We start from the raw sequence: 226,655 nt of genomic DNA, 5'->3' as shown, positions 1-226,655 counted from the left end.
CGGCTGGCCGAGGCCTTCAGCAACGGCCACCCCGACGCCAGGAACCGCTTGCAGCAGACGCTGCGGGACTGGGAGCGTCTGGCAAAAAAAACCCCTTCACCCAGACCGTCCTGATCGACGGAAACCCCCAGGTGGCGGCTCAGGGTTTCAGCCGTCGTGTGCGATAACGCACGGACACCAGCGCCGTTCGAGCGCAACCTTGGTACCGCATGTCTGCGCCTTTTCCATCCGTCCCCAGCGCCTCTCCGACACAGGCCGCGCTTGCGCCCGGCCCGGACGGGGTCTGGACCCTGCACGGCCACTGGACACTGCAGGGACTGGGGCCGCTGCTGAAAGCCCAGGCCCTGCCGGTCGCCACCACGCCACCGCTCACACTGGACGGCTCGGCGCTGCAGGACATCGATTCGGCCGGTGCCTGGGTGCTGCAACGCTGGCTGCCGGCCGGCAGCGCGGCGCCGAGCTTGCGCGACTGGCCTCCGCGGGCAGCGGCGCTGATGCAGCAGGTGCAGGCGGGTGCGGGCCAGTCCCTGCCGCAGGAGCCGCGACACGGCCTGCTGCACCAGACCGGCCAGCGCGCGGTGGCCGCGGCCCAGCAGGTCCTGGCGTATCTGCACTTCATCGGCGAGATCGCCATCGCGGCGATGCGGGTGCTGCGCCATCCCGGGCAGTGGCGGCTGCGCGCGATCTGGCACGAGGTGCAGATCGGCGGCTTCGATGCCCTGCCCATCATCGGCCTGACCGCCTTCCTGCTCGGCATCGTGGTGGCCTACCAGGGCGCCGACCAGCTGCGCCACTACGGCGCCAACGTCTTCGTGGTGGAGCTGGTTGGCTACGCCATGCTGCGCGAGTTTGCACCCCTGATCGGGGCCATCATCATTGCCGGGCGCTCCGGCTCGGCCTACGCGGCGCAGATCGGCACCATGGTGGTCGCCGAAGAAGTCGACGCCTTGCGCACCATCGGCATCGACCCCTTGCAGCGCCTGGTGCTGCCCAAGATCATCGCCCTGGCCATCGCCCTGCCCTTGCTGACGGTGTTCGCCGACATCGCCGGCGTCTTTGGCGGCATGGTGATGGCGCGCTCGCAACTGGACATCGGCTTTGGCGAGTTCATCGACCGCTTCGGCCGCGTGATGCAAGGCTCGGCCCTGCTGGTCGGCCTGGGCAAGTCGCTGGTCTTCGCGTTCATCATCGCCACCGTCGGCTGCTTCCAGGGCCTGCGCACCTCGGGCAGCGCCGACAGCGTGGGCCGGCAGACGACGCTGAGCGTGGTGCAGTCGATCTTCACGATCATCGTCGCCGACGCGCTGTTCTCGGTCGCGTTCAACATGCTGGGGCTGTGAGATGGCGGCTGCCAACGACCACGTGATCGAGCTGCAGCAGATCTGCACCCGCTTCGGCAGCCACACCGTTCACGAGGGGCTGGACCTGAGCGTGAAGCGCGGCGAGATCCTGGGGCTGGCCGGGGGCAGCGGCTCGGGCAAGTCGGTGCTGCTGCGCGAGATGATCGGGCTGCAGCAACCCAGCTCGGGCCAGGTGCGCGTGCTGGGTGAAGACCTCACGGCGCTCAACGCGGTGCAAGGCCTCGCGCTGCGCAAGCGCTGGGGCGTGATGTTCCAGCGCGGTGGCCTGTTCGGTGCGCTGACGGTGCGGCAGAACGTCGGCCTGCCTTTGCGTGAGCACAGCGCGCTGGACGACACGCTGATCGACCGCATCGCCGAGTGGAAGCTGGCCCTGACCGGCCTGCCGCCCGAAGCCGGGCTCAAGCGGCCCAGCGAACTGAGCGGCGGCATGCTCAAGCGCGCGGCGCTGGCGCGCGCCATCGCGCTCGACCCCGAACTGCTGTTCCTGGACGAACCGACCTCGGGCCTGGACCCGGCCAGTTCGCGCGGCGTGGACGACCTGATCCTGGCCACGCGCGAGCTGTTCGGACCGACGATCGTGATCGTCACCCACGACCTGGCGCTGCTGTGGCGGGTGTGCGACCGCGTCGCCGTGCTGGCCGAAGGCCGCGTGATCGCACTGGACACGATGGACGCGCTCTCGCACCACCCGCACCCCACGGTCGCGGCCTATTTCAACCAGCCCAGCGGGGAGCCACAGCCGGCGGCCCCTGCGCTGGCCTGACCCAGACACAGAGACACAGCGATATGGACGACAAGGTCAACTACGCACTGGTCGGCGGCTTTGTGCTCGCGCTCGGCGCCTTGCTGGTGGCCGGCGTGCTGTGGCTCGCCGCCGGGCTGGGCGGCCGCCAGGCGATGGACACCTACCAGGCGGTGATCGAGGAATCGGTGGCCGGGCTGAACGTCGATGCGCCCGTGAAGTACATGGGCGTGGACGTGGGCAAGGTGGCGCGCATCGAAATCGACCCGCTGAACTCGGAGCAGGTCCGCCTGCACTTCCTCGTGAAGCGTGGCACACCGATCAAGCAGGACAGCGTGGCCGTGCTGAAGGCGCAGGGCCTCACGGGCATCGCCTACATCGAAATCAGCGGTGGCAGCGCCGGTTCGCCACCGCTGCTGGCCGGCGCCGACGGCGTGGCGCCGACCATCCCCTTCAAGCCCTCGCTGAGCGCCCGGCTGGAGAACGTGCTGAGCAATGTTCTGGCCAACGTGGACCGCGTCTCGAACAACCTCAACGAAGTCTTCGGTGCCGACAACCAGGCGGCGCTGAAGTCCAGCCTGGCCGACATCGCCACGCTGGCCCACACCCTGGCCGGGCAGCAGGCGGCGATCAGCGCCGGCATCGCCGATGCCGCCAAAACCGCCAAGCTGACCGCGCGCGCGGGTGAGCAGCTGGGGCCGACGCTGGCGCGCATCGAGAGCAGCGCGCAGGCCGTCGAACGCATGGCCGAGGTGGCCGGGAAGGCCAGCACCCGCGCCGGTGCGGCCGCCGACGCCGCCGCCACCAGCGTGCAACAACTGGGCAGCGAGACCCTGCCCGAGCTGGCGCGTCTGATGGCCGAACTGAACCAGCTCTCGGCCTCGCTGCGGCAGCTCAGCGAACAGACCACGGTCAGCCCCAGCAGCCTGCTGCTGGGCAGGCCTGCGCCGACACCTGGCCCTGGAGAAAGCCCGCCATGAAACACCTTCACCCCAACCCCAGTGCGGCACCCCAGGCACTGCCCAGCCGCCCGGGCGGCGTCGCCCGCCGGCTGCTGCTCGCCGCGGTGGTGCCGCTGCTGCTGGCGGCCTGCGCCGGCACCTTGTTACCCAAGCCGGCATCACCCCCCGCGCGCTTCACGCTGGACGCCGGCACCGCGGCGCCACCACCTGCCACCGCGCAGGTGGCCACAGCGGGCGCGCCCGCCCTCACGGTGGACCTGCCGCGCGCTGCGCCGGGCTACGACAGCCGACGCATGGTCTACCAGCGGCGACCCCAGCAGCTGGAGGCCTTCGCCTTCAATGAATGGGTGGAGCCACCGGCCCAGATGCTGGCCCCGTTGCTGGTGCGCGCGCTGCAGGACAGTGGCGGCTTTCGCGCCGTGCTGCGGGCTCCGTCGGCTGCGGCCGGCGGCTGGCGGCTGGAAACCGAGCTGCTGCGCCTGCACCAGGACTTCAGCCAGCGGCCCAGCCAGGTGCGCCTGAGCGTGCGCGCCGTGCTGCTGAACAGCACCACGCGACAGGCGGTGGCCTGGCGCGAATTTGATGTCAGCGTGGCCGCGGCCAGCGAAGACCCGGTGGCCGGCGCCGCAGCCGCACAGGCGGCCACACAACAGCTGCTGGCCGAAGTGGCCACGTTCTGCGCCGAGCAGGTGCGAGAAGCGGCGCGCACGCCGGTCCGTCCACTTTGAACCGTCGCTGCGAGGCGCCAAATGCTCCGCAGCTGAACCGGCGCGCCTCGTTCAAGGGCCCAGCATCCGCTCCGTGATCCAGCGCCAGTGCGCTTCGCTCACCGGCGTGATCGACAGCCGGCTGCCGCGCTGCAGCACCACCATGTCGGCCAGCTCGGGCGTGGCGCGCAGTTCGGGCAGTCCGATCAGCCGCGTCTTTTTGAGCGCCTGCACGTCCAGCAGCAGCCAGCGCGGCGCTTCCGGTTGGGACTTGGCATCGAAGTAAGGCGATAACGGGTCGAACTGCGTCGGATCGGGCCGCACGCCCGAGGCCACGCGCGCCAAGCCGACGATGCCCGGCTCGGCGCAGCTGGAGTGGTAGAACAGCACGCCGTCGCCCACCCGCATGGCGTCGCGCATGAAGTTGCGCGCCTGGTAGTTGCGCACGCCGGTCCAGGGCACGCTGGCCTGCGGCGCGGCCAGCGCGTCGTCGATCGAGCACTCTTCGGGCTCGGACTTCATCAGCCAGTAGGAGGGCATCACGCGATCTTAGCGAGACATCGAATCCCACGCTGGCGCTACAGTAGCCCAGCCTGCCACACGCCCCGGCGCCCCACCATGCCCACGATCACCACCGCCCACACGCCCCTTCGACGACGCACCGCCCTGTGGCTGCTCCTGACGGGTGTGCTGGGTCTGCTGGTGGGTTGCGCGTTGCCGCGCCCTGCGAAGGTGCCCATGGATGCGCTGTGGTTGCCGGCGTCGTCGAGCGGCCCGGGCCACACCCTGGTCGTGTTCATGCCGGGGTCGCAGGAGGTGCCGCAGGACATCGTGCGCGAAGGCTTCGTGGACCAGCTGCGATGGCGCCACCCGGGCGTGGACATGGTGGTGGCGGATGCGCACATGGGCTACTTCCGCGACAGCAGTTTTGAAACCCGCTTGCGGGCCGATGTGATCGAGCCGGCGCGCGCCCGGGGCTACCGGTCGATCTGGCTGGCCGGCATTTCGCTCGGCGGGATGGGTTCACTGCTGTACGCGAAGAGCGCGCCCGGCGAAATCGATGGGCTCATCGCTCTCGCCCCGTTCATCGGGTCGTACAACGTGCTGAGCGAGGTGGCCGAGGCCGGCGGGCTCGCACGCTGGCAACCCACGTTGCCGCTGCAGCCCGGCGACTTCCAGCGCGATCTGCTGCGGTGGCTGAAGGGCTACGGCGACCCGGCGCAGGCGCGCCCGGTGCTCTACATCGGCTACGGCACCCGCGACCGGCTGGCGCCGTTCCCCGGCCTGTTCGATGGTCTGCTGCCGGCGAATCACCTGCTCAGCGCGCCCGGCGGCCACGACTGGGCGCCCTGGAAGGCGATGTGGGTCGATGCGCTGGAGCGTGCGCCTCTGCGACCCTGAATCCCACGGCACCGATCCATTCCGGGTAGCCTTGCGCCTTCGCTGAGGCCTGCGCCACCACCGGGCGGCGTCGCCCTGCCGTGAGACCTTCGCCCAGCCACACCCCTTGTTTTCTTCGGTCACCCGCGTGGTGCCGACCACCGATTCCGCCCTTCCATGACGTCTCCGACAACCCGGCCCGCACCCTCCGGCCTGCTGATCGCCAACCTGCTGGCGCAACTCGCCTTCGGCCTGCTGGCCATGACCATCTGCCTGCCTTCGATGCAGGAATGGGGCGCCATCTTCAACACCGGCCAGGCGGCGGTGCAGCTCACCTTCAGCGGCTACGTGGTGGCCTACGGATCCCTGCAACTGCTCTACGGCCCGCTGTCGGACCGCATCGGGCGCAAGAAGATCCTGCTGTTTGGCCTGGCGGTCGCGTTCCTGGGCTCGGTGCTGGCAGCGCTGGCGCCCAACCTGCCGCTGCTGGTGGCCGCACGCGTGCTGCAGGGCGCGGGCGCAGCGGCGGGCATGGTGGTGGGCCGCGCCATGGTTCAGGATCTGTTTCAGGGCCCCGAGCGCACGCGCGTGATGGCCTACGTGGGCATGGCGATGGGCCTGTGCCCGCCACTGGCCACCATCATCGGCGGGCAGTTGCACGTGCGCCTGGGCTGGCAGGCCAATTTCGTCGTGATGGCGGTGCTGGCGGTGATCCTGTTTGTGGCGGCGTGGCACGGCCTGCCCGACCACCAGAAGGCCACCACGGTGCAGCCGCACTGGCTGCGCGCCATGCTGTCGTCGTACGCGCGGCTGGGCCGCGAGCGCGCCTTCATCCTCTACGTGGCCCTGCTCTCCATGACCACCGCCACCTTCTACGCCTTCCTGGGCGGTGCGCCCATCGTGCTCGGCAGCTACGGCGTGGGGCCCGACGGCATCGGCTACTACATCATGTGTGTGCCGGGGGCCTACATCGTGGGCAACTACCTCGCTTCGCACATGGCGCACCGCACCGGCGAGCGCCTGATGATGGGGATCGGGCAGGCCTGCACGCTGGCGGGCATCGGTCTGGTGGTGGTGCTGGCCCTGGCCGGTCTGAACACCCCGCTCGCGTTTGCCTTGCCGCTGATGCTGGTGGGCATCGGCCACGGCCTGCTGGTGCCGCCGGCGCTCGGCGGCACGATCGGGCTCGTGCCCGCGCTGGCGGGATCGGCTGCGGCGGTGGCCGGGCTGATGCAGCAGATGACGGGCGCCGTCGGCGGCTTTGCCGTCGGCCTGTTCCGGCACGAGGGTGCGCTCAACCTCGGGCTGCTGATGCTGGGCTTCGCCCTGTGCGGCGCCTTCGCGCAGTGGCTGCTGCACCGGCGCCTGGCCCGCACCCACTGAGCGACATCACATGCCGCCGTGCGGGTGCGTCGGGTCCACCCACAGCACCTGCTCCGGCTTCTCCACCGGCTCGATGTCCAGGTTCACCGCCACCGCCTGGCCGTCGCTGCGGCAGAGCACACACTCCAGCACCTCGGTCGGGCTGGCGTTGATCTCCTGGTGCGGCACATAGGGCGGCACATAGATGAAATCGCCCGGTCCGGCCTCGGCGGTGAATTCGAGCTTGTCGCCCCAGCGCATGCGCGCCCGGCCCTTCACGACGTAGATCACGCTCTCCAGCGGGCCGTGGTGGTGCGCACCGGTCTTGGCGTTGGCGTGGATGGTCACGGTGCCGGCCCAGAGCTTCTGGGCGCCCACGCGCGCGAAGTTGATCGCCGCCTTGCGGTCCATGCCCGGCGTGCTCGGCACATTGCCGTCGAGCTGGTTGCCCGGCACCACGCGCACGCCGTCGTGCTTCCAGGCCGGCTCTTGTTCGTGGGGGTGTGAATGCGGGTGCTCGTGCTCGTGTGACATGGCGGGTCTCCTGGCGGTGGTGCGCCCAGTGTGCCAGCCTGGCCGCTGCCCGTGCAGCCCCGGGGCATCGCCCCGACTTCAAGCAGCCTTCAAGCGGTCGGTGCCGCGGCCCACCCCGTGCCGCTCAGGCGTCCGGCTCGCTGAGCTCAATCCGCGCCGGATCCAGCTCCCGGATGCGCCGGTCCTCGTAATAGCCCCCGTATTCGGTGTAGCGCAGGAAGGGTTTGCCACACGCCTTGCAGGCCCAGACCTGGCAGCGGTTGCAGGGATGGAAATGCAGGGCGATCGGCGCTTCGGCCGACCACTGGTCCACGCCGGGTGGGCGATGTTCCTCCAGCGTCGGCTCCTCGTCGCCGGGCAGCCACAGCGCACCCAGCAACTGCAGGGCCTCGTCGCTGACCGTGCCGGGAAACGAGTCCCAGCCGGGGCTGGCGAAGGGCGCGCAGGCGGCGCAGGTGTCGCGCCACTGACGCCGGGCAAGATCGAGCACATCCTGTGCCTGCAGTCGGTTCAAAGCGGTCATCACGAATCTGGATAGAAAGGGAATGGGGATACCGCAGTATCCACGCACCCCATGACCTTGAAGGCATTGCGGCCGGCCCGGGACGGTGATCGCGTGCATCGGGGAAAATCAGGGTTCAGTCACTTGTTCGCCGAGGTCCCGTTTTGCCACTGCCCACGCCCCATCCCCGCAAGCCCATGCACACCCGAAAAGTCGAATACCGGGGGTTCGAACGCGACGATGGCCTGTGGGACATCGAAGGCGAACTGCAAGACACCAAACCCCACGCCTTCGAGATCGAGGGTGAGGGTGAGTGGGCGCCGAACGAACCCATCCACCACATGCACCTCCGCGTCACGCTGGACAACAACATGGTGATCCGTGAGGTGGCGGTGGCCATGGACGCGCACCCGCACGCGCCCTGCCCGCAGGCCATGGAACCCATGCAGGGCCTGATCGGCGAGACGCTGGGTCGCGGCTGGCGCAAGACCATCGAACGCCACCTCGGCGGCATCCAGGGTTGCACCCACCTGCGCGAACTGCTGTTCAACCTGGCCACCGCCGCGTTCCAGACACGCTCGGCCTCGTTCGCGCCCACAGCCGACGGCCACCCGCCGATGCACCTGGGCCAGTGCCTGGCCTGGGACTTCAACGGCCCGGTGGTGGAAAAGGTCTACCCGATGTTCTTCCGCTGGCAGCCGCCCGCGCGGTCAAAGGCCGGCGTGACGGGTGCGCTGCAGGAACCGGGCGCATAGGGTTTTCGGGAAACTCAGTCGCCCAGGTTGTCGTGGTGCGCCGCGGCACCGCGTGTCCATTGGGCCAGTGCACGCACGGCGTGGCGCTCCACCTCCCAATCCGACCGAGGGCGCAGGCTTTCTCAGCCGCTCTTCACCGTCGATTCCATCAGGCACCGCGTGACGCGCGGCGCCTCGTCGCCAAGGTGGAACCCCAGCTTGCGGTCGCGCAGCGCCACGTCGGCGGCGGTGACGCGGTCGAAACGCCGCAGGTGATCGGTCCAGGATTCGTCGACGATGACCTCGACGAACCGGCTCGGTTCGTGGATGTCGTGCAGCAACTCCCACGACAGGGCCCCGTGGCGCAGGCGGCTGCGTCGCCCCTCGCCCAGCATCAGTTCCCGGAAGTCGGCCGCGCGTGCCGGATCGATGCGGTACTCGATCATCACCATCACATGGCCCTGAGGCGGTGGCTGGTGGATCTGTGGCGCCGGGAAGATGCGCCTGGGCGTGATGTCGTCCTCCAGACCGGTGTCGGGCCGCAGCCGGTTGACCAGCGCCATGGCCAGCACGCCGGTCGCGGACGCGATACCCAGGCTGACCGGCACGCTGGTCCAGGTAGCCACCTGACCCCAGATCGCAGCCCCGCTGGCGCCCGCGCCCATGATGGCCATCTGGTAGATCGACATGCCACGCGCGCGCACCCAGTCGGGCAGGCCCATCTGGATCGAGACGCTGAGCGTGTTCGCGGTGGTGATCCAGGCGGCGCCACCGAGCAGCATCGCCGGCACCGCCACCCAGACCTGGTCGGTCACGGCCATGACCGCCATCGAGGCGGCCTGCACGGCCGCACCACGCAGGATGAGGCCGTCGCGGGGGTAACTGCGGCGCAGCCGGGTCAAGAAGCCGGAGGCAACGATGGCCCCTGCACCCATGGCGGCGAGCAGCAGGGTGAAGGTGCCGGCACCACCGCCCTCCATGCCCCGGGCCAGCAGGGCGAGCAGCGCCATCAGCGCGGTCGAGTGAAAGAAGAAGATCGAGATGCGCAGCAGCACGCCCTTGAGGTGGTAGGACTGGACCACGTACTGCAACCCGACGCGCATCGCGGGCCCCAGGCGCTCGCGCCCCAGCGGATTCGGTTGGTGCTCCCGCTTCCAGCGGCTGATGATGACCGCGGCCCCGATCGACAGCAGGGCGTTGAGCAGGAACACCCAGGCGCTGCCGGCGCTGGCGATCAGCGCGCCCGCCACCAACGGGCCGATGATGCGCGAGGCGTTCATCGACACGCCGTTGAGCGCCAGCGCCGCGGGCAACTGGAACCGGGGCACGATCTCCGGCACGATGGCCGAGAACACGGGCCAGCGCATCGCCAGGCCGATGCCGTTGGCAAAGGTCAGGGCCAGCAGCACGGGCGGCGACATCATGTCGAGGAAAACGAAGGCACTCAGGATCGCTGCCACCACAGCCACCCACAGCTGCGTGAAAAGGAAGTAACGCTTGCGGTCGAGACCGTCGGCGAGCGCACCGCTGGGCAGGCCCAGCAGGAACACCGGCAAGGTGGCCGCGGTCTGCACCAGCGCGACCCAGATCGGCTTGGTGGTCAACGAGGTCATCATCCAGGCCGCCGCCACCTCGGTCATCCACATGCAGACGTTGGCCATGAGCCAGGTGATCCACAACATGCGGAACACGGGGCGCCGCAAAGGGGCGACAGGGGAAAGATCGTCTTCGGTTGCGGACATGAACGAACTGTAATGGCCTGGCAGGCATCTTCGGCTCCGACCACAGCACCCGCTTGCAGTGAACCGCCCCCTATGATCAACGGGAACAGCCCTACACAGGTTCCCATGCAAGCCTCTGAACAACCCATCCTGCGCGACCTCGTGCTCGTCGGCGGCGGCCACAGCCACGTGGTCGTCTTGCGCATGCTCGCCATGCAGCCCGAGCCGGGCCTGCGCATCACGCTCATCTGCACCGACATCGACACGCCCTACTCCGGCATGTTGCCCGGCTACATCTCGGGCCACTACAGCTTTGACGACGTGCACATCGACCTGGGCCGCCTGGCGGCGTTCGCCGGGGCGCGCTTCATCCACGGCGAAGTGACCGGCCTGGACCGGGCCAACCAGCGTGTGGTGCTGCGCGACCGGCCTTCGGTGCCCTACGACCTGCTGTCCATCAACACCGGCTCCACGCCCAACGTGCGCCAGGTGGAGGGCGCGCGGGCGCACACCGTGCCGGTCAAGCCCATCGCCCATTTCAACCAGCGCTGGTTGCAGCTGCTGGACCGCGTGCGCGCGCTGCACAGCCGCTTCACGATCGCCGTGGTGGGCGGTGGCGCGGGCGGTGTGGAACTGGTGCTGTCGGTGCAGTTCCGGCTGCGCAACGAGCTGCAGAAGCTAGGCCGCAACCCCGACCTGCTGCGCTTCGTGCTGCTCACGGCGGGCGACACCATCCTGCCGACACACAACCCCGGGGTGCGCGCGCGCTTTGCCCGCGTGCTCAAAGAACGCCACGTGGCGGTGCACACCCGCGCCGAGGTGACGCAGGTTTCGCCCGGCTGCCTGCACACGCAGGACGGCCGCACCTTCGACGCCGACGAAACCCTGTGGGTCACGCAGGCCGGTGGCCCGGTCTGGCTGCAAAGCACCGGCCTGGCGCTCGATGAACACGGCTTCATCCAGGTCAATCAACAACTGCAGACGCTGGACGACCCGAAGATCTTTGCCGCGGGTGACGTGGCCTCGTTCACGGCCCGCCCGCTGGAGAAGGCCGGTGTGTTCGCGGTGCGCATGGGCCCGCCGCTGGCGAAAAACCTGCGCCTGAGCCTGCGCGGCCAGCCCCTGGTGGCCTACAACCCGCAGCAACGCTGGCTGGCGCTGATCTCCACCGGCGACCGCTACGCCGTGGCCTCGCGCGGCGCCATCGGCTTTGCCGGAAACTGGGTCTGGACCTGGAAGGACTGGATCGACCGCCGCTTCATGCGCAAGTTCACCGAGCTGCCGGCCATGGCCGATGCCAGCCCGGCAGCGGCAACGCCCACCAGCAGCCTGGTGCTGAGTGCCGAAGAATCGCGCCAGGCGATCTCGGCGATTGCCATGCGCTGCGGCGGCTGCGGTGCCAAGGTGGGCGCCAGCATCCTGACCCGCGCACTGGGCAGCCTGCAACCGGTCGAGCGCGACGACGTGCTGATCGGCCTGCACGCGCCCGACGACGCCGCCGTGGTGCGCGTGCCGCCGGGCAAGGCCATGGTGCACACGGTGGACTTCTTCCGCAGCTTCATCGACGACCCTTACCTGTTCGGCCAGGTCGCGGCCAACCACGCGCTGGGCGACATCTTCGCCATGGGCGCCGAGCCGCAGTCCGCGACGGCCATCGCCACCGTGCCACCGGGCCTGGAAGCCAAGGTGGAAGACCTGCTGCTGCAGATGATGACCGGCGCGGTCGAGGTGCTCAACGCCGCGGGGTGCGCCCTGGTCGGCGGCCACACCGGCGAGGGGCGCGAGCTGGCGCTGGGCTTTGCCATCAACGGCCTGATCGACGAGCAGATGGACGGTGTCATGCGCAAGGGCGGCATGTTGCCCGGCGACGTGCTGCTGCTCAGCAAACCCATCGGCACCCTGTTCGCAGCCCACGCCCGGCACGCGGCCAAAGGCCGCTGGATCGACGCGGCGCTGAAATCGATGGTGGTGTCCAACCAGGCCGGCGCGCAGATCCTGCGCGCGCACGGCGCCACCGCCTGCACCGACCTGACCGGCTTCGGCCTGCTCGGGCACCTGGTGGAGATGACGCGCCCCTCGGGCGTGGACGCCGAACTGCAACTGAGCGCCCTGCCCCTGCTCGACGGCGCGGTGGAATGTGTGCAGGCGGGCATCGTCAGTTCGCTGCAGCCGGCCAATGTGCGCCTGCGCCGCGCGCTGCGCAACGCCGAAGACTTCGTCAAGGACCCGCGTTACCCGCTGCTGTTCGACCCGCAAACCGCCGGTGGCCTGCTGGCGAGTGTGCCGGCCGACCGGGCCACTGATTGCATCCGCGCCCTGAAGGCATCGGGCTACCCGCAGACCGCTGCCATCGGCCGCATCCGCGGTGCGTCGGACGCGCTGGAGCCCGTGGTGCTGACCGCTTGATGGCGTGAGACGGACCAGCGCCAAGCCCATTCGACGCCATCGACGTTGACCATGCGTGTCTCGATCATCGTGCCCATGCTCAACGAGGCGCCTGGCCTGCCGGGTTTGCTGGCGCGGCTGGTTGAACTGGCGCGCCAGGGCTGTGAAATCCTGATCGTCGATGGGGGCAGCGACGACGGTTCTGTTTCGCTGGCGGAGCGTGCCGGCTTTCGGGTGCTGGCGTCACCGAAAGGCCGTGCGCGGCAGATGAACCTGGGCGCGGGCCAGGCCACCGGCGACGTGCTGCTGTTCCTGCACGCCGACACCTTGTTGCCCGAAGGCGCCATCGACACCGTTCGCCAGACCCTGCAGAAGACCGTCGCCGTGTGGGGCCGCTTTGATGTGCTCATCGACGGGACACACCCCATGCTGCGCGTGATCGCCACCCTGATGAACCATCGCTCGCGCTGGACGGGCATCGCCACCGGCGATCAGGCCATCTTCGTCACGCGCAAGGCCTTCGAAGCCGTGAGGGGCTACCCCGATCAACCCTTGATGGAAGACATCGAACTCAGCAACCGCCTGCGGGCGCTGGCGCGCCCCGCCTGCATTCCCACCCCGGTGCGGACCTCGGGGCGGCGCTGGGAAAGCCGCGGCGTCTGGCACACCGTGCTGCTGATGTGGCGCCTGCGCTGGGCCTACTGGCGCGGCACACCGGCCGAGCAGCTGGCGCAGCGGTACCGCTAAGACCACCATGCCCCAGCCACCCCGCATCGTCATCTTCGCCAAGGCACCCGTCGCGGGCCTGGCCAAGACCCGCCTGATCCCGGCGCTGGGTGCACAGGGTGCCGCCTTGCTGGCCGCCGCGCTGCTGGAACACGCGGTGGCGCAAGCCCTGGCCAGCGGTGTGGGCCCGGTGGAACTGTGCGTGACGCCCGCGCCCGCCGACCCGCTCTGGTCGGGGCTGGCGCTGCAAGCAACGCTCAACTGGAGCGACCAGGGCGACGGCGACCTGGGCGAGCGCATGGCCCGCGCGGCCCAGCGTGTGCTGGAGGCGGGAGAGCCGGTTCTGCTGATGGGAACCGACTGCCCCGACCTCACGGCCGATCGCATCCGCGAGGCCGCGGCCAGCCTGATCGCTGCAGACGCCGCCCTGGTGCCGGCTTTTGACGGCGGCTATGTGCTGCTCGGGCTGAACCGCTTCGACGCCAGCCTGTTTGCCGGCATCGCGTGGAGCACGGCCACCGTGGCGCAAGAAACGCGGCGCCGTGTGGAACAACTCGGCTGGTCGCTGCAGAACTTGCCGACGCTGCACGACATCGACGACCCGGCCGACCTGCGGTGGCTGCCCGACGACCTGCAACCAGCCATCTGAAACGCGGCCGCTGGAAGTCCAACCACATTGCCGGGATGACGTGCACGACCCAGAACACCGCGGAACCGGCTTTGCCGGGCCGCCAGCGTTGCCCCCTGGAGGGGTCGCGCGCAGCGCGGCGGGGGGTGTCACCCTATGCCTGCCAGTGGTGGATGTCCAGCACCCGCCCGCCGGGCGGCACGTCGTCCGGGTCGTGCGTGACCAGCAAGGTGGGGATGCGCTGGCGGGCGATCTGCTCGAACACGAACCTTCGGAACTGCGCGCGCAGCTCGGCATCAAGCCGGGAGAACGGCTCGTCCAGCAGCAGCGCGTCGGGCTCGGCCAGCAAGGCGCGCATGAGGCTCACGCGGGCGCGCTGACCGCCCGAGAGCGTGGCGGGATCGCGGTCGTGGAAGCCGTCCAGGCCGATCTCGCGCAGCGTCTGTTCCACCCGCGCTCGGCGCGCAGCGGCACCCTGGAGCGCGGCGGGCAAAGCGAAGGCCAGGTTCTGGCCCACGCTCAGGTGCGGAAACAGCAAGTCGTCCTGAAACAGGATGCCGACGCCCCGGGCTTCCACCGGCAACTGGTCGCGCCGCTGGCCGGCCAGCCACAGCTCGCCGTTGGCCTGGAAGGCCGGGTCCAGATCGCCCACCAGCCAGTTGAGCAGCGTGGACTTGCCCGAGCCCGACGCCCCGGTCACCGTCGCGATGACGCCCGGTTCGACCTGCAGGTTCAGACCCGCGATCAACACACTCGGGCCCTGGGTGATGGTGAGGTTCCGTATATCCAACATGTCAACGCAGCCCCTTCCGGCAACGGCCGGCCCAGTGTGAAATCAGTGCTGCGAAGCCGAAGCCCAGCAGCGGCAGCACGATCTGCAGCATCGCCTGCACCGCCAGCACGCGGCGGTTGCCGCCCGCGCTCAGGGCCACGGCTTCGGTGGTCACCGTCACGAACCGCCCGCCGCCCGCAAACAGCGTCGGCAGGTACTGCGCCACGCTCACCGCAAAACCCACGGCCAGTGCGGCCAGCATGGGCTTCAGCAGCATCGGCCACTTCACACTCAAACATGCCCTCAGAGGAGAATGACCGAGCGCCCGCGCGGTGGTCATGAGGCGGCGATCGAACGCGCGGTAGGGACCGATCAGCGTGAGCACCATGTAGGGCAGCACCCACAGCAGGTGGCTCCACACCAGACCGGCCGCGGTGCCGTCCACCTGCAGCCGCAGCAGGGCCGCGTACTGCGCCGCCACCAGCGGCAGGGCCGGAACGATCAGCGGCACATACAAGACGGCGTTGTAGCGCTGCGGCCCCCACTCCAGCCAGAGCAGCGCCGCCGGCAGGCACAGCAGAACCGCCGCCGCACCGAGCCACAGCGTGGTCCAGAACGGCGCCCAGTCGGCCTGCCGCCAGGTCTGCAGCGACAACGATTCGGGCCACAGCGCGGGGAAGAACCAGCTCTCGGCCAGCGACCACACCAGCAGCACCGCCACCACCGCATAGCCGATCAGCAGCAAGGGCTGGTGCAGCCCCACGCGGGCCGGGCGGGGCGCCGGCCGGCGCTCGCCCGGGGGGTAGGCAGCGCGGTGCACGGTGTGGCGCCACAGCCAGCGCGCAGCGCCGGCCCCCAGCAGGAACAACCCCAGCAGCACCAGCGACGCCGCTCCGCCCTTGGCCTGCATCGCGGCATCAGGGTCGATGAGCCACTGCCAGATCAGCACGGCCAGGGTGGGCGGTGTGCCCGGCCCCAGGATCACCGCCATGTCCACCACCGACAGACCGTAGGCCCACACGGCGGCCAGCGGCCAGCCCAGGCGCGGCAGCAACTGCGGCCACAACACCCGGCGCCAGGCCTGCACCCGGCTGTAACCCAGCGAGCGGGCCACCACCATGTGACGCTGGACCTGCTGCTCGCCCAACACCGCCACCAGCACCCACAACAGGAACCAGCTCTCCTTGATGCCCAGCGCCAGCGCGAGGCTCAGGCCATAAGGGTCCTGCACCGTGATCCAGGCGGGCGGCTCGGCCCAGCCTAACGCCTGGGCCAGCGCGCGCGCCAGCCAGCCCGATGGCGAGAGCAGGAAAAACAGGCCCACCGCAAAGGCCGCGTGCGGAACCGACAGCAACAAGGGCATGCGCCGTTGCAGGTCGGTCCAGCGGCGGCTGGGGTAGTACAGGGTGGCGAGCACGGCCGCGATCGCCACGCCCAGCGCGGTCCCCAGCAGGGCCGATAGCAAGGTGGCCTGCAAGGCCTGGGGCCACTGGGGGTCGGCCCACAGGGCCTGCCAGACAGCGGCATCCAGCGAGGGCGCGAGCGCCCAGTAGAGCCCGGGCAGCAGGGGCCCGAGGATCAGCGCCACCGGCAGCACCGCCAGCCACACCGCCGACGGTCGCCGCCCGCGGCCCGGTAGGCCCTGCGGCTCCAGGCGACGGATCAGCGTGCGCCGTACCGCTTCAGCCACTCGGCCTCCAGCGCCTCCACCCAGCTGGCGTGGGGCTCGGCGAGCGTGGGCACGGGCTCGGCCAGTGCGCCGGGTGCGGTCTTGCGCATGGTGGCCTGCAGGGCGGCGGGCAGCTTGGCCAGGTCGAGCACGCTGCGGTCGCCCCAGACCGCCACGTCGGCCTTGTGGGCCTGGGCTTCGGGCGACAACAGGAAGTTGGCCACCACCTGGGCGCCGGCCCGCGCCTTGGCGTTGACCGGGATGGCGACAAAGTGCACGTTGCCGATGGTGCCGCCCGTGAAGCCGAAGCTGTAGGCCGTGGCCGGCAACTGGCGCGTGCCGATCAGGTTGGCCGCTTCGTTGGGGTTGAAGGTCAGCGAGAGCTTGAGCTCGCCATCGGCCAGCATGCGGTGCATTTCTGCGGCGCTGGCCGGGAAGGTCTTGCCGCCGCGCCAGAGCTGCGGGTGCAACTGGTCCAGATAGGCCCACAACGGTGCCGTGGTCGAGGCGAAGCTGGCGGCCGACACCGGCGCCTGCAGCAGTTTTCGATCGGGCGCGAGTTCGATCAGCACCTGCTTGACGAAGGTCGTGCCGTGAAAGTCGGGCAGCTTGGGGTAGCTCACTCGGCCCGGGTTGGCCTTGGCAAAGACCAGCAGCTCGGCCGCCGAACGCGGTGGCGTGGGTGTTTTGGCCTTGTCGGCGATGAAGGTCAGCTGCGCCGCGCCCCAGGGCGCTTCAAAGCCATCGGTGGGCACCGAGAAGTCGCTGCGCACGGGCTTGTTCAGGTCCACCGAACCCCAGTTGGGCAGGCTCTCGGCCCAGGGGCCGAACAGCAGACCACCCTGCTTCAGGTTGCGAAAATTTTCGCCGTTGACCCAGATCAGGTCGACCGAGCCGTCGGTGCGGCGCCCGGCGGCCACTTCGGTCTGCACCCGTTTGACCACCTCGGCCGCGTCCGTCACCTTGACGTGGCGCAGCTCCACGCCGTAGCGGCCCTTGACCTGCTGCGCCACCCAGCCGATGTAGGTGTTCGTCGCCTCGCTGCCGCCCCAGGCGTTGAAGTACACCGTCTGGCCCCTGGCATCGGCCTCGACTTTGGCCCAGTCGGCGTGCGCCGCGAAGGGGACCGACAGGCTCAGCGCCAGGGTGGCGAGGGGCAAGCATTTCATGGGCAAGGACTCCGAAAGCAAAGAGGTAAAGCCCATAGTCGGGCGAAGCCGTCAAAGCTTACAGCTTCGCCCGCTTCATGTGGCCAACACGGTTTGCAGCCCGTCAAACTCCGCCAGCAGGCGTTCGATACAGCGGATGGACAGGTAATCGTTCACCCGGTCCCGCACGTGCTCGATCAGCGCGGCCTCGCTGTTGCGGGCCGACCAGTCTTCACCATCGCTGCGTACCCCTGGGCTGCCAGCCGACTCGGCCAGCCACTTGGCGCACCAGGTCACCGACCAGAGCCACATCAATTCACGCAGCGGCACCAGCGCGCGCCGACACGGCCCGGCGATGGCCTCGCCCACCGCCTCGGCCCAGGTCTCGTAAGCGTGCGCCACCGCTTCGGTGGACAGCTGAAACGAGGCGTCGCGGTCCCAGGTGGTCGAGGTATAGAGCGTCGCGTGCGCCAGGTCGAGCGGCGGGTAGCTGTAGCGCAGTTTCTCCAGGTCCACCAGCACCGCCTTGCCCGAGGGCGTGATCAGGAAGTTGCCCGGGTGGGCGTCGAAGGTGATCAGGCGCTGCGGACAGGCCATCACGGCCGGCGCCATGCGCTGCGTCAAGTCCGCCAGCCGCGCCTTCACCGCCCGGGCCGATGCGGGTGGCACGGCGGCATGGTCCAGGTAACGGGCCTGCGCGTCGATGAGCGCAACGAGTCCGGCCAAGGGATCGCTTTCATTGAGCAACGGCGCGCGCGCTTCCGGCAAAGGCACGGGCAGCGCGTGGATCGCCGCAAGCGCCTGCATGATGGGCGCGAGATGGCGGGGCTCGCTGGCCGGCGTGCCCACGATCTCCTCCACCAGCAGCGCCCCCCGGGGCATCCTGTCCGATGGCTCGATCACGCTGTGCAGCAGCGGAACGTGCCCCGACGGTGCGGCGCGCTGAAAGCAGGCGCTCTGATAACGCAGGTTCTCCAGCGCGGCCAGGTCCATCTGGCTCTGTTTGGGAATGCGCGCCAGCCACCCGGTTCCGATCAGCCGCACATGCCAGTGCGCCAGGCCTTTGTCGGGCAACGGCTCCAGGCCACGGGGTGCCGGGATGTCTCGGGGGAGGTTCGCCAGCAACTGGCTGCAGACAGGGTCCATGTTCATGGTGGACCCGAGCATAGGCGACGGGGTGAAAATCGGGGTATCCGCCCCTCAGCCCTCAACCGAATTGTCAGGAATCGTTTGCAAGTTCTGCTGGTCACCGTGCTGCGCTGGCTGCTGCGCCATCTGCTGTCTTTGGTGCTGATCATTGCCGTGCTGCTGCTGGGCCGCGCCGGCTGGGTCGAGTGGCAGGCCTGGCAGTCGATGCGTGCCGAGTCAGCGCGGCTGATCGACGCCGATCAGATCATCCATGCTTCACTGCAGAAGCTGGCTCAGGAGGTCAATGCCCGCGCCGCCAGGTTGCAGACGGCGACGTTGGGCACGCTGGAAACGCGCATCACGGCGGTGGACAGTGAAATCGCGCGCAAACGGCTGGAACGCCAGCCGTTGACCGGTCTGGCGCCGTTTATGGCGGGTCAATCCATCGTCCACGCGCAATTGCTGGCTTTGCAGATCGACGGCGCCATCGGGCTGCTGCAGCAAGAACGCACCTGGCTGCAGGAGGCCAAACTGCGGCTGTTGGCCACGCAATCTGCGCAGGCGCAGCGCGTCGAGCTGGAGCGCCTGCGCCTGGGTCACGCCAGGTTGTACGCTCGATGGCAGGCCGTCGGGCAGGAACGTGATGCGCTGGAACAAAAGCACTGGGTCAAGAGCCGCATTCCGGGTGCCGCCGAGTACCAGCAGCTACAAGCTCTGAATCAACAGCGCGCGCAGCTGCTGACCGACAACCAGCGCGCTGACGCCGACTACCGGCGTCAGCTGGCCCTGGTGAACGGCGTCCGGACCCTGGCGCCTCTGGCCCCGCTGACGCTGTCCCCAAGCACTGTCAACGACGCGCTCCAGCCGCTGCGTGCGCGCATGGATGAATTGCAGAAGCTTGAGAGCGTCAACTGGGTCGGCAAGTTATGGCGGCCAGTGCAAGAGGTTATGCCCACCGCACTGCTGATCCTCATGGGCGCCATCCTCACGCCCATCGCCATCAAGGCGCTGTTCTATTTTGTGCTCGCACCACTGGCCGCCCGCCGCCCGCCGGTGCGGCTCCTGCCGGACACCGGCGGCGTGCTGACGCTGGAGACCGGTGCATCGTCGGTGTCGCGAGCCATGACCGTCGATTCCCTGCATGAGCTGTTGATACATCCCGAGTTTTTGCAGAGTGCATCCGTCGCTGGCGAGAAAACGACGCAATGGCTGCTCAGCTGGCGCTTTGCATTGACCAGCTTGTCGGCCGGTATGGTGGCGCTGACACGTATCCGCTGCGATGTGCCCGAATCGTTCGTGATCTCGGCCACGCACAACGCGCTGGCCGAGATCGGCGTACTGAACGTGCCGGCCGGCAGCGCGGTGGTGATGCAGCCGCACAACCTGGTTGGCGTGATGCAACGGCGCGACACGCCGCTGCGTATCACCGCGCACTGGCGACTGACCAGCCTGCACGCCTGGCTGACGCTGCAGTTGCGCTACCTGGCGCTGCACGGCCCAGCGCGACTGATCGTGCAGGGTTGCCGGGGCGTGCAGGTGGAACCTGCCCATGGAGGCCGCACCATCAACCAGGCTGCCACGATTGCCTTCAGCGCCAACCTGCCCTATTCCACTCGCCGCTGCGAAACCTTTGTTGCCTATCTGCTGGGCCGGCAGGCGTTGCTGAACGACTGCTTTGGCAGCGCGCGGGGTGCTGGCGTGAGTGAAGCGCGTGACGCCGGCTTCTTCGTCTACGAGGAAATGCCGAACGCTGACCGCAAGACCGGCATCACCGGCCGTGGATGGGCGGGCTTGACCGATTCCGCTTTGAAGGTGCTGGGAGTCTGACGGCTGGCTATTCCGTACGGTGTGAACGATGTTGCATTTGGACGCCCTCGTGCCGCGGCTGCGCACAAAGGTTGGACGACTTCTTCAAGGCGTCGAATCTCGCCGATCAGATGCCCGCAACGGGTCGGGACCGTCACTTCGATCGGTTGAGAAACGGTCGTTGATGCGGCGCGAACCCTCCAAGCTCATCACTCGACAGTGACCGACTTTGCGAGGTTTCTGGGTTTGTCCACATCCGTCCCCTTCGCCAGCGCCGTGTGGTACGCCAGCAGTTGCAGCGGCACCACGTGCAGGATGGGGCTGAGCGCGCCGTAGTGTTCGGGCATGCGGATGACGTGGATGCCTTCGCTGCTGCCGATGCGGGTGTCGGCGTCGGCCAGCACGTACAGCACGCCGCCGCGCGCGCGCACCTCCTGCATGTTGCTCTTGAGCTTTTCCAGCAGGGTGTCGTTGGGCGCCACGGTGACCACCGGCATGGCGCTGGTGACCAGGGCCAGCGGGCCGTGCTTGAGCTCGCCGGCCGGGTAGGCCTCGGCGTGGATGTAGCTGATCTCTTTCAGTTTGAGAGCCCCTTCCAGCGCGATCGGGTAGTGCAGGCCGCGGCCGAGGAACAGCGCGTTGTCCATGCGCGCGAAGTCTTCGGCCCAGCTGATCACCTGCGGCTCCAGCGCCAGCACGGCCTGCAGCGCCACGGGCAGGTGGCGCATGGCCTTGAGGTGTTCGGCCTCGGCCTCCTCGCTCAGGTGACCGCGCACCTGGGCCAGCGCCAGCGTGAGCAGGAACAGACCGGCAAGCTGCGTCGTGAAGGCCTTGGTGGAGGCCACGCCGATCTCGACCCCCGCGCGGGTGATGTAGGCCAGTTCACATTCGCGCACCATGGCGCTGGTGGCCACGTTGCAGATGGTCAGCGTGTGTTTCATGCCCAGGCTCTGGGCGTGGCGCAGCGCGGCCAGGGTGTCGGCGGTCTCGCCACTCTGCGTGATGGTGACCACCAGGGTGCGCGGGCTGGGCACGCTGGTGCGGTAGCGGTATTCGCTCGCCACTTCCACTTGCGTGGGGATCTTCGCAATGCTCTCCAGCCAGTATTTCGCCGTGCAGCCGCTGTAGTAGCTGGTGCCGCAGGCGAGGATGAGCACGTTGTCGATGTCCTTGAAGATGCGCCAGGCGCTGTCGCCGAACAGCTCGGGCGTGATGCCGGCGACGCCTTCCAGCGTGTCGCCGATGGCGCGCGGCTGCTCGAAGATTTCCTTCTGCATGTAGTGGCGGTAAGGGCCGAGCTCGGCCGCGCCGCTGTGCGCGTGCACGGTTTTCACCGGACGCTGGGTGGTGTCGAAACTGCGGCCCTGGGCATCGGTCACCCAGTAGCGGCCGAGCTGCAGGTCCACCAGATCGCCCTCTTCGAGGTAGACGATCTGGTCGGTCACGCCGGCCAGGGCCATGGCGTCGCTGGCCAGGAAGTGCTCCTGACCGCCATCGCCCACACCCAGGATCAGCGGCGAACCGGCGCGTGCGCCCACCACGCGGTGCGGCTCGTCCTTGTGGAACACCGCCAGCGCAAAGGCACCGTGCAATTGCGCCACCGCGGCCTGCAAGGCCGCGAAGACGTCGCCTTCGTAGAGTGAGTCGATCAGGTGGGCGATGACCTCGGTGTCGGTCTGGCTCTCGAACACATAACCCCTGGCCTGCAGGGCGGCTCGCAGTTCGTCGTGGTTTTCGATGATGCCGTTGTGCACCAGCGCAACGCGGCCGGCCGTGCCGTTGGTGGAGCTGTTCCCGGGGCCGTGGCTGAAATGCGGGTGGGCGTTGTGCACGGCGGGCGCGCCGTGGGTGGCCCAGCGCGTGTGGGCGATGCCGGTACCGCTGGCGATGGCCTCCAGCTTCACCTGCTCGATCAGTTCGGCCACGCGCGCGGTGCTGCGCGCGCGCTGCAGGCCCCCCGTGTGCACCGCCACACCGCAGGAGTCGTAACCGCGGTATTCCAGCCGCTGCAAACCCTGAACCAGCACGGGGATCACATCACGCCCCGAAACCCCCGCCACGATGCCACACATATCGGTCTCCAGACACACCAAGAAGATGCGATGCTACCGAGTCATGCAAGAAATTAATGACCAATAATTTGACTCAGATAACCTAAAATTTCATTCGACAACAATCATCGTTATTTCGACCATACATATATAAATTATGGAATCTGATTTCATGGATGAAGCCGACTGGCGCCTGCTGGATCTGCTGCAGACCGACGCCTCTCTGAGCAACCAGACCCTGGCGGGGCTGGCCCATGTGTCACCCCCGACCAGCCTGCGGCGCATCAAGCGGCTGAAGCAGCTCGGGCTGATCGAACGGCAGGTGGCCCTGCTCAGCCCCGACCGCCTGGCCGCTTCGACGGGTCACGGCCTGACAGCGCTGCTGGAGATCACGCTGGAACGCCAGGGCGCTGAACACCTGGACGCGTTCGAAGGCCGCGCCGTGGCCGAAGCCGCCGTGCAGCAGTGTTACCGCGTGAGCCCGGGGCCGGACTTCATGCTGGTCGTGCACACGCCCGACATGCCGGGCTATCTGGCGCTCGCCCAGCGCCTGTTCACCAGCGACGCCAACGTGCGCAACGTGAAGGCCTTCTTCAGCGTCAAGCGCGCCAAGTTCGATCCCCGCCTGCCACTTCCCTTGCGAAGCAATCACGCCGACAATAAGTAACAAGGCGTTCTATGTAGCAATTTGTGACTACAGAATCCTAAAATGACGGCTCAAAAAAACAATCGGCTGTCACATTGGAGGTTGCATGTTCCCACTCTGGATCGCATTCATGATTGCCCTGGCCCTGGTGGGACTGGGTGTCTGGGCTTATCGGCGCTATGCGCGCAAGTCCTCGGGTCGGGAGGACCGGTACACGCCAGAACGCATCCTCACGCCCGAGCAGGTCGCCATGCTGGACTACCTGCACGACACCTTCCCCGGGCAGGTCGTGTTGCCCCAGGTGAAGCTCAAGGACATGCTCTCCATCCGGCGTGCCACCGACCGCCAGCGCGCCATGGAGCGGCTGGCCCAGCAGCGGGTGGACTTCGTGGTCTGCGGCCAGGACGGCCGACCCATGTTCGCGTTCGACATCGAGCAATACCACCTGAGCAACGCCAAGGCCAAGGCCCACCAGGTGAAGATGAAGAACCGCATCCTCAAGACCGCGGGGGTCCGTTTCCTCTTCCTCAAGAACGGCATCCACCGCATGCCTTCGCCCAGCGAGTTCCGCAAGCAGCTGGACTTTGCCATGCTGCCCCAACCCATACCGAAGGAAGCGAACGAGTCCGAGAGTGTGCGCCAGCAGCTGGAGTCGAAGTTCTCGGAATTTGACCAGCTCTACCCTGCAACCGGTTTTCGCGATTCGGAGGTCATGGGCTTGAGCGGCCTGATGGAGCTGGGTGATGAAGACAGCGACCGCCAAGCCCGGCAGCGCCCCTCCACCCAGCGCCATCGCGCCTGATCGGGCTCAGGCGCTCAGGCGCTCAGGCGCTCAGGCGCTCAGGCGCTCAGGCGCTCAGGCGCTCAGGATTTTGTCTTCGCCGGGCGCTGCCAGTTGGACACCGTCACCTGCTTGCCGCGTGCCACCGCCAAGCCGCCCGGCGGCGTGTCCTTGGTGATGGTCGATCCACCACCCACCGTGCCCCCGGCGCCGATGGTGACCGGCGCCACCAGCACGCAGTTGCTGCCCACGTGCACGTCGGCTTCGATCACGGTGCGGTGCTTGTTGGCGCCGTCGTAGTTGGCGGTGATGCTGCCCGCGCCGTAGTTCACGCGCTCGCCCACCGTGGCGTCGCCCAGGTAAGCCAGGTGGTTGGCCTTGGCGCCTGCGGCGAGGGTGCTGTTCTTCACCTCGACAAAGTTGCCGATGTGCACCTCGGCGCCGAGTTGCGCACCCGGGCGCAGGCGCGCAAACGGCCCGATCAGCGAACCCGGCCCCACGCGCACACCGAGCTTCTCGCCGTCGATGTGGGTGAAGGGATGGATCACCGCACCGGCTTCGATCACCGCGTTGGCGATCACGCAGTTCGCCCCGATGCGCACGCCGTCACCGAGCGAGACCTGGCCATCGAAAACGCAGTTGACGTCGATCTCCACATCCTGACCGCACACCAGCGCGCCACGCACGTCCAGCCGTGCCGGGTCGGCCAGGCGCACGCCCTGCTCCATCAGCGCCTCGGCCACCCGCCCCTGGTGGGCGCGCTCCAGTTCGGCCAGTTGCAGCGGGCTGTTCACGCCCGCCACCTGCACCGCGTCGGTGATGCGGTGCGCCTGCACGCCCAGGCCATCGCCCACGGCGAACTTCACCACGTCGGTCAGGTAGTACTCGCCCTGGGCGTTCTGGTTGTCCAGCCGCGCCAGCCAGCCTTTGAGCAGCCGCGTCGGCACGGCCATGATGCCGCTGTAGATCTCGGTGATGGCGCGCTGGGCTTCGCTGGCGTCCTTGTGCTCCACGATGGCCTGCACCGAGCCGTCGGCCGATCGCACGATGCGGCCATAGCCGGTGGGGTCGGGCATGTCCAGCGTGAGCAAGGCCATCCGCTCGCCCGCGCACAGGTCGAGCAGCGCCTGCAAGGTCTCGGACCGGGTCAGCGGCACGTCGCCCGACAGCACCAGCGTCACGCCGTCGTCCGGCAGCACCGGGGCGGCCTGCTGCACCGCGTGGCCGGTGCCGAGCTGCGGTGCCTGGCGCACATACCGCAGCGCGGTGCCACCCGCCGGCGCTTGCAGACCGGCCTCGACCTGCCCGGCGCCGTGGCCGGTGATCACCACCACCGAACGCGCCGATAGCCGCGCCGCCGTGTCGATCACGTGCTGGGCCAGTGCACGCCCGCCCAATCGGTGCAACACTTTGGGCAACTGGCTCTTCATGCGCGTGCCTTTGCCGGCCGCCATCACCACCACATCCACTGGGAACGACATGAACACCTCTGCTGGGGAAAGATTGCGCAGCCTGCTGGCGGGCGCTTGTCAGCCGGGCATTATCGCCGTGCGGGTCGGTCGGCTGGCGGTGGCTCTGACCCTGGTGATCGGCCTGGCCGCCTGCAGCACGCTGCGCCTGGGTTACAGCCAGGGCCCCAACCTCACCTACTGGTGGCTCGACAGCCACGTGGATTTCGACAACAGCCAGTCGGCCCGCGTGCGCGAAGACATCGACGGACTGTTCCAGTGGCACCGCAGCAGCGAGCTGCCCGCCTACGCCGATCTGCTGCGCCGCTGGCAGCGCATGGCCCCGCAGGACCTCGACGCGAGCCAGGCCTGTGGCGAGTTCGACACCGTGCGCGCGCGCTTCAACACCGTGCTGGAGCGCAGCGTCGAGCCCCTGGCCCGGCTGGCGCTGCAGCTCAGCCCGGCCCAGCTCGAACACCTGGAACGCCACCACCGCAAGAGCAACCAGACCTTCGAGAAAGACTTTTTGCAGGGCAGCCCCGAGCAGCGGCTGGACCGCCGTCTGGAACGTGCCATCGAACGCTATGAACGCCTGTATGGCCCCTTGACCCCGGCCCAGCAATCGCTGGTGCGCGAGCAGCTGCAACGCTCCCCCTGGGACCCGCTGCGCACCCAGGCCGAGCGCGAGCGCCGGCAGGCCGACCAGCTGCAGACCGTGCGCCAGGCCCAGGCCAATCCGTCGAAGGCCGCCCAGTCGGTGCGCGACCTCATGGCCCGCATCACCACCTCGCCCACGCCGGGCTACAACACCTACAACCAGCAGCTGGTGCAGAGCGGCTGTGCCCAGTTCGCCACCCTGCACAACAGCACCACGCCCGCACAGCGCGCCCGCGCGGTGCAGACGCTGCAGTCCTACGAAGACGACTTGCGCGCGTTGACGGAACCGCACTGAACGGCACTCGTGCAGCGTCGATGAAAATCCGCACCCTACCGATGGCGAGACAGCCCATCCGCAGAAGCCACGCGGGACAAGGTCCCATGGGGGACCGTGTCCATCCCGCAGTCACCCTGCCCAGCGCATCCAGCCCCACACCACCGCCAGCGTGACCAGCGTCACCGGGATGCCGGTCTGCGCGTGCTGCTTCCAGTGAAGGGTGATGCCCTGCTTCGCGGCCAGATCGGCCACGATCAGGTTGGCGATCGAGCCCACCAGCAGCAGGTTGCCCGCGAAAGTGCTCACCAGCGCCAGCATCACGCCCGCCTCGCTGGCGCTGGCGCCCAGGTGCGGCAGCAGCAGCATCACGGCCGGCACGTTGGACACCAGGTTGGACAAGGCCACGCCCAGCACCAGCAGGGCATCGGGGTCGGTGAGGCGCAGGCCCTGCGCCGCCAGCCAGGCCACGGCCTCGGCCGCCAGGCCCGTGGTCTCGAACGCGTGGTTCACCACAAACAGGCCGATGAACAGCAGCAGCAACTGCCAGTCCACGAAGCCCATCACGTGCGAAGAATGCAGCCGGCGGCTGAGCAGCAGCACGCCCGCGCCCACCAGCGCGGCCACATCGCGCGGCCAGTCGGTGAAGAGAAAGATGCCCATCAGCGCGGTGACCACGGCCAGCCCTTTGGCGGTCTGCCAGCGGTCAAAAGGCGGCGCGTCTTCCACCACCACGTCCACCCCCACGGGCCGGGCCAGATCCTGCGCACCCGGGCGCGACCCCGGACCGAACGCCAGCCAGCCCCACAACAGCCCCAGGCTGATCAACACCGGTGGCAGCGCCTGCCGCACATAGCCGCCAAACGGCAGTTGCAGCACCGAACCGATCAGCATGTTCTGCGGGTTGCCGATCAGCGTGGCGGCCGAGCCGATGTTGGCCGCGCAGGCCAGCCCGACCAGAAAGGGCAGCGGGTTCAACCCGCGCTGCAGGCACAGCCGCGCCACCACCGGTGCCATGGCCAGGCAGACGATGTCGTTCGAGAAGATGGCCGAGAGCGCGCCCGCCACAAAGATCAGCGCCGCCAGCAGCCCGGCGCGCGACAGCGGCATGGCACCCACGCGGCGCGTCACTTCGGTGTAGAAGCCGCCCAGCCGCATCTGGGCCGACACCACCATGAAGGCGAACAGCAGCACGATGGTGGGCAGGTCCACCGCGCGCGCCGCGTCTTCCACAGGCAGACCGGTGAGCGCGATCACCGCGATGGCGCCCAGCAGGGCCACGCCCGAGCGGTCCAGCTTCAGGCGCGGCAGGCCGCCCAGGAACATGCCCAGGTAGACCGTGGCAAAGACGGCGACGATGCCCCAGTCGGTGGCGCTGTGGTTCATGGCGATCGGGGGACGAAAGAGGGGTGCATACGCGCGCGGCTGACCAGGGCCCGGCGCTCAGGGGGCGGCCGATTGCAACCGCAGCGCGCCATACCAGGCCTGCGCCCGGCTGTGGGTGTTATCGGTGTCGGTCATCAGCCCCACCGACAGCAACGGCCCGGGTTCCTCGCCAAACACGTGGACAAAATCGGCCCGCACATCGCGTTCGTGATCCCTCCACTGTCCCAGGTGCTGGCGGCCGGAGTCGAGCACCAGCTTGCGCACGCGGTCGGTGCGCGAGTTCTTCAGCACCGTGCCCGGGGGATACGCATCGCTCCACACGTACACGAGCGTGGCGTAAGGCAAGTCCTCACCGGTGAGCAGGCGGCTCATCTCCGACAAGCGGTGCACGCGCGGCGAAAGTCGGCTGCGGTCGCCATCAAAGCTGAGCAACACCCGAACCGCCGCATCGTCCCGCCTCCCATGCTCCGCATCCACGGTGATCGGCAAAGCATCGGCCGTCCAGGCGAACGACAGGCGACCTACCGAGGGCAGGGCCGGCTCCATGCGCTGGCGCAGGACGCTCACGGAGCTGCTCGCCTGCACGCGCAGCGCCTCCCGGCCCGCGTGGTGCACCGGCTCAAACGGCGAGAAGGTTTTGCCGGGCATGGGAAACACCGTCCAACCGGGTTGGGTCGAGGGGGTTTTCAGCAGCCGTTGAGCCGCCCGTTGCAGCGCGGCGCTGTCCGACAGCGGCGCAGACAGCGCGGTCGGATCGACCACGTCAGACTCGAAGGCAGGCGGCGGACCCTTAGATGCACAGCCTGACAGGAACCCCGCCAGGGTCAGACACACCGCCACGGCGCAGGCTGCAGAGCGGGCACCAACAGACTGGAACGGACAGGGTGCCTGCGTCATCGTGAGAACTCGGGAATGTGAAGCTGCCGCATGGTAGCAGCGAGCCAAGGCAGACACCGCCGCCAAACAGCGCACAGGCCCGGCGATCCACCCACTTGACAAGCGGAACGCATCGGGAACCCAATAGCGTCCAGGCATCGCTGAAAGCATTCACCCAACCCCAGTTCAGCCCATGAAACACCATCGCACCTTCAAGCTGTTCCTGGCCGGCTTGCTGACCGTGGCACTGGCCGGCTGCCTGCCCATTCCGGTGATCGACATCGATCCGACCACGCCGGAAGCGGGCGAGAGCTTCACGGTGGACGGCTCGGGCACGGTCGTCTCCAACGTGCCCGAGGACACGGTCGTGGCGTCTTACGCATGGGACTTCGGCGATGGCGAAAAGGGCCAGGGCGCGCAGGTGGATCACGTCTACGACGAGCCGGGCGAATACACCATCACCCTGACCGTGACCGACAGTGCCGGCCGCGTGGCCGAGGCGGAACAGCCGGTGACGGTGAAGCCGGCGAGCCCGGTGGCAACGGAGACCTCCACCACACCCACCACCGGGACGGCAACCACCACGACCACAGCCCAGTAGCAGCGCCGCTGCACTGGCCTCCGCAACAAAAAACCCGCCAAGGCGGGTTTTTTTTGTTGGCATGCGTTGTATGCGGCTCAGCCCTGCAGCGACTTCCACATGTCCATGTCGCGCTCGGCGGTCCAGATGCGCGGGTTCTTGATGCCGCTGGCTTCGTCGTAGGCGCGGCTCACATCAAACGGCAGGCAGTGTTCGTAGATGAACACCTGGCCGAACACCGGGTCCATGCTCTTGCGGGTGTGGGCCATGGCGGCCTTCAGGTCCATGCCGGCGGCGGCGGCTTCCTTGCCGGCCTGGAACAGGGTGGTGACCCAGCGCTTGGTGTAGTCCAGCGCCTTGTTCACGTCGGCGTTGCCCTTCATGGCTTCGCCGCGGCCGGGCACGATGTACTCGGCCTGGAGCGCGCGCAGGGCTTCGAGCGTGGCGGGCCACTCTTCGAGCTGGGCGTCGCCGGTGTAGACGCCGGCTTCGTATTCCACCAGGTCGCCGCTGAACAGCACTTTTTCTTCTTCCACCCAGGCGATGGTGTCGCCGCGGGTGTGGCCGTGGCCCGGGCTCCAGATCTGCACCACCACACCACCCAGGTTGATCGACAGCTTGCCCGGCTTCTCGCCCTTGGTGGGGTCGCCGCCGCCGATCACCATGCTTGGCCAGGTCAGGCCGGGCACCGAATCGGCACCGCGGAACAGGCGCGGGAAGCGCTCCATCTCGCTCTGCATGTCCTGCGCGCCGCGCTCGCGGATCAGCTCCAGCGTGCCCTGGCTGGCGATGATTTCGGTCGCGCCTTCGGCGAAGTAGGCGCTGGCGCCCAGCACGCGCACCGCGTGGTAGTGCGTGAGCAGCACGTACTTGATGGGTTTGTCGGACACGGTGCGGATCTGCTTGATCAGGTCGCGCGCCATGGCGGGGGTGGCGGTGGCGTCGCTGACCATGATGAAGTCGTCACCGATGATGACGCCCGAGTTCGGGTCGCCCTCGGCGGTGTAGGCCCAGCAATGCGGGCTGAGCTGTTCAAAGGTGATCTTTTTGTCTTCCAGGTCGGCCTGGGAGGCGAAGGCTTTGCTCATAAGGAGTCTCCTGTGGGGTGTCGGCTGCGCAGATCGGCAAACAGACAGATTTTAACTAAACGAAATCAATTACGAATAAGTAAACAAATATCCCTGTGAAACACTGGGACTCATCCGGCCAAACCCTTCTCCAGAACGGCCACCACCTCGTCGGCAAAAGCGGCGTAACTCATGGCCCCGCCCGGGCGCAGCCAGGTGAAGGTCCAGTTGATCATGCCGAACAGCATCATGGTCAGCGCGGTCTGGTTCGCGGGCGTGACACGCTCGGGGTAGGCGCGTTTGAGAAAGCGCGTGAAGGCGGCCACGACGTCGCGCTGGCGGTTGAGGATGAGTTCGCGCTGGGTCTCGCCGAGGAACTTGGTGTCGGACACCAGTGCCACGTGGCGCGTGGCCGAGCTTTCGTATTCCGAGAGAAAGGCGCGCACCAGCTCGCTCAGGGCGTCGCGCTCGCTCAGGTTCTTGCGCTGCGCGCGGGCCTCCCCTTCGCCGATCAGCGCCAGCAGCCGCTGGGTGTAGCGGTCGAGCAGGTCGAACAGGATCGCTTCCTTGCTCTCGTAGTAGTGGTAGAGCCGCGCCTTGCTGGTGCCGCAGGCGGTGGCGATGTCGTTCATGCTCGCGGCGGGAAAACTCTGCTGGGCGAAGCACTGCGCCGCCACGTCGAGGATTTCTTCGCGCTTGAGGTCGTGGGAAGCTGATTTCGGTCTCGCCATTCGGACATTGTCCCACCCGTGCCCCAGGCTGGCATCACTGAGTACGATGCACCCATGGCCACCAAACCCATCACCGATCCCTTCGTGCTGCACGCCTGCGAGCTGATGTCCTGCCTGGGCCCGTGCAAGGCCACGCGCATGTTCGGGGGTTATGGGCTGTCGGTGGATGGCATGAACGTGGCGATCATGGCCTGGGACACCCTGTTCCTCAAGACCAACGCCGAGACCGAACCCCAGTGGCTGGCCGCGGGTGGGCGGCCGTTTCAGTACGAGGCGAAGGGCAAGATCATGCGCCTGCACTACCACACGCCACCCGAGGACGCGCTGGAATCGCCCGCGCTGATGGCGCCCTGGGCCCGGCTGGCGCTGGGCGCTGCGGTGGCGGCTCGCAAGCCGGCACCGCAGCGCAAAAAGTCCTCCGCACGCTAGCGGCCTGCTTGGGCAAGCACTGGCCGCGCCCGGCTCACCAGTGCCCGGCCTCGTACGGGCCCAGCACCCGCCCCCGGCCAGCCGCCAGGAATTCGCTGTAGCCGAGCAGGCCCCGCAGCACCCGCACCGATGCCACGCCCGCCTGACCCAGCGCCGCACCGAGCTCACGCGTGGGCGACACCACCTCGCGAGCGAAGCGGCTGGGGGCCGCCGACACCGCAGCGTCGGACCAGTCGAAATGCACCGGCCCGCTGTCGCCGGGCGCAGTGATCGGCTCCATGACCAAACGCGCACCCGCCGGCACGGCCAGCACGTCGCCGGGACCGAGGAAACGGTCGCCCTGCTCGTTCAGGGCGCCCTGGTAGGGGCCACCCAGCGTCACCCAGACCTGGCCGCAGAAGATGCGCAGCACGGCGGTGTTCTTCGGGCTCAGGCTCATCGCGTGGCCGGGGTGCAGTCGCCAGCTGCCGATGGCGGCGCAGCGGGCAGAAAGGGAAGCAGCGGGGTGTGACATACGGTTCTCCAGTGGCATCAACACGGGTGCCATCTTCCCGCCGCGGCGTCCAGCCGTCCAATGAAATGGGGGTAAGCTATTGATTCGGTTATCGCATCAATCCCAAGGACCCGGCCATGTCGCTTCCCGCCAGCCATCCCCGCACCCGCCCGATCTCGGCCGGCCACCTGCGCGCCTTTGACGCCGTGGCGCGCCACCTGAATTTCCGCGCCGCCGCCGAGGAGCTTTCCCTCACGCAGAGTGCGGTAAGCCGGCAGATCCAGGCGCTGGAAGACGAGGTCGGCACCGCGCTCTTCCTGCGCCACACGCGGGCGGTGGAGCTCACCAGCGCGGGCTCGCAACTGCTGCGCGCGGCGGGCATGGCGCTGGAACGCATTGATGCGGCGGTGAGGCAGATCCGCCAGAGCGCCGGGCGCAAGAGCGTGGCCATCACCACCTGGGCCTCGTTCGCTTCCATGTGGCTGATCCCGCGGCTCGAGGCCTTCCAGCGCGATCACCCGGACATCGACATCCGCATCGACGCGTCCGACGTGGCGGTCGACCTGAGCACCGCCGATGTGGACCTGGCGCTGCGTTATGCGGTGCCCCAGGCCATGCCGGCCGGAGCGGTTCGACTGTTTGGCGAACAACTCACGCCCGTGGCCAGCCCCTGGCTGCTGAAGGAACACCGCATCAAACGGCTGGAGGACCTGGCCCAGGTCACGCTGATCGAAGCCGGCGACGCGCACCGCACGCGCCACCTCGAATGGCTGACCTGGCAGCGCTGGCTGGACACTTTTGCCAACGCCGCCGCTCCGGCCCCATCGGCCAGGCCCAAAACGGCTGGCGGACCGCGCGCGACCAAGGCCAAGTTCACGCCCCAACGCTGGCTGTACTTCAACTACGCCCACCAGATCGTGCAGGCCGCGCTCACCGGCCAGGGCGTGGCGCTGGCGCGGCTGCCGCTGGTGGCCGAGAGCCTGGCCAGTGGCGACCTGGTGGAGCCGCTGCCGCAGATGCGCATGGACTCGCCCCTGGTCTACTGGCTGGTGGTGGCGCCGCGCAGCGTGCAGCGCCCGGAGGTGAAAGCCTTCTGCGACTGGCTGCTGGCCCAGGCCGAGCAGACGCGCCAGGCGATCGGCGACGTGCCCGATCCGGACACCGTGGATCACATCGACTGACCCCCCTGCGCCGCTGCGCGCGCCTTGCAGGCCGCAGCATCGTCAGAGCCGATGCTTCCTCGGGCTGTCCAAGCCTGCGCAGGCAGGCTCCGAGCCTCGGCCCCCAGGGGACCACGCCCGGGGACCGGCGGAGCCGGATCTTTGGCGTTTGCTGGGTAGCGGCCCCTTCGGCTGGGCCATGTGTGGTGCCTTGATGACCCCTCTCTTTCAGGCAGACTTCGTGCATTTTTCTTCATCTTCATGAGCACCCAAGCCCTCCACGCCGCCGGCAACCTGCGCAGCATCGTCAACATGCTGCTGGCGGTGATGTTTTTTGCGCTCATGGACGCGGTGCTCAAGACGCTCTCGGGCCACTACCCGCCGCTGCAGATCGCCTGCCTGCGCGGGGCGACCGCCCTGCCCCTGGTGCTGGCCTGGATCCAGTGGCGCCGCGGCTGGCACACGCTGCGCCGGCTGCGCTGGTCGCTGCACATCCTGCGCGGCTGCCTCGGCATCACCATGCTGGCGCTGTTCACACGCGGCGTGAGCGAACTGCCGCTGTCGGCCACCTACACGCTGTTCTTCATCGCGCCGATGCTGATTACCGCGCTGTCGGTGCCGGTGCTGAAGGAGCGCGTGCCCCAGGCGCACTGGTGGGCGATTGCCGCCGGCTTCGGCGGTGTGCTGGTCGCCCTGCGGCCCAGCGGTGAAACGCTGCAGGCCGGCTTCGTGACCGTGGGCGGCCTGGCCGTGCTCGCCGCCGCGCTGTGTTACGCCGTGGCCGCGGTGGCGGGCCGGCTGGTGAGCCGCACCGACAGCAGCGAAAGCATGATCCTCACCATGATGGTGTTCATGTCGGTGGGCGGTGGCCTGCTCGCCGCGCCGCACTGGATGCCGGTGTCGCTCGAACACGCCGGCCTGCTGCTGGCGCTGGCGGTCACCGGTTTCCTGGGCCAGCTGGCCATCAACGAGGCCTTCCGCCACGGCCAGGCCTCTGCGGTGGCGCCGTTCGAATACACCGCCCTGGCCTGGGGCGTGGGACTGGACTGGCTGGTGTGGCAGACGCTGCCGGCCTCGCACACCTGGCTGGGTGCGGCCATCATCGTGGGCAGCGGCCTGTATCTGGTGCGGCGCGAAAAGCGCATCAGCGAAGTGCACGCGAACGCTGAGCACCCCTGACAACGAAAGGCCAGCGCGACTTCTCCGGAGCACGTGCCCGCATCCAGGGCACCCGTGGAGCGGGCTTCGCCCGGCCACAAGGTGCGTCCCCCTCGAAGCGCCGAAGGCGTGCCACAGAGGGGGAAGCGGCGTCAGCCGCGCAGGGGGTGTGCCACTCCCGTATCGGACAGGATGGCGTCCAGCGGCACGTCGTGGATTTCGGGTTTCAGGTCGTGCACGTAGGCAAAGTCGTAACCGAGCCCGACGGTGAAGGGTTTGGGATCGAGTGAAGCCAGCGTGCGGTCGTAGAAGCCACCGCCATAGCCCAATCTGTAACCACCCGGCCCATAGCCCACACAGGGCACGAAGATCAGCGTAGGCACCACGATCTCGGTGTCTTTCGGCTTGGGAATGCCGTAGGCGTCTTCTTCCATCGGGCAGCCGGGGTACCAGGTGTAGAAGGTGAGCGTCTTGTCCACCTTGTTCACCACCGGCAGGCCGATGCGGCGGTGTTTCTGGGCGCCCTGCGCGTCTTCTTCCAGACCCGCCTCCTGCCAGCGGAACAGCGCGGGCAGCGGATCGAACTCACCCTTGATCGGCCAGTAGGCGCCGATGATGGCGTCGGGCCGCTCGATCAACCAGACGCGCATGACCCGCTGCAGCAGGTCGTTGCGCCAGGCGCGGTCGGCCAGATTCTGCCGTTTGTCGATCAGGCGTTTTCGCCACGCGGCTTTGCTGCCCTCCGCAGGCTGGACAAGGTTCTCAGAGGCACTCGGAAGTTCTTTGTTGTCCATAATCGACGCATGAAACTGGGAAGCATGAAACAGGGTCTTGTGATCATTATGGCCGCGCTGCTGCTGCAGGGTGCGGCCTGGGCGCAGACACCTGCCGACGCAGCCCTGCTGGCCATGCGCGACGCCTTCCGTCGCAACAACACCACCGCGCTCGACACGCTGCTGCCGGAAGTCCGCGGCCATGCGCTCGAACCGCTGGCCCGCTACTGGGCCATCAAGGCCCGCCTGGAGACCAGCGCCCCACAAGATATCCGCAACGCCCTGGCGCAGATGGCCGGCACCTACTGGGAAGACCGCCTGCGCAACGACTGGCTGCTGCATCTCGGCAAAACCCGCGACTGGGCGAACTTCGAAGCCGAGCTGCCACGCTACCGCATGAACGACGACCCGCAGGTCCAGTGTTATGCCCTCCTGCTCGATGCCGCGGCCCGGCGCCGGCCCGCCGACGAGGCGGCGCGCCAGACCGCTCAGCGCTGGTTGGCTCAACCCGACGCCGAAGACGGATGTGCCACAGCGGCGCAGGCCTTTCTGACAAGCGGTCACCTCACGCCCGAAACGGCCTGGCAGCGTGCCCGCCTGGCGCTCGACGCCAACAAGCCGCGCGCGGCGACCCAGGCGGTGGCCCTGCTCGATCCGGAGTCGGTGCCCATTCTGGAATCCATCATCCGGAACCCGGCCGCCTACCTGGAGGACAAGTTCACCGCCTTCCGGCCGCGGACCAAGGAGCTGGTGACCCTCGCCGCGATCCGGCTGGCGGCCAGCGACCCTGCCACTGCGGCGCAGGAGATGCACAACAAGCGCTGGGTTGCGCAGCTCACCCAGGAAGAGCGCAGCTGGGCCTGGGGCGTGATCGGCCGGCGGGCGGCGAGGAAGCTGCAGCCCGAGGCGCTGGCGCACTTTGTCAACGGGCAGGACCAGCACATGCACGACGAGCACCTGGCCTGGAAGGCGCGCGCCGGCCTGCGCGCGGGCGCCTGGGGCCATGTGCGCGACGCCATTGCGGCCATGAGCGAGGCCCAGCGCCAGCAGCCGGCCTGGGTGTACTGGCGGGCCCGGGCGATCCTGGCGCTGCGCGAGCCCGACGCCATCGTCGCCACGGCGCAGGCACGCGAACTCCTGGGCAGCATCGCTTCGGTGCGCGGCTTTCACGAACAGCTGGCGCTCGAAGCGCTGGGGCGTGCCGTGGTGGTGCCTCCACCTCCCGCGCCTGTGACAGAAGCGGAAATGGCCGCAGCGACACAACACCCCGGCCTGCAGCGCGCGCTCACCGCCATGCGCCTGGGCCTGCGCAGCGAAGGCGTTCGCGAATGGAACTACAGCGTGGGCCTGCACACACCGGGCGGCATGGGCGAACGCGAGCTGCTGGCCGCGGCCCGGCTCGCCTGCCAGAACGGTGTCTGGGACCGCTGCATCAACACCAGCCTGCGCACCCCCCAGGCCGAGGACCATGCCCAACGTTTTCCCATGCCCTTCCAGAGCTTGGTGGTGCAGCGGGCCAGCAGCATCGGGCTGGACCCGGCCTACGTCTACGGCCTGATCCGGCAGGAAAGCCGCTTCGTGACCGACGCGCGTTCCGGAGTCGGTGCCTCGGGCCTGATGCAGGTGATGCCCGCCACGGCGCGCTGGACCGCCCGCAAGATCGGCCTGACCGATTTCCGCCCGCACCACATCACCGACCGCGACACCAACATCGCCATCGGAACGGCCTACCTGAAGTTTGCGCTCGATGATTTTGAAGGCTCGCTGCCCCTGGCCGCCGCGGCCTACAACGCCGGTCCCGGCCGCTCGCGCGCCTGGCGCGAAGGCCCCGTGCTCGATGGCGACATCTGGACCGAAAACATCCCGTTCGACGAAACGCGTGACTACGTGCAGAAGGTCCTCGCCAACACCACGAACTACGCCGCGATCCTCACCGGTCAGCCGCAATCGCTGCGCTCGCGCCTCGGAACCGTTGGTCCGCGCGCCACCGCCGCCCCTGTCAACACCGACCTGCCCTGAACCGACCGAGATCCCTCCTTTTGAAAAACGCCCTCATCCTTGGAGGCACCGGCTTTGTCGGTCGCCACGTCTGTGAAAAGCTGCAACGCGAGGGCTGGCACATCACCGTGCCCACGCGGCGCGCGATCAACGCCAGCGCCGTCCAGCACCTGCCGGGCCTGACCGTGATCGAGGCGGATGTGCACGACGAGGCGGCATTGACACGTCTGCTGCCCGGCCACGATGCGGTGATCAACCTCGTGGCCATCCTGCACGGCAGCGAAGCTGCCTTTGAACGCACCCACGTCGAGCTGCCTGCCAAGCTGGCCCGAGCCTGTGCTGCCAGCGGCGTGCGCCGCGTGGTGCATGTGAGCGCCCTGGGCGTGAGCGCCGAAAGCCCCTCGAAATACCAGCGCAGCAAGGCGCGCGGCGAAGCCTTGCTGCGCACCGCCGACCTGGACCTGAGCATCCTGCGCCCGAGCGTGATCTTCGGTGCGGGCGACCGCTTCCTCAACCTGTTTGCGCAGTTGCAGGCGGTGTTCCCCGTGATGCCGCTGGCGGGCGCCCAGGCGCGCTTCCAGCCCGTGTGGGTGGAAGACGTGGCCAGCGCGGTGGTCACCTGCGCGAATGACAGCGGCCTGCCCCGCAGCAGCGTGGGCCAGACCTATGAATGCGCCGGGCCCGCGGTGCTCACGCTGGCCGATCTGGTTCGCCTGGCAGGCCGTTTCGGCAGCCGCCAGCGCCCCATCCTGCCGCTGCCCATGGCGATCGGACGGTTGCAGGCGCTGATGATGGAACTGGCCCCGGGCGAACCCCTGATGAGCCGCGACAACCTGGATGCCATGTCGGTCGACAACGTGGCCAGCGGCCAGTGGCCCGGCCTGATGGACCTGGGCATCCGGCCCGCCGCCGTGGCGGCGGTGGCGCCCACCTACCTGGGCGGTCACAACAGCCGGAGCCGGCTGCTGGCCCTGCGCCGCGGCTGAGCAGCCACAACAAAAAAACCGCAAGGGTCTTGCAACCCTTGCGGTCGATCGACAGGCCTCTCAGACCAGGATCAGAACTTGGAGCCCTGTCAGAACTCGCCCTTGGAGGCGCGCTGCATCATTTCCCAGATGGTGTCGCGCACGGCCTGGGCTTCTTCCTTCAACGGCGAGGGCAGCTTGCGGCCCATCTTGACCATCATGTCCATGTTCAGGGTGTAGAGCCAGAGGCTGCCGTCATCGTGTTCAACCACGCTGACGCGGCAAGGCAGGTAGGCCGACATGTGCGGGCTGAAGTCCACCATCTTGCGGGCGGTGGCCGGGCTGCAGTACGAATACACCGTCAGCAGCTTTTCTTTCTTGCCGGAGCGGGCTTCCAGCTCCTTGGACAGGGGCAGGACACCCACATCGCGCATGTTGCGCTCCACGGCCACGATCTTCAGGATTTCCTCGACGTCTTTTGCGCTCACGCCGGCCTTGACCTTGGCTTCCCAGGTGGTGGCCACCGCAATGTCGCCATCGGCTTCCACCCAGCGGTCCCACATGCGCGAAGCCTCGGATCCCGCACCTTCTTCAAGCTTTCCCATGGTGGAGATGGTGCCGCAGCCGGTGGTGGCGAGCACGGTGATGCCCATGGCCAGGGCGATGGAAATGCGCTTCCAGACTTGCATGTAAGGATCCTCTTGTGTTGAATGGTTCATTGCAGGGTGCTTGATATTTATCAAAACACCACGGAACGAAAGTTAGCCGTCTGAGCGCGTTCCGTCATTGGTGACTACCCTAGGGAGTAGGGTATTCAGGCAGATAAACACGGCCTCAGGGATGACCATCGGTACTTGCGTGTGTTTTTTTGGCAAACTCTCACCAACGCCCCCACCCAGAGGAACCCCCATGGCAGTCACCACCCCGAAGTCCGCAACCAGCAAGACCCCCACCGCGCAGACCGCCTCGGCCTACCGGTCGGAGCACCAGCGCGACGTGATCAACCGCCTCAAGCGCATCGAGGGCCAGGTGCGTGGTCTCATCGACATGGTGGAAAAAGGCCGCCCCTGTGAAGACGTGGCACAGCAGATGTCGGCCGCGCGCAAGGCCATGGACAAGGCCTTCTACCGCATGATGGCCTGCTCGGTCATGGAGGCGGTGGCGGTCTCTGATTCCGAAGACGCCACCTTCCGCGAGGTCGAGCGTTCGACGCGCATTCTCGAAAAATACGCCTGATTCTCACCCGGAATCAGCCGGCCATCCCCAGGGCCGTCCGAATCAACCGGACGGCCTTTTTTCATCAATGCCCCTCACGGGCCGGCCTTACCATGGGTGCCCATTGACGGAGATCTTCATGGCACTGCAGCTGTACATCGGCAACAAGAACTACTCGTCCTGGTCCATGCGCCCCTGGGTGCTGATGACGCAGGCGGGCATCCCGTTCGAAGAAATCATGGTCCGCTTCGACTCGTTCGAAAACAACTCGGCCTTCAAGAAATCCCTGCGCGGCATCAGCCCGGTGGGCAAGGTGCCGGTGCTGGTGGACGACGGTTTTGCGGTGTGGGACACGCTGGCGATCGCCGAATACCTGGCCGAGCGGTTTCCTGAAAAACAGCTCTGGCCCGCCGACCCGAAGGCCCGTGCCCGCGCGCGCAGCGTCTGCGCCGAGATGCACAGCGGCTTTGGCGCGCTGCGCAGCCACTGCCCCATGAACATCGAAGCCTCGCTGCACGACACCGGCCGCCTGATCTGGCGCGACCAGGCGGCCGTGCGCGCCGACATGGCGCGGCTGTGCGGCCTGTGGGGCGAACTGCTGGCGGCCCAGCCCGGGAAGATGCCCGACAGCAGCGCGCCCCTGCTGTTCGGCCACTTCAGCATCGCCGACGCCACCTTCGCCCCGATCTGCATGCGCATCCGCACCTACGGCCTGCCACTGCCCGCCGACCTGCAGGCCTACGTGGACCGGGTCACCGCGCTGCCGGGTGTGATGGCCTGGATACAGGGCGCGCTGGCGGAACACGATTTCCTGGATTTCGAGGAACCCTACCGGCTGGGGCGGTGATCGCTCCCATCTAAACTCCGCCCATGGACATTTACCTCGTGGGCGGTGCCGTGCGTGACGCCTGGATGGCGCGCGACGCTGGCGCCCCTGATTCGGCCCATGTCGACCGCGACTGGGTGGTCGTCGGGGCCACGCCCGAAGCCATGGCCGCGCAGGGTTTCCTGCCCGTCGGACGCGACTTTCCCGTGTTCCTGCACCCGCAGACCCGCGAGGAATACGCGCTCGCCCGCACCGAGCGCAAGACCGCACCCGGCTACCACGGCTTTCACTTCCACACCGACCCGGGCGTCACGCTCGAAGACGATCTGGCCCGGCGCGACCTCACCATCAACGCCATGGCGGTGGCCGCCAGCGAAGCCGATGACCCGCTGAACGCCCGGTTGATCGACCCCCATGGTGGCCAGCGCGACCTGCGGGACCGCGTGTTGCGCCACGTGACCCATTCCTTCGCCGAAGACCCGGTGCGCATCCTGCGGCTCGCGCGCTTCGCCGCCCGCTTCCCCGACTTTTCGGTGGCCCCCGAAACCCGGGCGCTGATGCGCCAGATGGTGGAGCACGGCGAGGTGGATCATCTGGTGGCCGAGCGCGTCTGGCAGGAGCTCTCGCGCGGCCTCATGGAACAGCGGCCCAGCCGCATGTTCGAAGTGCTGCGCGATTGCGGCGCGCTGGTGCGCCTGCTGCCCGAAGTGGACCGGCTCTGGGGCGTGCCGCAGCGCGCCGACCACCACCCCGAGATCGACACCGGCGTGCACCTGATGATGGTGCTCGACCTGAGCGCGTTGCTCGGTGCTTCGCTGCCGGTGCGCTTTGCCTGCCTGTGCCACGACCTCGGCAAGGGCACCACGCCCGCCGACGTGCTGCCGCGCCACATCGGCCACGAGGAGCGCAGCGCGCGGCTGCTGCGGGGTGTGTGCGAGCGCTGGCGCGTGCCCGTGGAATGCCGCGAGCTCGCTGACGTGGTTGCGCGCGAACACGGCAACCTCCACCGCAGTGCCGGCCTCGGCGCGGCGGCCCTGGTCCGCCTGCTCGAACGCTGCGATGCCTTCCGCAAACCGGCCCGTTTTCTGGACATCGTGCTGGCCTGCGAGTGTGATGCGCGGGGCCGGCTCGGCCACGCAGACGACGCCTACCTGCAGCGTGAACGCCTGCTCCCCGCGCTGCAGGCGGCCCGTTCGGTGGTCACCGCGGACATTGCCGCGCAGGCGCAGTCCCGGGGATTGACCGGCCCTGACGTGGGGGCCCTGATCCACCGCGCGCGCGTCGCCGAAGTGGCGAGAGCCCTGGGCGAAAGCGCGCCGCACGGCACGTCATGAATAAAAACCCGGCTCGTCAAGCCCGCACGAAGTCCCTCACCCGGCAGGTCGGACAAATGCCCGTCGTGTGACAAGCGGCACCGGGTCTGTTACGGTCAACGGTTGATGAGCACATTACCAAGCCTGCTGGTTGGGCCATGCGCCCTGTTTCTGGATTTCGACGGCACACTGGCCGAACTGGCGCCCCGGCCCGACGAGGTGGTGGTTCCGCGCGAACTCGTGGACCTGCTGAAACAGCTGCACACCCAGCTGGGCGGCGCGCTGGCGCTGGTCACCGGCCGCGCGCAGGGGGATATCGACCCGTTTCTCTCGCCCCTGGTGTTGCCGGCGGCTTTCGAACACGGCGCGATGCGCCGTTCGTTGCAGGGCACCACCTCATCGGATCGGCGCCCCGAACTGGGTCCCGTGCTGGCAGCGGCGCAGGCGCTGGCGGCCCACCATCCGGGCCTGCTCGTGGAACACAAGAAGACCGCCGTCGCCCTGCACTTCCGGCTCGCCCCCGAACTGGATGCCGAATGCACCGCGGTCATGACGGCCGCCATCCGGCACGACCCGGATCTGCAACTGCTGCGTGGCAAGGCCGTGGTGGAGGTCAAGTCGGCCCATGTGGGCAAGGGCCTGGCCATTGCCGCCTTCATGGCCGAGCCTCCTTTCAAAGGGCGCCAGCCGGTATTTGCCGGCGATGACGTGACCGACGAGTCCGGCTTTGACGTGGTACAGCGGCTCGGCGGCTGGGGCATCAAGGTGGGCGAAGGCCCGAGCTGCGCCACCCACCGCATCGCCCACCCGCAGGCCCTGCACCAGTGGCTGAGGGACGCCACCCGGAACATCCCCGACACAACAACAACATTGCGATGAACCCTCCGACCGCCGCCACCGACCTCACCGGCCACACCGGTTTTGCGGCGCCCGCAGCCCCGTCCCTGTCCCTTGGTGTGGTGGGCAATTGCGCCTTCAGCGCCCTGATCGATCCGCATGGGCGCGTGGTCTGGAGTTGCCTGCCCCGTTTTGATGGCGATCCGGTGTTTCACGCGCTGCTCGGTAGCGAAGACGGTGCGGGCGCTTTTGCCATCGACATCGAACACCTGGACAAGACACGGCAGTACTACGACCCCAACACCGCCGTGCTGCACACCGAGTTGTGGGACACGAAGGGGCAAGGCCTGCTCATCACCGACTTTGCGCCCCGCTTTCCCTCGCGCGGGCGCTATTTCCGCCCCACCATGCTGGTGCGCCGCGTGCGTCCGCTCCAGGGGGCACCCCGCATCCGTGTGCAGCTCACCCCCCGCTTCAACTGGGGCGCCCAGACACCCACCATCACCTCGGGCAGCAACCACATCCGCTACGTCGGTGACCAGCAGACGCTGCGGCTGCACACCGACGCTTCCATCTCCCACGTGCTGGCCCACCAGCCGTTTCTGCTCACGCGCGAACTCAACTTCCTGTTCGGCCCCGACGAGACCCTGGAGGGCGGCATCGGCGACACGGCGCGGCATTTCGAACAGGAAACCCTGGCCTACTGGCGCGGCTGGAGCCAGCGCCTGGCGCTGCCGCTGGAGTGGCAGGACGCGGTCATCCGCGCCGCCATCACGCTCAAGCTCTCGATGTTCGAGGACACCGGCGCCATCGTCGCGGCCATGACCACCAGCATCCCCGAAGCACCGGGCACGCAGCGCAACTGGGACTACCGCTACTGCTGGCTGCGTGACGCGTTCTTCGTGGTGCGCGCGCTCAACAGCCTGGCCGAGGTCGGCACCATGGAAGACTACCTGGGCTGGTTGTCCAACGTGGTGGTGGGCGCCAACGGCGGCCATGTGCAGCCGCTGTTCGGCATCGGGCTGGAGCGTGAACTGACCGAGCGCATCTGCGAACGGCTCCCGGGGTACCGCGGCATGGGCCCGGTGCGCGTGGGCAACCAGGCGTTCGAGCATTTCCAGCACGACGTCTACGGCAACATCGTGCTCGGCGCTGCCCAGGCGTTTCACGACCGGCGTCTGCTCAACCCGGCGGGCCTGGCCGAGTTCGAGCGGCTCGAATCGGTCGGCGAGAAGGCGGTTCGCATCTTCGACCAGCCCGACGCCGGTATGTGGGAACTGCGCACGCGGGCCCGCGTGCACACCTCGTCGGCGCTGATGTGCTGGGCCGCCTGCGACCGGCTGGCCAAGATCGCGCAGACGCTGCAACAGGCCGAGCGCGCCGCCTACTGGCAGAAACACGCCGAAGGCATGCGCGCGCGCATCCTGCGCGAATCGTGGAGCGAGGAACGCCAGGCCTTTGCCGAGAGCTTCGGCGGGCGCGACCTCGACGCCAGCGTGCTGCTGATGGCCGAAGTCGGTTTCATCGATCCGATGGACCCGCGCTTCATCGCCACCCTTGACGCGCTGGAGAAACACCTGTGCGACGGCCCCTACATGCGGCGCTACGAAGCGGCCGACGACTTCGGCACGCCCGAAACCGCGTTCAACATCTGTACCTTCTGGCGCATCGACGCGCTCGCGCGCATCGGCCGCGTGGAAGAAGCCCGCGCCATCTTCGAGACCATGCTCAAGGCGCGCAACCCGCTGGGCATGCTCTCCGAAGACACCCACGCCACCACGGGCGAGATGTGGGGCAACTACCCCCAGACCTATTCGATGGTGGGCATCATCAACGCGGCCGTTCGCCTCTCGGCGGCCTGGGACACGGTGATTTAAATGGGCAGACTCGTCGTCGTTTCCAACCGGGTCGCCGACCCGCGCAAGACCGCCTCGGGCGGACTGGCCGTGGCGCTCGGCCAGGCGCTGCAGGCCTCGGGCGGACTCTGGTTCGGCTGGAGTGGCAAGGTGGTGGAAGGTGGAACGCCCGGCGAGGGCGACGTCCACCTGCAGACCGCCGGACCGGTGCAGCTGGCCACGGTGGACCTGAGCCGCGAAGACCACGACAGCTACTACCTGGGCTACAGCAACGGGGTGCTCTGGCCGGTGTTCCACTACCGGCTCGACCTGGCCGATTTCGACGCCGGTTTCATCGGCGGCTACCGGCGTGTCAACCAGATGTTCGCGCACAAGCTGGCGGCGATGCTGCGGCCCGACGACGTGATCTGGGTGCACGACTACCACATGATCCCGCTGGCCGCCGAGCTGCGCAACATGGGCTGCCAGCAGCGCATGGGCTTCTTCCTGCACATCCCCCTGCCACCGCCCCTGATGCTGGCCGCCGTTCCGGAGCACGAGTGGCTGATGCGCTCGCTGTTCGCCTACGACCTGGTGGGCTTCCAGAGCGAGGCCGACGTGGCCCATTTTTCGCGCTACGTGGGTACCGAAACCTCGGCCGACATCCTGGGCGAACACGAGTTCCGGGCCTTTGGCAAAACCCTGCAGGTGCAGGCCTTCCCGATCGGCATCGACGTGGACGAGTTCACGGCCCTCGGTCGGGGCCAGGACGCGATCGACATGTACGAGCAGATGCGCGACGAATATTCACGCCGTCGCCTGTTGCTGGGCGTGGAGCGCATGGACTACTCCAAGGGTCTGCCGCAGCGCATCAAGGCCTTTCGCCAGTTGCTGCAGAACTACCCGGAAAACCTCGGCAGCGCCACGCTGATCCAGATCGCGGCACCCAGCCGCGAGTCGGTCGATGCCTACGCCGCTCTGCGCCAGGAGCTGGAGAGCCTGTGTGGTTCGGTCAATGGTGACTTTGGCGAACTCGACTGGATGCCGGTGCGCTACATCCACCGCAGCGTGGCGCGCAAGCGCCTGCCCGGCCTGTACCGCGCGGCCAGCGTGGCGCTGGTGACGCCCCTGCGCGACGGCATGAACCTGGTGGCCAAGGAGTTCATCGCCGCGCAGGACCCCGAAGACCCGGGCGTGCTGGTGCTGTCACGCTTCGCCGGGGCGGCGGAGCAGATGCGCGACGCCCTGCTGGTGAACCCCTACGACACCACCCGCACGGCCGAGACCATGCAGCGCGCGCTGCAGATGCCGCTGGAAGAACGCCAGCGGCGCCACCAGGCGCTGCTGCAAAACGTCCGCGAACAGGACGTGCACTGGTGGCGCCAGCGCTTCCTGAACGCACTCAACGCCGTTTCGGCAGCCTGATCCGACCCAGGGCGGTGCCCGCCAGGCGGCGGGCGCCGCCCTGCTTTTTTTTCACGCCCCTTCTGGAGAAAAAACCATGAACGGCAACATCCTGGACCTCGCCACCCGCTGGTGGATCAGCCTGGGCAGCGCCGCCACCACGCTGCTGCGGGTGACCCTCATCCTCATCGCCGCCTGGCTGCTGGTCGCCATCCTGCAGCGCGGCATACGCACGCTGCGCATACGCATCGCCAGCCGCATGGACGACCGAGAGTCCACCAAACGCGCCGAAACCCTGGGCCGTGTGTTCCGCTACCTGGTCGGGGTGGTGGTGAGCCTGATCGCCGGCATGCTGGTGCTCTCCGAGCTGGGGGTGTCGGTGGCGCCCATCCTGGGGGCGGCTGGCGTGGTCGGTCTGGCGGTGGGTTTTGGTGCCCAGAGTCTGGTCAAGGATTTTTTCACCGGCTTCTTCATCCTGCTGGAAAACCAGATCCGGCAGGGTGATGTGGTCAAGCTGGGGGAACACGCCGGCATGGTGGAGGTGATCACGCTGCGCTACGTGCAGCTGCGCGACTACGACGGCAACGTGCACTACGTGCCCAACGGCCACATCAGCACCGTGATCAACATGACGCGCGGCTTCAGCAACGCGGTCATGGACATCGGCGTGGCCTACCGCGAGAACGTGGACGAGGTGATGCGGGTCATGGCCGAGGTGGCCCGGGCCATGCGCACCGACCCGATCCTCGGCGCCAGCATCACCGACGACCTGGAGATTGCCGGCGTCGAGCGCTGGGCCGACTCGGCGGTGGTCATCCGCTGCCGCTTTCGTTGCCTGCCGCTGGAACAGTGGAACGTGAAACGCGAATACCTGCGCCGCCTGAAGGCCGCCTTCGATGCCGCCGGCATCGAGATCCCCTACCCGCACCTCACCGTGTACGCCGGTCAGGACCACGCCGGCAAGGCACCCGCGTTCCAGGTGCGCCCGCTCGAAACGGCCTGAACAGCCTCGCGCCATGCTGGGCGCGGGCACGCTGCCACGCCTGTGATTCGGACCCGCGCCGGCCGAGGGGGTCAAAGATCGGTCAAGCGCCGTTTTTCAGGTTCAAGCCGTCCAGCGCGCGCGCAGCGCCCATGAGCGCCGGAGACTGTCGGGAAGTGATCACCCACACGGGAATGTCGGCCAGCAGGCCGCGGAACCGGCCCTTGGCCTCGAAACGCGCGCGGAACGGCGAGCCCTCGAACCAGGTGCCCAGCCGCGGCACGATGCCGCCACCGATGTAGACCCCGCCGCGCGCACCCAGCGTGAGCGCCAGGTTGCCCGCCACCGAGCCCAGCATGGCGCAGAAGATGTGCAGCGCTTCCAGCGCCTGCGGGTGACCGGCCTGCAGGGCCGCCTCGCTCACACCGGCCGGACTCGCCACACCGCCCGGCGCCACGCCGTCGGCCTGGCAGAGCAGGCCGTAGGTGTCGAGCAGACCTTGACCGCAACACACGCGCTCGGCCGAACAACGGCCGTAGCGGCGCGCCAGGCCGTCCATCACCAGACGTTCGCGCGCGGTCACGGCCGGCAGCGTGACGTGGCCGCCCTCGCCTTCCAGCGGCACCCAGCCGCCAAATCCGTTCGGCAGCAGGCCCGACACACCCAGCCCGGTGCCGGCGCCGACCAGGCCGATCGCCGCGCCCGGCCGTGCCACGCCACCCCCCACCGGTCGCAGCTCCGCCGCCGGCAGGTCGGGCAGCGCCAGCGCCAGTGCGGTGAAGTCGTTGAGCAGGCGCAGCGTGTTGAAGCCGAACTCGGCCTTCAGCGCCGACTGCGAGAACGACCAGTGGTGGTTGGTCATGCGGATCTGGTCGCCGGTGATCGGGTTGGCGATGGCGATCGCCACCGCGTCCGGCGTGCCGCGCCCGAGGTCGTTCAGGTAGACGCGGATCGCTTCCTGCAGGGTGGCGTGGTCCGCGCAGGGCAGCACGCGCACGTCGGTGATGGGCTCACCCGGCCCGGCCTGCCAGGCGAAACGGGCGTTGGTGCCGCCCACGTCGGCGAGCAGTCGGGCGCGGAGGAGTCCGTTGGTCGGATTCGGCATCTGATCAGGTCCACAAAGTCGGTCCGCAACAGTACCCCATGACGGCCCCGGTGCGAAGTGGGGCAGATCATACCGGGCATGTAACTCAGTTACACGGCTGTCAGAGTGGGTGGAACGGCTTTGTCACCGGGGCCGCCGCGGCCGTCGCGCCAGCGGTCAGACGCGCTGCGAACGCGCCCAGCGCACGATGTCGGCCGCGCCCATGGCGCCGGGCTGTCGCGCCACCTCGCGGCCGTTCACGAACAGCGCCAGCGTGGGGATGCTGCGGATGTTGAAGCGTGCGGCCAGGCTCTGCGCTTCTTCGGTGTTCACCTTGGCCAGGCGCATGCCGGGCTCCAGTTGCTGCGCCGCCTGCTCAAACGCCGGCGCCATCGCGCGGCAGGGGCCGCACCAGGGCGCCCAGAAATCCACCAGCACCGGCACCTGCGAGCGCGCAATGTGTTTCTCGAACGCCGCCTCGTCCAGGGGCACCGGATGGCCGGTGAACAGGGGCTGGTGGCATTTGCCGCAGTCGGGCGCGGCCGCCAGATCGTCGCGGGCGATGCGGTTGGTGGTGTGGCAGTGGGGGCAGACGATGTGCAGGGAATCGGTGGACATGTTTCAGGCTCCAGACGGGTTGGTCCGCAGATGGATGCCCATTGGCCGATTTCAAGACACCCTGTGGGGTATCAGGATGATCAGATGAGCTGGCCGATCAGGCTGGCCACGAAGCTCAGCAGGATGGTGGTGGTGATCGGCAGGAACCACTCGCGCCCAAACGCCTTGAAGCGGATGTCGCCCGGCAGCTTGCCGAAGCCCAGCTTGTGCAGCAGCGGCGTGAACCAGCTGATCAGCAGCAGGGCCAGGAAGATGACGATCATCCAGCGGATCATGGTTGTCCGATCAAAGCCTGTGCGTGCGGTCACCCGCGGAAAAACCCACTGGCGACCAGCCTTCTGCACTGGTGGCCGGCGCCAGCGCCAGCACCTTGAACAGCTCGCCCATCTCGTGTTCGTTCACGAGCTTGCCCAGCATGGCGTTCTCGCGCGCACCGGCGTCTTTCGCCACCTCCAGCAAGCCGGCGTTGATCAGGAAGCGGCCCTGGCTGGTGTAGCCCAGCACGCTCATGCCAGCGTCCTGCGCGGCCAGCGCAATGCCGGTGAAGTTGACGTGCGCGGTGATGTCCTTTTCGCCCACGTCGGCCAGCGGGTTGTCGTCGCTCTGGTGCGCGCGGTGGCAGATCAGCGTGCCCATGTGGCGCTGCGGGTGGTAGTACTCGGCTTCGGGGAAGCCGTAGTCAATGAAAAACGCCGCGCCGCGCTGCAGCCGGTCGGCCAGCGTGCGGATGAAGGCCTCGGCCTGCGGGTGGACCTCGGTCAGGTAGTCGTGCGGACCCTCGATGTCCAGCGGCGGGCGCAACGGCGTGGGGCGCTCGGCCCAGACCAGCGCGCCGCCATCGTCGAGCGCCACGCCGCGCTCGTGCCAGACACCCTCGGCCTGCCCGCCCACGCGGCGCAGCAGTTGCACCGGCATCGCGTCGAGCACCTCGTTGCCCAGCACCACGCCTTCCAGTTGCTCGGGAAGTTGATCGATCCAGCGCACACGGTCCGCATGTTTCGCCAGCGTGGCGCGCTGGCGTTCGCGCAGGCTGCCCGAGAGATCGACGATGGTGTAGCGCCGCGGCGCCTGGCCCAGCGCGGTCAGCGCGTCCAGCACCTGCAGCGCGAGCGCGCCGGTGCCGGCGCCAAACTCCCACACTTCATCCGTGCCGGTCGCAGCCAGCGCCTGCGCCACCTGGCGCGCCAGCGTGTGCCCAAACAAGGGGGTGAGCTCGGGCGCGGTCACGAAGTCGCTGCCCTGCCCGGCCACGCCCGCCGGCATCTGGCCGAATTTGGGATTCTGGTTGGCGTAATAACCCAGCCCCGGCTCGTACAGCGCCATGGCCATGAAACGGTCAAACGGCAGCCAGCCGCCCGCCGCGCGGATGGCCTCGCTCAGGCGCGCCAGCAGGGCCCTCGTTAAACTTGACGGTTCGCTCACAGATTCGGTGTTCACCCGCCCATTATCCGAGACGGTCCGACATGCCCAGCACCTCCCCCACCGAAACCTCCGCTGCGCGCACCGTGCTGGTCACCGGCGCGGGCAAGCGCCTGGGCCGCGAGATCGCGCTCACACTGGCGCGCGCTGGCTGGAACGTGGCGGTGCACCACCGGCTGTCGGTGGACGAAGCGCGGCAGACCGCCGCCGACTGCGATGCGCTCAGCGGCCGCACCGGCAGCGCCGCGTCTTTCTGCGCCGATCTCGGTGACGAGTCCAGTGTGCGGGCACTGCTGCCCGCCGTGGTGGCGCGTTTCGGCCAGGTCGACGCGGTGGTCAACAACGCCTCGCTGTTCGAGCACGACAGCGCTCAAAACTTCGGCTTCGCGGCGATGGAAACGCACCTGCGCGCCAACACCGGCTCGGCCATCCTGCTGGCGCAGGCGCTGCACACCCACCTGATGACCGGCGACCGCGACGGCGCCGTGGTCAACCTGCTGGACCAGAAGCTCTGGAACCAGAACCCCGATTTTTTCAGCTACACCCTGTCCAAGGCCGCACTCGAAGCCGCCAACACCATGCTGGCACTGGCGCTGGCGCCGCGCGTGCGCGTGGTCGGCGTGGCGCCCGGGCTCACGCTCACCAGCCACCTGCTGAGCGACCAGAAGTTCACCGAGCTGCACCGCCAGTCGCCGCTCGGCCGCTCGTCCACGCCCGAGGATGTGGCCGCAACCGTGGCCTTTGCGCTGGCCAACCGCTCCATCACCGGCACCACGCTGCTGGTCGACGGCGGCCAGCACCTGATGCGCTTCGAACGCGACTTTTCGCTGATGTAAACCAGGCCACCCTGGCCCAGACCCATGACCACACCCCACGCGCCGCAGGCCGGCACCCAGATCCTGGCCCTCACCGGCCTGCGTTTCGACGCCAACCTCGGCATCCTGGACCACGAAAAGACCAGCCCGCAACCGATCCAGGTGGACGCCGAACTCAACCAGGGCAGCCAGCCGCTGCTGCCGCACGACGACGACATCTCCCACGTGCTCGACTACCGCAAGGTGCGCCAGATCATCATCGACGAGTGCACCGCCGATCACGTGAACCTGCTGGAGAGCCTGATCGGCAAGCTCACGCGCCGCCTGATGCTGCTGCCGGGCGTGATCGGCGTGCGCGTGAAGATCGCCAAGCTGGAGATTTTTGACGACTGCGAAGTGGCGATCCGCATGGAAAGCGGACAGTGGTGAAGGGGTGGACACCACACCACTTCTTCAAATCAAGCGAAGTTTGAAAAGTTACTGATTTTTTATAATTTGACAAACTTCAGTATCATCCACCCATGAACCCGATCCGAAATCCCTTCGCCCCCGGCGCGGGCACACCGCCGCCGGAGCTGGCCGGTCGGGGCACGCTGATCGAATCCGTCCACATTGCCCTGGAGCGCGCCCGGATCGGGCGCCCGGCCAAGAGCGCGATGCTGGTGGGGCTGCGCGGGGTGGGCAAAACCGTGCTGCTCGACCGCATGCGCGACGACGCCGAGGCCGCCGGCATCCACACCGTGCGGCTGGAAGCGCCGGAAGGGCGCTCGCTGCCGGCCCTGCTGGCTCCGCAGTTGCGCCAGGCCTTGTTGCGCCTGAGCCAGCTGGACGCGGCCAAGGCCTTCGCCATCCGCGGCCTGCGGGCGCTGGCCGGTTTCGCCAGGCGGCTGAAAGTGACCTACAACGACATCGAGGTCGGCATCGACTACGAGCCCGAACCCGGCCTGGCCGACAACGGCGACCTCGAACACGACCTGCAGGCGCTGCTGGAGCAGGCGGGCCTGGCCGCCAAAGCCGCCGGCACGGCACTGGCCCTGTTCATCGACGAGCTGCAGTACGTGCCCGAAGAGCAGCTCGCGGCCCTCATCACCGCCATGCACCGGACCGAACAGCGCCGGTTGCCGGTCGTGCTGGTCGGCGCCGGCCTGCCCCAGTTGCGCGGGCTCATGGGCAATTCCAAGTCCTACGCCGAGCGCCTGTTTGACTTCCCGTTCATCGGCGCCCTGGCGCCGGAAGACGCGGCGCAGGCGATCGAAAAGCCGCTGCTGGACGAAGGCGTCGCCATCACGCCCGAAGCGCTGGCCGAGATCCTGCGCGTGACGCAGGGCTACGCCTACTTCCTGCAAGCCTGGGGCAGCCACACCTGGCTGGCGGCCGACACCAGCCCGATCGACATCGACGCCGTCCGCAAGGCCAGCATCACGGCCATCGCCGGACTGGATGAGGGCTTTTTCCGGGTGCGTTTCGACCGCTGCACGCCGAAGGAAAAAAAGTACCTGCGGGCCATGGCGGAACTTGGCGAAGGCCCGCACCGGTCGGGCGACATCGCCGACTGCCTGAACGAAAAGGTGTCGTCGCTGGCCCCCACGCGCAGTGCGCTGATCGGCAAAGGCATGGTCTGGAGCCCCAACCACGGCGACACGGCCTTCACCGTGCCGATGTTTGACGCGTTCATGAAACGCATCATCCCCGGCGCGGACTGGAAATGAAACGAGACTTGAACATGAATCCTGAAAAACTCGCCCACGAGAACCACAAGCTGGAAAAGCGGTTGTGTCGTGAAGTCGGCCGCGCCATCGTCGACTTCAACATGATCGAGGAAGGCGACCGCGTGATGGTCTGCGTCTCGGGCGGCAAGGACAGCTATGGCCTGCTCGACATCCTGCTGAAGCTGCAGGCGCGCGCGCCGATCAACTTCGAGATCATCGCGGTCAACCTCGACCAGAAGCAGCCCGGCTTCCCCGATCACATCCTGCCCGAGTACCTGGCGAAGCTCGGCGTGAAGCACCACATCGAGACGCAGGACACCTACTCCATCGTCAAGAAGGTGATCCCCGAAGGCAAGACCATGTGCAGCCTGTGCAGCCGGCTGCGCCGCGGCATCCTGTACCGCGTGGCCAAGGAGCTGGGCGCGACCAAGATCGCGCTCGGCCACCACCGCGACGACATGCTGCAGACGCTGTTCCTCAACATGTTCTTCGGCGGCAAGCTCAAGGGCATGCCGGCCAAGCTGGTCAGCGACAACGGCGAGTTCATGGTGATCCGGCCGCTGGCCTACGTGCCCGAAAAAGACCTGATCCGCTGGGCCGAGGTCAAGCAGTTCCCCATCATCCCCTGCACGCTCTGCGGCAGCCAGGAGAACCTGCAGCGCAAGCAGGTCGGCAACCTGCTGCGCGACTGGGACAAGAAGTTTCCGGGCCGGCTGGAGAACATGCTCACCGCGCTGCAGAACGTGGTGCCCAGCCACCTGATGGACCGCCAGCTGTTCCCCTTCGAGAGCATCAAGGTCACCGGCGAGGCCGATGAAAACGGCGACAAGGCGTTCGACGAAGAACCTTTGCCCGATACCGCCCCGCCCGTGGCCGACGACGAAGCCGGGAACGAAGTGCCGGCCCGCGCGGTCATACCGATCGCCGCGCACTGAAACCGGGGAACCGGGCCCATGTGGGCGCGACGCAACCCCCGCACAGGAGACGTGCCCATGCCAACCCACACCAGCTCTGTCCCGCAGCGCGCCACCCGACGCTGGCACGGCCTGCTGGCCACCTTGAGCCTGCTGGCGCTGGGCGGCTGCGCCAGCGTCTACCGGGTGGACAACGCGGTGGAAAGTTTTCCGCGCTGGAGCGATGCCTCCCGCAGCGGCCAGCCGCTGGCCGCGGTACCGCAGGCTCCCCAGACCTACCGTTTCGACCGCCTGCCGTCCCAGAAACAAGGCCAGGCCGCCGCCGACCAGGATGCGCTGGAGCGGCTCGCACAGGCGTCCCTGGGCAAGGTCGGCTGGACCCTGGCCGACAGCGGCGCACCCGCTGTCTGGACGGTACAGGTCGGCGCCGCCACGCTGCGCCTGCCGCATGCGCCCTGGGAGAGTCCCTGGGACCGGCGCTGGGGTGGCTTCGGATTCGCGGGTCGCGACCATGTGGTCACCGGCAGCGGCCAGGTGATCTGGACCCCCATGTTCATGCCCATGGACTGGCCCTACTACCAGCGCAAGGTCTCGCTGCTGGTCCGCCACGCAGACAGTGGCCAGGTGGTTTATGAAACCCATGCCGCCCACGACGGCCGCTGGAACAGCAGCCCCGAACTCTGGGGCGCCATGCTGGATGCGGCCCTGCAGGGCTTCCCCACACCACCCGCCGGAGCCCGGCAGGTGAACATCGACCTGCCGCGCTGAAGAGCGAGGACCCTCGCGTCTTCACCCTGCGGGGGTGAATCCGGGGCTCCACCGCTGCGCGGGTCGCGGCCCGGCGCTGGAATCCCTGGTGTGGAGGTGTTGCACGCTAGCGCGCTTCCAGCAGCTGGCGGATGGCTTCACCCAGCGCGTCCATGCTGTCCTGCTTGCCCAGGACGTCGCTCACGCCTGCCGCAGCCGCCTCGGCCAGCAGCTGGTCGTTGACATGGCCAGAGACGATGGCAACGCGTTGCCCCGGACGCAGGCGGCCGATCTCGCGCACCACCTCCACACCCGACAGGCCGGGCATGTTCTGGTCGGTCACCACCAGATCGATCGGGTCGTCGTGGGTTCGCAACCAGGCCAGCGCGGCTTCGCCCGACTCGAACGTGGTGACACGAAAACCCTGCTTGCGCAGCAGCCGACCGACCAGGAACACCATCGCCTCGTAATCGTCGATGTAGACCACGTGCCGCCCGTCAGCCTCGGACACGTTCGGTCCGGGTGCTGGCACGGCCTCCGGTGCCGGCTGCAGCGCTTCGGCTTCCCCGGCCAGGGGCAGGTAGACGTCGAAGCGCGTGCCCTCACCGGGCTGGCTGTGCACCGCGATCGCGCCCCGGTGCGCCTTGACGATCCCGTGCACCACCGCCAGCCCCAGGCCCGTGCCGGCCCCCGGTGGCTTGGTGGTGAAAAAGGGTTCGAACAGGCGCCGCTGCGTTTCGGCGGTCATGCCGGGCCCGTTGTCGGTCACGCTCAGGCAGGCATAGGCGCCCGCGGGCAGATTCCCCAGCTGCAAGGCCTGGGTCGCATCGAGGCGCGCGGCTTCCAGGGCCACCGAGATCACGCCAGTGCGGCCTTCGAACGCCTGCCAGGCGTTGGAGCACAGGTTGATCAGGACCTGCTGCACCTGTGTGGCATCGCTGTTGACCACCAGCGGCGCCTTGGACAGCAGGGTGTCCAGGCGCGCGCCGGCGGGCAACAGCGAGCGCAGCAGACCCAGCGTTTCCTGCACCAGGGGCGTGAGCGGCTGCTGCCGCATGGCCTGCGTCTGGCGGCGGCTGAAGGTCAGGATCTGCTGCACCAGCTGGCGCGCCTGAATGGCCGCACGGCTGATTTCCTGCAGGCTTTCCTGGGCCAGGTGATCGGGGCCGACGTCTTCACGCGCCAGCGCCAGATTGCCCAGGATCGCAGCGAGCAGGTTGTTGAAGTCGTGCGCCACGCCACCGGCCAGCGTGCCGATGGCCTCCATCTTCTGCGACTCGCGCAGTTGCGCCTCCAGCACATGCTGCTGCGCCTCGGCCTGCTTGAGCTCGGTGATGTCGGTGTGCGTACCGACCATGCGCAGGGGTTGACCGGCGGCGTTGCGCGCGATCACCATGCCGCGCGACAGCACCCATTTCCACGATCCATCCTTGCAGCGCACGCGGTGTTCGTTGCGGTAGACCGGCGTGTGGCCGTCAAAGTGCGCCTGCCGGTCGGTCAGCATCTGCGCCACATCGTCAGGATGGGTCCTGCTGTCGAGTGCTTCGGCCAGGTTGGCCAGCTCGCCTTCGTCAAAGCCGAACATGGTCTGGATGCGGCAGGAGAAAAACTCCTCCCCGGTCGCGATGTTCCAGTCCCAGACGCCATCGCCTGTGCTGTCCATCGCCAGCTTCCAGAGCGCCTCGCTTTCGTGGAGGGCGGCTTCGGCCTGTTTGCGCCCGGTGATGTCGAGCAGAACCCCCACCCGCAGGAAACCCGACGCATCGCTCGACACGGTGCAGGAGCGGCGGTAGATCCACCGGATCTGGCCGTCGGGCATGACGATGCGGAATTCCCCGCCCAGGTCGACCGGCCCCTGCCTGATCTGCTCCATGTCCTGCTCCAGCACGGCCTGGTCGTCCGGATGGCGGTAGCGCGCGATGAGCATCGGGTCGCGCATCAGGTCTTCGGGATCGAAGCCATAGATGTCGCGCACGCCGGAACTCACAAAACGGTACTCCCGGCGTCCGTCGGGTGCCACATGAACGACAAACACCATGCCCGGCACCTGCGCGGTGATCTGGCGCAGCTGTTCTTCGCTGCGGCGCAGGGCTTCCTGGTTCCGGACGCGCTCGGTGACATCTTCGACCGTGCCTTCGTAATAGAGCACAGCCCCTTGACCGTCCCGCACGATGTGCGCGTTTTCGCTGATCCAGATGCGCTCGCGGGTCTTGTGGCGCCAGATCTCGGACACAAAACCCCGCACGAAACCTTCGTGCTCCAGCCGCTGCTTGAATGCGTCGCGCCGCAGGGGGTCCACGTACCACTCGCGGGCGATGTCCTTGACCGCGGCCAGGTGTTCGGCCTCGGAGGCATAACCGTTGAGTTCCACCAGCGCCTGGTTGGAGCGGATCATCTGACCATCGGGCGAACTCCGGTAGGCCCCGATGGGCAGGAAGTTGAACAGGGTGGCAAATTCCCCGAGCGGCACGGCGGCGGGCAGTGACATGCAACGATTGTGTCCCAAAGCACCCGATGGCCCGCGCGCTCCGGAGCGTATTCCGTGCGGTTTTGCAGACCGGAGGCAACCCGGTACAGTGCACGCTGTTGACCGCCCATACTGAAAAGGACCCCACTTGCACGTTACCCGCATCCTGGCCGTGCGCCACGGTGAAACCGCCTGGAACCACGACACCCGCATCCAGGGCCACACCGACATCGACCTCAACGAGCGCGGCCGCTGGCAGGCGGCGCAGCTCGCGCAGGCGCTGGCCGAGGAACCCATTGACGCGTTCTATGCCAGTGATCTGAGCCGCGCACTGGAAACCGCCCGGGCCGTCGCGCGCCGGCACGACCGGCCGGTGCACACGCACGCCGGCCTGCGCGAGCGCTGTTTCGGCCGCTTCGAGGGCCACACCTGGACCGAGCTCGAAGCCCGCTATCCCGAAGAATCCACCGCCTGGCGCAAGCGCGTGCCCGACTTTGCCCCCCCAGGCGGCGAATCGCTGCTGCAGCTGCAGGAACGCGTGGTGGCCACCGTGAACGAACTGGCCGCGCGCCACCCAGGTGAGCAGGTGCTGATGGCGGTGCACGGGGGCGTGCTCGACATCCTCTACCGCGCCGCCACCCGGCTGGAGCTGCAGGCGCCGCGCAGCTGGGAGCTGACCAACACCGCCATCAACCGCCTGCTCTGGACGCCGGAAGGTCTGAGCCTGGTGGGCTGGGCCGACACCGGCCACCTGCAGGCCGGTAACGGACCGCTGGATGAACAGACCGCTTGAGCAGGACCGGGATTGTGTCGGTCAGGGCGTGGCCGCCATCGACACACCGGCGCTGGTGATCGACCTGGACGCCATGGAGCGCAACCTGGCGCGCATGGCGGCCTTCGCGGCCGAACACGGCCTGCGCCTGCGGCCGCACGCCAAGATGCACAAGAGCGCCGAGCTGGCGAAGCTGCAGATGGCCCACGGCGCCGCCGGCGTTTGCGTGCAGAAGACCGGCGAAGCCTTGGCCCTGGCTCACGCAGGCGTGCACGACATCTTCATCAGCAACGAGGTGATCGCGCCCCACAAGCTGGCGCGGCTGGCCGAAGCGGTGCGCGAGCTGCCCACGCGCTTCGCCATCGCCGTGGACAGCCCTGGGCATTGAACGCCTGGCGCAGGCGCTCGACGCAGCCGGCGTGCACACCGTCGGCGCCATCGACGTGTTCATCGAGATCGACGTCGGCCAGGGCCGCTGCGGTGTGGTGCCGGGTGAGCCGGCCGTGGGGCTGGCACGGCAGATCGCAACCCACCCCGCCCTGCGTTTCGCCGGCCTGCAGGCCTACCACGGCCGTGCCCAGCACCAGCGCACGCCGGCCGAACGCCGCCGCTCCATCGAGAGCGCCACGCAGGCCGTGGCCGGCACCCGCGATGCACTGGCAGCGGCGGGTTACAGCGTGCCGCTGGTCACGGGCGCGGGCACCGGCAGCTTCGTGCTGGAGGCCGCCAGCGGCGTCTGGGGCGAGCTGCAGGCCGGGTCCTATCTGTTCATGGACGCCGACTACGCGGCCAACCAGACCGACCCCGAGGCCCCGGCGTTTGAACACGCGCTGTTCGTCAAGAGCCAGGTCATGAGCCGCAGCGAAGACCACGCGGTCTGCGACGCCGGCCACAAAAGCCACGCCATCGACAGCGGCCTGCCAGCGGTGGCCTGGCCCAGCGGCCTGGTGTTCGCCAACGGCGGCGACGAACACGGCCTCCTGCGCGCCGCCGTGCCCGGCACCGAGCTGCCCGAACTGGGCGAAACCGTCTGGCTGATCCCGGGCCATTGCGACCCCACGGTGAACCTGCACGACGGCTGTGTGGGCGTGCGCGGCGGCCTCGCGGCCGGGCGGGTGGAACGCCTGATCAAGGTTGACGCCAGAGGAAAACTGGGCTGAGTCGCGCCAGAATGGCCCGATGTCGCCCAGCCAGATCATCGTCCTCGCCACCCCGGTCTTTCTGGCCCTCATCGCCATCGAGTTCGTGGTCGGTCTGCGCCGGGGCCGCAACACCTACCGCTTCGACGACGCCCTGAGCAGCATCTCGCTGGGCATGCTGAGCCAGGCCAGCGTGGTGTTTGTGCCGCTGCTGAAAATCGGCATATACACCGCGGCGTTCAACAGCCTGTCTCTCGTCCCGGACACGGGCTTCTGGACCACCTTGCCCGGCTGGCTGCTGGCGCTGCTGTTCTACGACTTCCTCTACTACTGGAACCACCGCCTCGGCCACACGGCGGGCGTGTTCTGGGCCGCGCACGTGGTGCACCACCAGAGCCAGGACTACAACCTCTCCACCGCGCTGCGCCAGCCCAGCAGCTACCCGCTGCTGGGCTGGGTGTTCTACCTGCCCATGGCCGTGGCTGGCGTGCCGCCTCTGGTGTTCGCGGTGGTGACGCTCATCGACCTGCTCTACCAGTTCTGGATCCACACCGAACACGTGGGGCGGCTCGGCCGCTTCGACCGCTGGTTCGCCTCGCCGTCCAACCACCGCGTGCACCACGCCGTGAATCACCGCTACGTGGACAGGAACTACGGCGGCATCCTGACGCTGTGGGACCACCTGTTCGGCAGCTTTGAGCCGGAAGACCCGCGCGAGCCCTGCGTCTACGGCACGCGCAGCCCGCTCAACAGCTGGGACCCGCTCTGGGCCAACGCCGAGGTCTACTGGGCGCTGGCCAAGGACAGCTGGCACACGAAGCGCTGGAGCGACAAGCTGCGCGTGTGGCTGAAGCCGCCGGGCTGGCGCCCGGCCGATGTGGCGGTGGCGTTCCCCAAGCCGGCTTTCGACATCACCGCGCTGCGGACCTATGCACCGCCCATCCCGCACGCGGTTCGGGTGTTCGCTGCGCTGCAGTTCGTGGCCTTGCTGGTCGGCGTGGCGGTCTTCCTCTGGCAGGCCGATACCGCGGCGCTGCCGCACAACATCGCGGGGTTCGCGGTGCTGCTGGCCGGCCTGTGGGCCGTGGGCGCGCTGTTGCAGGGCCGCATCGGCATGGGTGAGGTGCTGCTGATCGAATGCGCCGCGCTGGCCATGGCCAGCGCGGTCACCGGCTGGACAGCGGCGCACCTGGTGTTCAAGCCACTGACCATGCTGATCGCGCTGGGCGTGGTGCTGCTGGCCCGGCGCGCGTCCGCCACCGCCCTGCGGGGCGCCGTCTGGCTGCTCGCGGCCCTTGCCGCTTCGCTCGCGGGCGATGTGTTCCTCATGCTCGAAGGCCTGTTCATCCCCGGACTGGCGGCCTTCCTGCTCGCGCACCTGGCCTACATCGCGCTGTTCCGCCAGGACATGCCCTGGCTGCCCAGCCGGCAGGCCGCTTGGGGCGTCGCCGCTGCCGGGCTGGGCATGTTCGCCGTGCTCTGGTTTGGCGGCCTGCCACCCGAGCTGCGCGCACCCGTGGCGGCCTATGTGCTGGCCATCGGCCTGATGACCGCGCAGGCCCTGGGGCGCGCCAGCGTGCAACGCGACGGCCCGTCGGTGATGGTTGCGGTGGGCGCCGTCTGTTTCATGCTCAGCGACGCCCTGCTGGCAATCAACCGTTTCGTGAGCCCGCTGCCGATGTCGGCCTTCTGGGTGCTGGGCAGCTACTACGCCGCGCAGAGCCTGATGGTCATGGGCGTGCTGCGCAGCGGTGCCCCGCGGTTCACTCGCTGAACAGCGCGCTGTCGGTCTTCGGCGGTGCCACGCCCAGGTGGCGGTAGGCGGCCAGCGTGGCGATGCGCCCGCGCGGCGTGCGCTGCAGAAAGCCCTGCTGGATCAGGTAGGGCTCGATCACGTCTTCGATCGTGTCGCGCTCTTCGCCGATGCTGGCGGCGATGTTGTCCAGCCCGACCGGCCCGCCGTCGAAACGGTGGATCACGGCTTCGAGCAGCTTGCGGTCCATCAGGTCGAAACCCTGCGGGTCGACGTCGAGCATGGCCAGGGCGCGGTTGGCCATGTCCAGCGTGATGGTGCCGCTGCCCTTGACCTCGGCGTAGTCGCGCACGCGGCGCAGCAGCCGGTTGGCAATGCGCGGCGTACCGCGCGAACGGCGCGCGATCTCGAAGCCGCCCTCGGGGTCCATCGGTGCGTTCAGCAGGCCCGCGCTGCGCTTGACGATGCGTGCGAGTTCTTCAGCGGTGTAGAACTCCAGCCGCGCGACGATGCCGAAGCGGTCGCGCAACGGGTTGGTCAGCATGCCCGCGCGCGTGGTGGCGCCCACCAGGGTGAAGGGCTGCAGGTCGAGCTTGATGCTGCGCGCGGCCGGCCCTTCGCCGATCATGATGTCGATCTGGTAGTCCTCCAGCGCGGGGTAGAGGATTTCTTCGACGACCGGGCTGAGCCGGTGGATCTCGTCGATGAACAGCACGTCGTTGGCTTCGAGGTTGGTCAGCAGTGCGGCCAGATCGCGTGGCTTTTCCAGCACCGGGCCGCTGGTCTGGCGCAGGTTGACGCCGAGCTCCTGCGCGATGATGTGGGAGAGCGTGGTCTTGCCCAGGCCCGGCGGGCCGAACAGCAGCACGTGGTCCAGCGCCTCGCTGCGTTTTTTGGCCGCGCCGATGAAGATTTCCAGCTGTTCACGCACCTTCTGCTGGCCCACGTATTCGTCCAGCAGCTTGGGCCGCAGCGCGCGCTCGATCGCCTCTTCCTTCGGCGAAGCCGGAGCGGCTGAGACCACGCGCGGTGTGGGAGCGAAATCGTCGGTCTGGATGGTCATCTCAAATTTTTCGGTTGTCGATGGTGAATGCAGAGCGATGGATGTTCATCGAAAAGAGTCGCCAAACTCTGTCAACCGACGAATGGCACGTTCCAAACTTGATGATCGCTCTGCCGCCCTCATGGCTCGCCAGTTCTCGCGGACCAATGCACTCAGGTGAATGTTGTACCCAGAACCGGTTCTATTGATGTCCGTCGCCGACACCATCTCATCACGTATTTGACGCACCTTGGACTTTCTCGCCAAACGCAGAACTTCTCGTTTGGGGTCTTCAAGTTGCTCAGGGTCGGGTTTTATCTGCGCCGTTGACACCTTGAAAAATTCGGACACCCCCTGCCGATCTGCGAGCACCCAGCTTTCAGCTTCGGGAACAGCCAATCTGAGAAAAAACCGTTCAGGCAAATGTCTGGGCGACCACTTCTTCAACCATTGAACAGGGCACGTTTGATCGGTGTCGGCAATGCACAGCACAGGTTGGAGCCGGGACTGCTCGACAAACCTGGGGAGCTCGGGGATCAGCTTTGTGACGCCCCTCTTATTGATTGGAGCCCTGGAAAGCGTCCACTCTGGCAAGAGCTGCGCCACAAGCTGCTGCCCAAGAGAACAACTCAGTTCGTCTTCGCCCACCACCAGCATCCGCTTCACGAGAACAAACCCATCTGTTCGATGTTGGCAGGACGCGTCTTTGGCAGCAGTACCTCTGCCGGATTCAATCCGTGCTCCATTTCCTGAAGCTCCTGGGCATCTGCAGTTCGCACCGTCGTCCCGTTCTCGCCTGGCTCTAGCAACAGTATGGATTGCGGATCTGAAACAGAAGAAATCAAGGTTTCGCTGTGGGTGGTACTGAGCACCTGTCTCAGCGGTCCACCTTTCTTTCGAAGCCTCAGCACTCTGTCAATCATCAGAGGGATGTGCTGAGTGATCGCATCGTTGAGAGAAAGCTCTGGCTCTTCCAAAAGCAAAAGGCCATCGCCCTCTTGAAGAGCCCACAAAAAACCAATCAGTCGAAGCGTTCCATCTGAAAATTGGTCCTCTCGCTGCCAAGAGCCATGTACTCGCCAATGCTTGAAGTTGGCCTTCAAATGGGGAACGCCCGTCACGGCATCCTGTTCAAAATGCAATTCTGAAAACTGGGGGACCGCCACCTCAAGAGCTTTTTGTATACGACTCAATCTGGATTTTTGAGTCTTTTCGTTGGTCTTGGCTATTCTGTGCAAAAGACCCTGTCCAAAGGGATCGTTTTCGATGATGCGCCCGCTAATCTCGTCGCTGTGCTTGAGCAGTTGGGGCACCAAATGCATGTATGTCGTTGCGGCCAGGAAGTCGGCCAACTCACGAAAACCTGCATTGCTGTTGATCTGCTCCAGGTAGGTCTGCGTGAGACGCACCTCATCTTGCTTGTCAAGCTTTTCAGGGCGGCTAAACAACTCTCTGCCATCACGAAAAACCGCCTCTTGCTGGATCACTACGCCTTGAGTCTTCTTTCCACCTGACTGAAATGCGAGGATGTAGCGCCACTTCGGTACGGGGTCCGCCGTCGAGCCGGACACCTCCACCTCGATGCGAACTTCAGAATCTTTCCGGGCATGCAAACTGCGCAACTTGCTCAAACCACCCCGGTCCTTCAAAGCCTTCTGCAGGCCGCCTCCTTCACTTTGAGCGATCGTTCTCAAAAACCGAAAAACATCCAGCAGGTTTGACTTGCCTGATGCATTGGCTCCGATAACGTACCCCCTCGACCCAAGCGCAACATCCACATCGCGAAAATTTCGCCAATTCTTCAGCCTTAGCCGGGTAATCAACATGTCGGGTTCCTCGTCATTTGCGATTCAGCGGCGTTCAAGTGTCGCCACGCTTCTATTCACTTCGCCAGCGCCTTCAACGCCAGCTTGATCCCCTCGCTCACCCCCACCTCCACCGGCAGTGCCTTCAGCGCCGCCGCCGCGTCCTTCTCGCTGTAACCCAGTGCCATCAGCGCTTGCTGAATGTCGCCTTGCACATCGCTCTGCACCGGGCCGGCGCCGGGCAGGTTGAGGTCGGCGCCAAGCTTGCCCTTGAGTTCGAGCAGCAGGCGCTCGGCGGTCTTCTTGCCGATGCCGGGCACCTTGATGATGCGCCCGCTGTCTTGCGCGCTGACGGCCTGTGCCAGATCGGCCACGCTCATGCCCGACAACACCGAAAGCGCCGTGCGCGGCCCCACGCCGCTGATCTTGATGAGCTGGCGGAAGGCCTCGCGCTCGGCCGCGTTGCCAAAGCCGTAGAGGATCTGCGCGTCTTCGCGCACCACGAAATGCGTGAGCAGCGACACCTTCTCGCCCAAGGCGGGCAGGTTGTAGAAGGTGCTCATGGGCACGTCCACTTCGTAGCCCACACCGTGGCAGTCGATCAGGATCTGGGGCGGATTCTTTTCCAGCAGGGTGCCGGTCAACTTGCCTATCATTGGTGATTCCTCATTGTTCACAGGATTATCGGTTTGATCCTCCGCCACACCTTCTCCCCGCCCGACAACCTGCGCATGGGCCACCTCTGCGGGCCCATGGACAGCCACATCCGCAGCATCGAGGCGGGCCTGCAGGTCAAGGTGGCGCACCGCTTCGAGCAGTTCCGCATCGAAGGCCCCAAGGCCAAGGCCAACCAGGCACTGGAAACGCTGCAGGCGCTGTACGAGATGGCGAAGAAGCCGATCCCCGCTGAAACCGTGCAGCTCATGCTCAGCGGCGACACGGCGCTGGTCGAGCCGGGCGACGGGGCGCTGGCGATGCAGACGCGGCGCGGCGAGGTGCGCGGGCGCACGCCGGCCCAGACGCGCTACCTGGAGAACATGGCCACGCACGACATCACCTTCGGCATCGGCCCGGCCGGCACCGGCAAGACCTACCTCGCCGTGGCCTGCGCCGTGGACGCGCTGGAGCGCAGTGCGGTGCAGCGCATCGTGCTCACCCGCCCGGCGGTGGAAGCGGGCGAAAAGCTCGGCTTCCTGCCCGGCGACCTGGGCCAGAAGGTGGACCCCTACCTGCGACCTCTTTACGACGCGCTGCACGACCTGATGGGCTTCGACAAGGTGCAGAAAGCCTTCGAGCGCCAGCAGATCGAGATCGCGCCGCTGGCCTTCATGCGCGGACGCACGCTCAACCACGCCTTCGTGATCCTCGACGAAGCGCAGAACACCACCGTCGAGCAGATGAAGATGTTCCTCACCCGCATCGGCTTTGGCAGCAAGGCCGTGGTCACCGGCGACGTGAGCCAGATCGACCTGCCGCGCACCGAGCTCAGCGGCCTGATCGACGCCGAACGCGTGCTCAAACGCGTGCAGGGCATCGCCATCACGCGCCTGACCAGTGCCGACGTGGTGCGGCACCCGCTGGTGGCGCGCATCGTGGACGCCTACGACGCACGCGGTTCGGGCAGCAGCGACGCAGCGCCAGCGAAACGCGCACGCCGCAAAACGGCCTGAGGACAACCCATGGCCCTGCCTTCATTGAGCCTGTCCCTGCAGTTCGGCGACCTGGCCGATGCCGCCCTCCACCGCGCCGCGCTGCCGCGCCACACCGTCGCCCGCTGCATCCGCCACGCGCTGGAGGCCGACGCCGAAATCACCGTGCGCATCGTGGATGCCGAAGAAGGCCAGGCCCTGAACCGCGACTACCGCGGCAAGGACTACGCCACCAACGTGCTGACCTTCGACTACCAGACCGCCCCCCTGGTGATGGCCGACCTGGTGCTGTGCGCACCGGTGGTGGCGCGCGAGGCGAAGGAGCTGAAGAAGCCGCTGGCCGAGCACTACGCCCACCTGCTGGTGCACGGCACCCTGCACGCCCAGGGCTGGGACCACGAGACCGGCGAGGAAGATGCCGAAGCGATGGAAGCGCGGGAAACACAGATCCTCGCCGGGCTGGGCCAACCCGATCCGTACCACCGCGGCTGAAGTGGACGCCTTCAGCTTGGCGCTGCGGCGTGCTCAGAGCGAACGCAGGCCCTGGGCTTCCACCTCCACCAGCAGCTCGGCGCGGCAAACGTCGGCCAACACGCACACCACTGGCGCAGCCCCCACACGTTCGGCCATCACGGCTTGCACCTGGGGGGCGTCGGCCGCGTGCCGGATGTACACGCGGTAGCTCAGTGCACCCAGTGCATGGCCGCCGCTGCGGCTGCGCTGGTTGGCCTGGTCCAGCACGACCGCCACGTTGTCCATGGACTCGCGGGTCTGCGCCACCACGTCGCCCGGGTGCACGCTCTGGTGACCGACGATGCTCGCCGTGCCTGAAATGAACAGCAGCTCCTGCCCCGGCGGGTACACCAGCGCCGCCCGCGAAAAGGTCGGGCTGCGCGGCCCGTATTCCGCCGGGTAGTGGTAGGCGCTCACCTGGCGCGGGTTCTCGATCGGCACCGCCGGCGTGGACCCGGCGAGGAAAGCGATCGACAGCGGGCCGCCGGCCAGACCGAGCGCGCAGGCTGCCGGCACGCGTCCCACGACACTGCGCGCACCCTGCAGGAACGCCTCGGCGCGCCCCAGGTTGAACTGGCGGTAACGCTCCAGCCCGTCTGCCGACCCGTTGATGTCGGCCATGTAGTTCCAGACCCGCCAGAGGTGCGGCAGCGCTTGCGCATCCAGCAGGCGGAAGAGGCGTGCGTAGGCCTGTTCGCTGCGGGTGCGCAGGTCGGACACGCCCGGGGCTTCCGCGAGCTCGATCACGCCGAACAGCAGGTCGCCAACGCGGCGCCACTGGATGCCTTCGGAGGTGCCGGCGAGGGGCGCCGAGTCGACCTGCCAGGCCTCGTGAAACGACAGCCCCGCCGAACCGAGCACCGGCGCACGCACGTGTTGCAGCGGCCAGTCCGGTGCGGCGGTGGGCGCCTGCAGCCCCAGAAGGCCGGCGCCCAGCACGTGCGCCATTCCGGGCTCGAACGGCGTGGGAGAAACAAGGAATTGAAGGCTCATGGCTGGGTTCAGGTTGCCGTCATGCGCAGCGGAATGGTCACCGGGCCGTCGTTCACCAGATGCACCTGCATGTCGGCGCCAAAGTGGCCGGTGGCCACCTGCGGGTGCAACGCGCGGGCGGCTTCGACAAAGCGGTCGTACAGCGATTCGCCCAGGGCCGGCGGCGCGGCGGCGGTGAAACCGGGCCGGTTGCCGCTTTTCGTGTCCGCCGCCAGGGTGAACTGGCTCACGATGAGCAGGCCGCCGGCCACGTCCTGCACGCTGCGGTTCATCTTCCCCTGTTCGTCGGAAAAGATGCGCAGCCTGAGGATCTTGGCCAGCAGCTTCTGGCCCACGGCCTCGGTGTCGTCCGGTTCGGCGCACACCAGCACCAGCAGCCCGGCGCCGATCTGGCCCACGGTTTCACCCGCGATCACCACGCGGGCCTCGCTCACGCGCTGCAACAGGGCGATCAAATCAAATCCTTTTCATCTTCAAAATGCGCTTCCACGTCGCTGGGCAGCAGTTGGATACTGGCGCGAAGGCCCGGCACCGCGCTCATGAGCGCCTGCTCCACGCTGCCGCGCACGGCGGCCGCGCGCCCGAGCGACCAGGCCGCAGGCATGTGCATGTGCAGGTCCACAAAGCGGCGCTGCCCGGCCTTGCGTGTGCTCAGGTGGTCGAAACGGATGATGGTGGATTCGCCGCGCTGGCTCGCGAATCCGTCCAGCGTTTCCTGGATGGTGGCCATCACCTCGGGCTCCACGGCCTCGTCCATCAGCCCCTGCGACGAACGCCAGATCAGGTGGAACCCTTCTTTCAGGATGTTCAGCGCCACGCCGATGGCGACCACCGGATCGAGCCAGAGCCAGCCGGTGAAATGCACCAGTGCGATGCCGATCACCACGCCGGCCGAGGTCCAGACGTCGGTGGTCAGGTGCTTGGCGTCGGCTTCCAGCGCAATGGACCGGTGCTGCTTCGCCGCGCGAAACATCACCCAGGCCAGCAAGCCGTTGAGCATGGAACTGGCCACCGAGAGGGCCAGGCCCCAGCCCACCTGCTGTATGGGTTGCGGATCGAGCAGCCGGTGCACCGCCGTCCAGACGATGCCCAGCGCCGCCACGATGATCAGGATGCCCTCGAAGCCGGATGAAAAATACTCGGCCTTGTGGTGGCCATAGGGGTGGTCGTCGTCGGCCGGGCGCGCGGCGATGGTCACCATCACCAGGCCGAACATGGCACTGGCCAGGTTCACCAGCGACTCCATCGCGTCCGACAGCAGGCCGACCGAGTCGGTGACCACCCAGGCCAGGGTCTTGAGCGTGATGGTGATGAGGGCCACCACCACAGACGCCATGAGCAGGCGCTGCGGGGTGAGGTAACGTGATTCCAGATTCATCCGCGCATTGTCGCCGAGGCTCCAACCGCGTTCTGTGCGCCACGCGGGCCGTATCAGGCGGGCCCGTGCTGTCACCAGCGGGTTCCCGTTCGGTGCCAGAATGCCCCAACAGCGTGCCGCCATGAACCCATCTTCCACTTCCCCCACCCCACCCGGCACCCCCACCAGCTTCTGGATCGGCGAGACCGACGCCTGGCTGCTGGCCGAAGGCAAGCACTTGCGGCCCTGGCAGAAACTGGGCGCCCACACCACCGGGATGGACGGGGTGGCGGGCACGGCGTTCGCGGTCTGGGCGCCGCACGCACGCCACGTCGGCCTGACCGGCGACTTCAACGGCTGGCAGCCCCAGCCCATGCGGTTTCGCCCCGAGTGCGGTGTCTGGGAGCTGTTCGTGCCCGGTGCCGGCGTGGGCGCCTGGTACAAGTTCGATGTGCAGGGCGCCGACGGCCGGCACGTGATGAAGACCGACCCCTACGCGCGCGAAACCGAGCTGCCCCCGGGCAACGCCGCGCGCGTGTGCGAACCGCTGCGGGCCGCACCGGCGCCGGCCGCGACCCACACCCGCCCCGCCGCGCCCATGGCCGTCTACGAAGTGCACCCCGGTTCGTGGAAGCGTCCCGAGGGACCACACACCCTGCCGACCTGGGACGATCTCGCCACCCACCTTGTGCCCTACGCCGCCGGCCTGGGCTTCACCCACCTGGAGCTGCTGCCGGTCAGCGAACACCCGTTCTACGCCTCCTGGGGCTACCAGCCCACCGGCCTGTATGCGCCCACCGCGCGCCACGGTTCGCCCGAGGCGTTGCGCCGCTTTGTTGACACCGCACACGCCGCCGGCCTGAAGGTCATCCTGGACTGGGTGCCGGCCCACTTCCCCGCCGACGAACACGCGCTGGCGCGCTTCGACGGTACCGCGCTCTACGAACACGCCGACCCGAAGGAAGGTTTCCACCGCGACTGGAACACGCTGATCTACAACTTCGGCCGCCACGAGGTGCGCAACTTCCTGGTCGGCAACGCGCTGTTCTGGGTCGAGCAGTACGGCATCGACGGCCTGCGCGTGGACGCGGTCGCGTCCATGCTCTACCGCGACTACAGCCGCCCGGCCGGCGAGTGGGTGCCCAACCGCGACGGCGGACGCGAGAACTACGAGGCCATCGCCTTCCTGCGCGAGGTGCACGAGGTGCTGCAGCGCGAAGCGCCGCAGGCCACCACCATCGCCGAAGAATCCACCGCCTTCCCGCGCGTGACCGGCGCCGTGGCCGAAGGCGGCCTGGGCTTCGACCACAAATGGAACATGGGCTGGATGCACGACACCCTGGCCTATTTTTCGATGGACCCGGTGCACCGCCGCTGGCACCACAACAAGCTCACCTTCGCGATGATGTACGCACACAGCGAAGACTATTGCCTGCCGCTCTCGCACGACGAGGTGGTGCACGGCAAGGGTTCGCTGCTGGGCAAGATGGCCGGCGACCGCTGGCAGCAGCTCGCCAACCTGCGCGCGCTCTACGCCTGGATGTACGCGCACCCCGGCAAGAAGCTGCTCTTCATGGGCGCCGAACTGGCCCAGCCCACCGAGTGGGACCACGACAGCGAACTGCCCTGGCACCTGCTGGGCGACCCGGCGCACGCCGGCGTGCAGCGTCTGGTGGGCGACCTGAACCACGCCTACCGCGCGCAGCCGGCGCTGCACGCGCGCGACACCGACCCGCACAGCTTCCAGTGGCTGGTGGTGGACGACGCCGACCATTCCGTGCTGGCCTTCGCGCGCTACGGCCACCGGCTCGAAGACACGGTGGTGCTGGTCGCCAACCTCACGCCGTTGGTGCGCCACGGCTACCGCGTCGGCTTGCCACACGCCGGCCACTGGCACGAGACCCTGAACACCGACTCGGCCCATTACGGCGGCAGCAACGTCGGCAACCACGGCCGCGTGCAGACCGACGAGGTGCCGATGCACGGCCAGCGCTGGTCGGCGGCGCTCACGTTGCCGCCACTGGCGGTGTTGTGGCTGAAGCCAGAACCCGCAAGCGCATGAACCCGGCGCACGTCACCCCGGCATTGGGTGCCCACCTGCACGAACTGAAAGGGCAATCCGGCGTGCAGTTTGCCGTCTGGGCACCGCAGGCTGAAGGCCTGGAGGTGTGCCTGTTTGACACCGCCACCGGCCCGGAAACCCGCCGCATCGCACTGGCCCCCGAGGGCAACGGCGTCTGGCAGGCCTTCGTGTCGGGCCTGACCGCCGGCCAGCTCTACGGCCTGCGCGCCAGCGGCCCCTGGGTGCCGGTAGCGGGCCAGCGCTTCAACCCCGCCCGGTTGCTGCTCGACCCCTGGGCCCTGGCCCTGGTGGGCAGCACCGGGCAGCTCGCGCTGCAGGCCGGCCATGCCGTGGCCGACCCGCTGCACCCCTCCCAGCCCTGGGCACAGCATCAGCCCAACCCGCTGGACAACGCCGCGGCCATGCCGAAATGCGTGGTGGTGGATACCCAGGCCGAACTCGACGCCGGCCACGCCATCGCGCCGCGCCCGGTGATCGCTGGTGAGCGTGTGTTCATCTACGAAGCCCACGTGAAGGCACTCACGCGCCTGCATCCCGAGGTCCCGGACGCGCAGCGCGGCAGCTACGCCGCGCTCGCCCACCCGGCCGTGCTCGCCCACCTGCAACGCCTGGGCGTCACCACCGTCTGCCTGCTGCCGGTGCACCAGCACATCAGCGAGCGCCACCTGCTCGCGCGCGGCCTGGTCAACCACTGGGGCTACAACACCCTCAACGCGTTCGCGCCCGAACCCGCCTACGCGGCCGCCACCGGCGGACACGATCCGTCGAACGCCGCCGAAGCCGCCGCCGTGCGCGCCGAGTTCCGCCAGATGGTGGATGCGCTGCACCGCGCCGGCATCGAGGTCGTGCTCGACGTGGTGTTCAACCACACGGCCGAGAGCGACCTCGACGGCCCCACGCTCTGCTGGCGCGGCCTGGGCCAGAACGCCTGGTACGCCATGGGCGAACACGGCGTGCCGAACAACTTCAGCGGCTGCGGCAACAGCCTCAACGTGAGCGAGCCGCGCGTGGTGCAGTGGGTGATGGACAGCCTGCGCTGGTGGGTGATGGCCTACGGCGTGGACGGTTTCCGCTTCGATCTGGCGGTCTCGCTCGGCCGCGTCGCCGCGCTCGGTCATGCCTTCCACCCGCACGCGCCGCTGCTCGCCGCCATGGCGCAAGACCCGGTGCTGCGCGGTGTGCGCCTGATCGCCGAACCCTGGGACATCGGCCCCAACGGCTACCACAGCGGTGGTTTTGCCCCCGGCTGGCTGGAATGGAACGACCGCTTCCGCGATGGCGTGCGTGCCTTCTGGCTCGGGCACCACGCCTCGCTCGGCGAACTCGCCAGCCGCGTGAGTGCCAGCAGCGACCTGTTTCACCACCAAGGCCGGCTGCCCGTGGCCAGCGTCAACCTGCTCACCTCGCACGACGGCTTCACCCTGGCCGACCTCACGGCCTACAGCCAGAAGCACAACGCCGCCAATGGCGAGGACAACCGCGACGGCCACGGCCACAACCTGAGCGCCAACGCCGGCGCCGAAGGCCCCAGCGACGATCCGCTGGTGCAACACCGGCGCGGCCTGTGGCGCCGCGCCCTGCTCGCCACGCTGTTCTGCGCCCAGGGCACGCCGCAGCTGCTGGCCGGTGACGAGATCGGCCACAGCCAGCAAGGCAACAACAACGGTTACTGCCAGGACAACGCCCTCACCTGGCTGGCCTGGCCGCAGGCCGACGGGGAGATGACCGACTTCGTGGCCGGTCTCGCCGCGCTGCGCCGCCAGCACCCCGGCCTGCGCCACGCGCGCTGGTTCAGCGGCCAGTCGCTGGCGCCGGGCGGGCCCGTCGACATCGCCTGGCTGCACGGCGATGGCGCGGCGATGCACAACGCGTCCTGGAACAACAGCCGACACTGCACCCTGGGCGCGGTGATCACCGTGGGTGAAGAGGGCCAACCACCCGCCGAACGCCTGCTGCTGGTCTGGCACGCCGGTCGCGGCCACACCACCATGGCCCTGCCGCCGGGACCTTGGTCGCGGCGGCTGGACAGTGCCCGCGGCTTTGTGGCCCTGAACGAAGCGGCGGGTGAACCCGTGAGCAGCCAGCTGCACCTCGCCGAGACCCGGATGTGTGTGCTGGTCCAGAGTTTGCAGGGCGGATGACCCCTCCTCCGCCTCACACCATGAACCACCAACCCAGCGACCTGCTCTCGCGCCGCACCTGCGGCGTGCTGCTGCACATCACCAGCCTGCCCGGCCCGCACGGCTCGGGCGACCTCGGACCCGCCGCCCGCCACTTCGTGGACTGGCTGGCCTCGGCCGGCCAGTCGATCTGGCAGATCCTGCCGCTCTCGCCCGCGGGCCCCGGCAACTCGCCCTACCAGAGCGTCTCGGCCTTCGCCGGCAGCCCGCTGATGGTCGACCTGGACGACCTGGTGCACCAGGGCTGGCTGCCCTGGCTGGCGCGCAAGGGCTTCGACCACCACCATTGCGATTTCGAGCGCGTGGCCCCGTACCGCATGGCCTGCCTGCGCAAGGCCTGGGACGGTTTCAGCCAGCGCGCCACCGACGTCTGCCGCGAGGCCCTCGCCGCGTTCTGCGCCGAACAGGCCCATTGGCTCGATCACTACGCCCTCTTCATGGTGCTGGACGAACGCCACGGCGGCCCCTGGTCGCTCTGGCCGGAGCCACTGGCCCGGCGCGAGCCTGCCGCGCTGGACGCGGTGCGCGAACAGTCGGTGCACGCGCTGGGTTTCTGGCGCTTCGTGCAATGGCGCTTCTGGGTGCAGTGGCAGAACTTGCGCAGCTACGCACGCGAGCGCGGCGTGCAGATGGTGGGCGACGCGCCCATCTTCGTCGCGCACCACAGTGCCGACGTGTGGGCCCACGCCGACCAGTTCCTGCTCGACGATCAGATGGACCCCGCCGTGGTGGCCGGCGTGCCGCCCGACTATTTCAGCGCCACCGGACAACGCTGGGGCAACCCGCTCTACAACTGGAAAGCGATGGCGCACCGCGGCTACCGCTGGTGGAAAGACCGGCTGGCCCACCAGTTCCAGCAGGTGGACGTGGTGCGGCTGGACCACTTCCGCGGTTTCGAGGCGCACTGGGAAATCCCGGCCAGCGAACCCACTGCCATCGCCGGCCACTGGCAGCCCGGTCCGGGCCAGCATTTTTTCGACGCCATCCAGGAAGAGCTGGGCCGCCTGCCCATCATTGCGGAAGACCTGGGTCTGATCACGCCCGAAGTGACCGCGCTGCGCGAGACCTGCGGCTTCCCGGGCATGCGCATCCTGCAATTCGCCTTTGGCAGCGGCCCGGCCAACCCGTACCTGCCGCACAACCTGGAGCGCCAGACCGTGGCCTACACCGGCACACACGACAATCAAACCACGGTGGGCTGGTGGACCAGTGCGACGGCGGGTGAAAAGACGGCCGCGCGCGCTTACCTGGGCCACTGCGTCGACACCGAGCCGCACTGGACCCTGATCAACGCGCTGTCCATGTCGGTCGCCAACACGCTGGTGGTGCCGTTCCAGGACGTGCTGGGCCTGGACACCCGGCACCGGATGAACACCCCTGGCCTCGCCACCGGCTGCTGGGAATGGCGCTTCGACTGGAGCCAGGTGAACCACGAACCCGCCGAGCGGCTGGCCGCCATGACCCGTGCCCACGGGCGTTGGCCCCTCCCCTGACCTTCCCCGCCTTTCAACACGACAGGAGACACGCATGGAAAAGCCCAACCCCCAGCAACTGGCCAAACGCACCATCGCCCTCGTGCTCGCCGGCGGGCGTGGTTCGCGTCTGCACGCGCTGACCGACCGGCGCGCCAAGCCCGCGGTGTACTTCGGCGGCAAGTTCCGCATCATCGACTTCGCGCTCTCCAACTGCCTGAACTCGGGCGTGCGCCGCATCGGCGTGGTGACGCAATACAAGTCGCACAGCCTGCTGCGCCACCTGCAGCGCGGCTGGAGCTTCCTGCGCAACGAGTTCAACGAATTCATCGACCTGCTGCCCGCCCAGCAGCGCATGGGCGACGAAAGCTGGTACCTGGGCACGGCCGACGCGGTCTACCAGAACCTGGACATCCTGCGTGCGCACAAGCCCGAGTACATCCTGATCCTCGCCGGCGACCACATCTACAAGATGGACTACTCGGGCCTGATCGCCGACCACGTGGCGCAGGGCAAAAAATGCACCGTGGGCTGCATCGAAGTGCCGCTGGCCGAGGCCACCGCCTTTGGCGTGATGGCGATCGACACCGAGCGGCGCATTGTCGGCTTCCTGGAAAAACCCGCCAACCCACCCGCCATGCCGGGCAAGCCCGGTGTGGCGCTGGCCAGCATGGGCATCTACGTGTTCGATGCGCAGCACCTCTTTGAAGCGCTCGCCCAAGACGCGGCCACGCCCGGCTCCAGCCGCGACTTCGGCAAGGACCTGATCCCGGCCATGGTGGCCGCGGGCGATGCGGTGGCCCACCCCTTCGGCATCTCCTGCGTCAAGAGCACGCCCGAGGCACCCGCCTACTGGCGCGACGTCGGCACGGTCGACGCCTACTGGGCCGCCAACATCGACCTCACCGGCACCGTGCCCGAGCTCGACATGTACGACCGCGACTGGCCGATCTGGACCTACCAGGAACAGCTCGCCCCCGCCAAGTTCGTGTTCGACGACGACGGCCGCCGCGGCATGGCGGTGGACTCGCTGGTCTCGGGCGGCTGCATCATCTCGGGCGCCTCGGTGCGCCGCTCGGTGCTGTTCTCCAAGGTGCGGCTGCACTCCTTCACCACGATCGAAGAATCCGTGCTGCTGCCCGAAGTGGACGTGGGCCGCGAATGCCGTCTGCGCAAGGTGGTGATCGACAACGGCTGCGTCATCCCCGACGGCATGCAGATCGGCTTCGATGCGGCTGAAGACGCGCGCCGTTTCTTCCGCACCGACAGCGGTGTGGTGCTCGTCACCCGAGCCATGCTTGAAGCCTTGAAATGACATTGCGCGTTCTCTACGTCTGTTCCGAGGTCTATCCGCTGCTCAAGACCGGCGGGCTGGCCGATGTGAGTGCGGGTCTGCCGCCGGCGCTGGCGGCCGCGGGTGCCGACGTGCGCCTGCTGCTGCCCGCCTTCCCGTCCGTGGTGGCGGGTGTGACACCGGAAGGCCCCGCCCTGCCGGTGCCAGCGGGCGGCGCGCCCGGCCTGCCCTGGGGCCTCGGCCCTCGGCCCGACACCACGGCCGGCCCCGCGCCCTGGCTGCAGGCCGGACGCATCGGTGCCAGCGGCCAACCCGTGCTGCTGCTGCACGCGCCCGGCCTGTACGAACGCGAAGGCAACCCCTACCTCGACGCCAGCGGCCAGCCCTGGCCCGACAGCGCGCAGCAGTTCGCCTGGCTGGGCTGGGCCGCCGCCCTGCTCGGCACCGGCCTGGACCCCACCTGGCGCCCGGACGTGGTGCACGGCCACGACTGGCACACCGGCCTGGCCTTCGCCTACCTGCATCAGCTCCCCCCTTCCGGACAGCACCGGCCAGCCACGGTCTTCACCGTCCACAACCTGGCCTACCAGGGCCTGTTCGACGCGGACCAGCGCAGCGCCCTGGGCCTGCCCGATCCGCTGTTCCACCTCGACGGGCTCGAATTCCACGGCCAGATCTCCTTCATGAAGGCCGGCCTGTTGTACAGCGACGCCATCACCACGGTCAGCCCCACCTACGCCCGTGAAATCACCGGGCCCGAACAGGGTTGCGGGCTCGACGGGGTGCTGCGTGCACGCCAGTCGGTGCTGAGCGGCATTCTCAACGGCGTGGACGACGCGGTCTGGAACCCGGAAGCGGACCCGCTGGTCCGGCCCGGCTTCAGCGCCACCCGCCTGAGCGGCAAAGCCAAGGCCAAGTCGCGGCTGCAAAAGACGGTCGGCCTGGAAAAACGGCCCGACGCCCTGCTGTTCGCCGTCGTCAGCCGCCTCACCGAACAGAAGGGCCTGCACCTGCTGCCCGCCGTGGTCGACGAACTGGTGCAGCGCGGCGGCCAGCTCGCCGTGCTGGGAGCGGGCGATGCCGCCATCGAAGCCGCGCTGCAGGACTGCGCACAGCGCCATCCGGGTCAGGTGGCCCTGCGCGTGGGCTACGACGAGGCGCTGGCCCACGGCATCATCGCCGGCGCCGACGTGATCCTGCTGCCCTCGCGCTTCGAACCCTGCGGCCTGACCCAGCTCTACGGCCTGCGCTACGGCACGCTCCCGCTGGTGCGCGCCGTCGGGGGTCTGGCCGACACGGTGACCGACTGCAGCCTGGAAAACCTGGACGACGGCAGCGCCAGCGGCTTCGTCTTCCACGATCTGAACGTGGCCGACTTGTCGTCCGCGCTGCGGCGCGCGTTTGCCCTGCAGCGACGCCCGGCCGACTGGCTGGCCGTGCAGCGCCACGCCATGGCGCTGCGCTTCGACTGGGCCCGCGCCGCCAGCGACTACCTGCGGGTCTACGAGACCGCTCTGGCCACTGCCACCGATGGCACGCGTTCTGCTTGAACCCGAAACACCGCCCCCTCCCGTTCGCCACCGACCTGCCGACACCACCGCCATGCCCAACACCCTGCTCACACCCACCACCGGCACCGCGATCGGCACCGTCACCGCGCCGTTCGAATACGACCACCTGGACAACACAGTCGACGCGCTGCGCAAGTCGATCGCCAACCGGCTGGTCTACGCGGTCGGCAAAGACCTGCGCTCCGCCACCCGGCGCGACTGGCTGTTTGCCCTGTTCCACGCCGTGCGCGACCGCACCATGGACCGCTGGCGCGAAACCCTGGCCACCGCGCAGGACAGCGACGCCAAGCGCGTGTACTACCTCTCGCTGGAATTTCTGACCGGGCGCGCGCTCACCAACGCCCTGCTCGCGGTCGGCATCCACGACGACGCCAGGACCGCCTGCACCCAGCTCGGCGCCGACTTCGACGCCCTGATCGACCTGGAAAACGACCCCGGCCTGGGCAACGGCGGCCTGGGTCGCCTCGCGGCCTGTTTCCTCGACTCCATGGCCACGGTCGGCCTGCCCGGCATGGGTTATGGCATCCGCTACGACTTCGGCATGTTCGCGCAGCGCATCGTCGATGGCCGCCAGGTCGAAGAACCCGACTACTGGCTGGTCAACGGCAACCCCTGGGAATTCATGCGCCCCGAGTTCAGCTATCCCGTGCAGTTCGGTGGCCGCCTGGTGCAGGAAGGCGAGCACGTGCGCTGGGTGGACACCGACGACGTCATCGCCACCGCCTACGACAGCGGCGTGCCCGGCCACGAACTCAGCAGTGTGGCCACGCTGCGCCTGTGGACCGCGCGCGCCACCAGCGGCATCAACCTCGACGCCTTCAACAAGGGCGACTACATGCGCGCCGTGGAGGCCAAGAACGAGTCGGAAAACGTCTCGCGCGTGCTCTACCCCGACGACAGCACCGAACACGGCAAGGAGCTGCGCCTGCGCCAGGAGTATTTCTTTGTCAGCGCCTCGCTGCAGGACATCGTGCGCCGCTACCTGAAGGACCACGGCAGCTTCGACCAGCTCGCCGACAAGGTGGCCATCCACCTCAACGACACCCACCCCGCGCTGGCCGTGCCCGAGTTGATGCGCATCCTGGTGGACGAGCACCGGCTCGACTGGGACAGCGCCTGGGACCTGTGCCAGCGCATTTTCAGCTACACCAACCACACGCTGATGCAGGAAGCCCTGGAGACCTGGCCGGTGGACCTGATGGGCCGCCTGCTGCCGCGCCACCTGCGCATCGTCTACGACCTGAACGCGCGCTTCCTGGCCGAGGTGCACGACCGCTTCCCCAATGACCACGAACTGCTGCGCCGCGTCTCGCTGATCGACGAACGTGGCCAGCGCAGGGTGCGCATGGCCTCGCTCTCGGTGCTGGCCAGCCACAAGATCAACGGCGTGTCGGCGCTGCACAGCCAGCTGATGGTGGAAACCATCTTTGCCGACTTCGCCAGGATCTGGCCCGAGCGTTTCTGCAACAAGACCAACGGCATCACGCCGCGGCGCTGGCTCTCTCAAGCGAACCGCCCGCTCTCGGCACTGATCGACGCGCGCATCGGCAGCACCTGGCGCCGCCACCTGGACGAACTCAGCGCACTGCGCGAGTTCGCCACCGAACCCGAATTCCAGAACGCCTTCCGCCTCGCCAAGACGCAGAACAAGAAGCGCCTGGCCGAGCGCATCGCGCAGGAGACGGGCGTGATCGTCAACCCCGACAGCCTGTTCGACGTGCAGATCAAGCGCATGCACGAGTACAAGCGCCAGTTGCTCAACGTGCTGCACGTGGTCACGCGTTACCAGCAGATCCTCGCCCACCCGAACGCCAACTGGGTGCCGCGCACCGTGATCTTCGGCGGCAAGGCGGCCTCGGCCTACTACATGGCCAAGCTGGTGATCAAGCTCATCAACGACGTGGCGCGCACGGTCAACAACGACAAGCGCATCGGCGACAAGCTCAAGGTGGTGTTCATGCCGAACTACCGCGTGTCGCTGGCCGAGGTCATCATCCCCGCGGCCGATCTGTCGGAGCAGATCTCCACCGCCGGCACCGAAGCCTCGGGCACCGGCAACATGAAGTTCGCGCTCAACGGTGCGCTCACCATCGGCACCTGGGACGGCGCCAACATCGAGATCGCCGAAAACGTGGGGCTCGACCACATCTTCATCTTCGGCCTGCGCACCGAGCAGGTGGCGGCCCTGCGCGCCAGCGGCTACAACCCGCACCGCTACTACGACCACAACTACGACCTGAAGACCGCCATCGACCGCATCGCCGAGGGCGCCTTCAGCCCCGAAGAGCCCAAGCGTTTCCACGACATCACGCGCACCCTGCTCGAATCGGACTACTACCTGCTGCTGGCCGACTACGCCGACTACATCGCCACGCAGCAGAAGGTGGACGAGGTCTACCGCCGCCCCACCGAGTGGACGCGCCAGGCCATCATGAACGTGGCCGGCATGGGCGCGTTCTCGTCGGACCGCACGATCCGCGAGTACGCCGACGATATCTGGAACGTGAAGCCGCTGTTTGAGTGAGGTCGTGCTGTTTTCGCCGCCAAGGCAGCCGTGCGACCGAAACCCTTGTGCTCAGGCGTTACCTCATGGTCTGAAGAACCGGCGCGGCTGACTCCGCTCATGTCCCCCGGGGCCGCTGCGCGGCCCCTCCTCCTTGACTTCGCTGCGCCAGCCACGCCGGTCCTTCAGACCGCCGACTGAGCGGCATGCCAACAAGGGCGCATCAACGGTGGCCTGCCAGCACCGCTTCGGATCGAGGTGACAGTGCGTTCTGTGCAGTGAGGTCAAGGAGGAGGACCGGCGCAGCCGGTCCGGGGGACACGAACGGAACAGAGCGCGCTGGCGCCCCGATCCCGCAAAGGTGCATGAAAGAAATCAGGGCGAAAGAAGCTGCAACTCAGCCCAAAGTCACCCGCGCAAACTTCCGCTTCCCCACCTGCACCACATAAACCCCGGCGCCCAGCTTCAGACCCTTGTCGCTGACCACAGAAGAATCGATGCGCACACCACCACCATCGATCAGCCGGTTGCCCTCACCGTTGGACGCCACCAGTCCGGCGGCATTGAGCAGCGCCGCAACACCCATGGGCGCACCCGACAGCGACACCTCGGGAATCTGGTCCGGCACACCGCCCTTGCTGCGGTTGATGAAATCCTGCTCCGCCGCATCCGCCGCTGCCGCGCTGTGGAAGCGCGCCGTGATCTCCTTGGCCAGCATCACCTTGGCGTCCTTGGGGTTGCGCCCGCCGGCCACTTCCTGCTTCAGCGCCTCGATCTCGGCCAGCGACTTGAACGACAGCAGCGTGTACCAGCGCCACATCAACGTGTCGCTGATGCTCAGCACCTTGGCGAACATGCTGTTCGCCTCTTCGGTGATGCCGATGTAGTTGTTCTTGGACTTGGACATCTTCTCGACGCCGTCCAGGCCTTCGAGCAGCGGCATGGTCAGGATGCACTGAGGCTCCTGGCCATACTCCTGCTGCAGGTGGCGGCCCATCAGCAGGTTGAACTTCTGGTCCGTGCCGCCCAGCTCCAGATCGCTCTTCAAAGCCACCGAGTCGTAGCCCTGCATCAGCGGGTACAGGAACTCGTGCACCGAGATCGGCGTGCCGGCCTTGAAACGGTCATGGAAATCGTTGCGCTCCATCATGCGCGCCACGGTGTACTTGGCCGCGAGCTGGATCATGCCCATCGAGCCCAACGGAAGCGACCACTCACTGTTGTAACGGATCTCGGTTCTGGCCGGGTCCAGCACCAGGCTGGCCTGCCTGTAGTAGGTCTCGGCGTTGGCCTTGATCTGCTCGGTGGTCAGTGGCGGACGCGTGTTGTTGCGGCCCGAGGGGTCGCCGATCAGGCTGGTGAAGTCGCCGATCAGGAAGATCACCTGGTGGCCCAGGTCCTGCAGCTGGCGCATCTTGTTGAGCACCACCGTGTGACCGATGTGGATGTCGGGTGCGGTCGGGTCCAGCCCGAGCTTGATGCGCAACGGCACGCCGGTGGCTTCGGACTTCGCCAGCTTTTTCACCCAGTCGTCCTGCGGGATCAGTTCCTCGATGCCTCTCAGGGTCACCGCCAGCGCCTCGCGCACACCGTCCGTCGGCTGCACCGCCTCCAGCGTGGATTTCTGAACACCTTTTGTTTCGTTAAGGCTGTGATTCATAAGGGGTTTTTCAACTGCAACAGCCCTGGAACTGGCTATACTTTTGAGTTAGCGAGCGTGGATTTTAGTGGCCCGGCCTGGAGCCTTCCAAACGCAAGCCCCTTTGTGCGCCATGATCACGGGTTCGATCCCCGAATCAGGCGTCCTTTTTTTGCCTGTCGCCGCTGCGGCAAGCCCGCTGGAACCGCACCTTGATTTCCATGAAACCGGGCTCGCTGCCCCAGTTTGCACTCTCTTCCTCCAGCCTCCTGGTCCGTGGACTGCTCCGACACCCCCGCCGCATCACGCTGGGTGTGGGCGCGATTTTGCTGGGCACCGGCGTGACGGCTTTTGGCATCGCACCGCTGGCTCCCGATGCCGCCGATCTGCCGGTTCGGCAAGTGATCGAGGCGCTGAACACGGCTCCGCTGGGTGCCCCGCTGCTCACCGATGTCGCCTCACCCGCTGCATCGCTCACACTGTTCCGCAGCGACCAGGTGCGCCGCGATGACACCGCCCAGAGCCTGCTGCAACGCCTGGGGGTGGCCGACTCGGCTGCTCTGGCTTTCCTGCGCAACGACGCCACGGCGCGCCAGCTTTTCAACGGCCGAACGGGCAAGCTGGTCACCGCGGAAACCAACGACCGCCACGAACTGCAGCGCCTGATTGCACGCTGGTTGCCCGACGATGGGCGTGAATTCCAGCGCATGGTGATCGAAGCCGACCCCCTGGGTCACAAGGTTCGGCTGGAAACCGCCGAGCTCACGCCCAGCGTCCGCCTGGCCGGAGGCGTCATCAACAGCTCCCTGTTTGCCGCGACCGACGCCATCGGCCTGCCCGACGGCGTGGCCGTGCAACTGGCCGAGATCTTCGGTTCCGACATCGACTTCCGCCGCAGCCTGCGCCAGGGTGACCGGTTCAGCGTGGTCTACGAGAGTCTGGAAGCGGACGGCGAAACGATGCGCGCCGGACGCGTGCTGAGCGCCGAGTTCGTCAACAACGGGCGCACGCACGAAGCCGTCTGGTTCGAAGAACCTGGCCACAAGGGTGCCTATTTCGGTTTTGACGGCCAGAGCGCGCGCAAGACCTACCTGACCTCACCGCTGGAGTTTTCGCGCGTCAGCAGCGGCTACGGCATGCGTTTTCACCCCATCTCTCGCAAGCAGAAAGCCCACCTGGGTGTGGACTACGCAGCGCCCACCGGCACGCCCGTGCGCACCATCGGCGACGGCGTGGTCACCTTTGCCGGCCGAAAAGGCGGCTACGGCAATACCATTGAAATCACCCACCGCAACAACCAGTCGACCCTTTTCGCGCACCTGAGTCGCATCGACGTGAAGCAGGGCCAGAAGGTTGAGCAGGGTGACCGCGTGGGGGCCGTGGGCTCCACCGGTGCTTCGACCGGGCCACACCTGCACTTCGAATTCCGCGACCGTGGCGTGCACCAGGACCCGCTGGAGATCGCGCGCCAGAGCGAGAACATCCCGATGAGCCCGACGTTCCGCGCCCGCTTTGACGCGGTCGCGCAATTGCAGCGGCAACACCTCGACGCAGCGGCCACTGTCCAGCAGGCCAGCGCCGAATAAGCCACAGTCCAGCGCGATCCCGGGCCAGGCTTCTGCCCGACCCCGACCCCCAGCAAAAAGCCCCGCGAGACATCGCGGGGCTTTTTGCTGGTCAGAAGCCACCGATCAAACGGCGGCTCCGGAGCGAGGGGATCAGAGTTTTTGCAGCGCTTCGATGCGCTCTTCCATCGGCGGGTGGGTGGAGAACAGCTTGCCCAGGCCGCCGGCAATGCCCATGGCCTGCATGGTCTTGGGCAGCTCGCCGGGCGTCAGGCCACCCAGGCGCGCCAGCGCGTTGATCATGGGTTGCTTGCGCCCCATGTAGTTGGCCGCGCCAGCGTCGGCGCGGAACTCGCGCTGGCGGCTGAACCAGGCCACGATGATGGCGGCAAGGAAACCCAGCACGATGTCCATCACGATGGTGGTCACCATGTAGCCGATGCCCGGACCGGAATGGCTGTCGCTTCCGCGGCGCAGGAAGCTGTCCACGGCATAACCGATCACGCGGCTCAGGAACACCACGAAGGTGTTCATCACGCCCTGGATCAGCGTCATGGTCACCATGTCACCGTTGGCCACGTGGGCCACCTCGTGGCCGATCACGGCTTCGACCTCTTCCCTGGTCATGCTCTGCAGCAGGCCGGTGGACACCGCCACCAGGGCCGAGTTCTTGAAAGCACCGGTCGCAAACGCATTGGGCGCGCCGTCGTAGATGGCGACTTCGGGCATGCCGATGCCGGCCTTTTCGGCAAACTTCTGCACTGTCTGCACGATCCAGGCCTCGTCGGCGGTCTGAGGCTGGTTGATGACCCGCGCGCCGGTGCTGAACTTGGCCATGGGCTTGCTGATGAGCAGCGAGATGATGGCGCCGCCAAAACCGATCACGAGCGAGAACCCGGCCAACGCCGTCATGTTCAACCCGTTGGCGGTGAGGAAGCGGTCCACACCCAGGATGCGGGTGGTGACCAGCAACACCGCCATGACGGCGAAGTTGGTCAGGACAAACAGCAGGATGCGTTTCATTTTTTCTCCATGTGGACGGTGACCCGGTTGAACAACCGGCTGCAAAGACAGGATCGTTCAGCCGCCCCAAGGTTCCATCTGAAACCCGGGGCCGGTGTCCGCGCGGCACCGGGGCGGGTGCGCGCATGATACCGAGAAACCAGTATGGGGACAGGTGTCGGCAATTCAAGGGAAAAGCCTTGAATTTCAAAGACTTGAACGATTCAGCCAGCGCTCGGTGACCGGGCATCTCCAGGGAGGCGCTGCGGCCGGAACACACCGGCGTCGGCATAAAAGTCCGCCTTTTCATTCCCGGCCCACCAGCCCGGCACCCCGAGCACGGGCAGTGGCGTGAAGGGCTTTTCACCCAGCCCGGTCGCGCTCAATCGGCCCGCCAGCCAGGCATCCCATGCCGCCAGGTCATCACCCAGGCCCGGCGGCACCGGCGCCCGGTAGACATGGCCGGTGATCGACTTATAGGGCGTCACCAGCTTCTCCAGCAGGGCGTGGCCGAACAGCACCAGCCGCGCCTGCGCCCACAGGGGCCGCAGCGCCACGAAGAGTCGGGTCCACTCGCGCGCGATCAGCGCGTCCCAGAGTTCGTCTGGGGCCTGCAACAGCACGGCGTTTTCGTCGAACAGCGTGATGGCATCGCGCACCGGGCCGCGCACCTGGCCCACACCGGCTTTCTGAATCTCCTCCGCCTGCAGGCGGTTGAGCAGGCGTTTGGTGGCCGGAAAGCGCATCCAGCACAAGCCATTGAAGAAGTCGTGCAGGCCTTCTCGCGTGGGCACGCTGCCGGTTTCGAAGATGAACTGCTCGTAGGCTGTGCCTTCGGGCAGATCGGCCTGCGGCACGAAGCGCGGGCCGAGGGTTCCGATGCGTTGCGTCAGCGCCTGCGGCAGCGGAACACCCCGCTCGCAGGCGCTGCGCACCACCGCGCCATCCACGGCAAACGGCGCGTTCCAGGGCAACGCCCAGTCGGGCGCCGGCCAGGTCTGCACCGCCTCGATCAACGCGCACATGGTGGTTCAGCCCACCAGCTTCCAGGGCAGTGCCTCGCCCGAGCGCAACGGTTTCAGCTCGGCTTCACCAAAGGCAAAACTCTCGGGCGGCGTCCAGCTTTCGCGCTTCAGCGTGATGGTGCCGCTGTTGCGCGGCAGGCCGTAGAAGGCCGGGCCGTTGAAGCTGGCAAAGGCTTCGAGCTGGTCGAGCGCGCCGGCCGCGTCAAAGACCTCGGCGTACATCTCGATGGCGGCGTGGGCGGTGTAGCAGCCGGCGCAGCCGGTGGCGTGCTCCTTCAGGTGCGCCGGGTGCGGTGCGCTGTCGGTGCCGAGGAAGAACCTGGCGTTGCCGCTGGTGGCCGCGGCCACCAGGGCCTGGCGGTGGACTTCGCGCTTCAGGACCGGCAGGCAGTACCAGTGCGGGCGGATGCCGCCGGTGAAGATGGCGTTGCGGTTGTAGAGCAGGTGGTGCGCGGTGAGGGTGGCGCCCAGGTACTCGTCGGCCTCGGCCACGTACTGCGCGGCTTCTTTCGTCGTGATGTGTTCCATCACGATCTTGAGCTCGGGGAAGTCGCGGCGCAGCGGCTTCAGCTGCTGCTCGATGAACACGGCTTCGCGGTCGAACAGGTCGATCTCGGGGCTGGTGACTTCGCCATGCACCAGCAGCGGCATGCCGGCCTTCTGCATGGCTTCGAGCGTTTTGTAGGTCTTGCGGATGTCGGTCACGCCGGCGTCGCTGTTGGTGGTGGCACCGGCCGGGTAGAGCTTGACGGCGACCACGCCGGCCTCTTTGGCGCGGGCGATCTCGTCGGCCGGCAGGTTGTCGGTCAGGTACAGCGTCATCAGCGGCTCGAAGCCCATGCCGGCGGGCACGGCGGCGCGGATGCGTTCTGCGTAGGCCAGGGCTTGCGCCGCGGTGGTCACCGGCGGCTTCAGGTTGGGCATGATGATCGCGCGGCCGAACTGGGCCGCGGTGTGCGGCACCACGGTGCGCAGGGCCTCGCCGTCGCGCACGTGCAGGTGCCAGTCGTCGGGGCGGGTGATGGTGAGGGTCTGGGGTGCAGAGACAGGGGCGTTCATGATCCCATTGTCTCAAATAGCCTGCAGCTCAGGCCTTGGTTTGCGCGGCCAGGTGTTTTTCCAGATCGTTCCAGAACGCATCCACCGAGCCTTTGGCCTTGCGCGTGCCCGGTCGCTCGCGGTAGATGCGGATGTCCAGCGCGGTGTCGAGTCCCTGCCCCGCGCTCACCAGGCGCTTGGCGCGCAGCTCACGGCGCACGGCGCTGGCGGGCAGGAAGGCCACACCGTGTCCTTCGAGCGCCATGGCCTTGAGGCCTTCGGCCATGTCGGTTTCATAGATGCGGTCCAGGTGCACCGTCGCGGTGCTCTGCTTGAGCATCTGCTCCACGGCGCGCCCCATGTAGGCGCCGGGCGCGTAGGCCAGGTAGGGCAGCGGATGCGCCACCGTGCCCGGCAGCGTGAACAGGGGTTCTCCCTGTTCGTTGGGCTTGACGAAGGGCGACAGCGTCTCGCGGCCCAGCGGCAGCATCTCGTAGCGCGCGGCGTTCAACTGGATCGGCTGCGAGGTGTGGTGGTAGGCGATCAGCAGGTCGCAGCTGCCTTCGACCAGGCGCATCACGGCGTCGTGCACGTTGAGCGCGATCAGCCGGCTCTTGATCGGGCCGCAGCTCTCGCGCAGGCTGGAGAGCCAGGCCGGGAAGAAGGTGAAGGCCAGCGTGTGCGGCACCGCGAACTCGATCACGTCCTGCGCCGCGGCCGTGTGGGCCCTGAGCATGGCGCGCGTGGTCTGCAGCGCCTGCAGGGTTTCCAGCGCCTGCTCGTAGAGCGTCTGGCCCGCGGGCGTGAGGCGGGTGGGATAGGACGACCGGTCCACCAGGTCGGTGCCGGCCCAGGCTTCGAGTGACTGGATGCGGCGCGAAAACGCGGGCTGGGTGACGTGGCGCAGCTGCGCCGAACGGCTGAAGCTGCGCGTTTCAGCCAGGCTCACAAAGTCTTCCAGCCACTTGGTTTCCATGGTCGCGGATTATGCGCGCGGGTGAATCCCGGTGTTTTGACGCTTTGCGGTCATGGGCATCCGTTACGATAGCCAATACCTAGGGTTAACCCTGATATTCCATCCCATGACACAGAACCCGCCTCCGATCCGCCCGTCCCGCATCGCCCACGCCGGCCTGCGCCAGAAAATCATGTCGGCCGAGGCCGCCGCCGCCCTCATCGAAAACGGCGACCACGTCGGCATGAGCGGCTTCACCGGCGCCGGCTACCCCAAGGCCATTCCGCTGGCGCTGGCCCGGCACATCCAGGCGCACCACGACGCCGGCAAGGCATTCCGCATCGGTGTCTGGACCGGCGCCTCCACCGCGCCCGAACTCGACGGCGCGCTCGCCAAGGTCGGCGGCATGGACATGCGCCTGCCCTACCAGTCGGACCCGACCTGCCGCGCGCGCATCAACGACGGCGAGATGGCCTACATCGACATCCACCTCTCGCACGTGGCGCAGTACGTGTGGTTCGGATTCCTCGGCAAGCTCAATGTGGCGGTGATCGAGGTCGCGGGCATCCTGGAAGACGGCCGCCTGATCCCGGCCACCTCGGTGGGCAACAACAAGACCTGGCTGGACCAGGCCGACAAGGTGATCCTGGAGGTCAACCACGGCCACAGCCTGGGCCTGGAAGGCATGCACGACATTTATTACGGCACCGAACGCCCGCCGCACCGCAAGCCGATCCCGATGACCCACGCCGGCGACCGCATCGGCGAGCCCTACCTGCGCTGCGACCCGGCCAAGGTGATCGCCATCGTCGAGACGAACCTGCCCGACCGCGACACCCGCTTCTCGGCGCCCGATGACGCCTCGAAACGCATCGCCGGCCACCTGATGGCCTTCTTTCAGGACGAAGTCCAGCAGGGCCGCCTGCCGCCCGAGCTGCTGCCGCTGCAGTCGGGCGTGGGCAACATCGCCAACGCGGTGATGGAGAGCCTGAACGAGGGCCCGTTCAATCACCTGCAGGGCTACACCGAGGTGTTGCAGGACGGCATGCTCGCCATGCTCAAGTCCGGCAAGATGGCCATGGCCTCTTCCACCGCGCTGTCGTTCTCGGCGCCCGTGATGCAAGAGTTCCTCGCCAACCTGGACTTCTACCGCGAGCGCATCGTGCTGCGGCCACAGGAGATCAGCAACCACCCCGAGGTGATCCGCCGGCTCGGCATCATCGCCATGAACGGCATGATCGAAGCCGACCTGTACGGCAACGTCAACTCCACCCACGTGATGGGCACACGCATCATGAACGGCATCGGCGGCTCGGGCGACTTCGCGCGCAACGCCTACCTCTCGGTGTTCATGACCCCGTCCACCGCCAAGGGCGGCAGCATCAGCTGCATCGTGCCCATGGCCAGCCACGTGGACCACACCGAACACGACGTGCAGATCATCGTGACCGAACAAGGCCTGGCCGACCTGCGCGGCCTGTCACCGCGCCAACGCTCGCGCCTGATCATCGAGCGCTGTGCCCACCCGGATTTCAGGCCCGCGTTGCTGGACTACGTGGAACGCAGCGAAGCCAACGCCCGCGCGGGGCATGGCGGCATGCACACGCCGCACCTGCTGGACGAAGCGCTGTCTTGGCACAACCGGTATGAGCAGACGGGGAAGATGCGGGCGGCTTGAGGGCTGGCGGGGTCGTTCGCTCCGGTGGCATGGCTGGCCTGGCCCTCACCCCTGCCCTCTCCCAGTGGCAGAGGGCGTGAAGACACGGCCGCCGGGCCGAGACCCGGCACGCCTCGAAGGCCAAAGACACAACGACAAAGAGGGATCAGTCCGTCCCTGACTGCTGCAGCGCCCACATCCCCGCATACACACCACCACGCGAAACCAGATCAGCGTGCGTGCCCCGCTCAACGATCTCACCGTTGACGAGCACCAGAATTTCATGCGCATCCACCACCGTCGACAAGCGGTGCGCAATCACCAGTGAGGTCTTGTTCCGCGCCGCACTCTTCAACTCCGCCTGGATCGCCCGCTCATTCGCCGAGTCCAGCGCCGAGGTCGCCTCGTCAAAGATCACGATGGGCGGGTTCTTCAGCAGCGTGCGTGCAATCGCCACCCGCTGCTTCTCGCCACCCGACAGCTTCAGGCCGCGCTCACCCACCGTGGTGGCGTAACCCAGCGGCAGCTTCTGGATGAAGCTGTGGATGTGCGCCGCCTGCGCAGCGGCGACCGCGGCCTCGTGCCCGGCCTCGGGCCGGCCATAGAGGATGTTGTATTCGATGGTGTCGTTGAACAGCACCGTGTCCTGCGGCACGATGCCGATGGCCTGGCGCACGCTGGACTGCGTGACCTCGCGGATGTCCTGGCCGTTGATGTTGATGCGCCCGCCGCCGTGCGGCCCCCCGGGTTCGTGGTTGCTGACGTCGTAGAAGCGGTAGAGCAGCCGCGCCAGCGTGCTCTTGCCCGAGCCCGAGGGCCCGACCACCGCCACCGTCTTGCCGGCCGGGATCTCGAAACTGATGCCGTGCAGGATCTCGCGCGCTGGCTCGTAGGAGAAGCGCACGTTCTCGAACGTCACCGCCGGCGGGCCGTCGAGCACCAGGTCCTGCGCGCCCGGCTGGTCGGCGATTTCGCGCTCCTTCTCCAGCAGCACGAACATCTTGTCCAAGTCGGTCAGGCTCTGCTTGATCTCGCGGTAGAGCACCCCCAGAAAGCCCAGCGGAATGTAGAGCTGGATCATGAAGGCGTTGACCATCACCAGGTCGCCCAGCGTCATGCGGCCCTCGGCCACGCCCTGGGTCGCGCGCCAGAGCATCAGCACCAACGCCACCGCGATCACCACTTGCTGGCCCGCGTTGAGCAGCGACAGCGTGGTCTGGCTCTTGATGCGCGCGCGGCGCAGCTTCTCCAGCGCCTCGTCGTAGCGGCTCGCCTCGAAAGCTTCGTTGTTGAAGTACTTGACAGTCTCGTAGTTCAGCAGCGAGTCGATGGCGCGCGTCTGGCTCACCGACTCCAGCTCGTTCATCTCGCGCCGGAACTTGGTGCGCCACTCGGTCACGGTCACGGTGAAGGTCACGTAGAGCACCAGCGCCACCAGCGTGATCCAGACATAGCCCATGTCGAACTTGGTGCCCAGCAGCGTGAGCACCATGATCACCTCGATGAGCGTGGGGAAGATGCTGTAGAGCGAATACGAAATGAGCGACTGCACGCCGCGTGTGCCGCGTTCGATGTCGCGCGTCATGCCCCCGGTCTGGCGCTCCAGGTGGAAGCGCAGGCTGAGCGCATGCAGGTGGCCGAACACCTGCAGCGCGATGCTTCGCGTGGCGCCCTCGGTGGCCTTGGCAAACACGAGTTCGCGCAGCTCGGTGAACACGGTCGTGGACAGGCGCAGCAGCCCGTAGGCCACGATCAGCCCCAGCGGCACCACCAGCAGCGCCTCGACGCTGCCGGGTTTGATCGTCATCGCGTCCACCAGCTCCTTGAGCAGCAGCGGCACGCCGACGTTGGCCATCTTGGCCGCCACCATGAAGGCCAGCGCAAAGCCCACGCGCCACTTGTACTGCCACAGGTAGGGCAACAGGCGCGAGAGCGTGGCCCAGTCGGAGCGGCGCTGTGCCGCTGCGTCCCCGGGGGAGGGGGTCGCCGGCAGGGGCATGGAAACACGGGATGAATGGGAGCGCATGCGGGACAATGGGGCAAATCGTTGATTCAGAGATTGTGCCCATGTCCACCGAAACAAGCCCCCGCCCGCAAACCACCCTGCCCCAGGACCGCGAACTGGTGCTCAAGGTCATTCCCATGCCGGCCGACTGCAACGCCAATGGCGACATCTTCGGCGGCTGGGTCATGGCCCAGGTCGACCTGGCCGGCGCGGTGGTGCCGGCCCGCTACTGCCGGGACCGCATGGTCACCGTGGCGGTGAACCAGTTCATCTTCAAGCAGCCGGTGCGCGTGGGCGACATCCTGAGCTTTTTCGCCCACGTCACACGCATAGGCAACACCTCGATCACCGTGCAGGTGGAGGTGTTCGCCGAGCGCTTTGGCACCCAGGGCCAGTACGCGAAGGTCACCGAGGCCAGCCTGACCTACGTCGCCGTCGACCAGGACGGCCGGCCGCAGCAGATTCCCCGCGATGGGCTGCAGCAACCGGCCTGATCCGGGCCGGGTCTCGAAACGGTCAGGCTAAGATTGTCCATGGACAAATGCTTTCCATGGAACCAAGAACCCGATGCCACCTGAACCCAAGACCGCCCGGCAGCCCACCGCACCGGTGAAGAAAAGTGTTCGCGTGCGCGATGTGCCCGCGGTGACGCGGTCCATCGCCATCCTGCGTCTGCTGGGGCGAACCAACCAGGCCCTGGGCGTGAAGGCGATTGCCGACGAACTGGGCCTGGTGCCCAGCACCTGCCTGCACATCCTGCGGGTGCTGGTGAGCGAGGAACTGGTGAAGCTGGAACCCGGCACCAAACATTACGCACTGGGCAGCGGCATGATCAGCCTGGCCCGCAGCGTGCTCAAGGGCGGCAGCTTTGCCCAGCTGGCCCAGCCGGGCCTGGACCGGCTGGCGTCTTCGTTCGGGGTGACGGCGATGGGGGTGGAGGTGACGCCCAAGCAGACCGTGGTGGTGCTGGCCTTGTCGCGGTCGGACCAGCCGTTCCGCATGCACACCGACGTGGGCAGCCAGTTTTCTTCCCTGGTGAGCGCCACGGGGCGCCTGATCGCGGCCTACAGCGGCGAGAACTGGACCGCGCTGCGCAAGAAGTTCAGCGCCATCGAGTGGGACAAGGCCCCGAGCTTTGCCCAGTGGAAAAAGGAAGTCGAAGAGACCAGGGCACGCGGCTGGAGTATGGACCGCGACAACTTCATGAGCGGAATCACCGTCGTGGCGGTGCCCATCTTCGAGCCCTCGGGCCGGCTCATGCACACCCTGGTGGCCGTCGGCCTGTCCAGCCAGCTGCAGGCGACCGCCACGTCGCAGCTGGCGGCCGCGATGCAGCGGGAAGCCCGCTCGATCGCCGACCTGCTGCTCGACCGGCCCTGAACCAAGCGCTGGTTCAGGGCGCTCCGGGGGCCAACCTCAATCGACCCGGATGTCTGCGCGCTGGATCACCGGCGCCCATTTCTTGCGTTCCGCGCTCGCGAAGTCGGCCAGCTGGGTCACCGTTCCGCCCGCTGGGTCAAAGCCCATGTCCAGCAAGCGCTGGCGGGTTTCAGGTCGCATCAACACCTTGTTGATGGCGGCGTTCAAGGTGTTGACGATCGCCGGGGGGGTACCTTTGGGTGCGTACAGGGCGTTCCATGCCACCACCTCGAAACCGGTGAAACCCTGCTCCGCCACCGTCTTGACGCCCGGAACCAGGCCACTGGGCTGGGCAGAAGTCACCCCCAGGGCGCGAACCTTGCCCGAAGCCAGGTGGGGGCGCAAGGCCGTCGGCGTGTCGATGATCGCCGGGAGCTGTCCGCCCAGCAGGTCGGTCATGGCGTTGCCCGAACCCTTGTACGGAATGCCGAAGAGTTCCATCGAGGAGGTGTCCTTCAGCAACTCAAGCACCAGCCGCGCGGTGGTGCTGGGCATGGCGATGTCGGCGCTGTGAGGCTTGCTTTTTGACAGGCTCACCAGTTCGGCCACCGAAGTCAGCGGCGAAGCGCTGTTCACCGCCACCACCATGGGGAAGGTGCCGACCAGGGCGATCGGCTCGAAGTCCCGCGCCGCATCAAACGGCAGCTTGCTGTACAGGAACTGGTTGAGCACATGGGTGGCGTTGGTGCCCATGGTCAGCGTGTAACCGTCTGGCGCCGCCTGCCTGGTCAGTTCGGTGCCCAGGTTGCCCCCGGCGCCGGCCTTGTTTTCGATCACGATGGGCTGGCCCAGATCGCTCGACAACTGGGTGGCGAGGTATCGCGTGGCGATGTCGGTACCTTGCCCGGCGGCGTAGGCGACGATGATCTTGATGGGCCGCGACGGGTAGGTCTGCGCATGAACGGCCATGGTGGTCGTCAGCGCGCAGGCGGCGGTGATGAGTACTTTGAATAAATGCATGATGCTTGTCTCCTTCTATTGTGATGGCCAGATGGCCGCTAGCTTCTGGGCCCGGGGGCGGCACCCATTTCTCGTAATCGTTGGCGGTCTTCCTTTGCATAGCCAAGCCCGGCCAGGATGGTTTCGGTGTCCTGGGCAAAGCCAGGGGGGCGCACGCCCGGAGCGCCCGGGGTTCCGAGCAGCCTCATGGGAGACCGCAGGCCGGTGTAGTTCCCGCGGCGAACGACGATGTCGCGGTGTTCGCAGTGCGCATGCGCCAGTGCCTGCGGCACCGAATTCACCGCGCCGGCCGGCACGCCCGAGCGCATCAGCGTTTCGCACAAGGACTCGCAAGCCCGGTCCTGGATGGCCGCTTCAATCACGGCCTTCAACGCCGCGCGGTTGGCCACGCGCAGGCTGTTGGAGGCAAAGCGCTCGTCCTCCAGCAGCTGGTCCAGTCCCAGGCAGGCGCCCAGGCGACGGAACTGCGCGTCGTTCAGGATGCCGATGAACAGCTCCCCGTCCTGCGCCCTGAACTTGTCGTAGGGCGCGATGTTCGGGTGTGCACTGCCCAGCAGCCGCGGCGAGTCCTTCGACGCGAACCAGTTGGACGCGTGCGGCAGCAGCAGGCTGAGCGCGGTGTCGTACAGGGTGGCCTCCAGCCGCTGCCCTTTTCCGCTGGCCTGGCGCGCCACCAGCGCCATGAGGATGCCGGTCAGGGCCACGTAGCCGGTGAGGTGGTCCACGATCGGCATGCCCACCCGCGTGGTGCCGCTGCACTCGTCGCCGTTGATGCTCATCAGGCCGCACAGGGCCTGCAGCACGGCGTCGTAACCCGGCAGCCCGCCGAGCGGACCGTCGTTGCCGAAGCCGGTGATGCTGCAGTGGATGAGACGGGGGTAACGCGCCGACAGCGTCTGCTCAAAGCCCAGCCCCCAGCGCTCCAGGGTGCCCGGCAGGAAGTTTTCGACCAGCACATCCGCGTCGGCCAGCAGTCGGTGGAGCACTTCCTGCGCCTCCGGCTTTGACAAATCCAGGCTGATGGCCTGTTTGCCCCGGTTGAGCGCGAGGAAATACGCCGCGTTGCCGTCGCCGTCGAACGGCGGCCCGAGGCCCCGGGTCTCGTCGCCCGAAGGCGGCTCGACCTTGATCACCTGGGCACCGTGATCCGCCAGCATCTGGGTGCACAGCGGTCCCGCCAGCACCCGCGTGAGGTCAATCACCTTCACGCCTTTCAGTGCGCCACTGGCGGTTGTGGTCATGGCATTCAGCCTTTGGAAGGCAGGATGACGATGCCGCTGCCCACCACCGACAGCTCGTCGTTCTGGTTGCGGGCTTCCTGCTCGATTTCGACCATGTGCTGGCCGTTCTCGATGAACTTGCGCTTGACCTTGGCCTTGATGAACAGCATGTCGCCCTCGGGGTTGTGGCGGCGGATCTTGCAGCTGGCCTTGTGCAGGAAGCCGGCATCACCGATCCAGTTGGTGAGCTGGTGGGTGAGCCACGAGGTGCGCTCCGGACCGTAGTCGTAGGCACCGGGTGCGCCCACTTCGAGGGCGAAGTCTTCTTCCCAGTGCACACGCTCCGGGCAGTCGGGGATGCCGAAGCGGTTCTTGATGCCAACGCCCGGGTGCTGGTCGATGAGCTTCCAGGCCAGCTTGTTGGCGCGGATGTACAGACCGCCCCAACCCTGGGCGTAGGCGATGAAACCGGTCACGGTCATCGGGCCTTTGAACATCACGGGCAGGGCTTCGCCTTCCTTGACATCTTCCCAGTAGCGCGGCGTGGCACCGCGGATTTCTTCGTCGCGGTACAGCTGGTAGGCCTCGCCCAGCTCTTCATCGGTGTAACGGCGCGGCGCGCTCGACCGGGCCTCGGTGTATTTGGTGCCCTGCTCGCGGGCGTGGTCGCGCTCGGTGCGGAAGCACCAGCTGTCGGCCTCGGCCACCTTGTCACCGGACTGGTTGAAGAAGTCCACGTGGTAGGTCTGCTGCACGGCGCGGCCGGCGAAGCGGGTCTGGTGTTCAACCAGGCTCTTGAGATGGGCCTCGGTGTGGATCTCGTCGTTGCGGTGCACCGGCTTGTGCCAGGTCCAGTCGGCGCCCGACCACATGGCGTGCACGCCCGGCAGACCACCGACGTAGCCCGAGACGATGCGGCTGGTCGAAAACAGGAAGCTGGGCAGCGCCACGATGCCGCCGTATGGGCTCTTGGCCGCGTAGTCGGGGTCGCACCAGAGCGGGTTGTCGTCGCCGATGCCGTGGGCGTAATGGCGGATGTTGTCGCGCGTGGCCTCATGGCACCAGGGTTCGACGGTGTGGCTGATCTTGACGCCGATGCGCTCGCGCAATTCGTCGAGGCCGCTTTCGGTGATCTTGGGAAACTGGCGGGGTTCGGTACTGGACATGTTGTCTCCTGGGGTGGTTGGGTGAATGGGTGAACGAATGGGGTTGGGAATCAGGCCGCCGTCGCAACTGCGGCGGCGAGTTCCTGCTCGCGCAGCTTCTTGCGGTGCACTTTTCCGGCGGGGGTCTTGGGCAGCTCGGGCACGACGGCCACGTGGCGCGGGTATTCGTGCTGGCTCAGCTTGTGGCGGACCAGGTCCTGGATCTCTTCGGTGAAGGCCTCGGACTCGGGCCGGGCGCTCACGACAAAAGCCTTGACCACCTGTCCGCGCACGGCGTCGGGCACGCCGATGGCGGCCGCCTCCAGCACATCAGGGTGCATGAGGATGACGTTCTCGATCTCGACCGCGCTCATGGTCCAGCCGGCCGAGATGATCACGTCGTCGGCCCGGCCACCGTGGTGGAAATAGCCCGCGCTGTCGATGCGACCCAGGTCCTTGGTGGGAATCCACTGGCCACGGCGCTGGACCATCAATTGCCCGGTGGTGCCGACGGGACACAGCTGGCCGTCGGCGTCGTGCACCTCGACCCGCGTGCCCGGGACGGGCTTGCCCAGGGAGCCCCGCTGGACCCGGAAATCCGGCGCACCGGGATAGCTGGCCAGCACCACGCCGATTTCGGTGGTGCCGTACATGCTGCAGACCTCCAGGCCGAAGGTCTGGTGCACAAAGTTCGCGGTCTCGTCGTCGATGGGCTCACCGGTGAACGACAGCTTCTCGAAGGCGTAGCTGTAGCGGTCGGCGACGCCGCTGTTCTTCATCATGCGGTAGTGCGTGGCCGCGGCCGACATGTTCGTGAAGCGGTGTTCCGAGAGCGCCTGCAGCAGCCGCTCGGGCCTGAAGCGCCCGCTGTAGGCACCGACCGTCAGGCCCAGGGCCAGCGGTGCCAGCGTGCCGTGCCACAGCCCGTGACCCCAGGCGGGTGACGAAGGGCAGAAGAAGCGGTCACCCGGGCGCAGACCGGTGCCGTACAGCGCCGCCACCATCAGGGTGACCAGGGCGCGGTGCGAGTGCTTGACGGCGTCGGGCAGTTCGCGGGTGGTGCCCGAGGTGTACTGGAACACCGCCAGGTCGTCGGCCCGCGTCTTCACTTCGAAAGTCGATGGCAGGTGCTGGATGGACGACAGGAAGTCGGTGTTGAAAACCAGCACACCAGCATCGCCAACGATGGACCTGGCCACCTCTTGCTTCTCGTCGTTCGTGACCAGCAGCGCCGGCTGGCAGTCGTTGACACGCAGCCGGATGCCGTCAGGGCCGAACAGCGTGAACAACGGCACCGCGATCGCGCCGCTCTTGATGACGCCGAACATGGCGACGTAGAAAGCCCGCGAGGGCTCCAGCATGATCGCCACGCGCTGACCGGGCTGAATGCCCTGCGACACCAGGTGGTGCGCAAAGCGCGAGGAATCCGCGGCCAGTTCTTCGAAGGTGATGACCTCGTCGGGACCTTCGGCGTGCACCACGATCAGCGCCTCGCGGCCCGAATCGGCGTACCGGTCCACGCACTCGTGCGCCATGTTCAGGTGTTCGCGATTGCCATCAAACAGCTCCCACAACCTGTCGCTGGAGAAGTGGGCCTGGGCGTCGGCGTAGCTGGTGTAGTCGGTCAGTTTTTTCATGATGTGTGTCGTTCGTCTGGTGTAGATGAATTCTTGTCGTGTTTTTTGTTTTTGTCAAATGGCACATTGTTTTGTATATAGACAATCATGAAAAAGACAAAAAAAGGACGAAGAGAGACACCGTCAACGACGGACTTCATCAGGGATCAAACCGCATCAGATGGGAAGAAAATCGAACCGGGCGGATTCGTAAGAAGCGCGAAGGACGCGGGGCATGGGCGTGGAGCCCCAGGCATCTGGCGCGTCCGCTTCAACGTGGCCGAGGGCCACGAAAGCTCACCGGGCGGGTGCGGGCCGCAGCACTTTCATGATGGCGCGGGCTGCGAGCACGGGGCGGTCATCGACCTGCACCAGCCCCTCCATGAAGACCAGGCTGCTGGTGCGCGCCGTGATGTTCGCCCGGGCCTGGGCAAACTGCCCTGCCCGGACCTCGGCCATAAAGTGCGTGTCAAGCTGCACGGTCACGCACGGCATGCGGTCGCACGCCTCCCAGGCGACCGTGCTCAGCACGTGATCGATCAACGTGGTCAAGGCGCCACCGTGTACCACCCCGGCGGGATTCAGATGCTGGTCTTCGGCAAGCAGGCCATACACCCAGCCGGCCCCCTCTCGGCAGGTCCACAAGGGTCCGGCATGCCCCATGAAACCGCCCAGTTGGCGGGGCTTCCAGCCTTGCGCCCGCAGGCGATCAAGCAGTTCCGGATTCAGCATGGGACCCTCTTCATGACGGCGTGGAACGGTACGATCGCAGCGCGATCAGGAGTGCTCTAAGGCAATGAAATTGTACTGAAGCAAATTTTCCAGTACGGATCCGGCCAGCGAAGAACCCGTTCCGGGTGGACTTTTCAGCGCCAGCGCGTTCGCCATTCCGCATAAATCCGGTCGGCCAGCGCCTCGCTGCCGCTCTGGTGGCGCTCAGTCCCCGCGGCGATGGCCTCAGCGCCCTGCACACTGCCCGGGTGCAGCAGCAACGCTGCCGGATATGCTTCGCCGGGGTGCGCCATCCAGTCACTGATTTTCTGCGGCGTGATCTCGATGTGGAACTGCATTGCGAGGTGCTGCCGCAGGGCAAAGGCCTGGTGGGCGCAGGCCGGCGAACTGGCGATCAGCTCGGCACCCGACGGCAGTTCGACAAAGCTGTCGTGGTGCCACTGGCAGACCGTGGCCTCGGCCTCATCGCCCAGCCAGGCGCGGGCGGTCTCGCTGCCGTTGTGGCGCATCGGCAGCCAGCCGATCTCGGGTTGCGCCAGTGTCTGCACCCGCCCGCCAAACGCGCGCGCGATGAGCTGGCCACCCAGGCAGTGGCCGATGACGGGAATGCCCAGCGCGTCGGCTTCACGGATCAGCGCTTCGGCCTGGCGCAGCGAAGGGCGGTCATCGTTGGCGCTCCAGGCGCCGCCCAGCACAGCCAGCCCCTTGAAGCCCATCACCGACGCCGGATAGGCGTCGCCGGCTTCGGTGCAGCGCACCTGCCAGCGCACACCCTGTTCGTCGAGCCACTGGCCCAGGAAGCCCGGGCCGTCGTCGTTCAGGTGCTGCAGCACCAGCACCTCGGTGCCATCGTTCGGAGAAACATGCATGCGCCCATGATGGGCACCCGCTGCGGCCGGTGCGGGTCCATTTGGCGCGGTGCGACCGGGGCCGCTCCGGTGCTGCCGCGGTGCCCCATCCCCGCGCGACGCGTGTGACGCCCCGGCTCAGGGGTATGCATGTCCTCACCAACCCGATGCTGCAGTGCAAGACATGGCGCCTGCGCGACTGTGGCCCGGGTCAACCCCTAGCAACGCCCACAAACAAGGCAGCTATAAACAGCGCACACCGTCGGGTAGACGTGTCTCAAAGCCTGCTGCAGCGGCCGGGACGACAAAGGCATCCGACCTCACAGGAGAACCGCGTGCAACTGCTGCAACTGCTCATCAGCGGTGTGGCCCAGGGCTGTATCTACGGACTCATCGCCCTGGGGTTCGTGCTGATCTACAAGGCCACCGAAACGGTGAGCTTTGCCCAGGGCGACCTGATGATGGTGGGCGCCTTCGGCGGTCTGCTCACCATGACGCTGCTGGGCTTTCCGTTCTGGCTGTCGGTGCCGGCGGCGGTGATCGGCATGGGCGCTTTCGGCGCGGCGCTGGAACGCCTGGTGATCCGGCCCATCCTCGGCCAGCCCGCTTTTTCCATCGTGATGCTGACCATCGGCGTGGGCTATGTGCTGCGCGGCGTGATCACCATGATCCCCAACATCGGCACCGACACGCACACACTGCCGGTGCCGTATGCGGGTGAAGTGCTGCGCCTGGGCACGCTGGTGGTATCGGCCGAACAGATCGTCGTCATTGCCGTCACCGGCCTGCTGTGCGCCGGGCTGTTCGCCATGTTCCGTTATTCCAGGCTGGGCCTCGCCATGCAGGCCGCATCGCAAAACCAGCTGGCGGCCTACTACATGGGCATCCCGGTCAAACGGCTCAACGGCCTGGTCTGGGGTCTGGCCGCTGGCGTGGCGGCCTTCGCCGGCCTGCTGCTCGCCCCCATCACCTTCGTGCACGCCAACATGGGCTTCATCGGTCTGAAGGCCTTTCCGGCGGCGGTGGTGGGCGGTTTCGGCAGCCTGCCCGGAGCCATCGTCGGCGGGCTGATCATCGGCATCGTCGAGTCGCTCTCGGGCTTCTACCTGCCCGAAGGTTTCAAGGACATCGCGCCCTACATCGTGGTGCTGATCATGCTGGTGCTGAAACCCAACGGCCTCTTTGGCGAAAAGCTGAGGAAGAAGGTATGACCACCCCCATCGCTTGCTCGCTGCGCGTAGCCGCTCAGCCCCTCAAGGGGCAACGCCTGTGGCCCGGCAAAGCCGGTTCCACGGCGTTCCCGGTCTGCTCCCCTGCCACCCCAGGCACTGCTGGTTGAAGGGCCCATGAGATTCATCTTTAAAACGGACTACAACCAGGACGTCAAACTCGCCAAACACGGCGGGCATGTGTTCTGGTACGGCCTGCTGGGCCTGTTCCTGCTGATGGCGCCCTGGGTGATCGAGGAGTACTGGCTGGCGCAGCTCACCTTCGTGCTGATCTACGCCGTGGTGGGTCTGGGGCTGATGCTGCTGGCGGGCTTCACCGGCCTGTTCTCGCTCGGCCACGCGGCCTTTCTCGGCGTCGGCGCCTACACCGAGACGGTGATGGTCAACGCCGGCGTGCCCTTCCCGATCGCCATGGCCTGCGCGGGCCTGCTGGCCGCGGCGGTGGGCATGGTGGTGGGCTTGCCGGCGCTGCGCGTCAAGGGCATCTACCTCGGCATGGCCACGCTGGCATTCGGCTTCATCGTCGAAGAAGGCATGGCACGCTGGGAAAGCGTGACGGGCGGCAACTCGGGCCTGTCGGTGATGCCGCCTTCGATGTTCGGCTGGGAGCTGGATTCCACCAACGAGTTCTACTTTCTCTGCCTCGTGGTCACGGTGCTCGCCACGCTGGCCATCGTCAACCTCATGCGATCCTCCACCGGCCGCGCGTTTGTGGCGATCCGCGATTCGGAGATCTCGGCGCAGAGCATGGGCATCCACCTCGCGCGCTACAAGACCCTCTCCTTCGCCCTGTCGGCGGCGCTGGCCGGCATCGGCGGGGCACTTTATGCGCACAAGATCCAGTTCCTCTCGCCCGAACAGTTCAGCATCATCCAGTCGATCGACCTGCTGCTGATGGTGGTGATCGGAGGCCTGGGCTCGATCCACGGCGCCTTCCTCGGTGCGATCTTCCTCATCGTCATGCCGCAGCTCATCGCTCTCGGCAAGGACTACCTGCCCGACGCCATCGGCCAGGCCGCCGGCCTGCAGGGCACCGTGTATGGCCTGGTGCTGATCGCCTTCGTGCTGTTCGAACCCATGGGCCTGTACGGGCGCTGGCTCAAGGTGCGCGCCTACATCCAGCTGTTCCCGTTCTACCGGCGCGGCATGTTCAAGCGCCAGAAGACCTTCCAGAAATCGGACAGACTGAAATGACCGACGACATCCTTCTCTCGGCCCAGAACCTCAGCGTGCGCTTCGGCGGCGTGCTGGCGGTGAACAACGTGAGCTTCGATGTGAAGCGCGGCGAGGTGTTCACGCTGATCGGCCCCAACGGCGCTGGCAAGACGACGGTGTTCAACCTGATCAGCCGCATCTACACGCCCACCACCGGCAGCATCGACTACGCCGGCCCGGACGGCATGCTCAAACTCACCGAGCAGCCCCCGCACCGCATCGCGGGCCTGGGCATCGCGCGCACCTTCCAGAACATCGAGCTGTTCGAACACGCCACGGTGCTGCAGAACCTGCTGATCGGGCGCCACACCCACCGCAAGACCGGCCTGTGGAGCGAGATCCTCTTCACCGGCAAGACCCGCGCCGCCGAAATCGAGGCGCGCGCCAAGGTCGAGCAGGTGATCGACTTCCTGAACCTGCAGCACCACCGCGAATCGCTGATCGCCGGCCTGCCCTACGGCGTGCGCAAGGTAGTGGAGCTGGCGCGCGCGCTGTGCACCGAACCGAAGCTGCTGCTGCTCGACGAGCCGTCCTCCGGGCTGAACGTGGAGGAGACCGAGGACATGGCGTTCTGGATCGCCGACATCAAGAACGATCTGGGCATCACGGTGCTGATGGTCGAACACGACATGTCGCTGGTGTCCAAGGTCTCGGACCGGGTGCTCGCCATGAGCATGGGCGAAGAGCTGGTCACCGGCACGCCGGCCGAGGTGCAGGACCACCCCGGCGTGATCGAGGCCTACCTCGGCACGGTGGACGACGTGTCCAGCCTGCGGCGGGAAAACCATGTGGGGACGACAGCATGAGAACCGCCGGGCCGCCCCAAGGTTCGCAAGCCCCCCTGGGGGGCAGCGCAGTACGCGCAGCGACAAGCGGGGGGGTTCTATGACCGCGCCCGTGACCGACAACGCCGTCCTGAAACTGCTCAACGTCGAGAGCGCCTACGGCCCGATCAAGGCGATCCGCGGCGTGAGCCTGCAGGTGCGGCGCAGCGAGATCGCCACCGTGCTGGGCAGCAACGGCGCGGGCAAGACCACCATCCTCAAGACCATCAGCGGCATCATCGACCCGCGCAAGGGCAGCATCGAGTTCAAGGGCGAGAACATCACGGCCCAGGACCCGGCCCACATCGTGCAGCAAGGCCTGAGCCATGTGCCCGAAGGGCGCGAGGTGTTCCCGCTGCTCTCGGTGCGCGACAACCTGCTCATGGGCGCCTACACCCGCCAGGACCGCGACGGCGTGGCGCGCGACATGGAACTGGTGTTCGGGTATTTCCCCATCCTGCGCGAGCGCGCGTTGCAGGACGCGGGCCTGCTCTCGGGCGGCCAGCAGCAGATGCTGGCCATCAGCCGCGCCCTGATGGCCAACCCCGACCTGATCCTGCTCGACGAACCGAGCCTGGGCCTGAGCCCGAAGCTCACCAAAGAGATCTTCGAGATCGTCGTGCGCATCAACCGCGAGCGCGGCACCACCATCCTGCTGGTGGAGCAGAACGCCAACATGGCGCTCAACGCGTCGGACTACGGCTACGTGCTGGAGAACGGCCGCATCGTGATGGAAGACACCTGCGCCCACCTGCGCGAGAAGGACGACATCAAGGAGTTCTACCTCGGCATGAAAGAGGCGGGCGTGCGGGCCGACCGGCGCTGGAAGAAAAAGAAGAACTGGAGATAAACAGATGAGCTATCTCTGGGATCTCTCCCATATCCAGCCTCAGACCGAGGTCGTGCTGTCCGGCGACACCATCCCCGCGATGTTCTGGAACGCGGTGCAGAAACGCGGCCCCACCGTCTGGATGCGGCAGAAGGCGTTCGGCATCTGGCGCAGCTGGACCTGGAACCAGACAGCGGAAGCGGTGCGCGAGATCGCCCACGGCCTGATGGCGCTGGGCTTTGCGCCGCACGAGACCGCGTCCGTGCTCTCCAACACCACCGTGGAATGGGTGCTGGCCGATCTGGCGGTGCTCAGCGCGGGCGGCGTGTCCAACGGCATCTACCCCACCGACGCGGCCGAGCAGGTGCAGTTCCTCTGCGAGGACTCGGGCACCACCGTGCTGTTCGTGGAAGACGACGAACAGCTCGACAAGGCACTGGAGGTGCGCCAGCACCTGCCGCGGCTGAAGAAGATTGTGGTGTTCGACATGGAAGGCCTGCACGAGCTGGACGATCCGCAGGTCATCGGCCTCGACGCCCTGCGCGAGCTGGGTCGCGCGCATGCGCAGACCCACGCCGGCGAGATGGAGGCCCGTGTGGCCGCCTGCCGGCCACAAGACCTGGCCATCCTGGTCTACACCTCGGGCACCACCGGCAAGCCCAAGGGTGCGATGCACAGCCACCAGGGTCTGGTCTACACCGTGCACGGCTACAACACGCTGATCGCACGCGACGAGCACGACGAGTGCATGTGTTTCCTGCCGCTGTGCCACATCGCCGAGCGCATGGGCGGCGAATACTTTTCGCTCTACACCGGCGCGAAACTCAACTTCGTCGAAAACCCCGAGACCGTGCCGGAGAACGTGCGCGAGATCGCGCCCACGGTGTTCACCGCGGTACCGCGCGTGTGGGAGAAGTTCTATTCGGGCGTGATGATCACGCTCAAGGAGGCCAGCCGGCTGCAGCAGGCCGCGTACGCCTGGGCCATCGGCGTCGGCCAGCGCGTGGCCGACCGGGTGATGGCCGGGCAACCGGTGCCCGGCAGCCTGCGCCTGCAGTTCCAGCTGGCGCGCCTGCTGGTGCTCGACAACGTGCGCAAGCTCATCGGCATCCACCGCGCGCGCTTCCTCGTCACGGGCGCTGCACCCATCTCGCCCGACCTGGTGCGCTGGTACCTGGCGCTGGGCGTGCCCATGCTGGAGGTCTGGGGCATGACCGAGACCTGCGGCGCTTCCACCGGCATCCCGGCGGACCGCATCAAGCCCGGCTCGATCGGCCCGGCAGCCAGCTACAACGAGGTGCGGCTGGACCCGCAGACCAGCGAGATCCTGGTGCGTGGCCCCAACGTGTTCATGGGCTACCTGAACCTGCCCGAGAAAACCGCCGAGACCATCGACAAAGACGGCTGGCTGCACACCGGCGACGTGGGCACGGTCGACGAGGAAGGGTTTTTCCGCATCACCGACCGCATGAAAGACATCATCATCACCGCAGGGGGCAAGAACATCACGCCCAGCGAGCTGGAGAACGAACTGAAGTTCTCGCCCTACGTGACCGATGCGGTGGTGATCGGTGACCAGCGGGCCTACCTCACCGTGATCATCATGATCGACCAGGAGAACGTGGAGAAGTATGCGCAAGACAACGACGTGCCGTTTTCCAACTACGCCAGCCTCACCCGCGCGCCCGAGGTGCAGGCGCTGATCCAGGCCGAGATCGACCGCGTCAACAAGAAGTTTGCCCGCGTGGAACAGATCAAGAAGTTTTTCCTGCTCGATACCCAGCTCAGCGCCGAAGACGAAGAGCTGACCCCGACCATGAAGCTCAAACGCAAGCTGGTGCAACAGAAATACGCGGACCAGATCGACGCCATGTACAGCTGACACCCGGCCACCGACCCCTCACCACCCCGACCACCCCAAGGAGACAAGCCCATGAAAACCCGAATTCCCCTGCTCGGCACCGCCCTGGTGCTGGCCTCCAGCGCCGTGTTCGCCCAGTCGCAGGGCGTGAGCAAGGACGAAATCGTGCTGGGCTCGATCCAGGATCTGTCGGGCCCCATCGCCGGGTTCGGCAAGCAGGTGCGCCTGGGCATGATGCTGCGCGTGGACGAAGTCAACGAGCAGGGCGGCGTCAACGGCCGCAAGATCCGGCTGCTGGTGGAAGACTCCGCCTACGACCCGCGCCGCGCCGTGCTGGCCGCGCAGAAGCTGGTCAACCAGGACAAGATCTTCGCCATGGTCGGCCACATCGGGACCGCGCAGAACATGGCCGCCATGCCGGTGCAGTTCCAGAAGAACGTGATCAACTTCTTCCCGGTCACCGCCGCGCGCGAGATGTATGAGCCTTTCCACAAGCTCAAGTACAGCTTCGCCGCCACCTACTACGACCAGATGAAGATCGCCGTGCCCAAGCTGGTGAAGGACAAGGGCGCCAAGAAGGTCTGCACCATGTACCAGGACGACGAGTTCGGCCTCGAAGTCAAGCGCGGCGCCGAAGAAGGCCTGAAGTCCATCGGCATGACGCTGGCCGTGGAAACCTCGTACAAGCGCGGCGCCACCGACTTCGCCTCGCAGATGCAGAAGCTGGCCTCCGAACAGTGCGACATGGTCGTGCTCGGCACCATCATCCGCGAGACCATCGGCGGCATCGCCACCGCCAAGCGCCTGGGCTTCAACCCCACCTTCATCGGCTCCAGCGCGGCCTACACCGACCTGATCCACAAGCTCGGCGGCCCGGCCATGAACGGCCTGTACGCCACCATGACGGTGCAGAACCCCTACACCGACGAAGCCTCGCAACCGATCCGCTTCTGGGCCAACAAGTACAAAACCAAGTTCAACGAAGACCCGACCGTGTTCTCCGTCTATGGCTACAGCCTGGTCGACACCTTCCTGAAGGCCGCCGGCAAGGCCGGCCCCAGCCTGACCACCGACAGCTTCATCAAGGCCATGGACACCATGAAGGTGCCGCCCGACATCTTCGGCAGCGCCGAGATGACCTTCAGCCCCACCAAGCGCCTGGGCAGCAACGCCACGCGCCTGTCGCAGCTGCAGGAGAACCGCTGGAAAGTGGTCTCGGAATACATGCACATCTCGCAGTAAACCGCTCAACAGATCCCACGCCGCCTGCGTTGTCAGGTCATGCGTGACAGCCGCCACGCCCCGTGCGTGAGCGGCTTTTTTTCTGCCCACGAACCACCCCGTCCATGAGCATCAACGCGACCACCGCCGGCCTGCTCGCCGACGCCCTGCTCACGCTGCACGTGGGCGTGGTGCTGTTCGTGGTCGCCTTGTTGCCGCTGGTACTCGTCGGCGGCGCGCTGGGCTGGCGCTGGGTGCACCACCGCGGCCTGCGTTTCACGCACCTGGGGCTGATCGTGTACATCGCCGCCCAGACCTGGCTCGGCCAGCTCTGCCCGCTGACCGTGTGGGAGCAGGACCTGCGGCGCCTGGCCGGACAGGGCGGCTACCGCGAGGGCTTCATCGAACACTGGCTATCGCGCCTGCTGTACTGGGAGGCGCCCTGGTGGGTGTTTGAGGCGGCCTATACCTCGTTCGCGGTGCTGGTGGCGGTGGCCTGGTGGTGGGTGCGGCCGCGAAGATGAGCTGCACCGAGGTTGGGAAAGGACGGCTGAAAGCGGGTCGCTGCCAGATACGGACGAAGGCCGTGCGGTAGAGCAGACGTTCAAGGTCTGGACTGGGCGGCCGACACCGGTGGGGCACATGCCGGTGAAGGTCCACCCAAGACGGGTTAGACATCGCTGCGCGTCACCCCGCGAACGGCCCAAGCCCTCGCGCTCAGCGAAATGGCCCCGCCCGCGGCTGACGGCAATGCCGACTCAAGGCGGGCCCTCAACGCAGCGCGTTGTTCTTCCGGAAGCGACATGGCATAGGCGGGTGCGGGCCCCTGCCCTCCAAGAAATGGCCGCCAGAAGTCATCGAAGTCAACGAACTGCGCTTTCAAGTCGAGGGAGGTGATGTCGACCTCGGTGAGTCCAGCCTCCTCGAAAGCCGCCTTCAGGGCGGATGGTTTGCACACCGGAAAACGGACCCCCTCGTGGAGTTGGGCCGCCGCAGGATCAAGTGACACCGCCGCGTCCCAGAAGTACTTGATGACCTCCATTCCATCGGCGTAGTCCCAGACATAGGCGGCGATGGTCCCGCCGGAGGCGGTGACCCGCCTCATCTCCGAGAGGGCACCCTGCATGGCTGGAACGAAGTTGAGTACAAGCCCCGAGACGACGACGTCGCACGCACCGCCATCAAGCGGGAGCGCGGCCGCATTCCCGGCAAGGACGCGTGCTTTTCCAGCGAGGTTCTGAGCCGCCAACTTGAGGAATCCCTCCGACGGTTCGACGCCGATCACGCTGCCCGGAATGCAGTGGTCCAGGATGGCGGCGGTCAGCGCGCCTGTGCCGCAGCCGACATCCAGCCACCGCTTGCCGGCGGGCTGATCCAGCCACGCAAGGAAGAGAGGCGCGGCCTTGCGACTCCAGCGGCCGATGTACTGCTCGTAGGGGCTGCCGCGTTCCCACGTATCAGAAACAGGTGTTGCGTTCATCGCTTGCGACCTCCGCCGACATGATCTGCGATGCCCAATGCCCTCTCGATGGAAGGGTCAGACATCGGGCCTGCTTGCCAAGGCCTGCAACTTGAGGACGGTTGCCCAGTTTCTTGTCGTGGCGGCTTTGCCAGCCTTTCCGAGCAGGGCTTCACCCGCTTTGCTTTCCCGCATGCCGGTCGCGCAATGCAGGTACGCAGCACGCTGACCGACCATGAACTGCTCTGACGGTGCAAGCAGCGGCTCGATGGCAGCGAGCCCGGGCAGCAACTTGGGATCTTGTACGAACGCGACCAACAGGCGTGAATGGTTCTGTGCTTGCTCAGCCAGTGCGTTCTCGGACACGATGGCGGACAGCTCACTTGCTGACTTGACGATCACCGGTACTTCGACCTTGAGCCTGGCTGCGATGGCGCTGGTTATCCTGGTGGCGTGTTGGACCGGCGTTCCCCTGGTTGCCCGGAACACGGCATTGCCGCTATTCAGAAGCGTGGCCACGTCGGTATAGCCAAGCGCCCTCAACAAGGCCCGGAGTTCGGCCATGGGCACCCGCCTGGCTTTGCCCACATTGACACCACGCAACAAAGCGACAAAGGAGGGCATTCCAACACCTGTCGTCTGCATTCAGGGACTGGGATTCTTTACAAGCACCAGGGCCTCAAGACAGAAGAGGCCTGTTTGTATGGGGTGCGTTTTTTGTTCGCGGGCATGCCTGCTGTGGTCTCCATGCGGCATGGACCATTGAAGGGTCGCAGCCAGGCAGGTCTGGAACGATGACCGCGGCGGGCAGCACGGCCAGCCCGCTGGATGCACTGGCAGTGGCATCTTGAGCACCCGCTTTTGGGGTCCCATCCGTGTGCCACGGTTTGGGTGGAAACCCGTCATCTCAACACCCCCCAACCCGCCGAGCTTCCACCTCGAACGGGTTGTCCCAGTAGGCATCCCGCCCCCGCACCCACTGCCAGGCCCCGGCCAGCAGGTACGCGGGCAGAAACAGCGGTCCCCAGCGCTCGCACTGCCGCACGTGCACCAGTTCGTGTGCGCGCAGGCGCTCCAGTTCCTGCGCGTGGGTGCCCAGGATCACGTGGCCGAAGGTGATGGCGTTGAAGGGCCAGCGGCGCCGGGGCCGCTGGCGCAGGGCGGCGATTTCAAGCACGCCGCCCACGCGCCGGACACGCGCACCCACCAGGAGCAGCAGCAGCCCGAGCGCCAGACCGATGAGGGTGTTGGGCGAGGCCCAGAGCAGGCGAGCCCAGCGCAGCAGTCGCTGGCGTCGCGCCAACTTCGATGGGCGACGGCGCACGGTGCCAGCCCTCAGGACACGATGTACGCGCCCGAGCCGCAGGACAGCAGCTTGCCGTCCGGCCCCAGGAACTCCATGCGCGTGCTCGCAACGCGTGAGCCCAGGCGCATGACTTCGGCGCGCAGTTCGAAATGGTCACCGATGCCGGGGCGCAGGTAGTCGATGCGCAGGTCGATGGTGCCGAGCTTGGCAAAGCGGTGCAGGCGCTGATCGGGTGACTCGTCCATGTGGCGCGCGCCGATGGCGGCCATGCAGGCGAGGCCGCCCATGGCATCGAGCCCGGCGCTGATGACGCCGCCGTGGATGCGGTTGTAGCTGTAGTGGCCCACGAGCTGCGGCTTCATGTCGATGCGCGCGGTCACGCGCTCGGGCAGCAGGCTGGTGATCTTCAGCCCGAGCACCTGGTTGAAGACGATTTTTTCTTCAAAGATGGCCTTCAGGCCGGCGATGAACTCGGGCTCGAATTCGGCGGGCAGGGTGATGGTTTTGGTCATGCGGGGATTGTGTCGGATCGTTGTCCGTCTGGGCCATCGCCCGTTTCGTCCCAGGCGTTCACGTTCGGCGTGATGGTCTGGGGTGGGAAACGGCGCACCGTGTCGATCAGCGCGACGCGGTCTTCCGGGTTGCAGTCGGGGGTGGGGTGAAGGTTCATCACAGGAAGGTGGCCAGCAGCTGGCCGGGTGCCACCTGCTGGCCCGGCGCCACGTTCAGGCTTTCGATCACCGTGTCGCGCGGCGCGTGCAGGGTGTGCTCCAGCTTCATGGACTCGATCACCAGCAGCGGCGCGCCGCGCGCCACCGTCTGCCCGGTCTGCACATGCAGGGCGATGAGCTTGCCGTTGAAGGGGGCGCGCAGCTCGCGCGCGGCGCTGGCGCCCCCCGCGGCTTCGCGGGGCGCAAAGCCCAGGTCGTCGATCCAGAGTTCGGTGGCGGTGCCGGCCGGCAGGTCGCCGCCTGCGAGCTGCACATGCCAGCGCGGCACGCCAGCGCCGGGGTCGACCGGCACGGCCCGGGCGCTCCAGCCGACGCCGTCGAGCACGATGCGCTGGCCGCTGACCTGTGCCTCGTGAACCCGGTCGCCCTGGATCACGCGCACGCGGCCCTGGCCGGTTTCCTGCACCAGCCACTTGTGCACCTTGCTGCCCAGGCGCAGGCGCAGGTGGCGCGGGTGGGGACTGGGCAAGGCCCCGGCCGGCGGCTGGCTGACGTACAGCAGGGCCAGCGCTGCCACCCCCTCGGCGGCTGGTGTGGTCTGCAGGCTGGTGCGCAGCGCGTCGCCGTGTTCGGCCAGAAAGGGAATGTGAGCCCCTCCCGCGGCCAACACCGGATGCCCCAGGCAGGCCGCGAGGAAGGCGCGGTTGGTCGGCAGGCCGAGCACCTGCGTTTCGCCCAGCGCGTGGGCCAGACGGTGAAGGGCCTCGGCGCGGGTGGGCGCGTGGGCGATGAGTTTGCCGAGCAGGGCGTCGTAGAGCGGCGTGACTTCGGCACCGGTTTCCAGCGCGTGGTCGAACCGCAGGCCGGGGACCGAAAGGTCGGGTTCGGTGAAGTGGCGCACGCGGCCGGTGTGTGGCGTGTGGTGTTCGTCTTCGGCGCACAGGCGCACTTCGATGGCGTGGCCGTTGAAGCGGACCTGCTCCTGGGCACGCGGCAGCGGCTCGCCGCGCGCAACGCGCAGCTGCCATTCGACGAGATCGAGGCCGGTGATCATTTCCGTGACCGGGTGTTCGACCTGCAGGCGCGTGTTCATCTCCATCAGATAAAAGTGCCCCCGTGCGTCTTCCCGCCTCCGGCGCGAATCCGGGGCTCCGCCGCTGCGCGGGTCGTTGCCCCCCGAGGGGGCTGTTTCGCCTTGGGGCGGCCCGGCGGCGAAACGGTCCTGCTCACCCTCCAGCAAAAACTCCACCGTGCCCGCCCCCACATACCCCGCGGCCTGCGCCAGCGCCACCGCACACCGGCCCAGCTCGGCCCGCAGCGCAGGCGACACCGCCGGGCTGGGCGATTCTTCGATGATCTTCTGGTGGCGGCGCTGCACCGAGCAGTCGCGTTCGCCGAGGTGGATGCAGTGGCCGTGCGCGTCGGCAAACACCTGCACCTCCACATGCCGAGGGCGCAGCAGCGCGCGTTCGATCAGCAGGTCGCCGTTGCCAAAGCCCGACAGCGCTTCCGAGCGTGCGCTGTGCAGGGCCGGCAGCAGCTGCGCCGCCTCGTGCACCAGGCGCATGCCGCGCCCGCCGCCACCCGCCACGGCCTTGACCATAAGCGGGAAGCCGATGCGTTGCGCTTCGGCGATGAAGGTTTCGTCGCGCTGGTCGTCACCAAAATAGCCGGGCAGGCAGGGCACGCCTTGCTGGCCGGCCAGCGCCTTGGCCGCGGACTTGCTGCCCAGCGCCCGGATCGCCGCCGGCGGCGGGCCGACCCAGACCAGCCCGGCGTCGATCACGGACTGGGCGAAGTCGGCGTTCTCGCTCAGGAAACCGTAGCCGGGGTGCACGGCGTCGGCGCCGGTGGCGCGCGCGGCTTCGAGCAGCTGGTCCACGCGCAGGTAGGAGTCGGCCGAGGCCAGGCCGCCGAGCGCGAACGAGGTATCCGCCTCGCGCACGTGCAGCGCGTCCCGGTCGGGGTCGGAGTACACGGCCACGGTGGCGATGCCCATGGCGTGGGCGCTGCGGATGATGCGGCGGGATATCTCCCCTCTATTCGCGATCAGGAGCTTTTTCATGCCTTGCTGTCTTTCGATCCGGCGCTGGGCCGCCCCAAGCCGGATCCGCCCCCTTGGGGGGCAGCGACCCGCGCAGCGGTGGAGCGTGGGGGTCCATCCAACCACGGCGCGGGCTGTCTCTTCGCGAAAGCGCCCAGGCCGGCCGCGGCCTCGGGGCCACGCAGCGCGGCGGCGAAAGCGATGGCGGCCTCGCTGCGCAGGTCGGGCGCCTTGTCGCGCAGGCGGTGCAAGAGCTGTTTGGTGGCGGCGACCGCGCCCGGGGCCGCGGCCCGCAGGGCCCGCTCAGCTTCGGCCACGGCGGCACCGAGCGCTCCGTCGGCCACCACGGTGTTCACCAGACCCGCAGCCTGGGCCTGGGCCGCGCTCCAGCGCGCACCGCTCAGCAGGCACTGCCGCGCCACCGCGTCGCCCAGCCGCTGCCAGACGAAGGGCGCGATCTGCGCCGGCGGCAGGCCGAGCGTGACCTCGGGCGTGGCGAACACCGAGCGCTCGGTGGCGATCACGACGTCGGCACAGCACACCAGGCCAAAGCCCCCGCCCATGGCCGGGCCGTCCACCGCGATCACCAGCCACTGCGGCAGCTCGGTGAGTGCGTGCAGCACGTCGCCAAAGCCACGGTTCATGGCGATCAGCGGGTCATCCTCACCGGGCTGCAGGGGTTGGCCGATGGCGCTGGCAAAACCGCCCAGGCTGCCGCCCGCACTGAAGGCGCCGCCCGCGCCGGTGAGCACGATGCCGCGCAAGGATGTGTCTTGCTTGGCGCGCAGGCAGGCCTCGAACAGGGCCAGCACCAGGGTGTCGGAGAGGGCGTTGCGCGTGGCGGGGTCGTTGAGCGTCCAGCGCTCGGTGTCACCTTGTCGAACCACCAGAAAATTGCTCATATCCACCTTTCGAGTTTGAGAGAAGTGTCTGGACCCGCAGTCGCCGACGATCCGGCTCTGCCGGTCAAAGGGCAACGTCCCCCTTGGGGGATGCCGCGTCAGCGGCGCAGGGAGGATTTCTGCAGTCCCATGGTCTTGGCCAGGATGCCCAGCATCACTTCATCCGCCCCACCGCCAATCGACGCCAGCCGCCCGTCACGGAACATGCGCGAGACCTTGTTTTCCCATGTATAGCCCATGCCGCCCCAGAACTGCAGGCAGGTGTCGGGCACCAGGCGGTTCAGACGCCCGGCTTTCAGCTTGGCCATGGTCGCCCACTCGGTCACGTCTTCGCCCGCCACGTAATGTTCACACGCCTGGTAGGTGAGCGCGCGCAGGCTCTCCACCTCGGTCTTCATCTCGGCCAGCTTGAACTGCACCCACTGCTGGTCGGCCAGCGTGGCACCAAACAGCTGGCGCTCCTGCGCGTAGTCCACCGTCCACTGGATGCAGTTGCTCAGGCTCTGGATGCAACTGGCTGCGGCCCACAGGCGCTCCTCCTGGAACTGCTGCATCTGGTAGATGAAGCCCGCGCCTTCGGCACCGATGCGGTAGCGCTGCGGCACGCGCACTTCGTCAAAAAACAGCAGGCCGGTGTCGCTGCTGTTCATGCCGATCTTCCTGATTTTCTGGCCAACCTCGAAACCCTTGACGGTCTTGCCGTTCTCGCGCAGCGGCACCATGACCAGGCTCTTGTTCTTGTGCGCGGGGCCCTCGCTGGTGTTGACCAGCATGCACATCCAGTCGGCCTGCAGGCTGTTGGTGATCCACATTTTCTGGCCGCTGATGACGTAGTCGTCGCCGTCCTTGCGCGCTGTGGTCTTGATGGCCGAGACGTCGCTGCCCGCGCCGGGCTCGCTCACGCCGATGCAGCCCACCATGTCGCCCGTGATCGCCGGCGCGAGGAACTGGGCGCGCAGCTCGTCGCTGCCGAAGCGGGCGAGTGCGGGCGTGGCCATGTCGGTCTGCACGCCGATGGCCATGGGCACGCCGCCGCAGTGGATGTGGCCCAGCGCTTCGGCCATGGCCAGGCTGTACGAATAGTCCAGGCCCGCGCCGCCGAAGGCCTCGGGCTTGGTCAGGCCCAGCAGACCGAGCTGGCCCAGCCCTTTGAAGACTTCGCGCGCCGGGAAGATTTCGGCGGCCTCCCACTCGTCCACGTGCGGGTTGATGTGCTCGTCGATGTAGCGCCTGAGCGTGGCCTGGATCTCGCGGTGTTCGTGGGTGAACTGCATTGGATATGTCCTATTCAGTTGGGGACAGAGCCAGAGGGCGCTGCGCGCGTCTCTGGGTCTGTCCCACAAGGTTTTACATGCGCGCCACGCCAAACTGCATCGGCCTGGGCTGGCGTGCGGCCGCTTCGGCGCAGGTGTCGAGGCAGAAGGCGAGCACGGCGCGCGTGTCGCGCGGGTCGATCACGCCGTCGTCGAGCACCAGGCCGCTGGTGTGGAACGCGTCGGCCTGGCTTTCGAACACGTGGACGATCTGGTCGAATTGCGCCTGCATCTGCGCCTTCACTTCGGGCGTATCGGTCGGGATGCCTTTGCGCGCCAAGCCGGCCTCGGCCACGATGCGCATGGTGCGCGCGGCCTGCTCGCCGCCCATCACCGCGGTGCGTGCGTTGGGCCAGCTGAACAGGAAACGCGGCGCGTAACCGCGGCCGCACATGCCGTAGTTGCCGGCGCCGAAGCTGGCCCCGCACTGGATGGTGACCTGCGGCACGCTGGCGTTGGTCACGGCCTGGATCATCTTGCTGCCGTGTTTGATCATGCCGGCCTGCTCGCTGTCCTTGCCGACCATGTAGCCGGTGGTGTTCTGCAGGTAGACGATGGGGTGGCCGAGCTGGCACATCCACTGGATGAAGTGCGTGGCCTTGTTGGCGCCGGCCACGTCGATGGGGCCGTTGTTGCTGACGATGCCCACCGCGTGACCGCCGATGTGCGCCTGGGCGCAGACGGTGGCGGGGCCATAGAGCGGTTTGAATTCGAGGATGTCGGAGGCGTCGGTGATGCGCAGCAGGATCTCGCGCATGTCGACGGGCTCGCGGTGGTGCAGGGGCATGAGGGCGAGCAGGTCTTCGGCGTCAAACCGCGGCGGCTCGGCCGTTGGGGCCAGGGCTCCCTGCCAACCCGTCTGGCCCACCACCCGCCGAGCGATGCCCAATGCCTCCCGGTCATCCTCCGCCAGGTACTCGCCCAACCCTGACACACCGGTGTGCATCTCGGCGCCACCCAGCTCCTCTTCGGTCGCCACTTCGCCGGTGGCCGCCATCAACAACGGTGGCCCGGCGAGAAAAGCCCGCGAGCGCCCGCGCACCATGATCACCACGTCGGAGAGGCCCGGCATGTAGGCGCCGCCCGCCGTGCCCGAGCCGTGCTGCACCGTGATCACCGGCAGGCCCGCGGCCGAGAGGCGCGCCAGGTTGCGGAACAGCGCACCGCCGAGCACGAAGCCCTCAACCTGGTATTTCATGAGGTTCGCGCCCGCGCTTTCGACCAGGTGCACGAAGGGGAGCTTGTTTTCCAGCGCCATCTCCTGCACGCGCAGGATCTTCTCCAGCCCACGCGGCTGGATCGCTCCGGCCTCGATGCCAGAATCGCTCGCCACCACCATGCAGCGCACGCCGCTGATGAAGCCGATGCCGGCCACAACGCCGCCACCGGGCACGGACTTGTCCGGGTCTTTGCTGTCCTGCAGAAAACCGGCGAGCGAACACAGCGGCAGGAACGGCGCGCCGGGGTCCAGCAGCAGGCCGATGCGCTCGCGCGGCAGCAGCTGGCCGCGCTGGTCGAACACCGGCCGGGATTTCGCCGAGGCCTGGGCGGCGCGGTCTTCGAGCGCACGCAGCTGGGCGATGCGGACCAACATCGCTTCACGGCGCTGCTTCACCAGATCGGCCGGGTGCGGGCTCATACCGGATCCTTCAGAAAGAGCTGCAGCGTGGTCTGGGTCAGGTCGTCCAGCGAAGCCTGGCGCGCCGGGTCGTACCACTGCACGGACCAGTTCAGCGCGCCAAACAGCATCAGCCGCGCCAGCCCCGGGTCGCCGCGCAGCTCGCCGCTGGCGTGCAGCGCCTGCAGCACCGGCACCCAGGCGGCTTCGTAGTCGGCCTTCTGGTGATTCACCTCGCCGCGTTGCGCCTCGGACAGCGAACGCCATTCGTACAACATGACGGGGATGAAATCGCTGTCGGGTCCGAGCAGCACTTCAAAGTGGCTGCGCACCAGCACCCGCAGGCAATCGCGCGCGCCCAGGGCTCGCCCGTTCATGGCGCCTGCGGCCACCGCACGGTCCATGGCTGCCGCCTGGCGCCGCAGCGCGCTCTGCATGCCTTCGCGCATCACGCCGGCCAGCAGGGCTTCCTTGTTCTCGAAGTGGTAGAAAGGCGAGCCCGAGCGCATGCCGGCGGCGGTGGCGATGTCGCGCGTGCTGGTTGCCGCAAACCCCTGCTGGCGAAACAGGCGGGCCGCGGCTTGCAGCAGGGCCTGCCGGCGGTTGCCATCATCGCGCTCGTCGTCGGTTTTTCGCGGTCGACCGCGTGCCCGGCGGGGCGCGTCCGGGGTGGCCGTGTCGTCAGATGGGCTGCTCATGGCAACGAACCATAGCAGTCCATGTTATTTTCAGCAAGCACATGCTTTGCATAAATAAGACCCGGTGGAGGTGTGCCCACGCACCCGTCCAGCCGGGCGGCACCCAGTCTGGTATGGGCGCATGGGGTGTCCGTTTGTTAACCTTGACCTGTCCTGACCACAACCATCCGCGCTCGACGCCATGCACGAACCCTTTGCCGAGTTTGCCGCCCTGCTGCTGATCTGCGCGCTCACCGGTGCCCTGTTCGTCCGTCTGCGCCAGCCGGTGCTGATCGCCTACATCGTCGTCGGTGTGCTGGTGGGGCCGGCCGTGTTCGGCCTGGTCACGGCACACGACCAGATCGCCCTGCTCGCCCAGGTGGGGGTGGCGGTGCTGCTGTTTGCGGTGGGCCTGAAGCTCGACCTGCACCACATCCGCCACATCGGCCCGGTGGCGCTGGCCACGGGCCTGGGCCAGCTGAGCTTCACCATCGTGATCGGTTTTGCCATCGTGATGGCGCTGGGCCGCGAATGGATGGAAGCCCTGTACGTCGCAGTGGCGCTCACTTTTTCCAGCACCATCATCATCGTCAAGCTGCTGTCGGACAAACGCGAGCTCGACAGCCTGCACGGGCGCATCGCCGTGGGCTTCCTGATCGTGCAGGACCTGGCGGTGGTGATCGCCATGATGACCATGAGCGCGCTGCGCGGCACCGGCGGAGCCGACGGCGCCGAAACGGCGCTGATCGATGTGGCCCTTTCACTGGTCTGGCGACTGGCACTGGCCGCCGCGCTGATGTTCGTGCTGATGCGCTGGGTGCTCCCGCGGGTGGTGGCGTCCATGGCCCGCTCGCAGGAGCTGCTGCTGGTGTTTGCGATCGCCTGGGGCGTGGCGCTGGCGGCCGTGGGCGAATGGGCCGGCTTCAGCAAGGAGGCGGGCGCTTTCCTGGCGGGCTTCTCGCTCGCCTCCACGCCCTACCGCGAAGCCATGAACGCACGCCTGACCGGCATCCGCGACTTCCTGTTGCTGTTCTTCTTCATCGACCTCGGCGCCCGGCTCGACTTCTCGACCCTGGGCGCGGAAGTGGGGCCCGCGCTGCTGCTGTCGCTGTTCGTGCTGATCGGCAATCCGCTGATCGTCATGGCCATCATGGGCTACATGGGCTACCGCAAACGCACCGGCTTCATGGCCGGTCTCACGGTGGCACAGATCAGCGAGTTCTCCATCGTGTTCATGGCCATGGGCATCACGCTCGGCCATGTCGGTACGCCGGCACTGGGGCTGACCACGCTGGTCGGCGTGATCACGATCACCCTGTCCACCTACATGATCCTGTACTCGCAGCCGCTCTACGAACGCCTGGCCCCCTGGCTGGGCCGCTTCGAGCGGCACCAGCCCTTCCGGGAACTGGCGGCCGAGAGGCAGCCCGCGGACCGGCCCGCGGCCGAGGCGATCGTGTTCGGGCTGGGGCGCTACGGCAGCCGGCTGCTGCGGCAACTGCGGGCGGCGGGCGTCGAAGCGATCGGCGTCGACTTCGACCCCGAGGCGGTGAAAACGCTGCAGGCCCTGCAGCTGCCGGTGCACTTCGGCGACGGGGAAGATCCGGACTTTCTGGAGACCCTGCCGCTGGCGAAGGTGCACTGGGTCGTCACCACCTTTCCCCAATGGGAATCGAACCGCGCCTTGCTGCACGCATTGAAGGGCGCGCGCTTCGAGGGCCAGGTGGCGGCGGCGGTGCGCGACGCGGCCCACGGCCGCGCGCTCGGCCACGCGGGTGTGCGCCATATCCTCAACCCCTTTGAAGACGCCGCCGACCACGCGGCCGGGCAACTGGCCCAAGCGATCCACAGCAAGGAGAACGCAACATGAAAACCTGGGGACCGATCCTCACCACCACCGACTTCTCCGGCCCGGCCCGCCACGCCGCCGACCGCGCCGCGCGCCTGGCCCGCGAGTCCGGCAGCCCGCTGACGCTGATGCACGTGATGCCCGGCGAGGCGTTGACCGAATTGCGCCATTGGCTGGGCGCCGGGCACGCCACCGAAGGCCGGCTGATGGACGCCAGCCTCCAGCAACTGCAGCAGCTCGCCGAGAGCTTGCGCACCCAGCAACAGATCACCGTGCATGTGGTCGAGTCCAGCGGCTCGGTGCTCGACGAGATCCGCAAACAGGCCGATGCGCTGGACGCGTCCCTGCTGGTGCTGGGCGCTCGCGGTACGGGCTTCCTGCGCCGGCTGGTGCTGGGCTCCACCTCGGAGCGCCTGCTGCGCCGCACCAGCCGGCCCGTGCTGGTGGTGCGCCAGACACCCCACGAGCCCTACCGCCGGGTGCTGCTGGCGCTGGATTTTTCGCCCTGGTCGATGCAGGCGGTGGCGGTTGCGCTTCGCGTGGCGCCCCACGCCCGCTTTGTGCTGCTCAACGCGTTCCAGGTGCCGTTCGAGGACAAGCTGCGCTACGCCGGTGTCGACGCCGCCACCATCGACCACTACCGCGATCAGGCGCGAGCCGAAGCCGTGCAACGCGTGAACGCTTTCGCCGCGCAGACGGGCCTGAAGCCCGGCCAGTGGGAAGCCTGCGTGATCGAGGGCGATGCGTCGCAGCGCATCGTGGAGCAGGAACAGGAACGCGACTGCGACCTAGTGGTGCTGGGCAAGCACGGTCAGTCGGCCACCGAAGACCTGCTGCTGGGCAGCGTGACCAAGCATGTGCTCGCTGAGGGCAGCGCCGACGTGCTGGTGTCCACAGCCCGTGCCGTCTGACATGGCTTGGAGCGTTCCCAACACGCTGGTGCGCGCGCTGGCCTGCCTGGCGCTGGCCGCCGGGGTGTACCAGATCACGCCCGGCCCCGAGACCCTGCGCGCCGGCTTGGCCCTGTTCACCCTGATCGGCGGGCTGTGGATGACCCAGGCGCTGCACCTGAGCGTGACCGCCCTGCTGGTGCCGCTGCTGGCGGTGGCGGCGGGCCTGATGAGCTTTCGCGAGGCCCTGGCTTCATTTGCCCACCCGATCATCTTTCTTTTCCTCGGCGGCTTCGCGCTGGCCGCCGCGCTGCAGCGGCAGGGGCTGGACCGCGCGCTGGCGCTCGCCGTGCTGCGCCTGGCCGCCGGGCGCCGGGCACTGGCGGTGGCCCTGCTGTTCGGCCTGACCGCGTTGCTCTCGATGTGGATCAGCAACACCGCCACCGCGGCCATGGTGCTGCCGATGGCGCTGGGCCTGCTGCGCGCACAGGAGGGTGCCGACGACGTGGGCCCGCGTGAACGCGTCTTCGTGCTGCTGGGCGTGGCCTACAGCGCCAGCATCGGCGGCATCGGCACCCTGGTGGGCAGCCCGCCCAACGCCATTGCCGCTGCGCAGGCGGGCATCGGCTTTGCCGAGTGGATGCGCTTCGGCATTCCGATGGTGCTCCTGCTGCTGCCCCTGATGGTGGGCGTGCTCTACCTCATGCTGCGGCCGCGCCTGGGCGGGCAGCTGGTGCTGCAGGACGAGGTCTTTGAATGGACGCCGGGGCGGCGCACCACACTGCTCATCTTCACGCTCACCGCCGCCGGCTGGATGGCCGCCGAGCCGCTGGGCCGCGCACTGGGCATCGCCGCCGACATGGACAGCTGGGTCGCCGTGACCGCCATCGTCGCACTGGTGGCCACGCGGGTGATGGCCTGGCCGACCATCGAACGCCAGACGCACTGGGGCGTGCTGCTGCTGTTCGGAGGCGGTCTGGCGCTGAGTCAGGTCATGCAGGTCAGTGGCGCCAGCCGTTTTCTCGCCGACGGGCTGGTGGCGGCCATGCACGGCGCCTCCACGCTGTGGCTGCTGCTCGGCGTGGTGAGCTTCGTGGTCTTCCTCACCGAACTCGTCAGCAACACCGCCAGCGCCGCGTTGATGGTGCCGATCTTTCTGGGCGTGGCGCAGGCGCTGGGCCTGCCCGCGCCGCTGCTCGCGGCCGCCATCGCGGTGGCGGCGTCGTGTGCCTTCATGCTGCCGGTGGCCACGCCGCCCAACGCCATCGTCTTTGCAACGAACGAGGTGCCGCAGGCCACCATGATGCGCTGCGGAATGGTGCTCAACCTGGTCTGCATCGCCGTGATCGTGGTCGTGGCGTCGGTGGTGTATTCATGAGCGCAGCGCCGGGCCGCCCCAGGCCAGTTCGCACCGCTGTGCGAAGCACGGCGGTTTCCCCATGAGCAGCATCTGGCATTCGCTGAGCCTGCTGGCGGGTGGCCTCGGCCTGTTCCTGCTGGGCATGGGCATGATGACCGACGGCCTCAAGCAGGCCGCGGGCCAGGCGCTGCACAACATCCTCGCCAGCGCCACCCGCACCCGCTGGCACGCGCTCGGCTCGGGGGCGCTCGTGACCGCGATGGTGCAGTCGTCCACCGCCGTCACGGTGGCCGCCATCGGCTTCATCAACGCCGGCCTGCTCGGGCTCGCGCCCGCGCTGTGGGTGCTGTTCGGCGCCAACATCGGCTCCACCATGACCGGCTGGCTGGTGGCGCTGGTGGGGCTCAAGTTCAAGATCGAAGCCTTTGCGCTGCCGCTGGTGGGTCTGGGCATGCTGCTGCGCCTGACCGGCGCCAGCCAGCGCCGCGGAGCCATCGGCACCGCCGTGGCCGGTTTTGGTCTGCTGTTCCTCGGCATCGGTCTGTTGCAGGAATCGTTCAACGGCATCGCGGGGCAGATCGCCCTGCCCCAGGGTGATGGCGTGCAGACCGTGCTGGCGCAAGTGCTCATCGGCCTGCTGATGACGGTGCTGATGCAGTCGTCGGCCGCTTCGATGGCGATTGCCCTGACCGCGGCGCAAGGTGGCCTGCTTGATGCCCAGGGGGCCGCGGCCGTGGTGATCGGCGCCAACATCGGCACCACCGTCACCGCGCTGCTGGCCGCCATCGGCGCCACACCCAACGCGCGCCGCGCTGCCGCCGCACACGTGATCTTCAACCTCATCACCGCCTGCGTGGCGCTGGCGTTGCTGCCCTGGCTCATCGGCGCGCTGGCCAGCGCCCGCGACGCGCTCGGCCTGTCCGCCGACCCCGCGGCCATGCTGGCGCTGTTTCACACCACGTTCAACGTGCTCGGTGTGGCCCTGATGTGGCCGCTGGCCGACGGGCTCACACGCTGGCTGCTGCAGCGCTTTCGCGCCCGCGAGGAAGACGAAGCCCAGCCGCGTTATCTGGACGACAACGTGCTGGCCGTTCCCGCCCTGGCGCTGGACGCGCTGGAGCGCGAGGTGGCGCGGTTTGGCCAGTTGTGCGTGCGCATCGCGGGCGAAGTGCTCACCGGGGCGGCGCCGGTCGCGCTGGTCGGCGACCGCACCGCCATGACACAACTCGACGCGGCTGTGGAGTCCTTTACCGAACGCCTGAGCCGCCTGGAGTTGTCCAAGGAGGCGAGCGAGCGCCTGGCCGAGTTGCTGCGCATCCACCGCTATTACAAGACCTGCGCAGAACAGGCGCAGAGCGCGGCGCCCTTGAGGGCACCCGAAGACCCGTCCCTGGCGGCCCACCAGCAGGCCTTTGTGGTGGCGCTGCAGCAGCTCTTCACGCAGCAGGATGCGGGTTCCGGGGCGCACGGCGCCACGTCGCTGGTCGACGTGGCGCCCATGGAGCAGGCCTACCAGAGCCTGAAGGCCGCGGTGCTGGTGTCGGCGGCGGCGGGCGCCCTGCCGCTGTCGCGGATGGAAACGTCGCTCGGCCAGTACAGTGCGCTGCGCCGTGCGGCCCAGCAGGCGGCCAAGGCGCGCGAACACCTGCACCGCCAGCGCGCGCCCTGAGAGAGCCCCGCCGGGAGGGCTTTCGCCGCGGGTGCTTCAAGGCTGCGCACTGACGCGCCAGACCACATTGCCCACGTCGTCGGCCACCAGCAGCGCACCCTGCGCATCCATCGCCACGCCCACCGGCCGGCCCTGGGCCTCACCCTCCGCATTGAGAAAGCCCCCCAGCACATCCCGCGCCGGCCCGGCCGGCTGGCCGCCGCTGAACGGCACGTGCACCACCTTGTAGCCGCTGTGCGGGCGGCGGTTCCAGGAGCCGTGCTGGCCGATGAACATGCCGTTGATGAACGGCGCGGGCAGTCGGCTGCCGGCGGATGAGGCCAGGCCCAGGGGTGCGACGTGCGCGCCCAGCGCGAAGTCCGGCACGACGGCAGCGGCCACCTTGTCGGGCGCGGACGGGGCAACGCGCGTGTCCACACGCTGGCCGTAGTAGCTGTAGGGCCAGCCGTAGAAGGCGCCATCGCGCACCGAGGTGAGGTAGTCGGGCACCAGGTCGCTGCCGAGTTCGTCGCGCTCGTTGACCACGGTCCAGAGCGTGCGGCCGCTGGCGTCCCAGGCCATGCCGACCGGGTTGCGCAGGCCCGAAGCGAAGACGCGGTGGGCGCCGGTGCGGATGTCCACCTCCCAGATGGCGGCCCGGCCTTCTTCGGCCGCCATGCCATTCTCACCAATGTTGCTGTTCGACCCCACACCGACGTAGAGGCTCTGGCCATCCGGACTGGCGAGCAGGCTCTTGGTCCAGTGGTGGTTGATCGGCCCGCCGGGCAGCTCCAGCAGCGGGGTGCCGGCCGTGTGGATGACCGTGTCGCCCCGGCGGTAGGGAAAGGCCAGCACCGCGTCGGCGTTGGCAACGAACAGCGTCTCGCCCACCAGCGCCATGCCGAAGGGCGAGTTCAACCCACTGAGCAACGCCGAGCGCACATCGGCCACGCCGTCGCCATCGGTGTCGCGCAGCAGGGTGATGCGGTTGGCGCTGGGCACGGCCGCGCCCGCGCGCTTCATCACCAGGCCCATCACCTTGCCCTTGATCCAGGCCATGATGCCTTTGGGCGGGTCCGCCTTGGGCGGCGCGTTGGTCTCGGCGACCAGCACGTCGCCGTTGGGCAGCACCAGCAACCAGCGCGGGTGGTCCAGGTCGCGGGCAAAAGCCTGCACCCGCAGACCCCGCGCGGGGGTGGGCATGACGCCAGCCGGCCAGCCCCGCGCCGGCGCGATGTTCACCGTGGGGATCCACGCCCGGCTGGGGGTGGGCAAGGCCGGGTTGTTGCCGGAGCCCTCGGCGATGGTGAAGCGGGCGGGCTCGGCGCAGGCGCCCAGCGCCAGCAACGCGGCGGCGCCGGTCGCTGCCCACGCAGCGCGGACCGTGGAAGTCGTGTAGGTCATGCCGTGTCCTGGTTCGTCTTCTCAAGGACCCCCATGGCGGGGTCGGCGCATGGCAGCGCCATGGCGAGCGCAATGTCTCACCCGGGGTCGTTCACGTCGGTGCGGTAGCGAACCTCCAGCGGTGTGGCATGTTCCCAACCGGCCTGCCCCGCCATGAAAAAGGGCTGCAACCCTTCGGCTGCAGCCCTTGTTTCATTCAGCAGATCGTGATCAGACGCGGCCATCCGAATACGGCGTCACACCGTAGTAGTCGTGGATTTCCTTGCTCCAGGTCGCATCGGCCATGTCGGGCCACTGGTCCTTGTCGAAACCGGGCGCGTTTTCCAGCCGGTCTTTTTCGACGTCGAGCACAAAACGCTTGTTGACGGTGTCCAGCGTCAGGGCGCTCCAGGGCACGGCAAACAGCTTGTCGCCCATCCCCAGGAAACCGCCGTACGACAGCACCGCGTAGGCCACCCGGCCGGTGCCCATGTCGAGCATGATTTCCTTGATGTCGCCCAGGTCTTCGTCCTTGCGGTTGTAGACGTCGTTGCCGTCGAGCGTGTTGGCGCCCATCAGTCCGGGGCCGGGGCCACCGTCGGTCCGGCTCTTGTACATGCCGTAGGTGTCTTGCTCTTGGTAGTTCATGGGAGTGTCCTTGGTCTCACCAGCAAGGCCATCGGCGGGAGCAGGATGCACCCGCCTGTTGCTGGGCATTCAGAATAGGCAGCGGAAGGGCCGGGGTCTGTGCACCAGCGCACATGCCGCGGCTCACGCCTCCAGCACGCCCTCGACGTACAACATGCGCACCAGCACCATCGCCACCACCATCAGCGGCGACGCGAGGATCACGCCGGGCAGGCCAAACAGCAGACCGAAGATGACCGCCGCCGTGATGCCCAGCACCGGCGGCAGCTCCACCGCCCAGCGCTGCACCAGCGGCATCAGCAGATTGCCCTCGATCTGCTGGATCACCACGCACAGGATCGCCACGTACAGCGCCAGCTCCGGCCCCTGCATGAAGGCCAGCAGCACCGCCAGCACGCCCGACGCGATCGGACCGAAGAACGGGATGAACGCCAGCGCGCCGGCCAACAGGCCCAGCGTCAACGCCAGCGGCAGGCCCAGCAAGGCCAGGCCGATGGCCGTGGACGTGCCCACGAACAGCATCGAGATGCCCTGACCGAGCAGCCAGCGCGACAGCGCGTGTCCGCTGGCGAGCAGCGCCTCGTCCACGCGGCCGCGGTAGGTCGGCGGCACCAGCCGCAACAGGCCTTCGCGGTAAAGCACCGGGTCGGCCGCGAGGTACACCCCCACCACCAGCACCAGGCCGATGCCGCCCACGGCACTCAGGGCCTGGGTCGCCGCCACGGCCACGCTGGCCCAGGGCACATCGTCCGCGTTCGTGCCGCGCCACACCTTCCACAGCGCTTCACCGATGGTGCGTTCGCGGGCCCAGCTGATCAGCGTGGACAGCGCCTTGGGCAGCTTGCGGGCCAGGTCGTCGAACTGCGCCACCAGGCGGTCACCCACCAGCCAGGAACCGAGCACGATCACCACCACCGCCAGCGCAACAGCCAGCGCAACCGCCAGCCGCGGCGACAGGTGCAGGAAGCGCCCCAGCGGCTGGGCCAGGGCGTGCAGGGCCACCGCGACGATGACCGCCCCGAAGAGCATCAGCAACAGGTCCGACAGGCGGAACGCCAGCAGCACCAGCACGCCCAGAAACAGAACCAGGGCCATGGGCCGGATGTAGCCCATGCGCACCGGTGTGGTCGGCGTCAGCGCTGGAAGAGGGATGTCGGTGCGTGTGTTCATGGGCGCGTTTTCTGAAAGGGCAAACGGGGTCTTGCCACAGTCTGCATCGTCCACCGGCGGCTGTCTGTCTGCCAGCGCACCCAGCGCACCCAGCGCCCGAGATCGTGGCGCCGAAACCCGATCAGCCGCGGCTGTAGGCCAGGCCCGAGGCCACACCGCCAAACAGGTCGCCCACCACCAGTTCCACTCCCGCAAACTCGGCCTGCAGCGCCTGCTGGAACGGGCGCAGGGCGGAAGATCCGCCGGTCAGGTAGATCGCGTCCAGGGCACCATCGGTCAGCCCCGCGCGCTGCACACACTCGCGCGCGCAGGCCACCGTGCGCGCCAGCAGGGCCGCCAGGTGATCGCGCATGTCGGCCGGCGTGAGCGACGCCTCCAGCCCGGTTTCGACAAAGGACAGGTCGACCTCCGATGCCGCGTCGTCCTGCGAGCAGCGGATCTTGGCCAGCTCCACCTCGTGGGCGATGCGGTGGCCGTCGTGGTGCCTGAGCACCTTCATGAGCCGCTCGTGCAGCCGCGTGTCGGTGTAGTTGACGCGCAGCGACTGCGCCTGGCTCATCGCCCGGGGCAGGTACAGCCACTGGATCAGGTGCCAGGTGGAGAGGTCAAAAAAGATCCGGCTCGGCACCTCGCGCTGCTGCGGCCCCAGGTGGCGGTGGCCCAGCAGCGGCATCACCCGTTCCAGGCTGAGCTTCTGGTCGAAGTCGGTGCCGCCGATGTGCACGCCGGTCGTGGCCAGCACATCACCACTGCGGTCGGCCCGCGCCATGCGGTCCGGCCCCAGCCGCACGACGGTGAAGTCCGAGGTGCCGCCGCCCAGGTCGACCACCAGCACCGTGGCCTCGCGTGTCAGCCGCCGTTCGTAGTCCAGCGCGGCGGCGATCGGCTCCAGCTGAAACGACACCTCGTCAAAGCCGACCGACATCGCCGCCTCCTGCAGCGAGCGCTGGGCCAGGGCATCGCGCTCGGGGTCGTCGTCGACAAAATGCACCGGCCGGCCCATCACCACGCGCGAGGGCGCCTCGCCCAGCGCCCGGTCGGCGCGGTCGCGGAGCTCGGAGAGGAACGTGGCCACGATGTCCTGGAAGCTGATCTGCTGGTGGTTGACCTCGGTCTTCTCCTGCAGCAGCGGGCTGCCCAGCAGGCTCTTGAGCGAACGCATCAGGCGGCCCTCGGTGCCGCTCAGGTACTGCGCCACCGCGTCGCGGCCAAAGTGCGTGAGGTGGTCCTCGGCGTTGAAGAACACGGCGGTGGGCATGGCCAGAGCCTCGCCCTCCAGCGGAATCAGGCGCGCAAGCCCCCCGGGTTCGGCCCAGGACACCGCCGAATTGGAGGTGCCAAAGTCGATACCAAGGGTGCCGTGGGGCAAAGGGGTCATGGGAGAACAGGGAGAAGACGGGGGGCCGGTACATGGGGCTCGGCGAGGCGGGCCGGGAGAACACCCCGCCCGAAAGAGCGGCGATTTTGCCAGCTTGCGGGTCGCATGCGCCCCCCGCCCGACGCGGCCACACCACCTGAGGCCTCAATCATCCTGTTTTACCGATTGAAAACTCTCTATATTTCTGCTTTTTATTGATTCACAAAGCCCCTAGACTCTTGCTGTTCCATTCCCTTTTGCTGGAGACCCCATGAAGAAAACCCTTTCCCTGCTGGCCATGGTATTTGCCATCGGCCTGTCTTCCGTGGCCATGGACGCCGAAGCCCGGCGCATCGGTGGCGGCAAGTCCTTTGGCATGCAGCGCCAGAGCGCCCCGCCCGCCAAGGCCCCCACCGCCACGCCGGCTCAGACGCCGGCCAACGCCGCAGCACCCGCCGCCGCTGGCGCACCCGCTGCCGCCGCCGCGTCCACCCGCAGCAAGTGGATGGGCCCGATCGCCGGCCTCGCCGCCGGCCTGGGCCTGGCCGCGCTCGCCTCGCACCTCGGCTTCGGCGAAGGCCTGGCCAACATGCTGATGATCGGTCTGCTGGTGATGGCCGCCATCGCGGTGGTCGGCTTCATCATGCGCAAGCGCGCCGCCGCGGCCCAGGGCGGCTCGGGTGGCATGGCTTACGCGGGTGCCGGTGCCGCCGGTTCGCGTCCGCAGACGCCTTCGGCCTTCAAGGCGCCCACGCCAGACGCCAGCAACGGCGCCGGCTACAGCCAGGGTGGCTCCATGATCGGCTCCGCCCTCGGCGGCCAGGCTCAGACGGCCAGCGTCATCCCGGCCGACTTTGACGTGCCCGCCTTTGTGCGCAACGCCAAGGTCAACTTCATCCGCCTGCAGGCCGCCAACGACGCGGGCAACCTCGACGACATCCGCGCCTTCACCACGCCGGAGATGTTTGCCGAGATCCAGATGGACATCCGCGAACGCAACGGCGCCACGCAGGAAACCCGCGTGCTCGACCTCGAAGCCAGCGTGCTGGAAGTGGCCGAAGAAGACGCCATCTACGTGGTCAGCACGCACTTCACCGGCCGCGTGCAGGAAGACGGCGCCGACCCCGACACCATCGACGAGATCTGGCACCTGACCAAGCCCCGCCAGGGCAGCGGCGGCTGGGTGCTGGCAGGTATCCAACAAAGCGCCTGATCCGCGCAAGTTCCCCGAACGCCTCATTGCCCCGGCCCAAGCGCCGGGGTTTTTTTCGTCTGGTTCAGGCTGCCGCCTTCTCCCCCGGCAAAGCCGCCTTGTAAACCGAGTTCTTCGGCGCGGCCATCAGCCGGCGCAGCATGGGCTCGAAGTGGCGCAGGGGCAGCGCGTCCATGGCCGGATCAAAGGCCGGGTTGTCGTAGCGTTCGACGAATTCGGCCGCGCGGCCGTAGTGGGGGTGGTCCTTGAACATGTCGCGCATGTTGCGGTCCAGGCCGATGTGGTGGAAGAAGTTGTAGCCCTGGAAGATGCCGTGGTTCTGCACCATCCACAGGTTCTCTTCGCTGACGAAGGGCTTGAGGATGGCTGCGGCGATGTCCGGGTGGTTGAAGGAGCCGAGGGTGTCGCCGATGTCGTGCAGCAGCGCGCACACCACGTATTCCTCATCGCGCCCATCCTTCAGCGCGAGTGTCGCGGTCTGCAGGCTGTGCGTGAGGCGGTCGACAGGGAAGCCGCCGTGGTCACCGTCAAGCAGCTTGAGGTGGACGAGCACCCGGTCGGGCAGCGACTTCGCCATCGCCATGGCTTCGGGGAGGATGCAGGCCCAGTCTTGCTGGGTGCTTTGCTCCATTCGTTTGAACGTGGCTCGGGGTTTTTCTTGCATGGTGTCTCCAGTGGTTCTGGTGGCCATGCTGTCTGAAAGAGCGGCGGCCGACAAGAGCGGTGTCCCGGCCTTCAGTCGCCCTGGGTACAGGCGGCGATCACGGCGCCGCCGCCGGACGCTCAGCCGGCTTCGCCCTGCACCCGGTGATGCGCCACCAGCGCATTGGCGTGGCCGTGGCCCAGGCCGTGCTCGGCCTTGAGCGCGGCGACCTGCTCCATGTGCCTGACGCCCTTCATGCCGTCCAGCAGCCGCATCCAGTGCGCGATGGGTTGACCGTAGGTTTTTTCGATGGACGGGAAGTAGCTCGCGGGGCCTTTGACTTTTTCTGCGGTGGATGGGGCGGGTAGTTTGGGTGCCATGGGAAGTGCTCCTTGGGATGGGCGGGACGGTGGGTTCAGGCGGTTGGCCCACCGGCCCGCTGGGTCAGCAGTTTTTTTTCGCGCTGGTTTTCTGACAGCGCAGCGGCTTGCTGGAACGCGGCCCGCGCATCCTCGATCCGGTCCAGCTTTTCCAGCAGATCGCCCCGCACCGCGTGCAGCCAGGGGTAACGCAGCAGGGCCTTGTCCTGCATCAGCGTCCCGACGATGGTTAAACCGGCGGCCGGGCCTTCGCTCATGCTGATGGCCACCGCGCGGTTGAGCTCGACCACCGGTGACGGGGCCACCCGCATCAGCTGGGCGTAGAGCGCGGCGATGCGCGGCCAGTCGGTGGCCCAGGCGGTGGATGCACGGGCGTGGCAGGCGGCGATCTCCGCTTGTAGGCGGTAGCTGCCGGCGGACGGGCCCAGCGCTTCGGCGCGCTCCAGCGCGGCCAGGCCGCGGCGGATGAGCAGGTGGTCCCAGCGGGCGCGGTTCTGCTGGTTGAGCAGCACGGGGTTGCCCTGCGCGTCGGTTCGCGCGGCGGTGCGCGAGACCTGGATTTCCATCAGCGCCACGAGGCCGTGCACCTCGGCCTGTTCGGACGCCAGCTCGGCGAGCATGCGGCCCAGGCGCAGGGCTTCGTTGCAGAGTTCGGGGCGCATCCAGTCGCCGCCGCTGGTGGCGGTGTAGCCCTCGTTGAACACCAGGTAGACGACTTCGAGCACCGAGCCCAGGCGCTCGTTCAGTTGCTCGCCGCGCGGCACTTCGAACGGCACTTGCGCATCGGCCAGCGTGCGCTTGGCGCGCACGATGCGCTGCGCGATGGTGGCTTCGGGCACGAGGAAGGCGCGTGAGATTTCGTGCGTGGTCAGGCCGCCGAGCAGCTTGAGCGTGAGCGCCACGCGCGCGTCGGTCGACAGCACCGGGTGGCAGGCGGTGAAGATGAGGCGCAGCAGGTCGTCGCCGATGTGATCCTGCCGCGCGGCGTCGAGCGCGTCGACGAAGTCGGGCACGGTGAGCGCACCCAGCGCTTCGAGGTCGCGCGCGATGTCTTCGTGCCGCGCGTCGGCCATCTGGCGGTGGCGCAGGTGGTCGAGCGCGCGGTTTTTGGCGGTGGTCATGAGCCAGGCGCCGGGGTTGTGCGGCACGCCGTCTTTCGGCCAGTGTTCCAGCGCGGCCACGAGCGCGTCCTGCGCCAGTTCTTCGGCCACACCGAGGTCGCGCACGCGCCGCGCCACGGCGGCGACGATGCGCGCGGACTCGATGCGCCAGACGGCGGCGATGGTTTGGTGGACGGCTGAATGCACGGGCGGGAGCTTACTGCGGGGGCCATGGGGAGACCCTCACCCTGGCCCTCTCCCGCGTGCGGGAGAGGGGGATTCGCACTCACATCTGCGCCGGGGCGGCGGCTTCGTCCATCCAGAACACCTCCCACTGGTGACCGTCCAGGTCGGCGAAGCCGTGCTGGAACATGAAGCCGTGGTCCTGCGGCGGGTTGGGTGTGGTGGCACCAGCGGCCACCGCCTTGCGCACGACTTCTTCGGCCTCGGCGCGGCTGTCGACCGACAGGGCCAGAATGACTTCGGTGGCCTTGTGCGCGTCACCGATCGGTTTTTTGGTGAAGCCCTGGAAGAAGGGCTCGACCAGCAGCATGGCGTAGAAGTTTTCGCCGATCTCCAGACAAGCACCCTGCTCGTTGGTGAAGCGCTGGTTGAACGTGAGGCCCAGGGCCTTGAAGAAGGCCTGCGAGCGGGCCATGTCCTGGATGGGCAGGTTGACGAAGATCTGGCGGAACATGAGGGGTTCTCCTGGTGGGTTTGTTGGCTGGCGGATGGTTGGTGTGGGTGGATGGTGATCAGGCTTTCTGCTTCGCTTCCATCTGCTTGAACTTGTGCAGCGCCTCGCTGGGCGGGAACTCGTCCAGCTCGATGAGCTGGCGCAGCTCGATCACGGCCTCCTTGCCACGACCTGCGGGGTTGGGAAAACGGCGGCTCCATTCCATGGCTTCTTCGCGCGAGCGCACCTGGATCAGGGTGTAGCCGGCGATCAGCTCCTTGGCCTCGGCGAAAGGGCCGTCCACGACGCGCTGGCCCGAGGCGTCGTAGTGCACGCGCCAGCCGGTGCGGCTGGGGTGCAGCCCGCTGGCGTCGAGCAGCACGCCCGCGCGCGCCAGCTCCTCGTGGTACGCGGCCATCTCGGCCATGAGTTCCTTCGGGGCTTCGGGCATGAGCTCGGCCTCGAACTCGGGGCAGGACTTGACGATGATCATGAATCGCATGGGGTTCTCCTTACTCAGGTAGGGGTTTAGCCCTGGGGGTCGAGGAAACGGAACTTCTGGTCTGGGTCCCACGAGCCCTCGAAGCGCGAGCCTTCGAAGAAGGTGGAGGTCCAGCGCTTGCAGGTGGGCGACTGCAGCATGGTGGCCCACACACGCTCGCGCGGGGCCTGGATGAGGATGTCGAAATGCTGGGTTTTCATGGTGAGGTCCTTTGGTTCAGTGGGCGTCGCAGGCGGCCTGCAAAGCCGCGATATCGAGCTTGCGCATCGTCCTCATGGCGGCCGTCATGCGCTGCACGGCCGGGCCGGGTGGACCCGAGAGCCGGTCCATGAGGAAGATCGGCACGATCTGCCAGGAGACACCCCATCGATCCACCAGCCAGCCACACATCTCGGCCTCGGGAACGGCCGAGAGCGCTGCCCAGCAGCGGTCGACCTCGGCCTGGTCGGCACAGCTCACGACCAGCGAAGCGGCCGGCGAGAGGCGGTAGTGCGGCCCGCCGTTGAGCAGGGACAGCACATGGCCATCGAGCTCCAGGGTCACCAGCATCGCCGTGCCCTCGGGCATGGGATCGCCCGGGCCATAGCGCAACACGCTGGTGATGCGCGAGTCTGGAAAAACCGAGATGTAGAACTGCGCGGCTTCTTCGGCCTGGGTGTCGAACCACAGGCAGGTGTGGATGCGGGGTTTCATGCAAAAGACTCCTGTGCGTCGACGCGGGCGGCGGCGGACTTGCCGGGCCTCGCGTGAAGCCGGTTCAGCGGCTTCTGTGGGTACGACGGAACAGGCTGGGCGTTTTCGACAGCGCCCGCATAAGCAGAAACCCTAGGAAATACTCAAGCGCGACTCTCGTCGAAACAGGGGGCGAGCGGGCGCACCTCAACGGTGGCCCACTGCGCGGCGGGGCAGCGCTGGGCGATGGCGATGGCCTCTTCACGGCCCACGTTCTGCAACAGGAAGAAGCCGCCGATCATTTCCTTGGCTTCGGCAAACGGGCCGTCCAGCACCTGCGGATGCCCCCCGGCCAGGCTCACGCGCACCGCGCTCGACATTCCAGCCAGCGATTCCACCGCCTTGAGCTTGCCTTCGGCTGCAAGCCCGTCGCCGAAAGCCTGCATGGCGGCATAGGCAGCGCGGCCTTCGGCCTCGGTGCGGGTGGCGCGCTGGCCTTCGGGTTCGATGATGAGGAGCATGTAGGACATGGCGGCGCCTTTCAACAAACGAATGGGGCGATGCTACACAGGCGGCCCGGGGCTGGCGCAAGCACCGGCACACCGGCCTGCGCAAGACAGCGTTCGCTCGGCATCTGTTCGCCATCGCACCGACGCGAACAAGAACCCCCTACATGCTCGACCATACTGCAGTCGCGGCCACTTTGACGTGATTCAGCCCCCACAAACGACACATCCACCCCCTTCGCACGCCACGCCGGACGGAGGTGGAGCGATGGCGGGGAGGATGGCCGCAACAACTGACCACAGCATCTCCGCACCGAAGTCATCACCATGTCCGAAAGAACACCGCTGGAAATACCGATGGCCACGACCCTGCTCGGCGAGTTGATGACGGGCCAGGTGGAATGCGGTTTTGAACACGCAGGTCTTGAAGATGTGATCGCGAAGATGCAGGCGTCACAGATCCGTCGGCTTCCCGTGCTGGACGATGCCCAGCGGCTTGTCGGCAGGCTCTCGCTGGGCGACCCGGCGGCCAGGTCAGACCCTGAAATGGCGGGATTCACATGGGCCGAAATTTCGGCGCCTGGATGATCTGGCGGCTGCTCACCTCGACGGTCAACGCGTGGCTCGACGATTACGCGCCCAGCATGGGTGCGGCACTCGCTTTCTACACGCTGTTCTCGATCGCACCGCTGCTGCTGATCGTCATTTCGGTCACCGGTTTTTTCTTTGGCGAAGCGGCTGCCCGGGCGGAGATCTTTGCGCAGATATCCCTGATGGTGGGAGAGGACAGCGCCACCACCCTGGACACGGTGCTCAAGAGCCTGGACAAACCCGCCGCCAGCCTGGTGGGCATGCTGGTGGGCCTGGGCACACTGCTGATCGGTGCCACCACCGTGTTTGTCGAACTGCAGAATGCCATGGACCGCATCTGGCAAGTCCCCCTCCGCCCCGACTTCAGTGGTGTGCGGGACTTCTTCCGGGTACGCCTGCTCTCGCTCGGGCTGGTCCTGGGCATCGGTTTCCTGCTCCTGGTTTCACTGGTGCTCAGTGCCTTGATGGCCGCACTGGGCAAATGGTGGGCACCCTGGTTCGGCGAATTCGCGCTCGTGGCCGATGCCGTCAACTTTGTGGTGACCCTGACGTTCATCACCGCCGTGTTTGCGATGATCTACAAATGGATGCCCAGGACAGCTGTCGCCTGGCGCGATGTGTGGATCGGCGCACTCATCACCGCCTTGTTGTTCACGGTCGGCAAAACGCTGATCGGTCTGTACATCGGCCGCAGCGCCGTGGCTTCGGTGTTCGGCGCCGCATCGTCGCTGGTGGTGCTGCTGCTGTGGGTGTACTACTCGGCGCAAGTCTTCCTGCTCGGTGCGGAGTTCACCTGGGTGTTCGCGCAACGCCGCAAGCCAGCGCCCTCACCCCCAGCACCGGACATACCGCAACGGCCGGACTGATCGCGCACGGCCATGTCGCGGTCGGTCACGGCGCCGATCATCCGGTCGTGCGGGCGAGACCTGCGACTTCCCGCGCGACACGGGTCGGGAGGTCGCCCTGGCTGCCTGATTGGCGCCAGGCTTCCCGTGTTTTGTGGCCGAAGACGGGCAGCGGGTGCTGGGCACCTGTGTGCTGCACCCGAACCGCCTGGGCGGTGGGTCGCATGTGGCGAACTGCGGCCACATGACGGCGGCCGATGCCACGTGCCAAGGGATGGCGCGCGCAGGGGTTTCGTGCGATGCAGTTCAACTTCGTGTAGCGAGCGACCACCGGGCCGTGAAGCTGTGGACCGGCATGGGCCTTGAACCGTGGGCCGCCTGCCGGAAGCGTTTCTCGACCCCGTGCATGGTTTTACCGGCGCGCGGGTGATGTTTCAGCGTCTGTGAGGCGCGGGGGACCTGTCTCAGACCTTTGAAAAGTCCGGCTTGCGCCGCTCCATGAACGCGCCGAAGGCTTCTTTGGCGGCCGGCTCGCCGAGCATGCGACCGAAGCTCACGCCCTCTTCGGCCATCTGCGCCATCACCAGCTGGCTCTGGCTTTTTTTCATCAGGCGCTTGGTCTCGATCAGCGAGCTGATCGGCTTCGCCGCGAGCTTGCGCGCCACGGTCTGCGCGTAACCCGCGGCCTCCATGGGCGGCAGCACGCGGTTGACCAGACCGACTTCGAGCGCGGCCTCGGCCATGAAGGGCTCGCCCAGCAGCAGCGCCTCGGCCGCGCGGTGGTAGCCCAGCATCTGCGGCACCAGCAGGCTCGACGCCGCTTCAGGGCACAGGCCAAGGTTGACGAAGGGCATGGAGAAGGCCGCGTTGTCGCCCGCATAAACCAGGTCGCAGTGGAACAGCAGCGTGGTGCCGATGCCCACGGCCGGTCCACACACCACGGCAAGCGCGGGCTTGCTGAACTGCGCGATACCGCGCAGGAAACGGAACACGGGCGAGTCCTGCGTGGCGGGCGGGTTGTTCAGGAAGTCGCCGATGTCGTTGCCGGCGCTGAAGGTGGTCTCGTTGCCCTGGAACAGCACGCAGCGCACGGCCGGATCGGCCTCGGCGGCTTCCAGCGCGTCGGCCAGCGCGGCGTACATCGCGGCGGTGATGGAGTTCTTCTTGTCGGGGCGGTTGAAGGTCAGCGTGGTGACGCCGGCTTCGGTGTGGACGAGGATGTCGCTCATGGGCTTGTGCTGGGTTGGGTTGCGGCCGTGCGCCGAAAAGGGCGCCAAGTTAACACGATTGCCGCGCGATGTCTGGAGGGGCGTGCCCAGTCGGTGACAGACCCCTACACTCCGGACATCCTCGCGAAAGCCCCGCCCCCGCCATGTTGTCCACACGCCTGCTCGCCGCCCTGTGTCTGTCACTGGCCTTGCTGGCCGCGCTCTGGCCAGCGCCCGCTGCCGCAGCCGATACAACCCCCTCCACCGGCCCCGCGTGGGCCTGGTGCTCTCCGGCGGCGGCGCGCGCGGTCTGTCGCACGTCGGCGTGCTCAAGGTGCTGGAGGCGGCGCATGTGCCGGTGGACCTGATCGTCGGCACCTCGATGGGCGCGATCATCGGCGGGCTGTACGCCAGCGGCATGACGGCCGACGAACTGGAGCGCGAGATCCTGGCGCTGGAATGGGGCAGCCTCTTCGACTCGCGCGAGCCGCGCCAGCTGCTGTCGCAGCGGCGCAAGGAAGAAGACCTGGAGCTCTCGCCCGTGTTGCGGCTGGGCTTTCGCGACGGCGAATTCCGCCTGCCCACGGGCGCGGTGTCGACCCGGGCGCTGGAAACCATGCTGCGCCGCTACACCCTGCCCGCGCGGCACCGGGCCAGCTTCGACGGCCTGCCGACGCCGTTTCGCGCCGTGGCCACCGACATGGAGACCGGCCAGGCGGTGGTGATGGACCACGGCGACCTCGCCGCCGCCTTGCGCGCGAGCATGTCGGTGCCGGGCGTGTTCTCCCCACTGGAGCTCGACGGCCGCATCCTGGGCGACGGCGGGCTGGTGAACAACCTGCCGGTGGATGTGGCGCGGCGCATGGGGGCGGACGTGATCATCGCGGTGAGCATCGGCACGCCGCTGGCGGGCCGCGAAACGCTGGGCAGCCTGCTGGGCATCACGACGCAGATGGTCAACATCCTGACCGAGCAGAACGTGCAGGCCAGCATCGCCACCCTGACCACGCAGGACCTGCTGCTGCAGCCACCACTGGGCACGCTGAGTTCGGCCCATTTCAACCGGGCGCCCGAACTCGTGCGACTCGGCACCGAATACGCGGAGTCGGTGCGCGAAGCGCTGAACCGCTTCGCGGTCAGCCCGGCGCAGTACGCCGACTGGGTCGCGCAGCGCCAGGCCGTGGCCGATACAGGGGTGACCACTGCGGGCAGCGTGGGCGCCCTGCGCTTCGAGGGCGTGGACGCTTCGAGGGCCCAGCGGCTGTCGCAGATGGTGGAGAGCGAACCTGGTCAGCCGATCGATCTGGCGCGCATCGAAGACGACGTGCAGCAGCTCGCGGCCACGGGCGACTACGAGCAGGTGGACTACCGGCTGGAGCGCATTGGCAGCAGCCGCGACGAAGCGCTGGTGGTGCGGCTGCGCGAGAACCGCTGGGGCCCCAACTACTTCCGGCTCGGACTCGACCTGCGCACCGATTTCGATGGCCAGGGCGCGTTCAACCTGCGCCTGAGCCACAACCGGCACTGGGTCAACCGCCGCGGCGCCGAGTGGCGCAACCGCTTCCAGCTGGGCGAGACGCTGGGCGCGTTCACCGAGTTCTACCAGCCGCTGGACCGGCGCGCCAACTGGTTCGTGTCGGCCTGGGCCGACGCCAGCCTGAAGCGCGTGGACGTGTTCGATGCCGAAGGCCAGCAAGTCGCCACCGGCAAGCGCCGCGGGCTGCAGGTGGGTGCCGACATCGGCTGGCCCATCGGCCTGCAGGGCAGCCTGGGCGAACTGCGGCTGGGCCTGGTGGGCAGCGCGCGCCGCGCCGCGCCCGACCTGGTGAGCAGCAGCGTGGCGGACCAGTCGCTGGACCTGTCCACCCAGCGCTGGCGCGAAACCGGTCTGCATGCCGCGCTGATCTCGGACCAGCTGGACTACGCCAATTTCCCGTCAAGCGGCTACCGCTTCAAGGGCGATGTGGTTTTTGGCCGCTTGCGCAACAGCGGCAAAAGCTCCGAATTCGTGCGGCTGGACAGCAGCTTCACGGCGGTGCGCTCGTGGGGCGAGCACACCTTCAACCTGGGCGCCCGTCTGGCCTACGTCAACCAGATTCCACTGGGCGCGCTGGACGAATACTCGCTGGGTGGTTTCCAGAACCTCTCGGGCTACCGCGTGGGCCAGGTGGCGGGCAACCACCTGCTGTTCGGCCGCATCACCTACTACCGTCGCATGCCCTGGAACGTGGGCGTGGCACGCGCGGTGTTTGCCGGTGGCTCGCTGGAAGCCGGCAACGCCTGGCTGCAACGCAGCGACATCAGCTTCAAGGGGCTGCGCACCGGCTCCAGCGTGTTCATCGGCGCGGACACCGGGGTGGGGCCGTTCTACCTGAGCCTGGTGCACGCCGCGCGCGGTTACACCGGGCTCTACCTGCTGCTGGGGCGGCCGTAGGGCTCGCTCAGGAGCGGCGCGTTGAGAAGCTGGGCGGAGCGAAATCCCCCACCGCAGGGACACCGCGGAACCGGCTTTGCCGGGCCGCTGGTGTCCGCCCCCTGGAGGGGGTGACGCGCTGCAAGCGCGGCGCGGGGGTGCGCGTGTTCACACGCGTTCGAAGATTCCCGCGGCGCCCTGCCCCATGCCCACGCACATCGTGACCATGCCGAACTTCTTGTTGTGGCGGCGCAGGGCATGCACCACGGTCGCGGCGCGGATGGCACCGGTGGCACCCAGCGGGTGGCCGAGCGCAATCGCACCGCCCATGGGGTTGACCTTGGCCGGGTCCAGGCCGAGCGTGTTCATGACGGCGAGCGACTGCGCGGCAAAGGCTTCGTTCAATTCGAACCAGTCGATGTCGTCCTGCTTCAGGCCTGCGTTTTTCAGCGCGGCCGGAATCGCTTCGACCGGGCCGATGCCCATGAGGTGCGGTGGCACGCCACGCGATGCGTAGCTCACGAAGCGGGCCAGCGGCGTGAGGTTGTAGCGCTTCAAGGCGGCCTCGCTCACCAGGATCAGCGCACCCGCGCCGTCGCTGGTCTGTGAGCTGTTGCCCGCGGTCACCGAGCCTCGCGCGGCGAACACAGTGCGCAATTTCGCCAGACCTTCGAGCGAGGTGTCGGGGCGCGCGCCTTCGTCGAGGCTGATGATGCGGCTGCGGGTCGCGACCTCGGCGGTCTCCAGGTCCACGCTGCGGTCGGTCACTTCCACCGGTGTGATCTCGTCGGTGAATTCGCCGTTCTTCATCGCGATCACGGCGCGCTGGTGCGACTGCACGGCGAACGCGTCCTGCGCGTCGCGCGACACCTTCCACTGCTGCGCCACCTTCTCGGCGGTCAGGCCCATGCCGTAGGCAATGCCGTAGCTCTCCACATCGTCGGTGTTGCGGAAGATGGTGGGCGACAGGCTGGGCGTGTTGCCCATCATGGGCACCATGCTCATGCTCTCGGTGCCGGCGGCGATCATCACGTCGGCCTCGCCGACGCGGATGCGATCCGCCGCCATCTGCACAGCGGACAGGCCCGAGGCGCAGAAGCGGTTGACCGTGATGCCGCCCACCGAGTTGGGCAGACCGGCCAGGATGGCGCCGATGCGCGCCACGTTCAGGCCCTGTTGCGCTTCGGGAATGGCGCAGCCGCAGATCACGTCTTCCACGGTTTTCGGGTCCAGGCCGGGCACCTGGGCCATGGCCGAACGCAGGGCGTGGGCCAGCAGGTCGTCCGGGCGCAGGTGCTTGAACGAGCCCTTGTGCGAACGGCCGATGGGGGTGCGGGTGGCGGCGACGATGTAGGCGTCTTGAATTTGTTTGCTCATGTCGTGTCCTTAGTTGCGGACCGGCTTGCCGGTGTTCAGCATGCCGAGGATGCGTTCTTGTGTCTTGGGGTGCACGATCAACGAGCAGAACGCGCGGCGCTCCAGCGTCATCAGGTAATCCTCGTTCACCAGCGTTCCGGGATCGACGTCACCCCCCGTCACCACACCCGCGATCAGCGAAGCGATGTGGAAGTCGTGCTGGCTGATGAAACCGCCGTCGCGCATGTTCACCAGGCTGCCCAGGATGGTGGCCTTGCCGTCGCGACCGGCGACCGGGAACAGGCGCTTGTGCGGTGCGCGGTAGCCGCCATTGAACAAGGTCTTGGCCTCGTTGACGGCCACGAACAGCAGCTCGTCCTTGTGCGGCACGATCACGTCGGAGTGCAACACGTAGCCCAGCTTGCGGGATTCCAGAGCGCTGGTGCCCACCTTGGCCATGGCCGCGGCGGTGAAGCCTTCGGTCAGGAAGGGCAGCAGGTCCTTGCCGGTGGAGGTCTCAGCATTTTCGGCCGCGCGGCGCGCGATATAGGTGAGGCCACCGGCACCGGGCACCAGGCCGACGCCCACTTCCACCAGGCCGATGTAGCTCTCCATGTGCACCACGCGGCGCGCGCTGTACACGGCCAGCTCGCAGCCACCGCCCAGCGCCAGACCTCGCACGGCGCTGACCACCGGCACGTTGGCGTAACGCAGGCGCAGCATGGTCTGCTGCATGAAGCCCTCGGCGTCTTCGATCGCGCTCACGCCCACCGCCATGAAGGCGGGCAGCATGGCCTGCAGGTCGGCGCCGGCGCTGAAGGGCTCGTCGCCCGACCAGACCACCAGGCCCTGGAATTCCTTCTCGGCCAGGTCCACAGCGCTCATCAAGCCTTCACAGACCTCGGGACTGATGGCGTGCATCTTGGTCTTGATGCTGGCAATCAGCACCTGCTCATCGAGCGTCCAGATGCGGATGGCATCGTTCTCTTCAAGGGTGATGCCAGCGGTCTCGAACTTGTGACCGGCTTCGCCCAGCAGCAACTCGGGGAAGTGCTGGCGCTGGTACACCGGCAGTTGCAGGCGACCCTGAAATTCACCCTGGGTGGGGTTCCACGAACCCTGCGCAGTGTGCACACCACCGGCCTCGGCCACCGGGCCTTTGAACACCCATTCGGGCAGCGGCGCCTTGCTCAGCGCCTTGCCGGCATCGATGTCTTCCTGGACCATCTTCGCCACTTCGAGCCAGCCGGCCTCCTGCCAGAGTTCAAACGGGCCCTGCTTCATGCCGAAGCCCCAGCGCATGGCCTGGTCCACGTCGCGCGCGGTCTCGGCGATGGTGGCCAGGTGCACGGCGGCGTAGTGGAAGCTGTTGCGCAGGATGGCCCACAGGAACTGGCCCTGCGGGCCTTCGGCGTTGCGCAAGAGCTTCAGGCGCTCGGCGGCCGGGCGCTTCAGCATGCGGCCATACACCTCGTCGGCCTTCTCGCCGGCGGGCACGTACTCTTCGCTGTCCAGATCGAAGCGCTGGATGTCACGACCGACCTTCTTGAAGAAGCCGGCCTTGGCTTTCTGGCCGAGGTTACCGAGTTCGATCAGCTTAGCCAGCACCGGCGGTGTGCCGAAGCTGCCGTAGAACGGGTCGGTCTGCTCGTTCAGGTTGTCCTGCAGCGTCTTGACCACATGGGCCATGGTGTCCAGGCCCACCACGTCGGCGGTGCGGAAGGTGCCGCTGCTGGCGCGGCCCAGGCGCTTGCCGGTCAGGTCGTCGACCACGTCGTAGGTCAGGCCGAAGTTCTCCACCTCTTTCATGGTCGCCAGCATGCCGGCGATGCCGATGCGGTTGGCGACGAAGTTGGGCGTGTCCTTGGCACGCACCACGCCCTTGCCCAGGCCGCTGGTGACGAAGGTCTCCAGGTCGTTGAGGATCTGCGGCTCGGTGGTGGGCGTGGCGATCAGTTCCACCAGCGTCATGTAGCGCGGCGGGTTGAAGAAGTGGATGCCGCAGAAGCGCGGCTTGATCGCCTCGGGCAGCACCTCGGAGAGCTTGGTGATCGACAGGCCCGAGGTGTTGGACGCGACGATGGCGTGCGGTGCGATGAAGGGCGCGATCTTGGTGTACAGATCTAGCTTCCAGTCCATGCGCTCGGCAATGGCCTCGATGATCAGGTCGCAGTCTTTCAACTGCTCCATGTGCTCTTCGTAGTTGGCCTGGCCGATCAGGTCGGCGTCACTGGTCACGCCCAGCGGCGAGGGCTTGAGCTTCTTGAGGTTCTCGATCGCGCGGGTGACGATGCCGTTCTTCGGGCCTTCCTTGGCCGGGAGGTCGAACAGCACCACCGGCACCTTGACGTTGACCAGGTGCGCAGCGATCTGCGCGCCCATCACGCCCGCGCCGAGCACGGCGACTTTTTTCACTTGAAATCGGTTCATTGGTTTTCCATGAAGAAAAGGGAGGACGTGTTCACTCGACGCGTGTCCAGACCTGGGTGCGGTAGAACGGGCCGATGTAACCACGCACCTGCAGCTTCTTGCCGTCTTCGATGGGCGTCATGCGCAGGGTGTAGTTCTTGCCGTTTTCGGGGTCGAGGATCTTGCCGTCTTCCCACACCGCTTCCGTGGCGGATTTCTTCGCGCCGCGGATGATTTCCATGCCGACCTTGGGTTGGTCCTTGCGGTCGTCGGTGCAGGCGGTGCAGGTGGGCTCGCTGCCCTTGGTGAGCGACTTCTCGATCCGGCCGGTGAACACGCCCGCCGGGCTGGACACGATGCGGATCTCGGCCTTGGCCTCACCGGTCTTGTCGTCGATGTTGCGCCACAGGCCTTCGGGAGTGGCCTGGGCGAAGACGATCGTCGAGCCGAACGCCAGCAGGATGGGCAGGGTTTTGATCATCGAAGTCTCCTTTGCGGACCAAGGGATGTTTCGCAAGAACACCGCGGAACCGGCTTTGCCGGGCCGCTGGTGTTGTCCCCCTGGGGGGAAGCCGCGAAGCGGCGCAGGGGGGGTCATGCCAATGCCGCGTCGGTGTCCATCAGCACCTTCGAACCCGCACGCGCCGTGCGCATCAGCGACGCGGTCTCAGGGAACAGCTTGGCAAAGTAGAAGCGCGCGGTCTGCAGCTTGGCCACGTAGAACGGATCGGTGTTGCCGGCGGCGATCTCGCGCAGCGCCACCTGCGCCATGCGGGCCCAGAAGTAGCCGAACACCAGGTGGCCGGCCACGCGCAGGTAGTCCACGGCGGCAGCGCCCACTTCGTCGGCGTTCTGCAGGCCCTTGAAGCCGATCTCCATGGTGAACTTGGTGATCTGCTCGCCCAGCACGGCCAGCGGGTTGATGAACTCGGCCATCTTCTCGTTGACGCCCTCTTCCATCACCAGCGCGCCCACCAGCTTGCCGAACTTCTTGAGCGTGGCGCCGTTGTTGCCCAGCACCTTGCGGCCCAGCAGGTCCAGCGACTGGATGGTGTTGGTGCCTTCGTAGATCATGTTGATGCGGGCGTCGCGCACGAACTGCTCCATGCCCCATTCCTTGATGTAGCCGTGGCCGCCGAAGACCTGCTGGCACATCGTTGCCGCCTGGTAACCGTTGTCGGTCAGGAAGGCCTTGGTGATGGGCGTGAGCAGCGAGAGCAGTTCGTCCGCCTCCTTGCGCACCTTGTCGTCCGGGTGGTTGTGCACCTTCTCCAGCAGCACCGAGCTGTAGATGGCGAGCGCGCGGCCGCCTTCGGCGTAGGCCTTGGCGGTCAGCAACATCTTGCGCACGTCGGGGTGCACGATGATCGGATCGGCCGGCTTGTCCTTGGCCTTGGTGCCGCTCAGGCTGCGCATCTGGATGCGGTCCTTGGCGTAGGCCAGGGCGTTCTGGTAGGCCACTTCGGTCAGGCCGAGCGACTGGTTGCCCACGCCCAGACGGGCGGCGTTCATCATCACGAACATGGCCTGCATGCCCTTGTGCGGCTGGCCCACCAGGGTGCCGGTGGCGCCATCGATCACGATCTGCGCCGTGGCGTTGCCGTGGATGCCCATCTTGTGCTCCAGGCCGCCGCAGTAGATACCGTTGCGCTCACCCAGCGAACCGTCGGCATTCACCAGGAACTTCGGCACGACGAACAGGCTGATGCCCTTGATACCGGGAGGCGCATCGGGCAGGCGGGCCAGCACCAGGTGGATGATGTTGGGCGCCATATCGTGTTCACCGGCGCTGATGAAGATCTTGTTGCCGGTGATCCTGTAGCTGCCGTCGGCCTGCGGTTCGGCCTTGGTGCGCATCAGGCCGAGGTCGGTGCCGCAATGGGGTTCTGTCAGGCACATGGTGCCGGTCCACTCGCCGCTGGTCATCCTGGGCAGGTAGGTCGACTTCTGCTCGGGGGTGCCGTGGGCGTGCAGCGCGGCGTAGGCGCCGTGCGTGAGGCCGGGGTACATGGTCCAGGCCTGGTTGGCCGAATTCATCATCTCGTAAAGGCACTGGTTGACCACCAGCGGCAGGCCCTGGCCGCCGAATTCGGGATCGCAACTCAGCGCCGCCCAACCACCGTCCACATAGGTCTTGTACGCCTCCTTGAAGCCCGCTGGCGTGGTGACTTCGTGGGTCTTCTGGTCGAGCTTGCAGCCTTCGGTGTCGCCGCTGATGTTCAGCGGAAAGATCACCTGGGATGCGAACTTGCCGGCTTCTTCAAGCACCGCGTTGATGGTGTCGGCATCCATGTCGGCGTGCTGCGGCATGGTCTGGAGATCGGCGCTCACGTTGAGCACCTCGTGCATCACGAACTGCATGTCGCGCAGGGGCGGGTTGTAGACGGGCATGGGTATCTCCTGGAGTGGGTTTTGTGAAAAGAACAGGGCCTGGTCTCAGGCCTGGGAAGCAGTCTTCAGCATCTTGCGTTGACGCAACCTGGCCGACGCAGGGGGGGGTTCCGGAACGGGCGCGGCGGCCGTGCTGAAGCGGCCCACGATGCCTTCAAAGGCCGTCAGCGCACGTTGCAGCGAATCCGGACTGCCGAGGAACCGCGCCTCGTAGTGCAGCGCGAGGATGAGCGCATGGACTTCAAAGGCCATCTGGGCCGCATCGGTGGCCGGGTGCAGGTGGCCTTCCGCAACGGCCATTTCGACGGCGCGGCGCATGGCCGACAGCCAGGTGTTGACCGAGCCGGCCAGTGCATCACGCACCGGGCCGGGCCGGTCTTCGAACTGCACCGCGCCACTGATGTAGATGCAGCCCGAGTCGATCTCGACCGAAGTGCGTTTCATCCAGTTGTCGAACATCGCACGCAACCGGGGCAGGCCGCGGGCAAAGGCCATGGCGGGATAAAACACCTCGTCCTCGAACCGGGCGTGGTACTCGCGCACCACCGAAATCTGCAGTTCCTCGCGAGAACCGAAGTGGGCGAACACGCCCGATTTGCTCATCTGCATGACTTCGGCCAGCGCGCCGATGGACAGGCCTTCCAGGCCGATCTGCGTCGCCAGCCCGAGGGCGGCATCCACGATGGCCGCCTTGGTCTGCTGGCCTTTTTGCAGCGGCCGGGTGGCACTGTCGCTGCGAAGGCGTCTGGCGGGAGGTTGTGGACTCATGCTGCAAGGCCAGGTGATGGCAAAAGGGATGGGGCAAAAAACAGACCACCGATAAATCGAACGGTCGTGCTATTTTTACCGCAAAACCCGGCCAATGCACGGTCCTGCAGGACTTTGTGGGGGAATTGTTTAGGTGCCGTTCCCTAAACGACACCGATGCATGCCAGCGGTTCGGGTTAACCCGGACCACTCGCCGCGCGAACGGTCAGAGACGGCCGTCGGGCAGCAGCAGGCGCAGGCTGTGTTCCAGGTTCTCGTTGGGCGAGCGCTTGAATCCGCTGCGGGCAAAGCGCTGCAGACGGCCCATGCAGAAGGCCGTGACCACCGAGGCATCGGCCTGCGCGTCGACGGTGGGCGTGGTCGCTCCAGCCACCACGGCGACCTCACGCAGGTTCTGGCGCAGGGCCGATTCGATCTTGTCGAAGAACAGGTTCATGCGCTGTTGCAGGCGCTCGTTTTCGTACACCAGCGCGTCGCCCACCATGACGCGTGTCATGCCGGGGTTCTTCTCACCAAACTGCAGCAGCAGGGCCACGAGCTTGCGCGAACGCGCCATGGCATCGGGCTCGCGTTCACCCAACTGGTTGACCAGACCGAACACCGACTGCTCGATGAACTCGATCAGGCCCTCGAACATCTGCGCCTTGCTGGCGAAGTGGCGGTAGAGCGCGGCCTCGCTCACATCCAGTCGCGCCGCCAGCGCGGCCGTGGTGACGCGCTCGGCACCCGGTTGCTCCAGCATGGCGGCCAGCGCGTGCAGGATCTGCACCCGACGCTCGCCAGGCTTGGGGCGCTTGCGACCATTGCCCTCAACGCCTCCAGCAACATCGGTAGAGACATCGGCCGTCAGGTCGGCCATGGGCAATGGAGCGCTGGAAGTCATGGGCGGTCGGTCCGTCGTTTGTCGGCTGGAGGCCGTTGGCGCGGCCCGGTGTTTGTCATCCCTTGTTTCATTTTCTCACAGCCTTCCCACCGGCCTCCCGGTTGCCCGCCGCGGATTCAGTGGGAGCGGATCATGGTGCCGAAAGGCTGGTTGCCCAGCACCTCCAGCAGCAGCGCATGCGGCACGCGGCCATCGATGATGTGCACCGCGTTGACGCCGCTCTTGGCCGCGTCGAGCGCACCGGCGATCTTGGGGATCATGCCGCCGCTGATCGTGCCGTCTTCCACCAGCTCGTCGATGCGGCGCGGCGTGAGTTCGGTGAAGAGCTGGCCTTCCTTGTCCAGCACACCGGGGATGTTGGTCAGCATCAGCAGCTTCTCGGCCTGCAGCACGGTGGCCAGCTTGGCGGCCACCACGTCGGCATTGATGTTGTAGCTCTCGTTGTTCTCGCCAAAGCCGATGGGGCTGACGACCGGAATGAAGGCGTCGTCCTGCAGCGCCTTCACCACGCTCGGGTCCACGCTCACGATGTCGCCGACCTGGCCCACGTCGTGCTCCACGTTCGGGTCTTTCTGGTCCGACAGGCGCAGCTTCTGCGCGCGGATCATGGCGCCGTCGCGCCCGGTCAGGCCCACGGCCTTGCCGCCAGCGGCGTTGATCAGGCCCACGATGTCCTGCTGCACTTCACCACCGAGCACCCACTCCACCACTTCCATGGTCTCGGCGTCGGTCACGCGCATGCCCTGGATGAACTGCCCCTTCTTGCCCAGGCGCTGCAGCAGCGTCTCGATCTGCGGACCGCCGCCGTGCACGACGACCGGGTTGATGCCCACCAGCTTGAGCAGCACCACGTCCTCGGCAAAGTCCTGCTGCAGGGCCGGGTCGGTCATGGCATTGCCGCCGTACTTGATGACCATGGTTTTGCCGTGGTACTTGCGGATGTAGGGCAAGGCCTGGGCCAGGATTTCGGCTTTTTCTCTGGGCTGGATGTGGGCGAGGTCGACGGGGGTGTGGGTGGTCATTTTCGGGTTCCCGGTGGGGCTGTTCGGTTGGCAAATTGTAGGCTTCGTGGTCAGCCTTTTTGGCGCCTGTGGCGTGCCGGGTCGCGCCCCGGCGGCGCCTCACTTTCTTTTGCAGCGACCAAAAGAAAGTAAGCAAAGAAAAGGCGAGCCGGATGCGGGCGCGGGAACATGCACTCCGGCTGCCCTGTTGGTGTTGCCCTCTCCCAAAGGGCGAGGGAGAAAGAAGGGGAGTCCGATCCCGATCCCGATTCCGCTTGTCGCCGTGTGGCCGGGCTGAGCAGCGCAGCGGCGAGCGGATCAGGGCGGGCGTTGTTTGAGCGAAGCGAGTTCAGCCCGACCCCGCTCGACGCGAGCAGCGCAAGGCACCGCGCAGCGGCCCGGACTTCGGCTCGCCTTTCTTTTGCTTACTTTTCTTTGGCGAAGCAAAGAAAAGTGAGTCGCCCGCCGGGGCGAGACCCGGCCCACAAAAGCCGCGAAAGCCAACAACACCAAGACAACGAAATCAGAAGTGAATCCCCCGCATCATCTGCTGCATGGCCACGGCCTCCGGCGACAACTGAGGCCTGGCCCCTTTCTCCCCCTTCGCAGCCGAAGAATCCGGGAACATGCGGAAGCTCGTGTTCATCACGATCTGCGCCACCCTCGGCACGAACGCGTGCAGCACCTGCCCCGTCACCCCCAGCCGCGTCGCAATGCGCACGGGCTTGAAGATGCAGGCCTGCGCGATCATGTCGGCCGCTTCTTCCGGCGCCAGCGTCGGCACGTTCTTGTAGATCTGCGTCGGCGCGATCATGGGCGTTCGCACCAGCGGCATGTTGATGGTGGTGAACGAGATGCCCTGGTCGGCGAACTCGCTGGAGGCGCAGCGCGTCCAAGCGTCCAGCGCAGCCTTGCTGGCCACGTAGGCGCTGAAGCGCGGCGCGTTGGTCAGCACACCGATGGAGCTGATGTTCACCACATGGCCCTTGCGCTTGGCCACCATGCCGGGCAGCAGGCCCATGGTCACGCGCAGGCAGCCGAAGTAGTTCAGCTGCATGGTGCGCTCGAAGTCGTGAAAGCGGTCGTAGCTGCCTTCGATGGCGCGGCGGATCGAGCGGCCCGCGTTGTTGATCAGGAAGTCGACGCCGCCGTGGTTGGCGATCAACAGTTGCACGAAGCGGTCGGCATCGGCCATGTCGGCGATGTCTGCCGGGTAGGCGATGAACTGGTAACCCTTGCCCTTGGCTTCCTTGCAGGCTTCATCGAGCTTGTCCTGGTCGCGTCCGCAGATGATCGTCACCGCGCCGGCCTCGGCGAACTTGTGCGCCGCCGCCAGGCCGATGCCCGAGCTCCCGCCCGTGACCAGCACCACCTTGCCCGCCACGGTGCCCTTCAAGCTGCGGTCGATGTGCAGGTCGGGGTCGAGGTGGCGCTCCCAGTAGTCCCACAGCCGCCAGGCGTAGTCCTTGAGGTTGGGGCATTCGATGCCGCTGCCCTTGAGCGCGGCCAGCGTCTCGCGGCAGTCGAAGCGCGTCGGGTAGTTGACGAAGTTCATCATGTCCTCGGGCAAGCCGAGGTCCTGCATGATGGCGCGGTAGACGCGGCGCACCGGCGCCAGTGCCATCAGGCCCTTCTTCACGCTCTTGGGGATGAAACCCATCAGCGCAGCGTTGACGAACAGGTTCATCTTCGGCGCGTGCGCCGCCTTGCTCAATATGTCGAGCACATCGCCCACGCGGTAGCCCATGGGGTCGACCAGGTGAAAGCACTGGCCGCTGGCGCGTTTGTGGTGGCTGATGTGGTCCAGCGCCTCCACCACAAAGTCCACCGGCACGATGTTGATGCGCCCGCCCTCCAGGCCCACGCTGGGCATCCACGGCGGCAGGATCTGGCGCATGCGCTGGATCAGCTTGAAGAAGTAGTACGGGCCATCGATCTTGTCCATCTCGCCGGTGCGGCTGTCGCCCACCACCAGCGCCGGCCGGTACACGCTCCAGGGCACTTTGCATTCGGTGCGCACAATCTTTTCGCTCTCGTGCTTGGTCATGAAATACGGGTGGTCGATGTTCTCGGCCTCGTCGAACATGTCTTCGCGGAACACGCCTTCGTACAGGCCCGCCGCGGCAATCGACGACACGTGGTGAAAGTGCTTGGCGCCGATGGCCTTGGCCAGCTCCACCGTGTTGCGGGTGCCGTCGATGTTGACCGCGATCTGGCTCTCGGCGTCCGCCTCCAGGTCGTAGACGGCGGCAAGGTGGTAGAAGTGATCGATCTGGCCCTTCAGCGCCTTGGTGTCGTCGGCGCTCACGCCGAGCTTCTTCACCGTCAGGTCGCCGAACACGGGCAGTGCGCGCGATGCGCTCACCCCCCAGTATTCGCGCAGGCCTGCCACCTTGGCTTCACTCGCCTGGCGGATCAGGAAATGCACCACCGAGCCCTTGCGCTCCAGCAGTTTCTTGACGAGCCGTTTGCCGATGAAACCGGTCGCGCCTGTGACGAAATAGTGCATGGGGTTCTCCTGCCTGGGTTGTTGCACACGGGATGGAATCAGCCCGCCATTCTTCACCACCCGCTGGCGCCACCGATTCCGCACAAACCCGCGGGACAGGCCCCGGGTTTAGTTGGCCCCCTCTACACAGCGCCTGTGTGGGAACCGTACAGTGCTCATACGGTGACCGGCCTGCTTTGCCCGTTGCCCCCTGTCAACCCACACCGGAGTCGCCCCATGGTCAAGAAAATCCAGAAATCCACCACCGCATCCAAAGCCGCTGCAGGCGCCAGTTCACCGCTGTCGGGCGCCATCAAGGACTCGGCCCAACAGATCTGGCTGGCCGGTCTGGGCGCCTTCTCCAAAGCCCAGGCTGAAGGCGGCAAGGCCTTTGACACCTTGGTGAAGGAAGGTCTGTCCATCCAGCGCAAGACCCAGGCCGTCGCTGAAGAACGCATCTCCGAAGCCACCAACCGCGTGTCCGGTATGGCCACCGAAATTTCCTCCAAGGCGGCCGGCCAGTGGGACAAGCTGGAGAGCATTTTTGAAGACCGGGTGGCCAAGGCGCTGAACAAGCTGGGCGTGCCCTCGGCGCGCGACATCGAAACGCTGATGGAGCGCATCGATGAACTCAACCGCCACGTGCAGCGCCTGAGCAGCAAAACCCCCGCAGCCAAGAAGGCCCCCGCTGCGCGCAAAGCCGCACCGGCCAAGGCCGCCGCACCCGCCGCACGCAAGACAGCGGTGCGCAAAACCGCCGCCAGGTCCAAAGCCTGACGCTGGCGCCAGGGCCATCCGGCTCGGCACAACAGGGGGCGCGCCGCGCCCCTTTTTTTTCGCCTGCGCCTCGTGTTGCAATGCAACATGAAGCGCCGGCTTGGCGCTCTACACTCGAACGCATGACCACCACCCGCAAAGCCCACCGTTCCAGCGCTGCTCGCAAGACCCGCCCGCGGTTGGCGCTGGCGCTGGCCGGTGGCGGGCCGCTCGGTGCGATCTACGAAATCGGCGCCCTGTGTGCGCTCGACGACAGCCTGCAAGGCATCGATTTCAATGCGTGTGACCACTACGTGGGCGTCTCGGCTGGCGGGTTCATCGCAGCAGGCCTGGCCAACGGGCTGACACCCCGCCAGCTCTGCGAGGCGTTCATCGAAGACCGGTCCACCGAAGAAAATTTCGATACCGCCTGGCTGATCAAGCCGGCCTGGGCCGAACTCGGCGGCCGTCTCCAGCGCCTGCCGGGCCTGCTCGGCAGCGCCCTCTGGGCCTGGGCTGCACAGGGCAAACCCCTGACCCAGGCGCTCGAACGTCTGGGTGCGGCCCTGCCCACCGGCGTGTTCGACAATGAGGACATCCACCGCCAGGTCGAACGCCTGTTCAGCCGCAAAGGCCGCAGCAACGATTTCCGCGAGCTGCGTGCGCGTTTGACGCTGGTCGCTACCGAGCTCGACACCGGCGACGCCGCGCCCTTTGGCCGCCCGGGCTGGGACCACGTGCCGATCTCGCGCGCCATCCAGGCCAGCGCCGCCCTGCCCGGCCTGTTTCCGCCGGTGGTCATCGACGGCAAACACTATGTGGACGGCGCGCTCAAGAAAACGCTGCACGCCACCGTGGCGCTGGACGAGGGCGTGGACCTGCTGATCTGCCTGAACCCGCTGGTGCCGTTTCGCGCAGGGCCTCACGCCGAACCCGCCGCCAGCGGCCAGCAGCGCATTCCTGCGTTGATCGAAGGCGGTCTGCCCACCGTGATGAGCCAGACCTTCCGCTCCATGATCCATTCGCGCCTGGAGCTGGGCTTCAAGCAGTACGAACGCAGCTACCCGGACACCGACATCGTGCTGATCGAACCCGACCAGCGCGATGCCGAGCTGTTTTTTGCCAACACCTTCAGCTACCGCCAGCGCCGCGAACTCGCCGAACACGCGTACCAGCAGACGCGCCAGATGCTGCGCGACCGCCAGGCCCAGCTGGCGCCCAAGCTGCAGCGCCATGGCATCCACTTCGACCAGGCCGCCCTGGACGACACCGGGCGGCACCTGCTCCGGCCGGTGCGCCCCGCCGCCGACCGACCCACCCCCCGCGCCGTGGAACGGCTGCACGCCACGCTCGACCAGCTGCAGCAGCAGCTGTCCCGGCGGCCGGCCCGGGCCTGACCCATGGCCATCAAAAAGCCCCCGCGCCGCACCGCCGAACGCATCCTGGAAGTGACGCTGGAGCTGTTCAACCGCTTCGGCGAGCCGAATGTCTCGACCACCCTGATTTCGGCCGAACTCGGCATCAGCCCGGGCAACCTGTACTACCACTACCCCGCCAAAGACGAACTGATCAACTCGCTGTTCGAGCGCTATGAACACGCGCTCAACGAGCTGCTGGGTGCGGGCGACGGCGTGCGCAATGTGGAAGACGCCTGGTTCTTCCTGCATTCGCTGTTCGAGATCATCTGGGCCTACCGCTTTCTTTACCGCGATCTCAACGACCTGCTGTCCAAGAACCGCCTGCTGGAGACCCGCTTCCAGGGTGTGCTGAAAAACAAGACCCGCGCCATCCGCGCCCTGCTCTCGGGCATGAGCCGCAGCGGCGCGCTGGACATCGATGCGCGCGAACTCGAACCCACGGCCAACTGCATGGTGGTGGTGCTGACCTACTGGCTGAGCTTCGAGTACGTGCGCGACCCGCGCAACGCGCTGGAACCCGACAACGCGCAACAGGCGCTGTTGCGCGGCGCGCAGCACGTGCTCAACCTGCTCGCGCCCTACCTGGAAGCCAGCCAGCGACAGCACCTGCTGGAACTCACCGGCGCCTACAACGGCGCCACCACCTGAACACACGGCAAGGACAGTCCCCCATGACACCCTGGACCCCTTGCCCCTACGCCGGCGCCTACCGCCACGACGGCGCCAGCCTCGTCCGCGACTGGACCCGCCTGCACGCTGGCGATGCCGAACCGATGCCGACCGACCCGGCCCTGCTGGACGCCTGGGCGCTGTACCACAACGGTGAATTCGAACGCGCCGTTCACGCCGGTCTGGCCGCGGGCGGCGATGGCCTGGTGCTGGCCAACAAGGCCGCCTGCATCTACGCCAACTACGTCGAACCCGGCGAGCAGGTCCGCCTGCAGTTGCTGGTCAGCGCCGCCGAACGGGCACAGGCGCACCAGGCCAGCGCACCGCACAATGCCAACGCTTGGTACTGGCAGGGCTACGCGCTGGGCCGCTACAGCCAGGGGGTGAACGTGGCCAAGGCGCTCGCCAAGGGCCTGGGCAGCAAGGTGCGCCTTGCCCTGCAGACCACGATCGAACTCGCGCCGAACCACGCCGACGCCCACCTCGCGCTGGCCAACTACCACGCGGAAGTGATCGACAAGGTCGGCGAGCTGATCGGCAGCATGACCCATGGCGCGCGCAAGGACACCGGCCTGGCGCTCTACCGCAAAGCCCTGGCGTTGAACCCGGACTCCGCCATCACGCTCCACGAGTACGCCAACGGCCTGCTGATGCTCGAAGGCGCGCGCGCTCTCGAAGAAGCGACCCGCCTGCGTGAACGCGCCGCAGCGTTCGAGCCGCTGGACGCGATGGAGCGCCTGTATGTGGAAGCCAGCCGGATGGCGCTGGAGGATTAGGACACACCCCCGCCCCGCTTCGCGCGACCCCCTCAAGGGGGCTGAGGGCCGCGGCTCCGAGCCTGCCTGCGCAGGCTTGGACGGCCCGAAGAAGCCTCGACTCTGGCGAGGCTGCGGCCTGCAAGGTGCACTGGCCGTCCGGCAAAGCCGGCCCGGCGGTGCCCTCGGCTGGACAGCTCCGCGCGTTGCGGATCACCCCAAGGGGTTTCACTTCATGCCGAAGCGGCCAGCCCTTCGACGGCCTGAAACAGGGCCTGCCGCCCCTGACCCACGATCTGTGTGCGCCAGTCATTCGTATCCACATAGAACGCGTCTTTCATGCGCTGGTGGATGGCGGCCCGCAGCGCCGCAGGCGCTTCGGGATGGCGGTTCAACCAGTGGTCGCCGCGCAGCGCGTTGATCACTTCCATGATGGGCACGGTGCCGTATTCCAGTGCGATGCCGGTGTACCCGGCCTGTGGGCACTCTTCGTACAGGGCACCCCACATCAGGCCGGTGAGCAGCGCCGAGGTTGACGACCCGTCGTAGATCGAGGTCACGGGCGTCTCACCGTTGCTGCCCCACCAGGCCCGGGCGCGCTGCAGCGCCGCGGCATCGTCGCGGCAGGCAAAGATGCGCTCACCCACGCCGCATGGCCCGAGGCCGGTGTGCAGGTCGATCCAGGCGATGTGGCGCGCCCGCCGGGCGTGGCTGCGCAAGACCTGGCGCAGGGTCTGGTTGCTCCAGGTGGGCGCGGTGCCGCCAAAAAACAGGCCATCGGCAAACGCATGCTGCCCCTGCGACACCGCGGCCTGGTAAGCCGTCTCGCCGTGCAGGGCGATCCAGCGGTCGAGCGCGGCCGCGTTGTCCGGACCCGGTGGCCATTCGGGTGGCAACAGCAGATCGTGCAGCCCGGCGTAGGCCGTGTTCACCGGCAGCGGCTGGCTGAAATCCTGGAAGTTGCGGTTGAGATCGACGTTTTCATTCGTCACGCGGCGCAGGTGCGAAAAGCCGTAGGGGTTGAGCGCGTGGATGTAGAGCACCGCGACCCCCGCGTCGCGTGCGTGCTGGCGCCAGTCCTGATCGTGGGTCGCATAGACCTGCACCCCGGAGCCGCAAAAGCCCTCGGCCCCGTGACAGGCGCTGCTGACAATGAGCAGGCGCTCGGCGTCGGGCGAGCCATCGAGCGCCAGGTCCATGGCCAGGGTTTCGCCCTCGCGACCGGGCAAGGGATGGTTGTGGCTGCGGATGGCCATGCCGGCCGCGGCAGCCCCTTCCAGAAACAAGACCCGGGCACGGGCGTACGAAGGCGCAAAAGCGGCCTGGATGTCGATCATGCGGCCGCACCGGTGCGCGGCCGGGCCAGCCACTGCGTGGCCAGGCGGACCCAGTAGGTCGCCCCGAGCGGGATCAGGTCGTCGTTGAAGTCGTAGTGCGGGTTGTGCAGCATGCACGGTCCCACATCGTGGCCACCGCCTTCGTAGCCGGCGCGGTGCGCACCGTCGCCGTTGGCGATGAACACATAGCAGCCCGGCCGCGCCTGCAGCATGTAGGCAAAGTCTTCGGCGCCCATGGTGGGCTCCTGGTCCAGCACCTGATCGGCGCCCACGATGTCGGCCATGACCGAACGGGCAAACTCGGTTTCCGCCGGGTGGTTGACGGTGGGCGGGTAGTTGCGGTTGAAGCCGAACTCGCAGGTCGCGCCGAAGGCCGCACAGGTGTGTTCGGCAATTTCCTGCATGCGGCGCTCGATCAGGTCGAGCACCTCGAAGGTGAAGGTGCGCACCGTGCCACGGATCTCGCAGCTGTCGGGCACCACGTTGTTGGCCTCGCCGGTGTGGATCATGGTCACCGAGATCACACCCGCGTCCACGGGCTTCTTGTTGCGCGTGATGATGGTCTGGAAGGCCATCACCATCTGGCAGGCCACCGGCACCGGATCGATGCCGTTGTGCGGCAGCGCGGCGTGCGATCCCTTGCCGCGGATCACGATGCAGAAGTCGTTGCTCGACGCCATCACCGGCCCGGTGCTCGCGGCGAACGTGCCCACGGGCAGGCCCGGCCAGTTGTGCATGCCGAACACCGCCTCGACCGGGAACTGCTCGAACAGGCCGTCCTTGATCATCTCGCGCGCGCCGCCGCCGCCCTCTTCAGCCGGCTGGAAGATCAGGTAGACGGTGCCGTCGAAATCGCGGTGTTGCGCCAGATGCTGCCCGGCGGCGAGCAACATGGCGGTGTGGCCATCGTGGCCGCAGGCGTGCATCTTGCCGGCGTGCTGGCTGGCGTGGGCAAAGCGGTTGCGCTCCTGCATGGGCAACGCGTCCATGTCGGCGCGCAGGCCGATCGCGCGACCGCAGGCGCCGCCATCGCGCCCGTGCACGATGCCAACGACACCGGTCGTGCCCATGCCGCGGTGCACCGGGATGCCCCACTCGGCGAGTTTCTGCGCCACCACGTCGGCGGTGCGCACCTCTTCAAAACAGAGTTCCGGGTGCGCGTGGATGTCGCGCCGCAGGCTGGCGATGCCCGCCGCCTGGGTCAGGATGGAGTCGATGAGTTTCATGCGAACCTCGTTGGCCGCCCGCAGCGGCGCTGGAGTCAAAAGTACATCCTACCGAAGACCCGTGGACCGCGCAGCCCCGTTGGTTGCAGTCACTCATTCCAAAGGGCCAAGCGGGTCCCTGGATGGCACTCAGCGGCGCACGCGCCCGTCTTCGGTCAGCATGGTGAGCTCGACGAAGCGCGAGCCGGTGTGCTTTTTCGGCCCGAAGTCCACGGTGAAGCCGCCGAGCTGCAGGTTCTGCATGCCCTGCACAGCAGCGATGAAACCCTCCCGGGTCAGGTTGCGTCCGGCGCGGCGAACCCCCTCGGCAAACACCTTGGCTGCGACAAAACCCTCGATGCCCGAATAGTTCGGCACCACCCCGCGCTTGTCCTTGAGCGCGGCCAGGTACTCGCCTGAAATCGCCTGCGTCGCCGAGTAGGGGAAAGGCATCACCTGGCTGACCACCACACCGCGCGCCTCGGCGCCCAGCTCGTCCAGCAACGCCTGGGTGCCGACGAAGGACACGTTGTAGAAATTGCCCGAAAAACCCTGGCGGCGCGCCAGGCGAATGAACGATGCGCAGGACTTGTAGGCGCTGATCTGCACGATGGCTTCGGGCTTGGCGGCCAGAATGTCCTTGAGGGCCTGGCTCACGTCGGTGGCGTTGCGCTCCACCGTGCCCACCGCCACCGGCTCCAGGTCCAGCGCCTTGAGCGCGCGGGTGACACCTTCCAGACCCGCCTTGCCGTAGGCATCGTTCTGGTAGAAAACCGCAATCTTCTTGATGCCCACCGACGTCGTCTGGCGAACGATGGCGGCGGTTTCGTCAAAGTACGAGGCGCGCACGTGGATGGCGTAGCGGTTGAAGGGCTCGCGCAGGGCCTGCGCACCGGTGAAGGGGGCGAAGAACGGGATCCTGGCCTCGGTGGCGAGCGGCAGCGCCACCAGGCTGGTGGGCGTTCCGATGTAGCCGAACAGGGCGAACACACCGTCCTGGATGAACTGGCGCGTGTTGGCGGCACAGCGTTCGGGTTCGTAGCCGTCGTCGAGCCGGGCGATCTCGATGCGCCGTCCATTGATACCGCCGCGCGCGTTCAAGGCGTCAAAATGCAGTTGCGCCCCGAGATTGAACTGCAGGCCCAGTTGCACGGCCGCCCCGCTGAAGGGGGCCGACTGCCCGAGCACGATGCGGTTGTCGCTCACGCCTTCGCTTTGCGCCTGGGCCGCCGCGCCCCAGGAAGTCAGGGCCGAAGAACCCACGAGTTTGCACACGGTTGAAAGGGCCTGACGACGCTGCATGCGGAATCTCCTGATATGCTGATTTGGGCAGGTTTCTGCACAGCAAAAACCGTGCTTGACGGAGCGCCCAGCGTACAACATTTTTTTACACCCATGATCGACAACCCGCCCCACAGGGTCGGCGGCCCGACGAACCCGGTGGACACGGTGGTGCGCGGCGCCTGCCCACACGACTGCCCCGACACCTGCGCCCTGCTCACCACGGTGGAGAACGGCGTGGCCCTGCGCGTGCAGGGCAACCCGGACCACCGGCACACCGATGGTGCGCTGTGCACCAAGGTCTCGCGCTACACCGAACGCAGCTACCACCCCGAGCGCATCCTGCAGCCGCTCAGACGCACAGGCCCCAAAGGCAGCGGCCAGTTCGCTCCGGTGGACTGGGACGAAGCGCTGGACGACATCGCGGCACGCCTGAAGACCATCGCCGCCCGCGACCCGCAAGCCATCCTGCCCTACAGCTACGCCGGCACCATGGGTCTGGTGCAAAGCGAAGGCATGGCCGCGCGCTTCTTCCACCAGCTGGGCGCCTCGCACCTGGAGCGCACCATCTGCGCGGCCGCGGGCGCCGAAGGCCTGATCACCACCCTGGGCGCCAAGGTCGGCATGAAGGTCGAGTTTTTCGCCGAAGCGAAGCTCATCGTCATCTGGGGCAGCAACTCGATCGCCAGCAACCTGCACTTCTGGCGCCTGGCACAGCAGGCCAAACGGGACGGCGCGCGCCTGGTCTGCATCGACCCGCGCCGCAGCGAAACCGCCGACAAGTGCCACGAACACATCGCCCTGCGCCCCGGCACCGACGCCGCGCTGGCCCTGGCGCTGATGCACGAGCTGATCACCCACGACTGGCTGGACCATCACTACATCGCGCAACACACGCTGGGCTGGGACGCGCTGCGCGAGCGCGCCCTGCAATGGCCGCCCGAGCGCTCCGCCGAGGTCTGCGGCATCCCGGTGCAGCAGATCACCGACCTGGCGCGCGACTACGGCACCACCCGGCCCGCCGCGATCCGCCTGAACTATGGCATGCAGCGCGTGCGTGGCGGCGGCAACGCGGTGCGCGCCATCGCCTGCCTGCCCGCGCTGGTGGGTGCCTGGCGGCACCGGGCCGGCGGCCTGCTGTTGTCGGCGTCGGGCCATTTCCCGATCCAGCGCGCGGCCTTGCACCGCCCCGACCTCCTGGCCGGACGCCAGCCGCGCACCATCAACATGATCACCATCGGCGACGATCTGCTGCGCGACAGCTCGCCCGCTTTCGGCCCGAAGATCGAAGCGCTGATCGTCTACAACAGCAACCCGGTGGCGGTGGCGCCCGAGTCGGGCCAGGTGGTGAAGGGCTTCGAGCGCGAAGACCTGTTCACCGTGGTGCTCGAACACTTCCAGACCGACACCGCCGACTATGCGGACTACATCCTGCCCGCCACCACACAGCTGGAGCACTGGGACATCCACGCCAGCTACGGCCACACCGACGTGCTGCTCAACCGCCCGGCGATCGAACCACTGGGCCAGGCGCGCAGCAACACCGACATCTTCCGCGCGCTGGCCGCCCGCCTGGGCTTTGACGACCCCTGCTTCAGCGACAGCGATGAAACCCTGTGCCGCACGGCGTTTGGCGATGCGGTGGATTTCCAGACACTGCTCGACCAGGGTTTTGCCACGCTGTCGCTGCCCGACGCGCCCTTTGCCCAGGGCGGTTTCCCCACACCCTCGGGCCGCTGCACCTTCTTCAACGCCGGGCTGGCTGCGATGGGGCTGGACGGCCTGCCCGACCACCTGCCCAACTTCGAGACCCCGGGCAGCAACGAGCGCTACCCCCTGGCCATGATCTCGCCGCCGGCGCGCAACTTCCTCAATTCCAGCTTCGTCAACGTGAAGAGCCTGCGCGACATCGAGGGTGAACCGGTGCTGGAACTGCACGCCGACGACGCTTCGGCCCGCGGCATCCAGAGCGGCCAGGTGGTGCGCGTGTTCAACGACCGGGGTGAATATCTCTGCAAGGCCGAAGTCTCGAAACGCGCCCGCCCCGGCGTGGTCAACGGCCTGGGCATCTGGTGGCGCAAGCTCGGGCTGGCCGGCACCAACGTCAACCAACTCACCAGCCAGCACTTGACCGACCTGGGGCGCGGACCGGTGTTCTACGACTGCCTGGTCGAGGTCGAACCCGCGGCCAGCCCGACCACCTGAAAGCCCGACCCATGTCGCGCGCCCGCCCGCTGACCGCCGCCCTGGCCGCCGCGCTCATCTGGGCGCTGAGCGGTTGCGCCGGCCCGGCCAGCGGCGTGGGCTACTACTGGCAATCGGTTTCCGGGCACCTGCGGTTGATGGGCGCGGCCCGCCCGCTGCACGACTGGATCAGTGACGCACAAACCCCCGCAGAGCTGCGCCAGCGCCTGCAACTCGCCCAGCGCATGCGCCGCTTCGCCGTCGACGCGCTGGCCCTGCCCGACAACACCAGCTACCAGCGCTACGCCGATCTGCAGCGCCGCGCCGCGGTCTACAACGTGGTGGCCGCACCCGAGCTGTCGCTCACGCTGAAGCAATGGTGCTTTCCGGTCGCGGGCTGCGTGGGCTACCGGGGCTATTTCAACGAAAGCGATGCGAAGGCCTTTGCGGCCAGCCTGACCGACGGCCCCATGGATGTGGCGGTGTATCCGGTGCTGGCCTATTCAACGCTGGGCTGGATGAACTGGGCCGGCGGCGACCCTTTGCTCAACACCTTCATCGCTTACCCCGAAGGCGAACTCGCCCGCATCCTGTTTCACGAACTGGCGCACCAGGTGGTCTACGTGGCCGACGACACCGCGTTCAACGAATCGTTCGCGACCGCGGTGGAACGGCTCGGAGGCGCACGCTGGCTGACGCAGGCGGGCGAAAAGGCGCAACGGGAGTACGCTGCCTTCGACGCCCGGCGCCAGACTTTCCGCGCCCTCACACGCGACACGCGCGAGCGCCTGCAGGCGATCTTTGAAGACGTGAACACCACCGCCGACCAGAAGCGCCAGCTCAAGGCCGGCGAGATGACGCGGTTCCACGCGCGGTTCGCCGAGATGCGCCAACACTGGAATGGCTACCGGGGCTACGACGCCTGGGTGGCCCGGGCCAACAACGCCAGCTTTGGCGCGCAGGCCGCCTACGACGACCTCGTGCCCGGCTTCGAAGCGCTGTTCGAGCGCGAAGGCCGGGACTTTGCCCGGTTCTATGATGCGGTGCGCGCCCTCGCGAAACTGCCGCCGCAAGCGCGCCTGGCCCTGCTGAGCGGGCTGACGCCCGACCTGCAGGTCGCTGCGCCTGCACACTCCACAACCCCTTGAGCAGGACCATCCATGGCCGACATCCACATCCAACGCAGCCACCACCTGGGCCTCTCTGGCGCACGCAAAGTGGCCTGGAAATGGGCCGAACAGGCCGAAGCCGAATTCGACATGAGCTGCACCTACGAAGAGGGCTGCGACTGCGACGAAGTGCAGTTCAGCCGCACCGGCGTCAAGGGCACGCTCAGGGTCTCGGAAGACCATTTCGAACTCGATGCCCAGCTGGGTTTCCTGCTCGGCGCGTTCAAGGACCGCATCGAGGGCGAGATTGTGAAGAACCTCGACGAACTGCTGGCCGCCAAAAAGCCCGCCAGCAAACCAGCGGCCAAAAAGAAGAAGGCTTGAGCGCTTCCGCGCTCAAGCCTTCTTCAAGATTGCACCATCACGCGATCAAACCTCAACTTCGTCAGAGTGAAGTGAATGACCCAGAACGCTTTGGTCCCGGCTTCGCCGGGCCGCACCGCGTTGCCCCCTTGAGGGGGTCGCGCTCAGCGCGGCGGGGGTGTTTTTTTATGCCAGAGATTCGATCAGGTCGATGTACTGCTGCATCGCGTCGTCGGAAGACGTGCCCTTGCAGTTGTTCCAGGCGTCCCATTTGGCGCGGCCCACCATGTCACCAAAGCCCGGTTTCTTCTCGGCGTTATCCCCGGTGGTCGCCTGCTTGTACAGGGCGTAGATCTTGAGCAGCGTGGCGTTGTCGGGCCGCTCGCTCAGGTTCTTGGAGTTGGCCACGGCGGCTTCGAATCGGGTCTTGATGTCGGACATGCGGAGGCTCCTTCTGGTTTTGAATCGCCCTGAAACCGTCATTGACCTCAGGGCAGGCCCGGTATCTTACGTTCCGGTCTGCCGTCAGAATAGACGTTTCCACCCACAACAAGCCCCGCCAACGCGCCCGCGAGGAGCACCAAAGGCCCGGGATCCGAGGAGATGACATGGTCCAGCGCGTCAAACGCAAGGCCTCCCCCACCGCCGCCGCTGCGGACCAGCCCCGGACCACACCGGCACCGCCGAAGGCCACGCCGACGCTGGCCAGCGCCCTGGGGCTCGAAGGCGAGCGCATGAGCAAGGTCGACACGGCCTGGCTGCGCATGGATTCGCCTTCCAATCTGATGATGATCGTGGGCGTGTGGATCCTGCGGCCGGGCATCACCTTGGCCGCGCTGAGCGAACGCGTGCGCGAACGCATGCTGCCCTACCGCCGCTTTGTGCAGATCGCCCGCCAGGACGCCGCGGGTGCCCACTGGCTCGACGACCCCGACTTCCGGCTCGAACGCCATGTGCTCACCCGCACGCTGCCCCATCGGAGCGGACAGAGCGAACAGGACCGCCTGCAAGAGCGCGTAGCCGAACTGACCATGCAGCCGCTGGACCACGAGCACCCGCTGTGGCAGTTCGAGCTGATCGAGTCCTACGAAGGCGGCTCAGCGCTGATCGCCCGCATCCACCACTGCATTGCCGATGGCATCGCGCTGATCAGCGTGATGATGAGCCTGGTCGACGGCGGTGGCCTGCCCCCCAGGCGCTCCCGCAGCAAGCCCGCCGCGGAGGGCCTGGATGCGGCTGGCGACTGGGTGGCTGAAACCCTGATCCGGCCGCTGGGCGATCTCACGGCGAAGGCGCTGGGGGTGGCCGGTGGCAGTGCGGCCAAGTCGTTGTCGATGCTGGCCTCGCCACAGCAAAGCCTCAGCGACACCCTGGACCAGGCGGTGGACCTGGCGCGCATGGGTGGCCAGCTCGCCAGCGATCTGGCGGCGCTGGCGCTGATGCCCGACGACTCGCCCACCCGGATCAAAGGCCAGCCAGGCCGCGCCAAGCGGGTGGCCTGGTGCCAGCCGATCCCGCTGGACGAGGTCAAGGCCATCGGCAAGGCGCTGAACTGCTCGGTCAACGATGTGCTGCTGAGCTGCGTGGCCGGGGCCATCGGCGCGTATCTGCGCGGCCACGGCGACAACACCGCGGGTCAGGAAATCCGGGCGATGGTACCGATCAACCTGCGCAGCCAGGAAGACGCCTGGCAGCTGGGCAACCGCTTCGGTCTGGTGCCGCTGGTCCTGCCGATCGGCATGGACAACCCCGTCGAGCGGCTGTTTGCGGTTCGCGCACGGATGAACGCGCTCAAGGGCAGCCTGCAACCACTGCTGACGTTTGGCCTGCTGTCGGTGGCGGGCCTGCTGATCAAACCGGCGCAGGACGCGCTGCTCGCGCTGTTCGGCCGCAAGACCACCGCGGTGATGACCAACGTGCCCGGCCCGGCAACCAAGCTGCAACTGTGTGGCGCGACGCTGGAGCAGACCATGTTCTGGGTGCCGCAGACGGGCACCGTGGGCCTCGGGGTGTCGATCCTGAGCTATGGCGGTGGCGTGCAGTTTGGCGTGATCGCCGACACCACGCTCTGCCCCGACCCGCAACGCATCATCGACGCCTTCGAACCCGAGTTCGCGAAACTGCTCGCGCTCACGCTGATGCTCCCATGGGGAGGGACTGACTAACCCCCCGCGGCGCGGGGGTTACCCCAGCCTTTTGTCGGCCACTTCCAGCAAGCCGTCAAAGATCAGGCTGTCGACCAGCTCGAAGGGGATGGACATGCTGGGCGCCATTTTCCAGCCGGCGCCACCAGTCATGTAGGCCACGGGGGGTTCGCCGCAGTGGCGCTGCAGGTTCTCCACCATGCGCTGCACCGCGCCCGCGATGGCAAAGGTGCCGCCGCTGGTGAGCGCGTCGCTGGTGTTGGTGGGAAAGTCACGCACTTCGCCGGTGGGCACGTGCAGGCCGGCCGTGCCGGACTCCAGTGCGCGCAGCATGATGCCGTGGCCCGGCAGGATGATGCCGCCGAGAAACCGGCCCTCGGTGTCGATGGCCTCCACGGTCACGGCGGTGCCCACCATCACCACCACGCACGGCCGCGCCGGCCCTTGCGAGAGCAGGCGCTGGCGCGCGCCGATCATGGCGACCCAGCGGTCGGAGCCGAGCCGCGCCGGGTGGTCGTAGCCATTGACCAGTCCAGCTTCCTCGCTGCTGGAAATCACCCACTGTGGACTCACATCCCACAGCTCGAGCTGCTCCTGCACGCGCTGCTTGACCGCGTCGCCGGCCACGATGCAGCCGACCACCCAGCGCGGTGCCGGCAGATCGCACCAGTCGCCATCGGCCAGTTTTTCAATGTTCTCCAGAAACTGGGCGCCATGCGCCAGCAAACGGGCACCCACGCAGGGAGCGTCGTACAACGCCCATTTCAGGCGGGTGTTCCCAACATCCAGGGCCAAAAAAGTCATGCGCGCATTATGACCACGCGCGGACACCGCTTTTGCGGCATCGCACCATGGGCCATAGATCCGGCGCGAAAGGGATTCAGATCAGGCCGATCCAGCAGGCCCGCTGCACGGCGGCGAGCTTGTTGTCGGTCTGCAGTTTGGCCATGGCATTGGCCAGGTGGTAGTTCACCGTGCGCTCGGAGCAGTCCATGCGCAGCGCGGTTTCGCGCGCGGTCAGTCCTTCGAAAGCCAGGTTCAGGCTTTCCTGCTCGCGCGGGCTCAGGCTCAGCCGCTGTTCGGCGATGGCGCGTCGGAGCATGGGCCAGATGTTGAAGGCCGACCACGCCAGCTCGGCGGCCTCGGGCCGCCCGGCAAAGGCCCGCGGGCTGAACATGAAACATTCGAACGCTCTCCCGGCCGGCAGGCTGAACGCCACGCGCACCAGCGTGCGGTGGCCATGGGCCAGCCACAGACGGCGCCAGCGGCCGGCCTGTTCGGCGTAAGCCGATTTGGAAATGTCTTGCCAGGCCACCAGGGGCGCATCGCTGTCGCGCCAGCCGGCACCAAAATCACTACTCTCGGCCAGCGCCTGCGCCTGCGCCAGCATGCGGGGCGGATGCACCGCCAGCACCTGGCGGTCGTCCCGCCCGCCCAGGGGGTTCGGACCCAGCACCACCACCGCGTCCACACCCTGATCGCCGATGGCACAGACCCAGTCCGCGAGGATCGCATCCACGCTCACACTGTCAAAGTTGACAGGCAGGGTCATGCTCGCGCCCCCTTCACACCATGGACAATCGAAGCACACCGCTCCCGCACTCGGCGAGGGAGGTCATGCGGATGGTGCAAGGAGAACATGTTGTCGTTGGATCGTTTGCGGGTTCACAGCGCCAAAGCCTGGATTTGGCACTGGCTGCTGGGCGAGCTCGTGCATGCGCCCATGGAGCCTATTTTGCACCCATCGACCACCCGGCTTCGATGGGCAGGTTTCTCGGTATTTTTTGGCAATCTGCTTTTTTACGGCATCTGGAAGGTTGTCGTGCCGCAACCCTATGAGAGCCTGTTCCTGAGAATCGTTGCGGCCTGTTCGGGGGCACTCCTGTTCTTGCCCCTGCTCTCGCGAGACAACAGCTCTTACCGGGGTGCCTGGCTGTATTCCATCGTCTGCTGGCTGGTCATGCCGGTTTTCTTTTTCTGGATGTACTGGATGAATGGGGGCAATCCGGTCTGGCTCGCCAGCGTCAGCGCCATGTTTCTCATCTACTACCACATGACCGACTGGCGACTGGCCACCCTGGGTAGCACGGCCGGCATCCTGATCAGCTGGCTGGCGTACATGGGGCAACGAACGCCGGAACTCCCGGGGCTCAACATTCCGCTGGAAAACCACTTCGTGCTCGGTTTCGCCTGGGGTACGGCCTTCCTGCTGGGATTCTCCAGTGCCAACCTGCGCCGGACCCGCCTGATCAACACCTTGAGCACGATGGCGGTGATGGCGCACGAACTGCGCACGCCGCTGGCCACGGTGGACCTGCTGGGCGACGTGCTGCGCAACCAGGCCCAGCACGACATGCCCGACCACAAGCGAAAGAAGATTGAAGACCTGGCGACCCGGCTGCAAAACCTGGTGCGCAGCATGAACCGCCAGATCGACACCCAGATCTCCAACGCCCAGCTGCTGCGCCTGCCCCATGAAAAGTCTTCCGTCCATGCGGCGGAGCTGGTGCAGGAGGTGGTGGCCAACCATCCCTACCGTTCTTCGCGCGAACGGGATTGTGTTGACGTGTTTATCCAGCAGGATTTCTGCTTCATGGGCTCCCGGGCCCTGTTCTCACAAATGCTGGGCAACCTGATCAAGAACGCCCTGCATTCGCTGGCCGCGTCCAGCCATGCTTCAGGCCCCGGTGATCTGCGCATCACGGTGGGCGTATACCGCGGCAAAGGCCGGCTGGCGGTGGCCGACAAAGGCCTGGGCATTCCCCACGAACACCAGCAGCTCATCTTCGAGCCTTTTTTTTCCACCCAGACGGGCGTGGGCAGTGGCCTGGGCCTGACCTTCTGCAAGAACGTGGTGGAGACCGTCAAAGGACAGATCAGCGTGCATTCCGAACCCGGCGAGGGTGCGGTCTTCGTGATCGATCTGCCCCTGCACGTCACCCCCGCCGCCTGAGCGCTCCCCACCTTCCGGACAAACGACATGGCCCTCAAGCTCCCTCTCTACCACCGTTCGGGCAGCCTGCTGTTTCTCGACGACGATCTCGACTACCTGGAGATGCTGGGCATGGTCTTGCCCAGCCACCTGCAAGTCGAACTGTTCAGCCGCCCTTCGGGTTTTGCCGAGCGCATGCGCGATGAACCCGCGCGCTGGGAGGCCGACGCCGGCATGCACCTGCAGATGATCGAACGCTGGCGCCGGGGACAGTCCCTCATTCCCCAGGTGCTGCGTTACTGGGCCGGCAGCACGGACCGCTACCAGCTCGCTCAGGTCTGCGTGGTGGACTACGCCATGCCCGGCACCGATGGCCTGAAAGTGCTCACCACCCTGCTGGACTGGCCAGGCGCACGCGTGCTGCTCACCGGGCAGGCCGACGAGCAGGTCGCCATCCAGGCGTTCAACAGCGGCCTCATCGACCAGTTCATTCCCAAGCAGGCTGCCGACATCACCGGTCGGTTGCTGACGGCACTGGCGAAACTGACCCACGCCCCCCACCCCCGGCTCAACACCCTCTGGCGCGCCGTCCTCCAGCCCTCACAACAATCGCTGCTGCAGGTCCCTTCGGTCGCGCGCACGCTCCAGGCCCATGCCCTGAAGCACTGGATCGAATACGTGGTCCTGGGCGAACCGTTCGGTCTGCTCGGCCTGGATGCGTCGGGCCGGTGCGAATGGCTGCAACTGGAACCGAGCAACGGTCTGCCCGATCTGGCGGAACTGGCCACCTCCGCCGGTCTCGGTTTTGACGTGGCGCGTGCCGTCGCTGCGGGGCAGCTGCTGCCCGCGGTGGAGCTGCACCAGCAACTGGGCCTGCACGGTCCCATCCGCACCGCGCGATCCTTCGATGTGGGCGACGATGGACTGCTCATGGCGGCCAGCTTCAAGCTGGCAGAAGCCGACCTGCCGCAGCCCATCTACCCGTACCGCAACTTTCTGGATGTCCAGGGTACGCGCAAGATTCAGGACGCCTGAGTGGCTGCGCCACGGGATCGCCGCGCGACCGGCCAGTCCCAGGGCTTGACCAGCGGCGCGATCTCGCGCGCCACCCCGGCGACATGGTCCATTTCGGCATCGGTCAGCGCCGCGCTCAAGGTCAGTCGGACGAGGGACCGGTTGCGCGCCGTGGCCGGTGCGCAGAAGACCGCACCAAAGATGCCCCGCTCTTCCAGCAGGTCCCGCAAGACCAGCGTGTCCGGCTCGGGCCCCGCCTCCAGCGCGATGATCTGCTCGGTGCCGTGGTGCACCGGAAACCCCTGGTCGATGAAGTCCTGGCGCATCCTGAGCGAGTGGCGGTGCAGGCGCTCACGCTCGGCGTGGCACCCCTTGATGACATCCAGGGTGGCGTTGAGCGCGGCCACCTCGTGCGGCAGCAGACACGAACTGAAGATGTTGTGGTGGCTGGTGCTCAGGATGTAGTTGCGCAGGCCTGTCGGGATGTTGAAGTAACCCGCGCGCCCGGCAAAGGCCTTGGCCAGGCTGGCCGTGATGAAGTGCACCCGGCTGGAGAGCCCGAGTTCGACACACAGGCCGGCGCCTCCGGGTCCGTGGGTGCCGAGCGAGTGCGACTCGTCCACCAGGATCATGCAGCCGCCCGCTTCGGCCAGGTCCACCAGGTCCGTCAAAGGCGCCACGGACCCGGTGGTGCTGTAGACCGAATCCACCACCACGAGACCCCCGCCATGTTGGCCGATCAGGCGGCGCAGGTGATCCACATCGTTGTGCCGGAACGGATGGGTTGGTGCACCGGCCCGCCGTGCGCCTTCCCACAGGGAGGTGTGCGCCAGCATGTCGATATAGACCGGCGTCTGCTCGTCGGCGATGCACTGGAGCAGGCCCACGTTGGCCGCATAACCCGACTGGCACAGCACCCCGTCGTCCTTGCCGATCCATGCAGCCATCTTCTTTTCGAACGTGCGCACGGGGTGGCTCTCCAGCAGGAACGACCCGGACTGAATGACGAAGTCCCCATCCTGGCGGATCGTCGCCATTTGCGCGCTGACGATGGCCGGGTGTCCCGTCACGCTGAGGTAGTCGTTGCCGTTCAGCCGGACCGCATCCGACCCCGGGTCGCGTCCGTGCACCAGTGATCGGCCGCCCCATTGGTGGTTCCAGCGCTGAATGAAGTCGCGTTCGATGCGATCGCAGAGGTGGGCCGCAAAAGCCGGATTGACGGCCGTTTTGCTGCGGGTGAGTTCGAGCATTTCCATGGAGATCTCCTGTCAGACAAGGAAATCCCATTGAAAAAAGAAATGCGTGACAGCCCGCACACCCCCTGTCAGGATTGACAGGTCTTGTTACACTTTTTTCTCAAGTTTGATGTAACCGGACCGACAAGCGGCATGTTCAGACCACCGTCACGCCCGTACAGGGGCCTTGCAGCGCACGGTGTCAGTTCTGCCGCCAGGGCAGGCCGTGGTGACGCCAACCGCCTTTGAGCCCCCGGTGGGCGTGGGCATCCGGATCACCCTCGAAGCCTTCCAGGATGTTGTAGGCCTCCAGGCCCAGTTCGGTCGCGCGCTTGGCCGCCGCGATCGAACGCACGCCGCTGCGGCACAGCAGTACCAGCTTCTGTCCCTCAGAAGCTGCCTGCCGGATGCGCTCGTCAAACTCCGGATTCATGGCCATGCCGGGCCACTGCTTCCAGGCCACCGGCACCGCGCCCGGCACGAAACCGACCCATTCGCGCTCGGCGTCGCTGCGCACATCCACCAGCACCGCCTCACCCGCCTGCACCCACCGCCATGCCAGCTGGGGCGAGACATCGCCCGCATAGGTGCCCTCGTGCGCTGCCGCCACCGGGCGCGGATGCAACAGCCAGGCGCCATCAACATCGTGGCGCAGGCCCGAGCTGAGGTTGGCCGGCACGGCCTCGTCGATGCGCCGCGGCTTGGGCAACTGCAACGATTCCATGATCGCGACGAACTCGGCCTCGCTCTTGCCCGCCACGCGGGCATTGCTGTTCTTTTCCTGACCGATCGTGGAATGCGTGCGGCCCTGGTAGTCGTGACCGGGCCAGACGGTGGTGGCATCGGGCAAGGCAAACAGCACCTCGGTCAGGCTGCGGTACAGCTCGCTCGCGCTGCCGGACTGGAAGTCGGTGCGACCGCAACCATTGATGAGCAGGGTGTCGCCGGTGAAGACGTGGTCGCGCCAGACATAGCTCATGCTGCCGGCCGTGTGACCCGGGGTGTGCAGGGCCTGCAAAGTCTCCCCGCCAAACGGCAGCGTGTCGCCGTGCTGCAGCTGGATGCCCGCGGTGCCGATGCCGCAGCCCTGCGGGGCGGCCGTGCGGGCACCGGCGAGTTCGGCCAGCTGGCCGGCACTGGTGATGTGGTCGGCGTGGGCGTGGGTTTCCACGGTCCAGACCAGCTTCAGGCCGTACTCGCGCAGGATGGCCAGGTCGCGCTCGATCTGGTCGTCCACCGGGTCGATGATGAGCGCGTCGCGCGTCAACTGATCAAACAGCACATAGGTGAAAGTGCTGGAAGCGGGGTCAAACAGCTGGATCGGTTTCATGGTGAAGCTCCTGGGGCGCTGCCCCTGCAAGGTCAGGAAAAACGCGCCAGCATATCGGCGACGTCGTCCGCCGGCAGGTCACCCTGGGCAATGACACAGCCGACCATGGTGAAAAAGGTCTTGTCCAGCGCCTTGCGCGCCGCCGCCAGCTGCTGCGCAACCTTCTCGCAGTCGGCATCGGATTCGAGCAGCTTCTGGATGCCGCGCAGCTGTCCCTCAACGCGCTTGAGTCGGAGCACCAGGGCGCGTTTGCGTTCGGGATCGTGGACGGTGGTCATGTCGGCTCCTGTGAAAAGCGGGGTTTGCGCCCAGGGCTCTGTCACCGGAACGCCCCACGCATACCCCAACAGGTATTGTAGTGAGGGCGGAATCCGTGCCGGCCAGGTCGTGCTTTTTTGCGTTGACATGAATCCGGAACCACGCTTACCCGAAATCAGAAACCCCTCTGAAAACAAGTTCTTTGCGTCGCATGGATGACAGCCGTTGGTGAAAACCCTGTCACTACCCGGTGGGGTACCACGCATCATGAAACGCCTTTTCAAATCCACTGGAGACATACGATGAGCGAGAAAAAACCCGTCCGTTCGCGCCGCAACATGCTTAAAGGTGCGGCCGTCGCTGCGGGCGCCATGTCGGTCCCGATGATCGCGACCGCGCAAACGACCAGCCTGCGGTTTCAGAGCACCTGGCCCTCGAAAGACATCTTCCATGAATACGCCGCCGACTTCGCCAAGAAGGTCAACGACATGGCGGGTGGCAAGCTCAAGATTGAGGTACTCCCGGCGGGTGCCGTGGTGCCCGCGTTCCAGTTGCTCGAAGCCGTGGCCAAGGGCACGCTGGACGGTGGTCACGGCGTGGTGGCTTACCACTACGGCAAGAACTCGGCGCTGGCCCTTTGGGGTTCCGGCCCATCCTTCGGCATGGACCCCAACATGCTGCTGGCCTGGCACAACTATGGCGGCGGCAAGGCCCTGCTGGACGAGATTTACAAGAGCCTGAACCTGGACGTCACCTCCTACCTCTACGGCCCGATGCCGACCCAGCCCTTCGGCTGGTTCAAGAAGCCGATCGCCAAGGCAGAAGACCTCAAAGGCGTGAAGTTCCGCACCGTGGGTCTGGCGGTGGACATGTACACCGACATGGGCGCAGCGGTGAACCCCCTTCCCGGTGGCGAGATCGTGCCCGCACTGGACCGTGGCCTGATCGACGGCGCCGAGTTCAACAACGCCAGCTCCGACAACCTGCTGGGCTTCCCCGATGTGAGCAAGAACTGCATGCTGCAGAGCTTCCACCAGAGTGGCGAGCAGTTCGAGATCTTGTTCAACTCCGCCAAGCTCAAGGCCCTGCCCGCCGAGCTCAAGGCCATCGTCGATTACGCGGTTCAGGCGGCCAGCGCCGACATGAGCTGGAAAGCCATCCAGCGCAATTCGGAAGACTACATTGATCTGAAGAAAAAGGGCGTGAAGTTCTACAAGACACCCGACGCCATCCTGCGCGCGCAGCTCACGGCCTGGGACAAGATCATGGCCAAGAAGGGTGGCGAGAACGCCATGTTCAAGAAGGTGCTCGACAGCCAGCGCGCCTTTGCGCAGCGTGCCGGCCAATGGCAGAACGACTACACGGTCGACTTCAAGATGGCCTACAACCACTACTTCGGCAAGGGCGCCAAGAAAGGCTGATCCTTCGCTTGCACACAGGGGCGCCACCGGCGCCCCTTTCTGTTTCAGACGGGACTCACGATGCAACAATTTCTCTGGGCGGTGGATCGCGCCTCGACATGGTTCGGCAAGCTCTGCGCCTGGGCGGTGGTGGGGTTGACCCTGCTGATCAGCTGGGAGGTGTTTTCGCGTTACGTGCTCAACACGCCACACGCCTGGGTGCTGGACGCGCAGATCATGCTGTACGGCCTGCTCTTCATGACCGCTGGCGCCTACACCCTGGCCAAGAACGGCCATGTGCGCGGCGATGTGCTCTACGGATTCTTCGAGCCACGCACCCAGGCGTCCATCGACCTGGCGCTGTACATCGTGTTCTTCCTGCCCGGCATCGTGGCGCTGACCTGGGCCGGCTGGACTTTCGCCAACGACTCGCTGGCGATCCGCGAACAGACCTTCAACGCCGACCCGTTGCCGATCTATCCCTTCAAGTTCGTCGTGCCCGTGGCGGGTGCCCTGCTGCTGCTGCAGGGGCTGGTGGAGATCCTGCGCTGCCTGATCTGCCTGAAAACGGGCGCCTGGCCCACGCGGGAGGAGGACGTGGAAGAAGTCGATGTGGACAAGCTCAAGGAGATGGTCCATGTGAAAGACAGCGACATCGAAAGTCTCGACCAGTTGGTGGTCGCCCAGAAAGGCGGCCAGCCATGAAGATCCGCAAAGAGCTCTGGTTCGGCTTCGGGCTGATGGGCCTGATCCTGGCGGGCGTGCTGGCCATGGTGATCAGCGCACCGACCATGACCAACGGCCACTACGGCCTGCTCATGCTGTCACTGGTGGTCGTGGCCATCATGCTCGGCTTTCCCACCGCGTTCACGCTCATGGGCATGGGCATGCTGTTCGCGTTTTTCGCTTACCACTCAGGCGACCAGACCTCCGCGGGAGCGATCCAGCAGACGCTGGACCTGATGGTGCAGCGCGCTTTCTCGGTGATGAGCAACGACGTGCTGATCTCGATCCCGCTGTTCGTCTTCATGGGTTACCTGGTCGAGCGCGCCAACCTGATCGAAAAGCTGTTCCACAGCCTGCACCTGTCGCTGGCGCGCGTGCCCGGCTCGCTGGCCGTGGCCACGCTCGTGACCTGCGCCATCTTCGCCACCGCCACCGGCATCGTGGGTGCGGTGGTCACGCTCATGGGCCTGCTGGCCATGCCGCAGATGCTGCGCGCCGGCTACGATGTGCGGCTGACGGCCGGCTCCATCACCGCAGGCGGCTGCCTGGGTATCCTGATCCCGCCCTCGGTGCTGCTCATCGTCTACGGTGCCACCGCGGGCGTGTCGGTGGTCAAGCTCTACGCTGGTGCCTTCTTCCCCGGTCTCATGCTCGCGGGCCTGTACATCCTGTACGTGATCATCATCGCCAAGGTCAAGCCGGCCTGGGCGCCACCCTTGAGCGCAGAGCAGCGCAGGGTACCGATTCCCGAGCCACTCATGCGCATGGGTGCCACGGGCAATGCCTGGGCCCTCGGGGGACTGCTGAACGGTCTGAAGGGCGCCAACAACCACGGCGTGCCCGCTGGCTACATGCTGCGCCAGCTGGGCATCGTGATGCTGCCCGCCCTGCTGTTCGCCGCCGTGGCCGTGCTCAGCTACCAGAGCGCCACGCGGGTGGTGGCGGTGGAGACCTACGAAGAGCTGCAGCCCATGGGCGCAGGCGCAGCCCCTGAAGCATCGGGCGACGATGCGGGCGGCCTGGCCGAACCCCCCGTCGAAGAAGAGGGCCTGAGCGAGCCACCCTCCGCCGAAGGCGACCTGGCCGAGCCACCTGGCGCCGACAGCGATGCCGTGGCCCTGCCCCCAGGCGCCGAGGCAGACACCACCGAACCACCTGCCGACAACCTGGCCCTGCCTCCGGGCGCCGTCCCCGCCACACCGGCAGCGGCGGGCACCGAGCCGGCGGCCACCACCCAGCCCGCCTCGCAAGGCTACTGGATCGGTCTGGGCGTGGGCGCGCTGGCGCTCGCGGTCTTCTACGGCATCCTGAGCTACGCGCGGCTCGAAGTCTTCAAGATGCTGCTCTCCAGTTTCTTCCCGCTGCTGGTTCTCATCACGTCGGTGCTGGGTTCGATCGTGTTTGGCCTGGCCACGCCCACCGAGGCGGCAGCAGTGGGCGCGCTCGGCGGCTTCCTGCTGGCCGCGGCCTACCGGCAACTCACCTTCAACGTGGTGAAGGAAAGCGTGTTCCTCACCGCCAAGACCAGCGCCATGGTCTGCTGGCTGTTCGTCGGTTCGGCCATCTTTTCGGCGGCGTTCGCGCTGCTCGGCGGGCAGGCGCTGGTGGAACAATGGGTGCTCGGCATGAACCTGAGCAAGACCGAGTTCCTGATCCTCAGCCAGGTCATCATCTTCATCCTCGGCTGGCCGCTGGAGTGGACCGAGATCATCGTGATCTTCATGCCCATCTTCATCCCGCTGCTGGACAACTTCGGTGTCGACCCGCTGTTCTTCGGCCTGCTGGTGGCGCTGAACCTGCAGACTGCGTTCCTCAGCCCGCCGGTCGCCATGAGCGCGTTCTACCTGAAGGGTGTGGCGCCGAAGCATGTGACGCTGAACCAGATCTTCGCCGGCATGCTGCCCTTCATGGGCATCCAGGTGCTGGCCATCGTGTTGCTCTACCTGTTCCCTGCCATCGGCATGTGGTTGCCAGAAGTGCTCTACAAATAGGGCCTTCCGCGCGCAGGATCGGATGTCCCCTTTGAACATGGAGCGCTTCGGCGCTCCATGTTTTTTGGGAAACGGGTTAACATTACGTTTACGTAAACGTCAATCCAAACGGGTTGACGTCGGGTCGTCACTGATGCACCCTGCCAGCCCAACTCCCGGAGACAACATGCCCAATCCGAGCGACGTTTCACTGCCCTTCCCGGCCACGGCTGTCCGAGCCGCCAGGGGCAGCCTCTGGCAAGCCTGGCAGATCGAGCCGGCCAGCAATGGCAAAAACGGGAAGAACGGCAAGGGCCCCTCTCTGGCCTCGTTCAACCCGGGCGCCAAACCCTTTTCCGTCGGCAACAAAAACGCCGACCAGGCCGTGCTGCTGTCTCTGGCCCAGGAAATCGACCGGTTGCAAAACCTCTTTTACGCCGACGGCCGCCACAAGCTGCTGGTGGTCCTGCAGGGCACGGACACCTCGGGCAAGGACGGCACCGTGCGCGGCGTGTTCAGCCAGACCAGCCCGCTGGGCGTGCACACCGTGGGCTGGAAAGCGCCCACCGAGCCTGAGCGCGCGCACGACTACCTGTGGCGCATCCACCAGCAGGTGCCGGCCGCCGGGCACATCACGGTCTTCAACCGCAGCCACTACGAAGACGTGCTCGTGCCGGTGGTCAACGGCTGGATCACGCCCGAGCAGACGCGCCAGCGCTACGCCCACATCAACGACTTCGAGCGCCTGCTGGCCGAGACCGGCACGGTGATCCTCAAGTGCATGCTGCACATCGGGTTCGACGAGCAGCGCGAGCGCCTGCAGGAGCGTGTGGACGACCCGGACAAACACTGGAAATTCAGCCTCGGTGATCTGGACGTGCGCAAGCAATGGCCCGACTACCAGCGCGCCTACGAAGACCTGCTGGGGGCCACCAGCACGCCCTGGGCGCCCTGGACCGTGGTGCCCGCCAACTCCAAGACACACCGCAACCTGATGATCGCCACCCTGGTGCGCGACACGCTCAAGGCGCTGAACCTGCGCTTTCCGCCCGAAGACCCGGCCCTCAAGGGTCTGCGCATCGAATAACGACCCACCAGGGCCTGTTCACACTATTTTTCCAAGATGCGTTGCGGATCAAAAAGGCCATGCGCAAGGCGCGAAACGCAGCCGGGGTCGCCCCCCCGGCAAGGCTTCGCAACGCCGCGCATGGCCTTTTTGGCCGCAACCCGAAGGGAATGGGTTGGAAAAATAGTGTGAACAGGCCCTAGACCCGCCCGAGAGAGACAAGACCATGACCGACCTGTCCGCCGATTTCAAGGCCCTGGCCAGCTACCGCCCCACCAACAAGGTGCGCTTCGTCACCGCAGCCAGCCTGTTCGATGGCCACGACGCCGCCATCAACATCATGCGCCGCATCCTGCAGGGCATGGGCGCCGAGGTGATCCACCTGGGCCACAACCGCTCGGTCGACGACGTGGTCACTGCGGCCTTGCAGGAAGACGTGCAGGGCATCGCCATCAGCTCCTACCAGGGTGGCCACGTGGAGTACTTCAAGTACATGGTGGACCTGCTCAAGCAACGCGGCGGTGAGCACATCCAGGTGTTCGGCGGCGGCGGCGGCGTGATCGTGCCGGCCGAAATCCGTGAGTTGCACAACTATGGTGTGGGCCGCATCTACAGCCCGGAAGACGGCCAGCGCATGGGCCTGGCCGGCATGATCGGCGAGATGGTGATGCGTTGCGACCAGGACATCAGCGGCCATGCACCCAAGGCCATCGAGGCCATCCAGGGGCACACCGAAATGAACTGGCGTGCGCTGGCGCAGCTGATCACCGCCATAGAGAACGGCAAGTCAGACGGGAAGCTGCTGGCCGCGGTGCGCCAGGCAGCGGTCAGCCACAAGACCCCGGTGCTGGGCATCACCGGCACCGGCGGCGCCGGCAAGTCCAGCCTGACCGATGAGCTGATCCGCCGCTTCCGGCTCGACCAGGACGACGCGCTGCGCATTGCCCTGATCTCCATCGACCCCTCGCGCCGCAAGAGCGGTGGCGCCCTGCTGGGCGACCGCATCCGCATGAATGCGATCGCGCCCTGGAGCAACGGTCAGCGCGTCTACATGCGCAGCCTGGCCACGCGCGACAACAGCAGCGAGATCAGCGCCGCCCTGCCCGACGTGGTGGCGGCCTGCAAGGTGGCGGGCTTCGACCTGATCGTGGTCGAGACCTCGGGCATCGGCCAGGGCGACGCGGCCATCGTGCCGCACGTGGACATCCCGATGTACGTGATGACGCCCGAATTCGGCGCCGCCAGCCAGTTGGAGAAGATCGACATGCTCGACTTCGCCGAGTTCGTGGCGATCAACAAGTTCGACCGCAAGGGCGCGGCCGACGCGTTGCGCGACGTGGCCAAGCAGGTCCAGCGCAACCGCGAGGCCTTCACCGTGATGCCCGACCAGATGCCGGTGTTCGGCACCATGGCCGCGCGCTTCAACGACGACGGCGTGACCGCGCTCTACCAGGCGCTCAAGGTGCGCCTGACCGAACTCGGCCTGCCGCTGACGGACGGCCACCTGCCACGGGTCACCGTGCGCCACAGCACCAACCAGACCCCCATCGTGCCGCCGGCGCGCACACGCTACCTGGCCGAGATCAGCGACACGGTGCGCAGCTACAAGAAGAAGGCCCGCGCGCAGGCGAAACTGGCGCGGGAAATCCAGCAGTTGCGTGCCGCCGCCGAGATGCTGGCGGTCGACAAACCCAACCGCCCGAAAGCCTCGGAAGCCGCCATCGACCTCGCCCAGGCGCGCGAGCTGCAGCAGGATCCGGCTGCTCGCAAGTTGCTCACGCAGTGGCCCGACATGCAGAAGGCGTATGCGGGCGATGAGTACGTGGTGAAGATCCGCGACAAGGAAATCCGCACCGCGCTCACCACGAAATCGCTCTCGGGCACCACCATCCGCAAGGTGGCCCTGCCGCAGTACGAGGACCACGGCGAAATCCTCCAATGGCTGATGCTCGACAACGTGCCGGGCAGCTTCCCCTTCACCGCCGGCACTTTCGCCTTCAAGCGCGAAGGGGAAGACCCGACCCGCATGTTCGCCGGCGAAGGTGACGCGTTCCGCACCAACCGCCGCTTCAAGCTCTTGTCCGAAGGCCTGCCCGCCAAGCGCCTGTCCACCGCCTTCGACTCGGTCACGCTGTACGGCAACGACCCCGATCCGCGCCCGGACATCTACGGCAAGGTCGGCAACTCAGGCGTCTCCATCGCCACGCTGGACGACATGAAGGTGCTCTACGGCGGCTTCGACCTCTGCCACCCGGCGACCTCGGTCTCCATGACCATCAACGGCCCGGCGCCGAGCATCCTGGCGATGTTCATGAACACCGCCATCGACCAGAGCCTGCACAAGTTCCGCACCGACAACGGCCGCGATCCGACCGACGACGAGACCCAGAAGATCCGCGCCTGGACGCTGGCCAACGTGCGCGGCACGGTGCAGGCCGACATCCTGAAAGAAGACCAGGGGCAGAACACCTGCATCTTCTCGACCGAGTTCTCATTGAAGGTGATGGGCGACATCGCCGAGTACTTCGTGCACCACGACGTGCGCAACTTCTACTCGGTGTCGATCTCGGGTTACCACATCGCCGAAGCCGGTGCCAACCCGCTCAGCCAGCTCGCGTTCACGCTCAGCAACGGTTTCACGTTCGTCGAAGCCTACCTGGCGCGTGGCATGCACATCGACGACTTCGCGCCCAACCTGAGCTTCTTCTTCAGCAATGGCATGGACCCGGAGTACACGGTGCTCGGCCGCGTGGCGCGCCGCATCTGGGCGGTGGCGATGAAAGAGCGCTACGGCGCCAACGAGCGCAGCCAGAAACTGAAGTACCACGTGCAGACCAGCGGGCGCAGCCTGCACGCGCAGGAAATCCAGTTCAACGACATCCGCACCACGCTGCAGGCGCTGATCGCCATCTACGACAACTGCAACAGCCTGCACACCAACGCGTTCGACGAAGCCATCACCACACCGACCGAAGAATCGGTGCGCCGGGCGATGGCGATCCAGCTCATCATCAACCGCGAGTGGGGTCTGGCCAAGAACGAAAACCCCAACCAGGGCGCCTTCATCATCGAAGAGCTGACCGAGCTGGTCGAAGAAGCCGTGCTGAGCGAGTTCGAGAAGATCGCCGAACGGGGTGGCGTGCTGGGTGCGATGGAGACCGGCTACCAGCGCAGCAAGATCCAGGAAGAGAGCATGCACTACGAGATGCTCAAGCACACCGGCGAGTACCCCATCATCGGCGTCAACACCTTCCGCAACCCGCACGGTGACCAGACGCCCGAGACCATCGAACTGGCGCGCTCGACCGACGAGGAAAAACAGTCGCAGCTGCAGCGCCTGCTCGACTTCCACGACCGTCACGCGGCCGAAGCACCGGTCCAGCTGGCACGCCTGAAGCAGGCCGTGATCGAGAACAAGAATGTGTTCGAGGTGCTGATGGGCGCGGTGCGCGTGTGCTCACTGGGCCAGATCACCCACGCCCTGTTCGAGGTCGGTGGCCAGTACCGGCGCAACATGTGAACCTGCGCCGCTTTCCGCGGCTTGCTTGACCGGGGTCAAGTGCCCCATCATGGGGTGGATAGCATCATCCAAGAGATGAACACCACTCCATTCCTTCATGCCGCCTTGGGCATGGTTTTCGCCTTGGTCTGTGGCGCGGCGGCGGCCCAGACCGGTGCGGGCACCCCGCCCACCGGCACCCCCGAAGAGCGCCTGAAAGTGATCCTGCAGGACCCACAGCAGCTGGAAGCCTATGCCCGCATGGGACAGAAAGTCTCCCTGTTCTGTGCCAACTGCCACGGTGACGGTGGCAACAGCGTCAGCAGCGAGGTGCCCAACCTGGCCGGCCAGAACCCGACCTACCTGCTGACCCAGGTGCGCCAGTTCGCCGATGGCAGCCGCCGTTTCGAATTCATGGAGCGGCTGATCAAGGCCATGCCGGTGGACGAACGGCTGGGCGTGGCGGTGTACTACGCGCGCCAGCCCGTCAAACCCCAGCCGGTGAAAGATGCGGCGCTGGTGGCCAAGGGCAAGCAGTACTACGACAAGATCTGCTGGCGCTGCCACGGTGAACAGGGCCACGGCAGCGAGTCCTTCGCCCGCGTGGCCGGACAGCAGACGGTCTACCTCACCCAGACCCTGCAAAACTACCGCGGCAGCATCGGCACTCGCGTCAACCCGCTCATGACCGCCAACACCGTGCACATGAGCGACGCCGACCTGCGCGCGGTCGTGGCCTACGTGTCCTCGATGCGCTGACGCACGCAGAGGCACAGCGCCCCTGCGCACGCTGGGGCCGGCGTGTTGGCGGCACAATCGCGCCATGCACCACCACATCAGCCTCATCGGTGTACCCACCGACATCGGCGCGGGCGCCCGCGGCGCCTCCATGGGACCGGAAGCTCTGCGCGTGGCGGGTCTTGCGGCCATGCTCGAAAACCATGGCCTGCGGGTCACGGACCGCGGCAACCTTGCCGGTCCGGCCAACCCCTGGCTGCCCCCGGTCGACGGCTACCGGCACTTGGCGGCCGTGGTGGCCTGGAACCAGACCCTGCACGAGGCGGTGCACGCCGAACTCACCCGGGGCCACCTGCCCATCGTGCTCGGTGGCGACCACTGCCTGGGCATCGGCTCCATCAGCGCGGTGGCGCGCCACTGCCGTGAAAGCGGAAAGAAGCTGCGCGTGCTCTGGCTCGACGCCCACGCCGATTTCAACACCGCCGAACTCACACCCAGCGGCAACATCCACGGCATGCCGGTGGCGGTGCTGTGCGGCCACGGTCCCGCCGAACTCACCGGCATCGGCGGACAGACACCGGCCATCGCCGCCGACGTGGTGCGCCAGATCGGCATCCGCAGCGTGGACGCCGGTGAGAAGCGCTTCGTGCACGAAGCCGGGCTGGAGGTGTTCGACATGCGCTACATCGACGAGATGGGCATGCGCCACACCCTGGAGCAGGCGCTCATGGGCATGGATCACAACACGCACCTGCACGTGAGCTTCGACGTCGATTTTCTCGACCCCGAGATCGCGCCGGGCGTGGGTACCACCGTGCCCGGCGGCCCGACCTACCGCGAGGCCCAGCTCTGCATGGAAATGATCGCCGACACCGGGCGCCTGGCCTCGATGGACGTGATGGAACTCAACCCCGCCCTCGACGTGCGCAACCGCACCGCCGAACTGGCCGTGGACCTGATCGAGAGCCTGTTCGGCAAGTCCACGCTGATGCGCAAGAAGTAGGCTCCCCCCGCGCCGCCCGCGGCGTCACCCCCCAGGGGGCGATGCGAGTGGCCCGGCAAAGCCGGTTCCACCGCATCCTGGCGTTCAGTCACGCGCCACCGGACGCGTTGTCGGTCAACTCTTTCCGACAAGCTCCAGGTGTTCGACCACCGGCGGCAGCAGGAAGAACGGGCCGACGATGGTGCGCCATTCAGCGAACGCAGGCGACTGGCGAAAACCCACAGTGTGGTCTTCCAGCGTGTCCCAGTAGATCGTCAGGATGTAGCGGCCCGGGCTTTCAATGCTGCGGTTGACCTTGAAGCCGTTGAAGCCTCTGGCCTGGGCGATGACGGTGCTGGCGCCGCGCAGGATGGCTTCTTCAAATTCGGCAGTGCGGGCGGGGTCGATGCGGATGTCGGCGTGTTCAAGAATCATGGTGTGGCGCTTTCGGCAGAGTGGTCCTCCCGGATCATATCGACGGCCTTCTCGGCCATCATGATCACCGGGGCATTGGTGTTGCCGCCCACCACGCTCGGCATGACCGACGCGTCCACCACGCGCAACCCCGCCACGCCGTGCACCCGCAGGCGGGCGTCCACCACCGCCATCGCGTCCGGCCCCATGCGGCAGGTGCCGACCGGGTGGTAGATCGTGTCGGCATGGAACCGCACGAACTGCTCGATCTGCGCATCGCTCCGGGCATGCGCCGAGGCTTTGGACTCCGCCCCCCCATGGCGCGCCAGCGCCGGCTGCTGCATCAGCTCGCGCATCACCTTGAAACCCCGCACCAGCCGGGCCGCGTCGTCCGGGTCCTGCAGGAAGGCCGGATCGATCAGCGGCATCACCTGCGGATCGGCGCTGGCCAGACGCAGCGTGCCCCGGCTCTTCGGGCGCAGCAGGCACACGTGGCACGAATAGCCGTGACCCAGCACCGTCTTGCGGCCATGGTCCACCAGCTTGCCCACCACGAAATGCAGTTGCAGATCGGGAATCGACTCCTCCGGCGCGCTCTTGATGAAGCCACCCGCCTCGGCAAAGTTGGTGGTCAGCAAGCCGCTGCGGCTGCGCCGCCATTCGAACAGGCCCCGGACCATCTTCGCCACACCGGCCAGGGACAGGCCGAACAGATCGGTCAGTTTTGGCGCGTTCACCACCATCACCACGTCCGGGTGGTCGTGCAGGTTCTCGCCCACGCCGGGCAGGTTGTGCACCACGCCGATGCCGTGTTCAGCCAGCTGCGCCGCCGGGCCGATGCCGGAGAGCATCAGCAGCTGAGGTGACCCGAACGCGCCCGCGCTCAGCAGCACCTCGCCGCCCGGATTGAGCGTGAGCGTCTGCAGCGGGCCACGCCCGCCGTCGGGGCGGTATTCCACGCCCTGCGCGCGCGCCTGGCCACCCACGGTTTCGGTGAGCACCCGCGTGGTCAGCGCATGCGTGATCACCTTCAGGTTGGAGCGTCCCAGGTGGGGCGTGAGGTAGGCCTTGGCGGCACTGAAACGCTCGCCATTCTTGTGCGTGACCTGGTAGCTGCCGATGCCCTCCTGTTCGGGGCCATTGAAATCGGTGTTGAGCGGGTAACCCGCCTGCTGGCCGGCTTCGATGAACGATGGCAGAAAGGGATTCGGCGACCGCAGGTCCATCACGTTCAGCGGTCCACCCTGGCCGTGCAGGGCGTCGGCCCCGCGCTGATTGTGCTCAGCGCGCTTGAAATAGGGCAACACATCGGCAAACGACCACCCCGGGTTGCCCTGGGCCGCCCAGCCGTCGTAGTCCTGCGGGTGGCCCCGGGTGTAGATCATGGCGTTGATCGAGCTGGAACCCCCGAGCACCTTGCCGCGAGGCTGGTAACCGCGCCGGCCGTTCAGACCGGGTTGCGGCACCGTGGCATAGCCCCAGCCGTTGAGTTCGTATTTCGCCATCACGGCCAGGCCCGCCGGGCAATGGATCAGCACGCTGCGGTCGGGTGGGCCAGCTTCCAGCAAGGCCACGCGCACGGCCGGGTCTTCGCTCAGGCGCCCGGCGAGCACGCAGCCCGCCGAACCACCGCCGACGACGATGTAGTCGAACATAAGGTCTCCGTTGTCTGGCACGGGGATCGCTTGTGAAGCCCCTGCCGGTCACGTTGGTGTGGAGGTCATCGCCACGCAACGGGGTGCGCGACAATCCGCAGGCAAGTTAGCACAGCGCTGGCAGCACCGCTAGGCGTGCCAGCCTAGTCCCGACGCCTGCGCGACGCGGCCGAGGTCGGGGCCGGTGCACGTCCCCGACAATGGTTCTTTGTCTTTTTTCAGGAGCATTTCCCCTATGAGCAGCATTCAAACCGTGGGCATCATCGGCTCGGGCACCATGGGCAACGGGATCGCCCAGGCCTGCGCCACCAGCGGCATCCGCGTGGTGATGGTCGACATCGCGCAGACCGCGATCGACAAGGGCCTGGCCACCATCGCGGGCAGCCTCGACCGCCTGATCAAGAAGGAAAAGATCAGCGCCGACGACAAAGCCAAGGCGCTCGGCCTGATCCAGGGCAGCACGAACTACGACGACCTCAAGGGCGCGCAACTCGTCATCGAAGCCGCCACCGAAAACGAAGGCCTCAAGGTCAAGATCCTGCAGCAGCTCGACGGCCTGCTGGCACCCGAGGTGATCGTGGCCACCAACACCAGCTCCATCAGCATCACCAAGCTGGCCGCCGCCACGCAGCGCCCCGACCGCTTCATCGGCATGCATTTCTTCAACCCCGTGCCCATGATGGCGCTGGTGGAGATCATCCGCGGCCTGCAGACCAGCGACGCCACGCACGACGCCGTGAAAGCCATGGCCGAAGCCCTGGGCAAGACGCCGATCACGGTGAAAAACGCGCCCGGCTTCGTGGTCAACCGCATCCTGGTGCCCATGATCAACGAGGCTTTCTTCGTACTCGCCGAAGGTCTGGCGACGCCGGAAGACATCGACGCCGGCATGAAGCTGGGCACCAACCAGCCCATCGGCCCGCTGGCGCTGGCCGACATGATCGGCCTGGATGTGTGCCTGGCGGTGATGAACGTCTACATGGCCGAATACAACGACAGCAAGTACCGCCCGGCGCCGCTGCTGAAAGAAATGGTCGCTGCCGGCTGGCTGGGCCGGAAAACGGGCAGGGGCGTGTACACGTATTGACCCCGCGCCGCTTCGCGTCACCCCCAGGGGGGCGATGCTGGCGGCCCGGCAAGCCGGTTCCGCGACATCCTTGGATCGGGCACGCGCGCCGGATGCAATCTGGGCTGTGTGATGTCCATCGGAAGCCCGCTTCAGCGGGCTTCTTGTTTGAGCAAGATCAACTTGCCGCAGCGCAGCATTTTCATAATGAACCCAACCCAGTGAACAGGAGTTCCTCATGTGTGCCGCGCCCGTCTCCATCGCCGTTTTCGAGTTCCTCGACAACACCCATCAGGAAATCCAGAGCCAGATCAAGCTGCTGCATGCGCTGGTGGACGCCATCGAAAACGAAGGCCTGAACCAGGCCAACCGGGCCCGGGCACGCCGCGTGCTCGACTATTTCAATGGCGAAGCGCGCCAGCACCACCTGGACGAAGAAAAACACATCTTCCCGGCCTTGCTGGTCAGCCAGGACGCCGAGATCGTGCAGGCCACCGAACACCTGATCCAGGACCACGGCTGGCTGGAAGAAAACTGGATCCAGATCGCCCCCTCGCTGGAGGCCGCCACCGGCGGCAACCTCTGGTTCGACACAGCGGAACTGCGCCACGCGCTGGATGTTTTTGAAGCGCTCTACCTGGACCACATCCTGCTTGAGGAGTCCATCGCCTACCCGGAAGCGAAAAAGCGGCTTGCCGCCCTCGACACCGCCGGCATGGGTCGCGAAATGGCCAAGCGCCGCGCCCTCAAGCACAATGAGGTCCGTTCGCGGACCTGAGCCGCACCCATGACGTGGCAGAACGTCCCCGAAACTGCACGCCGGACGGGCTGCGCGTAAACTGCCCCGCTCCACAGCATGGGCCACGACCCCGTTGGCCGAACGGACGAGCATGAGCACTTACGACTTCGATCTATTCGTCATTGGCGGCGGCAGCGGTGGCGTGCGCGCCGCCCGCATGGCCGCCCAGCGCGGGGCGCGCGTGGCGCTGGCCGAAACCCTGGGGCAAGACGGCCTGGGCGGCACCTGCGTCAACGTGGGCTGCATCCCCAAGAAGCTCTACAGCTACGCCGCGCACTACGCCGACGCAGCCCACGAAGCGCAAGGCTACGGGTGGGAGGGCGACATGCCCATCCTCAACTGGGGCACGCTCAAAGCCAACCGCGCCACCGAAATCAGCCGCCTGAACGGGGTCTATGGCAACCTGCTGCGCGGTTCTGGCGTGACCGTGTTCGACGGTTTCGCCCGTCTGCAAGGCGACCACAGCGTGGGCCTGGCCACGCTCAACGCCGACGGCAGCCCCGGCCACCAGAATTTCACCGCCAAAAACGTTCTCATCGCCACCGGCGGTACGCCGCATGTGCCGCACTTCGCGGGTCGCGAACACGTCATCACGTCCAACGAGATCTTCGATCTGGAGCCGTTTCCGAAACGCCTGCTGGTGGTGGGGGGCGGCTACATCGCCTGTGAATTCGCCTCCATCTTCAATGGCCTGGGGTCGAGGGTCACGCAGTTGTACCGGGGTGAACAGGTGCTGCGCGGTTTTGACGACGAGGTGCGCCACTTCGTCGCCGCCGAGATGATCAAGTCCGGGGTGGACCTGCGGCTGAACGCCGACGTGGTGGACATCCGGAAAACCGACGAAGGCCTGCGTGTGGAGCTGGAAGGTGGCAGCGTCGTGCTGGCCGACGCCGTGCTCTATGCCACCGGGCGCAAGCCCAATGTGCAGGGTCTGGGCCTGGACACCGTGGGCGTGGTCCAGGGCGCGCAGGGAGAGGTGATCGTGAGCGAAACCTACCAGACCAACGTGCCCGGCATTTACGCCGTGGGCGACGTCACCAACCGCGTGCAGCTCACGCCGGTGGCGCTGGGCGAGGCCATGGTGGTGGTCGATCAGCTCTTCGGCGCTGCAGCGGGCAAGCCAACGCGCGAGATGAGTTACGAGTTCATCCCCACCGCCGTCTTCACCCACCCCAACATCGGCACCGTGGGCTACAGCGAAGCGCAGGCGCGCGAGAAGTACGGCCAGATCGCTGTCTTCCGCAGCGAGTTCAAGGCGCTCAAGCACACGCTTTCGGGCAGCAGCGAACGCACACTCATGAAGCTCATCGTTGACACCGCGAGCGACCGCGTGGTGGGCCTGCACATGGTCGGCGCCGAAGCCGGCGAGATCGTGCAGGGCTTTGCCGTGGCCATGAAGGCCGGCGCCACCAAGGCCATTTTTGACAGCACCATCGGCATCCACCCCACGGCGGCGGAGGAGTTCGTGACGATGCGCGAGCCGACCCGGAACTGAGAACCTGAATGCGATCGTTCCGAGGTCGCCTGTCCGTTCTAGACGCGTGCCATCCAGTAGATGCCCGCGACGCTGAGCGCCATGTGCAGCCACAGGCCCGGCGCCAGCCAGGCCAGGTAGCGCCACCCCCCCACGAGCCCGGCGGTTGCACTCTTGCTGCCGGCGTGCACCAGAATAGCCAGCATCACCGCCCAGGTCGCGGCCCCACCTGCCGCGGGTGTGCCCGACGCAAAGACCGCCGCCAGCGAGGCGTGCAGGTCGGCCAGCGCCGCCAGGGCCGAGCCCAGCAGCAGACCCGATGACCCCAGCCACAGCGTCAGCGCGTACACCATCACCTGAACGGCACTGAGCAAAGCGGCCACGCCCGCGGCACCCCAGAGGCTGAACATCCGGTCTTCGTCCGGCACCGTCGTGGTCACGGCGGCTTCCTCCGGCGCTCCGCGCACCATCCACCAGCCCCAGGCCAGGGCCAGCAAACCGGCGGCCAGCGCCGGGAGCCACAGGACCGGCAGCCAGGCCGGTTGCACGGCCGCGGCCACCAGCAGCACCTGCAGCTGGGTGGACACGCAGGACAACAGGCCACCGCCCGCCATCAAGCGCGCTTCCGAACGGCCCTCGCGCACGGCCAGCCCCAGCGTGGCGATGGTGGCGGTGCTCGACACAAAGCCCGAGGCCAGCGCCGAGAACGCCACCGCGTGGCGCGCCTGCAGCAGGCGGCGGCACAGGTGCGCCAGCGACTGCACCGCCAGCAGCAGGGCCAGCAACTGCACGATCACGTAGGGGTTGAGCACCGGGCCCCAGAGCGGCCGGTTCGGCACCAGCGGCAACGCCATCAGCACCAGTGCCGCCAGCACGATGCCGTCGCGCACCTCGCCCTCGGTCAGCCACTGGCGGGCAAAACGGTGCAGCCGTTCCCGCCCGGCCAGCACGCCGGTCAGCCCCACGGCGAGCGCGGCGGCCAGCGGCAAGCTCTGCGCGCAGAGCACGCCGATCAGGTAGGTCAGCAACAGGGCGATTTCGGTGGTGGCACCCGGATCTTCGGAGCGGTCGCGCCAGTAGGCGACCAGGGCCAGCGCCGCCACCAGGACCGCGCCGGTCACCACCAGTCCCGTCAGCTGCGTGAGCGCTGCGGCGGCGCCCACCACGCTGGTCAGCGCAAAGGTGCGCAAACCGGCGAACGCCCGCCCCGGACCGGCACCTTTGCGCCGCTCGCGTTCGATGCCCACCAGCAAGCCGCAGCCCAGTGCGGCCGCCAGCACCGCCGCGGCCCCGGCCATGTCGACCGACGGGTTCAGCAGCACCGGGGCAGCGGCATCCAGCATGGGGTTTCCGGGTGGGGGCAAGGTGTCACGGGGCGGCGCCACAATAGCGGCATGTACAAGACACCCGACTTTACCGCCCCCGTTTTCTACCGCAACCCGGCCGCTGCGCTGGCTCAAGTCCAGCGCATCTACCAGCAGAACATTCACTTCCTGCGCGCGGCCATGCGCGACTTCGTGGCCGGTGCCGACGCCAAAGGCAGCCGCGTGCGCGCCTGCTACCCCTTCGTGCGCCTGCACACCCACAGCGTGTCGCACCAGGGAACGGGCCGCCTGAGTTACGGCTTCGTGGCCGGTCCCGGCCGGTTCGAGACCACGATCACGCGACCCGACCTCTACGCCGACTACCTGCTGGACCAGTTCAGCCTGCTGCTGATCAACCACGGCGGCGAACTGGAGGTGGGCACCAGCACGCACCCCATCCCCATCCACTTCTCGTTCGCCGAACACGACCACGTCGAAGGCAGCCTGAGCGCCGAGCGCCGCGCCCTCATGCGCGACGTGTTCGACCTGCCCGATCTGGCGGCCATGGACGACGGCATCGCCAACGGCACGCACGAGCCGCGCCCGGGCGAGCCGCACCCGCTGTCGCTGTTCACCGCGCCGCGCGTGGACTATTCGCTGCAGCGCCTGCGCCACTACACGGGCACGGCGCCGGAGTGGTTCCAGAACTTCGTGCTGTTCACCAACTACCAGTTCTACATCGACGAATTCATCCGCCTGGGCCACGCCGAGATGGCCAACCCCGCCAGCGAATACATGGCCTTCGTGGAGCCGGGCAACGTGGTGATGCGCCGCGCCGGCCTGCCGGCCGAAGCCAGCGACGAACTGGGTGCGGCCCCGCCGCGCCTGCCTCAGATGCCGGGCTACCACCTCATGCGCGCCGACCGCAGCGGCATCACCATGGTCAACATCGGCGTCGGCCCGGCCAACGCCAAGACCATCACCGACCACATCGCCGTGCTGCGCCCGCACGCCTGGCTCATGATCGGCCACTGCGCCGGCCTGCGCAGCTCCCAGCAGCTGGGCGACTACGTGCTGGCCCACGCCTACGTGCGCGAAGACCACGTGCTCGACGAAGAACTGCCGCTGTGGGTGCCGATCCCTGCGCTGGCCGAGATCCAGCTCGCGCTCGAAGCCGCCGTGGCCGACGTCACCGGCGTGCCGCCGGCCGAGGTCAAGCGCATCATGCGCACAGGCACCGTGGCCAGCACCGACAACCGCAACTGGGAGCTGCTGCCCGACAACAAGCCCCAGCGCCGCTTTTCGCAATCGCGCGCGGTGGCGCTCGACATGGAAAGCGCCACCATCGCCGCCAACGGCTTCCGCTTCCGCGTGCCCTACGGCACCCTGCTCTGCGTGAGCGACAAGCCGCTGCACGGCGAGATCAAGCTGCCCGGCATGGCCAACCACTTCTACCGCGAACGCGTGGACCAGCACCTGCGCATCGGCATCCGCGCCATCGACCGCCTGCGCGCAGGCGGACCGGACCAGTTGCACAGCCGCAAGCTGCGCAGCTTTGCCGAAGTCGCGTTCCAGTGACCCGCGCCCATGAACCGACTCACCGACAGTCTTCAACAATTCACGGGCGCTGAACTCTGGCTGGCATCCGTGCTGGCGATCGTCCTGCTCACCCTGCTGGTCGGGCAGGCCGTGCGCACGGCGTTCCTGCAGGCCCATCGCTGGGCCCTGCGCTCGGCCAACCCCTGGGACGAGGCCGTGCTGAGCGCGGCACGCAAGCCCGCGCAGTTGCTGATCTGGCTGATCGGGCTGGGCTGGGTGGCGCGTGCGCTGAATGCGCATTGGCCCGAGCCCGCCCTGCTGACAGGCGCACTGCAATGGCGCGACGTCGGCCTCGTGGTCAGCGTGACCTGGTTCCTGTGGAAACTCATCGGGCTCGTGACCCAGACCAGCATCCGGCGCCGCACCGAGAGCGGCGAGGCCTTCGACCTCACCACCGCGCTCGCCCTGAACAAGCTGCTGCGCCTGCTGGTGGTCGTGGTCACCGCCATCACCGTGGCACACACCCTGGGCTTCCAGATCGGGGGCCTGCTCGCGCTCGGTGGCGTCGGCGGCATCGCGGTCGGCCTGGCCGCGAAGGACCTGCTGGCCAACTTCTTTGGCGGCCTCACCATCTACCTCGACCGCCCGTTCAGCGTCGGCGACTGGATCCGATCGCCCGACAAGAGCATCGAAGGCACGGTGGAATACATCAGCTGGCGCCACACCCGCATCCGCGCCTTCAACAAAAATCCGATCTACGTGCCCAACTCGGTGTTCACCAGCATCGTGGTCGAAAACCCCTCGCGCATGAGCCACCGGCGCCTGAAAGAAACCCTGGGCCTGCGCTACGACGACTTCGCCCAGGTGGAAGCCGTGGTCGCCGACATCAAGGCCCTGCTGCAGAACCACCCCGGCATCGACAACAGCCAGACACTGATCGTGAACTTCACCCGCTTTGGCGCCAGTTCGCTCGACATCATGGTCTACGCCTTCACGCTCACCCGCGCCTGGGTGGACTTCCAGGTGCTCAAGCAGGAGCTGCTGCTTGACATCGGCCGCATCGTGGCGCGCCATGGTGCCGCCATCGCCTTCCCCACGCAGACGCTGCATGTGGCGACAAGGCCCGATCCGGCGCCAACCGACGCACCGGAACCCGGCTCGGCCTGACCAGCCCGCGCCGGCCCGACCCGTTGACGCCGGGGAACGCACACCTCAATGCACCGCTGACGGCCGGATACCACCAAAGTACAAATCGGCTTTACCTGAACTTCACCGTCCGGTCACAGTCGGTCATGTTCGCTTGCGCACAATGGGGCAACGGCGTACCCGGTATGCTGAACGAACACCATGAACCTGCTCCCCCCCTCCCAAGCCCGACCGGTCCGCCGGCCTGTCACCCTGATCGGCCTGGCCAGCGTCGCCCTGCTGTCGGCCTGCGCCAGCCTGGCACCGGCTGGCGGCGAGCTGCCTTCAACCCCGCTGCCGACGGCCTGGTCCGCAGCTCCTGTCAGCGCAGCCACCTCGCCCACGGTGCTGGCCGCCTGGTGGCAGCGCTTCAACGACCCCACCCTCACCACGCTGGTCACGCAGGCGCTGCAGGCCAACACCAGCGTGAAAAGCGCGCAGGCCGCGCTGCTGCAGGCGCGCGCGCAGCGCGACGTGCAGCAGGCCGGCCTTGGCCCGTCGGTGGGGGTTTCGGGCTCGGCGCAGCGCAGCAAGTCGGGCGACAACGACGCCAGCAACCGCTTCCAGGCCGGCTTTGACGCCAGCTGGGAGCCGGACATTTTTGGCGGCAACCGCAGCACCCTGAACGCCAGCGAGGCCGATGCCCGCGCGTCCGAAACCAGCCTGGCCGATGTGCAGGTGTCGCTGGCAGCCGAAGTCGCCGCCACCTACATCGAACTGCGTGGCCTGCAGACCCGGCTGGCGATCGCGCGCAGCAACCTCGCCGCACAGAGCGAAACGCTGCAGATCACGCGCTGGCGCACCCAGGCGGGTCTCGCCTCGTCGCTCGACCTGGAACAGGCCATTGCGTCCAGCGAGCAGACCGCGGCCCAGATCCCGGCGCTGCAGACCAGCATCGCCCAGGCCCTGAGCGGCGTGGCGGTGCTGACCGGCCAGGCACCCGGCACGCTGCCCGCCGCGCTGCAGGGCGCACTGAACACCGCCGCACCGATCCCGCAGGGCGCGGGCGATCTGGCGCTGGCCTTTCCGGCCGAGACGCTGCGCCAGCGCCCCGACGTGCGGACCGCCGAACACCGCATCAGCGCCGCGCTCTCCCGCGTGGCCGCGGCCGATGCAGCCCGCTACCCGAGCTTTCGCCTCAGCGGCTCGCTGGGCCTCTCCGCGCTGACGCTGGGAACGCTGACCAACGGCGCGTCGGTCGCCAGTTCGCTGCTGGCCAGCGTGTCGGCGCCGCTGTTCGACGGCGGCGCGGCCAGAGCCCAGGTGCGCGCGCAGGAAGCCGCGCTGGAGCAGGCGCGCGTGGCCTACCAGGGCAGCGTGATCAGCGCCGTCAAGGACGTGGAAGACGCGCTGGTGGCGCTGCAGGGCGACCGCGAGCGCCTGGTGCGCCTGCAGGCGGCCAGCGCCGCTGCGGCCAACGCCGAGTTGCTGGCACGCCAGCGCTACGAAAGCGGCCTGGTCGATTTCCGCACCGTGCTCGACACCCAGCGAACCCTGCTCTCGACCCAGGACAGCGTGGCCAGCACCCAGGCCACGTTGAGCGCCGACCATGTGCGCCTGTACAAGGCCCTCGGCGGCGGCTGGACGCCCGATGCGCCACCGGTTGAAGCCACCCCCCGCTGAACCCAGAACACCGAAACCGAATCGCCATGAGCTCCAAAAAAGACGCCCCCCCCGCCGACCTGCAAAACCTGCTGGGCAACGACCACCCGCCGCACTGGTGGCAACGCAGCGCGCTGTGGATCAGCACTGCCGTGCTCGTCGCCGTGGTCGGAGGCATCATCTACTGGCAATCGCAGCAGCAGAGCAAGGCCGCGCCGGTCTACGTGACCGAGCCGCTGAAAAAGGGCGACGTCACGCTCACCGTGTCCGCCAACGGCACGCTGCAGCCCACGCGCTCGGTCAACATCGGCAGCGAACTCTCGGGCACCGTCAAGCGGGTGCTGGTGGACGTGAACGACCGCATCAAGGCCGGCCAGGTGCTGGTGGAGCTGGACACCGCCAAGCTGGTGGACCAGGTGACGCAGTCGCGCGCCGGTCTGGCCGCGGCCCAGGCGCAGCTGGCGCAGGCGGTCGCCACGACCAAGGAAGTGCGTGCCACGCTGGCGCGATTTGAAGAAGTGGCGCGCCTCTCGGGCGGCAAGGTGCCCTCGGCCACGGAGCTGGACAGCGCGAAGGCGGCCGTGGAGCGCGCCGTCGGCAGCGAGGCTGCCGCGCGCGCTTCGGTCACCGAATCGCGCGCCGGCCTTGCCACCACCGAAACCAACCTGTCCAAGGCCTCGATCCGCTCGCCCATCAACGGCGTGGTGCTCAGCCGCACGGTGGACCCGGGCAACGCCGTGGCCGCCTCGCTGCAGGCGGTGACGCTGTTCTCCGTGGCCGAAGACCTCGCGCAGCTCAAGCTCGATGTCGCGGTGGACGAGGCCGACGTGGGTGCCGTCAAGGTGGACCAGAAGGCCACCTTCACCGTGAGCGCCTTCCCGGCGCGCCGTTACCCGGCCACCATCAACCGCGTGGCCTTTGGCTCCACCAAGACCGACAACGTGGTCACCTACACCACCACACTCAACGTGGACAATGGCGACCTGAGCCTGCGTCCGGGCATGACGGCCGCCGCCACCATCGTCGCCAAGGAGGCCAGGGGCGTGCTGCTGGTCCCCAACACCGCCTTGCGCTTCTCGCCCACCAGCAGCAACGGTGCTGCGGCGGCCAACACCAGCATCCTGTCGAAAATGATGCCGCGCCCATCCCGCAACACCCGGCCCAAAACAGCGGGCACCGACCCGCGCGGCGGCGGCGCGCGCCAGATCTGGGTGCTGCAGGAAAGCCAGCCCGTGGCCATGCAGGTCAAGACCGGCATCAGCGACGGTCGCAACACCGAGGTCAGCGGCGAAGGTCTCTCCGAAGGCATGGCCGTGATCACCGAACAACGCTCAGGGACGGCGCCGTGAGCGAGACCCCTCTGATCCGCCTGCGCGGCATCACCAAAACCTACGGCGAAGGCAACACCGCCTTCCAGGCCTTGAAGGGCGTGGACCTGGACATCCAGCAGGGGGAGTTCGTCGCCATCATGGGTCCCAGCGGATCGGGCAAGTCCACGGCGATGAACACGCTGGGCTGCCTGGACGTGCCCACCACCGGTACCTACGAATTCCAGGGTGTGCAGGTGCAGTCGCTCAGCCGCGATGAGCGCGCGCGCCTGCGGCGGCGCTACCTGGGCTTCGTGTTCCAGGGCTTCAACCTGCTGGCGCGCACCTCGGCGCAAGAAAACGTGGAGCTGCCGCTGATCTACCGCGGCGAGCCCGCCGCCGCGCGCCACGCCGCCGCGGCGCGCGCGCTCGAACAGGTGGGCCTCAAGGGCTGGGAGCACCACACGCCGGGTGAACTCTCGGGCGGGCAGCAGCAGCGCGTGGCGATTGCGCGCGCCATCGTGACCGAGCCGCGGGTGCTGCTGGCCGACGAGCCCACCGGCAACCTCGACACCCACCGCAGCCAGGAAATCATGGAACTGCTCTGGCACCTGAACGCCGAGCAGGGCATCACCGTGCTGATGGTCACGCACGAGCACGACATGGCCGCTTACGCCAAGCGCATCGTGCGTTTCGTCGACGGCGTGGTCGAGAGCGACGAGCGCAACACCCACCCGGTCGCACTGCAGGCGGGTGCGGCGCACGCGACCGTGAGCGACGCGGAAGTCACGGGCATCGCCGGCAAGGGGGCACCCCATGTGGCTTAACACCTTGCTGCTCGCGCTGCGCTCGATCCGCCGCAACCTGCTGCGCTCCTTCCTCACCATCCTCGGCATCGTCATTGGCGTGAGCGCGGTGATCACCATGGTCACGGTGGGCAACGGTGCCACGGCCGCGGTGCAGAACCAGATTTCGGGCCTGGGCACCAACCTGCTGCAGGTGCGCCCCGGACAGCGCATGGGCCCCGGTGGCAGCGGCGCCAGCGCGACCGCCTTCAAGGAGAGCGACGGCGAGGCCATTGCCGCTCAGATCGGCGGCATCGCCGCGGTGGCGCCCGAAGCGCGCACCGGCTCGGTGCTCGTGGCCAACGGCCGCAACTGGAGCAGCAGTGTGATCGGCAGCACCAATCAGTGGCTCACCACCGGCAACTGGAAGCTGGCCGGCGGCCGCGAGTTCAGCAACGACGAACTGCGCGCTGGCGGCGCGGTCTGCCTGATCGGTCAGACGGTGCAACGCGAGCTCTTCGGCAACACCAGCGCGGTGGGTGCACAGCTGCGCGTCAAGGCGATGAGTTGCGAGGTCATCGGCACCCTGGTCTCCAAGGGCCAGGGCGCCTTCGGCAACGACCAGGACGATGTGGTGCTGATGCCGATCAAGACCCTGCAGCGCCGCATCGTCGGCCACACGCGGGTGAACACCCTGCTGGTGTCCATGAGCGAGGGTGCGGACGCCGCCCGCATCACGTCGTCGATCACCCAGCTGCTGCGCGAGCGGCGCAAACTGGCCGAGACCGACGAAGACAACTTCAACATCCTCGACACCAAGCAACTGGCCGAAACGCTGTCGGGCACGACCAAGATCATGACCATGCTGCTCGGCGCGGTGGCCGCGGTGAGCCTGCTGGTGGGCGGCATCGGCATCATGAACATCATGCTGGTGAGCGTGACCGAGCGCACGCGCGAGATCGGCCTGCGCCTGGCCATCGGCGCCCTGGAACGCGAGGTGTTGCTGCAGTTCCTGATCGAGGCCGTGGTGCTGGCCGCGCTGGGCGGACTCATCGGCATCGTGCTGGCCACCGGCGCCTCGCTCGGCCTCTCGGCGCTGATGAGTGTTCCCTACCAGTTCAACCTGAGCGTGAACCTGCTGAGCTTCGTGTTTTCAGCAGCAATCGGTGTGCTGTTCGGCTACTTCCCGGCGCGGCGCGCGGCGCGGCTGAATCCGATCGATGCGCTGAGGCATGAATAGCGGGCCCCCCCTGCGCCGCTGACGCGTCTTCCCCCCTCTCTGGCGCGCCTTTAGCGCTTGGAGGGGGGGGGACGGCACTGGTGGCCCGGCAAAGCCGGTTCCACGGTGCCACTGTCGTGAAAACCCTTCAGGCCAATGCGCGTGTGCCCCGGAGCTGTGAGATTCAGAAGAAGCGCCGTGCGTGAGGTGACTGCTGCTGTGGGCACCCGCGGAACCGGCTTCGCCGGGCCGCAGGGTGCGTCTCCCCTCCAAGCGCCGCGCAGCGGCGCGCCAGAGAGGGGGGAAGCCGCGTCAGCGGCGCAGGGGGGTGTTCCGGTCAAGCCACCCGTGGCTTGACCTTGCTGGCCGCCAGCTTGGCCTGCGTGCGCGCGACTTCCACATCCGCGTCGTGCACCAGCGCCACGCCCATGCGGCGTTTCACAAAACTCTCGGGTTTGCCGAACAGGCGGATCTCGCTGTTCGGCACGCGCATCGCTTCGTCCACCCCGTCGAACACGATGCCGGTGGCTTCCACGCCGCCGTAGATCACGGCGCTGGCGCCCGGGCTCTTGAGCGCGGTGCTCACCGGCAGACCGAGAATGGCCCGGGCGTGCAGCTCAAACTCGTTCTGCCACTGCGTGATCATCGTCACCATGCCGGTGTCGTGCGGGCGCGGGCTCACTTCGCTGAACCAGACCTGGTCCCCCTTCACGAACAGCTCCACGCCAAACAGGCCCAGACCCGAAGGCTGGCCGTCGTGGCCCACGCCGAGGTCGTCTGTCACCGCCTTGGCGATGCGGCGCGACTCGGCCAGCGCGGTGGCCGTCATAGGGTGCGGCTGCCAGCTTTCCACGTAATCGCCGCTCACCTGCACATGGCCGATCGGGTCGCAGAAATGCGTTTGAATCTGACCATCGGCACCGAGCGCGCGCACGGTGAGTTGCGTGATCTCGTAGTCGAAATCGATGAAGCCTTCGACGATGATGCGGCCCGGGCCGACACGCCCGCCGGACATCGCGTAGTCCCACGCGGTCTTCACATCGGCCGGGCCGTCGATCTTGCTCTGGCCCTTGCCCGAACTGCTCATCACCGGTTTGACGATGCAGGGGTAACCGATGCCCGCGTCGATGGCGGCCTGCAGCTCTTCGAGCGAGTCGCAGAACTGGTAGGGGCTGGTCGGCAGGCCCAGCGTTTCGGCCGCGAGGCGGCGGATGCCTTCGCGGTCCATCGTCAGGCGCGCGGCGCGCGCGGTGGGGATCACGCGCACCACGCCGGCCGCTTCGAGTTCCTGCAGCATGGGCGTGGCAATCGCCTCGATCTCGGGCACCACCAGGTGTGGGCGCTCGGCCTCGATCAGCGCCTTCAGCTGCGCCGGGTCGCTCATGTTGATGGTGCGAGCGTGGTGGGCCACCTGCTGGCCCGGTGCGTTGTCGTAGCGATCCACCGCGATGGTCTCAACGCCCAGGCGCTGCAAGGCGATCAGCACCTCTTTGCCCAGCTCGCCGGAGCCGAGCAGCATCACTTTGGTGGCGGAGGGAGACAGGGGGGTGCCGAGGGTGGTCATGGGGTGTCCTGGGAGGTGATCAGGGCTTGCGGGCAGGTGTCGGGTTCGCTCACCACGGCGTGGCCCATGGCTTCGCCCATGCGCACGCCCTGCCCCGCCAGCCACTGCTGATTGAAGTGAATGGTGTCTTTCGGCCAGAGCAGCACCACGGTGGAGCCGAGCAGGAAACAGCCCATTTCTTCACCGCGGTTGAGCAGAAAAGCCTTGTCGTCGTAGCGCCACTCGCGCACCTGCCCCGGGCGCGGCGGGTTCACCACGCCGTGCCACACGGTGGCCATGCTGCCGACGATGGTGGCGCCCACCAGCACCTGCACGAACGGGCGCATCTCGCCGCTGTCGCCATGGGGCACGTCGAACACGCAGACCACGCGCTCGTTGCGCGCGAACAGACCGGGCACCCCGCGCGCCGTGGTCGGGTTGACCGAAAACAGGTCACCGGGCACGTGGATCATGCGACGCAGGCGGGCGGCGCTGGGCATGTGGATGCGGTGGTAATCCTTGGGGCTGAGGTAGATGGTGGCGAAGGCACCGTCATCGAACTGCGCGGCCAGTTCGGCGTCCCCGCCCACCAGGGCCTGCGTGCTGTAACTGTGGCCCTTGGCCTGGAAGATCTGGTCTTTTTCGATGGCGCCGAACTGGCTGATGGCACCGTCCACCGGGCAGACAAAGGCCGCGCGCGCGAGTGGCCGCGCGCCGGGCTTGAGCGCCCGGGTGAAAAATTCGTTGAAGGTGGCGTAACCGCGTGGGTCCGGGTCCGCCGCCTCGGCCATGTTGACCCCGTAACGCCGGATGAACCAGGGAATCACGTTGCGCGTCCACCAGGTCGCGCGCGACCCTGCGCACCAGCCAGCGAACACGGTCAGTGCCCGTTTGGGCAGCAGGTATTGAAGAACGACAGCAGGGGATAAAGACACGGCAGGTCGCGGGAAAAGACCGATCGGTCCGGTGCCGGTATTGTAGGCGGCGCCCCTGGCGTCCACGCCGCGCGACGGGCCGGCCGCCCGGGCACAATTCACGTCCATGAGTGCCAACCTCTTCGAATGCCAGCACCTGACCAAGCGCTACGGCGGCAACACCGTGGTGGACGACCTGTCGTTCACCATCGCGCCGGGCGAGTGCCTGGGTGTGATCGGCCCCAACGGCGCGGGCAAGACCACCACCATCCGCATGTGCCTGGGCCTGACCGCGCCCGACGCCGGCCGCATCACCGCCTTCGGCCTGGACATGCCGCGCGACGCGCTGGCCATCAAGGCGCAGCTGGGTGTGGTGAGCCAGATCGACACGCTGGACCCGGACTTTTCCTGCGCTGAAAACCTGCTGGTGTACGGCCGCTACTTCGGCATGGGCGCCGCGCAGATCCGCCCCCGCATCCCGCAGCTGCTGGACTTCGCCGCGCTCTCGCACAAGGCCGAAGCCAAGCCGGGTGAACTCTCGGGCGGCATGAAGCGGCGCCTGTCGCTGGCGCGCGCGCTGGTGAACGACCCGCAGTTGCTGATGCTCGACGAACCCACCACCGGGCTGGACCCGCAGGCGCGCCACCTGATGTGGGAACGCCTGCAGCAACTGCTGCAGCAGGGCAAGAGCATTTTGCTCACCACGCACTTCATGGACGAGGCCGAGCGCCTGTGCTCGCGCCTGCTGGTGCTGGACCACGGTCGCAAGATCGCCGAGGGCCGCCCGCGCGAGCTGATCGCGCAGCACCTGGAGCCCGACGTTGTGGAGGTGTACGGCAACGGCGCGCTCGCGCTGGCCCAGGCCGAAGAGCACGCCACCTTGCGGGCACTGGCGGCGCGCGTGGAGGTGAGCGGTGAGACGGTGTTTTTCTACACCGCGCAGGCCCTGCCGCTGCTGGCCGCGCTGGGTGCACACCACCAGCTGCGCACGCTGCACCGGCCGGCGAATCTGGAGGATCTCTTTTTGAAGCTCACCGGGCGCCAGATCAGAGAAGACGGTTAGCAGCCATGGCTTCGACAAGCTCAGCCCGAACGGAACCGTTGGCGCATCCACCATGAACACCCTGCCCCAGCCCCACAGCCCTTCTCACTGGTCCACCCCCCGGCTTTCGAGCCGCTGGTGGCCGGTGTTCCTGCGCAACCTGCTGGTCTGGAAGAAGCTCGCCATTCCGAGTCTGGTGGGCAACATCGCCGAGCCGCTGATGTGGCTGGTGGCCTTTGGCTACGGCATGGGTGCGCTGGTGGGCCAGGTGACCATCGCCACGCCGCAAGGCAACGTGGCCGTGCCCTACATCCTGTTCCTCGCCAGCGGCAGCATCTGCATGAGCGCCATGAACGCGGCCAGCTTCGAAGCGCTGTATTCGGCGTTCTCCCGCATGCACGTGCAGAAGACCTGGGACGGCATCATGAACGCGCCGGTGAGCCTGGACGACGTGGTGCTGGCCGAGATGTTGTGGGCCGGTTTCAAGGCGCTGTTTTCGGTCACGGCCATCATGACCGTGATGCTCGCGCTGGGCATCAGCCATTCGCCAAAACTGTTGCTGGCCTGGCCGGTGCTGCTGGGCGTGGGCATCACGTTTTCGTGCATCGCCCTGGTGTTCAACGCCCTGGCCCAGGGCTACGACTTCTTCACCTACTACTTCACGCTGTTCCTGACCCCGATGATGTTCCTCTCCGGGGTGTTTTTTCCGCGGGAACAACTGCCCGGGGTGGTGCGCGCCATTTCCGACTGGCTGCCACTGACCAACGCGGTGGAGCTGGTGCGCCCCCTGTTCATGGACCAGTGGCCCGAAAACGTCTGGCTGCATGCCGCCGTGCTGCTGGTCTACACCGTGGCCGCCTTCTGGCTGGCCCTGGCACTCACAAGAAAGCGCTTCTCAAGATAGCCCGGCGAGCTTCCCGGCAACCTTCGCTGCCATGGTCCATGATGCTCAGCCCGGACCGCGCCGCAAGGCGTCCACACTCGCCCTCACCACACTCTGCACGCTGCCGCTCTCGGCGTACCGCTTGCGCAGGAAGCTGGCGTGGTTGCCATCGCGCGCCGCCGTGCGTTCGATCTCGTCGAGCGCTGCCTGGGAGTTCAGCGCCTCGGCGTGCGGCCCCAGGTGGCGCAGCGTGGCCAGGATGTCCTCGCGGATGCTGATCTGCTCGCGCGTCTTGGGGTTGACCATCATGCCGTCGAGCCCGAAACGGCAGGCCTGGAAGCGGTTGTAGGTGTAGACGAGGTAGTCGTCTTCTTCCGGTGGCACCTCGGTGCGTTCCAGCAGGTGGCGGCACAGCGCCTGCAGGTAGCAGGCCAGGCCGGCAGCGCGTTCCACCGTGAGCGGTGTGTCGCACACCCGCAGCTCGATCGTGCCGTATTCGGGCTTGGGCCGGATGTCCCAGTAGAAATCCTTCATGGACTTGACCACGCCGGTGCTCTCCATCTTGGTGAAGTACACATTGGCGAACTCGTCCCAGCTCAGCGTGAACGGCGCGCGGCCACTCAGGGGAAAAGCGAACACCGAGTTCAGGCGGGCCGAATCGAACAGCGTGTCCACACCCTGGAAGAACGGCGACGAGGCCGACAGCGCGATGAAATGCGGCACGTAGCGGTTGAGCGAATGCAGCAGGAACAGCGCTTCGTCGGGCGACGCGCAGCCGATGTGCACGTGCTGGCCAAACACCGTGAACTGCTTGGCCAGGTAGCCGTACAGGCCCGAGAGCTGCTGGAAGCGCGGCTTGGAAAAAATGCGCTGTTCGAACCAGCGCTGAAACGGGTGTGTGCCGCCGCCGGCGATCTCGATGTTGAGGCGGTCGCCCGCGTGCACCAGCGTGTCACGGATCTCTCGCAACTGCGCCAGCAACGGGCCGTGCTCGGTCTGGATATCGGTCGCGATCTCGATCATGCTCTGCGTCATCTCGGGCGTGACGACACCCGGGAAGGGCTTGCGCCGCAGCAGTTCCAGCAGGTCGTTGGCACTGCTGGAGAGGTCCATGTCGTAGGTGTTGACGAGCTGCAGCTCCAGCTCCACGCCCATGGTCAGCGACTGCGAGGATTTGAAGGTTTCCAGTGGCATCGTTCAGCCCTCTTTCGTGACGTGGGTTTCGTGTGCGGCCATCAGGCTGCGTTGTGTGACCACCGGCCCCAGCAGTTCCTGGACCAGCATCATGCCGGCCATGACCGCGAGCACCTGCTGGGCCGGGTCGAAGCCGTAAAGCCGGCTTTGCTCCAGCAGCAGGATGGCAAAAGCCGACATGGGCGTGAGCGCCAGCCCGGTGAGCAGCCCCTTGCGCTCGGTGATGCCCGACAGCCGGGCCGCCGCCAGGCTGCAGCCGACCTTGGAGGCGGTGCGCACCACGATGAGCACCAGACCCAGCAGCATGCCGCCCCAGACATCGGTCCAGTCCAGCAGCGCGGCGATGTAGACGAAGAGAAACACCGTGAGCAGATCGCCCGCGGTGCCGAAGCCGCGCTGCGCGTTGGTCAGGTGCACGCGGCGCTCGCGCGCGACGATGCCGAAGGTGAGCGCGGCGAGCAAGGGCGACAGCTTGAGGCCATACGACATGGTGGTGAGCAGCACCACCGCGAGCGCGAAAACCAGCGTCACGTCGCGCTCCTGGATGCGCTGCGATCGCAGCAGCCAGGGGCCGACCACGCCCAGCAGCGCTCCCACCGCCACCGACGTGCCCAGCACGTGGATGCTGCCGAACGCCGCCATCACCAGGTCGCCCGAGGTGCTCAGGTGCCAGTAGCCCACCACCAGCTTGAGCAACAGCACCGACACCAGGCAGTTGATGGCGCACAGGTGCATCACGCGCTCGGTCACCTGACCCGCGCTGCGCAGCTCGTTGGCCACGCGCACGATGCCCGCGGGCGAAGCTGAAATGGACAGGGCGGCGATGATGAGCCGGGTATCGGTGGGCAGGTTGAACCAGGCCATGGCCAGGTAGACCGCCAGGAAGGTGACCACCGACTCCATCAGGCCCAGCGCCAGCACCCAGGGGTTGTGGCGGAACCAGCGCAGGTTGATCCGATAGCCGAGCTCGAACAAGATCAGCGAGAGGGCCACGTTGGCCAGAAACGGCAACCCCGGCACAGCATTGGTGAGACCCGGCAGATCGAACAGGCTGGCCACCAGGCCCACGGCCACGTAACTGCTCACGCGCGGCACGCCGGCGGCCTCGTGCAGGCGCTCACCCGCGAACCAGGCCAGCAGCAGCACCAGCGGCCAGGCCATGGACTGGAGCAGGAAATCGATATCGGAAAACATGGGCAGTCACTCCAGAAAGGGAGCCCGGATGGTAAAGCCCTCGTAAACGCTTGAACACCCGGGTCACCCTCATCCGGCGCATTCCACGGTTTTCCGGAGCGGCCTGGCGCGCAACGGGGGTTCGAGGCCGGGCTTCACCGGTTCACAAATGCCACATTCTGGTTACAAGCGCTTCCAGCGCGCTGCCGCTTTGTGGGTAACATGCCGCATGATCCAAAAATCGCTGAACACCACCGCCCTGTCACTCGCACTGCTGCTCACCACGACCGCTGCATTCGCTCAGGCACCTGCACCTTCCACCCCGGCCAAAAAGGAGCTGGTGACCCGCCTGCTCAAGTTGCAGCAGCCGGGCATTGAAGCCATGTCCCGCGCCATGGTCGAACAGCCCGCGGCCCAGATGCTGGACCGCGCCGCTGCTGCGCTGCCTGCGCGCATTGCGCCGGACAAACAGGAAGCGGTCGCCAAAGAGATCGAGGCCGACACGAAAAAGTACCTCGATGAAGCCGTGCCGCTGGTGCGTGGCCGGGCCCTTCAACTCGCGCCGAGCACCGTCGGCACCGTGATCGAACAGAAGTTCTCCGAAGACGAATTGCGCAAGATCGTCACCCTGCTCGAATCGCCTGAGTACGCCAAATACCTGCAGCTCAGCGGTGAAATGCAGCAGGCGCTGCAGGTCAAGCTCGTGGCCGACACGCGCGGCAACATCGAGACCAAGTTGCGCACCCTGGAGCAGTCCATCGGCGCGCGCCTGGGCCTGAACGCAACGGCCAACGGCAACAAACCTGCAGCGGCCAAGCCTGCCGGCAAATAACCGCCTCACACGCCAAACGCCCGGGGAAAAGCCGTTCAGGCGGGGGTTTGCTCCGCCACGCCGAAGCGCGAACGCAGCGCCTGAAGCCCCAGTTCGTCGAGCACCTGCTGCAGCCGCTCGCCCGCCCGCTCGCGCTGGGTGCGGTGGCCGGGCCCTGTCTTGCTCGCCAGGATCAGCTCGTTCTTCATCGAGTGCTCCCAGCCCACCAGCTCGGTCACGGTCACGCTGTAGCCGTGGGCTTCGAGCTGCAGGCAGCGCAGCACGTTGGTGATCTGGCTGCCGAACTCGCGCGTGTGCAGCGGGTGGCGCCAGAGTTCGGCCAGCGGCGTGCGCGACAGGTTCAGCGCCTTGCTGCTGCGCATCACACTCGCCACCTCGGCCTGGCAACACGGCACCAGCACCATGTGGCGCGCCTGCTTGGCCAGGCCGAAGGCAATCGCATCGTCGGTGGCGGTGTCACAGGCGTGCAGCGCGGTCACCACGTCGAAGCTCGGCGGCAGGCCCGGGTCCGTCAGCGCCTGCTGCACCGTGGTGGCCAGGAAGCGCATGCGCTCAAAGCCCAGCCGGGCGGCCAGCGCGGTTGATTTCTCCACCAGTTCCGCACGCGACTCCACGCCATACACCCAGCCCACCGGCTTGGCCTTGAAAAACAGGTCGTAGAGGATGAAACCCAGGTACGACTTGCCCGCGCCGTGGTCGGCCAGGGTCACGTCGCCGCGCTCCTTCAGCACCGAGGCCAACAGCGGCTCGATGAACTGCACCAGGTGGTAGACCTGCTTGAGCTTGCGCCGCGTGTCCTGGTTGAGCTTGCCCTCGCGCGTGAGGATGTGCAGCTCTTTCAGCAGCTCGACGGACTGGCCTTCGCGCAGCTCCGGCAACTGCTCCTGCAGCGTGGGCTGTGCGCGTTGTTTGTGGATGGCTTTCGACATGCTCCGATGATAGGCCAGCCCCCTGCGGCGACAATCGCTCATGACCTCTGCCACACACCCCTACACCGCTCTCACCCCCGACGTGGTGCAGGATGCGCTGGGCACCATCGGCCTGTGGGGCGACGGCCGGCTGGCCGCGCTCAACAGCTTTGAAAACCGGGTCTACCAGATCCACCTCGAATCGCCTTTCGAAGGCCATGGGCAGGTGGTCGCCAAGTTCTACCGGCCCGGTCGCTGGAGCGACGCGCAGATTGCCGAAGAACATGCTTTCGCCGCCGAACTGGTGGCGGCAGAAATCCCGGCCGTGCCGCCACTGGCGGTGAATGGCCAGACGCTGCACCACTTCGGCGGCTTTGCGTTTGCCGTGAGCCCGCGCCGCGGCGGGCGCAGGCCCGAGCTGGACGACTTCGAGGTGCTGGAGTGGATCGGCCGCTTTCTCGCGCGCATCCACAGCGTGGGCGCGGCGCGGCCTTTTGTTCAGCGCCCGGCGCTGGACGTGGCCGGCTTCGGCCACGAGCCGCGCGACTGGCTGATCGAACACCGCATGGTTGCGCCCGAGGTGCAGACCGCCTGGTCCACCGCGCTGAGCGAAGCACTGGCGCTGATCGAGGCCCACCCGGTGCTGCGCGCGAACAAACCGGCCGATGAAGACGGCATCCGGTGCATCCGCCTGCACGGCGACTGCCACCCCGGCAACATCCTCTGGACGCCCGAGGGCCAGCCCGGCGCCGGCCCGCATTTCGTGGACCTGGACGACGCACGCACCGGCCCGGCCGTGCAGGACCTCTGGATGCTGCTGAGCGGCGACCGGCGCCAGCAGACCCAGCAGCTCGGCGCCCTGGTCGACGGCTACGAGCAGTTCCGCCCCTTCGACCGGCGTGAACTCGCGCTCATCGAGCCCCTGCGCACCCTGCGCCTGATCCACTACAGCGCCTGGATTGCCCGGCGTTGGGAAGACCCGGCTTTTCCGATCAATTTCCCCTGGTTCGGCAGCCGCGACTACTGGCAGGGCCAGGTGGACATGCTGGTGGAGCAGATCGAGGAAATGCAGAACCCGCCGCTGATGGCTTGAGGCAGGCCCACCCCCGCGCCGCGCTTCGCGCGTCACCCCCTCAAGGGGGCGGCACTGGCGGCCCGGCAAGCCGGTTCCGCGGTGCCCTGGGTGGGGCCATCTCGCTCCGGCTTGACCCTTTTTTCAACAATGTTTTTGCCAATTCAATTGCACACAATTTAATTGATCGCTACAGTTAACCCCATGGTCACACGCAACACCCCCACCCTGTCCGAGCAGGCCCTTCTGCTGGACAACCAGCTCTGCTTCGCGCTGTATTCGGCCTCGCTGGCCATGACCAAGCTCTACAAGCCCCTGCTCGACGAGCTGGGCCTGACCTACCCGCAATACCTGGTCCTGCTGGTGCTGTGGGAGCAGGACGGCGTGGCCGTGTCCGAACTCGGCGAACGCCTCACCCTCGACTCCGGCACGCTCACGCCGCTGCTCAAGCGCATGGAAACCGCGGGCCTGGTGACGCGGCTGCGCGATGCGACCGACGAGCGCCGCGTGCTGATCCGCCTCACCGCCGCCGGGCGCGCGCTCAAGGCCCGTGCCCGGCGCATTCCAGGCTGCGTGCTGGCGGCCTCACAGTGCGACGTGGCCGAAGCGCTGGCATTGACCCACCAGGTGCAGGCACTGCGCAACCGGCTCACCGCCTGATCCCCTTTTTCACCCCGCTTCGCTGAAGCAACCACCCTCAAAGGAACCACCATGGCCACCTCCCTCGACAAAGTGATCTACACCGCCCGTGCCCACACCACCGGCGGCCGTGAAGGCGCCTCGCGCACCGACGACGGCCTGCTCGACATCAAGCTCACCCCGCCCAAGGCCATGGGTGGCGCCGGCACGGCGACCAACCCCGAGCAGCTGTTCGCCGCCGGCTATTCGGCCTGCTTCATGGGCGCGCTCAAGCACGTGGCCAGCATGAAGAAGATCACCGTGCCGGCCGATGCGTCGATCGATGCCGAAGTCGACATCGGCCCGATCCCGGCCGGCTTCGGCATCGCCGCCCGCCTGGCGGTGAGCCTGCCCGGCCTGGACCGCGCCGTGGCAGAAGATCTGGTGAACACCGCGCACCAGGTCTGCCCCTACTCCAACGCCACCCGCGGCAACATCGACGTCACGCTCACGGTGGTCTGATCCACCGGCCGGATCGGTCGCACCGGCCCTGGGAGCCCCGGGGTCGGTGAACTCAGCCGGGCGAACGGCCGCCCAGACGCTCCATGGCATCGGCCAGCCAGTCGGCCGGCAGGGTGGGCGCTTCAGACAGCGTCACGCGCCAGCCGTCCGCCAGCGTCTCCACCTGCGCACGCCCACCCACCCAGAGCAGCCACGCGAGCCCGGCGCACTGTGCGCCCGTCGCGGTTTCTCCCACCGGGGCACTCAGCAGCGCAGTGAAGGCATCGGCTCCGGGCAACCGGACCGCGTCGCCCAGGCGTTCACCGCCCACCGCCAGCGCCAGCGCGTTCAGGACTTGTGTGTCATCGTGGCGGACGCCGAAGGTCTGCAACCATTGACGCACATGCCCGGCCACGCTCGCGCCACGCCGCGCCTCCGCCTGTTGCAGGTCGGCATGGTCCCACTGGTTCCAGTCCACCGCAGGCGCCACCGGGCCGCCGGCCATGGCGGCCTGGGCAAAGCGGTACAGCGAGGCTTCGTGTTCGCCGCCTGCATGAACCGCCGCCCCCAGCACCAGCAACGCGGCCATCCGATGAGCCAGCAACTGGCCTTGTTGCGCCAGCAGCTTGTCGCTCAGCAGCTCGTTGCGCTCGGCGCGCAGATCGGACAGCTCCAGCGCGTTCTTCAGATCGGCGCGCAAACTCTCCAGCTCCCAGGGTTTGCTGATGTAACGGTAGATCTCGCCGGTGTTGATCGCATCGATGGCCTCGCCCAGCTCGGAGTAGGCCGTGGTCATCATGCGCACGACGTTGGGGTGGTACTGGCGTGCATGCCGCAGCAGCTCGGTACCGCGTTCGCCGGGCATGCGCTGGTCGCACACCAGCACGGCGATCTCGTCGCCATGCTCGCGCAGCACGGCCCGGCCTTCTTCCACCGACAGGGCGGTGAGCACCGGGGCCAGCGGACCGACCAGCCGCTCGAAATATTTCAACGCAATGGCCTCGTCGTCTACGTACAGGATTTTTTCGGGTCTCATGAATGCTCCTAAGCCCTGGCTTCTTCCACGGGCGGGAAATACAGCGTCACCGCGGCGCCCTGCCCCGGCATCGATCGAACGTCCACCGTGCCCCCCAGCGAGCCCATCACCCGCCGGCAAAACACCAGTCCCATCCCCGATCCACCGGCATCGGCGCGCGTGGTCACGGGCTCGTGGGTCAGTCGCTGCAGGACCTCCGGCGCAATGCCGGGTCCGTTGTCGCTCACGCGGATGACGGGCTGTTCCGGCAAGCCGGGCGCGGGTGCTGCGGCACCCAGCGCGATGCACACCCGGGGATCATCAGGCAATGCCGAGCGCAATGCCAGCAAGGCGTTCTTGACCAGGGTGCACAGCACCAGATACAGCAGATCGCGCCGCCCCGGCAGCCTGAAATCGGCCGCCAGGTCGCACGAGAGCCAGGACGCTTCGCCCAGATCAAACGGGTATTCGTCCCGCACGGCGGCCACCAGATCGCTGGCCAGCAGGCTGAGCGGCGCGTCGCTGCGGTAGGCATCGCGTGCGGTCTGTACAAAGGTGGACACCAGGGACTGTGCGTAGTCGGCACGCCGCTGGGCGGCCTCGATCATGAACAGCACATCGCCCGGCTTGTGCTGCTCGATGCGGGCCATGCCACTGCCTCCCTCGGGCGCATCGTGGTGCCGTTTGCGCATCGCCGCCAGATAACCGCGCACCGTGGCCAGCGGCGTGGTGACCTCATGGGCCAGAAAGCCCAGGGTTTCACGCAAGGTCGCTGCGCGCTGGTCGACAAGCGCCTGGTCGAGCGCGCGGCGCTGGGCGCCGGCCAGGGCCTCGCGCAGGGCCTGGCGTGTCACGGCCTCATCCAGCGGCTTCTCCAGGATCTTCTCCACATGTCCCCGGTTGACCGCCGCCAGGGCCACGGCCTTGTCGGCGCAGGCAGACACCAAGAGGCGGGCTATGTGTCCGTACAAGCGGCGCACCTCGCTCAGCAACTCGACCCCGTCGCGCCCCGGCATGCTGTAGTCCGTCAGCAGCACCGCCACCTGATCGCCGCGCGCCAGCAACAGCGCCAGCGCCTCGTCCACGCCGCCCGCCGTCCACACCACGAACTCGTCGCCATACAGGCGGGCGAACCACTTGCAGGCCTGCGGCTCGTCGTCCACCATGAGGATGGCATGGGCGCTCTGGGTGCCCGTTGGCAACGCGTTGTTGAGGGAGCTCATGACGGCCTCGGCAGATCAAAAGTGAACGCGGTCCAGGCGCCAGCCTCGCTCTCCACCGCCAGCAAGCCGCCGTGGCGCTGCACGATGCCGTAGCTCACGCTCAGGCCCAGACCCAGACCGGCCCCGACGTCGCGCGTGGTGAAGAAGGGCTCGAACACGCGCTCGATGTTCTCGGGCAGGATGCCCTGACCGTTGTCGCGCACCGTCACGCGCAGGCGCCCGCCTTCCGTCTGCACCCGGACGTCGATACGCGGCTGTTCGCGCTGCGCCTTGGCCAATGCATGGGCCGCATTGCTGAACAGGTTGATCAGCACGCCGATGATCGCCGGTTCGTCGCCCAGCACATGGGTGTCCTGTGGCATCTCGATCGACACCGCCACCCCCTTGAGCTCGTGGCCCGCCAGCCGCTGCGCCGAGCGGATCGCCTGCTCCAGCAGAAAGGGCCGCTGGCTGTTGTCGCCGGGATTCTGGTAGGCGAAGGTCTTCAGGTCGGTGACGATGTTCTGGATGCGTGTCATGCCCTCCTTGGCGTCCACCAGGCTTTCCTTGAGCAGCTCATCGCTTTTGGCGGCGGGCAGGGTCTGCGCCATGTTGATGGCCATCAGGCTGTAGTTGACCGGGTTGTTCAGCTCGTGCAGCAGGCCGGCCGAAAGGGTGCCGATGGCGGCCATTTTTTCGCGCTGCAGCAGTTGGCCCTTGATCTCGACGAGGGCTTTGTTCTGCGCCAGCAGTTCGTCTTTCTGGCGCTGCACCTCGGTCTGCAAGGCGTAGGTCTGCCGCCGCTGCCGATCGCCATAGACCGACACCGTGATGGCAATGAGTGAAAAGAAGAGAACAAACATCAGCTGACCGGCGAGAACCGGCCAGTGCTGCACGCCATCGACGCGCAGCACACAGGCCAGGGTGTAGGCCAGCATGGTGAAGACGCTGAAAACCAGCGCTTCAAGCAAGGTCAAGGGCAGAAAGATGCTGATGCCCGATACCGCGAGGGTCAGACCGACAAAGTAGATCGAGGCCTCTCCATCGGTGCTGAAGATCATCCAGGCAATCATCAATTGGGGCAGGGCAATCCAGAAGTAGGTGAGCCCTCTGACGTGGCGCAAACCCCACGAACTGCTGTAGCTCCAAAGCGCGGCCCCGATCAGCGCCACCACCACGAGACGCGCCAACCCGAAGTCTTGCGAGTGCTCCGGGTAGAAAGCCGCATCCAGCCCGACCCCTCCGGCAACAAGCACCATGGCCAGCACGCAGGTGATCCGGCTGTAATAAACCAGATGCCGGTGCGTGGCCTCTTCGTAGGAAGCAGGCAGTTGGCCAGGGCTCAGGTTACCGGTCATGCCTGGGCGTCACAGCGGTTTGACCGCCTCGGCGAACAGGTTGACGCCCGTCGCATCGGTGTAGGTCTTGACATCGGGCAGCGTCGGCGGGAACAGTTTCGTCAGCCCCGCTTCATCGCGGTAGATCAGGTACCACTCCATGAAGTGCTCCATCCAGAAACGCTCCGGATTGCTGGAATGCACGTTGGTCACCAGCAGGGTCCCGCCAGGTCGCAGGTGGTTGTCAAAGTAGGCGATCAGGCGGGCGCAGGCCTTGTCGGCCAGGTAATCGAACAGACCGGCGCAGTAGATGTAGTCGTACTGCTCGTCCAGCGCAATGCCCTGGTCGCGAGACGAGCGCTTGAGCAACTGGTGCACCGACTCGTGGCGCAGTGTCACCTTCAGCGGTTCGCGTCCGGCGGCCTGAGCCGTCTCGATCAGCCGCTGGCTCGTGTAGAGCAGGGTTTCGTCGCTGAAGTCCATCAGCACCACGTCCAGGTGGTCCAGTGGCTGGTCGGTGGCGGCCAGGCGCTGCAGTTCGCCCGCCGGCCCGCAGCCCACGTTCAGGATGCGCAGCGGTCGGCCCTGCTCGCGGGCCTGGGCAGCCAGGGTCCGCAGCCGCTCCAGCAGGATGTCCACCCGGTTGCGGTGCGCCTGCGCCACGCTGGACTGGAGGAACACGAAGTTCACCAGTTCGAAGTACGTGCTGGGTCCCTCGCGCGGGTCGCCCAGAATCTGGTTGACCATCTGGTAGTCGCCCGCGTAGCCCAGGGGCTTGGCAAAGGTCCGGTAGACGAAGGGCGCACGCAACACCAGCGGATGAATGGCGGACTGGGCGAAAGCGCGGTGAGCCGACTCCAGCTCGGGAGGCACTTTGGCGGCTTCCCGCTCGAATCGCACGAGGTATTCGCGCACCGTGCTCATGAGTGGCCGGGCGATTTCGTAGAAAACCTCATCGCGCACGCGACCATGCACGTCCCGCGGCAATCCGGCCGTGATATCGGCCTGGTCCAGCCAGCGCGTGACCTCGGAAAAGTAGGCGCGCAAATCGTTGACCACCACCTGGTAGGCCTCGCTGATGCGTGAACGCGACTCCCACTCTTCGACAAACCGGCTCACCGCCTCGGAAACGCTGCGTGCGCTGTGACCGATGCCCCCCAGATCGTTCCATTCGTCGATCAGGGCCACCGACACCACCGCCATCAGCCCCGTGTTGAGCAGGCTCACCACCACCGCCTTGCCCTTGTAGATGCTGCGGTCCCCGGAGCGGATGTTCAGGTCGCTGAGCACCTCGCTGACCTGCACGATGGAGTAGGGGTTGTACACCTCCATCACCAGCGAGCGGCGCTGCAGGCTGGTCAGCGTTCCGCGGGCGGCCTCGCCCTGGCTGTTTCGGAAAGTGACGACAGGATCGAATGGACGCTGGAATTGCACGGTGTGGCCGTTATCAACAAGGAGGGGGGCCATCGATGAGGCGCCCCGGAATGAAGTCCCTGTGCGCGAGTGTAGTCATCTGGCGTGGCGGCCGTTGTCGCAGGGCTCCATGCGCAAATGCCGGGAGCCGAAAAGAAAAAGCCCATGCGCCCTTTGCAGGGTGCATGGGCCATGCCAATGGGCGGGCTGTGTCAGCCGCGCTTCTGGATCGTGTTGGCCAGATGGCGTTCCCGGAAGCGGCGCATCGCCCGGAACAGCACCGGGGGCATGTAGTCCTGAGAGATGCGCCAGCGCATGCCACCGATGCTTTCGTGCGGCCGCTCAGCGAAGATCGTCGTGTGGGACTGGTTGGTCTCGTTGGCGGGCCGGCCGTTGGTGTAATAGAAAAGTGCGAGCGACTTGCGCGAGTCGCCATCGGGGCAGGTCAGCGGGTCGGGATGGCCGTGAAACGTCTTGCTGGTCGGCGAGAAGATCGCCAGGCGGTTGAAGATGGGCAGGATCTTGACCTCGCATTTCGTGACCTCCTGGTCCCACAGCTCCAGACTGCCGCCGTACGCTTCCTTCCAGTTCTTGTTCATGTAGAAGATGACGTTGATGCGGCGGTCGAGGAAGTTGGCGTCGTGCTTGTTGAAGTCGGCGTGCAGCTTGAGCAGGCCACCCTTGGGGGTCTGGTGCAGGCCACCGCCACGCATCGATGGGTCAGAGATCATGTTGTCAATGCCCGTGACCTTTTCCAGGAAACGCAGGAAAGGCGCGGAGTTGAACTGGTACAGCATGCTGCGCGTGACGGGGCCGAACTTGGTCTCGTCCACACAGACCAGTTTCTGCTCGGCCGGACGGTTGTAGTTGTGCCACTCGATGTCCTGCGCCTTGGGGAATTCGGCGAGCATGGCTTCGGCCACATCCAGTGGCAGGAAGTTGTCGAAAGCCATGTGGTTGAACGGTGTGCCCAACCGGTATTTGGCGGCGCCTTCGGCGGCCAGGGCTTCGTACCTGGGGTCATCAAAAATGAAACGGTCACCAAAGTCGCACTGCTGCATGCTCAGAACTCCTGAAAAGAACAAACACAACGCACTTCGTTCAAACAGGTGCTCCTCACGGACGAGGGGGTTAGAGGCTGCCGAACAGCTGGGTGACAGCGAGCCAGTCCCCGCCAGAATGAATGAATAAGTGCTCAACTTGGGATTTGAGCACCCACCCCAGCAGCATGCACTTGACCAAGATCAAGAGGGGCACAGGTAGCGGCGGCTTGCGCTTTGAAGGACAGCCCGAAAGAACGGCACGGCGAGAGCACCGTCGCGTACATGGGGGCCTTGAACAGGCGTCGGGAATGTTGCGTCAGAGCATCCGGTGACGCCGGACGCCCACCCACCAGCAAGGGGCCGTGCTGGTGGGTTTTCGTTGAAGGCGAGACTCAGGCCAGCAGCGCGTTCACCCGCTTCACGTAGGCGGCCGGGTCTTCCGGCAGGCCGCCTTCGGCCAGCAGCGCCTGGTCGAACAGGATGTGGGCCAGGTCGTCGAAGTGCGCGCTGCCTTCCAGCTTCTTCACCAGCGGGTGCTCGGCGTTCACTTCCAGGATGGGCTGGCTGGTCGGCGCCTGCTGGCCCGCGGCCTTGAGCATGCGGGCGAGCTGGTTGGAGAGGTCGCCCTCGCCCACCACCAGACAGGCCGCGGAATCGACCAGGCGCGTGGTCACGCGCACATCCTGGGCCTTGTCCTTCAGCGCTTCCTTCAGCTTCTCCAGCACCGGCTTGAAGCTTTCGGCCGCGGCTTCGGCGGCTTTCTTTTCTTCGTCGTCCTGCAGCGAGCCGAGATCAACCGCGCCCTTGGCCACGCTCTGCAGCGGCGTGCCGTCGAACTCGTGCAGGTGCGACACGGCCCATTCGTCCACGCGGTCGGCCATCAGCAGCACCTCGATGCCCTTCTTCTTGAACACTTCGAGCTGGGGGCTGTTCCTGGCGGCGGCGAGGCTGTCGGCGGTGATGTAGTAGATCGCGGCCTGGCCTTCTTTCATGCGCGCCTTGTAGTCCGCCAGGCTCACGCTCACCGCGTCGCTGGTGGTGCTGGCAAAACGCAGCAGCTTGGCGATCTTCTCGCGGTTGGCGAAGTCTTCGCCCAGGCCTTCTTTCAGCACGGCGCCGAACTCGGCGTAGAAGGCCGAGTACTTGCCCGCCTGCGCCTTGTCTTCGTCCGACACCACGTCGGTCACGCCGTCAGCGCTTTCGGCGGGCAACTGGTCCTTCTTCGCCAGGTCTTCCAGCATGGCCAGCACGCGGCGGGTATTGCCTTCGCGGATCGCCTTCACGTCGCGGCTTTCCTGCAGCAACTCGCGGCTCACGTTGAGCGGCAGGTCGGCCGAATCGACCACGCCCTTGACCCAGCGCAGGTACGAAGGCATCAGCGCCTCGGCCTCGTCCATGATGAAGACGCGGCGCACGTAGAGCTTGATGCCGGCCTTGCGGTCGCGGTTCCACAGGTCCATCGGCGCCTTGGCCGGGATGTAGAGCAGTTGCGTGTATTCGGTGGCGCCTTCCACGCGGTTGTGGCTCCAGGCCAGCGGCGCCTCCTGGTCGTAGCTGATGTTCTTGTAGAACTCGGCGTACTGCTCGTCGGAGATGTCTTTCTTGCTGCGCGCCCACAGCGCGTTGGCCGAGTTGGCGGCTTCCCACTCGTCGTGCTGCACGTACTCGTTCTTCTCGGCATCCCACTCTTCCTTCTGCATCAGGATCGGCAGGCTGATGTGGTCGGAGTACTTGGTGATCAGCGACTTGAGCTTCCAGTGGCTCAGGTACTCGCCGGCGTCGTCGCGCAGGTGCAGCGTGATGGTGGTGCCGCGCGCGGCGCGCTCGATGGTCTCCACCTCGAACTCGCCCGTGCCGCCGCTGGTCCAGCGCACGCCTTCGGCCGCTGGCAGACCGGCACGGCGCGATTCGACCGTGATCCTGTCGGCCACGATGAAGCCCGAATAAAAGCCCACGCCGAACTGGCCGATGAGTTGCGCGTCCTTCTTCTGGTCGCCACTCAGGTGGCTCATGAAGTCCTTGGTGCCGCTCTTGGCGATGGTGCCCAGGTGCTCCACCGCTTCGGCCTGGCTCATGCCGATGCCGTTGTCGGTGATGGTGATGGTTTTCGCGTCCTTGTCGAAGGCCACGCGCACGTCCAGGTTGGGCGCGTCTTCGAACAGCGCGGCGTTGTTCAGCCCCTCGAAGCGCAGCTTGTCGCAGGCGTCCGACGCGTTGGACACCAGCTCGCGCAGGAAGATCTCGGGGTTGGAATACAGCGAATGGGTGACGAGGTGCAGCAGCTGCGCCACCTCGGCCTGGAAAGACAGGGTTTGTTTGCTCATGGGTCTTGAGGGGGTTTGAAAAACACAGACGCGCCCCGGTGGAGCGCTCACGCTGGGCTGAATTATGGGCGGCGCGGGGGTTTTCAAGCCCCGGGCGGTCCACGGCGGCCTTGAGGCTCAGTCTTCTGTGGGCGGCACCGGGCGCAGCCAGGCCAGCACCTGCGCCGCCACATCGGGGCTGGAGAGCAGGTCCAGGTGTCCGGTGCGGTAGGCGATGAACTGGCTGCCGCGCGCAAACACCAGCCGGCGTTCCGCTTGTTCGTGTTGTCCGAGCGCGCTGTTGAGCGGCACCAGGCCGTCACCCATGAGGCGGTCGGCCAGCAGGCCGCGCTGGCCGACCAGCGTGCCGGCCACGGCGTAGCAGGCCACGCCCTCGGGCAGCGGCAGCGGCACGCGATGGTCGTCAGGCGATTCGAACCGGTCGCGTCCCTGCCAGTCCGCGTCCAGCACATGGCCGTGCCGCAGGTCGGTGATGCCGGCGCTGCGGATCTTGCCCAGCCGGGCAAACGGCGCCGTGTGCGTCGACGAAGCCAGCAGCAAGTCCACCCCGTGGCCCGCACGCTCCAGCGGGGCGCCGTGGTGCGGCGTGCCCAGAAACACCAGTTCACGCAGCAGCCCCGGCCAGCGTTGGCCCGCCTCGCGCGCGGCCTGCACCGCGGAGCGCGCCACCAGCCCGCCCATGCTGTGGCCCACGATGGTGATTCGCGCCAGCGGCACCGGCCAGGCCGCCACCAGCCGTTCCAGCAACAACGCCAGCTGGTGCCCGTTGGTGGAAGTGTGCAGCCCCGAGTTGTAGCGCAGGTACACCGGCGTACAGTCCAGCGCCTGCGCCAGAAACTCACCATGGTCGTGGCCGCTGCGGCGCCATTGCGTGTCGCTCATGCACAGGCCATGGGCCAGCAGGAGCAGGTGCGGACCCGTCGCCGTGCCCAGCGAAGCGGCCAGCGCCTCGGCCCCGCCCAGCGACAACGGCGCGCCATCAAAGCGCAGCTCCATCGGCTGCGCCAGCGGGTTGTCCATGGCCAGCAGCTTGTCGCCCACCACGCCGTTCAGCGCCGCCAGCACCGCTTCACGCCCAGGCGATGCCTCGGGGTGCGTGGCAGGGTCGTCCAGCAGCGGCAGCAACAGGCCCAGCACGGTGTCCGTGCCGCGGCCCACCAGCCGGGTCACACCGCGCACCGCCTGGTACACCTGCCCGGTCAGTCCGCCGGCCTGCTCAGCGGAAGCTCCGTTCGACAATCCCAGCCGCCGTCGCACCGACTGGTGCACCCCCTCAGTGATGTTGATCGCGCCCTGCGTCGCCTGCATGATCAGCTGCGCCGCGGCCTTCAGGTCCGATGGGCGCACATGTCGCAACACGGCGCGTTTGGGGGTGTTGGGTGGTGTGGGAGCGGTCATGGGGCATTGTGGCCGGGGCCATGGAGCGACGGCAGGCACGTCCAACCAATGGTGCCAAGGGTTAGAAACGTCGCAACAGCACGACCAAGGCTTTCCCGGAAGGCTGCCTCGTGCCTGTGAGTTGGAAACTGTTCCGGCACTGAAGCCAGATCAACCATGCGTCCTTGAACTGGACCGAAACTCATAGGAAGTTCGTTTCAAATGACCGCCCATTTCAATGCCGCTGTTCAGGTGCTCAGAAACTCTCCCCCGCCCCCAGATACCGCCACTGCCCCACCGGCAGATTGCCCAGCACCACATTGCCGATGCGGATGCGTTTGAGCCCCACCACGTGCAGGCCGACCTGTTCGCACATGCGGCGGATCTGGCGCTTCTTGCCCTCCTTGAGGATGAAGCGCAGCTGCTCGGGGTTCATCCAGTCCACCTGGGCGGGCTTCAAGGGCTGGTCGTCCAGGCTCAGGCCGTGGCGCAACAGGGCGAGTTTGTCCGCCGGGAAGACGGCCTGCACGTCTTGCGTGACCACGCCCGCGCCGTGCGGGCCGTTGGGCGCGTAGTGCACGCGCACCAGGTATTCCTTTTCGATGCCGCTGTTCTCGCCGATGAGCTGGCGCGCGATGCGGCCGTCCTGCGTAAGCACGAGCAGGCCGACAGAGTCGATGTCGAGCCGGCCGCAGGGCGCGAGGCCGCGGGTGTGTTCGGGGGCGAAGCGGCGGCCGTCCGCCGGATGGCGGGCGTCGCCGCGCCACTGGCTGGGCGCGCCGATGAGCGTGGCGGCGGCTTCGTGACCATCTTCGGGCTGGCCGCTCACGTAGCCCATGGGCTTGTGCAGCAGGATGGTGACTTGGCCCGCCTGCTGGTGACGCGCCTGCGGCAGCACTTCTACTTTGGCGTCGGGCGCCACGGGCATGCCCATGACGGCGGGTTCGCCGTTGACCAGCACCCAGCCGCGCGCGATCCATTCGTCGGCCTCGCGGCGGGAACACAGGCCGAGGTCGGCCATGCGTTTGTTGAGGCGGATTTCACCGCGCACATTGCCGACGCGGGCGAGGTCGGGCCGGTGGGGTTGCGCCGGACGCGGTGCGGCGGAGGGCGCACGTTGCGGACGGTCGCCAGTGCCGTAAGGCGCGTCGCGCGGATCGGCGCGGCGCGGCGCCGGGCGCTCGCTCCAGCCGCGGTCGTCACCGCGCGGGCCGGCTCCGGGGCCGGAGCGCGGGCGGTCACCGGTGGGGCGAGGGCCCGTGGGCCGGTCGCTGCCCGGGCGGTCAGCGCCGTAGCGCGGGCGCTCGGCGCGTTCGCCTTCGGGGCCAGAACGTTTGGCGCCGTAGCCGGGCGAGGGCTCACGAGGCGGTTTGGGGGCTGAGGCTGAGACGCTCTTGGCGCGGGCCGGGCCGGGCGGGCGCACGGGGGCGCGGCGCGGCGCGAACGGGTCGGCCGGGGTCTTCTTGGCAGCGCCCGGATTGAGCTTGAGCGTGCTGGGCTTTTTGTCGGTGGTCATGGGGGGATCATCCCAGATCACAACCACGCAGAACACGCAGTCCGTCAGTCGGTCGGGGCATCCAGCGCGCCCGAGCGCAACGACTGCAGATCCAGCACCCGCACACCCCCGTATTCCACCCGGATCCAGCCCTTGGCCGTGAGCGTGGACAGGGCTTCGTTGACGCGCTGGCGTGACAGTCCGACCAGGTAGGCCAGCTCTTGCTGGGTGATGCGCAGGATGCCGCCCACGTTGGGCGAGAGCAGCGGGTGGAACAGGGCTGCGAGGTTGCGCGCCACGCGCAGGTCGGGGTTGTTCAGGCGGTCGATTTCTCGCGCGGCGATGAACTGGCCGAGCCGTTCGTTGAGCTGGTGCATCACGAAGCGGTTGAAGCCGAGCGAGTGGTCAAGCAGCCAGTCAAATGTTTCGACCGGCAGGCCGGCCACGCGGCTTTTGCGCAGGGCCTGGATGTTGTAGCGGTAGTGCTCGTGCTTGAGCACTGTGCCTTCGCCGAACCAGCCACCGGGCGCCACGCCGGTGAAGGTGATCACGGGGCCTTGGGAGTCGTCGTTGCTCATCTTGAGCAGGCCATCGACCAGACCAAACCAGTAAGTGACGGGTCGGCCAATGCGGCAGATGAAGTCGCCCGACTGCGCTTCGCTCACGACAAGCGCGTCTTCGGCCCGCACACGCTCGCCTTCGGTCAAAGCCTGCAGCCAGGGAATTTGCGACAGCTCCTGCACGGTGGGCGTGCGGGCGCGCTCCCGCAACTGGGATCCGGTCCGGCTGGGGGTGGAGTTGCTCATGGCCAGTACAACGAACTAGGGAAAGTCCTAGGAGGGCAGACCCTTCAATTGTCGTCGCACGGACAACATAACGTCAAACATGTGCCTACCATCCGCACCAGAATGATTTGAACGGGTGTGTCTGAACGAACCCAGACCAACACCCCCGCCCGCACCGCATCTGGAGACCTGTCCATGCAAACGACTTTCCCCCGGCTCTTGCTGGAACACGCGAAAAGCCGCCCCACAGCGGCGGCCATGCGCGAGAAGGAATACGGCATCTGGCAAACCACCACCTGGGCCGACATGGCGCAGCTGGTGGAAGCGGTGGCCTGCGGCCTGCACCAGGCCGGCCTGCAGCGCGGCGAACACATGGTGGTGATCGGCGCCAACCGCCCCCGGCTCTACGCCACGATGCTGGCCGCGCAGTCGCTGGGCGCGATCCCGGTGCCGCTCTACCAGGACGCGGTGGGCGCCGAATGCGTGTTCCCGATCAACAACGCCGATGTGCGCTTCGCGGTGGTGGAAGACCAGGAGCAGGTCGACAAGATGCTCGAAATCCGCGACCGCTGCCCGCAGCTCTCGCACATCTACTACGACGATCCGCGCGGCCTGCGCAACTACGACCAGCCCGGCCTGGGCGCGCTGGAAGAACTGATCGGCGCGGGTCAGGCGTTTGCGAAGATCCACACCCAGCTGTTCATCGAACAGGTGGAGATGGCGCAGCCCGACGACGTGGCTGCGATGTTCTTCACCTCCGGCACCACCGGCAACCCCAAGGGCGTGGTGCACACCCACAACACGCTGATCGACCGCGCCGCCGTGGGCGCCCGGTTCGACAAGCTGACCGAAAACGACGAGGTGCTGGCCTACCTGCCGCCCGCGTGGATCGGGCAGAACATCTTCAGCTATGCGCAGTGGCTGGTGGCGGGCTACGTGGTGAACTGCCCGGAATCGGGCGCCACCGTGACCATCGACCTGAAAGAAGTCGGCCCGACGTATTACTTCGCACCGCCGCGCGTGTTCGAGGGCCTGCTCACCACCGTGATGATCCGCATGGAAGACGCGGGCACGCTAAAACGCAAGATGTTCCACGCCTTCATGGACGTGGCGCGCCGCGTCGGCCCGACCAGGATGGACGGCAAGTCCATCGGCTTCATGGACGGCCTCAAGTACGCGCTGGGCAACCTCTTTGTGTACGGCCCGTTGCGCAACAGCCTGGGCCTGTCCCGCGTGCGTGTGGCCTACACGGCCGGAGAAGCCATCGGTCCCGATCTGTTCAGCTTCTACCGCTCCATCGGCATCAACCTCAAGCAGCTCTACGGCTCCACCGAGACCGCCGTGTTCGTCTGCCTGCAGCCCGACCACGAAGCGCGCGCCGACACCGTGGGCGTGCCCTGCGAGGGTGTGGAGATCAAGCTCAGCGACACCGGCGAGATCCTGGTGAAGTCGCCCGGCCTGCTCAAGGAGTACTACAAGAACCCGGCGGCCACGGCCGAGGTGCTCAGCGCCGACGGCTGGTACCACACCAGCGACGCGGGCTTCATCGACGCCTCGGGCCACCTGAAGATCATCGACCGCGTGAAAGACGTCGGCCGCATCAAGGGCGGCGCCAACGACGGCGCCATGTTCGCGCCGAAGTACGTGGAGAACAAGCTCAAGTTCTTCTCGCAGATCAAGGAAGTCGTGGCCTATGGCGACCAGCGCGACCAGGTCTGCGTGATGGTCAACATCGACTTCGAGGCCGTGGGCAACTGGGCCGAGCGCCGCAACCTGCCCTACGCCGGCTACACCGACCTGGCCCAGAAGCCCGAGGTGTACGAGCTGATCCGCGAGTGCGTGGAAAAGGTCAACGCCGACCTGAGCCGCGACGAACTGCTGGCCGGCAGCCAGATCAGCCGCTTCCTGGTGCTGCACAAGGAACTGGACGCCGACGACGGCGAACTGACCCGCACCAACAAGGTCCGCCGCGGCTTCATCGCCGACAAATACAGCGTGCTGATCGACGCCCTGTACAGCGGCAAGACCGAGCAGTACATCGAAACCCAGGTGAAGTTTGAAGACGGTCGCACCGGCAGCGTGAGCGCCACGCTCCAGGTGCGCGATGCCAAGACGTTTGCACCCGTGAAAGCCGCAGCATGAGCCAGAAAAAGATAGGCGACGTCATCCTCGACGTCCAGAACATCAGCCTGCGCTTCGGCGGCGTGAAGGCGCTGACCGACATTTCCTTCAACGTGAAGGAGCACGAGGTGCGCGCCATCATCGGACCCAACGGCGCCGGCAAGAGCTCCATGCTCAACTGCATCAACGGCGTGTACCAGCCACAGGAAGGCAGCATCAGCTTCCGCGGCCAGACCTTCAAGCACATGAACAGCCGGCAGGTGGCCGAGATGGGCATCGCCCGCACCTTCCAGAACCTGGCGCTGTTCAAGGGCATGAGCGTGATCGACAACATCATGACCGGCCGCAACCTGCGCATCAAGAGCAACCTGTTCCTGCAGGCGCTGCGAATCGGCCCCGCCCAGCGCGAAGAAGAACAGCACCGCGAGTTCGTCGAACACATCATCGACTTTCTGGAAATCCAGGCCTTCCGCAAGACCCCCGTGGGCCAGCTGCCCTACGGCCTGCAAAAGCGCGTGGATCTGGGCCGCGCGCTGGCGATGGAACCGCAGGTGCTGCTGCTCGACGAACCCATGGCCGGCATGAACCTGGAAGAGAAACAGGACATGAGCCGTTTCATCCTCGACGTGAACGACGAGTTCGGAACCACCATCGTGCTGATCGAACACGACATGGGCGTGGTGATGGACATCAGCGACCGCGTGGTGGTGCTCGACTACGGCAAGAAGATCGGCGACGGCACGCCCGAAGAAGTGCGCAACAACGAAGAAGTCATCAGCGCGTACCTCGGTACGAGCCACTGAACACGGAGACAACAAGATGGCATTCTTTCTTGAAACACTGCTCGGCGGATTGATGGCCGGCATGCTGTATTCGCTGGTGGCGCTCGGCTTCGTGCTGATTTACAAGGCTTCGGGCGTTTTCAACTTCGCGCAGGGCGCCATGGTGCTGTTCGCCGCGCTGGCCATGGCCCGCTTCTCGCAATGGATCCCCGAGTGGCTGGGCTTGGACAACAAGTTCCTCGGCAACGTGCTCGCCTTTGCCGTCGCGGCGGCCTGCATGTTCGTGCTGGCCTGGCTGATCGAACGGCTGGTGCTGCGCCACCTGGTCAACCAGGAAGGCGTGACGCTGCTGATGGCCACGCTGGGCATCACCTACTTCCTCGACGGTCTGGGCCAGACCATCTTCGGCAGCGACATCTACCAGATCGACGTCGGCATGCCCAAGGACCCCATCTTCCTGCTTGAAGGCATGTTCGAAGGCGGCGTGCTGGTGAACCTGGAAGACGTGTATGCGGCCTGCGTGGCGGCCTTGCTGGTGGTGGTGCTGTCGCTGTTCTTCCAGAAGACCAGCACCGGCCGCGCGCTGCGCGCCGTGGCCGACGACCACCAGGCGGCGCAGTCCATCGGCATTCCGCTCAACCGCATCTGGGTCATCGTCTGGTTCGTGGCCGGGATCACCGCGCTGGTGGCCGGGATCATCTGGGGCTCCAAGATGGGCGTGCAGTTCTCGCTCACCACGGTGGCCCTGCGCGCCCTGCCCGTGATCATCCTGGGCGGCCTCACTTCGGTGCCCGGCGCCATCATCGGCGGCCTGATCATCGGTGTGGGCGAGAAGCTCTCCGAGGTCTACCTCGGACCCTATGTGGGTGGCGGCATCGAGATCTGGTTTGCGTATGTGCTGGCGCTGGTGTTCCTGCTGTTCCGGCCGCAGGGCCTCTTTGGTGAAAAGATCATTGACCGCGTGTAAGGAAGAAAAACATGTTCTATCGTGAAAACGGTCAATTCAAGACCTCCTACCGCACCGACCAGCAGATCTTCCCGATCGCGCAGGACCGCTGGGCCATCCTCGCCCTGATCGCGTTCGCCTTCGTCGGCGTGCCGCTGCTGGCCGACGAATACATGTTCCGAGCCATCCTGATCCCGTTCCTGATCCTGGCGCTGGCCGCGCTGGGCGTGAACATTCTGGTGGGCTATTGCGGGCAGATCTCGCTGGGCTCGGGCGCCTTCATGGCGGTGGGCGCCTACATGGCCTACAACACCTACATCCGCGTGGAAGGCATGCCGCTGATCATCGCCCTGCTCTCGGGCGGTTTCTTCGCCACGCTGGTGGGCATGTTCTTCGGCATCCCCAGCTTGCGGGTGAAAGGCCTCTACCTCGCGGTGGCCACGCTGGCGGCGCAGTTCTTCTGCGACTGGGCCTTCCTGCGCATCGGCTGGTTCACCAACAACAACGCATCGGGCTCGGTCTCGGTGTCCAACCTGCAGGTATTTGGCTTCTCGATCCAGACGCCCTTGCAGAAATACATCTTCTGCCTGGCCTTCCTGGTGGTGTTCGGCCTGCTGGCCAAGAACCTGGTGCGCTCGGCCATCGGTCGCGAGTGGATGGCGATCCGCGATATGGACGTGGCCGCCGCGGTGATCGGCATTCGCCCGATGTACGCCAAGCTCAGCGCGTTCGCCGTCAGCTCTTTCATCATCGGCGTGGCCGGAGGCCTCTGGGGCTTCGTGCACCTGAGTTCGTGGGAGCCTGCCGCGTTCTCCATCGACCGCTCGTTCCAGCTGCTGTTCATGGTGATCATCGGTGGCATGGGTTCCATCATGGGCAGCTTCTTCGGCGCAGCCTTCATTGTGGTGCTGCCCATCTTCCTGAATCAGTTCCTGCCCGCCCTGGGCGCGCTGTTCGGCGTGGAGATTTCCACCGCCGGGATATCGCACACGGAGTTCATGGTCTTCGGCGCGCTGATCGTCTGGTTCCTGATCGTGGAACCCCACGGTCTGGCCAAGCTCTGGAGTATCGGCAAACAGAAGTTGCGGTTGTGGCCTTTCCCGCACTGATGTCCGCACGGTCGTGGTGGGCGGTGTGTCAGGGTGAATCCCGATGGGGAAAAGCCCGATGCGCCCGCGCTGCGGGCGGAGTGAACTGACAGGCCCTCGGGTTGGTTTTTTGTGTGTTGGTTTTTCCTTAGGAGACAAACGAAATGAAGCTGCGTAACCTTGCTCTCTCTGTGTCCATGGCCTGTGCCGCCCTCTCGGGTGCGCTGGTCTCCACCGCTGCCATGGCCCAGGCCAAAGAGCAGTTTTTCCCGGTGCTGGTGTACCGCACCGGTGCCTACGCGCCCAACGGCGTGCCCTTCGCCAACGGCTATGTGGACTACCTCAAGCTGGTGAACGCCCGCGGCGGCGTCAACGGCGTGAAGCTGTCGTACGAAGAGTGCGAAACCGGCTACGCCACCGACCGCGGCGTGGAGTGCTACGAGCGTCTGAAAGGCAAGGGCGCCACGGTGTTCCAGCCGCTGTCCACCGGCATCACCTTCGCGCTGACCGAGAAGGCCCCGAACGACAAGATCCCCCTGATCACCGCCGGCTATGGCCGCAGTGAATCGGCCGACGGCGGCGTGTTCAAGTGGAACTTCCCGCTGGCCGGCACCTACTGGGTGGCAGGCGACGTGATCATCCAGGACATCGCCAAGAAGCTGGGCGGCGTGGCCAACCTCAAGGGCAAGCACATTGCGCTGGTCTACCACGACAGCCCGTTCGGCAAGGAAGCCATCCCCATCCTGCAGGAACGGGCCGCCATGCACGGCTACAAGCTGACCCTTCTGCCCGTGACACACCCGGGTGTGGAGCAGAAGTCCACCTGGCTGCAGATCCGCCAGAGCCGCCCGGACTACGTGGTCAACTGGGGCTGGGGCGTGATGAACTCCACCCTGCTCAAGGAAGCCCAGGCCACCGGCTACCCGCGCGAAAAGATCTATGGCGTGTGGTGGGCCGGCGCTGAGCCCGATGTGAAGGACGTCGGCATGGGTGCCAAGGGCTACAACGCCATCACCATGCAACATGGCGCCGAGAAGGGCTCCGATGTCGTCAAGGAAGTGCTGGAGAAGCTGCACGCCAAAGGCCAGGGCACCGGTCCGAAGGAAGAAGTGGGCGACGTGCTGTACATGCGCGGCCTCTTCAGCGCCATGTTCGCCGTCGAAGGCGTGCGCCAGGCCCAGGAGAAGTACGGCAAAGGCAAGGTCATCACCGGTGAGCAGGCTCGCTGGGGCTACGAGAACCTGAACCTGACGCAGGCCAAGCTCGACGCGCTGGGCTTCAAGGGCGTGCTGCGTCCGATCTCTACCAGCTGCCAGGACCACATGGGCGCCAACTGGGCCCGTATCCACACCTGGGACGGCAGCAAGTGGCAGTTCAGCAGCGACTGGTACCAGGCCGATGAACAGATCATCAAGCCCATGGTCAAGGCCGCCGCCGACAAGTACGCCGCCGAGAAGAAGCTGACTCGCCGCACTGGCGCCGACTGCCAGAGCTAAGTACACCCCCCGCCGCAGAGATTGACCCACCCCCGCCGCGCTCCGCGCGACCCCCTCAAGGGGGCGATGCCAGCCGTCCGGCAAAGCCGGACCGGCGGCATCCTCGAATGGCATCACTTCGCTCGCGGCGGATGGGTTGAAACGTGATAGCGGCTGGTTCGCCAGCCGCCATCCACAAGACCGGCATGCCGCGTCTTGTGAATGGCTCCCAAGGAACACACCATGACGACTCCCAACATCGTTCTCAACGTCAACGGCATCGAGGTCATCTACAACCACGTGATCCTCGTGCTCAAGGGCGTGTCGCTCAACGTGCCGGAAGGCAAGATCGCGGCGCTGCTCGGTGGCAATGGTGCGGGCAAGACCACCACGCTGCGCGCCATCTCCAACCTGCTCAAGGCCGAGCGCGGCGAGGTCACCAAGGGCAGCGTGGAGCTGCGCGGCGAGCGCATTGAAAACCTCACGCCCGCCGATCTGGTGAACCGCGGTGTGGTGCAGGTGATGGAGGGGCGCCACTGCTTCGCCCACCTGACGATCGAAGAAAACCTGATGACCGGTTCGTACACCCGCACCGACAAGGCGGAGATCGCGCGCAACCTGGAGAAGGTCTACAACTACTTCCCGCGCCTGAAGACACGCCGCACCTCGCAGGCGGCCTACACCTCGGGCGGCGAGCAGCAGATGTGCGCCATCGGCCGCGCGCTGATGGCCAACCCCAGCGTGGTGCTGCTGGACGAACCCTCGATGGGTCTGGCGCCGCAGATCGTGGAAGAGGTGTTCGAGATCGTGAAGGACCTCAACACCAAGGAAAAAGTCACCTTCCTGCTGGCCGAGCAGAACACCAACATGGCGCTGAAGTACGCCGACTACGGCTACATCATGGAAAGCGGCCGCATCGTGATGGACGGACTGGCCTCGGACCTGCGCAACAACGAAGACGTGAAAGAGTTCTACCTCGGCATGGGCGGTGGCGAACGCAAGTCGTTCAAGGACGTGAAGAGCTACAAGCGCAGGAAGCGTTGGCTCGCTTGATGACCCCCCCCCCGCGCCGCAACACTTGTGATACACCCCCGCGCCGCCTTCGGCGTCACCCCCTCAAGGGGGCAACGCGAGTGGCCCGGCGAAGCCGGTTCCACCGCGTTCCCGGTTTGAGACACCTCTTTCCACCTTTTGTGGTTCTTGACATGACCGACTTCTTCGACGCTCTGGAAACACGCTCCCCTGATCAGCGTGAAGCCGCTCAGATGGCCGCACTGCCCGGCCAGCTGGCCCACGCCAAACAGAACAGCGCGGCGTTCGCCGACATCCTGCGCGACATCGACGTCTCGGCCATCAACAGCCGCGCCGCGCTCACCCGCATTCCCGTCACGCGCAAGAGCGAGCTGCTGGAGCGCCAGAAAGCCAAGCGGCAGCACGATGTCTTTGGCGGCTTCTCGGCGCTGGTGCGGGGCCCGGCCATGTCGCGGGTCTTCGCGTCGCCGGGTCCGATCTACGAACCCGAAGGCGCCACCCGGGATTACTGGCGCGCGGGCCGCGCGTTGTTCGCCGCGGGCTTTCGCTCTGGCGAGCTGGTGCACAACAGCTTCAGCTACCACATGACACCGGGCGCGTTCATCCTGGAGTCGGGCGCGCACGCGGTGGGCTGCACCGTGTTCCCGGCCGGCACCGGCCAGACCGAGCAACAGCTCGAAGCGATGGTGGACCTCAAGCCCGATGCCTACACCGGCACACCGAGCTTCCTGCGCATCCTGCTGGAAAAGGCCAAAGAAGGCGGCTTCGACATCCGCAGCCTGACCAAGGCCTCGGTCGGCGGCGAAGCCTGCCCGCCGAGCCTGACCGCCTGGTTCAAGGAGCAGGGCGTGGACGTGTACCAGACTTACGCCACCGCCGACCTGGGACTGGTGGCCTACGAGACGCAGGCACGCGAAGGCCTGGTGCTCGATGAAGGCGTGATCGTGGAGATCGTGCGCCCGGGCACCGGCACACCCGTGTCCGACGGCGAGGTGGGTGAGCTGGTGGTGACTTCGCTCAACCCGGCTTACCCGCTGATCCGTTTTGGCACCGGCGACCTGTCGGCGATCTTGATCGGCACCTGCCCCACCGGTCGCACCGCGCCGCGCATCAAGGGCTGGATGGGTCGCGCCGACCAGACCACCAAGATCAAGGGCATGTTTGTGCACCCCTCGCAGGTGGCCGAGATCACGCGCCGCTTTCCGCAGGTTCAGAAAGCCCGGCTGGTGGTCAGCGGTGAAATGGCCAACGACCAGATGTGCCTGCAGGTCGAAGCCGTGGAGGTGAACGACAGCCTGCGCGAGCAGCTGGAAGCCGCTATCCGCGAGGTGACCAAGCTGCGCGGCCAGGTGCAGGTGGTGCGCCCGGGCAGCCTGCCCAACGACGGCAAAGTGATCGAGGACGCACGCAGCTACCAGTGAACACCCGTGCCTCCCTCGGGGAAAGCCCGGGTTTACCCCAGAGCCCAGGCTAAGTACTTTCCGCGATTTTCGGCCCGTATTGCGGGGCTACCATGATCGGGTTGATCAACCCCAAGGATGTAACGATGAAAAAGATGCTTGCCTTCGCGCTGACCGCTGCTGTTGCCAGCGGTGCTTTTGCCCAGGCCTTCCCCAGCAAGCCCATCACGCTGGTGGTGCCCTTCGCCGCCGGCGGCCCGACCGATCTGGTGGCCCGCCACCTCGCCGAAGCCTTGCGCAAGCCCATGGGTGGCGCCAACATCGTGGTGGAGAACGCCGCCGGAGCCGGTGGCACGATCGGTGCCACCAAGGTCGCTCGCGCCACGCCCGACGGCCACACCCTGCTGGTCTGGCACATCGGCATGGCAGCCACCACCAGCCTGTACCGCAAGCAGCAGTTCAAGCCGCTGGAAGACTTTGAATACCTGGGCATGATCAACGACGTGCCCATGACCCTGCTGGGCGCGCCCAAGCTGCCCGCCAACACCTACCGCGACTTCGAGAACTACATCAAGGCCAACGGCGGCAAGCTCAACCTGGCCCACGCCGGTCTGGGTTCGGCTTCGCACCTGTGTGGCCTGATGTGGCAGTCGGCCGTCAAGCTCGACAAGTCCATGACCACGATCGCCTACCGCGGCACCGGCCCGGCCATGAACGACCTGATCGGCGGTCAGGTCGACGTGATGTGCGACCAGACCACCAACACCACGAGCCAGATCGAAGCCGGCCGCGTCAAGGCTTTTGCCGTCACCACGGCCAAGTCGCTGTCGGGCCACAAGCTGCTCAAGGACTACCCATCGCTGCAGGAGATGGGCCTCAAGGGCTTCAACCTGACCATCTGGCACGCCTTGTACGCCCCGAAGGGCACGCCGCCCGACGTGACCAAGAAGCTCAACGACGCGCTGCAGGCCGCCCTGAAAGACCCCGAGTTCATCAAGCGGCAGGAGGCCCTGGGCGCCGTGGTCGTGAACGACGCCCGCGTGACCCCCGCAGGCCACAAGGCTTTTGTCGCTGGCGAGATCACCAAGCTCAAGACCGCCATCGACGCCGCCGGCCAGTTCGCCGACTGAACGTGACCCACCCCTGCGGCGCTCTGCGCCGGCCCCTCCAGGGGACGACACCTCCGGACGGGCAAAGCCCGATCCCGGGTGTCACTGGGTGAAGACCTTGCAGCCACCACCCCTCCGGATCCGGGTGGTGGACTCCATCACCGAACTGCAGCCCGCCGACGCGGGCTGCATTGCTTTGAGCGGTTCGCATGGGGGTTTGAACTCGGCCCGCTATGCGCTGGCCGTACGACCGCTGCTGTCGGTGTTCAACGATGCGGGCGTGGGCAAAGACGCGGCGGGCGTTGCCGGCCTGGCGCTGCTGCAGGCGCAGGGGCTGGCCGCCTGCACCGTGTCACACACGAGCGCCTGCATCGGGCAGGCCGCGTCCACACTGGCCTGCGGCGTGGTCAGCCACGCCAACGAGGCGGCACGCGCGCTGGGCATCGTGACAGACCTGCCTCTGCGGTCGCAGCTGCCACACCCTTGAAGACCCGACCCGTCGATTCCCCCTACCAGACGGATCGGCGCTGCGAGGAATCACACCCCCCAGACGATGTCCACCCGGGCCTGCTCGCAGCGCTTGAGCATCTCGATGAACGGTGCGCAGCGCATGCGCAGGCTCACCGACTCAAATTCCGGTGGCAACTCGCCCTGGGCAACGGCTTCGTCCTTCAGCCGCTGCTGCTCGGCCTCTTCGGCCGCGATCGCGTCGTGCAGCGCCCGGACCCCTGCGGCCATTTCATCGGGCTGCAAGATGCCGGGACCCGAAGGGTCTTTGCCCAGGATTTCCAGGACGCGTTTGCCATACGGCTGCAGCATGACAAGATCGCCGGTTTCACGTGATTTAAAGCGGTACAGGGACATGGTCGCCTCCTTGGGTTGATGGATCATTCTTGCATCATCGGCCATGACCGGCCACCGTATGGATCAAGGACATACGGGTTTTCCCGATTGGATGCATTTAATTCAGGTCTAAACTAATTAGACATGAACACCTCAATCCCGGCGCTGCGGCGCATCCTGTGCATCGGTGGTGGCCCCGCGGGCCTGTATTTCGCCCTGCTCATGAAGCGGCGCGACCCCTCGCTCACCGTCACGGTGGTCGAACGCAACCGCCCGTTCGACACCTTCGGCTGGGGCGTGGTGTTCTCCGACCAGACGCTGCAGAACCTGCGCCGCGCCGACCCGGAGTCGGCGCAGCAGATGGCCGACGCCTTCAACCACTGGGACGACATCGAGGTGTTCTACAAGGGCGGACGCGTGCGCTCCTCCGGCCACGGCTTCATCGGTATCGGCCGCAAGCGTCTGCTCAACATCCTGCAGGAGCGCTGCCTGGCGCTGGGCGTGGACCTGGTGTTCGAGACCGACGTGACCGATGACCAGGCGCTCGCGCAGCAGTACAGCGCCGACCTCGTGATCGCCAGCGACGGCCTGAACAGCCGCATCCGCACGCGCTACGAGGCCACCTACCAGCCCGACATCGACACCCGCAAATGCCGCTTCGTCTGGCTCGGCACCCAGAAGACCTTTGACGCCTTCACCTTCGCCTTCGAACAGACCGAACACGGCTGGTTCCAGGCGCATGCCTACAAGTTCGATGATCAAACCTCGACCTTCATCGTCGAGACGCCCGAAGACGTGTGGCAGGCCCACGGTATCGACACCATGAGCCAGGAGGACGGTGTGGCCTTCTGCGAAAAGCTGTTCGCGAAATACCTCGATGGCAATGCCCTGATCAGCAATGCCAAACACCTGCGCGGCTCGGCCAACTGGATCCGCTTTCCCCGCGTGATCTGCCAGACCTGGGTGCACTGGCAGGACATCGCAGGCAAAAACACACCCATTGTTCTCATGGGCGACGCCGCACACACCGCGCACTTCTCCATCGGCAGCGGCACCAAGCTCGCGCTGGAAGACGCCATCGACCTGGCCGACGAATTCCGCGATGCGGCTGGGCGCAGCGAATCGATGGAGGAAGTGCTGAAAGGCTACGAGGCACGCCGCAGCGTGGAGGTGCTGAAGATCCAGAACGCGGCGCGCAACTCCACCGAGTGGTTTGAGAACGTGGACCGTTACACCGGCATGGACATCCAGCAGTTCGCCTACTCGCTGCTCACGCGCAGCCAGCGCATCAGCCACGAAAACCTGCGCCTGCGCGATCCGCAGTGGCTGGAAGGGTATGAGGCCTGGCTGGAGCACCAGGCGCGGCCTGGTGCCACCGTCGGCCGCCATCCCACGCCACCCATGCTGCTGCCGCTGACCGTGCGCGGACTGACGCTGAAGAACCGCATCGTCGTCTCGCCCATGGCGCAATACAGTGCCACCGACGGCGTGGCCGGCGACTACCATCTGGTGCACTTGGGCGCGCGCGCTCTGGGCGGCGCGGCGCTGGTGATGGTGGAGATGACCAGCCCGACGCCCGAGGGCCGCATCACCCCGGGTTGCCCCGGCCTGTGGAACGACGAACAACAGGCGGCCTTCGCATGCATCGCGGATTTCGTGCACAACAGCAGCAGCGCAAAGATCGGTCTCCAGCTCGGCCACAGCGGTGCCAAGGGTTCGACCCAGCTCGGCTGGGAACAGATCGACGAACCGCTGCCCAGCGGCAACTGGCCGCTGCTCTCGGCCAGCGCCGTGCCTTACGGTCCACAGAACCAGGTGCCCAGCGCCATGACCCGCGCCGACATGGACGCGATGACGGCGGCCTTTGTCGAGTCCACCCGGCGCGCCGCCGCCGCGGGCTTCGACTGGCTCGAACTGCACTGCGCCCACGGCTACCTGCTCTCGGCCTTCATCTGCCCGCTCACCAATGAGCGCACCGACGACTACGGTGGCTCGCTGGAGAACCGCTGCCGCTACCCGCTGGAAGTGTTCGCCGCCATGCGCGCCGCGTGGCCGGCCGACAAACCCATGAG

Annotated in this window: 203 protein-coding genes and 2 pseudogenes (2 of these 205 cut by a window edge); 105 read left to right on the top strand and 100 right to left on the bottom strand. The window is 67.0% G+C overall.

Annotated features, from left to right (window positions below; genetic code table 11):
* From AC23D4_RS18530 to AC23D4_RS18510, 5 genes are all read left to right on the top strand, one after another.
* A protein-coding gene (locus AC23D4_RS18530; protein WP_487623643.1) for an ankyrin repeat domain-containing protein crosses the window boundary here: on the top strand, positions 1–114 show its end. It extends 315 nt beyond the left edge of the window; only the last 114 of its 429 coding nucleotides appear in the window; its start codon lies off the left edge, out of view; the stop codon is at positions 112–114.
* Positions 115–209: 95 nt separating this feature from the next.
* Positions 210–1,340, top strand: a complete 1,131-nt coding sequence (locus AC23D4_RS18525; RefSeq protein WP_472887040.1) for an ABC transporter permease — start codon at positions 210–212, stop codon at positions 1,338–1,340.
* Between the two features lies 1 nt (position 1,341).
* Entirely contained in the window at positions 1,342–2,124 is a 783-nt protein-coding gene (locus tag AC23D4_RS18520; RefSeq protein WP_472887039.1) for an ABC transporter ATP-binding protein, read from the top strand.
* A 23-nt stretch (positions 2,125–2,147) separates the two neighbouring features.
* Positions 2,148–3,083, top strand: coding sequence for an MlaD family protein (locus tag AC23D4_RS18515; RefSeq protein ID WP_472887038.1), 936 nt, complete (start codon positions 2,148–2,150; stop codon positions 3,081–3,083).
* The gene (locus AC23D4_RS18510) at positions 3,080–3,793 is read left to right on the top strand and encodes an ABC-type transport auxiliary lipoprotein family protein (RefSeq protein ID WP_472887037.1); all 714 of its coding nucleotides are present in this window, start codon (positions 3,080–3,082) and stop codon (positions 3,791–3,793) included. Before AC23D4_RS18515 ends, AC23D4_RS18510 begins: the two co-directional genes overlap by 4 nt.
* Before the next feature lie 51 nt (positions 3,794–3,844).
* On the opposite strand, the gene AC23D4_RS18505 is transcribed toward AC23D4_RS18510, so the two are convergent.
* Positions 3,845–4,312, bottom strand: a complete 468-nt coding sequence (locus AC23D4_RS18505) for an EVE domain-containing protein (RefSeq protein ID WP_472887036.1) — start codon at positions 4,310–4,312, stop codon at positions 3,845–3,847.
* Positions 4,313–4,390: 78 nt separating this feature from the next.
* Here AC23D4_RS18505 and AC23D4_RS18500 point away from each other — a divergent pair, with 78 nt between their 5' ends.
* Both AC23D4_RS18500 and AC23D4_RS18495 read left to right on the top strand, forming a co-directional pair.
* Positions 4,391–5,173: an alpha/beta fold hydrolase gene (locus AC23D4_RS18500; RefSeq protein ID WP_472887035.1), complete on the top strand. Its 783-nt coding sequence runs from the start codon at positions 4,391–4,393 to the stop codon at positions 5,171–5,173.
* 156 nt (positions 5,174–5,329) lie between these two features.
* Complete coding sequence (locus AC23D4_RS18495) at positions 5,330–6,535, top strand: multidrug effflux MFS transporter (protein WP_472887034.1); 1,206 nt, start codon at positions 5,330–5,332, stop codon at positions 6,533–6,535.
* A 6-nt stretch (positions 6,536–6,541) separates the two neighbouring features.
* Here the strand turns inward: AC23D4_RS18495 and AC23D4_RS18490 are convergent, their stop codons facing one another.
* Both AC23D4_RS18490 and AC23D4_RS18485 read right to left on the bottom strand, forming a co-directional pair.
* Positions 6,542–7,048, bottom strand: coding sequence for a cupin domain-containing protein (locus AC23D4_RS18490; RefSeq protein ID WP_472887033.1), 507 nt, complete (start codon positions 7,046–7,048; stop codon positions 6,542–6,544).
* Between the two features lie 124 nt (positions 7,049–7,172).
* Complete coding sequence (locus AC23D4_RS18485; protein ID WP_472887032.1) at positions 7,173–7,571, bottom strand: hypothetical protein; 399 nt, start codon at positions 7,569–7,571, stop codon at positions 7,173–7,175.
* A gap of 176 nt (positions 7,572–7,747) precedes the next feature.
* Here AC23D4_RS18485 and AC23D4_RS18480 point away from each other — a divergent pair, with 176 nt between their 5' ends.
* Entirely contained in the window at positions 7,748–8,305 is a 558-nt protein-coding gene (locus AC23D4_RS18480) for a DUF2889 domain-containing protein (RefSeq protein WP_472887031.1), read from the top strand.
* 122 nt (positions 8,306–8,427) lie between these two features.
* On the opposite strand, the gene AC23D4_RS18475 is transcribed toward AC23D4_RS18480, so the two are convergent.
* Positions 8,428–10,026, bottom strand: coding sequence for an MFS transporter (locus tag AC23D4_RS18475; RefSeq protein WP_472887030.1), 1,599 nt, complete (start codon positions 10,024–10,026; stop codon positions 8,428–8,430).
* Positions 10,027–10,131: 105 nt separating this feature from the next.
* On the opposite strand from AC23D4_RS18475, the gene selD reads away from it, so the two are divergent.
* Genes selD through AC23D4_RS18460 form a run of 3 tightly spaced genes read left to right on the top strand, consistent with a single transcriptional unit; the run spans position 10,132 to position 13,765 of the window.
* A complete protein-coding gene (gene selD / locus AC23D4_RS18470; RefSeq protein WP_472887029.1) occupies positions 10,132–12,411 on the top strand; it encodes a selenide, water dikinase SelD in 2,280 nt (759 codons plus the stop codon).
* Between the two features lie 51 nt (positions 12,412–12,462).
* Positions 12,463–13,137, top strand: coding sequence for a TIGR04283 family arsenosugar biosynthesis glycosyltransferase (locus AC23D4_RS18465; protein WP_472887028.1), 675 nt, complete (start codon positions 12,463–12,465; stop codon positions 13,135–13,137).
* Positions 13,138–13,144: 7 nt separating this feature from the next.
* Positions 13,145–13,765, top strand: coding sequence for a TIGR04282 family arsenosugar biosynthesis glycosyltransferase (locus AC23D4_RS18460; protein WP_472887027.1), 621 nt, complete (start codon positions 13,145–13,147; stop codon positions 13,763–13,765).
* Positions 13,766–13,898: 133 nt separating this feature from the next.
* On the opposite strand, the gene AC23D4_RS18455 is transcribed toward AC23D4_RS18460, so the two are convergent.
* The 4 genes from AC23D4_RS18455 to AC23D4_RS18440 all read right to left on the bottom strand — a co-directional run bounded on the left by AC23D4_RS18455 (position 13,899) and on the right by AC23D4_RS18440 (position 18,407).
* On the bottom strand, positions 13,899–14,537 hold the full coding sequence (locus AC23D4_RS18455) for an ATP-binding cassette domain-containing protein (protein ID WP_472887026.1): 639 nt from the start codon (positions 14,535–14,537) through the stop codon (positions 13,899–13,901).
* A gap of 1 nt (position 14,538) precedes the next feature.
* A complete protein-coding gene (locus AC23D4_RS18450; protein ID WP_472887025.1) occupies positions 14,539–16,206 on the bottom strand; it encodes an ABC transporter permease in 1,668 nt (555 codons plus the stop codon).
* Positions 16,179–17,354: an ABC transporter substrate-binding protein gene (locus tag AC23D4_RS18445; RefSeq protein ID WP_472887024.1), complete on the bottom strand. Its 1,176-nt coding sequence runs from the start codon at positions 17,352–17,354 to the stop codon at positions 16,179–16,181. The genes AC23D4_RS18450 and AC23D4_RS18445 overlap by 28 nt, the downstream gene beginning before the upstream one ends.
* A gap of 75 nt (positions 17,355–17,429) precedes the next feature.
* The gene (locus tag AC23D4_RS18440) at positions 17,430–18,407 is read right to left on the bottom strand and encodes an aminoglycoside phosphotransferase/kinase family protein (RefSeq protein WP_472887023.1); all 978 of its coding nucleotides are present in this window, start codon (positions 18,405–18,407) and stop codon (positions 17,430–17,432) included.
* Here AC23D4_RS18440 and AC23D4_RS18435 point away from each other — a divergent pair.
* The gene (locus tag AC23D4_RS18435; protein ID WP_472887022.1) at positions 18,378–20,288 is read left to right on the top strand and encodes a hypothetical protein; all 1,911 of its coding nucleotides are present in this window, start codon (positions 18,378–18,380) and stop codon (positions 20,286–20,288) included. The genes AC23D4_RS18440 and AC23D4_RS18435 overlap by 30 nt on opposite strands.
* Before the next feature lie 188 nt (positions 20,289–20,476).
* Here AC23D4_RS18435 and glmS read toward each other — a convergent pair whose 3' ends face one another.
* A complete protein-coding gene (gene glmS, locus AC23D4_RS18430; RefSeq protein WP_472887021.1) occupies positions 20,477–22,339 on the bottom strand; it encodes a glutamine--fructose-6-phosphate transaminase (isomerizing) in 1,863 nt (620 codons plus the stop codon).
* Between the two features lie 136 nt (positions 22,340–22,475).
* Here glmS and AC23D4_RS18425 point away from each other — a divergent pair, with 136 nt between their 5' ends.
* Both AC23D4_RS18425 and AC23D4_RS18420 read left to right on the top strand, forming a co-directional pair.
* The gene (locus tag AC23D4_RS18425) at positions 22,476–22,985 is read left to right on the top strand and encodes an Lrp/AsnC family transcriptional regulator (protein ID WP_472887020.1); all 510 of its coding nucleotides are present in this window, start codon (positions 22,476–22,478) and stop codon (positions 22,983–22,985) included.
* A 109-nt stretch (positions 22,986–23,094) separates the two neighbouring features.
* Positions 23,095–23,766, top strand: a complete 672-nt coding sequence (locus AC23D4_RS18420; protein ID WP_487623642.1) for a DUF2726 domain-containing protein — start codon at positions 23,095–23,097, stop codon at positions 23,764–23,766.
* Between the two features lie 62 nt (positions 23,767–23,828).
* On the opposite strand, the gene glmU is transcribed toward AC23D4_RS18420, so the two are convergent.
* Positions 23,829–25,226, bottom strand: a complete 1,398-nt coding sequence (gene glmU / locus AC23D4_RS18415) for a bifunctional UDP-N-acetylglucosamine diphosphorylase/glucosamine-1-phosphate N-acetyltransferase GlmU (RefSeq protein ID WP_472887018.1) — start codon at positions 25,224–25,226, stop codon at positions 23,829–23,831.
* Here glmU and AC23D4_RS18410 point away from each other — a divergent pair.
* Entirely contained in the window at positions 25,225–26,145 is a 921-nt protein-coding gene (locus tag AC23D4_RS18410; RefSeq protein ID WP_472887017.1) for a DUF6279 family lipoprotein, read from the top strand. The two genes, glmU and AC23D4_RS18410, sit on opposite strands and share 2 nt — an antisense overlap.
* 111 nt (positions 26,146–26,256) lie before the next feature.
* Here AC23D4_RS18410 and AC23D4_RS18405 read toward each other — a convergent pair whose 3' ends face one another.
* Positions 26,257–27,510 carry an anion transporter gene (locus AC23D4_RS18405; RefSeq protein WP_472887016.1) on the bottom strand — a complete coding sequence of 418 codons (1,254 nt, stop codon included), beginning with the start codon at positions 27,508–27,510 and terminating at the stop codon, positions 26,257–26,259.
* A gap of 57 nt (positions 27,511–27,567) precedes the next feature.
* A complete protein-coding gene (locus AC23D4_RS18400; RefSeq protein WP_472887015.1) occupies positions 27,568–28,272 on the bottom strand; it encodes a DUF3047 domain-containing protein in 705 nt (234 codons plus the stop codon).
* A gap of 307 nt (positions 28,273–28,579) precedes the next feature.
* On the opposite strand from AC23D4_RS18400, the gene AC23D4_RS18395 reads away from it, so the two are divergent.
* On the top strand, positions 28,580–28,987 hold the full coding sequence (locus AC23D4_RS18395) for a PKD domain-containing protein (RefSeq protein WP_472887014.1): 408 nt from the start codon (positions 28,580–28,582) through the stop codon (positions 28,985–28,987).
* Positions 28,988–29,064: 77 nt separating this feature from the next.
* Here AC23D4_RS18395 and AC23D4_RS18390 read toward each other — a convergent pair whose 3' ends face one another.
* Positions 29,065–30,054, bottom strand: coding sequence for an MBL fold metallo-hydrolase (locus AC23D4_RS18390; RefSeq protein WP_472887013.1), 990 nt, complete (start codon positions 30,052–30,054; stop codon positions 29,065–29,067).
* A gap of 110 nt (positions 30,055–30,164) precedes the next feature.
* Positions 30,165–30,764 carry a TetR/AcrR family transcriptional regulator gene (locus AC23D4_RS18385; protein ID WP_420047574.1) on the bottom strand — a complete coding sequence of 200 codons (600 nt, stop codon included), beginning with the start codon at positions 30,762–30,764 and terminating at the stop codon, positions 30,165–30,167.
* A gap of 54 nt (positions 30,765–30,818) precedes the next feature.
* Here AC23D4_RS18385 and AC23D4_RS18380 point away from each other — a divergent pair, with 54 nt between their 5' ends.
* Complete coding sequence (locus tag AC23D4_RS18380) at positions 30,819–31,193, top strand: TfoX/Sxy family protein (RefSeq protein WP_472887012.1); 375 nt, start codon at positions 30,819–30,821, stop codon at positions 31,191–31,193.
* Positions 31,194–31,227: 34 nt separating this feature from the next.
* On the opposite strand, the gene AC23D4_RS18375 is transcribed toward AC23D4_RS18380, so the two are convergent.
* The gene (locus AC23D4_RS18375) at positions 31,228–31,707 is read right to left on the bottom strand and encodes a DUF2917 domain-containing protein (protein WP_472887011.1); all 480 of its coding nucleotides are present in this window, start codon (positions 31,705–31,707) and stop codon (positions 31,228–31,230) included.
* A 116-nt stretch (positions 31,708–31,823) separates the two neighbouring features.
* Between AC23D4_RS18375 and AC23D4_RS18370 the strand changes: the two genes are divergently transcribed.
* Both AC23D4_RS18370 and AC23D4_RS18365 read left to right on the top strand, forming a co-directional pair.
* On the top strand, positions 31,824–32,867 hold the full coding sequence (locus AC23D4_RS18370) for a LysR substrate-binding domain-containing protein (protein WP_472887010.1): 1,044 nt from the start codon (positions 31,824–31,826) through the stop codon (positions 32,865–32,867).
* Positions 32,868–33,107: 240 nt separating this feature from the next.
* Complete coding sequence (locus AC23D4_RS18365) at positions 33,108–34,025, top strand: DMT family transporter (RefSeq protein WP_472887009.1); 918 nt, start codon at positions 33,108–33,110, stop codon at positions 34,023–34,025.
* Positions 34,026–34,156: 131 nt separating this feature from the next.
* Here AC23D4_RS18365 and AC23D4_RS18360 read toward each other — a convergent pair whose 3' ends face one another.
* Entirely contained in the window at positions 34,157–34,798 is a 642-nt protein-coding gene (locus AC23D4_RS18360; RefSeq protein WP_472887008.1) for a 5-formyltetrahydrofolate cyclo-ligase, read from the bottom strand.
* A 24-nt stretch (positions 34,799–34,822) separates the two neighbouring features.
* Between AC23D4_RS18360 and AC23D4_RS18355 the strand changes: the two genes are divergently transcribed.
* Both AC23D4_RS18355 and AC23D4_RS18350 read left to right on the top strand, forming a co-directional pair.
* Entirely contained in the window at positions 34,823–36,796 is a 1,974-nt protein-coding gene (locus tag AC23D4_RS18355) for a lytic transglycosylase domain-containing protein (protein WP_472887007.1), read from the top strand.
* 20 nt (positions 36,797–36,816) lie between these two features.
* The gene (locus AC23D4_RS18350; protein WP_472887006.1) at positions 36,817–37,761 is read left to right on the top strand and encodes a complex I NDUFA9 subunit family protein; all 945 of its coding nucleotides are present in this window, start codon (positions 36,817–36,819) and stop codon (positions 37,759–37,761) included.
* An 89-nt stretch (positions 37,762–37,850) separates the two neighbouring features.
* Here AC23D4_RS18350 and AC23D4_RS18345 read toward each other — a convergent pair whose 3' ends face one another.
* Positions 37,851–38,429 carry a DUF302 domain-containing protein gene (locus AC23D4_RS18345; RefSeq protein ID WP_472887005.1) on the bottom strand — a complete coding sequence of 193 codons (579 nt, stop codon included), beginning with the start codon at positions 38,427–38,429 and terminating at the stop codon, positions 37,851–37,853.
* 220 nt (positions 38,430–38,649) lie between these two features.
* Between AC23D4_RS18345 and AC23D4_RS18340 the strand changes: the two genes are divergently transcribed.
* From AC23D4_RS18340 to AC23D4_RS18310, 7 genes are all read left to right on the top strand, one after another.
* Entirely contained in the window at positions 38,650–38,976 is a 327-nt protein-coding gene (locus AC23D4_RS18340) for a metal-sensitive transcriptional regulator (RefSeq protein WP_472887004.1), read from the top strand.
* Positions 38,977–39,094: 118 nt separating this feature from the next.
* The gene (locus AC23D4_RS18335; RefSeq protein WP_472887003.1) at positions 39,095–39,802 is read left to right on the top strand and encodes a glutathione S-transferase family protein; all 708 of its coding nucleotides are present in this window, start codon (positions 39,095–39,097) and stop codon (positions 39,800–39,802) included.
* Positions 39,803–39,825: 23 nt separating this feature from the next.
* Complete coding sequence (locus AC23D4_RS18330) at positions 39,826–41,115, top strand: multifunctional CCA addition/repair protein (RefSeq protein WP_472887002.1); 1,290 nt, start codon at positions 39,826–39,828, stop codon at positions 41,113–41,115.
* 105 nt (positions 41,116–41,220) lie between these two features.
* The gene (gene otsB, locus AC23D4_RS18325; RefSeq protein ID WP_472887001.1) at positions 41,221–41,973 is read left to right on the top strand and encodes a trehalose-phosphatase; all 753 of its coding nucleotides are present in this window, start codon (positions 41,221–41,223) and stop codon (positions 41,971–41,973) included.
* Entirely contained in the window at positions 41,970–43,808 is a 1,839-nt protein-coding gene (locus tag AC23D4_RS18320; RefSeq protein WP_472887000.1) for a glycoside hydrolase family 15 protein, read from the top strand. Before otsB ends, AC23D4_RS18320 begins: the two co-directional genes overlap by 4 nt.
* A complete protein-coding gene (otsA, locus tag AC23D4_RS18315) occupies positions 43,809–45,191 on the top strand; it encodes an alpha,alpha-trehalose-phosphate synthase (UDP-forming) (RefSeq protein WP_472886999.1) in 1,383 nt (460 codons plus the stop codon).
* A 76-nt stretch (positions 45,192–45,267) separates the two neighbouring features.
* The gene (locus AC23D4_RS18310; protein ID WP_472886998.1) at positions 45,268–46,173 is read left to right on the top strand and encodes a mechanosensitive ion channel family protein; all 906 of its coding nucleotides are present in this window, start codon (positions 45,268–45,270) and stop codon (positions 46,171–46,173) included.
* 82 nt (positions 46,174–46,255) lie between these two features.
* Here the strand turns inward: AC23D4_RS18310 and glk are convergent, their stop codons facing one another.
* The 4 genes from glk to AC23D4_RS18290 form a co-directional block, all read right to left on the bottom strand.
* Complete coding sequence (gene glk, locus AC23D4_RS18305; protein ID WP_472886997.1) at positions 46,256–47,257, bottom strand: glucokinase; 1,002 nt, start codon at positions 47,255–47,257, stop codon at positions 46,256–46,258.
* A 156-nt stretch (positions 47,258–47,413) separates the two neighbouring features.
* Entirely contained in the window at positions 47,414–47,854 is a 441-nt protein-coding gene (trxC, locus tag AC23D4_RS18300; RefSeq protein ID WP_472886996.1) for a thioredoxin TrxC, read from the bottom strand.
* A gap of 80 nt (positions 47,855–47,934) precedes the next feature.
* Positions 47,935–48,129, bottom strand: coding sequence for a DUF2905 domain-containing protein (locus tag AC23D4_RS18295; RefSeq protein ID WP_472886995.1), 195 nt, complete (start codon positions 48,127–48,129; stop codon positions 47,935–47,937).
* Between the two features lie 10 nt (positions 48,130–48,139).
* A complete protein-coding gene (locus tag AC23D4_RS18290) occupies positions 48,140–49,291 on the bottom strand; it encodes a class I SAM-dependent methyltransferase (RefSeq protein ID WP_472886994.1) in 1,152 nt (383 codons plus the stop codon).
* 26 nt (positions 49,292–49,317) lie between these two features.
* Between AC23D4_RS18290 and AC23D4_RS18285 the strand changes: the two genes are divergently transcribed.
* The 5 genes from AC23D4_RS18285 to AC23D4_RS18265 all read left to right on the top strand — a co-directional run bounded on the left by AC23D4_RS18285 (position 49,318) and on the right by AC23D4_RS18265 (position 53,479).
* Positions 49,318–50,109, top strand: a complete 792-nt coding sequence (locus tag AC23D4_RS18285) for an SDR family oxidoreductase (RefSeq protein ID WP_472886993.1) — start codon at positions 49,318–49,320, stop codon at positions 50,107–50,109.
* Positions 50,110–50,133: 24 nt separating this feature from the next.
* Positions 50,134–50,517, top strand: a complete 384-nt coding sequence (locus AC23D4_RS18280) for a dihydroneopterin aldolase (protein WP_472886992.1) — start codon at positions 50,134–50,136, stop codon at positions 50,515–50,517.
* Positions 50,518–50,609: 92 nt separating this feature from the next.
* The gene (locus AC23D4_RS18275; protein ID WP_472886991.1) at positions 50,610–51,797 is read left to right on the top strand and encodes an AAA family ATPase; all 1,188 of its coding nucleotides are present in this window, start codon (positions 50,610–50,612) and stop codon (positions 51,795–51,797) included.
* 14 nt (positions 51,798–51,811) lie between these two features.
* Positions 51,812–52,732, top strand: a complete 921-nt coding sequence (ttcA, locus tag AC23D4_RS18270; RefSeq protein ID WP_472886990.1) for a tRNA 2-thiocytidine(32) synthetase TtcA — start codon at positions 51,812–51,814, stop codon at positions 52,730–52,732.
* 57 nt (positions 52,733–52,789) lie between these two features.
* Complete coding sequence (locus AC23D4_RS18265; protein ID WP_472886989.1) at positions 52,790–53,479, top strand: DUF4136 domain-containing protein; 690 nt, start codon at positions 52,790–52,792, stop codon at positions 53,477–53,479.
* Between the two features lie 106 nt (positions 53,480–53,585).
* On the opposite strand, the gene AC23D4_RS18260 is transcribed toward AC23D4_RS18265, so the two are convergent.
* Complete coding sequence (locus tag AC23D4_RS18260) at positions 53,586–55,946, bottom strand: PAS domain-containing protein (RefSeq protein WP_472886988.1); 2,361 nt, start codon at positions 55,944–55,946, stop codon at positions 53,586–53,588.
* A gap of 127 nt (positions 55,947–56,073) precedes the next feature.
* On the opposite strand from AC23D4_RS18260, the gene AC23D4_RS18255 reads away from it, so the two are divergent.
* From AC23D4_RS18255 to AC23D4_RS18245, 3 genes and pseudogenes are all read left to right on the top strand, one after another.
* Positions 56,074–56,718, top strand: a complete 645-nt coding sequence (locus AC23D4_RS18255; RefSeq protein WP_472886987.1) for a histidine phosphatase family protein — start codon at positions 56,074–56,076, stop codon at positions 56,716–56,718.
* A pseudogene (locus AC23D4_RS18250) lies at positions 56,702–57,857 on the top strand (DSD1 family PLP-dependent enzyme). Before AC23D4_RS18255 ends, AC23D4_RS18250 begins: the two are co-directional and overlap by 17 nt.
* A 19-nt stretch (positions 57,858–57,876) precedes the next feature.
* On the top strand, positions 57,877–59,610 hold the full coding sequence (locus AC23D4_RS18245) for a lysoplasmalogenase family protein (protein ID WP_472886986.1): 1,734 nt from the start codon (positions 57,877–57,879) through the stop codon (positions 59,608–59,610).
* Here the strand turns inward: AC23D4_RS18245 and ruvB are convergent.
* From ruvB to ruvA, 4 genes are read right to left on the bottom strand one after another with little or no spacing between them, the layout of a single operon-like run.
* Positions 59,600–60,652: a Holliday junction branch migration DNA helicase RuvB gene (gene ruvB, locus AC23D4_RS18240; protein ID WP_472886985.1), complete on the bottom strand. Its 1,053-nt coding sequence runs from the start codon at positions 60,650–60,652 to the stop codon at positions 59,600–59,602. The two genes, AC23D4_RS18245 and ruvB, sit on opposite strands and share 11 nt — an antisense overlap.
* A gap of 45 nt (positions 60,653–60,697) precedes the next feature.
* On the bottom strand, positions 60,698–61,288 hold the full coding sequence (locus AC23D4_RS18235; protein WP_487623641.1) for a hypothetical protein: 591 nt from the start codon (positions 61,286–61,288) through the stop codon (positions 60,698–60,700).
* Between the two features lie 5 nt (positions 61,289–61,293).
* On the bottom strand, positions 61,294–62,457 hold the full coding sequence (locus tag AC23D4_RS18230; protein ID WP_472886983.1) for an AAA family ATPase: 1,164 nt from the start codon (positions 62,455–62,457) through the stop codon (positions 61,294–61,296).
* A 56-nt stretch (positions 62,458–62,513) separates the two neighbouring features.
* Positions 62,514–63,092: a Holliday junction branch migration protein RuvA gene (ruvA, locus tag AC23D4_RS18225; RefSeq protein WP_472886982.1), complete on the bottom strand. Its 579-nt coding sequence runs from the start codon at positions 63,090–63,092 to the stop codon at positions 62,514–62,516.
* 33 nt (positions 63,093–63,125) lie between these two features.
* Here ruvA and AC23D4_RS18220 point away from each other — a divergent pair, with 33 nt between their 5' ends.
* Entirely contained in the window at positions 63,126–64,106 is a 981-nt protein-coding gene (locus AC23D4_RS18220; protein ID WP_472886981.1) for a PhoH family protein, read from the top strand.
* Positions 64,107–64,115: 9 nt separating this feature from the next.
* Positions 64,116–64,577, top strand: a complete 462-nt coding sequence (gene ybeY, locus AC23D4_RS18215) for an rRNA maturation RNase YbeY (RefSeq protein WP_472886980.1) — start codon at positions 64,116–64,118, stop codon at positions 64,575–64,577.
* 33 nt (positions 64,578–64,610) lie between these two features.
* On the opposite strand, the gene AC23D4_RS18210 is transcribed toward ybeY, so the two are convergent.
* From AC23D4_RS18210 to AC23D4_RS18200, 3 genes are read right to left on the bottom strand one after another with little or no spacing between them, the layout of a single operon-like run.
* Positions 64,611–65,591 (bottom strand): chorismate transformation FkbO/Hyg5 family protein, encoded by a 981-nt coding sequence (locus AC23D4_RS18210; protein WP_472886979.1) that lies wholly within the window; start codon positions 65,589–65,591, stop codon positions 64,611–64,613.
* A gap of 8 nt (positions 65,592–65,599) precedes the next feature.
* Complete coding sequence (gene dtd, locus AC23D4_RS18205) at positions 65,600–66,046, bottom strand: D-aminoacyl-tRNA deacylase (RefSeq protein ID WP_472886978.1); 447 nt, start codon at positions 66,044–66,046, stop codon at positions 65,600–65,602.
* A complete protein-coding gene (locus AC23D4_RS18200) occupies positions 66,043–66,969 on the bottom strand; it encodes a cation diffusion facilitator family transporter (RefSeq protein ID WP_472886977.1) in 927 nt (308 codons plus the stop codon). The genes dtd and AC23D4_RS18200 overlap by 4 nt, the downstream gene beginning before the upstream one ends.
* Positions 66,970–67,090: 121 nt before the next feature.
* Here AC23D4_RS18200 and glgB point away from each other — a divergent pair, with 121 nt between their 5' ends.
* Genes glgB through AC23D4_RS18170 form a run of 6 tightly spaced genes read left to right on the top strand, consistent with a single transcriptional unit; the run spans position 67,091 to position 78,072 of the window.
* The gene (glgB, locus tag AC23D4_RS18195; protein WP_472886976.1) at positions 67,091–69,010 is read left to right on the top strand and encodes a 1,4-alpha-glucan branching protein GlgB; all 1,920 of its coding nucleotides are present in this window, start codon (positions 67,091–67,093) and stop codon (positions 69,008–69,010) included.
* Positions 69,007–71,172 carry a glycogen debranching protein GlgX gene (glgX, locus tag AC23D4_RS18190; protein WP_472886975.1) on the top strand — a complete coding sequence of 722 codons (2,166 nt, stop codon included), beginning with the start codon at positions 69,007–69,009 and terminating at the stop codon, positions 71,170–71,172. The genes glgB and glgX overlap by 4 nt, the downstream gene beginning before the upstream one ends.
* A gap of 20 nt (positions 71,173–71,192) precedes the next feature.
* On the top strand, positions 71,193–72,704 hold the full coding sequence (gene malQ, locus AC23D4_RS18185) for a 4-alpha-glucanotransferase (protein ID WP_472886974.1): 1,512 nt from the start codon (positions 71,193–71,195) through the stop codon (positions 72,702–72,704).
* Between the two features lie 34 nt (positions 72,705–72,738).
* Positions 72,739–73,998: a glucose-1-phosphate adenylyltransferase gene (gene glgC, locus AC23D4_RS18180; protein ID WP_472886973.1), complete on the top strand. Its 1,260-nt coding sequence runs from the start codon at positions 72,739–72,741 to the stop codon at positions 73,996–73,998.
* Between the two features lie 2 nt (positions 73,999–74,000).
* Complete coding sequence (gene glgA / locus AC23D4_RS18175; protein WP_472887112.1) at positions 74,001–75,527, top strand: glycogen synthase GlgA; 1,527 nt, start codon at positions 74,001–74,003, stop codon at positions 75,525–75,527.
* A gap of 52 nt (positions 75,528–75,579) precedes the next feature.
* Positions 75,580–78,072 carry a glycogen/starch/alpha-glucan phosphorylase gene (locus tag AC23D4_RS18170; protein WP_472886972.1) on the top strand — a complete coding sequence of 831 codons (2,493 nt, stop codon included), beginning with the start codon at positions 75,580–75,582 and terminating at the stop codon, positions 78,070–78,072.
* 376 nt (positions 78,073–78,448) lie between these two features.
* On the opposite strand, the gene tyrS is transcribed toward AC23D4_RS18170, so the two are convergent.
* Positions 78,449–79,711: a tyrosine--tRNA ligase gene (gene tyrS / locus AC23D4_RS18165; RefSeq protein ID WP_472886971.1), complete on the bottom strand. Its 1,263-nt coding sequence runs from the start codon at positions 79,709–79,711 to the stop codon at positions 78,449–78,451.
* A gap of 200 nt (positions 79,712–79,911) precedes the next feature.
* Between tyrS and AC23D4_RS18160 the strand changes: the two genes are divergently transcribed.
* Positions 79,912–81,276 (top strand): M23 family metallopeptidase, encoded by a 1,365-nt coding sequence (locus tag AC23D4_RS18160; protein ID WP_472887111.1) that lies wholly within the window; start codon positions 79,912–79,914, stop codon positions 81,274–81,276.
* A 132-nt stretch (positions 81,277–81,408) separates the two neighbouring features.
* Here AC23D4_RS18160 and htpX read toward each other — a convergent pair whose 3' ends face one another.
* The 4 genes from htpX to AC23D4_RS18140 all read right to left on the bottom strand — a co-directional run bounded on the left by htpX (position 81,409) and on the right by AC23D4_RS18140 (position 85,296).
* Positions 81,409–82,278: a protease HtpX gene (htpX, locus tag AC23D4_RS18155; RefSeq protein ID WP_305361155.1), complete on the bottom strand. Its 870-nt coding sequence runs from the start codon at positions 82,276–82,278 to the stop codon at positions 81,409–81,411.
* 203 nt (positions 82,279–82,481) lie between these two features.
* Positions 82,482–83,282 (bottom strand): DUF3025 domain-containing protein, encoded by an 801-nt coding sequence (locus tag AC23D4_RS18150; RefSeq protein ID WP_472886970.1) that lies wholly within the window; start codon positions 83,280–83,282, stop codon positions 82,482–82,484.
* A 6-nt stretch (positions 83,283–83,288) separates the two neighbouring features.
* A complete protein-coding gene (pyrC, locus tag AC23D4_RS18145) occupies positions 83,289–84,341 on the bottom strand; it encodes a dihydroorotase (protein ID WP_472886969.1) in 1,053 nt (350 codons plus the stop codon).
* A gap of 28 nt (positions 84,342–84,369) precedes the next feature.
* Positions 84,370–85,296: a LysR substrate-binding domain-containing protein gene (locus tag AC23D4_RS18140; RefSeq protein WP_472886968.1), complete on the bottom strand. Its 927-nt coding sequence runs from the start codon at positions 85,294–85,296 to the stop codon at positions 84,370–84,372.
* 106 nt (positions 85,297–85,402) lie between these two features.
* Here AC23D4_RS18140 and scpC point away from each other — a divergent pair, with 106 nt between their 5' ends.
* Positions 85,403–86,953 carry a succinyl-CoA:acetate CoA-transferase ScpC gene (gene scpC / locus AC23D4_RS18135; RefSeq protein WP_472886967.1) on the top strand — a complete coding sequence of 517 codons (1,551 nt, stop codon included), beginning with the start codon at positions 85,403–85,405 and terminating at the stop codon, positions 86,951–86,953.
* 145 nt (positions 86,954–87,098) lie between these two features.
* Here the strand turns inward: scpC and AC23D4_RS18130 are convergent, their stop codons facing one another.
* Complete coding sequence (locus AC23D4_RS18130; RefSeq protein WP_472886966.1) at positions 87,099–88,931, bottom strand: ABCB family ABC transporter ATP-binding protein/permease; 1,833 nt, start codon at positions 88,929–88,931, stop codon at positions 87,099–87,101.
* A gap of 68 nt (positions 88,932–88,999) precedes the next feature.
* On the opposite strand from AC23D4_RS18130, the gene AC23D4_RS18125 reads away from it, so the two are divergent.
* Both AC23D4_RS18125 and AC23D4_RS18120 read left to right on the top strand, forming a co-directional pair.
* On the top strand, positions 89,000–89,431 hold the full coding sequence (locus AC23D4_RS18125; protein WP_472886965.1) for an acyl-CoA thioesterase: 432 nt from the start codon (positions 89,000–89,002) through the stop codon (positions 89,429–89,431).
* A gap of 73 nt (positions 89,432–89,504) precedes the next feature.
* Positions 89,505–90,317, top strand: coding sequence for an IclR family transcriptional regulator (locus AC23D4_RS18120; RefSeq protein ID WP_472886964.1), 813 nt, complete (start codon positions 89,505–89,507; stop codon positions 90,315–90,317).
* Positions 90,318–90,353: 36 nt separating this feature from the next.
* Here the strand turns inward: AC23D4_RS18120 and AC23D4_RS18115 are convergent, their stop codons facing one another.
* The 6 genes from AC23D4_RS18115 to AC23D4_RS18090 all read right to left on the bottom strand — a co-directional run bounded on the left by AC23D4_RS18115 (position 90,354) and on the right by AC23D4_RS18090 (position 96,898).
* The gene (locus AC23D4_RS18115; RefSeq protein ID WP_472886963.1) at positions 90,354–91,316 is read right to left on the bottom strand and encodes a Bug family tripartite tricarboxylate transporter substrate binding protein; all 963 of its coding nucleotides are present in this window, start codon (positions 91,314–91,316) and stop codon (positions 90,354–90,356) included.
* Positions 91,317–91,354: 38 nt separating this feature from the next.
* Positions 91,355–92,557 (bottom strand): CaiB/BaiF CoA transferase family protein, encoded by a 1,203-nt coding sequence (locus AC23D4_RS18110; RefSeq protein ID WP_472886962.1) that lies wholly within the window; start codon positions 92,555–92,557, stop codon positions 91,355–91,357.
* A 5-nt stretch (positions 92,558–92,562) separates the two neighbouring features.
* A complete protein-coding gene (locus AC23D4_RS18105) occupies positions 92,563–93,702 on the bottom strand; it encodes an FAS1-like dehydratase domain-containing protein (RefSeq protein ID WP_472886961.1) in 1,140 nt (379 codons plus the stop codon).
* Between the two features lie 50 nt (positions 93,703–93,752).
* The gene (locus AC23D4_RS18100; RefSeq protein ID WP_472886960.1) at positions 93,753–95,318 is read right to left on the bottom strand and encodes an acetate--CoA ligase; all 1,566 of its coding nucleotides are present in this window, start codon (positions 95,316–95,318) and stop codon (positions 93,753–93,755) included.
* Between the two features lie 276 nt (positions 95,319–95,594).
* The gene (locus AC23D4_RS18095; protein WP_472886959.1) at positions 95,595–96,029 is read right to left on the bottom strand and encodes a PaaI family thioesterase; all 435 of its coding nucleotides are present in this window, start codon (positions 96,027–96,029) and stop codon (positions 95,595–95,597) included.
* A gap of 134 nt (positions 96,030–96,163) precedes the next feature.
* Positions 96,164–96,898, bottom strand: coding sequence for a type 1 glutamine amidotransferase (locus AC23D4_RS18090; RefSeq protein WP_472886958.1), 735 nt, complete (start codon positions 96,896–96,898; stop codon positions 96,164–96,166).
* Between the two features lie 314 nt (positions 96,899–97,212).
* Here AC23D4_RS18090 and AC23D4_RS18085 point away from each other — a divergent pair, with 314 nt between their 5' ends.
* From AC23D4_RS18085 to AC23D4_RS18055, 7 genes are all read left to right on the top strand, one after another.
* Positions 97,213–98,088, top strand: coding sequence for a branched-chain amino acid ABC transporter permease (locus AC23D4_RS18085; RefSeq protein ID WP_472886957.1), 876 nt, complete (start codon positions 97,213–97,215; stop codon positions 98,086–98,088).
* Positions 98,089–98,223: 135 nt separating this feature from the next.
* A complete protein-coding gene (locus AC23D4_RS18080; RefSeq protein ID WP_472886956.1) occupies positions 98,224–99,300 on the top strand; it encodes a branched-chain amino acid ABC transporter permease in 1,077 nt (358 codons plus the stop codon).
* On the top strand, positions 99,297–100,127 hold the full coding sequence (locus AC23D4_RS18075) for an ABC transporter ATP-binding protein (RefSeq protein WP_472886955.1): 831 nt from the start codon (positions 99,297–99,299) through the stop codon (positions 100,125–100,127). Before AC23D4_RS18080 ends, AC23D4_RS18075 begins: the two co-directional genes overlap by 4 nt.
* Positions 100,128–100,206: 79 nt before the next feature.
* Positions 100,207–100,995 carry an ABC transporter ATP-binding protein gene (locus tag AC23D4_RS18070; protein ID WP_472886954.1) on the top strand — a complete coding sequence of 263 codons (789 nt, stop codon included), beginning with the start codon at positions 100,207–100,209 and terminating at the stop codon, positions 100,993–100,995.
* Positions 100,996–100,999: 4 nt separating this feature from the next.
* On the top strand, positions 101,000–102,856 hold the full coding sequence (locus AC23D4_RS18065) for an AMP-dependent synthetase/ligase (protein ID WP_472886953.1): 1,857 nt from the start codon (positions 101,000–101,002) through the stop codon (positions 102,854–102,856).
* Positions 102,857–102,907: 51 nt separating this feature from the next.
* Positions 102,908–104,077, top strand: coding sequence for an ABC transporter substrate-binding protein (locus tag AC23D4_RS18060; protein WP_472886952.1), 1,170 nt, complete (start codon positions 102,908–102,910; stop codon positions 104,075–104,077).
* Between the two features lie 104 nt (positions 104,078–104,181).
* Positions 104,182–104,580, top strand: coding sequence for a DUF2784 domain-containing protein (locus AC23D4_RS18055; protein ID WP_472886951.1), 399 nt, complete (start codon positions 104,182–104,184; stop codon positions 104,578–104,580).
* A 146-nt stretch (positions 104,581–104,726) separates the two neighbouring features.
* Here the strand turns inward: AC23D4_RS18055 and AC23D4_RS18050 are convergent, their stop codons facing one another.
* The 10 genes from AC23D4_RS18050 to AC23D4_RS18005 form a co-directional block, all read right to left on the bottom strand.
* Positions 104,727–105,536, bottom strand: coding sequence for a class I SAM-dependent methyltransferase (locus AC23D4_RS18050; RefSeq protein ID WP_472886950.1), 810 nt, complete (start codon positions 105,534–105,536; stop codon positions 104,727–104,729).
* A 57-nt stretch (positions 105,537–105,593) separates the two neighbouring features.
* Positions 105,594–106,139: a DUF1697 domain-containing protein gene (locus AC23D4_RS18045; RefSeq protein ID WP_472886949.1), complete on the bottom strand. Its 546-nt coding sequence runs from the start codon at positions 106,137–106,139 to the stop codon at positions 105,594–105,596.
* A gap of 283 nt (positions 106,140–106,422) precedes the next feature.
* The gene (locus tag AC23D4_RS18040) at positions 106,423–106,839 is read right to left on the bottom strand and encodes a signal peptide prediction (RefSeq protein ID WP_487623640.1); all 417 of its coding nucleotides are present in this window, start codon (positions 106,837–106,839) and stop codon (positions 106,423–106,425) included.
* An 11-nt stretch (positions 106,840–106,850) separates the two neighbouring features.
* Complete coding sequence (locus AC23D4_RS18035) at positions 106,851–107,333, bottom strand: thioesterase family protein (RefSeq protein WP_472886947.1); 483 nt, start codon at positions 107,331–107,333, stop codon at positions 106,851–106,853.
* Positions 107,330–107,491: a hypothetical protein gene (locus AC23D4_RS18030; protein WP_472886946.1), complete on the bottom strand. Its 162-nt coding sequence runs from the start codon at positions 107,489–107,491 to the stop codon at positions 107,330–107,332. The genes AC23D4_RS18035 and AC23D4_RS18030 overlap by 4 nt, the downstream gene beginning before the upstream one ends.
* Positions 107,491–109,557, bottom strand: coding sequence for an ATP-binding protein (locus AC23D4_RS18025; RefSeq protein ID WP_472886945.1), 2,067 nt, complete (start codon positions 109,555–109,557; stop codon positions 107,491–107,493). Before AC23D4_RS18025 ends, AC23D4_RS18030 begins: the two co-directional genes overlap by 1 nt.
* Positions 109,554–110,438, bottom strand: a complete 885-nt coding sequence (locus tag AC23D4_RS18020) for an enoyl-CoA hydratase/isomerase family protein (RefSeq protein WP_472886944.1) — start codon at positions 110,436–110,438, stop codon at positions 109,554–109,556. Before AC23D4_RS18020 ends, AC23D4_RS18025 begins: the two co-directional genes overlap by 4 nt.
* A gap of 98 nt (positions 110,439–110,536) precedes the next feature.
* Entirely contained in the window at positions 110,537–111,712 is a 1,176-nt protein-coding gene (locus tag AC23D4_RS18015) for an acyl-CoA dehydrogenase family protein (RefSeq protein ID WP_472886943.1), read from the bottom strand.
* Positions 111,713–111,785: 73 nt separating this feature from the next.
* Positions 111,786–113,390 (bottom strand): acyl-CoA carboxylase subunit beta, encoded by a 1,605-nt coding sequence (locus AC23D4_RS18010; protein ID WP_472886942.1) that lies wholly within the window; start codon positions 113,388–113,390, stop codon positions 111,786–111,788.
* Entirely contained in the window at positions 113,387–114,067 is a 681-nt protein-coding gene (locus tag AC23D4_RS18005; RefSeq protein ID WP_472886941.1) for a TetR/AcrR family transcriptional regulator, read from the bottom strand. Before AC23D4_RS18005 ends, AC23D4_RS18010 begins: the two co-directional genes overlap by 4 nt.
* A gap of 181 nt (positions 114,068–114,248) precedes the next feature.
* On the opposite strand from AC23D4_RS18005, the gene AC23D4_RS18000 reads away from it, so the two are divergent.
* From AC23D4_RS18000 to AC23D4_RS17985, 4 genes are all read left to right on the top strand, one after another.
* On the top strand, positions 114,249–115,916 hold the full coding sequence (locus AC23D4_RS18000; protein ID WP_472886940.1) for a cation:proton antiporter: 1,668 nt from the start codon (positions 114,249–114,251) through the stop codon (positions 115,914–115,916).
* Positions 115,913–116,806, top strand: a complete 894-nt coding sequence (locus AC23D4_RS17995; RefSeq protein WP_472886939.1) for a universal stress protein — start codon at positions 115,913–115,915, stop codon at positions 116,804–116,806. Before AC23D4_RS18000 ends, AC23D4_RS17995 begins: the two co-directional genes overlap by 4 nt.
* A 1-nt stretch (position 116,807) precedes the next feature.
* Positions 116,808–118,163, top strand: coding sequence for an SLC13 family permease (locus AC23D4_RS17990; RefSeq protein ID WP_472886938.1), 1,356 nt, complete (start codon positions 116,808–116,810; stop codon positions 118,161–118,163).
* A gap of 61 nt (positions 118,164–118,224) precedes the next feature.
* On the top strand, positions 118,225–119,814 hold the full coding sequence (locus tag AC23D4_RS17985; RefSeq protein ID WP_472886937.1) for a Na/Pi cotransporter family protein: 1,590 nt from the start codon (positions 118,225–118,227) through the stop codon (positions 119,812–119,814).
* Positions 119,815–119,850: 36 nt separating this feature from the next.
* Here the strand turns inward: AC23D4_RS17985 and AC23D4_RS17980 are convergent, their stop codons facing one another.
* The 4 genes from AC23D4_RS17980 to AC23D4_RS17965 all read right to left on the bottom strand — a co-directional run bounded on the left by AC23D4_RS17980 (position 119,851) and on the right by AC23D4_RS17965 (position 124,372).
* On the bottom strand, positions 119,851–121,197 hold the full coding sequence (locus tag AC23D4_RS17980) for a PQQ-dependent sugar dehydrogenase (RefSeq protein WP_472886936.1): 1,347 nt from the start codon (positions 121,195–121,197) through the stop codon (positions 119,851–119,853).
* A gap of 210 nt (positions 121,198–121,407) precedes the next feature.
* Positions 121,408–121,824, bottom strand: coding sequence for a PRC-barrel domain-containing protein (locus AC23D4_RS17975; RefSeq protein WP_472886935.1), 417 nt, complete (start codon positions 121,822–121,824; stop codon positions 121,408–121,410).
* A 123-nt stretch (positions 121,825–121,947) separates the two neighbouring features.
* Positions 121,948–122,994, bottom strand: a complete 1,047-nt coding sequence (locus tag AC23D4_RS17970) for an AI-2E family transporter (RefSeq protein ID WP_472886934.1) — start codon at positions 122,992–122,994, stop codon at positions 121,948–121,950.
* A gap of 121 nt (positions 122,995–123,115) precedes the next feature.
* Positions 123,116–124,372: an Hsp70 family protein gene (locus AC23D4_RS17965; protein ID WP_472886933.1), complete on the bottom strand. Its 1,257-nt coding sequence runs from the start codon at positions 124,370–124,372 to the stop codon at positions 123,116–123,118.
* 250 nt (positions 124,373–124,622) lie between these two features.
* Between AC23D4_RS17965 and AC23D4_RS17960 the strand changes: the two genes are divergently transcribed.
* Positions 124,623–125,564, top strand: coding sequence for a Tim44 domain-containing protein (locus AC23D4_RS17960; RefSeq protein WP_472886932.1), 942 nt, complete (start codon positions 124,623–124,625; stop codon positions 125,562–125,564).
* A 64-nt stretch (positions 125,565–125,628) separates the two neighbouring features.
* On the opposite strand, the gene AC23D4_RS17955 is transcribed toward AC23D4_RS17960, so the two are convergent.
* The 8 genes from AC23D4_RS17955 to AC23D4_RS17920 form a co-directional block, all read right to left on the bottom strand.
* On the bottom strand, positions 125,629–126,228 hold the full coding sequence (locus AC23D4_RS17955) for an HD domain-containing protein (RefSeq protein ID WP_472886931.1): 600 nt from the start codon (positions 126,226–126,228) through the stop codon (positions 125,629–125,631).
* Between the two features lie 119 nt (positions 126,229–126,347).
* Positions 126,348–126,587 (bottom strand): DUF4287 domain-containing protein, encoded by a 240-nt coding sequence (locus AC23D4_RS17950; protein ID WP_472886930.1) that lies wholly within the window; start codon positions 126,585–126,587, stop codon positions 126,348–126,350.
* A gap of 35 nt (positions 126,588–126,622) precedes the next feature.
* The gene (locus AC23D4_RS17945) at positions 126,623–127,894 is read right to left on the bottom strand and encodes an RNA polymerase sigma factor (RefSeq protein WP_472886929.1); all 1,272 of its coding nucleotides are present in this window, start codon (positions 127,892–127,894) and stop codon (positions 126,623–126,625) included.
* A gap of 79 nt (positions 127,895–127,973) precedes the next feature.
* On the bottom strand, positions 127,974–128,384 hold the full coding sequence (locus AC23D4_RS17940; RefSeq protein WP_472886928.1) for a VOC family protein: 411 nt from the start codon (positions 128,382–128,384) through the stop codon (positions 127,974–127,976).
* A gap of 58 nt (positions 128,385–128,442) precedes the next feature.
* Complete coding sequence (locus tag AC23D4_RS17935; protein WP_472886927.1) at positions 128,443–128,865, bottom strand: YciI family protein; 423 nt, start codon at positions 128,863–128,865, stop codon at positions 128,443–128,445.
* Positions 128,866–128,891: 26 nt separating this feature from the next.
* Positions 128,892–129,065 carry an SRPBCC family protein gene (locus tag AC23D4_RS17930; protein WP_472886926.1) on the bottom strand — a complete coding sequence of 58 codons (174 nt, stop codon included), beginning with the start codon at positions 129,063–129,065 and terminating at the stop codon, positions 128,892–128,894.
* A gap of 16 nt (positions 129,066–129,081) precedes the next feature.
* A complete protein-coding gene (locus tag AC23D4_RS17925; protein WP_472886925.1) occupies positions 129,082–129,558 on the bottom strand; it encodes a VOC family protein in 477 nt (158 codons plus the stop codon).
* A 143-nt stretch (positions 129,559–129,701) separates the two neighbouring features.
* Positions 129,702–130,067 carry a YciI family protein gene (locus AC23D4_RS17920; RefSeq protein ID WP_472886924.1) on the bottom strand — a complete coding sequence of 122 codons (366 nt, stop codon included), beginning with the start codon at positions 130,065–130,067 and terminating at the stop codon, positions 129,702–129,704.
* A gap of 333 nt (positions 130,068–130,400) precedes the next feature.
* On the opposite strand from AC23D4_RS17920, the gene AC23D4_RS17915 reads away from it, so the two are divergent.
* On the top strand, positions 130,401–130,631 hold the full coding sequence (locus AC23D4_RS17915) for a CBS domain-containing protein (RefSeq protein WP_472886923.1): 231 nt from the start codon (positions 130,401–130,403) through the stop codon (positions 130,629–130,631).
* Positions 130,604–131,500: a YihY/virulence factor BrkB family protein gene (locus AC23D4_RS17910; protein ID WP_472886922.1), complete on the top strand. Its 897-nt coding sequence runs from the start codon at positions 130,604–130,606 to the stop codon at positions 131,498–131,500. Before AC23D4_RS17915 ends, AC23D4_RS17910 begins: the two co-directional genes overlap by 28 nt.
* A 443-nt stretch (positions 131,501–131,943) precedes the next feature.
* Here the strand turns inward: AC23D4_RS17910 and AC23D4_RS17905 are convergent, their stop codons facing one another.
* Entirely contained in the window at positions 131,944–132,708 is a 765-nt protein-coding gene (locus tag AC23D4_RS17905) for an enoyl-CoA hydratase (protein WP_472886921.1), read from the bottom strand.
* 253 nt (positions 132,709–132,961) lie between these two features.
* Here AC23D4_RS17905 and AC23D4_RS17900 point away from each other — a divergent pair, with 253 nt between their 5' ends.
* Entirely contained in the window at positions 132,962–135,121 is a 2,160-nt protein-coding gene (locus AC23D4_RS17900; RefSeq protein WP_472886920.1) for a patatin-like phospholipase family protein, read from the top strand.
* Positions 135,122–135,268: 147 nt separating this feature from the next.
* Here the strand turns inward: AC23D4_RS17900 and AC23D4_RS17895 are convergent, their stop codons facing one another.
* The 8 genes from AC23D4_RS17895 to AC23D4_RS17860 form a co-directional block, all read right to left on the bottom strand.
* Positions 135,269–136,477 carry an acetyl-CoA C-acyltransferase gene (locus AC23D4_RS17895; protein WP_472886919.1) on the bottom strand — a complete coding sequence of 403 codons (1,209 nt, stop codon included), beginning with the start codon at positions 136,475–136,477 and terminating at the stop codon, positions 135,269–135,271.
* A gap of 9 nt (positions 136,478–136,486) precedes the next feature.
* Positions 136,487–138,886: a 3-hydroxyacyl-CoA dehydrogenase/enoyl-CoA hydratase family protein gene (locus AC23D4_RS17890; protein WP_472886918.1), complete on the bottom strand. Its 2,400-nt coding sequence runs from the start codon at positions 138,884–138,886 to the stop codon at positions 136,487–136,489.
* Positions 138,887–138,917: 31 nt separating this feature from the next.
* Positions 138,918–139,346 carry a DUF2147 domain-containing protein gene (locus tag AC23D4_RS17885; RefSeq protein ID WP_472886917.1) on the bottom strand — a complete coding sequence of 143 codons (429 nt, stop codon included), beginning with the start codon at positions 139,344–139,346 and terminating at the stop codon, positions 138,918–138,920.
* Between the two features lie 113 nt (positions 139,347–139,459).
* Positions 139,460–141,256 (bottom strand): acyl-CoA dehydrogenase C-terminal domain-containing protein, encoded by a 1,797-nt coding sequence (locus AC23D4_RS17880; RefSeq protein ID WP_472886916.1) that lies wholly within the window; start codon positions 141,254–141,256, stop codon positions 139,460–139,462.
* Between the two features lie 45 nt (positions 141,257–141,301).
* Complete coding sequence (locus AC23D4_RS17875) at positions 141,302–142,024, bottom strand: TetR/AcrR family transcriptional regulator (RefSeq protein WP_472886915.1); 723 nt, start codon at positions 142,022–142,024, stop codon at positions 141,302–141,304.
* 205 nt (positions 142,025–142,229) lie between these two features.
* Positions 142,230–142,883: a nucleoid occlusion factor SlmA gene (gene slmA / locus AC23D4_RS17870; RefSeq protein WP_177137560.1), complete on the bottom strand. Its 654-nt coding sequence runs from the start codon at positions 142,881–142,883 to the stop codon at positions 142,230–142,232.
* 140 nt (positions 142,884–143,023) lie between these two features.
* The gene (gene argB, locus AC23D4_RS17865) at positions 143,024–143,929 is read right to left on the bottom strand and encodes an acetylglutamate kinase (RefSeq protein ID WP_472886914.1); all 906 of its coding nucleotides are present in this window, start codon (positions 143,927–143,929) and stop codon (positions 143,024–143,026) included.
* A 502-nt stretch (positions 143,930–144,431) separates the two neighbouring features.
* Positions 144,432–146,417: an SDR family oxidoreductase gene (locus AC23D4_RS17860; protein ID WP_472886913.1), complete on the bottom strand. Its 1,986-nt coding sequence runs from the start codon at positions 146,415–146,417 to the stop codon at positions 144,432–144,434.
* A 216-nt stretch (positions 146,418–146,633) separates the two neighbouring features.
* Here AC23D4_RS17860 and AC23D4_RS17855 point away from each other — a divergent pair, with 216 nt between their 5' ends.
* The 4 genes from AC23D4_RS17855 (at position 146,634) to AC23D4_RS17840 (ending at position 150,015) form a co-directional block, all read left to right on the top strand.
* Positions 146,634–147,173, top strand: a complete 540-nt coding sequence (locus tag AC23D4_RS17855; protein ID WP_472886912.1) for a phasin family protein — start codon at positions 146,634–146,636, stop codon at positions 147,171–147,173.
* Between the two features lie 122 nt (positions 147,174–147,295).
* A complete protein-coding gene (locus tag AC23D4_RS17850) occupies positions 147,296–148,549 on the top strand; it encodes a patatin-like phospholipase family protein (protein ID WP_472886911.1) in 1,254 nt (417 codons plus the stop codon).
* Positions 148,550–148,552: 3 nt separating this feature from the next.
* Positions 148,553–149,218, top strand: a complete 666-nt coding sequence (locus AC23D4_RS17845) for a TetR/AcrR family transcriptional regulator (RefSeq protein ID WP_472886910.1) — start codon at positions 148,553–148,555, stop codon at positions 149,216–149,218.
* 23 nt (positions 149,219–149,241) lie between these two features.
* Positions 149,242–150,015 carry a tetratricopeptide repeat protein gene (locus AC23D4_RS17840; RefSeq protein ID WP_472886909.1) on the top strand — a complete coding sequence of 258 codons (774 nt, stop codon included), beginning with the start codon at positions 149,242–149,244 and terminating at the stop codon, positions 150,013–150,015.
* Between the two features lie 212 nt (positions 150,016–150,227).
* Here AC23D4_RS17840 and AC23D4_RS17835 read toward each other — a convergent pair whose 3' ends face one another.
* From AC23D4_RS17835 to AC23D4_RS17825, 3 genes are all read right to left on the bottom strand, one after another.
* Entirely contained in the window at positions 150,228–151,331 is a 1,104-nt protein-coding gene (locus tag AC23D4_RS17835; protein ID WP_472886908.1) for a M14 family metallopeptidase, read from the bottom strand.
* Positions 151,328–152,557, bottom strand: coding sequence for a M20 aminoacylase family protein (locus tag AC23D4_RS17830; RefSeq protein ID WP_472886907.1), 1,230 nt, complete (start codon positions 152,555–152,557; stop codon positions 151,328–151,330). The genes AC23D4_RS17835 and AC23D4_RS17830 overlap by 4 nt, the downstream gene beginning before the upstream one ends.
* A 129-nt stretch (positions 152,558–152,686) precedes the next feature.
* Complete coding sequence (locus AC23D4_RS17825) at positions 152,687–153,838, bottom strand: ABC transporter substrate-binding protein (protein ID WP_472886906.1); 1,152 nt, start codon at positions 153,836–153,838, stop codon at positions 152,687–152,689.
* A 93-nt stretch (positions 153,839–153,931) separates the two neighbouring features.
* Between AC23D4_RS17825 and AC23D4_RS17820 the strand changes: the two genes are divergently transcribed.
* The 3 genes from AC23D4_RS17820 to AC23D4_RS17810 are packed head-to-tail and all read left to right on the top strand — an operon-like array spanning position 153,932 to position 157,494.
* Positions 153,932–156,022, top strand: coding sequence for a molybdopterin-containing oxidoreductase family protein (locus AC23D4_RS17820; protein ID WP_472886905.1), 2,091 nt, complete (start codon positions 153,932–153,934; stop codon positions 156,020–156,022).
* A gap of 11 nt (positions 156,023–156,033) precedes the next feature.
* Positions 156,034–157,149: an aminopeptidase gene (locus AC23D4_RS17815; RefSeq protein WP_472886904.1), complete on the top strand. Its 1,116-nt coding sequence runs from the start codon at positions 156,034–156,036 to the stop codon at positions 157,147–157,149.
* 12 nt (positions 157,150–157,161) lie between these two features.
* Complete coding sequence (locus tag AC23D4_RS17810) at positions 157,162–157,494, top strand: polyhydroxyalkanoic acid system family protein (protein ID WP_472886903.1); 333 nt, start codon at positions 157,162–157,164, stop codon at positions 157,492–157,494.
* A gap of 165 nt (positions 157,495–157,659) precedes the next feature.
* Here AC23D4_RS17810 and AC23D4_RS17805 read toward each other — a convergent pair whose 3' ends face one another.
* On the bottom strand, positions 157,660–157,914 hold the full coding sequence (locus AC23D4_RS17805) for an acyl-CoA-binding protein (RefSeq protein ID WP_472886902.1): 255 nt from the start codon (positions 157,912–157,914) through the stop codon (positions 157,660–157,662).
* A 167-nt stretch (positions 157,915–158,081) separates the two neighbouring features.
* Between AC23D4_RS17805 and AC23D4_RS17800 the strand changes: the two genes are divergently transcribed.
* Complete coding sequence (locus tag AC23D4_RS17800; protein ID WP_472886901.1) at positions 158,082–159,638, top strand: wax ester/triacylglycerol synthase family O-acyltransferase; 1,557 nt, start codon at positions 158,082–158,084, stop codon at positions 159,636–159,638.
* An 18-nt stretch (positions 159,639–159,656) separates the two neighbouring features.
* Here AC23D4_RS17800 and AC23D4_RS17795 read toward each other — a convergent pair whose 3' ends face one another.
* On the bottom strand, positions 159,657–160,421 hold the full coding sequence (locus AC23D4_RS17795; protein ID WP_472886900.1) for a type III pantothenate kinase: 765 nt from the start codon (positions 160,419–160,421) through the stop codon (positions 159,657–159,659).
* A gap of 76 nt (positions 160,422–160,497) precedes the next feature.
* On the bottom strand, positions 160,498–161,169 hold the full coding sequence (locus tag AC23D4_RS17790) for a helix-turn-helix transcriptional regulator (RefSeq protein WP_472886899.1): 672 nt from the start codon (positions 161,167–161,169) through the stop codon (positions 160,498–160,500).
* A gap of 270 nt (positions 161,170–161,439) precedes the next feature.
* Here AC23D4_RS17790 and AC23D4_RS17785 point away from each other — a divergent pair, with 270 nt between their 5' ends.
* Positions 161,440–162,570 (top strand): sensor histidine kinase, encoded by a 1,131-nt coding sequence (locus AC23D4_RS17785; RefSeq protein ID WP_472886898.1) that lies wholly within the window; start codon positions 161,440–161,442, stop codon positions 162,568–162,570.
* Positions 162,571–162,597: 27 nt separating this feature from the next.
* Positions 162,598–163,584 carry a response regulator gene (locus AC23D4_RS17780; protein WP_472886897.1) on the top strand — a complete coding sequence of 329 codons (987 nt, stop codon included), beginning with the start codon at positions 162,598–162,600 and terminating at the stop codon, positions 163,582–163,584.
* On the opposite strand, the gene cqsA is transcribed toward AC23D4_RS17780, so the two are convergent.
* The 4 genes and pseudogenes from cqsA to AC23D4_RS17760 form a co-directional block, all read right to left on the bottom strand.
* Positions 163,572–164,819, bottom strand: coding sequence for an alpha-hydroxyketone-type quorum-sensing autoinducer synthase (cqsA, locus tag AC23D4_RS17775; protein WP_472886896.1), 1,248 nt, complete (start codon positions 164,817–164,819; stop codon positions 163,572–163,574). The genes AC23D4_RS17780 and cqsA overlap by 13 nt on opposite strands.
* Positions 164,820–165,000: 181 nt before the next feature.
* Positions 165,001–165,408, bottom strand: coding sequence for a rhodanese-like domain-containing protein (locus AC23D4_RS17770; protein WP_472887110.1), 408 nt, complete (start codon positions 165,406–165,408; stop codon positions 165,001–165,003).
* 267 nt (positions 165,409–165,675) lie between these two features.
* Positions 165,676–166,128, bottom strand: a pseudogene (locus AC23D4_RS17765) (MBL fold metallo-hydrolase); the annotation flags it as partial.
* Positions 166,129–166,160: 32 nt separating this feature from the next.
* A complete protein-coding gene (locus tag AC23D4_RS17760; protein WP_305724998.1) occupies positions 166,161–166,406 on the bottom strand; it encodes a metal-sensitive transcriptional regulator in 246 nt (81 codons plus the stop codon).
* Positions 166,407–166,688: 282 nt separating this feature from the next.
* Between AC23D4_RS17760 and AC23D4_RS17755 the strand changes: the two genes are divergently transcribed.
* From AC23D4_RS17755 to rocF, 7 genes are all read left to right on the top strand, one after another.
* A complete protein-coding gene (locus tag AC23D4_RS17755; protein WP_472886895.1) occupies positions 166,689–167,807 on the top strand; it encodes a TRAP transporter substrate-binding protein in 1,119 nt (372 codons plus the stop codon).
* A gap of 60 nt (positions 167,808–167,867) precedes the next feature.
* Complete coding sequence (locus tag AC23D4_RS17750) at positions 167,868–168,491, top strand: TRAP transporter small permease subunit (protein ID WP_472886894.1); 624 nt, start codon at positions 167,868–167,870, stop codon at positions 168,489–168,491.
* Complete coding sequence (locus AC23D4_RS17745; protein WP_472886893.1) at positions 168,488–170,503, top strand: TRAP transporter large permease; 2,016 nt, start codon at positions 168,488–168,490, stop codon at positions 170,501–170,503. The genes AC23D4_RS17750 and AC23D4_RS17745 overlap by 4 nt, the downstream gene beginning before the upstream one ends.
* Positions 170,504–170,669: 166 nt before the next feature.
* Positions 170,670–171,569, top strand: coding sequence for a PPK2 family polyphosphate kinase (locus tag AC23D4_RS17740; RefSeq protein ID WP_472886892.1), 900 nt, complete (start codon positions 170,670–170,672; stop codon positions 171,567–171,569).
* 205 nt (positions 171,570–171,774) lie between these two features.
* Positions 171,775–175,068 carry a fused isobutyryl-CoA mutase/GTPase IcmF gene (gene icmF, locus AC23D4_RS17735; protein ID WP_472886891.1) on the top strand — a complete coding sequence of 1,098 codons (3,294 nt, stop codon included), beginning with the start codon at positions 171,775–171,777 and terminating at the stop codon, positions 175,066–175,068.
* A 75-nt stretch (positions 175,069–175,143) separates the two neighbouring features.
* A complete protein-coding gene (locus AC23D4_RS17730) occupies positions 175,144–175,806 on the top strand; it encodes a c-type cytochrome (protein WP_472886890.1) in 663 nt (220 codons plus the stop codon).
* Positions 175,807–175,870: 64 nt separating this feature from the next.
* Positions 175,871–176,788 carry an arginase gene (gene rocF, locus AC23D4_RS17725; RefSeq protein ID WP_472886889.1) on the top strand — a complete coding sequence of 306 codons (918 nt, stop codon included), beginning with the start codon at positions 175,871–175,873 and terminating at the stop codon, positions 176,786–176,788.
* Positions 176,789–176,902: 114 nt separating this feature from the next.
* Here the strand turns inward: rocF and AC23D4_RS17720 are convergent, their stop codons facing one another.
* Complete coding sequence (locus AC23D4_RS17720) at positions 176,903–177,202, bottom strand: antibiotic biosynthesis monooxygenase family protein (RefSeq protein ID WP_472886888.1); 300 nt, start codon at positions 177,200–177,202, stop codon at positions 176,903–176,905.
* Positions 177,199–178,836: a GMC family oxidoreductase gene (locus tag AC23D4_RS17715; RefSeq protein ID WP_472886887.1), complete on the bottom strand. Its 1,638-nt coding sequence runs from the start codon at positions 178,834–178,836 to the stop codon at positions 177,199–177,201. The genes AC23D4_RS17720 and AC23D4_RS17715 overlap by 4 nt, the downstream gene beginning before the upstream one ends.
* A 235-nt stretch (positions 178,837–179,071) precedes the next feature.
* Here AC23D4_RS17715 and AC23D4_RS17710 point away from each other — a divergent pair, with 235 nt between their 5' ends.
* The 3 genes from AC23D4_RS17710 (at position 179,072) to gorA (ending at position 182,196) form a co-directional block, all read left to right on the top strand.
* The gene (locus tag AC23D4_RS17710; protein WP_472886886.1) at positions 179,072–179,923 is read left to right on the top strand and encodes a 3-hydroxybutyryl-CoA dehydrogenase; all 852 of its coding nucleotides are present in this window, start codon (positions 179,072–179,074) and stop codon (positions 179,921–179,923) included.
* 217 nt (positions 179,924–180,140) lie between these two features.
* The gene (locus AC23D4_RS17705) at positions 180,141–180,680 is read left to right on the top strand and encodes a hemerythrin domain-containing protein (protein ID WP_472886885.1); all 540 of its coding nucleotides are present in this window, start codon (positions 180,141–180,143) and stop codon (positions 180,678–180,680) included.
* A 112-nt stretch (positions 180,681–180,792) separates the two neighbouring features.
* Positions 180,793–182,196, top strand: a complete 1,404-nt coding sequence (gene gorA, locus AC23D4_RS17700) for a glutathione-disulfide reductase (protein ID WP_472886884.1) — start codon at positions 180,793–180,795, stop codon at positions 182,194–182,196.
* 38 nt (positions 182,197–182,234) lie between these two features.
* Here the strand turns inward: gorA and AC23D4_RS17695 are convergent, their stop codons facing one another.
* Positions 182,235–183,518, bottom strand: coding sequence for an MgtC/SapB family protein (locus tag AC23D4_RS17695; protein ID WP_472886883.1), 1,284 nt, complete (start codon positions 183,516–183,518; stop codon positions 182,235–182,237).
* A gap of 51 nt (positions 183,519–183,569) precedes the next feature.
* On the opposite strand from AC23D4_RS17695, the gene AC23D4_RS17690 reads away from it, so the two are divergent.
* The 6 genes from AC23D4_RS17690 (at position 183,570) to AC23D4_RS17665 (ending at position 191,137) form a co-directional block, all read left to right on the top strand.
* Positions 183,570–185,057: an AMP nucleosidase gene (locus AC23D4_RS17690; RefSeq protein ID WP_472886882.1), complete on the top strand. Its 1,488-nt coding sequence runs from the start codon at positions 183,570–183,572 to the stop codon at positions 185,055–185,057.
* A gap of 9 nt (positions 185,058–185,066) precedes the next feature.
* Entirely contained in the window at positions 185,067–186,185 is a 1,119-nt protein-coding gene (locus AC23D4_RS17685; RefSeq protein ID WP_472886881.1) for a mechanosensitive ion channel family protein, read from the top strand.
* Positions 186,186–186,365: 180 nt separating this feature from the next.
* A complete protein-coding gene (locus AC23D4_RS17680) occupies positions 186,366–187,826 on the top strand; it encodes an efflux transporter outer membrane subunit (RefSeq protein WP_472886880.1) in 1,461 nt (486 codons plus the stop codon).
* Positions 187,827–187,852: 26 nt separating this feature from the next.
* A complete protein-coding gene (locus tag AC23D4_RS17675; protein ID WP_472886879.1) occupies positions 187,853–189,154 on the top strand; it encodes an efflux RND transporter periplasmic adaptor subunit in 1,302 nt (433 codons plus the stop codon).
* Positions 189,151–189,939 (top strand): ABC transporter ATP-binding protein, encoded by a 789-nt coding sequence (locus tag AC23D4_RS17670; protein ID WP_472886878.1) that lies wholly within the window; start codon positions 189,151–189,153, stop codon positions 189,937–189,939. Before AC23D4_RS17675 ends, AC23D4_RS17670 begins: the two co-directional genes overlap by 4 nt.
* Positions 189,929–191,137 (top strand): ABC transporter permease, encoded by a 1,209-nt coding sequence (locus AC23D4_RS17665; RefSeq protein WP_472886877.1) that lies wholly within the window; start codon positions 189,929–189,931, stop codon positions 191,135–191,137. Before AC23D4_RS17670 ends, AC23D4_RS17665 begins: the two co-directional genes overlap by 11 nt.
* Positions 191,138–191,453: 316 nt before the next feature.
* On the opposite strand, the gene purT is transcribed toward AC23D4_RS17665, so the two are convergent.
* Positions 191,454–192,680, bottom strand: a complete 1,227-nt coding sequence (gene purT / locus AC23D4_RS17660; RefSeq protein ID WP_472886876.1) for a formate-dependent phosphoribosylglycinamide formyltransferase — start codon at positions 192,678–192,680, stop codon at positions 191,454–191,456.
* On the bottom strand, positions 192,677–193,702 hold the full coding sequence (asd, locus tag AC23D4_RS17655; protein WP_472886875.1) for an archaetidylserine decarboxylase: 1,026 nt from the start codon (positions 193,700–193,702) through the stop codon (positions 192,677–192,679). Before asd ends, purT begins: the two co-directional genes overlap by 4 nt.
* Between asd and AC23D4_RS17650 the strand changes: the two genes are divergently transcribed.
* Positions 193,701–194,636 (top strand): ATP-binding cassette domain-containing protein, encoded by a 936-nt coding sequence (locus AC23D4_RS17650; protein WP_472886874.1) that lies wholly within the window; start codon positions 193,701–193,703, stop codon positions 194,634–194,636. The genes asd and AC23D4_RS17650 overlap by 2 nt on opposite strands.
* A 52-nt stretch (positions 194,637–194,688) precedes the next feature.
* Positions 194,689–195,519 (top strand): ABC transporter permease, encoded by an 831-nt coding sequence (locus AC23D4_RS17645; protein WP_472886873.1) that lies wholly within the window; start codon positions 194,689–194,691, stop codon positions 195,517–195,519.
* A 45-nt stretch (positions 195,520–195,564) separates the two neighbouring features.
* Here AC23D4_RS17645 and AC23D4_RS17640 read toward each other — a convergent pair whose 3' ends face one another.
* Both AC23D4_RS17640 and AC23D4_RS17635 read right to left on the bottom strand, forming a co-directional pair.
* Entirely contained in the window at positions 195,565–196,692 is a 1,128-nt protein-coding gene (locus AC23D4_RS17640) for a YbdK family carboxylate-amine ligase (RefSeq protein WP_305362572.1), read from the bottom strand.
* A 3-nt stretch (positions 196,693–196,695) separates the two neighbouring features.
* The gene (locus AC23D4_RS17635) at positions 196,696–197,886 is read right to left on the bottom strand and encodes a cation:proton antiporter (RefSeq protein WP_472886872.1); all 1,191 of its coding nucleotides are present in this window, start codon (positions 197,884–197,886) and stop codon (positions 196,696–196,698) included.
* A 208-nt stretch (positions 197,887–198,094) separates the two neighbouring features.
* Between AC23D4_RS17635 and AC23D4_RS17630 the strand changes: the two genes are divergently transcribed.
* A complete protein-coding gene (locus AC23D4_RS17630) occupies positions 198,095–198,697 on the top strand; it encodes a DUF2059 domain-containing protein (protein ID WP_472886871.1) in 603 nt (200 codons plus the stop codon).
* A gap of 35 nt (positions 198,698–198,732) precedes the next feature.
* On the opposite strand, the gene AC23D4_RS17625 is transcribed toward AC23D4_RS17630, so the two are convergent.
* On the bottom strand, positions 198,733–199,626 hold the full coding sequence (locus tag AC23D4_RS17625) for a class I SAM-dependent methyltransferase (protein WP_472886870.1): 894 nt from the start codon (positions 199,624–199,626) through the stop codon (positions 198,733–198,735).
* A 40-nt stretch (positions 199,627–199,666) separates the two neighbouring features.
* Between AC23D4_RS17625 and AC23D4_RS17620 the strand changes: the two genes are divergently transcribed.
* The 3 genes from AC23D4_RS17620 to AC23D4_RS17610 all read left to right on the top strand — a co-directional run bounded on the left by AC23D4_RS17620 (position 199,667) and on the right by AC23D4_RS17610 (position 201,817).
* Positions 199,667–200,698, top strand: a complete 1,032-nt coding sequence (locus AC23D4_RS17620; protein ID WP_472886869.1) for a serine/threonine protein kinase — start codon at positions 199,667–199,669, stop codon at positions 200,696–200,698.
* Between the two features lie 183 nt (positions 200,699–200,881).
* Positions 200,882–201,337: a MarR family winged helix-turn-helix transcriptional regulator gene (locus tag AC23D4_RS17615; protein ID WP_472886868.1), complete on the top strand. Its 456-nt coding sequence runs from the start codon at positions 200,882–200,884 to the stop codon at positions 201,335–201,337.
* A gap of 51 nt (positions 201,338–201,388) precedes the next feature.
* Complete coding sequence (locus AC23D4_RS17610) at positions 201,389–201,817, top strand: organic hydroperoxide resistance protein (protein WP_472886867.1); 429 nt, start codon at positions 201,389–201,391, stop codon at positions 201,815–201,817.
* A gap of 52 nt (positions 201,818–201,869) precedes the next feature.
* On the opposite strand, the gene AC23D4_RS17605 is transcribed toward AC23D4_RS17610, so the two are convergent.
* The 9 genes from AC23D4_RS17605 to AC23D4_RS17565 all read right to left on the bottom strand — a co-directional run bounded on the left by AC23D4_RS17605 (position 201,870) and on the right by AC23D4_RS17565 (position 213,808).
* Complete coding sequence (locus AC23D4_RS17605) at positions 201,870–202,832, bottom strand: response regulator (RefSeq protein WP_472886866.1); 963 nt, start codon at positions 202,830–202,832, stop codon at positions 201,870–201,872.
* An 8-nt stretch (positions 202,833–202,840) separates the two neighbouring features.
* A complete protein-coding gene (locus AC23D4_RS17600) occupies positions 202,841–204,034 on the bottom strand; it encodes a hybrid sensor histidine kinase/response regulator (RefSeq protein WP_472886865.1) in 1,194 nt (397 codons plus the stop codon).
* Positions 204,031–205,371, bottom strand: coding sequence for a sensor histidine kinase (locus tag AC23D4_RS17595; RefSeq protein WP_472886864.1), 1,341 nt, complete (start codon positions 205,369–205,371; stop codon positions 204,031–204,033). Before AC23D4_RS17595 ends, AC23D4_RS17600 begins: the two co-directional genes overlap by 4 nt.
* 9 nt (positions 205,372–205,380) lie before the next feature.
* On the bottom strand, positions 205,381–206,817 hold the full coding sequence (locus tag AC23D4_RS17590) for an SAM-dependent methyltransferase (protein WP_487623639.1): 1,437 nt from the start codon (positions 206,815–206,817) through the stop codon (positions 205,381–205,383).
* Positions 206,818–206,975: 158 nt separating this feature from the next.
* On the bottom strand, positions 206,976–207,824 hold the full coding sequence (locus AC23D4_RS17585) for a 2OG-Fe(II) oxygenase (RefSeq protein ID WP_472886862.1): 849 nt from the start codon (positions 207,822–207,824) through the stop codon (positions 206,976–206,978).
* Positions 207,825–208,198: 374 nt separating this feature from the next.
* Complete coding sequence (gene htpG / locus AC23D4_RS17580) at positions 208,199–210,130, bottom strand: molecular chaperone HtpG (protein ID WP_472886861.1); 1,932 nt, start codon at positions 210,128–210,130, stop codon at positions 208,199–208,201.
* A 117-nt stretch (positions 210,131–210,247) separates the two neighbouring features.
* Complete coding sequence (locus tag AC23D4_RS17575) at positions 210,248–211,528, bottom strand: esterase/lipase family protein (RefSeq protein ID WP_472886860.1); 1,281 nt, start codon at positions 211,526–211,528, stop codon at positions 210,248–210,250.
* A gap of 235 nt (positions 211,529–211,763) precedes the next feature.
* Positions 211,764–213,023, bottom strand: coding sequence for a pseudouridine synthase (locus tag AC23D4_RS17570; protein WP_472886859.1), 1,260 nt, complete (start codon positions 213,021–213,023; stop codon positions 211,764–211,766).
* Between the two features lie 44 nt (positions 213,024–213,067).
* Positions 213,068–213,808 carry a Crp/Fnr family transcriptional regulator gene (locus AC23D4_RS17565; protein WP_472886858.1) on the bottom strand — a complete coding sequence of 247 codons (741 nt, stop codon included), beginning with the start codon at positions 213,806–213,808 and terminating at the stop codon, positions 213,068–213,070.
* Positions 213,809–213,982: 174 nt separating this feature from the next.
* Here AC23D4_RS17565 and AC23D4_RS17560 point away from each other — a divergent pair, with 174 nt between their 5' ends.
* The 9 genes from AC23D4_RS17560 to AC23D4_RS17520 all read left to right on the top strand — a co-directional run bounded on the left by AC23D4_RS17560 (position 213,983) and on the right by AC23D4_RS17520 (position 224,227).
* Positions 213,983–215,929, top strand: coding sequence for an AMP-dependent synthetase/ligase (locus AC23D4_RS17560; RefSeq protein ID WP_472886857.1), 1,947 nt, complete (start codon positions 213,983–213,985; stop codon positions 215,927–215,929).
* Positions 215,926–216,711 carry an ABC transporter ATP-binding protein gene (locus AC23D4_RS17555; protein ID WP_472886856.1) on the top strand — a complete coding sequence of 262 codons (786 nt, stop codon included), beginning with the start codon at positions 215,926–215,928 and terminating at the stop codon, positions 216,709–216,711. The genes AC23D4_RS17560 and AC23D4_RS17555 overlap by 4 nt, the downstream gene beginning before the upstream one ends.
* A 16-nt stretch (positions 216,712–216,727) precedes the next feature.
* Positions 216,728–217,657 carry a branched-chain amino acid ABC transporter permease gene (locus tag AC23D4_RS17550; protein WP_472886855.1) on the top strand — a complete coding sequence of 310 codons (930 nt, stop codon included), beginning with the start codon at positions 216,728–216,730 and terminating at the stop codon, positions 217,655–217,657.
* 11 nt (positions 217,658–217,668) lie between these two features.
* A complete protein-coding gene (locus tag AC23D4_RS17545) occupies positions 217,669–218,745 on the top strand; it encodes a branched-chain amino acid ABC transporter permease (protein WP_472886854.1) in 1,077 nt (358 codons plus the stop codon).
* A gap of 143 nt (positions 218,746–218,888) precedes the next feature.
* Positions 218,889–220,220, top strand: a complete 1,332-nt coding sequence (locus tag AC23D4_RS17540; RefSeq protein ID WP_472886853.1) for an ABC transporter substrate-binding protein — start codon at positions 218,889–218,891, stop codon at positions 220,218–220,220.
* Positions 220,221–220,442: 222 nt separating this feature from the next.
* Complete coding sequence (locus AC23D4_RS17535) at positions 220,443–221,252, top strand: ABC transporter ATP-binding protein (RefSeq protein ID WP_226463709.1); 810 nt, start codon at positions 220,443–220,445, stop codon at positions 221,250–221,252.
* A 152-nt stretch (positions 221,253–221,404) separates the two neighbouring features.
* Complete coding sequence (locus AC23D4_RS17530; protein WP_472886852.1) at positions 221,405–222,652, top strand: phenylacetate--CoA ligase family protein; 1,248 nt, start codon at positions 221,405–221,407, stop codon at positions 222,650–222,652.
* 125 nt (positions 222,653–222,777) lie between these two features.
* Entirely contained in the window at positions 222,778–223,761 is a 984-nt protein-coding gene (locus AC23D4_RS17525; protein ID WP_472886851.1) for a tripartite tricarboxylate transporter substrate-binding protein, read from the top strand.
* A 127-nt stretch (positions 223,762–223,888) separates the two neighbouring features.
* Positions 223,889–224,227 carry a hypothetical protein gene (locus AC23D4_RS17520; RefSeq protein WP_472886850.1) on the top strand — a complete coding sequence of 113 codons (339 nt, stop codon included), beginning with the start codon at positions 223,889–223,891 and terminating at the stop codon, positions 224,225–224,227.
* Positions 224,228–224,277: 50 nt separating this feature from the next.
* On the opposite strand, the gene AC23D4_RS17515 is transcribed toward AC23D4_RS17520, so the two are convergent.
* Positions 224,278–224,604 (bottom strand): DUF1840 domain-containing protein, encoded by a 327-nt coding sequence (locus tag AC23D4_RS17515; RefSeq protein WP_472886849.1) that lies wholly within the window; start codon positions 224,602–224,604, stop codon positions 224,278–224,280.
* Between the two features lie 123 nt (positions 224,605–224,727).
* Here AC23D4_RS17515 and AC23D4_RS17510 point away from each other — a divergent pair, with 123 nt between their 5' ends.
* Positions 224,728–226,655: the 5' portion of a bifunctional salicylyl-CoA 5-hydroxylase/oxidoreductase gene (locus AC23D4_RS17510; protein WP_472886848.1), read on the top strand. 463 nt of this gene lie beyond the right edge of the window; 1,928 of the gene's 2,391 nt are visible here — the first part of the coding sequence; its start codon is at positions 224,728–224,730; the stop codon falls past the right edge of the window.

This window comes from Hydrogenophaga sp. L76 (genome assembly GCF_057654755.1).
This window is presented reverse-complemented; position numbering and strand designations above follow the sequence as displayed.

Coding starts and splice junctions, on each gene's coding strand:
- AC23D4_RS18525 (WP_472887040.1), top strand. CDS start 210: ATGTCTGCGCCTTTTCCATCCGTCCCCAGCGCCTCTCCGACACAGGCC.
- AC23D4_RS18520 (WP_472887039.1), top strand. CDS start 1,342: ATGGCGGCTGCCAACGACCACGTGATCGAGCTGCAGCAGATCTGCACC.
- AC23D4_RS18515 (WP_472887038.1), top strand. CDS start 2,148: ATGGACGACAAGGTCAACTACGCACTGGTCGGCGGCTTTGTGCTCGCG.
- AC23D4_RS18510 (WP_472887037.1), top strand. CDS start 3,080: ATGAAACACCTTCACCCCAACCCCAGTGCGGCACCCCAGGCACTGCCC.
- AC23D4_RS18505 (WP_472887036.1), bottom strand. CDS start 4,312: ATGCCCTCCTACTGGCTGATGAAGTCCGAGCCCGAAGAGTGCTCGATC.
- AC23D4_RS18500 (WP_472887035.1), top strand. CDS start 4,391: ATGCCCACGATCACCACCGCCCACACGCCCCTTCGACGACGCACCGCC.
- AC23D4_RS18495 (WP_472887034.1), top strand. CDS start 5,330: ATGACGTCTCCGACAACCCGGCCCGCACCCTCCGGCCTGCTGATCGCC.
- AC23D4_RS18490 (WP_472887033.1), bottom strand. CDS start 7,048: ATGTCACACGAGCACGAGCACCCGCATTCACACCCCCACGAACAAGAG.
- AC23D4_RS18485 (WP_472887032.1), bottom strand. CDS start 7,571: ATGACCGCTTTGAACCGACTGCAGGCACAGGATGTGCTCGATCTTGCC.
- AC23D4_RS18480 (WP_472887031.1), top strand. CDS start 7,748: ATGCACACCCGAAAAGTCGAATACCGGGGGTTCGAACGCGACGATGGC.
- AC23D4_RS18475 (WP_472887030.1), bottom strand. CDS start 10,026: ATGTCCGCAACCGAAGACGATCTTTCCCCTGTCGCCCCTTTGCGGCGC.
- selD (WP_472887029.1), top strand. CDS start 10,132: ATGCAAGCCTCTGAACAACCCATCCTGCGCGACCTCGTGCTCGTCGGC.
- AC23D4_RS18465 (WP_472887028.1), top strand. CDS start 12,463: ATGCGTGTCTCGATCATCGTGCCCATGCTCAACGAGGCGCCTGGCCTG.
- AC23D4_RS18460 (WP_472887027.1), top strand. CDS start 13,145: ATGCCCCAGCCACCCCGCATCGTCATCTTCGCCAAGGCACCCGTCGCG.
- AC23D4_RS18455 (WP_472887026.1), bottom strand. CDS start 14,537: ATGTTGGATATACGGAACCTCACCATCACCCAGGGCCCGAGTGTGTTG.
- AC23D4_RS18445 (WP_472887024.1), bottom strand. CDS start 17,354: ATGAAATGCTTGCCCCTCGCCACCCTGGCGCTGAGCCTGTCGGTCCCC.
- AC23D4_RS18435 (WP_472887022.1), top strand. CDS start 18,378: ATGCCAGTGCGCCAGGCCTTTGTCGGGCAACGGCTCCAGGCCACGGGG.
- glmS (WP_472887021.1), bottom strand. CDS start 22,339: ATGTGTGGCATCGTGGCGGGGGTTTCGGGGCGTGATGTGATCCCCGTG.
- AC23D4_RS18425 (WP_472887020.1), top strand. CDS start 22,476: ATGGAATCTGATTTCATGGATGAAGCCGACTGGCGCCTGCTGGATCTG.
- AC23D4_RS18420 (WP_487623642.1), top strand. CDS start 23,095: ATGATTGCCCTGGCCCTGGTGGGACTGGGTGTCTGGGCTTATCGGCGC.
- AC23D4_RS18410 (WP_472887017.1), top strand. CDS start 25,225: ATGAACACCTCTGCTGGGGAAAGATTGCGCAGCCTGCTGGCGGGCGCT.
- glmU (WP_472887018.1), bottom strand. CDS start 25,226: ATGTCGTTCCCAGTGGATGTGGTGGTGATGGCGGCCGGCAAAGGCACG.
- AC23D4_RS18405 (WP_472887016.1), bottom strand. CDS start 27,510: ATGAACCACAGCGCCACCGACTGGGGCATCGTCGCCGTCTTTGCCACG.
- AC23D4_RS18395 (WP_472887014.1), top strand. CDS start 28,580: ATGAAACACCATCGCACCTTCAAGCTGTTCCTGGCCGGCTTGCTGACC.
- AC23D4_RS18390 (WP_472887013.1), bottom strand. CDS start 30,054: ATGAGCAAAGCCTTCGCCTCCCAGGCCGACCTGGAAGACAAAAAGATC.
- AC23D4_RS18385 (WP_420047574.1), bottom strand. CDS start 30,764: ATGGCGAGACCGAAATCAGCTTCCCACGACCTCAAGCGCGAAGAAATC.
- AC23D4_RS18380 (WP_472887012.1), top strand. CDS start 30,819: ATGGCCACCAAACCCATCACCGATCCCTTCGTGCTGCACGCCTGCGAG.
- AC23D4_RS18375 (WP_472887011.1), bottom strand. CDS start 31,707: ATGTCACACCCCGCTGCTTCCCTTTCTGCCCGCTGCGCCGCCATCGGC.
- AC23D4_RS18370 (WP_472887010.1), top strand. CDS start 31,824: ATGTCGCTTCCCGCCAGCCATCCCCGCACCCGCCCGATCTCGGCCGGC.
- AC23D4_RS18365 (WP_472887009.1), top strand. CDS start 33,108: ATGAGCACCCAAGCCCTCCACGCCGCCGGCAACCTGCGCAGCATCGTC.
- AC23D4_RS18360 (WP_472887008.1), bottom strand. CDS start 34,798: ATGGACAACAAAGAACTTCCGAGTGCCTCTGAGAACCTTGTCCAGCCT.
- AC23D4_RS18355 (WP_472887007.1), top strand. CDS start 34,823: ATGAAACAGGGTCTTGTGATCATTATGGCCGCGCTGCTGCTGCAGGGT.
- AC23D4_RS18345 (WP_472887005.1), bottom strand. CDS start 38,429: ATGCAAGTCTGGAAGCGCATTTCCATCGCCCTGGCCATGGGCATCACC.
- AC23D4_RS18340 (WP_472887004.1), top strand. CDS start 38,650: ATGGCAGTCACCACCCCGAAGTCCGCAACCAGCAAGACCCCCACCGCG.
- AC23D4_RS18335 (WP_472887003.1), top strand. CDS start 39,095: ATGGCACTGCAGCTGTACATCGGCAACAAGAACTACTCGTCCTGGTCC.
- AC23D4_RS18330 (WP_472887002.1), top strand. CDS start 39,826: ATGGACATTTACCTCGTGGGCGGTGCCGTGCGTGACGCCTGGATGGCG.
- otsB (WP_472887001.1), top strand. CDS start 41,221: ATGAGCACATTACCAAGCCTGCTGGTTGGGCCATGCGCCCTGTTTCTG.
- AC23D4_RS18320 (WP_472887000.1), top strand. CDS start 41,970: ATGAACCCTCCGACCGCCGCCACCGACCTCACCGGCCACACCGGTTTT.
- otsA (WP_472886999.1), top strand. CDS start 43,809: ATGGGCAGACTCGTCGTCGTTTCCAACCGGGTCGCCGACCCGCGCAAG.
- AC23D4_RS18310 (WP_472886998.1), top strand. CDS start 45,268: ATGAACGGCAACATCCTGGACCTCGCCACCCGCTGGTGGATCAGCCTG.
- glk (WP_472886997.1), bottom strand. CDS start 47,257: ATGCCGAATCCGACCAACGGACTCCTCCGCGCCCGACTGCTCGCCGAC.
- trxC (WP_472886996.1), bottom strand. CDS start 47,854: ATGTCCACCGATTCCCTGCACATCGTCTGCCCCCACTGCCACACCACC.
- AC23D4_RS18295 (WP_472886995.1), bottom strand. CDS start 48,129: ATGATCCGCTGGATGATCGTCATCTTCCTGGCCCTGCTGCTGATCAGC.
- AC23D4_RS18285 (WP_472886993.1), top strand. CDS start 49,318: ATGCCCAGCACCTCCCCCACCGAAACCTCCGCTGCGCGCACCGTGCTG.
- AC23D4_RS18280 (WP_472886992.1), top strand. CDS start 50,134: ATGACCACACCCCACGCGCCGCAGGCCGGCACCCAGATCCTGGCCCTC.
- AC23D4_RS18275 (WP_472886991.1), top strand. CDS start 50,610: ATGAACCCGATCCGAAATCCCTTCGCCCCCGGCGCGGGCACACCGCCG.
- ttcA (WP_472886990.1), top strand. CDS start 51,812: ATGAATCCTGAAAAACTCGCCCACGAGAACCACAAGCTGGAAAAGCGG.
- AC23D4_RS18265 (WP_472886989.1), top strand. CDS start 52,790: ATGCCAACCCACACCAGCTCTGTCCCGCAGCGCGCCACCCGACGCTGG.
- AC23D4_RS18260 (WP_472886988.1), bottom strand. CDS start 55,946: ATGTCACTGCCCGCCGCCGTGCCGCTCGGGGAATTTGCCACCCTGTTC.
- AC23D4_RS18245 (WP_472886986.1), top strand. CDS start 57,877: ATGTCGCCCAGCCAGATCATCGTCCTCGCCACCCCGGTCTTTCTGGCC.
- ruvB (WP_472886985.1), bottom strand. CDS start 60,652: ATGACCATCCAGACCGACGATTTCGCTCCCACACCGCGCGTGGTCTCA.
- AC23D4_RS18235 (WP_487623641.1), bottom strand. CDS start 61,288: ATGCTGGTGGTGGGCGAAGACGAACTGAGTTGTTCTCTTGGGCAGCAG.
- AC23D4_RS18230 (WP_472886983.1), bottom strand. CDS start 62,457: ATGTTGATTACCCGGCTAAGGCTGAAGAATTGGCGAAATTTTCGCGAT.
- ruvA (WP_472886982.1), bottom strand. CDS start 63,092: ATGATAGGCAAGTTGACCGGCACCCTGCTGGAAAAGAATCCGCCCCAG.
- ybeY (WP_472886980.1), top strand. CDS start 64,116: ATGGCCCTGCCTTCATTGAGCCTGTCCCTGCAGTTCGGCGACCTGGCC.
- AC23D4_RS18210 (WP_472886979.1), bottom strand. CDS start 65,591: ATGAGCCTTCAATTCCTTGTTTCTCCCACGCCGTTCGAGCCCGGAATG.
- AC23D4_RS18200 (WP_472886977.1), bottom strand. CDS start 66,969: ATGAATCTGGAATCACGTTACCTCACCCCGCAGCGCCTGCTCATGGCG.
- glgB (WP_472886976.1), top strand. CDS start 67,091: ATGAACCCATCTTCCACTTCCCCCACCCCACCCGGCACCCCCACCAGC.
- glgX (WP_472886975.1), top strand. CDS start 69,007: ATGAACCCGGCGCACGTCACCCCGGCATTGGGTGCCCACCTGCACGAA.
- malQ (WP_472886974.1), top strand. CDS start 71,193: ATGAACCACCAACCCAGCGACCTGCTCTCGCGCCGCACCTGCGGCGTG.
- glgC (WP_472886973.1), top strand. CDS start 72,739: ATGGAAAAGCCCAACCCCCAGCAACTGGCCAAACGCACCATCGCCCTC.
- AC23D4_RS18170 (WP_472886972.1), top strand. CDS start 75,580: ATGCCCAACACCCTGCTCACACCCACCACCGGCACCGCGATCGGCACC.
- tyrS (WP_472886971.1), bottom strand. CDS start 79,711: ATGAATCACAGCCTTAACGAAACAAAAGGTGTTCAGAAATCCACGCTG.
- AC23D4_RS18160 (WP_472887111.1), top strand. CDS start 79,912: ATGAAACCGGGCTCGCTGCCCCAGTTTGCACTCTCTTCCTCCAGCCTC.
- htpX (WP_305361155.1), bottom strand. CDS start 82,278: ATGAAACGCATCCTGCTGTTTGTCCTGACCAACTTCGCCGTCATGGCG.
- AC23D4_RS18150 (WP_472886970.1), bottom strand. CDS start 83,282: ATGTGCGCGTTGATCGAGGCGGTGCAGACCTGGCCGGCGCCCGACTGG.
- pyrC (WP_472886969.1), bottom strand. CDS start 84,341: ATGAACGCCCCTGTCTCTGCACCCCAGACCCTCACCATCACCCGCCCC.
- AC23D4_RS18140 (WP_472886968.1), bottom strand. CDS start 85,296: ATGGAAACCAAGTGGCTGGAAGACTTTGTGAGCCTGGCTGAAACGCGC.
- scpC (WP_472886967.1), top strand. CDS start 85,403: ATGACACAGAACCCGCCTCCGATCCGCCCGTCCCGCATCGCCCACGCC.
- AC23D4_RS18130 (WP_472886966.1), bottom strand. CDS start 88,931: ATGCCCCTGCCGGCGACCCCCTCCCCCGGGGACGCAGCGGCACAGCGC.
- AC23D4_RS18125 (WP_472886965.1), top strand. CDS start 89,000: ATGTCCACCGAAACAAGCCCCCGCCCGCAAACCACCCTGCCCCAGGAC.
- AC23D4_RS18120 (WP_472886964.1), top strand. CDS start 89,505: ATGCCACCTGAACCCAAGACCGCCCGGCAGCCCACCGCACCGGTGAAG.
- AC23D4_RS18115 (WP_472886963.1), bottom strand. CDS start 91,316: ATGCATTTATTCAAAGTACTCATCACCGCCGCCTGCGCGCTGACGACC.
- AC23D4_RS18110 (WP_472886962.1), bottom strand. CDS start 92,557: ATGACCACAACCGCCAGTGGCGCACTGAAAGGCGTGAAGGTGATTGAC.
- AC23D4_RS18105 (WP_472886961.1), bottom strand. CDS start 93,702: ATGTCCAGTACCGAACCCCGCCAGTTTCCCAAGATCACCGAAAGCGGC.
- AC23D4_RS18100 (WP_472886960.1), bottom strand. CDS start 95,318: ATGAAAAAACTGACCGACTACACCAGCTACGCCGACGCCCAGGCCCAC.
- AC23D4_RS18095 (WP_472886959.1), bottom strand. CDS start 96,029: ATGCTGAATCCGGAACTGCTTGATCGCCTGCGGGCGCAAGGCTGGAAG.
- AC23D4_RS18090 (WP_472886958.1), bottom strand. CDS start 96,898: ATGCATGTTTCTCCGAACGATGGCACCGAGGTGCTGGTGCTGCAGCAC.
- AC23D4_RS18080 (WP_472886956.1), top strand. CDS start 98,224: ATGAGATTCATCTTTAAAACGGACTACAACCAGGACGTCAAACTCGCC.
- AC23D4_RS18075 (WP_472886955.1), top strand. CDS start 99,297: ATGACCGACGACATCCTTCTCTCGGCCCAGAACCTCAGCGTGCGCTTC.
- AC23D4_RS18070 (WP_472886954.1), top strand. CDS start 100,207: ATGACCGCGCCCGTGACCGACAACGCCGTCCTGAAACTGCTCAACGTC.
- AC23D4_RS18065 (WP_472886953.1), top strand. CDS start 101,000: ATGAGCTATCTCTGGGATCTCTCCCATATCCAGCCTCAGACCGAGGTC.
- AC23D4_RS18060 (WP_472886952.1), top strand. CDS start 102,908: ATGAAAACCCGAATTCCCCTGCTCGGCACCGCCCTGGTGCTGGCCTCC.
- AC23D4_RS18055 (WP_472886951.1), top strand. CDS start 104,182: ATGAGCATCAACGCGACCACCGCCGGCCTGCTCGCCGACGCCCTGCTC.
- AC23D4_RS18050 (WP_472886950.1), bottom strand. CDS start 105,536: ATGAACGCAACACCTGTTTCTGATACGTGGGAACGCGGCAGCCCCTAC.
- AC23D4_RS18045 (WP_472886949.1), bottom strand. CDS start 106,139: ATGCCCTCCTTTGTCGCTTTGTTGCGTGGTGTCAATGTGGGCAAAGCC.
- AC23D4_RS18035 (WP_472886947.1), bottom strand. CDS start 107,333: ATGACCAAAACCATCACCCTGCCCGCCGAATTCGAGCCCGAGTTCATC.
- AC23D4_RS18030 (WP_472886946.1), bottom strand. CDS start 107,491: ATGAACCTTCACCCCACCCCCGACTGCAACCCGGAAGACCGCGTCGCG.
- AC23D4_RS18025 (WP_472886945.1), bottom strand. CDS start 109,557: ATGAAAAAGCTCCTGATCGCGAATAGAGGGGAGATATCCCGCCGCATC.
- AC23D4_RS18020 (WP_472886944.1), bottom strand. CDS start 110,438: ATGAGCAATTTTCTGGTGGTTCGACAAGGTGACACCGAGCGCTGGACG.
- AC23D4_RS18015 (WP_472886943.1), bottom strand. CDS start 111,712: ATGCAGTTCACCCACGAACACCGCGAGATCCAGGCCACGCTCAGGCGC.
- AC23D4_RS18010 (WP_472886942.1), bottom strand. CDS start 113,390: ATGAGCCCGCACCCGGCCGATCTGGTGAAGCAGCGCCGTGAAGCGATG.
- AC23D4_RS18005 (WP_472886941.1), bottom strand. CDS start 114,067: ATGAGCAGCCCATCTGACGACACGGCCACCCCGGACGCGCCCCGCCGG.
- AC23D4_RS18000 (WP_472886940.1), top strand. CDS start 114,249: ATGCACGAACCCTTTGCCGAGTTTGCCGCCCTGCTGCTGATCTGCGCG.
- AC23D4_RS17995 (WP_472886939.1), top strand. CDS start 115,913: ATGAAAACCTGGGGACCGATCCTCACCACCACCGACTTCTCCGGCCCG.
- AC23D4_RS17990 (WP_472886938.1), top strand. CDS start 116,808: ATGGCTTGGAGCGTTCCCAACACGCTGGTGCGCGCGCTGGCCTGCCTG.
- AC23D4_RS17985 (WP_472886937.1), top strand. CDS start 118,225: ATGAGCAGCATCTGGCATTCGCTGAGCCTGCTGGCGGGTGGCCTCGGC.
- AC23D4_RS17980 (WP_472886936.1), bottom strand. CDS start 121,197: ATGACCTACACGACTTCCACGGTCCGCGCTGCGTGGGCAGCGACCGGC.
- AC23D4_RS17975 (WP_472886935.1), bottom strand. CDS start 121,824: ATGAACTACCAAGAGCAAGACACCTACGGCATGTACAAGAGCCGGACC.
- AC23D4_RS17970 (WP_472886934.1), bottom strand. CDS start 122,994: ATGAACACACGCACCGACATCCCTCTTCCAGCGCTGACGCCGACCACA.
- AC23D4_RS17965 (WP_472886933.1), bottom strand. CDS start 124,372: ATGACCCCTTTGCCCCACGGCACCCTTGGTATCGACTTTGGCACCTCC.
- AC23D4_RS17960 (WP_472886932.1), top strand. CDS start 124,623: ATGAAGAAAACCCTTTCCCTGCTGGCCATGGTATTTGCCATCGGCCTG.
- AC23D4_RS17955 (WP_472886931.1), bottom strand. CDS start 126,228: ATGCAAGAAAAACCCCGAGCCACGTTCAAACGAATGGAGCAAAGCACC.
- AC23D4_RS17950 (WP_472886930.1), bottom strand. CDS start 126,587: ATGGCACCCAAACTACCCGCCCCATCCACCGCAGAAAAAGTCAAAGGC.
- AC23D4_RS17940 (WP_472886928.1), bottom strand. CDS start 128,384: ATGTTCCGCCAGATCTTCGTCAACCTGCCCATCCAGGACATGGCCCGC.
- AC23D4_RS17935 (WP_472886927.1), bottom strand. CDS start 128,865: ATGCGATTCATGATCATCGTCAAGTCCTGCCCCGAGTTCGAGGCCGAG.
- AC23D4_RS17930 (WP_472886926.1), bottom strand. CDS start 129,065: ATGAAAACCCAGCATTTCGACATCCTCATCCAGGCCCCGCGCGAGCGT.
- AC23D4_RS17925 (WP_472886925.1), bottom strand. CDS start 129,558: ATGAAACCCCGCATCCACACCTGCCTGTGGTTCGACACCCAGGCCGAA.
- AC23D4_RS17920 (WP_472886924.1), bottom strand. CDS start 130,067: ATGTCCTACATGCTCCTCATCATCGAACCCGAAGGCCAGCGCGCCACC.
- AC23D4_RS17915 (WP_472886923.1), top strand. CDS start 130,401: ATGGCCACGACCCTGCTCGGCGAGTTGATGACGGGCCAGGTGGAATGC.
- AC23D4_RS17910 (WP_472886922.1), top strand. CDS start 130,604: ATGGGCCGAAATTTCGGCGCCTGGATGATCTGGCGGCTGCTCACCTCG.
- AC23D4_RS17905 (WP_472886921.1), bottom strand. CDS start 132,708: ATGAGCGACATCCTCGTCCACACCGAAGCCGGCGTCACCACGCTGACC.
- AC23D4_RS17895 (WP_472886919.1), bottom strand. CDS start 136,477: ATGAGCAAACAAATTCAAGACGCCTACATCGTCGCCGCCACCCGCACC.
- AC23D4_RS17890 (WP_472886918.1), bottom strand. CDS start 138,886: ATGAACCGATTTCAAGTGAAAAAAGTCGCCGTGCTCGGCGCGGGCGTG.
- AC23D4_RS17885 (WP_472886917.1), bottom strand. CDS start 139,346: ATGATCAAAACCCTGCCCATCCTGCTGGCGTTCGGCTCGACGATCGTC.
- AC23D4_RS17880 (WP_472886916.1), bottom strand. CDS start 141,256: ATGCCCGTCTACAACCCGCCCCTGCGCGACATGCAGTTCGTGATGCAC.
- AC23D4_RS17875 (WP_472886915.1), bottom strand. CDS start 142,024: ATGAGTCCACAACCTCCCGCCAGACGCCTTCGCAGCGACAGTGCCACC.
- slmA (WP_177137560.1), bottom strand. CDS start 142,883: ATGGCCGACCTGACGGCCGATGTCTCTACCGATGTTGCTGGAGGCGTT.
- argB (WP_472886914.1), bottom strand. CDS start 143,929: ATGACCACCCACACCCCCGTCGACCTCGCCCACATCCAGCCCAGAGAA.
- AC23D4_RS17860 (WP_472886913.1), bottom strand. CDS start 146,417: ATGCACTATTTCGTCACAGGCGCGACCGGTTTCATCGGCAAACGGCTC.
- AC23D4_RS17855 (WP_472886912.1), top strand. CDS start 146,634: ATGGTCAAGAAAATCCAGAAATCCACCACCGCATCCAAAGCCGCTGCA.
- AC23D4_RS17850 (WP_472886911.1), top strand. CDS start 147,296: ATGACCACCACCCGCAAAGCCCACCGTTCCAGCGCTGCTCGCAAGACC.
- AC23D4_RS17845 (WP_472886910.1), top strand. CDS start 148,553: ATGGCCATCAAAAAGCCCCCGCGCCGCACCGCCGAACGCATCCTGGAA.
- AC23D4_RS17840 (WP_472886909.1), top strand. CDS start 149,242: ATGACACCCTGGACCCCTTGCCCCTACGCCGGCGCCTACCGCCACGAC.
- AC23D4_RS17835 (WP_472886908.1), bottom strand. CDS start 151,331: ATGATCGACATCCAGGCCGCTTTTGCGCCTTCGTACGCCCGTGCCCGG.
- AC23D4_RS17830 (WP_472886907.1), bottom strand. CDS start 152,557: ATGAAACTCATCGACTCCATCCTGACCCAGGCGGCGGGCATCGCCAGC.
- AC23D4_RS17825 (WP_472886906.1), bottom strand. CDS start 153,838: ATGCAGCGTCGTCAGGCCCTTTCAACCGTGTGCAAACTCGTGGGTTCT.
- AC23D4_RS17820 (WP_472886905.1), top strand. CDS start 153,932: ATGATCGACAACCCGCCCCACAGGGTCGGCGGCCCGACGAACCCGGTG.
- AC23D4_RS17815 (WP_472886904.1), top strand. CDS start 156,034: ATGTCGCGCGCCCGCCCGCTGACCGCCGCCCTGGCCGCCGCGCTCATC.
- AC23D4_RS17810 (WP_472886903.1), top strand. CDS start 157,162: ATGGCCGACATCCACATCCAACGCAGCCACCACCTGGGCCTCTCTGGC.
- AC23D4_RS17805 (WP_472886902.1), bottom strand. CDS start 157,914: ATGTCCGACATCAAGACCCGATTCGAAGCCGCCGTGGCCAACTCCAAG.
- AC23D4_RS17800 (WP_472886901.1), top strand. CDS start 158,082: ATGGTCCAGCGCGTCAAACGCAAGGCCTCCCCCACCGCCGCCGCTGCG.
- AC23D4_RS17795 (WP_472886900.1), bottom strand. CDS start 160,421: ATGACTTTTTTGGCCCTGGATGTTGGGAACACCCGCCTGAAATGGGCG.
- AC23D4_RS17790 (WP_472886899.1), bottom strand. CDS start 161,169: ATGACCCTGCCTGTCAACTTTGACAGTGTGAGCGTGGATGCGATCCTC.
- AC23D4_RS17780 (WP_472886897.1), top strand. CDS start 162,598: ATGGCCCTCAAGCTCCCTCTCTACCACCGTTCGGGCAGCCTGCTGTTT.
- cqsA (WP_472886896.1), bottom strand. CDS start 164,819: ATGGAAATGCTCGAACTCACCCGCAGCAAAACGGCCGTCAATCCGGCT.
- AC23D4_RS17760 (WP_305724998.1), bottom strand. CDS start 166,406: ATGACCACCGTCCACGATCCCGAACGCAAACGCGCCCTGGTGCTCCGA.
- AC23D4_RS17755 (WP_472886895.1), top strand. CDS start 166,689: ATGAGCGAGAAAAAACCCGTCCGTTCGCGCCGCAACATGCTTAAAGGT.
- AC23D4_RS17750 (WP_472886894.1), top strand. CDS start 167,868: ATGCAACAATTTCTCTGGGCGGTGGATCGCGCCTCGACATGGTTCGGC.
- AC23D4_RS17745 (WP_472886893.1), top strand. CDS start 168,488: ATGAAGATCCGCAAAGAGCTCTGGTTCGGCTTCGGGCTGATGGGCCTG.
- AC23D4_RS17740 (WP_472886892.1), top strand. CDS start 170,670: ATGCCCAATCCGAGCGACGTTTCACTGCCCTTCCCGGCCACGGCTGTC.
- icmF (WP_472886891.1), top strand. CDS start 171,775: ATGACCGACCTGTCCGCCGATTTCAAGGCCCTGGCCAGCTACCGCCCC.
- AC23D4_RS17730 (WP_472886890.1), top strand. CDS start 175,144: ATGAACACCACTCCATTCCTTCATGCCGCCTTGGGCATGGTTTTCGCC.
- rocF (WP_472886889.1), top strand. CDS start 175,871: ATGCACCACCACATCAGCCTCATCGGTGTACCCACCGACATCGGCGCG.
- AC23D4_RS17720 (WP_472886888.1), bottom strand. CDS start 177,202: ATGATTCTTGAACACGCCGACATCCGCATCGACCCCGCCCGCACTGCC.
- AC23D4_RS17715 (WP_472886887.1), bottom strand. CDS start 178,836: ATGTTCGACTACATCGTCGTCGGCGGTGGTTCGGCGGGCTGCGTGCTC.
- AC23D4_RS17710 (WP_472886886.1), top strand. CDS start 179,072: ATGAGCAGCATTCAAACCGTGGGCATCATCGGCTCGGGCACCATGGGC.
- AC23D4_RS17705 (WP_472886885.1), top strand. CDS start 180,141: ATGTGTGCCGCGCCCGTCTCCATCGCCGTTTTCGAGTTCCTCGACAAC.
- gorA (WP_472886884.1), top strand. CDS start 180,793: ATGAGCACTTACGACTTCGATCTATTCGTCATTGGCGGCGGCAGCGGT.
- AC23D4_RS17695 (WP_472886883.1), bottom strand. CDS start 183,518: ATGCTGGATGCCGCTGCCCCGGTGCTGCTGAACCCGTCGGTCGACATG.
- AC23D4_RS17690 (WP_472886882.1), top strand. CDS start 183,570: ATGTACAAGACACCCGACTTTACCGCCCCCGTTTTCTACCGCAACCCG.
- AC23D4_RS17685 (WP_472886881.1), top strand. CDS start 185,067: ATGAACCGACTCACCGACAGTCTTCAACAATTCACGGGCGCTGAACTC.
- AC23D4_RS17680 (WP_472886880.1), top strand. CDS start 186,366: ATGAACCTGCTCCCCCCCTCCCAAGCCCGACCGGTCCGCCGGCCTGTC.
- AC23D4_RS17675 (WP_472886879.1), top strand. CDS start 187,853: ATGAGCTCCAAAAAAGACGCCCCCCCCGCCGACCTGCAAAACCTGCTG.
- AC23D4_RS17665 (WP_472886877.1), top strand. CDS start 189,929: ATGTGGCTTAACACCTTGCTGCTCGCGCTGCGCTCGATCCGCCGCAAC.
- purT (WP_472886876.1), bottom strand. CDS start 192,680: ATGACCACCCTCGGCACCCCCCTGTCTCCCTCCGCCACCAAAGTGATG.
- AC23D4_RS17650 (WP_472886874.1), top strand. CDS start 193,701: ATGAGTGCCAACCTCTTCGAATGCCAGCACCTGACCAAGCGCTACGGC.
- asd (WP_472886875.1), bottom strand. CDS start 193,702: ATGGACGTGAATTGTGCCCGGGCGGCCGGCCCGTCGCGCGGCGTGGAC.
- AC23D4_RS17645 (WP_472886873.1), top strand. CDS start 194,689: ATGAACACCCTGCCCCAGCCCCACAGCCCTTCTCACTGGTCCACCCCC.
- AC23D4_RS17640 (WP_305362572.1), bottom strand. CDS start 196,692: ATGCCACTGGAAACCTTCAAATCCTCGCAGTCGCTGACCATGGGCGTG.
- AC23D4_RS17635 (WP_472886872.1), bottom strand. CDS start 197,886: ATGTTTTCCGATATCGATTTCCTGCTCCAGTCCATGGCCTGGCCGCTG.
- AC23D4_RS17630 (WP_472886871.1), top strand. CDS start 198,095: ATGATCCAAAAATCGCTGAACACCACCGCCCTGTCACTCGCACTGCTG.
- AC23D4_RS17625 (WP_472886870.1), bottom strand. CDS start 199,626: ATGTCGAAAGCCATCCACAAACAACGCGCACAGCCCACGCTGCAGGAG.
- AC23D4_RS17620 (WP_472886869.1), top strand. CDS start 199,667: ATGACCTCTGCCACACACCCCTACACCGCTCTCACCCCCGACGTGGTG.
- AC23D4_RS17615 (WP_472886868.1), top strand. CDS start 200,882: ATGGTCACACGCAACACCCCCACCCTGTCCGAGCAGGCCCTTCTGCTG.
- AC23D4_RS17610 (WP_472886867.1), top strand. CDS start 201,389: ATGGCCACCTCCCTCGACAAAGTGATCTACACCGCCCGTGCCCACACC.
- AC23D4_RS17605 (WP_472886866.1), bottom strand. CDS start 202,832: ATGAGACCCGAAAAAATCCTGTACGTAGACGACGAGGCCATTGCGTTG.
- AC23D4_RS17600 (WP_472886865.1), bottom strand. CDS start 204,034: ATGAGCTCCCTCAACAACGCGTTGCCAACGGGCACCCAGAGCGCCCAT.
- AC23D4_RS17595 (WP_472886864.1), bottom strand. CDS start 205,371: ATGACCGGTAACCTGAGCCCTGGCCAACTGCCTGCTTCCTACGAAGAG.
- AC23D4_RS17590 (WP_487623639.1), bottom strand. CDS start 206,817: ATGGCCCCCCTCCTTGTTGATAACGGCCACACCGTGCAATTCCAGCGT.
- AC23D4_RS17585 (WP_472886862.1), bottom strand. CDS start 207,824: ATGCAGCAGTGCGACTTTGGTGACCGTTTCATTTTTGATGACCCCAGG.
- htpG (WP_472886861.1), bottom strand. CDS start 210,130: ATGAGCAAACAAACCCTGTCTTTCCAGGCCGAGGTGGCGCAGCTGCTG.
- AC23D4_RS17575 (WP_472886860.1), bottom strand. CDS start 211,528: ATGACCGCTCCCACACCACCCAACACCCCCAAACGCGCCGTGTTGCGA.
- AC23D4_RS17570 (WP_472886859.1), bottom strand. CDS start 213,023: ATGACCACCGACAAAAAGCCCAGCACGCTCAAGCTCAATCCGGGCGCT.
- AC23D4_RS17565 (WP_472886858.1), bottom strand. CDS start 213,808: ATGAGCAACTCCACCCCCAGCCGGACCGGATCCCAGTTGCGGGAGCGC.
- AC23D4_RS17560 (WP_472886857.1), top strand. CDS start 213,983: ATGCAAACGACTTTCCCCCGGCTCTTGCTGGAACACGCGAAAAGCCGC.
- AC23D4_RS17555 (WP_472886856.1), top strand. CDS start 215,926: ATGAGCCAGAAAAAGATAGGCGACGTCATCCTCGACGTCCAGAACATC.
- AC23D4_RS17550 (WP_472886855.1), top strand. CDS start 216,728: ATGGCATTCTTTCTTGAAACACTGCTCGGCGGATTGATGGCCGGCATG.
- AC23D4_RS17545 (WP_472886854.1), top strand. CDS start 217,669: ATGTTCTATCGTGAAAACGGTCAATTCAAGACCTCCTACCGCACCGAC.
- AC23D4_RS17540 (WP_472886853.1), top strand. CDS start 218,889: ATGAAGCTGCGTAACCTTGCTCTCTCTGTGTCCATGGCCTGTGCCGCC.
- AC23D4_RS17535 (WP_226463709.1), top strand. CDS start 220,443: ATGACGACTCCCAACATCGTTCTCAACGTCAACGGCATCGAGGTCATC.
- AC23D4_RS17530 (WP_472886852.1), top strand. CDS start 221,405: ATGACCGACTTCTTCGACGCTCTGGAAACACGCTCCCCTGATCAGCGT.
- AC23D4_RS17525 (WP_472886851.1), top strand. CDS start 222,778: ATGAAAAAGATGCTTGCCTTCGCGCTGACCGCTGCTGTTGCCAGCGGT.
- AC23D4_RS17515 (WP_472886849.1), bottom strand. CDS start 224,604: ATGTCCCTGTACCGCTTTAAATCACGTGAAACCGGCGATCTTGTCATG.